General features: G+C 70.1%; 208 protein-coding genes, 10 tRNA genes, 1 other RNA gene and 2 pseudogenes (2 of these 221 only partly in view). 160 read left to right on the forward strand and 61 right to left on the reverse strand.

The window, feature by feature from the left end:
- From ABC304_RS12875 to ABC304_RS12885, 3 genes are all read left to right on the forward strand, one after another.
- Positions 1–733: the 3' portion of an amidohydrolase gene (locus ABC304_RS12875; RefSeq protein WP_412931195.1), read on the forward strand. The gene continues 776 nt to the left of window position 1, outside the view; 733 of the gene's 1,509 nt are visible here — the last part of the coding sequence; its start codon lies beyond the left edge, outside the window; its stop codon occupies positions 731–733.
- A gap of 100 nt (positions 734–833) precedes the next feature.
- A complete protein-coding gene (locus tag ABC304_RS12880; RefSeq protein ID WP_412931197.1) occupies positions 834–2,234 on the forward strand; it encodes a sensor histidine kinase in 1,401 nt (466 codons plus the stop codon).
- Between the two features lie 29 nt (positions 2,235–2,263).
- The gene (locus ABC304_RS12885) at positions 2,264–2,935 is read left to right on the forward strand and encodes a response regulator transcription factor (RefSeq protein WP_412931198.1); all 672 of its coding nucleotides are present in this window, start codon (positions 2,264–2,266) and stop codon (positions 2,933–2,935) included.
- A gap of 68 nt (positions 2,936–3,003) precedes the next feature.
- Here ABC304_RS12885 and ABC304_RS12890 read toward each other — a convergent pair whose 3' ends face one another.
- Positions 3,004–3,489 (reverse strand): Dps family protein, encoded by a 486-nt coding sequence (locus ABC304_RS12890; RefSeq protein WP_412931200.1) that lies wholly within the window; start codon positions 3,487–3,489, stop codon positions 3,004–3,006.
- Positions 3,490–3,661: 172 nt separating this feature from the next.
- Between ABC304_RS12890 and ABC304_RS12895 the strand changes: the two genes are divergently transcribed.
- Positions 3,662–5,806 (forward strand): acyltransferase family protein, encoded by a 2,145-nt coding sequence (locus tag ABC304_RS12895; RefSeq protein WP_412931202.1) that lies wholly within the window; start codon positions 3,662–3,664, stop codon positions 5,804–5,806.
- Between the two features lie 37 nt (positions 5,807–5,843).
- Positions 5,844–6,380 (forward strand): gamma carbonic anhydrase family protein, encoded by a 537-nt coding sequence (locus ABC304_RS12900; protein WP_412931204.1) that lies wholly within the window; start codon positions 5,844–5,846, stop codon positions 6,378–6,380.
- Positions 6,381–6,429: 49 nt separating this feature from the next.
- Here ABC304_RS12900 and ABC304_RS12905 read toward each other — a convergent pair.
- Positions 6,430–6,500, reverse strand: a tRNA-Gly gene (locus ABC304_RS12905).
- Positions 6,501–6,660: 160 nt separating this feature from the next.
- On the opposite strand from ABC304_RS12905, the gene ABC304_RS12910 reads away from it, so the two are divergent.
- The 7 genes from ABC304_RS12910 to ABC304_RS12940 all read left to right on the forward strand — a co-directional run bounded on the left by ABC304_RS12910 (position 6,661) and on the right by ABC304_RS12940 (position 12,279).
- Positions 6,661–6,737 (forward strand) — tRNA-Pro (locus tag ABC304_RS12910).
- 72 nt (positions 6,738–6,809) lie between these two features.
- Positions 6,810–8,327 (forward strand): trigger factor, encoded by a 1,518-nt coding sequence (gene tig, locus ABC304_RS12915; protein ID WP_412932941.1) that lies wholly within the window; start codon positions 6,810–6,812, stop codon positions 8,325–8,327.
- A 68-nt stretch (positions 8,328–8,395) separates the two neighbouring features.
- Complete coding sequence (locus ABC304_RS12920) at positions 8,396–8,887, forward strand: tetratricopeptide repeat protein (protein ID WP_412931206.1); 492 nt, start codon at positions 8,396–8,398, stop codon at positions 8,885–8,887.
- A gap of 80 nt (positions 8,888–8,967) precedes the next feature.
- The gene (locus tag ABC304_RS12925; RefSeq protein WP_127095575.1) at positions 8,968–9,558 is read left to right on the forward strand and encodes an ATP-dependent Clp protease proteolytic subunit; all 591 of its coding nucleotides are present in this window, start codon (positions 8,968–8,970) and stop codon (positions 9,556–9,558) included.
- A 27-nt stretch (positions 9,559–9,585) separates the two neighbouring features.
- Positions 9,586–10,257: an ATP-dependent Clp protease proteolytic subunit gene (locus ABC304_RS12930; RefSeq protein WP_412931208.1), complete on the forward strand. Its 672-nt coding sequence runs from the start codon at positions 9,586–9,588 to the stop codon at positions 10,255–10,257.
- 152 nt (positions 10,258–10,409) lie between these two features.
- Positions 10,410–11,678: an ATP-dependent Clp protease ATP-binding subunit ClpX gene (gene clpX / locus ABC304_RS12935; protein ID WP_412931210.1), complete on the forward strand. Its 1,269-nt coding sequence runs from the start codon at positions 10,410–10,412 to the stop codon at positions 11,676–11,678.
- Between the two features lie 37 nt (positions 11,679–11,715).
- Positions 11,716–12,279: a dihydrofolate reductase family protein gene (locus tag ABC304_RS12940; RefSeq protein ID WP_412931212.1), complete on the forward strand. Its 564-nt coding sequence runs from the start codon at positions 11,716–11,718 to the stop codon at positions 12,277–12,279.
- 3 nt (positions 12,280–12,282) lie between these two features.
- Here the strand turns inward: ABC304_RS12940 and ABC304_RS12945 are convergent, their stop codons facing one another.
- Positions 12,283–14,340, reverse strand: coding sequence for a M3 family metallopeptidase (locus tag ABC304_RS12945; RefSeq protein ID WP_412931214.1), 2,058 nt, complete (start codon positions 14,338–14,340; stop codon positions 12,283–12,285).
- A 91-nt stretch (positions 14,341–14,431) separates the two neighbouring features.
- Here ABC304_RS12945 and ABC304_RS12950 point away from each other — a divergent pair, with 91 nt between their 5' ends.
- Both ABC304_RS12950 and ABC304_RS12955 read left to right on the forward strand, forming a co-directional pair.
- On the forward strand, positions 14,432–15,043 hold the full coding sequence (locus ABC304_RS12950) for an ArsR/SmtB family transcription factor (RefSeq protein WP_412931216.1): 612 nt from the start codon (positions 14,432–14,434) through the stop codon (positions 15,041–15,043).
- A 10-nt stretch (positions 15,044–15,053) separates the two neighbouring features.
- Positions 15,054–15,275, forward strand: a complete 222-nt coding sequence (locus tag ABC304_RS12955) for a hypothetical protein (protein ID WP_412931218.1) — start codon at positions 15,054–15,056, stop codon at positions 15,273–15,275.
- Between the two features lie 111 nt (positions 15,276–15,386).
- On the opposite strand, the gene ABC304_RS12960 is transcribed toward ABC304_RS12955, so the two are convergent.
- Positions 15,387–15,638 (reverse strand): hypothetical protein, encoded by a 252-nt coding sequence (locus ABC304_RS12960; protein WP_412931219.1) that lies wholly within the window; start codon positions 15,636–15,638, stop codon positions 15,387–15,389.
- A 1-nt stretch (position 15,639) separates the two neighbouring features.
- On the reverse strand, positions 15,640–18,228 hold the full coding sequence (valS, locus tag ABC304_RS12965; protein WP_412931221.1) for a valine--tRNA ligase: 2,589 nt from the start codon (positions 18,226–18,228) through the stop codon (positions 15,640–15,642).
- Positions 18,229–18,566: 338 nt separating this feature from the next.
- Between valS and ABC304_RS12970 the strand changes: the two genes are divergently transcribed.
- Positions 18,567–19,418, forward strand: coding sequence for an endonuclease domain-containing protein (locus ABC304_RS12970; RefSeq protein ID WP_412931223.1), 852 nt, complete (start codon positions 18,567–18,569; stop codon positions 19,416–19,418).
- A 272-nt stretch (positions 19,419–19,690) separates the two neighbouring features.
- On the opposite strand, the gene ABC304_RS12975 is transcribed toward ABC304_RS12970, so the two are convergent.
- Entirely contained in the window at positions 19,691–21,007 is a 1,317-nt protein-coding gene (locus ABC304_RS12975; RefSeq protein ID WP_412931225.1) for an MFS transporter, read from the reverse strand.
- Positions 21,008–21,365: 358 nt separating this feature from the next.
- Between ABC304_RS12975 and ileS the strand changes: the two genes are divergently transcribed.
- Genes ileS through ndk form a run of 4 tightly spaced genes read left to right on the forward strand, consistent with a single transcriptional unit; the run spans position 21,366 to position 26,986 of the window.
- Positions 21,366–24,797, forward strand: coding sequence for an isoleucine--tRNA ligase (gene ileS / locus ABC304_RS12980; RefSeq protein ID WP_412931226.1), 3,432 nt, complete (start codon positions 21,366–21,368; stop codon positions 24,795–24,797).
- The gene (locus ABC304_RS12985; protein WP_412931227.1) at positions 24,794–26,146 is read left to right on the forward strand and encodes a bifunctional folylpolyglutamate synthase/dihydrofolate synthase; all 1,353 of its coding nucleotides are present in this window, start codon (positions 24,794–24,796) and stop codon (positions 26,144–26,146) included. The genes ileS and ABC304_RS12985 overlap by 4 nt, the downstream gene beginning before the upstream one ends.
- Positions 26,143–26,568, forward strand: a complete 426-nt coding sequence (locus ABC304_RS12990; protein WP_412931229.1) for a DUF4233 domain-containing protein — start codon at positions 26,143–26,145, stop codon at positions 26,566–26,568. The genes ABC304_RS12985 and ABC304_RS12990 overlap by 4 nt, the downstream gene beginning before the upstream one ends.
- Before the next feature lies 1 nt (position 26,569).
- Positions 26,570–26,986 (forward strand): nucleoside-diphosphate kinase, encoded by a 417-nt coding sequence (gene ndk, locus ABC304_RS12995; RefSeq protein ID WP_127095562.1) that lies wholly within the window; start codon positions 26,570–26,572, stop codon positions 26,984–26,986.
- A gap of 55 nt (positions 26,987–27,041) precedes the next feature.
- Here the strand turns inward: ndk and ABC304_RS13000 are convergent, their stop codons facing one another.
- A complete protein-coding gene (locus ABC304_RS13000; RefSeq protein WP_412931230.1) occupies positions 27,042–27,659 on the reverse strand; it encodes a vitamin K epoxide reductase family protein in 618 nt (205 codons plus the stop codon).
- Positions 27,660–27,943: 284 nt separating this feature from the next.
- Between ABC304_RS13000 and ABC304_RS13005 the strand changes: the two genes are divergently transcribed.
- Positions 27,944–30,397, forward strand: coding sequence for an Rne/Rng family ribonuclease (locus tag ABC304_RS13005; RefSeq protein WP_412931232.1), 2,454 nt, complete (start codon positions 27,944–27,946; stop codon positions 30,395–30,397).
- A 39-nt stretch (positions 30,398–30,436) separates the two neighbouring features.
- On the opposite strand, the gene ABC304_RS13010 is transcribed toward ABC304_RS13005, so the two are convergent.
- Positions 30,437–30,709: a DUF4031 domain-containing protein gene (locus tag ABC304_RS13010; RefSeq protein WP_412931234.1), complete on the reverse strand. Its 273-nt coding sequence runs from the start codon at positions 30,707–30,709 to the stop codon at positions 30,437–30,439.
- A 167-nt stretch (positions 30,710–30,876) separates the two neighbouring features.
- On the opposite strand from ABC304_RS13010, the gene rplU reads away from it, so the two are divergent.
- From rplU to ABC304_RS13065, 11 genes are all read left to right on the forward strand, one after another.
- Positions 30,877–31,185, forward strand: a complete 309-nt coding sequence (rplU, locus tag ABC304_RS13015) for a 50S ribosomal protein L21 (protein WP_206502787.1) — start codon at positions 30,877–30,879, stop codon at positions 31,183–31,185.
- Between the two features lie 18 nt (positions 31,186–31,203).
- Positions 31,204–31,461 (forward strand): 50S ribosomal protein L27, encoded by a 258-nt coding sequence (gene rpmA / locus ABC304_RS13020; protein ID WP_412931235.1) that lies wholly within the window; start codon positions 31,204–31,206, stop codon positions 31,459–31,461.
- A 94-nt stretch (positions 31,462–31,555) separates the two neighbouring features.
- Positions 31,556–33,064, forward strand: coding sequence for a GTPase ObgE (gene obgE / locus ABC304_RS13025; RefSeq protein WP_412931237.1), 1,509 nt, complete (start codon positions 31,556–31,558; stop codon positions 33,062–33,064).
- Positions 33,061–33,918, forward strand: coding sequence for a glutamate 5-kinase (gene proB / locus ABC304_RS13030; RefSeq protein WP_412931238.1), 858 nt, complete (start codon positions 33,061–33,063; stop codon positions 33,916–33,918). The genes obgE and proB overlap by 4 nt, the downstream gene beginning before the upstream one ends.
- Complete coding sequence (locus ABC304_RS13035; protein ID WP_412931239.1) at positions 33,915–35,174, forward strand: glutamate-5-semialdehyde dehydrogenase; 1,260 nt, start codon at positions 33,915–33,917, stop codon at positions 35,172–35,174. The genes proB and ABC304_RS13035 overlap by 4 nt, the downstream gene beginning before the upstream one ends.
- A 52-nt stretch (positions 35,175–35,226) precedes the next feature.
- Positions 35,227–35,451 (forward strand): hypothetical protein, encoded by a 225-nt coding sequence (locus ABC304_RS13040; protein ID WP_412931241.1) that lies wholly within the window; start codon positions 35,227–35,229, stop codon positions 35,449–35,451.
- A gap of 9 nt (positions 35,452–35,460) precedes the next feature.
- Positions 35,461–36,057, forward strand: coding sequence for a nicotinate-nucleotide adenylyltransferase (gene nadD / locus ABC304_RS13045; RefSeq protein WP_412931243.1), 597 nt, complete (start codon positions 35,461–35,463; stop codon positions 36,055–36,057).
- Positions 36,054–37,061 (forward strand): hypothetical protein, encoded by a 1,008-nt coding sequence (locus tag ABC304_RS13050; RefSeq protein WP_412931245.1) that lies wholly within the window; start codon positions 36,054–36,056, stop codon positions 37,059–37,061. The genes nadD and ABC304_RS13050 overlap by 4 nt, the downstream gene beginning before the upstream one ends.
- The gene (rsfS, locus tag ABC304_RS13055; protein ID WP_412931247.1) at positions 37,058–37,432 is read left to right on the forward strand and encodes a ribosome silencing factor; all 375 of its coding nucleotides are present in this window, start codon (positions 37,058–37,060) and stop codon (positions 37,430–37,432) included. Before ABC304_RS13050 ends, rsfS begins: the two co-directional genes overlap by 4 nt.
- Positions 37,433–37,510: 78 nt before the next feature.
- A tRNA-Ala gene (locus ABC304_RS13060) sits at positions 37,511–37,583 on the forward strand.
- Positions 37,584–37,735: 152 nt separating this feature from the next.
- Complete coding sequence (locus ABC304_RS13065; protein ID WP_412931249.1) at positions 37,736–38,908, forward strand: PQQ-dependent sugar dehydrogenase; 1,173 nt, start codon at positions 37,736–37,738, stop codon at positions 38,906–38,908.
- Between the two features lie 42 nt (positions 38,909–38,950).
- Here the strand turns inward: ABC304_RS13065 and ABC304_RS13070 are convergent, their stop codons facing one another.
- Positions 38,951–39,271 carry a MerR family transcriptional regulator gene (locus tag ABC304_RS13070; protein WP_412931251.1) on the reverse strand — a complete coding sequence of 107 codons (321 nt, stop codon included), beginning with the start codon at positions 39,269–39,271 and terminating at the stop codon, positions 38,951–38,953.
- Positions 39,272–39,382: 111 nt separating this feature from the next.
- On the opposite strand from ABC304_RS13070, the gene ABC304_RS13075 reads away from it, so the two are divergent.
- The 3 genes from ABC304_RS13075 to ABC304_RS13085 all read left to right on the forward strand — a co-directional run bounded on the left by ABC304_RS13075 (position 39,383) and on the right by ABC304_RS13085 (position 42,681).
- Positions 39,383–39,820: an Hsp20/alpha crystallin family protein gene (locus ABC304_RS13075; protein WP_412931253.1), complete on the forward strand. Its 438-nt coding sequence runs from the start codon at positions 39,383–39,385 to the stop codon at positions 39,818–39,820.
- A gap of 105 nt (positions 39,821–39,925) precedes the next feature.
- The gene (locus ABC304_RS13080) at positions 39,926–41,011 is read left to right on the forward strand and encodes a zinc-binding metallopeptidase family protein (protein ID WP_412931255.1); all 1,086 of its coding nucleotides are present in this window, start codon (positions 39,926–39,928) and stop codon (positions 41,009–41,011) included.
- Entirely contained in the window at positions 41,008–42,681 is a 1,674-nt protein-coding gene (locus tag ABC304_RS13085) for an acyl-CoA dehydrogenase family protein (RefSeq protein WP_412931257.1), read from the forward strand. The genes ABC304_RS13080 and ABC304_RS13085 overlap by 4 nt, the downstream gene beginning before the upstream one ends.
- A 39-nt stretch (positions 42,682–42,720) precedes the next feature.
- On the opposite strand, the gene ABC304_RS13090 is transcribed toward ABC304_RS13085, so the two are convergent.
- Genes ABC304_RS13090 through ABC304_RS13105 form a run of 4 tightly spaced genes read right to left on the reverse strand, consistent with a single transcriptional unit; the run spans position 42,721 to position 45,926 of the window.
- Complete coding sequence (locus tag ABC304_RS13090) at positions 42,721–43,422, reverse strand: DUF805 domain-containing protein (protein WP_412931259.1); 702 nt, start codon at positions 43,420–43,422, stop codon at positions 42,721–42,723.
- Position 43,423: 1 nt separating this feature from the next.
- Positions 43,424–44,140, reverse strand: a complete 717-nt coding sequence (locus ABC304_RS13095; protein WP_412931261.1) for an SOS response-associated peptidase — start codon at positions 44,138–44,140, stop codon at positions 43,424–43,426.
- A gap of 38 nt (positions 44,141–44,178) precedes the next feature.
- On the reverse strand, positions 44,179–45,231 hold the full coding sequence (locus ABC304_RS13100; protein ID WP_412931263.1) for an App1 family protein phosphatidate phosphatase: 1,053 nt from the start codon (positions 45,229–45,231) through the stop codon (positions 44,179–44,181).
- Between the two features lie 5 nt (positions 45,232–45,236).
- Positions 45,237–45,926, reverse strand: coding sequence for a DedA family protein (locus tag ABC304_RS13105; RefSeq protein ID WP_412931265.1), 690 nt, complete (start codon positions 45,924–45,926; stop codon positions 45,237–45,239).
- Between the two features lie 42 nt (positions 45,927–45,968).
- Here ABC304_RS13105 and ABC304_RS13110 point away from each other — a divergent pair, with 42 nt between their 5' ends.
- The 6 genes from ABC304_RS13110 to holA all read left to right on the forward strand — a co-directional run bounded on the left by ABC304_RS13110 (position 45,969) and on the right by holA (position 54,303).
- Positions 45,969–46,256: a hypothetical protein gene (locus ABC304_RS13110; protein WP_412931267.1), complete on the forward strand. Its 288-nt coding sequence runs from the start codon at positions 45,969–45,971 to the stop codon at positions 46,254–46,256.
- A complete protein-coding gene (locus ABC304_RS13115; protein ID WP_412931269.1) occupies positions 46,253–47,278 on the forward strand; it encodes an anthranilate synthase component I family protein in 1,026 nt (341 codons plus the stop codon). The genes ABC304_RS13110 and ABC304_RS13115 overlap by 4 nt, the downstream gene beginning before the upstream one ends.
- Before the next feature lie 72 nt (positions 47,279–47,350).
- Positions 47,351–49,945 (forward strand): leucine--tRNA ligase, encoded by a 2,595-nt coding sequence (gene leuS / locus ABC304_RS13120; protein ID WP_412931271.1) that lies wholly within the window; start codon positions 47,351–47,353, stop codon positions 49,943–49,945.
- A 160-nt stretch (positions 49,946–50,105) separates the two neighbouring features.
- Complete coding sequence (locus ABC304_RS13125) at positions 50,106–50,768, forward strand: ComEA family DNA-binding protein (RefSeq protein ID WP_412931273.1); 663 nt, start codon at positions 50,106–50,108, stop codon at positions 50,766–50,768.
- Between the two features lie 2 nt (positions 50,769–50,770).
- Positions 50,771–53,191, forward strand: coding sequence for a ComEC/Rec2 family competence protein (locus ABC304_RS13130; protein WP_412931274.1), 2,421 nt, complete (start codon positions 50,771–50,773; stop codon positions 53,189–53,191).
- A 65-nt stretch (positions 53,192–53,256) separates the two neighbouring features.
- Entirely contained in the window at positions 53,257–54,303 is a 1,047-nt protein-coding gene (gene holA / locus ABC304_RS13135; protein WP_412931275.1) for a DNA polymerase III subunit delta, read from the forward strand.
- 66 nt (positions 54,304–54,369) lie between these two features.
- Here holA and rpsT read toward each other — a convergent pair whose 3' ends face one another.
- The 3 genes from rpsT to ABC304_RS13150 form a co-directional block, all read right to left on the reverse strand.
- Entirely contained in the window at positions 54,370–54,630 is a 261-nt protein-coding gene (gene rpsT, locus ABC304_RS13140) for a 30S ribosomal protein S20 (RefSeq protein ID WP_412931276.1), read from the reverse strand.
- Positions 54,631–54,735: 105 nt separating this feature from the next.
- Complete coding sequence (locus ABC304_RS13145; protein WP_412931277.1) at positions 54,736–55,533, reverse strand: alpha/beta fold hydrolase; 798 nt, start codon at positions 55,531–55,533, stop codon at positions 54,736–54,738.
- Positions 55,534–55,602: 69 nt separating this feature from the next.
- Positions 55,603–58,470 (reverse strand): ExeM/NucH family extracellular endonuclease, encoded by a 2,868-nt coding sequence (locus ABC304_RS13150; protein ID WP_412931279.1) that lies wholly within the window; start codon positions 58,468–58,470, stop codon positions 55,603–55,605.
- A gap of 207 nt (positions 58,471–58,677) precedes the next feature.
- Here ABC304_RS13150 and lepA point away from each other — a divergent pair, with 207 nt between their 5' ends.
- Entirely contained in the window at positions 58,678–60,528 is a 1,851-nt protein-coding gene (gene lepA, locus ABC304_RS13155) for a translation elongation factor 4 (RefSeq protein ID WP_412931281.1), read from the forward strand.
- A gap of 27 nt (positions 60,529–60,555) precedes the next feature.
- Here the strand turns inward: lepA and ABC304_RS13160 are convergent, their stop codons facing one another.
- Positions 60,556–61,308 (reverse strand): AAA family ATPase, encoded by a 753-nt coding sequence (locus ABC304_RS13160; protein WP_412931282.1) that lies wholly within the window; start codon positions 61,306–61,308, stop codon positions 60,556–60,558.
- 70 nt (positions 61,309–61,378) lie between these two features.
- Here ABC304_RS13160 and ABC304_RS13165 point away from each other — a divergent pair, with 70 nt between their 5' ends.
- From ABC304_RS13165 to ABC304_RS13225, 13 genes are all read left to right on the forward strand, one after another.
- On the forward strand, positions 61,379–62,023 hold the full coding sequence (locus ABC304_RS13165) for a DUF1990 domain-containing protein (protein ID WP_412931284.1): 645 nt from the start codon (positions 61,379–61,381) through the stop codon (positions 62,021–62,023).
- Positions 62,023–63,240 (forward strand): radical SAM family heme chaperone HemW, encoded by a 1,218-nt coding sequence (hemW, locus tag ABC304_RS13170; protein WP_412931286.1) that lies wholly within the window; start codon positions 62,023–62,025, stop codon positions 63,238–63,240. The genes ABC304_RS13165 and hemW overlap by 1 nt, the downstream gene beginning before the upstream one ends.
- A gap of 83 nt (positions 63,241–63,323) precedes the next feature.
- Entirely contained in the window at positions 63,324–64,367 is a 1,044-nt protein-coding gene (hrcA, locus tag ABC304_RS13175) for a heat-inducible transcriptional repressor HrcA (RefSeq protein ID WP_412931288.1), read from the forward strand.
- A gap of 61 nt (positions 64,368–64,428) precedes the next feature.
- Positions 64,429–65,547: a molecular chaperone DnaJ gene (gene dnaJ, locus ABC304_RS13180; protein ID WP_412931290.1), complete on the forward strand. Its 1,119-nt coding sequence runs from the start codon at positions 64,429–64,431 to the stop codon at positions 65,545–65,547.
- A 3-nt stretch (positions 65,548–65,550) separates the two neighbouring features.
- Positions 65,551–66,288 (forward strand): 16S rRNA (uracil(1498)-N(3))-methyltransferase, encoded by a 738-nt coding sequence (locus tag ABC304_RS13185; RefSeq protein WP_412931292.1) that lies wholly within the window; start codon positions 65,551–65,553, stop codon positions 66,286–66,288.
- A 105-nt stretch (positions 66,289–66,393) separates the two neighbouring features.
- Positions 66,394–66,741, forward strand: a complete 348-nt coding sequence (locus ABC304_RS13190) for an HIT domain-containing protein (protein ID WP_412931293.1) — start codon at positions 66,394–66,396, stop codon at positions 66,739–66,741.
- Between the two features lie 64 nt (positions 66,742–66,805).
- Entirely contained in the window at positions 66,806–67,849 is a 1,044-nt protein-coding gene (locus ABC304_RS13195) for a PhoH family protein (RefSeq protein WP_412932943.1), read from the forward strand.
- Complete coding sequence (ybeY, locus tag ABC304_RS13200; RefSeq protein WP_412931294.1) at positions 67,846–68,316, forward strand: rRNA maturation RNase YbeY; 471 nt, start codon at positions 67,846–67,848, stop codon at positions 68,314–68,316. Before ABC304_RS13195 ends, ybeY begins: the two co-directional genes overlap by 4 nt.
- Complete coding sequence (locus tag ABC304_RS13205; RefSeq protein WP_412931296.1) at positions 68,313–69,665, forward strand: hemolysin family protein; 1,353 nt, start codon at positions 68,313–68,315, stop codon at positions 69,663–69,665. Before ybeY ends, ABC304_RS13205 begins: the two co-directional genes overlap by 4 nt.
- The gene (gene era / locus ABC304_RS13210) at positions 69,658–70,563 is read left to right on the forward strand and encodes a GTPase Era (RefSeq protein WP_412931297.1); all 906 of its coding nucleotides are present in this window, start codon (positions 69,658–69,660) and stop codon (positions 70,561–70,563) included. Before ABC304_RS13205 ends, era begins: the two co-directional genes overlap by 8 nt.
- Before the next feature lie 6 nt (positions 70,564–70,569).
- Complete coding sequence (locus ABC304_RS13215) at positions 70,570–71,172, forward strand: GNAT family N-acetyltransferase (RefSeq protein WP_412931299.1); 603 nt, start codon at positions 70,570–70,572, stop codon at positions 71,170–71,172.
- 189 nt (positions 71,173–71,361) lie between these two features.
- Positions 71,362–73,116, forward strand: a complete 1,755-nt coding sequence (leuA, locus tag ABC304_RS13220) for a 2-isopropylmalate synthase (RefSeq protein ID WP_412931301.1) — start codon at positions 71,362–71,364, stop codon at positions 73,114–73,116.
- Between the two features lie 8 nt (positions 73,117–73,124).
- Entirely contained in the window at positions 73,125–73,913 is a 789-nt protein-coding gene (locus ABC304_RS13225; protein ID WP_412931303.1) for a methyltransferase domain-containing protein, read from the forward strand.
- 115 nt (positions 73,914–74,028) lie between these two features.
- On the opposite strand, the gene ABC304_RS13230 is transcribed toward ABC304_RS13225, so the two are convergent.
- Positions 74,029–74,718, reverse strand: coding sequence for a trimeric intracellular cation channel family protein (locus tag ABC304_RS13230; RefSeq protein WP_412931305.1), 690 nt, complete (start codon positions 74,716–74,718; stop codon positions 74,029–74,031).
- A gap of 116 nt (positions 74,719–74,834) precedes the next feature.
- On the opposite strand from ABC304_RS13230, the gene recO reads away from it, so the two are divergent.
- From recO to ABC304_RS13245, 3 genes are all read left to right on the forward strand, one after another.
- Positions 74,835–75,563 carry a DNA repair protein RecO gene (gene recO / locus ABC304_RS13235; protein ID WP_412931307.1) on the forward strand — a complete coding sequence of 243 codons (729 nt, stop codon included), beginning with the start codon at positions 74,835–74,837 and terminating at the stop codon, positions 75,561–75,563.
- Complete coding sequence (locus ABC304_RS13240; RefSeq protein ID WP_412931308.1) at positions 75,560–76,372, forward strand: isoprenyl transferase; 813 nt, start codon at positions 75,560–75,562, stop codon at positions 76,370–76,372. The genes recO and ABC304_RS13240 overlap by 4 nt, the downstream gene beginning before the upstream one ends.
- A gap of 78 nt (positions 76,373–76,450) precedes the next feature.
- Positions 76,451–77,131 (forward strand): DsbA family oxidoreductase, encoded by a 681-nt coding sequence (locus tag ABC304_RS13245; protein WP_412931310.1) that lies wholly within the window; start codon positions 76,451–76,453, stop codon positions 77,129–77,131.
- A gap of 27 nt (positions 77,132–77,158) precedes the next feature.
- Here ABC304_RS13245 and ABC304_RS13250 read toward each other — a convergent pair whose 3' ends face one another.
- A complete protein-coding gene (locus ABC304_RS13250) occupies positions 77,159–77,662 on the reverse strand; it encodes a glutathione peroxidase (RefSeq protein WP_412931312.1) in 504 nt (167 codons plus the stop codon).
- A gap of 152 nt (positions 77,663–77,814) precedes the next feature.
- On the opposite strand from ABC304_RS13250, the gene dusB reads away from it, so the two are divergent.
- From dusB to ABC304_RS13275, 5 genes are all read left to right on the forward strand, one after another.
- The gene (gene dusB / locus ABC304_RS13255; protein WP_412931313.1) at positions 77,815–78,981 is read left to right on the forward strand and encodes a tRNA dihydrouridine synthase DusB; all 1,167 of its coding nucleotides are present in this window, start codon (positions 77,815–77,817) and stop codon (positions 78,979–78,981) included.
- A complete protein-coding gene (locus tag ABC304_RS13260) occupies positions 78,953–80,317 on the forward strand; it encodes a deoxyguanosinetriphosphate triphosphohydrolase (RefSeq protein ID WP_412931314.1) in 1,365 nt (454 codons plus the stop codon). Before dusB ends, ABC304_RS13260 begins: the two co-directional genes overlap by 29 nt.
- Entirely contained in the window at positions 80,317–82,218 is a 1,902-nt protein-coding gene (gene dnaG / locus ABC304_RS13265; RefSeq protein WP_412931315.1) for a DNA primase, read from the forward strand. The genes ABC304_RS13260 and dnaG overlap by 1 nt, the downstream gene beginning before the upstream one ends.
- A gap of 32 nt (positions 82,219–82,250) precedes the next feature.
- The gene (locus ABC304_RS13270) at positions 82,251–83,042 is read left to right on the forward strand and encodes an ATP-binding cassette domain-containing protein (RefSeq protein ID WP_412931316.1); all 792 of its coding nucleotides are present in this window, start codon (positions 82,251–82,253) and stop codon (positions 83,040–83,042) included.
- Positions 83,043–83,104: 62 nt separating this feature from the next.
- Positions 83,105–83,177, forward strand: a tRNA-Asn gene (locus ABC304_RS13275).
- 69 nt (positions 83,178–83,246) lie between these two features.
- On the opposite strand, the gene def is transcribed toward ABC304_RS13275, so the two are convergent.
- Positions 83,247–83,813, reverse strand: a complete 567-nt coding sequence (def, locus tag ABC304_RS13280) for a peptide deformylase (RefSeq protein WP_412931318.1) — start codon at positions 83,811–83,813, stop codon at positions 83,247–83,249.
- A 42-nt stretch (positions 83,814–83,855) separates the two neighbouring features.
- Here def and ABC304_RS13285 point away from each other — a divergent pair, with 42 nt between their 5' ends.
- From ABC304_RS13285 to ABC304_RS13310, 6 genes are all read left to right on the forward strand, one after another.
- Complete coding sequence (locus ABC304_RS13285; protein ID WP_412931320.1) at positions 83,856–84,947, forward strand: DMT family transporter; 1,092 nt, start codon at positions 83,856–83,858, stop codon at positions 84,945–84,947.
- A 51-nt stretch (positions 84,948–84,998) separates the two neighbouring features.
- Positions 84,999–85,072: transfer RNA gene (locus ABC304_RS13290), tRNA-Ile, on the forward strand.
- A 325-nt stretch (positions 85,073–85,397) separates the two neighbouring features.
- Complete coding sequence (locus tag ABC304_RS13295; RefSeq protein ID WP_412931322.1) at positions 85,398–85,835, forward strand: helicase associated domain-containing protein; 438 nt, start codon at positions 85,398–85,400, stop codon at positions 85,833–85,835.
- A gap of 133 nt (positions 85,836–85,968) precedes the next feature.
- On the forward strand, positions 85,969–86,154 hold the full coding sequence (locus tag ABC304_RS13300; protein WP_412931324.1) for a helix-turn-helix transcriptional regulator: 186 nt from the start codon (positions 85,969–85,971) through the stop codon (positions 86,152–86,154).
- Positions 86,155–86,276: 122 nt separating this feature from the next.
- Entirely contained in the window at positions 86,277–87,362 is a 1,086-nt protein-coding gene (locus ABC304_RS13305) for a site-specific integrase (RefSeq protein ID WP_412931325.1), read from the forward strand.
- 307 nt (positions 87,363–87,669) lie between these two features.
- A complete protein-coding gene (locus ABC304_RS13310; protein ID WP_412931327.1) occupies positions 87,670–88,152 on the forward strand; it encodes a hypothetical protein in 483 nt (160 codons plus the stop codon).
- A 405-nt stretch (positions 88,153–88,557) separates the two neighbouring features.
- Here the strand turns inward: ABC304_RS13310 and ABC304_RS13315 are convergent, their stop codons facing one another.
- Complete coding sequence (locus ABC304_RS13315; RefSeq protein WP_412931328.1) at positions 88,558–88,860, reverse strand: hypothetical protein; 303 nt, start codon at positions 88,858–88,860, stop codon at positions 88,558–88,560.
- Between the two features lie 109 nt (positions 88,861–88,969).
- On the opposite strand from ABC304_RS13315, the gene ABC304_RS13320 reads away from it, so the two are divergent.
- The gene (locus ABC304_RS13320; RefSeq protein ID WP_412931330.1) at positions 88,970–89,230 is read left to right on the forward strand and encodes a hypothetical protein; all 261 of its coding nucleotides are present in this window, start codon (positions 88,970–88,972) and stop codon (positions 89,228–89,230) included.
- Between the two features lie 430 nt (positions 89,231–89,660).
- On the opposite strand, the gene poxB is transcribed toward ABC304_RS13320, so the two are convergent.
- The gene (gene poxB, locus ABC304_RS13325) at positions 89,661–91,394 is read right to left on the reverse strand and encodes a ubiquinone-dependent pyruvate dehydrogenase (protein WP_412931332.1); all 1,734 of its coding nucleotides are present in this window, start codon (positions 91,392–91,394) and stop codon (positions 89,661–89,663) included.
- Between the two features lie 179 nt (positions 91,395–91,573).
- Between poxB and ABC304_RS13330 the strand changes: the two genes are divergently transcribed.
- Genes ABC304_RS13330 through ABC304_RS13340 form a run of 3 tightly spaced genes read left to right on the forward strand, consistent with a single transcriptional unit; the run spans position 91,574 to position 93,592 of the window.
- Positions 91,574–91,978, forward strand: a complete 405-nt coding sequence (locus ABC304_RS13330; RefSeq protein WP_412931333.1) for a hypothetical protein — start codon at positions 91,574–91,576, stop codon at positions 91,976–91,978.
- A 4-nt stretch (positions 91,979–91,982) separates the two neighbouring features.
- On the forward strand, positions 91,983–92,354 hold the full coding sequence (locus tag ABC304_RS13335) for a nuclear transport factor 2 family protein (protein WP_412931334.1): 372 nt from the start codon (positions 91,983–91,985) through the stop codon (positions 92,352–92,354).
- Positions 92,351–93,592, forward strand: a complete 1,242-nt coding sequence (locus ABC304_RS13340) for an NAD(P)/FAD-dependent oxidoreductase (RefSeq protein ID WP_412931335.1) — start codon at positions 92,351–92,353, stop codon at positions 93,590–93,592. The genes ABC304_RS13335 and ABC304_RS13340 overlap by 4 nt, the downstream gene beginning before the upstream one ends.
- Before the next feature lie 3 nt (positions 93,593–93,595).
- Here ABC304_RS13340 and ABC304_RS13345 read toward each other — a convergent pair whose 3' ends face one another.
- A complete protein-coding gene (locus tag ABC304_RS13345; protein WP_412931336.1) occupies positions 93,596–94,732 on the reverse strand; it encodes a PucR family transcriptional regulator in 1,137 nt (378 codons plus the stop codon).
- Positions 94,733–94,972: 240 nt separating this feature from the next.
- Between ABC304_RS13345 and ABC304_RS13350 the strand changes: the two genes are divergently transcribed.
- Positions 94,973–95,323 carry a UBP-type zinc finger domain-containing protein gene (locus ABC304_RS13350; protein WP_412931337.1) on the forward strand — a complete coding sequence of 117 codons (351 nt, stop codon included), beginning with the start codon at positions 94,973–94,975 and terminating at the stop codon, positions 95,321–95,323.
- Between the two features lie 6 nt (positions 95,324–95,329).
- On the opposite strand, the gene ABC304_RS13355 is transcribed toward ABC304_RS13350, so the two are convergent.
- Positions 95,330–96,145, reverse strand: a complete 816-nt coding sequence (locus tag ABC304_RS13355; protein ID WP_412931338.1) for a helix-turn-helix transcriptional regulator — start codon at positions 96,143–96,145, stop codon at positions 95,330–95,332.
- 164 nt (positions 96,146–96,309) lie between these two features.
- On the reverse strand, positions 96,310–99,159 hold the full coding sequence (locus ABC304_RS13360) for a helix-turn-helix transcriptional regulator (protein WP_412931339.1): 2,850 nt from the start codon (positions 99,157–99,159) through the stop codon (positions 96,310–96,312).
- 200 nt (positions 99,160–99,359) lie between these two features.
- On the opposite strand from ABC304_RS13360, the gene ABC304_RS13365 reads away from it, so the two are divergent.
- The 13 genes from ABC304_RS13365 to ABC304_RS13425 all read left to right on the forward strand — a co-directional run bounded on the left by ABC304_RS13365 (position 99,360) and on the right by ABC304_RS13425 (position 110,798).
- Entirely contained in the window at positions 99,360–99,929 is a 570-nt protein-coding gene (locus ABC304_RS13365; protein WP_412931340.1) for a hypothetical protein, read from the forward strand.
- Positions 99,930–99,949: 20 nt separating this feature from the next.
- On the forward strand, positions 99,950–100,108 hold the full coding sequence (locus ABC304_RS13370) for a zinc transporter permease (RefSeq protein ID WP_412931341.1): 159 nt from the start codon (positions 99,950–99,952) through the stop codon (positions 100,106–100,108).
- Positions 100,109–100,178: 70 nt separating this feature from the next.
- Positions 100,179–101,192 (forward strand): NAD(P)H-quinone oxidoreductase, encoded by a 1,014-nt coding sequence (locus ABC304_RS13375; protein ID WP_412931342.1) that lies wholly within the window; start codon positions 100,179–100,181, stop codon positions 101,190–101,192.
- A gap of 36 nt (positions 101,193–101,228) precedes the next feature.
- Positions 101,229–102,869, forward strand: a complete 1,641-nt coding sequence (locus tag ABC304_RS13380; protein ID WP_412931344.1) for an MFS transporter — start codon at positions 101,229–101,231, stop codon at positions 102,867–102,869.
- Positions 102,866–103,321: a lipocalin-like domain-containing protein gene (locus ABC304_RS13385; RefSeq protein ID WP_412931345.1), complete on the forward strand. Its 456-nt coding sequence runs from the start codon at positions 102,866–102,868 to the stop codon at positions 103,319–103,321. The genes ABC304_RS13380 and ABC304_RS13385 overlap by 4 nt, the downstream gene beginning before the upstream one ends.
- Positions 103,322–103,324: 3 nt before the next feature.
- The gene (locus ABC304_RS13390; protein WP_412931347.1) at positions 103,325–104,101 is read left to right on the forward strand and encodes a YoaK family protein; all 777 of its coding nucleotides are present in this window, start codon (positions 103,325–103,327) and stop codon (positions 104,099–104,101) included.
- On the forward strand, positions 104,034–105,494 hold the full coding sequence (gene fumC / locus ABC304_RS13395; protein WP_412931348.1) for a class II fumarate hydratase: 1,461 nt from the start codon (positions 104,034–104,036) through the stop codon (positions 105,492–105,494). The genes ABC304_RS13390 and fumC overlap by 68 nt, the downstream gene beginning before the upstream one ends.
- Complete coding sequence (locus ABC304_RS13400; RefSeq protein WP_412931350.1) at positions 105,494–106,753, forward strand: threonine/serine exporter family protein; 1,260 nt, start codon at positions 105,494–105,496, stop codon at positions 106,751–106,753. The genes fumC and ABC304_RS13400 overlap by 1 nt, the downstream gene beginning before the upstream one ends.
- On the forward strand, positions 106,750–107,484 hold the full coding sequence (locus ABC304_RS13405; protein WP_412931352.1) for a YoaK family protein: 735 nt from the start codon (positions 106,750–106,752) through the stop codon (positions 107,482–107,484). Before ABC304_RS13400 ends, ABC304_RS13405 begins: the two co-directional genes overlap by 4 nt.
- Positions 107,481–107,723, forward strand: a complete 243-nt coding sequence (locus tag ABC304_RS13410) for a hypothetical protein (RefSeq protein ID WP_412931354.1) — start codon at positions 107,481–107,483, stop codon at positions 107,721–107,723. Before ABC304_RS13405 ends, ABC304_RS13410 begins: the two co-directional genes overlap by 4 nt.
- A 116-nt stretch (positions 107,724–107,839) precedes the next feature.
- Positions 107,840–108,988, forward strand: coding sequence for an MFS transporter (locus ABC304_RS13415; protein WP_412931356.1), 1,149 nt, complete (start codon positions 107,840–107,842; stop codon positions 108,986–108,988).
- A 24-nt stretch (positions 108,989–109,012) separates the two neighbouring features.
- Positions 109,013–109,636: an acetate uptake transporter gene (locus ABC304_RS13420; protein ID WP_412931357.1), complete on the forward strand. Its 624-nt coding sequence runs from the start codon at positions 109,013–109,015 to the stop codon at positions 109,634–109,636.
- Positions 109,637–109,655: 19 nt separating this feature from the next.
- Positions 109,656–110,798: an FUSC family protein gene (locus tag ABC304_RS13425; RefSeq protein ID WP_412931359.1), complete on the forward strand. Its 1,143-nt coding sequence runs from the start codon at positions 109,656–109,658 to the stop codon at positions 110,796–110,798.
- On the opposite strand, the gene ABC304_RS13430 is transcribed toward ABC304_RS13425, so the two are convergent.
- A complete protein-coding gene (locus ABC304_RS13430) occupies positions 110,754–113,471 on the reverse strand; it encodes an NACHT domain-containing protein (RefSeq protein ID WP_412931360.1) in 2,718 nt (905 codons plus the stop codon). The genes ABC304_RS13425 and ABC304_RS13430 overlap by 45 nt on opposite strands.
- A 127-nt stretch (positions 113,472–113,598) precedes the next feature.
- A complete protein-coding gene (locus tag ABC304_RS13435) occupies positions 113,599–114,699 on the reverse strand; it encodes a cupin domain-containing protein (RefSeq protein WP_412931362.1) in 1,101 nt (366 codons plus the stop codon).
- 282 nt (positions 114,700–114,981) lie between these two features.
- Between ABC304_RS13435 and ABC304_RS13440 the strand changes: the two are divergent.
- The 7 genes and pseudogenes from ABC304_RS13440 to ABC304_RS13470 form a co-directional block, all read left to right on the forward strand.
- Positions 114,982–115,305 (forward strand): annotated as a pseudogene (locus tag ABC304_RS13440) (toll/interleukin-1 receptor domain-containing protein); the annotation flags it as partial.
- A gap of 300 nt (positions 115,306–115,605) precedes the next feature.
- Positions 115,606–115,785, forward strand: a pseudogene (locus ABC304_RS13445) (hypothetical protein); the annotation flags it as partial.
- 91 nt (positions 115,786–115,876) lie between these two features.
- Positions 115,877–116,434, forward strand: coding sequence for a YbhB/YbcL family Raf kinase inhibitor-like protein (locus tag ABC304_RS13450; protein ID WP_412931364.1), 558 nt, complete (start codon positions 115,877–115,879; stop codon positions 116,432–116,434).
- Between the two features lie 162 nt (positions 116,435–116,596).
- Positions 116,597–116,728 (forward strand): type I restriction enzyme endonuclease domain-containing protein, encoded by a 132-nt coding sequence (locus ABC304_RS13455; protein WP_412931366.1) that lies wholly within the window; start codon positions 116,597–116,599, stop codon positions 116,726–116,728.
- Between the two features lie 53 nt (positions 116,729–116,781).
- Complete coding sequence (locus ABC304_RS13460) at positions 116,782–117,570, forward strand: Hachiman antiphage defense system protein HamA (RefSeq protein WP_412931367.1); 789 nt, start codon at positions 116,782–116,784, stop codon at positions 117,568–117,570.
- A 137-nt stretch (positions 117,571–117,707) separates the two neighbouring features.
- Entirely contained in the window at positions 117,708–120,032 is a 2,325-nt protein-coding gene (locus ABC304_RS13465) for a DEAD/DEAH box helicase (RefSeq protein WP_412931368.1), read from the forward strand.
- The gene (locus ABC304_RS13470; RefSeq protein ID WP_412931369.1) at positions 120,029–120,988 is read left to right on the forward strand and encodes a hypothetical protein; all 960 of its coding nucleotides are present in this window, start codon (positions 120,029–120,031) and stop codon (positions 120,986–120,988) included. The genes ABC304_RS13465 and ABC304_RS13470 overlap by 4 nt, the downstream gene beginning before the upstream one ends.
- Positions 120,989–121,476: 488 nt before the next feature.
- Here the strand turns inward: ABC304_RS13470 and ABC304_RS13475 are convergent, their stop codons facing one another.
- Entirely contained in the window at positions 121,477–122,712 is a 1,236-nt protein-coding gene (locus tag ABC304_RS13475) for an IS256 family transposase (protein ID WP_046746337.1), read from the reverse strand.
- A gap of 695 nt (positions 122,713–123,407) precedes the next feature.
- On the reverse strand, positions 123,408–125,423 hold the full coding sequence (locus tag ABC304_RS13480) for a DUF262 domain-containing protein (protein WP_412931371.1): 2,016 nt from the start codon (positions 125,421–125,423) through the stop codon (positions 123,408–123,410).
- Positions 125,424–125,618: 195 nt separating this feature from the next.
- On the opposite strand from ABC304_RS13480, the gene ABC304_RS13485 reads away from it, so the two are divergent.
- On the forward strand, positions 125,619–126,392 hold the full coding sequence (locus ABC304_RS13485) for a hypothetical protein (protein ID WP_412931372.1): 774 nt from the start codon (positions 125,619–125,621) through the stop codon (positions 126,390–126,392).
- A 190-nt stretch (positions 126,393–126,582) separates the two neighbouring features.
- The gene (locus ABC304_RS13490; RefSeq protein ID WP_412932945.1) at positions 126,583–127,086 is read left to right on the forward strand and encodes a DUF3145 domain-containing protein; all 504 of its coding nucleotides are present in this window, start codon (positions 126,583–126,585) and stop codon (positions 127,084–127,086) included.
- A 160-nt stretch (positions 127,087–127,246) separates the two neighbouring features.
- On the opposite strand, the gene ABC304_RS13495 is transcribed toward ABC304_RS13490, so the two are convergent.
- From ABC304_RS13495 to aceE, 6 genes are all read right to left on the reverse strand, one after another.
- Entirely contained in the window at positions 127,247–128,485 is a 1,239-nt protein-coding gene (locus ABC304_RS13495) for a beta-ketoacyl-[acyl-carrier-protein] synthase family protein (RefSeq protein ID WP_412931373.1), read from the reverse strand.
- Positions 128,486–128,557: 72 nt separating this feature from the next.
- The gene (locus ABC304_RS13500; protein ID WP_412931375.1) at positions 128,558–128,803 is read right to left on the reverse strand and encodes an acyl carrier protein; all 246 of its coding nucleotides are present in this window, start codon (positions 128,801–128,803) and stop codon (positions 128,558–128,560) included.
- Positions 128,804–128,877: 74 nt separating this feature from the next.
- Positions 128,878–129,882 (reverse strand): beta-ketoacyl-ACP synthase III, encoded by a 1,005-nt coding sequence (locus tag ABC304_RS13505; protein ID WP_412931377.1) that lies wholly within the window; start codon positions 129,880–129,882, stop codon positions 128,878–128,880.
- Positions 129,879–130,793, reverse strand: coding sequence for an ACP S-malonyltransferase (locus ABC304_RS13510; protein ID WP_412931379.1), 915 nt, complete (start codon positions 130,791–130,793; stop codon positions 129,879–129,881). The genes ABC304_RS13505 and ABC304_RS13510 overlap by 4 nt, the downstream gene beginning before the upstream one ends.
- 115 nt (positions 130,794–130,908) lie before the next feature.
- Positions 130,909–132,123, reverse strand: a complete 1,215-nt coding sequence (locus ABC304_RS13515; protein WP_412931381.1) for a PucR family transcriptional regulator — start codon at positions 132,121–132,123, stop codon at positions 130,909–130,911.
- 8 nt (positions 132,124–132,131) lie between these two features.
- The gene (aceE, locus tag ABC304_RS13520; protein ID WP_412931383.1) at positions 132,132–134,858 is read right to left on the reverse strand and encodes a pyruvate dehydrogenase (acetyl-transferring), homodimeric type; all 2,727 of its coding nucleotides are present in this window, start codon (positions 134,856–134,858) and stop codon (positions 132,132–132,134) included.
- A 161-nt stretch (positions 134,859–135,019) separates the two neighbouring features.
- Here aceE and ABC304_RS13525 point away from each other — a divergent pair.
- Positions 135,020–135,095 (forward strand) — tRNA-Val (locus ABC304_RS13525).
- Positions 135,096–135,114: 19 nt separating this feature from the next.
- Here the strand turns inward: ABC304_RS13525 and ABC304_RS13530 are convergent.
- Positions 135,115–136,641: an amino acid permease gene (locus ABC304_RS13530; RefSeq protein WP_412931385.1), complete on the reverse strand. Its 1,527-nt coding sequence runs from the start codon at positions 136,639–136,641 to the stop codon at positions 135,115–135,117.
- A 125-nt stretch (positions 136,642–136,766) separates the two neighbouring features.
- Here ABC304_RS13530 and ABC304_RS13535 point away from each other — a divergent pair, with 125 nt between their 5' ends.
- The 3 genes from ABC304_RS13535 (at position 136,767) to rnpB (ending at position 139,664) form a co-directional block, all read left to right on the forward strand.
- Positions 136,767–137,498 (forward strand): zinc ribbon domain-containing protein, encoded by a 732-nt coding sequence (locus ABC304_RS13535; protein WP_412931386.1) that lies wholly within the window; start codon positions 136,767–136,769, stop codon positions 137,496–137,498.
- 21 nt (positions 137,499–137,519) lie between these two features.
- Positions 137,520–139,256 carry a bifunctional 3'-5' exonuclease/DNA polymerase gene (locus ABC304_RS13540; protein ID WP_412931388.1) on the forward strand — a complete coding sequence of 579 codons (1,737 nt, stop codon included), beginning with the start codon at positions 137,520–137,522 and terminating at the stop codon, positions 139,254–139,256.
- A gap of 41 nt (positions 139,257–139,297) precedes the next feature.
- Positions 139,298–139,664: RNase P RNA component class A (rnpB, locus tag ABC304_RS13545), an RNA gene on the forward strand.
- Positions 139,665–139,730: 66 nt separating this feature from the next.
- Here the strand turns inward: rnpB and ppgK are convergent.
- Positions 139,731–140,531, reverse strand: a complete 801-nt coding sequence (ppgK, locus tag ABC304_RS13550; protein WP_412931390.1) for a polyphosphate--glucose phosphotransferase — start codon at positions 140,529–140,531, stop codon at positions 139,731–139,733.
- Positions 140,532–140,608: 77 nt separating this feature from the next.
- Here ppgK and ABC304_RS13555 point away from each other — a divergent pair, with 77 nt between their 5' ends.
- From ABC304_RS13555 to ABC304_RS13565, 3 genes are all read left to right on the forward strand, one after another.
- Entirely contained in the window at positions 140,609–140,797 is a 189-nt protein-coding gene (locus ABC304_RS13555; protein ID WP_412931391.1) for an SPOR domain-containing protein, read from the forward strand.
- Positions 140,798–140,895: 98 nt separating this feature from the next.
- Complete coding sequence (locus tag ABC304_RS13560; protein ID WP_127095498.1) at positions 140,896–142,233, forward strand: glutamine synthetase family protein; 1,338 nt, start codon at positions 140,896–140,898, stop codon at positions 142,231–142,233.
- A gap of 16 nt (positions 142,234–142,249) precedes the next feature.
- Complete coding sequence (locus ABC304_RS13565; protein ID WP_412931393.1) at positions 142,250–145,246, forward strand: bifunctional [glutamine synthetase] adenylyltransferase/[glutamine synthetase]-adenylyl-L-tyrosine phosphorylase; 2,997 nt, start codon at positions 142,250–142,252, stop codon at positions 145,244–145,246.
- Positions 145,247–145,321: 75 nt separating this feature from the next.
- On the opposite strand, the gene glnA is transcribed toward ABC304_RS13565, so the two are convergent.
- Complete coding sequence (gene glnA, locus ABC304_RS13570; RefSeq protein WP_412931394.1) at positions 145,322–146,746, reverse strand: type I glutamate--ammonia ligase; 1,425 nt, start codon at positions 146,744–146,746, stop codon at positions 145,322–145,324.
- 127 nt (positions 146,747–146,873) lie between these two features.
- Here glnA and ABC304_RS13575 point away from each other — a divergent pair, with 127 nt between their 5' ends.
- On the forward strand, positions 146,874–147,308 hold the full coding sequence (locus tag ABC304_RS13575; RefSeq protein WP_412931395.1) for an RDD family protein: 435 nt from the start codon (positions 146,874–146,876) through the stop codon (positions 147,306–147,308).
- Positions 147,309–147,311: 3 nt separating this feature from the next.
- Here ABC304_RS13575 and ABC304_RS13580 read toward each other — a convergent pair whose 3' ends face one another.
- Positions 147,312–148,022: a DUF4191 domain-containing protein gene (locus ABC304_RS13580; RefSeq protein ID WP_412931396.1), complete on the reverse strand. Its 711-nt coding sequence runs from the start codon at positions 148,020–148,022 to the stop codon at positions 147,312–147,314.
- Positions 148,023–148,150: 128 nt separating this feature from the next.
- Here ABC304_RS13580 and ABC304_RS13585 point away from each other — a divergent pair, with 128 nt between their 5' ends.
- Positions 148,151–149,545 (forward strand): hypothetical protein, encoded by a 1,395-nt coding sequence (locus tag ABC304_RS13585; protein WP_412931397.1) that lies wholly within the window; start codon positions 148,151–148,153, stop codon positions 149,543–149,545.
- Positions 149,546–149,560: 15 nt separating this feature from the next.
- Here ABC304_RS13585 and sucB read toward each other — a convergent pair whose 3' ends face one another.
- The 3 genes from sucB to ABC304_RS13600 form a co-directional block, all read right to left on the reverse strand.
- Positions 149,561–151,381 carry a 2-oxoglutarate dehydrogenase, E2 component, dihydrolipoamide succinyltransferase gene (gene sucB, locus ABC304_RS13590; protein ID WP_412931399.1) on the reverse strand — a complete coding sequence of 607 codons (1,821 nt, stop codon included), beginning with the start codon at positions 151,379–151,381 and terminating at the stop codon, positions 149,561–149,563.
- 74 nt (positions 151,382–151,455) lie between these two features.
- Positions 151,456–152,829 (reverse strand): dihydrolipoyl dehydrogenase, encoded by a 1,374-nt coding sequence (gene lpdA, locus ABC304_RS13595; protein WP_412931400.1) that lies wholly within the window; start codon positions 152,827–152,829, stop codon positions 151,456–151,458.
- The gene (locus tag ABC304_RS13600) at positions 152,826–154,304 is read right to left on the reverse strand and encodes a leucyl aminopeptidase (RefSeq protein WP_412931401.1); all 1,479 of its coding nucleotides are present in this window, start codon (positions 154,302–154,304) and stop codon (positions 152,826–152,828) included. The genes lpdA and ABC304_RS13600 overlap by 4 nt, the downstream gene beginning before the upstream one ends.
- An 82-nt stretch (positions 154,305–154,386) precedes the next feature.
- On the opposite strand from ABC304_RS13600, the gene ABC304_RS13605 reads away from it, so the two are divergent.
- The 4 genes from ABC304_RS13605 to murJ all read left to right on the forward strand — a co-directional run bounded on the left by ABC304_RS13605 (position 154,387) and on the right by murJ (position 159,220).
- Positions 154,387–155,307 carry a proteasome assembly chaperone family protein gene (locus ABC304_RS13605; RefSeq protein ID WP_412931402.1) on the forward strand — a complete coding sequence of 307 codons (921 nt, stop codon included), beginning with the start codon at positions 154,387–154,389 and terminating at the stop codon, positions 155,305–155,307.
- 217 nt (positions 155,308–155,524) lie between these two features.
- Positions 155,525–156,928 (forward strand): RNA polymerase sigma factor, encoded by a 1,404-nt coding sequence (locus tag ABC304_RS13610; protein WP_412931403.1) that lies wholly within the window; start codon positions 155,525–155,527, stop codon positions 156,926–156,928.
- The gene (locus ABC304_RS13615) at positions 156,925–157,623 is read left to right on the forward strand and encodes a coenzyme F420-0:L-glutamate ligase (protein ID WP_412931405.1); all 699 of its coding nucleotides are present in this window, start codon (positions 156,925–156,927) and stop codon (positions 157,621–157,623) included. The genes ABC304_RS13610 and ABC304_RS13615 overlap by 4 nt, the downstream gene beginning before the upstream one ends.
- Before the next feature lie 13 nt (positions 157,624–157,636).
- On the forward strand, positions 157,637–159,220 hold the full coding sequence (gene murJ / locus ABC304_RS13620) for a murein biosynthesis integral membrane protein MurJ (RefSeq protein WP_412931406.1): 1,584 nt from the start codon (positions 157,637–157,639) through the stop codon (positions 159,218–159,220).
- A 25-nt stretch (positions 159,221–159,245) separates the two neighbouring features.
- On the opposite strand, the gene ABC304_RS13625 is transcribed toward murJ, so the two are convergent.
- A complete protein-coding gene (locus tag ABC304_RS13625) occupies positions 159,246–160,280 on the reverse strand; it encodes a sugar-transfer associated ATP-grasp domain-containing protein (RefSeq protein ID WP_412931407.1) in 1,035 nt (344 codons plus the stop codon).
- 142 nt (positions 160,281–160,422) lie between these two features.
- Here ABC304_RS13625 and ABC304_RS13630 point away from each other — a divergent pair, with 142 nt between their 5' ends.
- The 3 genes from ABC304_RS13630 to ABC304_RS13640 are packed head-to-tail and all read left to right on the forward strand — an operon-like array spanning position 160,423 to position 163,153.
- Positions 160,423–161,451, forward strand: coding sequence for a sugar-transfer associated ATP-grasp domain-containing protein (locus ABC304_RS13630; protein WP_412931408.1), 1,029 nt, complete (start codon positions 160,423–160,425; stop codon positions 161,449–161,451).
- Entirely contained in the window at positions 161,448–162,116 is a 669-nt protein-coding gene (locus ABC304_RS13635; protein WP_412931409.1) for an alanine racemase C-terminal domain-containing protein, read from the forward strand. Before ABC304_RS13630 ends, ABC304_RS13635 begins: the two co-directional genes overlap by 4 nt.
- Positions 162,113–163,153 carry an alanine racemase gene (locus ABC304_RS13640; RefSeq protein WP_412931410.1) on the forward strand — a complete coding sequence of 347 codons (1,041 nt, stop codon included), beginning with the start codon at positions 162,113–162,115 and terminating at the stop codon, positions 163,151–163,153. Before ABC304_RS13635 ends, ABC304_RS13640 begins: the two co-directional genes overlap by 4 nt.
- Positions 163,154–163,250: 97 nt before the next feature.
- Here ABC304_RS13640 and ABC304_RS13645 read toward each other — a convergent pair whose 3' ends face one another.
- On the reverse strand, positions 163,251–163,472 hold the full coding sequence (locus ABC304_RS13645) for a DUF7455 domain-containing protein (protein WP_412931411.1): 222 nt from the start codon (positions 163,470–163,472) through the stop codon (positions 163,251–163,253).
- Between the two features lie 167 nt (positions 163,473–163,639).
- Between ABC304_RS13645 and ABC304_RS13650 the strand changes: the two genes are divergently transcribed.
- A complete protein-coding gene (locus tag ABC304_RS13650) occupies positions 163,640–165,712 on the forward strand; it encodes a DNA gyrase/topoisomerase IV subunit B (RefSeq protein ID WP_412932947.1) in 2,073 nt (690 codons plus the stop codon).
- Between the two features lie 36 nt (positions 165,713–165,748).
- Here ABC304_RS13650 and ABC304_RS13655 read toward each other — a convergent pair whose 3' ends face one another.
- Positions 165,749–168,220, reverse strand: a complete 2,472-nt coding sequence (locus ABC304_RS13655; protein ID WP_412931412.1) for a DNA gyrase/topoisomerase IV subunit A — start codon at positions 168,218–168,220, stop codon at positions 165,749–165,751.
- 98 nt (positions 168,221–168,318) lie between these two features.
- Here ABC304_RS13655 and ABC304_RS13660 point away from each other — a divergent pair, with 98 nt between their 5' ends.
- On the forward strand, positions 168,319–169,443 hold the full coding sequence (locus ABC304_RS13660) for an alkaline phosphatase family protein (protein ID WP_412931413.1): 1,125 nt from the start codon (positions 168,319–168,321) through the stop codon (positions 169,441–169,443).
- Between the two features lie 30 nt (positions 169,444–169,473).
- Here ABC304_RS13660 and sepH read toward each other — a convergent pair whose 3' ends face one another.
- Complete coding sequence (sepH, locus tag ABC304_RS13665) at positions 169,474–170,505, reverse strand: septation protein SepH (RefSeq protein WP_412931414.1); 1,032 nt, start codon at positions 170,503–170,505, stop codon at positions 169,474–169,476.
- 222 nt (positions 170,506–170,727) lie between these two features.
- Here sepH and ABC304_RS13670 point away from each other — a divergent pair, with 222 nt between their 5' ends.
- The gene (locus tag ABC304_RS13670) at positions 170,728–171,021 is read left to right on the forward strand and encodes a DUF4193 domain-containing protein (protein ID WP_127095478.1); all 294 of its coding nucleotides are present in this window, start codon (positions 170,728–170,730) and stop codon (positions 171,019–171,021) included.
- Between the two features lie 43 nt (positions 171,022–171,064).
- On the opposite strand, the gene ABC304_RS13675 is transcribed toward ABC304_RS13670, so the two are convergent.
- A complete protein-coding gene (locus ABC304_RS13675; RefSeq protein ID WP_412931416.1) occupies positions 171,065–171,535 on the reverse strand; it encodes a DUF3093 domain-containing protein in 471 nt (156 codons plus the stop codon).
- Between the two features lie 18 nt (positions 171,536–171,553).
- Between ABC304_RS13675 and dut the strand changes: the two genes are divergently transcribed.
- The 5 genes from dut (at position 171,554) to dxs (ending at position 178,475) form a co-directional block, all read left to right on the forward strand.
- Positions 171,554–171,985 (forward strand): dUTP diphosphatase, encoded by a 432-nt coding sequence (dut, locus tag ABC304_RS13680; RefSeq protein ID WP_412931418.1) that lies wholly within the window; start codon positions 171,554–171,556, stop codon positions 171,983–171,985.
- A gap of 20 nt (positions 171,986–172,005) precedes the next feature.
- Complete coding sequence (locus ABC304_RS13685; protein ID WP_412931420.1) at positions 172,006–172,626, forward strand: DUF3710 domain-containing protein; 621 nt, start codon at positions 172,006–172,008, stop codon at positions 172,624–172,626.
- Entirely contained in the window at positions 172,623–173,372 is a 750-nt protein-coding gene (locus tag ABC304_RS13690) for a DUF3159 domain-containing protein (protein ID WP_412931421.1), read from the forward strand. Before ABC304_RS13685 ends, ABC304_RS13690 begins: the two co-directional genes overlap by 4 nt.
- Positions 173,373–173,506: 134 nt before the next feature.
- Complete coding sequence (locus ABC304_RS13695) at positions 173,507–176,377, forward strand: aconitate hydratase (RefSeq protein WP_412931423.1); 2,871 nt, start codon at positions 173,507–173,509, stop codon at positions 176,375–176,377.
- 145 nt (positions 176,378–176,522) lie between these two features.
- Entirely contained in the window at positions 176,523–178,475 is a 1,953-nt protein-coding gene (gene dxs, locus ABC304_RS13700) for a 1-deoxy-D-xylulose-5-phosphate synthase (RefSeq protein WP_412932949.1), read from the forward strand.
- Positions 178,476–178,557: 82 nt separating this feature from the next.
- On the opposite strand, the gene ABC304_RS13705 is transcribed toward dxs, so the two are convergent.
- The 4 genes from ABC304_RS13705 to ABC304_RS13720 form a co-directional block, all read right to left on the reverse strand.
- Positions 178,558–180,720 (reverse strand): 3-hydroxyacyl-CoA dehydrogenase NAD-binding domain-containing protein, encoded by a 2,163-nt coding sequence (locus ABC304_RS13705; RefSeq protein WP_412931425.1) that lies wholly within the window; start codon positions 180,718–180,720, stop codon positions 178,558–178,560.
- A 9-nt stretch (positions 180,721–180,729) separates the two neighbouring features.
- On the reverse strand, positions 180,730–181,935 hold the full coding sequence (locus ABC304_RS13710) for a thiolase family protein (RefSeq protein ID WP_412931428.1): 1,206 nt from the start codon (positions 181,933–181,935) through the stop codon (positions 180,730–180,732).
- 73 nt (positions 181,936–182,008) lie between these two features.
- A complete protein-coding gene (locus ABC304_RS13715) occupies positions 182,009–183,211 on the reverse strand; it encodes an HRDC domain-containing protein (RefSeq protein ID WP_412931430.1) in 1,203 nt (400 codons plus the stop codon).
- Complete coding sequence (locus ABC304_RS13720; protein WP_412931432.1) at positions 183,204–183,794, reverse strand: DUF3000 domain-containing protein; 591 nt, start codon at positions 183,792–183,794, stop codon at positions 183,204–183,206. The genes ABC304_RS13715 and ABC304_RS13720 overlap by 8 nt, the downstream gene beginning before the upstream one ends.
- 25 nt (positions 183,795–183,819) lie before the next feature.
- Between ABC304_RS13720 and ABC304_RS13725 the strand changes: the two genes are divergently transcribed.
- Positions 183,820–185,031 carry an alpha/beta hydrolase family protein gene (locus ABC304_RS13725; protein ID WP_412931433.1) on the forward strand — a complete coding sequence of 404 codons (1,212 nt, stop codon included), beginning with the start codon at positions 183,820–183,822 and terminating at the stop codon, positions 185,029–185,031.
- A gap of 12 nt (positions 185,032–185,043) precedes the next feature.
- Here ABC304_RS13725 and ABC304_RS13730 read toward each other — a convergent pair whose 3' ends face one another.
- A complete protein-coding gene (locus ABC304_RS13730; RefSeq protein ID WP_412931435.1) occupies positions 185,044–185,481 on the reverse strand; it encodes a SufE family protein in 438 nt (145 codons plus the stop codon).
- Between the two features lie 85 nt (positions 185,482–185,566).
- The gene (locus ABC304_RS13735) at positions 185,567–186,469 is read right to left on the reverse strand and encodes a sulfurtransferase (RefSeq protein ID WP_412931436.1); all 903 of its coding nucleotides are present in this window, start codon (positions 186,467–186,469) and stop codon (positions 185,567–185,569) included.
- A gap of 132 nt (positions 186,470–186,601) precedes the next feature.
- Here ABC304_RS13735 and zapE point away from each other — a divergent pair, with 132 nt between their 5' ends.
- The 4 genes from zapE to ABC304_RS13755 all read left to right on the forward strand — a co-directional run bounded on the left by zapE (position 186,602) and on the right by ABC304_RS13755 (position 190,085).
- On the forward strand, positions 186,602–187,645 hold the full coding sequence (zapE, locus tag ABC304_RS13740) for a cell division protein ZapE (RefSeq protein WP_412931437.1): 1,044 nt from the start codon (positions 186,602–186,604) through the stop codon (positions 187,643–187,645).
- Between the two features lie 201 nt (positions 187,646–187,846).
- On the forward strand, positions 187,847–189,115 hold the full coding sequence (locus tag ABC304_RS13745; protein WP_412931439.1) for an ammonium transporter: 1,269 nt from the start codon (positions 187,847–187,849) through the stop codon (positions 189,113–189,115).
- Between the two features lie 79 nt (positions 189,116–189,194).
- Positions 189,195–189,794, forward strand: coding sequence for a type II toxin-antitoxin system PemK/MazF family toxin (locus ABC304_RS13750; RefSeq protein ID WP_412931441.1), 600 nt, complete (start codon positions 189,195–189,197; stop codon positions 189,792–189,794).
- 24 nt (positions 189,795–189,818) lie between these two features.
- Complete coding sequence (locus tag ABC304_RS13755; RefSeq protein ID WP_412931443.1) at positions 189,819–190,085, forward strand: hypothetical protein; 267 nt, start codon at positions 189,819–189,821, stop codon at positions 190,083–190,085.
- A 45-nt stretch (positions 190,086–190,130) separates the two neighbouring features.
- Here ABC304_RS13755 and ABC304_RS13760 read toward each other — a convergent pair.
- Positions 190,131–190,206, reverse strand: a tRNA-Val gene (locus ABC304_RS13760).
- A 145-nt stretch (positions 190,207–190,351) separates the two neighbouring features.
- Here ABC304_RS13760 and ABC304_RS13765 point away from each other — a divergent pair.
- The 3 genes from ABC304_RS13765 to ABC304_RS13775 all read left to right on the forward strand — a co-directional run bounded on the left by ABC304_RS13765 (position 190,352) and on the right by ABC304_RS13775 (position 190,649).
- A tRNA-Gly gene (locus ABC304_RS13765) sits at positions 190,352–190,424 on the forward strand.
- 56 nt (positions 190,425–190,480) lie between these two features.
- Positions 190,481–190,551 (forward strand) — tRNA-Cys (locus ABC304_RS13770).
- 26 nt (positions 190,552–190,577) lie between these two features.
- A tRNA-Val gene (locus ABC304_RS13775) sits at positions 190,578–190,649 on the forward strand.
- 58 nt (positions 190,650–190,707) lie between these two features.
- Here ABC304_RS13775 and ABC304_RS13780 read toward each other — a convergent pair.
- On the reverse strand, positions 190,708–190,923 hold the full coding sequence (locus tag ABC304_RS13780; protein ID WP_412931444.1) for a KTSC domain-containing protein: 216 nt from the start codon (positions 190,921–190,923) through the stop codon (positions 190,708–190,710).
- A gap of 87 nt (positions 190,924–191,010) precedes the next feature.
- Between ABC304_RS13780 and ABC304_RS13785 the strand changes: the two genes are divergently transcribed.
- From ABC304_RS13785 to ABC304_RS13815, 7 genes are all read left to right on the forward strand, one after another.
- Positions 191,011–192,285 carry a low temperature requirement protein A gene (locus ABC304_RS13785; RefSeq protein WP_412931446.1) on the forward strand — a complete coding sequence of 425 codons (1,275 nt, stop codon included), beginning with the start codon at positions 191,011–191,013 and terminating at the stop codon, positions 192,283–192,285.
- A gap of 60 nt (positions 192,286–192,345) precedes the next feature.
- Entirely contained in the window at positions 192,346–192,696 is a 351-nt protein-coding gene (locus tag ABC304_RS13790; protein ID WP_412931448.1) for a YnfA family protein, read from the forward strand.
- Positions 192,697–192,771: 75 nt separating this feature from the next.
- Complete coding sequence (locus ABC304_RS13795; protein WP_412931449.1) at positions 192,772–192,987, forward strand: PLD nuclease N-terminal domain-containing protein; 216 nt, start codon at positions 192,772–192,774, stop codon at positions 192,985–192,987.
- A 4-nt stretch (positions 192,988–192,991) separates the two neighbouring features.
- Positions 192,992–193,867: a DUF5996 family protein gene (locus ABC304_RS13800; RefSeq protein WP_412931451.1), complete on the forward strand. Its 876-nt coding sequence runs from the start codon at positions 192,992–192,994 to the stop codon at positions 193,865–193,867.
- Positions 193,868–193,883: 16 nt separating this feature from the next.
- Positions 193,884–194,567, forward strand: coding sequence for a DNA alkylation repair protein (locus ABC304_RS13805; RefSeq protein ID WP_412931453.1), 684 nt, complete (start codon positions 193,884–193,886; stop codon positions 194,565–194,567).
- A gap of 60 nt (positions 194,568–194,627) precedes the next feature.
- Positions 194,628–196,637, forward strand: a complete 2,010-nt coding sequence (gene thrS, locus ABC304_RS13810; protein WP_412931454.1) for a threonine--tRNA ligase — start codon at positions 194,628–194,630, stop codon at positions 196,635–196,637.
- Entirely contained in the window at positions 196,637–197,230 is a 594-nt protein-coding gene (locus tag ABC304_RS13815) for an HIT family protein (RefSeq protein ID WP_412932951.1), read from the forward strand. Before thrS ends, ABC304_RS13815 begins: the two co-directional genes overlap by 1 nt.
- Positions 197,231–197,236: 6 nt before the next feature.
- Here the strand turns inward: ABC304_RS13815 and pdxY are convergent, their stop codons facing one another.
- Both pdxY and ABC304_RS13825 read right to left on the reverse strand, forming a co-directional pair.
- Positions 197,237–198,088, reverse strand: a complete 852-nt coding sequence (pdxY, locus tag ABC304_RS13820; RefSeq protein WP_412931456.1) for a pyridoxal kinase PdxY — start codon at positions 198,086–198,088, stop codon at positions 197,237–197,239.
- Between the two features lie 28 nt (positions 198,089–198,116).
- The gene (locus tag ABC304_RS13825; RefSeq protein ID WP_412931458.1) at positions 198,117–199,442 is read right to left on the reverse strand and encodes an aminotransferase class I/II-fold pyridoxal phosphate-dependent enzyme; all 1,326 of its coding nucleotides are present in this window, start codon (positions 199,440–199,442) and stop codon (positions 198,117–198,119) included.
- A gap of 114 nt (positions 199,443–199,556) precedes the next feature.
- Here ABC304_RS13825 and pdxS point away from each other — a divergent pair, with 114 nt between their 5' ends.
- The 11 genes from pdxS to ABC304_RS13880 all read left to right on the forward strand — a co-directional run bounded on the left by pdxS (position 199,557) and on the right by ABC304_RS13880 (position 210,394).
- Complete coding sequence (pdxS, locus tag ABC304_RS13830) at positions 199,557–200,447, forward strand: pyridoxal 5'-phosphate synthase lyase subunit PdxS (RefSeq protein ID WP_412931460.1); 891 nt, start codon at positions 199,557–199,559, stop codon at positions 200,445–200,447.
- 16 nt (positions 200,448–200,463) lie between these two features.
- On the forward strand, positions 200,464–201,060 hold the full coding sequence (gene pdxT / locus ABC304_RS13835) for a pyridoxal 5'-phosphate synthase glutaminase subunit PdxT (protein WP_412931461.1): 597 nt from the start codon (positions 200,464–200,466) through the stop codon (positions 201,058–201,060).
- Between the two features lie 28 nt (positions 201,061–201,088).
- Positions 201,089–201,628, forward strand: coding sequence for a DUF1697 domain-containing protein (locus ABC304_RS13840; RefSeq protein ID WP_412931462.1), 540 nt, complete (start codon positions 201,089–201,091; stop codon positions 201,626–201,628).
- Between the two features lie 55 nt (positions 201,629–201,683).
- The gene (locus tag ABC304_RS13845; protein WP_412931463.1) at positions 201,684–202,442 is read left to right on the forward strand and encodes a YebC/PmpR family DNA-binding transcriptional regulator; all 759 of its coding nucleotides are present in this window, start codon (positions 201,684–201,686) and stop codon (positions 202,440–202,442) included.
- 49 nt (positions 202,443–202,491) lie between these two features.
- Complete coding sequence (gene ruvC / locus ABC304_RS13850) at positions 202,492–203,058, forward strand: crossover junction endodeoxyribonuclease RuvC (RefSeq protein ID WP_412931465.1); 567 nt, start codon at positions 202,492–202,494, stop codon at positions 203,056–203,058.
- A 66-nt stretch (positions 203,059–203,124) separates the two neighbouring features.
- Positions 203,125–203,739 (forward strand): Holliday junction branch migration protein RuvA, encoded by a 615-nt coding sequence (ruvA, locus tag ABC304_RS13855; RefSeq protein ID WP_412931467.1) that lies wholly within the window; start codon positions 203,125–203,127, stop codon positions 203,737–203,739.
- Positions 203,732–204,766 carry a Holliday junction branch migration DNA helicase RuvB gene (gene ruvB / locus ABC304_RS13860; RefSeq protein WP_412931469.1) on the forward strand — a complete coding sequence of 345 codons (1,035 nt, stop codon included), beginning with the start codon at positions 203,732–203,734 and terminating at the stop codon, positions 204,764–204,766. Before ruvA ends, ruvB begins: the two co-directional genes overlap by 8 nt.
- 64 nt (positions 204,767–204,830) lie before the next feature.
- The gene (locus ABC304_RS13865) at positions 204,831–205,325 is read left to right on the forward strand and encodes a preprotein translocase subunit YajC (protein ID WP_412931471.1); all 495 of its coding nucleotides are present in this window, start codon (positions 204,831–204,833) and stop codon (positions 205,323–205,325) included.
- 39 nt (positions 205,326–205,364) lie between these two features.
- Positions 205,365–207,095 carry a protein translocase subunit SecD gene (secD, locus tag ABC304_RS13870; protein WP_412931472.1) on the forward strand — a complete coding sequence of 577 codons (1,731 nt, stop codon included), beginning with the start codon at positions 205,365–205,367 and terminating at the stop codon, positions 207,093–207,095.
- Positions 207,095–208,084, forward strand: coding sequence for a protein translocase subunit SecF (gene secF, locus ABC304_RS13875; protein WP_412931474.1), 990 nt, complete (start codon positions 207,095–207,097; stop codon positions 208,082–208,084). Before secD ends, secF begins: the two co-directional genes overlap by 1 nt.
- Before the next feature lie 30 nt (positions 208,085–208,114).
- Entirely contained in the window at positions 208,115–210,394 is a 2,280-nt protein-coding gene (locus tag ABC304_RS13880; protein ID WP_412931476.1) for a RelA/SpoT family protein, read from the forward strand.
- Here ABC304_RS13880 and ABC304_RS13885 read toward each other — a convergent pair.
- The 3 genes from ABC304_RS13885 to ABC304_RS13895 all read right to left on the reverse strand — a co-directional run bounded on the left by ABC304_RS13885 (position 210,373) and on the right by ABC304_RS13895 (position 213,445).
- Positions 210,373–211,032, reverse strand: coding sequence for a type IV toxin-antitoxin system AbiEi family antitoxin (locus tag ABC304_RS13885; RefSeq protein ID WP_412931477.1), 660 nt, complete (start codon positions 211,030–211,032; stop codon positions 210,373–210,375). The two genes, ABC304_RS13880 and ABC304_RS13885, sit on opposite strands and share 22 nt — an antisense overlap.
- Before the next feature lie 119 nt (positions 211,033–211,151).
- Positions 211,152–213,011, reverse strand: a complete 1,860-nt coding sequence (locus ABC304_RS13890) for a DUF349 domain-containing protein (protein WP_412931478.1) — start codon at positions 213,009–213,011, stop codon at positions 211,152–211,154.
- Positions 213,012–213,100: 89 nt separating this feature from the next.
- Complete coding sequence (locus ABC304_RS13895; protein WP_412931479.1) at positions 213,101–213,445, reverse strand: dioxygenase; 345 nt, start codon at positions 213,443–213,445, stop codon at positions 213,101–213,103.
- Between the two features lie 186 nt (positions 213,446–213,631).
- On the opposite strand from ABC304_RS13895, the gene ABC304_RS13900 reads away from it, so the two are divergent.
- From ABC304_RS13900 to ABC304_RS13950, 11 genes are all read left to right on the forward strand, one after another.
- Positions 213,632–214,909, forward strand: coding sequence for a replication-associated recombination protein A (locus ABC304_RS13900; RefSeq protein ID WP_412932953.1), 1,278 nt, complete (start codon positions 213,632–213,634; stop codon positions 214,907–214,909).
- A gap of 197 nt (positions 214,910–215,106) precedes the next feature.
- Positions 215,107–215,736: a 30S ribosomal protein S4 gene (gene rpsD / locus ABC304_RS13905; protein WP_412931481.1), complete on the forward strand. Its 630-nt coding sequence runs from the start codon at positions 215,107–215,109 to the stop codon at positions 215,734–215,736.
- Positions 215,737–215,856: 120 nt separating this feature from the next.
- Positions 215,857–216,408, forward strand: coding sequence for a hypothetical protein (locus tag ABC304_RS13910; protein ID WP_412931483.1), 552 nt, complete (start codon positions 215,857–215,859; stop codon positions 216,406–216,408).
- A gap of 60 nt (positions 216,409–216,468) precedes the next feature.
- The gene (alaS, locus tag ABC304_RS13915) at positions 216,469–219,135 is read left to right on the forward strand and encodes an alanine--tRNA ligase (RefSeq protein ID WP_412931484.1); all 2,667 of its coding nucleotides are present in this window, start codon (positions 216,469–216,471) and stop codon (positions 219,133–219,135) included.
- On the forward strand, positions 219,132–219,605 hold the full coding sequence (gene ruvX, locus ABC304_RS13920) for a Holliday junction resolvase RuvX (protein ID WP_412931485.1): 474 nt from the start codon (positions 219,132–219,134) through the stop codon (positions 219,603–219,605). The genes alaS and ruvX overlap by 4 nt, the downstream gene beginning before the upstream one ends.
- Position 219,606: 1 nt before the next feature.
- On the forward strand, positions 219,607–221,157 hold the full coding sequence (mltG, locus tag ABC304_RS13925) for an endolytic transglycosylase MltG (RefSeq protein ID WP_412931487.1): 1,551 nt from the start codon (positions 219,607–219,609) through the stop codon (positions 221,155–221,157).
- Positions 221,124–221,990, forward strand: a complete 867-nt coding sequence (locus ABC304_RS13930; protein ID WP_412931489.1) for a shikimate dehydrogenase — start codon at positions 221,124–221,126, stop codon at positions 221,988–221,990. The genes mltG and ABC304_RS13930 overlap by 34 nt, the downstream gene beginning before the upstream one ends.
- Positions 221,991–221,994: 4 nt before the next feature.
- Positions 221,995–223,212: a chorismate synthase gene (gene aroC / locus ABC304_RS13935; RefSeq protein ID WP_412931490.1), complete on the forward strand. Its 1,218-nt coding sequence runs from the start codon at positions 221,995–221,997 to the stop codon at positions 223,210–223,212.
- Entirely contained in the window at positions 223,209–223,787 is a 579-nt protein-coding gene (locus tag ABC304_RS13940) for a shikimate kinase (RefSeq protein WP_412931491.1), read from the forward strand. Before aroC ends, ABC304_RS13940 begins: the two co-directional genes overlap by 4 nt.
- A complete protein-coding gene (gene aroB, locus ABC304_RS13945; RefSeq protein ID WP_412931493.1) occupies positions 223,784–224,863 on the forward strand; it encodes a 3-dehydroquinate synthase in 1,080 nt (359 codons plus the stop codon). The genes ABC304_RS13940 and aroB overlap by 4 nt, the downstream gene beginning before the upstream one ends.
- Before the next feature lie 64 nt (positions 224,864–224,927).
- Complete coding sequence (locus ABC304_RS13950) at positions 224,928–227,246, forward strand: FdhF/YdeP family oxidoreductase (protein ID WP_412931495.1); 2,319 nt, start codon at positions 224,928–224,930, stop codon at positions 227,244–227,246.
- Positions 227,247–227,273: 27 nt separating this feature from the next.
- Here the strand turns inward: ABC304_RS13950 and ABC304_RS13955 are convergent, their stop codons facing one another.
- Positions 227,274–228,212 (reverse strand): NTP transferase domain-containing protein, encoded by a 939-nt coding sequence (locus ABC304_RS13955; protein ID WP_412931497.1) that lies wholly within the window; start codon positions 228,210–228,212, stop codon positions 227,274–227,276.
- Positions 228,213–228,469: 257 nt separating this feature from the next.
- On the opposite strand from ABC304_RS13955, the gene fdhD reads away from it, so the two are divergent.
- The 4 genes from fdhD to nusB all read left to right on the forward strand — a co-directional run.
- A complete protein-coding gene (gene fdhD / locus ABC304_RS13960) occupies positions 228,470–229,330 on the forward strand; it encodes a formate dehydrogenase accessory sulfurtransferase FdhD (protein WP_412931499.1) in 861 nt (286 codons plus the stop codon).
- Positions 229,327–229,785: a type II 3-dehydroquinate dehydratase gene (locus tag ABC304_RS13965; protein WP_412931500.1), complete on the forward strand. Its 459-nt coding sequence runs from the start codon at positions 229,327–229,329 to the stop codon at positions 229,783–229,785. Before fdhD ends, ABC304_RS13965 begins: the two co-directional genes overlap by 4 nt.
- Positions 229,786–229,857: 72 nt before the next feature.
- Positions 229,858–230,418 carry an elongation factor P gene (gene efp / locus ABC304_RS13970; RefSeq protein WP_412931502.1) on the forward strand — a complete coding sequence of 187 codons (561 nt, stop codon included), beginning with the start codon at positions 229,858–229,860 and terminating at the stop codon, positions 230,416–230,418.
- Positions 230,419–230,428: 10 nt separating this feature from the next.
- A protein-coding gene (nusB, locus tag ABC304_RS13975; protein WP_127095430.1) for a transcription antitermination factor NusB crosses the window boundary here: on the forward strand, positions 230,429–230,686 show its 5' portion. 150 nt of this gene lie beyond the right edge of the window; only the first 258 of its 408 coding nucleotides appear in the window; it begins with the start codon at positions 230,429–230,431; the stop codon falls past the right edge of the window.

Below are 230,686 nucleotides of genomic sequence, written 5' to 3' on the forward strand. Positions count from 1 at the left end.
CGCCTCGGAGCTCGTGCGCGTGGGGCCGCTGAAGGTCATCACCGACGGTTCGCTGGGCACGCGGACGGCGGCGTGCTCGCACCCGTATCCCGATCATCCCGGCGACCGGGGGATGCTCACCGTCGCCCCGGACGACCTGCGCGCACTGATGACGCAGGCGACCTCCGGCGGTCTCGCCTGCGCCATCCACGCGATCGGCGACGTCGCGAACACCGAGGCGCTGGACGCCTTCGCCGCGACCGGTGCGTGGGGCACCATCGAGCACGCCCAGCTGGTGGCGCACGCCGACATCCCGCGGTTCGCGCGGCTGGGCGTCGGGGCGAGCGTGCAGCCCGAGCACGCCCTCGACGACCGCGACCTCACCGACACGATCTGGGCGACGCAGACGGCGCTGCCCTACCCCCTGCGCGCCCTCGTCGACGCCGGGGCGACCGTGACGTTCGGCTCGGACGCCCCCGTCGCCGCCCTCGACCCCTGGGCGACGATGGCCGCGGCGGTGCACCGCTCGAAGGACGGCCGGGCGGAGTGGCATGCCGAGCAGGGGCTCGCCGCGGCGACCGCCCTCGCCGCCTCGACGGCGGGCGGCTCGACCGACGGCGCGCGCATCGAACCGGGCGCTCGTGCAGACCTCGCGCTGTGCGCGACCGATCCGCTGGCCGCGACCGGCATGCAGCTGCGGACGATGGCCGTCGCGGCGACGCTGCTCGGCGGGCGGCTGACGCACCGCGCCTGAGCACGCCGGCTGACCGGTGATCGGCAGGGGGGACAGCCCCCGTGCGCCTTCGGGAGCGGGCGGGATGCCGCCTCCCCGGCCCGGCGAGAAGGCTGGGATCATGGACACGACGATGACCTCCCTCCCTCCCACGGTCGCCCCCGCGGCGCCGCCGACCGCCGCGAACAGGTGGTGGCGCTCCTACGGCGAGCAATGGCGGCGCGCCCCCGGCAACGCCGTGTACCTGATCGCCGTCTTCGCCCTGGCGATGACCGCGGTCAGCGTGCTGGCGTCGCTGTTCTGGACGGGGGTGGCGCTGATCATCCTCGTCGTCGGCCTCCCGATCGTCGTCGCCGCACTGCTCGTGGCGCGCGGGCTGGGTCTCGGCGACCGGTTCCTGCTGCGGCTCACCGACCAGCGCGACATCCCCGAGCCGGAGTGGTCGCGCGACCGCCCCGACCAGAACGGCTTCTGGATGACGCTGACGCGGCCGCTGCGCGTCGCGCACTACTGGGCGTACCTCGCGCACGGCATGATCGTGAGCCCGCTGCTGAGCATCATCTCGTTCACCCTGACCGTCACGTGGATCAGCGTCGCCGTCGGCGGGCTGACCTCGTGGGTGTGGCTGCTGATCGCGCCGCGCGGCAGCGGCGGCCGCTGGGGGCGGGCCGCCACCGAGGGCATCCCCGGGCTGTTCGGCGGCGCGGCGCCCGTGGCCGTGCAGATCCTCCTCAGCGTCATCGCGGGCCTGGTCTTCGCCTTCACGCTCCCCTGGGTGCTGCGCGGCCTGACGATCGCCCACCACTCGATCGCGGAGTCGATGCTGGGGCGCTGGCGCTCTGACGACCTCGCCGCCGAGGTGCGCGCCGAGGCAGCCGCCCGCGGTGCCGCCGTCCACGCGGAGGACGTCGCGCTGCGCCGCCTCGAGCGCGACATCCACGACGGCCCGCAGCAGCGGCTGGTGCGTCTGCAGCTCGATCTGGCCGCACTCGAACGCCGCGCTGCGGCGGGCGACGGTGAGGCCGCCGCCGAGCTCGCCCGCGAGGCACGCGGACACGCGCAGGCCGCGCTCGACGAGCTGCGCGCCCTCTCCAGCGGCGTCGCGCCGCCGCTGCTGCAGGACCGCGGTCTCGCGGCCGCGCTGAGCGCCGTGGCGGCCGGGGTGCCGCTGTCGGTCGACATCCGGATCGACCCGCGCATCGACGAGGTGGTCAGTCCCGAGATCGCCCGCACGGTCTACTTCACCGTCTCCGAGCTGTTCACGAACACCATCAAGCACGCGGGCGCCACCTCGGCGAGCCTGCACGCCTTCCTGCGCGAGGCGACGCCGCAGACGATGGGGATGCTGGACGTCCTGGTCACCGACGACGGACGGGGTGGCGCGCAGACCGTCGCCGGCCACGGCCTGGCGGGCCTCGCCGAGCGGGTCGCGGGTCTCCGCGGCGAACTGGTGGTGCAGAGCCCCGTCGGCGGTCCGACGACCGTCGGCGTGCACATCCCGCTGCCCGGGATGCCGGCGTGAGCGTCCGACTCGCCGCCTATCCTGAACCCGTGACGACCGCCTCCGACGCCGACACCCGGACCCGGCTCATCCTCGTCGAGGACTCGGTGCTCCTGCGGGAGGGCCTGGTGCGGCTGTTCGACGAGGCCGGTTACATCACCGCCGGGGCCTTCGGCGACGCGGACGACATCGTGGCGCGCGTAACAGCCGCCCGTGCCGACGTCGCCGTGCTCGACGTACGGCTGCCGCCGACGTTCCGCGACGAGGGCATCCGGGCGGCGCTCCGGCTCCGCGCCGAGGCTCCCGGCGTCGCGATCCTGGTGCTCAGCCAGTACGTCGAGGGCGTCTACGCCCGCGAGCTGCTGGCCGAGGGGGAGGGCGGCGTCGGCTACCTGCTGAAGGACCGCGTGACATCGCTGGAGGACTTCACCGACGCCGTCCGTCGCGTGCGCGAAGGCGGCACGGTGCTCGACCCGGTCGTCGTGCGCCAGCTCCTCGCGGCCCGGCCCGATCCGCTCTCGGCTCTCACACCGCGGGAGCGCGACGTGCTCGAGCTCATGGCGGAGGGCCGCAGCAACGCGACCATCGCCCAGCGGCTGCACATCGGCGTCGGCGCCGTCGAGAAGAACGTGACCTCCATCTTCCAGAAGCTGCGCCTGGAGGAGTCGGGATCCGACCACCGTCGCGTGCTCGCCGTCCTCGCGTTCCTGCAGCGCGGCTGAGGCGGCACCCCGCCGACACGACGACGCCCCCGGCACCTGATGGTGCCGGGGGCGTCGTCGTGCGTGTGTCAGGAGGAGAGGTGCGCCACCAGGAACCAGCGGTCCTTCTCGATGCCGCGCTGGATCTCGATCGCGACGTCCTGGCTGCTGGCGTCGACCTCGGCGAGACCCTCGACGGCGGCGCGGATGTCGGCGAGCACAGCGTCGATGTCGCTGATGACGTCGCTCACGACCTCATCCCACTGCGCGAAGCCGGCCGGCACCGCCGTGTCCTTGACCTTGGCCGAGATGGTCGCCAGGCGGGCGTCGATCGGCAGCCCCAGGGCGACGATGCGCTCGGCGGCCGTGTCCGACCAGTCCTGCGCGTGGGTCACGACGCTGTCGAGAAGCTCGTGGATGGGGAGGAAGTTCGTGCCGCGCACGTTCCAGTGCGCCTGCTTGCCGTTGACGACGAGCGCCTGCAGTCCGAGCACGACGGGGGTGAGGAACTGGGCGGTGCCGGCGGCGACCGTGGGGTCGGCGGCCGTCGCGGGGATGGTGTGGATCTTGCTCATGGTGTCCTCCGTCTGCGGCGAGATATCTCTGACGTTCCCAACGGTACTCAGCGCGCATCATTCCGCAAGCAAGCTGAGGCTGGGCTAATCCGCCCCTGCACGCCGCACCGGACGCGGCGCCGGGCACCCTCGAATGCACGGGATGTCGCGCCCCAGCGGCTACCGTCGAGGGGTGCCATCCGCAGACGCCGACCTGGGCCCGCAGGACCTCGACGCCCCCGCCCGCACCGTGCGCCGCGAGCCGGCGCGCCGCTCGCCGGAGCACGCCGAGCCGTCCCGGTTCCTGCCGCACGTGCAGGGTCTGCGCGCGATCGCGGTGCTGTTCGTCGTGCTGTACCACTTCTGGCCGGCACGGCTGCCGGGCGGCTACGTCGGCGTCGACATCTTCTTCGTCATCTCCGGCTATCTCATCACCGCGCACCTGATGCGCGAGATGATCGCCACCGGCTCCATCCGGCTCGGCCAGTTCTGGGCGCGCCGGGCGCGGCGCCTCCTGCCCGCGTCGCTGCTCGTGCTGCTCTTCTGCGCGCTGGCGGCCATGTCGCCCTACCTGACGCCGACGTCCGCGCTGCCCAACGAGGTGCAGGAGATCGTCGCGTCGACGTTCTACGTCGAGAACTGGTTCCTCGCGCTCAACTCCGCCGACTACCTCAACCACTCCGGCGACCCGACCACGGTCCAGCACTACTGGTCGCTGTCGCTGGAGGAGCAGTTCTACGTGATGTGGCCGCTCATCCTGCTGCTGGCGGCGTGGATCGCCGTGAAGTACTTCCGCGGCGACCGCCGACGGGCCGTGCTCATCGCGATCGGAGCCGTGACCGCGGCATCCTTCGTCTTCTGCGTCGTGTTCACCCTCACCAACCCCGCCCCCGCCTACTTCGTGACCTTCGGGCGCATGTGGCAGTTCGGCGTCGGCGCGCTGGTCGCCCTCGTCCCGGCCCTCCGGGTGCGCAACCCGCTCCTGAGCTTCGTGCTCGGGTGGGGCGGCGTCGTCGTGCTGCTGTACACGGCGTTCCGCTTCGACGGCCAGACGCCGTTCCCCGGATACGCCGCCGCGCTGCCCACGCTCGGCGCCGCCGCGATCGTCGCCGCCTCGAACACCGAGCGGTGGTGGCAGCCGACCCGCATCCTCGCCGTCCGTCCGATGCGCTTCACGGGCGACATCTCGTACTCGCTCTACCTGTGGCACTGGCCGCTCATCATCATCGCCCCGTCGGTGCCGTTCTGGGGTCTCACGATCTATCACCGCGTCGCCCTGCTGGGCATCTGCTTCGTGCTCGCCTGGCTGACCAAGCGCTTCGTCGAGGACCCCGCCCGGCAGTGGAAGGCGCTGACCTCGCGTCCTGCACGGCTCAGCCTGTGGGCGTCGCTCGCCGCGATGCTGCTCGTCGCCGGCACCGCCGGTGCCGCCTGGGCCGTCAACGCGCCCGCCTACCGCGACGGGGTGCAGGCCCTCGAGCAGCTCCGCGAGGACCCGCCCGACTGCTTCGGCGCCGCGGCGGTGCTGGAGGACGGCTGCGCCGGCACCGACTTCGGCGACACCATCCTGCCCGCACCCGGCTTCGCGGGCGTCGACAGACCGGCCGACTCCCAGTGCTTCGTGCAGCTGAACGACTCCCGCCCCGTGTCGTGCGACTTCGGCTCCGACGACCCCGCCGCCCCGACGGTCGCCCTGATCGGCGACAGCCACGCGTTCCAGCTGCTCACCACCTTCCAGCGCATGGCGCAGGACAACGGCTGGCATCTCGTCACCTACTTCAAGGGCGCCTGCCCGTGGAACGACACGCCCCTCTCGACGCCCGGCGCCTTCGGCGACGCGTGCACCCAGTGGCGCTCGGGCGTCACGGCGGCACTCGACGGCCGTGACATCGACGCCGTCTTCACCGCCGCGATCGCCACGACGCCCTACGCCTCCGACGGCTACGACTCGTCGTACGACGCGGCCGTCGCCGGCTACCGCGACGCGTGGGGACGGATGCTGGCCCGCGGCATCCCGGTCGTCACCGTCGTCGACAACCCGGTGTGGGAGACCGACCCGAACAAGTGCCTCCGCACGCGCGACGAGTCGCAGTGCGACGGCGCGCGTTCGGACGTGCTCGTCGCGGAGGACCCGCTGCGGGAGGCGGCGACCGGACTCGACGGCGTCACGCTGCTCGATTTCACCGACGTCTTCTGCGACGACACGACGTGCTTCCCGGTCGTGGGCGGAGCCAACCTCTACCGCGACCAGGATCACCTGACGGTCACGTTCGCCGATTCGCTCGCCCCGCAGTACACCCGGGCCATCCAGGACGCGCTGGCGGCGCGCACGCCGTAGCGCGCGACAGGTCGGGCGCGCGGAATAGGGTCGGACCATGCCGATCGCCGAGGGTGCCTCCGTCCTGTCCGTCGCCGGGAAGGCGCCCTCGGTGCCGGAGAGCGCATTCGTGGCCGCGGGCGCCCGCGTCATCGGCGACGTCGTCATGGGGGAGTCCTCGAGCATCTGGTACAACGCCGTCGTCCGCGGCGACAGCGACCGCATCACGCTCGGCGCGGGCAGCAACCTGCAGGACAACGTCTCGGTGCACGTCGACGGCGGTCATCCCGTCGTGATCGGCGCGGACGTGTCGGTCGGGCACAACGCCGTCGTCCACGGCTGCACGGTCGGCGACGGCTCGCTGATCGGCATGGGCAGCGTGATCCTCTCCGGCGCCGTCATCGGCGCCGGGTGCCTCGTGGCCGGGGGAGCGGTCGTCCTCGAGGGGACGGCGGTGCCCGACGGGTCGCTGGTGGCCGGCGTGCCCGCGAAGGTGCGGCGCGAGCTGACGGTCGAGGAGCGGGAGAAGATCCTCCGCAACGCGCGGATCTACCGCGAGCACCTGGCCTCGCACGCCGACGCGCGAGACGTCTGAGGGCGGCGACCCTCCACCTCGGGAGGCGATGGGTCCGGCGGGATATCGGAGGGGCTGACGGGAATCGAACCCGCATCATTAGTTTGGAAGACTAAGGCTTTACCACTAAGCTACAGCCCCGATGTGGCCGCCCCATCGCGATCGCGAGGCGCAGCATCCCGAGTCTAACCGATCGGCGTCGTGGCCCGGAACCGCGCACACGACGTTCAGGAGGAGGCGCACCTCCGTCGGCTAGACTTCTCGACGGTCGTTTCGTGTCCGCGCGCGCGCGGGTCCTGCCCGGGGCGTAGCTCAGCTTGGTAGAGCGCCCGCTTTGGGAGCGGGAGGCCGCAGGTTCAAATCCTGTCGCCCCGACCACGAGACCCTCCGAACCCCCCGACCTTCAGCCGCCGCGCGCATGCGCGGAACACAGAGGAGAACGAACACATGGTGAACAGCACCGTCGAGCAGCTCAGCCCCACGCGGGTCAAGCTCCACATCACGGTCACGCCCGACGAGCTCAAGCCGAGCATCGCGCACGCGTACGAGCACATCGCGCAGGACGTGCAGATCCCCGGCTTCCGCAAGGGCAAGGTTCCCGCGCCGATCATCGACCAGCGCATCGGACGCACCGCCGTGCTCGAGCACGCCGTCAGCGAGGGTCTCGACACGTTCTACCGCGAGGCCGTCAGCGCCCACAACGTGCGCGTCCTCGGTCGGCCGAACGCCGACGTGAAGGAGTGGCCGAACGAGAAGGACTTCTCCGGCGACCTCGAGGTCGAGGTCGAGGTGGACGTGCGTCCGGAGTTCGAGCTGCCCGAGCTCGAGGGCCAGACGATCACCGTCGACGCCGTCGAGGTCGACGACGCGGCCATCGACGAGGAGCTCGACCGCCTGCGGAGCCGTTTCGGCACGCTGATCACGGTCGACCGTCCCGCCGCGACCGGCGACTTCGTCGAGCTGAACCTCGTCGCCACGATCGACGGCGCCGAGATCGACCGCGCCGAGGGCGTGTCGTACGAGGTCGGCTCCGGTGAGCTGCTCGAGGGCATCGACGAGGCCATCGACTCCCTGACCGCGGGCGAGGAGACCACCTTCCGCTCGAAGCTCGTCGGCGGCGACCACGCCGGCGAAGAGGCCGAGGTCGTCGTGTCCGTCACCGCCGTCAAGGAGCGCGAGCTGCCCGAGGCCGACGACGACTTCGCACAGATCGCCAGCGAGTTCGACACCATCGCCGAGCTCCGCGAGAGCCTGTCCGAGCGCGTCGGCCAGCAGTCGGCCTTCACGCAGGGCTCCGCCGCCCGCGACAAGCTGATCGAGGAGCTGCTCACGCAGGTCGAGATCCCCGTGCCGGCCGCGCTCATCGAGGCCGAGGTGCACAGCCACCTCGAGGGCGAGAACCGCCTCGAGGACGACGTGCACCGCGCGGAGGTCACCGAGGCCAGCGAGAAGCAGTTCAAGACGCAGATGCTCATGGACGCCGTCGCCGAGAAGTTCGAGGTGCAGGTCTCGCAGGAGGAGCTCACCCAGTACCTCATCCAGTCCGCCGCGCAGTACGGCATGGCGCCGCAGGAGTTCGTCGAGGCGATCCAGCAGAACAACCAGCTGCCCGCCCTCGTCGCCGAGGTCGCCCGCAACAAGGCCCTCGCGGTCGCGCTCGGCAAGGTGACCGTGGTCGACACGGCCGGCAAGCCCGTCGACCTCACGGGCTTCGTCGCCACCGACGACCCCGAGCTCGAGGCGGAGGATGAGGTCGTCGAGGAGGCGCAGGAGATCGCGGATGCCGCAGCCGACGCCGACGACGTGATCGCCGCCGAGGAGGCCGAGGCCCCGAAGAAGCCCGCCCGCAAGAGCACCAAGAAGGGCGCCGCCGAGGCAAACCCCGCCGAGGACGCCGCGCCCGCGGCCGACGAGGCCGAGGCGCCGAAGAAGCCGGCGCGCAAGAGCACCAAGAAGGCCGCCGAGTAACGCCGGACGATTCGAAGGGGACGGATGCCGCGGCATCCGTCCCCTTCTCCATGTCCGCGGAGGGACGCATGACCGACACCTGGGATGACCGGATGGCCGCCGTCTGGGCGGACGAGACCCTCGGAGACGACGAGCGCATCGTCGTCGTCGACGCCCTCGCGGCCGAACGCGCAGAGGGGGACGCCCGCGCGCTGTTCGAGCGTGCGGGCGCACGCGACTCCGCCGGCCGGGAGGCCGAGGCGGAGACGCTCTACCGTCGGGCTCTGCAAGCCGGCCTCGACCCCGAGCACCGGGCGCAGGCGGTGATCCAGCTGGCGAGCACGATCCGCAACCTGGGGAAGACCGGCGAGGCGCTCGCGCTGCTGCAGGAGGAGTACGCGCGGGGCGCCGACGACGGCTTCCACGACGCGGCCGCGGCCTTCTACGCGCTGGCGCTCAGCAGCGCCGGCCGCGACCGCGAGGCGGTCTCCGTGGCGCTCCTCGCCCTCGCTCCGCACCTCCCGCGCTATACCCGTTCCGTGACCGGATACGCGCGGGAACTGCTCGACCCGCGGGGCTGATCTGCCGAGGGCGAACACGGCCGGGGCGGCGGATGCGCGCCGGTAGATTCGTTCCCACGACCACGAATTCAGGAGCACACATGGCCGCTGAACCCCTTATCGCGACAAGCGTCTTCGACCGCCTGCTGCGGGACCGCATCATCTGGCTCGGGTCGGAGGTGCGCGACGAGAACGCCAACGAGATCTGCGCCAAGATCCTCCTTCTCGCCGCCGAGGACCCGGAGAAGGACATCTTCCTCTACGTCAACTCGCCCGGTGGATCCATCACCGCCGGCATGGCGATCTACGACACCATGCAGTTCGTCCCCAACGACATCGTCACGGTCGGCATCGGCATGGCCGCCTCGATGGGACAGCTGCTGCTGACCAGCGGCACCAAGGGCAAGCGCTACATCACGCCCAACGCCCGCGTGCTGCTGCACCAGCCCCACGGCGGGTTCGGCGGAACCTCCAGCGACATCCAGACGCAGGCTCAGCTCATCGTCTCGATGAAGAACCGCCTGGCGGAGATCACCGCCGCCCAGACCGGCAAGCCGGTCGAGCAGATCAACGAGGACGGTGACCGCGACCGCTGGTTCACCGCCGAGGAAGCCCTCGAGTACGGCTTCGTCGACCACATCCGCGCCCACCTCTCCGACGTCGTCGGCGGCGGCGGAACCGACGCGGACTGACCCGAAGGCGAAAGACAGGAACGACACATGGAAACCCCCACCTTCGGCGCACCGCAGGCCCGCGGCATCCAGATGCCCGGCAGCCGCTACATCCTGCCCCAGTTCGAGGAGCGCACGGCCTACGGCTTCAAGCGCCAGGACCCGTACAACAAGCTCTTCGAGGACCGCGTCATCTTCCTCGGCGTGCAGGTCGACGACGCCTCGGCCGACGACGTCATGGCCCAGCTCCTCGTGCTCGAGAGCCAGGATCCCGACCGCGACATCATCATGTACATCAACTCGCCCGGCGGCTCGTTCACGGCCATGACGGCGATCTACGACACGATGCAGTACATCTCCCCCCAGATCCAGACGGTGGTGCTGGGCCAGGCCGCGTCGGCTGCGGCCGTGCTGCTGGCCGCGGGTGCTCCCGGCAAGCGCCTGGCGCTGCCCAACGCCCGCATCCTGATCCACCAGCCCGCCATGGGCGAGGCGGGACACGGCCAGGCGTCGGACATCGAGATCCAGGCGGCGGAGATCCTGCGCATGCGCACGTGGCTCGAGGAGACGCTGGCCAAGCACTCCCACCGCGACGTCGCACAGGTCAACCGCGACATCGACCGCGACAAGATCCTGTCGGGTGTCGAAGCCGTCGAGTACGGTCTCGTCGACCAGGTCCTCACCACGCGCAAGCGCGTGCCGGCGGCGCTGACCAGCTGATCGGATGCCGCGAACGCCCCGTCTCGTCAGAGGCGGGGCGTTCGTCGTGCGAGGGGCTGTTCACAACGCGCGCCGCAATCCGGCCGATGTCGACACCAGAGGCTAGGCTCGTCGGAGTGGTCGGGGAAGCCCCGGCGATGAGGAGGAGCCTGATGGCACGCATCGGTGAGAGCGCCGACCTTTTCAAGTGCTCCTTCTGCGGCAAGAGCCAGAAGCAGGTGCAGCAGCTGATCGCCGGTCCGGGCGTCTACATCTGCGACGAGTGCGTCGAGCTGTGCAACGAGATCATCGAAGAGCGGATGGCCGAGTCGACCACCGGCGTCGTGTCCGACTTCGATCTGCCGAAGCCGCGCGAGATCTTCTCGTTCCTCGAGGAGTACGTCGTCGGCCAGGAAGCCGCCAAGCGCGCCCTGTCCGTCGCCGTATACAACCACTACAAGCGCATCCGCGCCCACGGCACGCTGCAGACCGCGGAGCAGCGGGCCGAAGAGGTCGAGATCGCCAAGAGCAACATCCTGCTCATCGGCCCGACCGGCTGCGGCAAGACCTATCTCGCGCAGACGCTCGCCAAGCGGCTCAACGTGCCGTTCGCCGTCGCCGACGCCACGGCGCTGACCGAGGCCGGCTACGTCGGCGAAGACGTCGAGAACATCCTCCTCAAGCTGATCCAGGCCGCCGACTTCGACACGAAGCGCGCCGAGACCGGCATCATCTACATCGACGAGGTCGACAAGATCGCCCGCAAGGCCGAGAACCCCTCGATCACGCGCGATGTGTCGGGGGAGGGCGTGCAGCAGGCGCTCCTGAAGATCCTCGAGGGAACGGTGGCCTCCGTCCCGCCGCAGGGCGGGCGCAAGCATCCGCATCAGGAGTTCATCCAGATCGACACCACGAACGTGCTGTTCATCGTGGCGGGCGCCTTCGCCGGCCTGGAAGACATCGTCTCCAGCCGCGTCGGCAAGCACGGCATCGGCTTCGGCGCTCCGCTGCACGACAAGGACGACGACCAGAGCCTCTTCTCCGAGGTGCTGCCGGAAGACCTCCACAAGTTCGGCCTCATCCCGGAGTTCATCGGCCGCCTGCCCGTCGTCGCCTCGGTCACGCCGCTCGACCAGGACGCGCTGATGGAGATCCTCACGGCCCCGCGCAATGCGCTGGTGAAGCAGTACCAGCGCATGTTCGAGCTCGACGGCGTGGAGCTGGAGTTCGACGACGACGCCCTGCGTGCGATCGCCGACCTCGCCGTGCTGCGCAAGACCGGTGCCCGCGGCCTCCGCGCGATCCTGGAGGACGTGCTCGGCCCGATCATGTTCGACATCCCCTCGGCCGAAGACGTCGCGAAGGTGGTCATCACCCGCGCCGCGGTCGACGACGGCGCCGCTCCGACCGTCATCCTGCGGGAGAAGCGCAAGAGCGCCTGACCCTCCGGTGTCTGCGGCCGGCGCTACGGTCGTCGGCATGACACGCATCGTCTTCGACACCGCCACTTCGCTCAACGGCTGGATCGCCGACGAGCAGAACTCTCTCGCCTGGCTGTTCGCGGTCGACGGCGGACAGAGCCCCGATGAGGGGCTGCTGCCCGCCGACGCCGGCGTGATGGTGGAGGGCTCGACGACGTACGAGTGGGTGCTCGCCGAGTCCGACATCCTGGCCCACCCGCAGAAGTGGCAGGAATTCCACGGCGACCGTCCCACATTCGTGTTCACGACGCGCGACCTGCCCGTGCCCGAGGGTGCGGACATCACCTTCGTCTCGGGCTCCGTCGCGGACGCCATGCCGGCGATCCGCGCCGCTGCCGGAGCGCGCGACGTGTGGATCGTGGGCGGCGGCGACCTCGCCGGTCAGTTCCTCGACGCGGGACTGCTCGACGAGATCGCGGTCTCGATCGCTCCGGTGCTCCTCACGGGTGGGGCGCCGCTGCTGCCGCGGCGGCTCGAATCCGACCGCCTGCGGCTCGCCTCCGCAACGGCCGTCGGACCGTTCGCCCGCCTCGTCTACGAGGTCGCCGCGACCCCCGCGTGACGGTCAGCCGGTGAGGCCGCGACGCTCCAGCAGGGGTTCGATGGCGGCATCCCGGCCCCGGAAGTCGCGATAGGCCTCGAGCGGATCCTTCGACCCGCCGACGCCGAGCAGACGGTGGCGGAAGCGGTCGCCGTTGGCGCGCGTCAGGCCGCCGTTCTCGTGGAACCACTCGACGGCGTCGGCGTCGAGCACCTCGCTCCAGATGTAGGAGTAATAGCCGGCGCTGTAGCCGCCCGAGAAGACGTGCGCGAAGTACGTCGACGAGTACCGCGTCGGCACGACCGGGTTGTCCAGTCCGATGTCGGCCAGCGCGGCGGCCTCGAAGGCTGCGACGTCGAGGTCGGCGTCGGCCTCGGCACGGCTGAGACCGTGCCAGGCCTGGTCGATCCAGGATGCCGCGAGGTACTCGCTCGTGGAGAAGCCCTGGTTGAAGGTCTCCGACGCGGTGAGCTTCTCGATGACGTCGGCCGGCAGCGGCTCGTCCGTCTCGACGTGGCGCGCGTACGCCGTGAGCACCTCGGGCCAGTAGATCCACATCTCGTTGACCTGGCTCGGGAACTCCACGAAGTCGCGGAAGACCGCCGTGCCGGCGAAGTGCGGGTAGGTGACCGTCGCGAACAGCCCGTGCAGCGCGTGACCGAACTCGTGGAAGATGGTCGTCACCTCGTCGAGGGTGAGGAGCGTCGGCTGCCCGGGCGCCGGCTGCGGGACGTTGAGGTTGTTGACGACGACCGGGGCGGTGCCGCGCAGGTGCGACTGGGCGACGAGGGAGTTCATCCACGCGCCTCCGCGCTTCGTGTCGCGGGTATACAGGTCGAGGAGGTAAAGCCCGAGCGGCGAGCCGTCCTCGTTGGACACCTCGAACACCCGCACGTCGGGGCGGTACGCCCGCAGGTCGGCGCGCTCGGCGAAGGTGATGCCGTAGAGCGCCGTCGCCGCGGCGAAGACGCCGTCGGTCAGCACGCGCTCCGCCTCGAACCACGGCCGCAGCGCGGAGCGGTCGAGGTCGTACTCGGCGGCCCGCACCTTCTCCGTGTAGAACGCCCAGTCGTGCGCCTCCAGCCGGAACGGGGCGTCGGCGTCATCGATGATCGCCTGCAGCGCCTGCTGCTCGCGCACGGCGTTGGCGGCGGCGGGTCGTGCGAGCCGACGAAGCAGATCGTGAACCGCCTCCGGCGTCCCCGCGGTCTCGTCGGCCGTGACGGCGGCCGCGTGCGACGGATAGCCGAGCAGTTCGGCGCGCTTCGCGCGCAGCCGCACGATCTCACGCAGGACGCCGCGATTGTCGTTCACGTCGCCGCGGGAGCCGCGCGAGCGCGAGGCCTCCATGATGCGACGGCGGCTCTCGCGATCGGTGAGCACCGCCAGGTAGGGGTGACCGGTGAAGAGGGTCAGGGTGACGACGTAGCGTCCGGGGAGTCCGCGGTCCTCGGCAGCCCGCGCGGCCGCGGACAGCTCGCCGTCGGTGAGGCCGTCGAGCTCGGACGCGTCGTCGAAGACGACCGCGAGGTCGTTGGTGTCGGCGAGCAGGTTCTTCTCGAACGTCGTGGTCAGCGTCGACAGCCGCTGGTTCAAGTCGGTGAGACGCGACTTGGCGTCGTCGTCGAGGCCGGCGCCGGCGAGGGTCATCTCCCGGTGGTGCCGGCGCACGAGGCGCTCCTGCTCGGGGTCGAGTCCGAGACTCTCCAGCTGGTCGTGCAGGGTGCTGATGCGCCAGTAGAGCGCGCTGTCGAGCTGGATGGCGTCGTGGTGGGCCGACATGAGCGGCGCGAGCGTCTCGTCGATCGCCTGGATCTCGGCCGTGGCATCGGCCGACGACACGGTGTAGAACGCCCGGGCGACGCGGTCCAGCAGCGAGCCGCTGCGCTCGAGGGCCACCATGGTGTTCTCGAAGGTCGGCATCGACCGCACCCGCGTGATGTCGGCCACCTCCCGGCGGTGCTCGGCGAAAGCGGCTTCGAACGCGGGCAGATAGTGCTCGGCGCGGATCTCGGCGTACGGGGGGAGGGCGTAGGGGAGCGAGCTGGGCGTCAGAAGGGGGTTGGCTGCAGCATCCGTCATGCTCTCCAGGCTAGCCCCGCCGCCGACGGTGCAATTGATCCTTTGCAAATCTCATGTTGCAAATATTTCTCGGCAAAGGTATCGTTGCATTATGACCGACGACACGCAGAGGCCCGCCGGCGGCGGAGCACCGCACACGCCCGACCGCGTGCTCGATGCGGGGGCACTGCGCGCACTGGCGCACCCGATCCGGGTGCGGATCTACGACATCCTCAGCCAGTACGGCCCTCAGACGGCCAGCTCGCTGGCGGAGCGGCTGGGGGAGTCGTCCGGCTCGACCAGCTATCACCTCCGCGCTCTTGCGGCGCAGGACCTCATCCGCGAGGTGCCCGACCGCGGGACGGCGCGCGAGCGGTGGTGGGAGCGCCCGCGGGGCTCCGTCTCGCTCAACAACCCGAGCGCGATGCGCACGCCGTCCGGTCGCGCGGCCTCGCAGATCGTCCTCACCGAGACGCTCAACCGTCGCCACGAGCAGCTCATGGAGTTCGCCCTCGGCGGGCTCGACGCCGACACGCAGGACGGCTGGGAGGACGCCGCGGTCATCTCGACGGCCACCGCCCGCCTCACCCCCGCGCAGCTCTCGGAGCTCGTGTCAGCGGTCGCGGGTCTCGTCGACGACTACGTCCAGCGCCACCGCGATCAGACCGGCGAGGGCGTCCGCCCCGTCACCATCCGCACCGACATGTTCCCCCTCCCGGAGTGAGGAGTACCCCATGACCACCATGACCATCACCACCACTTCGTGGACGGATGCCGCGGCCCGCGGCACGCGCATCGAACGCGCGCTCCTCGGCGCCGGCCGCCTGCTCATCTCGGCCGCGGCGGACAGCGCTCGCCGCCGAGCGGAGCGCCGCGACGCGGGCTACGCCTTCGCCGACCTCGAGCGCGAGCGCATGCGCGCCGACGCCGTGCGACTCGGGCTGCTGCGGCGCTGAGCCGCGCCGGAGCTCTCGCAGTCCGGGTCACCTGACCCGAATGCGGCACACGGCCCGGCGCTCCCGCAGTGCGCGTCAGGTGAACGTGCCGCGGGACATCAGCAGACCGGCTCAGGCGAACTCGTCGTCCTCGTCGTGGCGCACGACGACCTCGCCCGAGGCGTCCGTGGTGACGATCACGCCGGTGTCGAGCTCGGCCACGGCGCGGCCCTCCAGGAACGTGAGGGTCCACGACGGCGTCGGCTGCAGCGCGAACTGCCGCTCGTCGATGAGTCCCTCGACCGCGGCGATCTGCGCGTGCAGCACGTCGGGCACGGCGCGGGGCGGGGTGGTGCGGGCCGGCCAGCGGGTTCCGAGCTGCATGTCAGACCTCTCCGAGTTCGATGTCGGTGACGGCGAGGGTCTCGCCGTCGACGAAGTCGATGCGCGCGATGCGCCCGACGGCCTTGAGGTCGCCCTCGGCGCTCTTCAGCGCCGCGACGGTCTCGGCGGGAGCACTCATCGTCACGCTCGTGACGGGCGTCTTCTGCGAGGCCTTGGCCTCGGTCTTCGCGCGGCGGATGCCGATGAGCGCGGCGGACGCGGCCCGCAGCACCGCCGGGTCGCCGTCGATGCCGGACGGCTCCGGCCACGAGGCGGTGTGCACCGAGCCCTCCTCGAACCACGACCACGCCTCCTCGGCCGCGAACGCCAGCACCGGGGCGAACAGGCGCAGCAGCCGCGACAGCGCAAGACGCAGCGCGAGCGCCGCCGACGCCTGACCGACGTCGGTCTGGTCGTAGGCGCGCTCCTTGACGAGCTCGAGGTAGTCGTCGCAGAACGTCCAGAAGAACGACTCCGTGATCTCCAGCGCCCGCGCGTGGTCGTAGGCCTCGAAGGCCTTCGTCGCGTCGCGGATCACCGTGTCGAGGGCGGCGAGCATGCTGGCATCCAGCGCATGCGTCACCTGAGCGCCCTCGGGGACGGGGAACGACAGCACGAACTTCGCGGCGTTGAGCACCTTGATGGCCAGGCGGCGGCCGATCTTCACCTGCGTGGGGTTCTGCGGGTCGAAGGCCGCATCGGCGCCCAGGCGGCTCGAGGCCGACCAGTAGCGCACCGCGTCGGTGCCGTGCTGGTCGAGGATGTCGGCGGGCGTCACCACGTTGCCCTTCGACTTCGACATCTTCTTGCGGTCGGGGTCGACGATGAAGCCGGAGATCGCGGCGTCCGTCCACGGCGACCGGTCGTCCTCGAGGGCGCTGCGCAGCATCGTCGAGAACAGCCAGGTGCGGATGATGTCCTGGCCCTGCGGCCGCAGGTCGAACGGGCTCACCAGGTTCCAGAGCTCGTCGTCTCGCTGCCAGCCGCCGGCCAGCTGCGGAGTGAGGGACGAGGTCGCCCAGGTGTCGAAGATGTCCTTCTCGCCCTCGAAGCCGCCCGCCGCTCCGCGCTGCTCCTCGGTGTAGCCGGGCGGCACGTCGATCGTCGGGTCGACGGGGAGGGAGGCGAGGTCGGGCGTGATCACGACGTCGAAGTCGCGGTCGCCGTTCTCGTCCAGCCCGTACCAGACCGGGATCGGCACGCCGAAGAAGCGCTGGCGTGAGACCAGCCAGTCGCCGGTGAGGCCGCCGACCCAGTTGTCGTAGCGCACGCGCATGAAGTCCGGATGCCACGCCATGCCCGCGCCGAGGGCGGTGAGCTTCTCGCGCAGCGCGCCGTCGCGCGAGCCGTTGCGGATGTACCACTGGCGCGTCGAGACGATCTCGAGCGGGCGGTCGCCCTTCTCGAAGAACTTGACGGCGTGGGTGAAGGGCTTGGGGTCGCCGTCGAGCTCGCCCGAGGCGCGCAGCAGGTCGACGATCGTCTTCTTGGCGCTGAAGACCGTCTTGCCGGAGATCTCCGCGTAGGCGGCACGGGCGGCATCCGTCACGATCACGTCGGGGGCGTCCGCGAGCACGCGGCCGTCCTTGCCCAGGATGGTGCGGTTCGGCAGGTCGAGCTCACGCCACCAGATGATGTCGGTCACGTCGCCGAAGGTGCAGATCATGGCGATGCCCGATCCCTTGTCCTTCTGCGCGAGCGGGTGCGCCAGCACCGGCACCTCGACGTCGAACAGCGGGGTGCGCACGGTCGTGCCGAAGAGCGGCTGGTAGCGCTCGTCGTCGGGGTGCGCCACGAGGGCCACGCACGCCGCCAGCAGCTCCGGCCGGGTGGTCTCGATGTGAACGTCGCCGGTGCCGTCGGTCTTGTGGAACGCCACGCGGTGGTACGCGGCGGGCTGGTCGCGGTCCTCGAGCTCGGCCTGCGCGATCGCGGAGCGGAAGTCGACGTCCCACAGCGTCGGGGCGAGCGCCTGGTAGGCCTCGCCGCGCTCGAGGTTGCGCAGGAAGGCCAGCTGGCTGGTGCGCATGGTGTCGTCGGAGATGGTGCGGTACGACTGGGTCCAGTCGACGCTGAGCCCGAGCTGACGGAAGAGCGACTCGAAGTGCTTCTCGTCCTCCAGCGTCAGGCTCTCGCAGAGCTCGATGAAGTTGCGGCGGCTGATGGGCACCTGGTCGGCGGCCTTGCTGCTCTTGTTGTCGCCGCCCTCGAACGGCGGCGTGAACGAGGCGTCGTAGGGCAGCGTCGGGTCGCAGCGCACGCCGTAGTAGTTCTGCACGCGGCGCTCGGTGGGCAGGCCGTTGTCGTCCCAGCCCATCGGATAGAAGACCGTCTTGCCGCGCATGCGCTCGAAGCGCACCTTCACGTCGGTGTGCGTGTAGCTGAAGACGTGGCCGATGTGCAGGCTTCCCGAGGCCGTCGGCGGGGGAGTGTCGACCGAGTACACGCCGGCGCGACCGGCGTCCGCAGCGCGGAGGCGGTCGAACAGGTACGTGCCCTGCGCCGACCACGCGGCATCCCACTTCGTCTCGAGACCCTCGAGGGCCGGCTTGTCGGGGATCTGTCCCGGGGCGTGGGTGGCGTCGGCCATGAGGTTCTCCTGCGATATGTGCGGCACTGTGTGAGCGTGCCTGAGTGTGGGATGCCCCGTCAGTCTACCGCCGGGGTGGCGCGGCGTCGTGCGTGCGACGGCTCTACCGCGCGACCCCCAGGACGCTGCAGAGCGGCGGTATCCCTCCGGTCCGGCATGCCGCCAGAGTCAGGGATGCCGCGAGAGTCAGGCGGCATCGCGGGCTTTCGCCTGCCTTTCGTGAGATCCCTGCCGCCCACGACGATGGCCGTTCCTCCCCACGGGTCCGACGGGCCGGCCAGCGCACCGGTTTGAGGCCGCGTCGCACACAGACCGAGCCGCGACATCACGCTGGGCGGATGAGGCGGAGTCGAGACGAGGACGCGTCGATCCTGTCCGCCGTACGTGCAGCGGGGGGAGTCGTGCGCGGAACGGCCCTCGTGTCGGAAGGTCACCGTCGGCGCACGATTGCGGCGCTCGTCGAGACGGGCGCGCTGATGCGTGTGCGACGGGTGTGGCTCGCCGCCCCGGATGCGGATCCTTTCGCCGTGGCGGCGGCACGCGGCAATGTCGTGGTCTCGTGCGTCACGCAGGCACGGCGGATGGGGATGTGGGTGCTCGGGGAAGGTCCGCCGCATGTCGCTGCTCCGTCCGGCGGCGCGCGCATCGATGTGGCGCGCGGCACAGTGGTCCACTGGGGTGAGCCGATCGTTCCCCGTGCACCGCACGTGCTCTTCGATTGCGTCGAGAACGTGCTCGCGCTCGTGTGTGCCTGTCAGCCCGCGGAGTCGGCGCTCGCCACGATCGAGTCGGCTCTCCAGCAGGGAATCGCGGAACAAGGAGCTCTCCTGCGTCTGCCGCTCAGTGCACGGATGCGGTCTCTCGTGATCACGGCGTCGCCGTGGTCCGACTCGGGTCTCGAGACCTTGTTCCGTGTTCGATTGGCGTGGTTGCGCCTCCCGATCCGCGCGCAGATCTGGATCAGCGGACACCGCGTCGACCTGCTCATCGGCGACCGACTGGTCGTTCAGATCGACGGCCGCCACCATGTCGGCGCGCAGCGCACGGAAGACATCCGCCACGACGCCGAGCTGATGCTGCGGGGATACCACGTGATCCGCGTCGGCTACCAGCAGATCATCCATCGCTGGCCCGAAGTGCAGGATCTCATCATGCGCGCGGTCGCGCAGAGGCTGCACCTCGTGCCGTGACGGCGCGGACGGACGCGGGCTTGGGCGGGCCTTGTTTGGGCGGGCCTTGTTTGGGCGGGCTTGGCGCGGGTAGGGCGCGGGCATGCGCCTCCTCGGCCGCATCCAGAATCAGGGATGGCACCAGAATCAGGCGGCAGCCGCGATCATGGCCTGACTTTCGCGCCATCCCTGCTTCTCGGCGCGGCCGCCCGTGGGCGCCCCCGCCCCTCCGGCCGTCTGACCTGCGTCTCTCGTCGCAGGTCAGGCGGTGGCGCGGTCAGGCGGTGGCGCGGTCAGACGGTGGCACCGACCACCGCCGGGGTGGCGCGGCGTGCGGCGACCAGCGCGGCGACGAGCGTGACCGCCGACATCATCACGAGGATGACGCCGGGGTGCCACCACGCGAAGTCCGTGGCGGTGCCCAGCTGCAGGGTGACGATCGGCACGAAGCCGCTCACCGTCGCCGCGAGGGCGTAGGCGAAGGAGAGCGCCGAATAGCGGAACCGGTCGGGGAACAGGTCGTTCATGAGGCCGCCGAGCGCCGCCCACGCCATCGTCGGCAGGATGCCGCCGACGATCATCGTCGCCACGAGGATCGGGAACGTGGCGAACTGCAGCAGGAAGTACATCGGAAAGGCGATGAGCAGCGTGCCGAGCGCGCCCCACGCCACGACCCGCGCCGAGCCGACGCGCGTCGCCCAGGCGCCGAACAGCGGGATGGTGATGAGCTGCAGCAGTCCGCCGACAGTCGTGGCGATCAGGAGGTCCTGGAAGCTGAAGCCGAGCTGCGTCACGCCGTAGTTCACGGTGTACGTGTTCATCAGCGAGTAGGAGCCGATGCCGAGCAGAGCCGCGCCGACGGCGATCGCGAGCGCGGCGGGGCGCTCGCGGAACATCGTCACGAACGGCGTGCGGTCGCGGCGGCCCTCGGCGACGACGCCGCGGAACACCGGGGTCTCGGTGATGCTCAGCCGGAGGTACAGCGAGACTGCCAGCAGGGGGAGGGCGATGAGGAACGGGATGCGCCAGCCCCACGCGGCCAGGTCCTCGGCGGGCAGCGCCACCGTCATGACGATGAAGAGGCCGGCCGACAGGATCGAGCCGACCGGCGAGCCGAGCTGGGGGATGGCGGCGTAGAAGGCGCGCTTCACCGGGCTCGCGTGCTCCGTGGCGATGAGGATGGATCCGCCCCACTCGCCGCCGAGGCTGAGGCCCTGGGCGACCCGGAGCACGATCAGCAGCGCGGCGCCGAGCCAGCCCGCCTGGGCGTAGGTCGGCAGCGCTCCGATCAGGCCCGTCGAGATGCCCATGATGCCGATCGTCCACAGCAGCGTGGTGCGGCGGCCGAGGCGGTCGCCCATGTAGCCGAAGATCACCGCGCCGACGGGGCGGACCACGAAGGCGATGGCGATCGTGAGGAACGCCAGCGCCGTGCCGCCGATCTCGCCCAGGGGCTCGAAGAAGAGCGGGCCCACGAAGTAGGCGGAGAAGTAGGCGAAGACATAGAAGTCGAACGACTCCAGCGACGTTCCGACCATGGAGGCCCAGGCGACCTTGCGGGGTGCGGAGGGGCGGTCGGTGGGAGCGTTCAGAGTCTGAGCCGTGGTCACGGGGGTCCATCCTTTCACGCGGCCGGGTCATTGATGGACTCGGTGCAGGTACCCCGCGCACAACCGCGGACGACGCGCGGGCATTCCCGCGACCGGTCGTCCGCGACAGCGCGAGCGGCGGCATCCACGCCTCCATCCGCGCGCGGTATGATGGAGGCACAGGCGCCGATCCGGCCATCACCGGGGAGTCTTCGGAAGAACAGCCCTCGCGGCCCAGTAGAACCGAACGGGGCAGGCCCGTCACAGCCGCAGAACGAGAGATCCGCCGCGTGCGCGCGGCGGGTACGCGGGGTGGTACCGCGGTCCTTCCGACGGGAGGGTCGTCCTCGCAGGAAGCGACGCAACCTGCTGGAGTGACATGACCTACCCCCGCCCCGCCTCCTCGGCCGCCGCGAGCGCCTTCGGGCCGGCCGCCGACGTCGTCCCCTCGCCGCGCTTCCCGCAGATCGAGGCCGAGGTGCTCGACTACTGGGCCGCCGACGACACGTTCCGCGCGTCGATCGATCAGCGCGAGGGCGCCCCCGAGTGGGTCTTCTACGACGGCCCGCCGTTCGCCAACGGCCTGCCCCACTACGGACACCTCCTCACCGGCTACGCCAAGGACCTCTTCCCCCGCTTCCAGACCATGCGCGGCAAGAAGGTCGACCGCGTCTTCGGCTGGGACACGCACGGCCTGCCCGCCGAGCTGGAGGCGATGAAGCAGCTCGGCATCACCGAGAAGCACGAGATCGAGTCGATGGGCATCGACGCCTTCAACGCGAAGGCGCGCTCCTCGGTGCTGGCCTACACCCACGAGTGGCAGGACTACGTCACGCGCCAGGCGCGCTGGGTCGACTTCGAGCGCGGCTACAAGACGCTCGACACCACCTACATGGAGTCGGTGCTGTGGGCCTTCAAGACCATCCACGACAAGGGTCTCGCCTACGAGGGCCACCGGGTGCTGCCGTACTGCTGGCGCGACCAGACGCCGCTCTCCACCCACGAGCTGCGCATGGACGACGACGTGTACCAGATGCGCCAGGACCCGTCCGTGACGGTCACCTTCCCGCTCACCGGCGCGAAGGCGGAGGCCCTCGGCCTGACCGCCGTGCGCGCCCTCGCGTGGACGACGACCCCGTGGACGCTGCCGACCAACCTCGCGCTCGCGGTCGGTCCCGAGATCCGCTACGCCGTCGTGTCCGCCGGTCCCGGCGGCGCTGCCGACGTGCACCGCGACGACCCGATGGCCGAAGCCGAGTCGCACCAGTACCTGCTCGCCGAGGACCTGCTCCCGAACTACGCGAAAGACCTCGGCTACGCCTCCGCGAAGGAGGCGACGGCGGCCGTCGAGCGCACCATCCTCGGCTCCGAGCTCGTCGACGTCACCTACGACCGCCTCTTCGACTACTACGCGGATGCCGCGACCTGGGGTACGCAGAACGCCTGGCGCATCCTCGCCGACGACTACGTCACGACTTCGGACGGCACGGGCATCGTCCACCAGGCGCCGGCGTACGGCGAGGACGACCAGCGCGTCACCGAGGCCGCCGGCATCCCGCTCATCATGAGCCTCGACGAGGGCGGGCGCTTCCTGCCGCAGGTCGAGGACGTCGCCGGCGAGCTGTGGATGGACGCGAACCGCCCGCTCATCCGCCTGCTGCGCGAGAGCGGCCGCCTGCTGCGCGAGGCGAGCTACGAGCACTCGTACCCGCACTGCTGGCGCTGCCGCAACCCGCTGATCTACCGCGCGGTGTCGAGCTGGTTCGTGCGTGTCACCGCCATCAAGGACCGCATGCTCGCGAACAACGAGCAGATCACCTGGGTGCCCGAGAACGTCAAGCACGGCCAGTTCGGCAAGTGGCTCGAGGGCGCGCGCGACTGGTCGATCAGCCGCAACCGCTACTGGGGCTCGCCGATCCCGGTGTGGAAGAGCGACGACCCCGCGCACCCGCGCGTGGACGTCTACGGCTCCCTCGCCGAGCTGGAGCAGGACTTCGGCCGTCTGCCGCGCAACGCGGAGGGCGAGGTCGACCTGCACCGTCCGTTCATCGACGAGCTCACCCGGCCGAACCCCGACGACCCCACCGGCGCCAGCACCATGCGCCGTATCGAGGACGTCTTCGACGTGTGGTTCGACTCCGGTTCCATGCCCTACGCGCAGGTGCACTACCCGTTCGAGAACGCCGAGTGGTTCGACTCCCACGCACCCGCCGACTTCATCGTCGAGTACATCGGCCAGACCCGCGGCTGGTTCTACCTCATGCACGTGCTGTCCACGGCGCTCTTCGACCGGCCGGCCTTCACCGGAGTGAGCTGCCACGGCATCGTTCTCGGCAATGACGGACTCAAGATGTCCAAGTCGCTGCGCAACTACCCCGACGTGTCGGAGGTCTTCGACCGCGACGGCTCCGACGCGATGCGGTGGTTCCTCATGTCGAGCTCCGTGCTGCGCGGGGGCAACCTCGTCGTCACCGAGGAAGGCATCCGCGCGGGCGTCCGGGAGTTCATGCTCCCGCTGTGGAACTCGTGGTACTTCTTCGCCACCTACGCCAACGCTTCGGCAGGCTCAGCGGAGTCCGCCTCCGACGGCGGCTACGAGGCGCGGTGGCGCACCGACTCGACCGACGTGCTCGACCGCTACATCCTCGCGCTGACCGGCGACCTCGTCCGCGACGTCGCCGCCGACCTCGAGGGGCTCGACTCCACGACGGCCGCCGAGCGCCTGCGCGACTTCGGCGAGGCGCTGACCAACTGGTACATCCGGCGCTCGCGCGACCGCTTCTGGCGCGGCGTCGTGCCGGGCGACGACCGCAGCACCGAGGCGTTCGACACGCTCTACACGGTGCTCGAGACCCTCACCCGCGTGGCCGCCCCGCTGCTGCCGCTCGTCTCGGAGCGCATCTGGCAGGGGCTCACCGGCGGTCGCAGCGTGCACCTGGCGGACTGGCCGGACGCCGACGCCTTCCCGGCCTCCAGCGACACCCGCCGGGCCATGGACGCCGTCCGCGTCGTCTCCAGCGTCGCCAACGCGCTGCGCAAGCGCGAGGGCAAGCGCGTGCGCCTTCCCCTCGCACGCCTGAGCGTGGTGATCCGGGATGCCGCGGCCCTGGCCCAGTTCGACGAGATCCTGCGCGACGAGCTGAACGTGAAGAGCGTCGAGCTCATCGAGCTCGAGGAGTCCACGGCGGCCGACTACGGGATCACCTCGCGCCTCTCGGTCAACGCCCGTGCCGCCGGACCCCGCCTGGGACGCCAGGTGCAGCAGGCGATCCAGGCGGCCAAGGCCGGCGACTGGAGCGAGGTCGACGGGGTGGTCGTCGCCGGCGGCCTCCCGCTGCAGGAGGGCGAATACGACCTCGTGCTCGAGACGACCGGGCGGCCCGAGGGCGAGGCGCTCGCACTCATCCCCGGCGGCGGATTCGTGCTCCTGGAGACGACCACGACGCCGGAGCTCGAGGCCGAGGGTCTCGCGCGCGACGTGATCCGCGCCGTCCAGGACACCCGCAAGAACGCGGGCTTCGACGTCAGCGACCGCATCCGTCTGCACCTGCTGTTCACGGCGGAGACGGACGGCGACGCGGTGGCGTCGGCCTTCGAGATCGCGGATGTCGCGGGGGAGACCCTCGCGGTCGCACACGCGGTGTCCGTCGCGGGCCGGGACGTGCACGTCCCCGCCGACGCACCGGCCGAGACGTGGCATCCGGTCGTCTTCGGCCACCTGCCCGAGCACGTCACCTTCGTGCCGGCCGGCACATACGCCAACACCGGCGGCTTCCACGTCGCCGTGACCCGAGCGGAGGCTCCGGCATGAACGACAGGGATCGCGCGGACGCCGTCTACACCGAGCTGCTGAAGCGCCAGGGCGAGCGCTGGGTGCAGCCGCGGGTCGAGCGCACCAAGCGGGTGCTGGAACTGCTCGACGACCCGCAGCGCACGTACCGCGTGGTGCACGTGACGGGCACGAACGGCAAGACGTCCACGAGCCGCATCATCGAGAGCCTCGTGCGCGCCCACGGGCTGCGGACAGGGCTGTTCACCAGCCCGCACCTCGAGCGCTTCACCGAGCGGATCATGATCGACGGCGAGCCGGTCTCCGACGGGGCGGTCGCCGACGCGTGGGATGAGATCTCGCCCTTCGTCGATCTCGTCGACGCGGAGCTCTCGGCATCCGGCGACGCGGCTCTGACGTTCTTCGAGCTGCTGACCGTGCTCGCGTTCGTCGTCTGCGCCGACGCGCCCATCGACGTGCTCGTGCTGGAGGTCGGCATGGGCGGGTCGTGGGACTCCACGAACGCCGCCGACGGCGACGTGGCGGTCTTCGCGCCCATCGACCTCGACCACGCCGACCGCCTCGGCGACACCATCCGCGAGATCGCGACGGTCAAGTCGGGCATCATCAAGGACGGCGCCGCCGTCGTGTCGGCACGTCAGACCGCCGAGGCCGAGCGGGTGCTGCGGGATGCCGCGGCCGCCCGGGGCGCGACCATCGCGTTCGAGGGCGAGGGGTTCGCCCTCGCGGCGGACCGCCTGGCCGTCGGCGGGCAGGCGATCTCGGTGCGGGGACTCGCCGGCACCTACGAGGACGAGTACCTGCCGATGTACGGCGAGCACCAGGCGTTCAACGCCGCCTTGGCGATCGCGGCGGTCGAGTCCCTGATCGGCGGCGGGCAGCGCGCCATCGCGGCCGACATCGTCGCGCAGGGGCTCTCCGAGGCCACGTCGCCGGGTCGACTGCAGCTGGTGGGGATCGCGCCGACGGTCGTGGTCGACGCCGCGCACAACCCGCACGGCGTCCGCGCGCTCGTGCAGGCGCTGCGGACGGCCTTCGACTTCGACGAGTGGGGCGTCGTCCTCGGCGCCCTCGAGGACAAGGACGTGCGGGGCATCGTGTCGGAGATCACCCCGATCGCGGCGCGCGTCTTCGCGACCGCCCCGCACTCCGAGCGCGCCGCCACCGCCGACGCCGTGGCCGACATCGCGGAGGCGCACGAGGTGCCCGTGACGGTGCACGACGAGCTGGCGGATGCCGCCGAAGCCGCTCGCGCGTGGGCCGCCTCGGCCGACCGCCGCGCCGTCGTCATCGCCGGTTCGGTCGTGCTGGCGGGCGAGGCGCTCGCCCTCGCGACCGCCGATGACTGGAAGGCGGGGTGGAGCGAGTGACCACCGACACCGCCGGTCGTCCCGGCCGGACGCCCCGACCGCGTCGCGCACGCGGTGCGGCGGAGTCGCTCGGCTCCATCGTGCTGGCCTTCGAGTCGGTCGTCGTCTTCCTCGCCGGACTCGTCGTCTTCGGGCTGAAGGCGCTGCCCGAGTCGATCCCCGCCTGGTGGGGCATCGTCGGGGGCGCCGTCATGGCGGTCCTCATGATCGCCGTCTCGGGGGTACTGCGACACCGCTGGGGGATCATCCTCGGCTGGATCCTGCAGATCATCGTCGCGCTCGCCGCGTTCCTGGTGCCGGCGATCGCGTTCGTCGCGATCATCTTCGGCGGCATGTGGGCGTATGCGACGATCAAGGGGGCGTCGCTCGACAGGCGCAACGCGCGTCTCGCGCAGGGCCGCGCCACCCCGAACGGAGAATGACATGTCCACTGAAGAGACCCTCGTCCTGGTCAAGCCCGACGGCGTCGCCCGCGGACTGACGGGAGTGATCCTGGGCCGCATCGAGGCGAAGGGCTACTCGCTCGTCGACATCCGCCTCGCGGAGCCCGACCGCGACGTCCTGGCCCGGCACTACGCCGAGCACGAGGGCAAGCCGTTCTACGAGCCGCTCATCGAGTTCATGATGTCGGGACCGTCCGTCGCGATCCGCCTCGCCGGCAACCGCGTCATCGAGGGTTTCCGCTCCCTCGCCGGCACCACCGACCCGACGACCGCGGCGCCCGGCACGATCCGCGGCGACCTGGGCCGCGACTGGGGCCTGAAGGTGCAGCAGAACCTCGTGCACGGCTCCGACAGCCCGGAGTCGGCCGCGCGGGAGCTCGGCATCTGGTTCGCCTGATCCCCGCAGGGAAGCGAACGGCCCCCGGAACCGATCCCGGGGGCCGTTCCGCGTCTCAGCCGGCGAGGCTGCCGAAGATGTTCGTGAGAGCGTCCAGGCGGATCTGCGCCAGGACCACGATCACCGCGTAGCTGAGGATCGCCATCAGCGGCACCCAGGTCATGAGCGACCCCGCGGCGCGGCGGAGGCCGGCGGGCGCGGGGAGCATCCCCGTCCGCAGCACATGCAGGGTGACGGCGTAGAACGACGGGATCACGACCACCCACGTCACCATGCACCACGGGCACAGCGTGCCGAGCACGAAGATGCTCGTGATGATGAGGAAGATCACGAAGACGAAGGCCAGCAGCATCCCGAGCTCGAACAGCAGCCAGAACCAGCGCGCGAAGCGTGCTCCGGCCAGGATCGCCGCCCCCACGACGATCGGCGCGATCCAGGCCCCGAGTCCGATGAGGGGGTTCGGGAAGCCGAAGAGGGAGCCCTGCGGCGCCGCGAGGTTCGTCGAGCACTGCACGAGCACGCTGAAGTCACAGGATGCCGCGGCCCCCGGGTTCGCGAGGGAGTTGAGCTTGTCGAGGGTCAGTGCGAACGCGGCGGACCAGCCGATGACGCCCGCGACGATGAGCCAGACCGCCAGGACGACGGGACGCGTGCGGGAGGGGGCGGAAGACATGTCTCGGATTATGTCATCGCCCGCCCCGGTGCCCGCTGGGAGCGCCCGTCCCGCGGCGCCGAGCGCGCCCGCGCGCATTATCCGGGCGGAAGTGCGATAATGACACGTCGATGCACCACGGCCGCGCCGTGACCCGCATCGCAGAAGACTTCGGGCGACAGAGCCCTCGCAGCGCGAGTCACGGACCCGCTGCAGACCGTGAAAGCGAGCGGACCTCACGACGAGGCCCCGCATGAGTTTCGCCGGGCGACGCGCGGTGTCGCCCCGCAGGGAGTGCGCCAGAGATGGCTGATGACACAGACCGAACAGACCACCACGACGACGCGGCGCAGGACGGGCAGCTGAGCCCCGAGGAGCACCCGGCGGCGGAGACCACCGACGCGGAAGCGCCCCCGGCGGAGCCCGAGGCAGCCGAGGCCGAGGCGCCCGCTGAGGCCTCGGCATCCGAGCAGCCCGAGGTCGCTGAGGCTGCGGCATCCGCAGAGGCCGCCGTCGAGCCCGCAACGGCCGACGCCGCCGAGACCGCCGCTGAGCCCGAACCTGCCGAGGCCGCCATTGAGGCGCCTGCCGAGCCGACGTCCGAGCCCGAGTCGACGCCGGAGCCCGAGCCGGCGTCCGAGCCCGAGCCCGAGGCACCGCAGGAGCCGGCCATCCCGACGGCCGTCTCGCTCGGTCTGCTTCCCGAGGTGTTCGTCTCCTCGGTCTCCACGCAGCTGATGTTCTATGCGCCGGAAATAGCGGCGCTGCCGCCGCTTCCCGCTCCGGAGCCGGCCTTCGAGGCGAACGAGGAGTCCGCCGGATCCGCGCGCCGCCGCAACCGCCGTCGCGGGGGAGAGGGCCGGGACGTGGCATCCGACACCCCGCCCGCGCCGCCGCGTCAGCGTGCCGTCGAGCTCATCACCGAGCCGCAGCGCATCAAGGGCTCCACGCGGCTGGAGGCGAAGAAGCAGCGTCGTCGCGACGGCCGCGAGGCCGGGCGCCGCCGCACCGTGGTCACCGAGGCCGAGTTCCTCGCCCGCCGCGAGTCCGTCGACCGCGTCATGATCGTGCGCTCCAAGAACAACCGTGTCCAGATCGCGGTGCTTGAGGACAACGTCCTCGTCGAGCACTACGTCGCGCGCAACCAGGACGCCTCGCTCATCGGCAACGTCTACATCGGGCGCGTCCAGAACGTGCTGCCCTCCATGGAGGCCGCGTTCGTCGACATCGGGCGGGGACGCAACGCCGTGCTGTACTCCGGCGAGGTCGACTGGGACAACGTCGAGACCGGCAACCAGCCGCGCCGCATCGAGCTCGCCCTCAAGTCGGGCGATCGCGTTCTCGTGCAGGTGACCAAGGACCCCGTGGGTCACAAGGGCGCCCGCCTGACGAGCCAGATCTCGCTGCCCGGCCGCTACCTCGTGTACGTGCCGGCCGGTGCCATGAACGGCATCTCGCGCAAGCTGCCCGACACCGAGCGCGCCCGTCTCAAGCGCATCCTCAAGGAGGTGCTGCCCGAGTCGTCGGGCGTCATCGTGCGCACGGCGGCCGAGGGCGCCACCGAGGAGCAGCTGACCCGCGACGTGCAGCGCCTCACGGCCCAGTGGGAGCACATCAGCCGGCAGATCGAGTCGATCCCGGCCCCGTCGCTGCTGCACTCCGAGCCCGACCTGCTGGTGAAGATCGTCCGCGACGTGTTCAACGAGGACTTCACGCGCATGCTCATCCAGGGCGAGGACGCGCAGTCCACGATCTCGTCCTACCTGGCCGGCGTCGCACCCGACCTCCTGGAGCGCGTGGAGAAGTACGAGGGCGACGGCGACCCGTTCGACGACTACCGCGTCACGGAGCAGATCGAGAAGGCGCTCGACCGCAAGGTCTGGCTCCCCTCGGGCGGCTCGCTGGTGATCGACCGCACCGAGGCCATGACCGTCGTCGACGTCAACACCGGCAAGTTCGTCGGCACGGGCGGCAACCTCGAGGAGACGGTCACCAAGAACAACCTCGAAGCGGCCGAGGAGATCGTCCGCCAGCTCCGCCTGCGCGACATCGGCGGCATCATCGTCGTGGACTTCATCGACATGGTGCTCGAGTCCAACCGCGACCTCGTGCTCCGCCGCCTCGTGGAGTGCCTCAGCCGGGACCGGACCAAGCACCAGGTGGCCGAGGTCACCTCGCTCGGACTCGTGCAGATGACGCGCAAGAAGCTCGGCCTCGGCCTGCTGGAGACGTTCAGCGAGCCCTGCGACGTGTGCGCCGGCCGCGGAGTCGTCGTGCACCACGACCCCGTCGCGCGCCACCGTACCGGTGGCGCCGGAGCTGCCCCGATGGGCCGCCGCCCCCGCAGCAGCAGCCAGCCGGCCAGCGGTCCCGTCGGCGGCACGCACGTCATCACCGAGGGCGCCAAGTCGGCCCTCGCGCAGATCGCCGCCTCGACGATCCATCCGCCTCAGGGTGCGGAGCCGGTCGTCGTGGAGACGGATGCCGCGGCATCCGACATCACGGACGATCAGGCCGATGAGCGCTCGACCTTCGCCGAGCGGCCGGAGCGCGCCGAGCGGCCGGAGCGGGCCAAGAAGCAGCGCAAGAAGCGTCCGGCGCAGAACGGCGGCGCTCCGCGCAGCGAAGCCGAGTCGCTGCTGGACACCGTGCTGAACGCCCTTCCCGAGCCCAAGGCCCCGGGGCAGGGGAGGGGACGCCGACGCGTCACCACCGCCGCCCTCACCGGCACGCCGGTCAGCCACACGACCGAGGACTGAGCCGTGCGCCGCGATCCGGAGGCGGGTCGCGGCGCCTGCTCAGAGCCCTCGGCGCTGCCGGGCCGTCACACGCAGTCCGGACGCGATGAGCGCGCGGACGAGCGTGTGACCGTCGACGTGCCGTGCGCCGGCGGCCACGAGCCGGGCGTGCGCCTCTTCGGGCACGTCGTAGTGGTCGCGGTCGAAGCCGCGTCTCGGCAGATCGTTCGCCGCCGCGAAGGCGTGCAGCTCGTCGAGGTCGGAGTCGCTGACGAGGTGCGCCCACAGGCGGCCGTGCGCCGGCCAGCGCGGGTCGTCGATCAGCACGGTCATGGATCGATCCTACGGAGCCGTCCGACACACCGGACCGGGCTTTTGGTCATCTCGCCGCACATCGGCTAAACTCGATCCTTGGTGCGTCGAGGGCGTCACAGCTTCCGCACCACGTCTTATGCTCAGGCATCCCGGAGCCGCGCGCTCCCCGAAGAAACAGGTATGAAGTGGTCTACGCAGTAGTGCGCGCCGGTGGTCGGCAGGAAAAGGTCGAGGTCGGCACGATCGTCGTTCTGGATCGTCAGCGCGCGAAGATCGGTGACAGCATCCAGCTGCCCGCCGTCCTCCTCGTCGACGGCGACGCCGTCACGACGGACGCCGACGCGCTGTCGAAGGTCGCCGTGACCGCCGAGGTCCTCGGCGAGGAGCGCGGCCCGAAGATCGTGATCCAGAAGTTCAAGAACAAGACCGGGTACAAGAAGCGCCAGGGGCACCGTCAGGACCTCACGCGCGTCAAGGTCACCGGCATCAAGTAAGCACCAGGAGACGCAGAGATGGCACACAAAAAGGGCGCAAGCTCCACCCGCAACGGTCGTGACTCCAACGCTCAGCGCCTCGGCGTGAAGCGCTTCGGCGGCCAGCAGGTCCTCGCCGGCGAGATCATCGTCCGCCAGCGCGGCACGCACTTCCACCCGGGCGCCAACGTCGGCCGCGGTGGCGACGACACGCTGTTCGCCCTCGAGGCCGGCGCTGTCGAGTTCGGCCAGAAGGGCGGCCGCAAGGTCGTCAACATCGTCGCAGCGGCGGAGTGATCCGCAGCTCGTAAGCATCAGCGAGGGGGCGGGCTTCGGCTCGCCCCTTTTCGCATGGAACGGCAGCAACTGCCCGGAACCAAGGAGGAAGCGCATGGTCACGTTCGTCGACCGAGTGACGCTGCACCTGCGGGCGGGCAAGGGCGGCAACGGCTGCGTGTCCGTCCGCCGTGAGAAGTTCAAGCCGCTGGCCGGCCCCGACGGCGGCAACGGCGGACACGGCGGCGACGTCGTGCTGGTGGCCGACCCGCAGGTCACCACGCTGCTGTCGTACCACCACGCGCCGCACCGCAGCGCCGGCAACGGCGGCTTCGGCATGGGCGACCACCGCTCCGGCGCCCTGGGCGAGACCCTCGAGCTGCCGGTCCCCGTGGGAACCGTGGTCAAGGACCCGTCGGGGGAGACCATCGTCGACCTCATCGAGCCGGGCATGCGCTTCATCGCCGCCCCCGGCGGGGTGGGCGGCCTGGGCAACGCCGCACTGTCGAACCCGAAGCGCAAGGCGCCGGGGTTCGCCCTCCTCGGCACCCCGGGCTGGGAGGGCGACGTCCTCCTCGAGCTCAAGACCGTCGCGGACGTCGCGCTCGTCGGCTTCCCGTCGGCCGGAAAGTCGAGCCTCGTCGCGGCGATCTCCGCCGCACGGCCCAAGATCGCCGACTATCCCTTCACGACGCTGCACCCGAACCTCGGCGTCGTCCAGGCGGGCGAGGTGCGCTACACGGTCGCCGACGTCCCCGGGCTCATCGAGGGCGCCAGCGAGGGCAAGGGCCTCGGCCTGGAGTTCCTCCGTCACGTCGAGCGGTGCACCGCCCTCGTGCACGTGCTCGACTGCGCGACGCTCGAGCCCGGCCGCGACCCGCTGACCGACCTCGACGTCATCCTGGCCGAGCTCGGCGCCTACCCGGTGCCCGAGGGTCAGGTGCCGCTGCTGGACCGCCCGCAGGTCATCGCCCTGAACAAGGTCGACGTCCCCGAGGCCCGCGATCTGGCCGACATGGTGCGCCCCGATCTCGAGGCCCGCGGCTTCCGCGTGTTCGAAATCTCCACGGTCAGCCACGTCGGGCTGCGTCAGCTGTCGTTCGCGCTCGCCGACCTCGTGCTGCAGCATCGTCAGGCCGAGGCCGACAAGCCCGCGCCCGAGCGCATCGTCATCCGTCCCCGCGGCGCGGAGAAGGAGTTCACGATCCGGGTCGAGGGCGGCACGTACGGCACCTTCTACCGGATCCTCGGCGAGAAGCCGGTGCGGTGGATGCAGCAGACCGACTTCCAGAACGACGAGGCCGTCGGATTCCTGGCCGACCGGCTCGAGAAGCTGGGCGTCGAAGACGGTCTGTACAAGGTGGGCGCGACGGCCGGCTCCACGGTGGTCATCGGCGAGGGCGACGGCGTCGTCTTCGACTGGCAGCCGACCCTCAGCTCGGTCGCCGAGCTGATGACCGCGCCGCGCGGCACCGATCCGCGCATCGAGCAGCGCACGCGCCGCACGACGTCGGAGCGACGCGAGCGCTACCACGACCTGATGGATGCCAAGGCCGACGCCCGCGCAGAGCTCGACGCCGAGCGCATCGCCGACAGCGACGGCGGGTCAGAGGACCGCGGATGACCGCACGCACCCGCGGGGAGCTCGCCGGTGCCCGCCGGGTCGTGGTGAAGGTCGGGTCCTCCTCGATCAGCGGTGACAACGCCGCACGCATCCAGCCGATCGTCGAGGCCCTCGCCGAGGCGCATCGCCGGGGCACCGAGGTGGTGCTGGTGTCGTCGGGCGCGATCGCGACCGGCATGCCGTTCCTCGCGCTGGACGCGCGACCCACCGATCTCGCGACCCAGCAGGCCGCCGCGGCGGTCGGTCAGAACATCCTGATCTACCGCTACCAGGAGGCCCTGCGTCCGTTCGCGATCGTCGCCGGACAAGTGCTCCTGACCGCGGGCGACCTCGAGAACCCCGCGCACCGCTCGAACGCGCGCCGCGCGATGGAACGGCTGCTGGGGCTGCGCATCCTCCCGATCGTCAACGAGAACGACACCGTCGCCACGCACGAGATCCGCTTCGGCGACAACGACCGGCTGGCCGCCCTGGTGGCCGAGCTCATCGGCGCCGACGCGCTCGTGCTCCTTAGCGACATCGAGTGCCTCTACACGCGGCCGCCGGATGAGCCCGGCGCCGAGCCGATCCGTCACGTCCGCTTCGGCGACGACCTCTCGCAGCACGAGTTCGGCTCCGTCGTGGTCAACAGCGTCGGCACCGGGGGAGCAGCCACGAAGGTCTCGGCCGCCCGCGTCGCGGCGGCGGCCGGCGTCGGCGTGCTGGTCACCAGCGCCGACCTCGTCAGCGAGGCCCTGCGCGGCGCCGAGATCGGCACCTGGTTCGACCCCGATCCCTCCGCCCCCGCGCCCGTGACCACGGGCACCGTGCGAGCGACGGAGCCCTCGGCGGCCGTCGATACACTGGGCCGATGACCACCACTGCGACGTCTCCACGCGAGCGGATGCTGCTGGCCAAAGACGCGGCGCGCCGGATCGGTCTCCTCTCCGACGACGACAAGCGCGGCATCCTGCTGGCGATCGCCGACGCCATCGACGCCGCAGCCGACGACGTGATCGCCGCCAACGACCGCGACCTCGAGCGGGGACGCGCCGAGGGGCTGTCGGTCGGGCTGCAGGACCGCCTGCGCCTGGACGCGTCGCGTGTGGCGGCCCTCGCGTCCGCGGTGCGCGAGATCGCCGAGCTACCCGATCCCGTCGGACGCGTGCTCGACGAGCGCGTGACGCCCGACGGTCTCCGGCTGACGAAGGTGGCCGTGCCGTTCGGGGTCGTCGGGTCGATCTACGAGGCCCGCCCCAACGTCACCGTCGACATCGCGGCGCTCGCGCTGCGCTCGGGAAACGCCGTCGTGCTGCGAGGCGGATCGGCGGCCCTCGAGACCAACCGGGCTCTCATCGCCGCCATGCGTGACGCCCTCGCCGACCGCGGCGTCGACCCCGAGGCGATTCAGACCGTCGACGACTTCGGCCGCGACGGCGCCCGCGAGCTGATGCGCGCCCGCGGCATCGTCGACGTGCTCGTGCCGCGCGGGTCGGCACAGCTCATCGAGACGGTCGTCACCGAGTCATCCGTCCCCGTCATCGAGACCGGCGCGGGCGTCGTGCATATCGTGCTCGACGAGACCGCCGACGAGGCGTGGTCCCGCGACATCGTGGTCAACGCGAAGGTCCAGCGCCCGAGCGTCTGCAACGCCGTCGAGACCGTGCTGGTGCACCGCGCGGCGGCCGCACGGCTCGTGCCGCCGGTCGTGGCGGCGCTGCAGGCCGCGGGCGTCACGGTCCACGCCGACGACGCCGTCGGCGCGCTGGCGGCGGGCACCGTCCCGGCCGTCGAGGACGACTGGGCGACCGAGCACATGAGCCTCGACCTGTCGATGCGCGTCGTCGACGATCTCGACGACGCGCTCGCGCACATCCGCCGCTACTCCACCCACCACACCGAGTCGATCATCACCGACGACACCGGCAGCGCCGAGCGCTTCCTGGCCGAGGTCGACTCGGCCGTCGTGATGGTGAACGCGTCCACCCGTTTCACCGACGGCGGCGAGTTCGGCTTCGGCGCCGAGGTCGGCATCTCGACCCAGAAGCTGCACGCCCGCGGCCCGATGGGACTGTCGGAGCTGACGAGCACGAAGTGGCTCGCGCGCGGCACCGGACAAGTCCGCGCCTGACCGCCTAAACTGGACGAGCGGCCCGAGCCGCAGCATCCCGAACGGAGCCCCGATGACTTTCGCCACCCTGGTCGCTTTCGCCGCCGAAGGAGCCGAGGAGCACGGCAGCGTCGCTCTGGAGACCGTCGGCTACGGCATCGTCGCCATCGTCGCGTTCGCCGCCCTGGCCCTGGTGACCGCGTCCTACCGCAACGTCGCCAACCGTCACGCGCACAAGGCCGAGGCCTACGCCCGTGCGCACGCCGATGACGTCCCCGAGGCAGGACACGGCCACTAGGTCGACCGGATGTCGGTGACGAGAGCCCCGAGGATCGGGGTCATGGGTGGGACGTTCGATCCCATCCATCATGGACACCTCGTCGCCGCCAGTGAGGTCGCGCAGTACTTCGACCTCGACGAGGTGGTCTTCGTTCCCACCGGGCGTCCGTGGCAGAAGCCCGAGGTCACCGACAGCGAGCACCGCTACCTCATGACGGTGATCGCCACGGCATCGAATCCGCAGTTCACCGTCAGCCGGGTAGACATCGACCGCGCGGGGCCGACCTACACGATCGACACACTGCGCGATCTGAAGGAACGCAGACCCGATGCCGAGCTGTTCTTCATCACCGGTGCAGACGCCGTGGCGCAGATTCTCGGGTGGAGGGACCATGATGAACTGTGGGACCTCGCCCACTTCGTCGCCGTCTCCCGTCCGGGGCACGTGCTCAGCACGGACGGACTGCCGGTCGAGAAGGTGAGCCAGCTCGAGATCCCCGCCCTGGCGATCTCGTCCACCGATTGCCGGGACCGCGTCAACACCGATCGACCGGTCTGGTATCTCGTCCCCGACGGGGTCGTCCAGTACATCGCCAAGCACCACCTCTACCGGAGCAAGGAATGACCACACCCGAGCAGCCGGAACAGCGCACCCTCACCCGCAAGGAGATGCGCCAGATCCGCGACACCTCCTCGACGCCGATCGTGTCAGCCGACCAGGTGCCGCAGGCCGCCGAGCCCTCCGCGCCCGTCGCCGCGGCCCCCGCGCCTCTTCCGCGGCCCGCTGCGCCGGTCGAGGTCGCACCCGCGCCGGTGCCCGACGCCAGCGTCGACCTCGGCGTCGCACCGCTGACCCGCCGTCAGGCCCGTCAGCAGGAGCGCATCCGCACGGCGTCCGTGCCCGTCATCACCCCGGACATGGCAGCCGCGCACGCCGAGGCGGCTCGACTGAAGGCCGAGGAGGCCGCCGCGTCCTCGTCGGACGACGAGACCCAGGATGCAGGAGCCCCCGCCGCCGCGGAGAGCGATGTCGCGGAACCCGAGGCCGCAGCACCCGCCGACAGCGCCGCGGAGAGCGACGTCGCTCAGCCCGGGGCCGGAGCATCCGCCGACGACGGCGCGGAGCGCGTCACTCTCAGCCCGTCCTTCGGCTCCGAGCTCCTCGCCGGCGAGGCTGCCCCTGCGGCGGCCGTGTCGTCGTTCGACCAGCTCCTGGCGCGCGGCTCCGCCGCGACCGGCGCCGTGTCCACCCCGAACGCGCTCATCCTGACGCAGACTCCCGAGGGCGCGATCATGGGTCCCGTCGCCGCCACGGGCGAGGTGCTCATAACCGGCACCTTCGCTCTGCCGGAGGGACTCGGCTCCCAGGGCCACGCACCCGGCACCGCCGACGGTCACGAGGCCGACGCCGTCCTCATCGACGGCGAGCTCCCGGCGCACTCCTCGCCCACGCCGATCGCGGCCAGCGCCGCCGTCAGCACCATCAAGACCACCGGCGACATCATCCGTCCGCCGGCCCCCGAGAAGGGCAGCCGTCTGATGCTCGCCCTCGCCATCACCGCCGGCGTCCTGGCGATCGCCGTCGTCGGCGTCCTCATCGTCGCCGTCGCCACAGGAGTATTCGCATGACCGCCACAGACCAGTCCCGCGAGATGCTCGCGATCGCCGCCGCCGCCGCCGAGGGGAAGGGCGGGGAGGACCTCGTCGCCCTCGACGTCTCCGGTCCGCTGCCGCTCGTCGACATCTTCCTCATCGTCACAGGTCGCAGCGAGCGCAACGTCGCCGCGATCGCCGACGAGGTCGAGGACCAGCTCAACGCCGCCGGCCACAAGCGCCTCCGCCGTGAGGGCCGCTCCGAGGCCCGCTGGGTGCTGCTCGACTTCGGCGACCTCGTCGTGCACGTCTTCCACGAGGAGGAGCGCATGTACTACGGCCTGGAGCGGCTCTGGAAGGACTGCCCCGTCGTGCCCATCGAGACGGCCGCCCACGCCGGCTCCTGAACCCGCCGCTGTTCTTCGCACGGCTCGGGATGTAGTAATCTGGTCGAGTTGCCCGGTGAGAGCCGGACGGCAGAAGATGGGCCTGTGGCGCAGCTGGTAGCGCACCTGCATGGCATGCAGGGGGTCAGGGGTTCGAGTCCCCTCAGGTCCACCGAACGAAGGCCCTCGACGCGAGTCGGGGGCCTTTCTCGTGCGGAGCTTCCTGGCCGTCGGCCGTGACCTCGCGTCGATCGGGCCCGGGAACTCGGGGTCTCGCGTATCGTGGCTGGTCCCTTCCGGAGAACGCCGACCGAAGCGAGAGCCATGCCCTCCGCCCGACGTCCACGCCGCAGCGCGTCCGCAGCCGCGCTGGCCTTCGCCCTCGCCGTCATGACCGCGGGGTGCGCCGCGTCCACACCGACGGCCCCCGTGCCGACGAGCGACAGCTCATCGGCGGCCGCTCCGAGCTCCACCCCGACGCTCACCGCTGAGGCGGCGCCGGCCGGCTGGTTCCGCCCGTCGTCGGGCGCGACGGCGCTGGCCACCGGCTTGTCGGCGCCCTGGTCGGTCGTCCCTCTCGCCGAGGGCGGCGCCCTCATCAGCCAGCGCGACGACGGCAGCGTGCTCGAGGTCTCGCCCGACGGCTCCACCCGCCCCGTGGGAGTCGTGCCCGACGTGGTCAGCGGCGGCGAGGGCGGCCTCCACGGACTCGCCGTGCACGAGACCGGCGGGATGACTTGGCTGTACGCCTACCACGGCACCGAGCAGGACAACCGGGTCGTGCGGATGCCGCTCACGGGCGCCGCCGGATCCCGTGCGCTCGGCGCGCCCGAGGTGGTGCTCGACGGCATCGCGCGAGCGCGCACGCACAACGGCGGCCGGATCGCCTTCGGCCCGGACGGGCTGCTGTACATCACGACCGGCGACGCGGGCGACCGCGCGAGCGCGCAGGACGCGGCATCCTTCAACGGCAAGATCCTCCGCGTCACACCCGACGGCGCGGCTGCGCCCGGCAACCCGTCCGGCACGGCGGTCTTCACGCTCGGTCACCGCAATGTGCAGGGGATCGCCTGGACGTCCGACGGCGCGATGTGGGCGAGCGAGTTCGGCCAGGACACGTGGGACGAGCTGAACGCCATCCGTCCGGGCGGCAACTACGGCTGGCCCGAGGTCGAGGGCGTGGCGGGGGACGACCGCTACGTCGACCCGGTGACCGTGTGGACGCCCGACGAGGCGAGCCCGAGCGGGGTGGCGGCGGTGGGCGACACGGTGTTCGTCGCCGGTCTCCGCGGGGAGCGCCTCTGGGCGATCGACACCGCCGACGGGGTCGCCACGGGCGAGCCGCAGGCGCTGCTGGCGGGGGAGCAGGGGCGACTGCGCGACGCCGTCGCCGCACCCGACAACAGCCTGTGGGTGCTGACGGGCAACACCGACGGCCGCGGTTCACCGCGCGACGGCGACGACGTGCTGCTGCGGCTCACGCTCACTCCCTCCTGAGCGGCCCGGGCCGCCCGGCGCGGACGGGGATCGGCCACGCGGTCACCGTCTCGCGCGCGCCTTCCTGGAGCCGTTCAGGTCGGCCACCCGCGCGCGGAGCCTGCGGTTCTCCTCCTCGAGCTCCAGCACGCGGCGGGCTCCCGGGAGGTTGATCCCGTCGGCCAGCAGCGCCAGCACCCGGTGCACGACCGCGAGGTCGTCGTCGCTGAAGCGCCGTGTCCCGCCGGCGGTGCGATCGGGCTCGATGAGACCCTTCGCCTCGTACAGGCGCAGCGTCTGGATCCCGACACCCAGGATCTCCGCGGCGACGGCGATCGTGTAGACGCCCCGCGCCCCGTCCCGCACCGTCTGCGCTGTCGACATGGCGTCCTCCTGGATCTTGCAGATGCGAACTCTTCGTTGTATAAAATCTATTGCAGCCGACAGAGATTGTCGATGCGACAAACAACCCACATCGAAGAGGAGGAGATCAGAATGCTGATGCAGCACGACCCGTTCCGCGACCTCGATCGCTTCGCTCAGCATGTGTTCGGCACGGTCGCCCGACCGTCCGGCATGCCGTTGGACGCCTGGCGCGACGGCGAGGAGTTCGTCGTCGAGCTCGACCTCCCGGGCATCGACCCCGGGAAGCTCGACATCGACGTCGAACGCAACGTCCTGACCATCCGCGCCGAGCGTTTCAGCCGGATGCCCGACGCAGCCAACGCCGTGGCGTCGGAGCGCCCCTGGGGCGTGTTCAGCCGCCAGCTCGTTCTCGGCGACTCCGTCGACACCGAGCATGTCGACGCGTCCTACACCGACGGCGTTCTGCGCCTGCGCATCCCCATCGCCGAGCGCGCGAAGCCGCGCAAGATCGACGTGGCGCTGGGAGGCGCCGACAGCAGAGCGGACACGGTGGCGATCGACGCCTGAGGTCTGCGTCCCGGCGAACCCGCGCCCGATCCGGGCGCGGGTTCGTCGCGTGTGCGCTCATCGGCATCCGGGCCGAGCGACCACGCGCGGCACTACGGTGAACCTGTGAGCACACAGCCGCGGTGTCCGCACTGCCGACACTTCGTCTACCTCGACACGCTCGACTGCCCGGAGTGCGGGGCGTCGCTGGCGTACCACATGCCGAGCCGCCAGTTCTTCGGGCAGCGCAAGGGCCAGGTGCGCATCGATGGCGAGCTGTGGCACACCTGCTCCAACCGGGGGTGGAAGTGCAACTGGCTCGTCCGCGACGACGCCGAGTCGGGACGCTGCCTGTCATGCCGGCTGACCAGGCGCCGGCCGGACGCGGCCGACACCGTCGCGCTCGAGAAACTTGCGAAGACCGAGGAGGCCAAGCGCCGGCTGGTCCTCCAGCTCGCCGACCTCGGCCTGCCGCTCGTCGCCTGGTACGACCGGCCGGGCGGTCTGGGCTTCGACCTCATCTCGAGCCTGTCCCACGGCGAGCGGGTCACCATCGGCCACGCGAACGGCATCATCACGATCGACCTCGCCGAGAGCCTCGACGACCGGCGGGAGGCGCTCCGCGTGCGCCTCGGCGAGCCGTACCGCACCATGCTCGGCCATCTGCGTCATGAGGTCGGCCACTACTTCCAGAACGTCCTCGTGGTCGGCGACGAGGCGTGGACGAGGTGCCGGGAGATCTTCGGCGACGAGCGCGCAAGCTATCGCGACGCCTTGCAGCGGCATTACCGCACGGGCGCTCCCGAGCACTGGCAGGCCTCCTTCATCTCGGAGTACGCCACCATGCACCCGTGGGAGGACTTCGCCGAGACCTTCGCGCACTACCTGCACATCACGGGCACGCTGCAGACGGCGGCCGCGATCGGGATCCGACTGGATGCCGCGTCCAGCGGCATCCGCGACACCGACGTCGTGCCGCGCGAATCGTACGAAGACGCCTCCGTCCGGCTCCTGCTGTCGGACTGGGAGTGGATGTCGCAGGCCTTCAACCGCATCAACCGCTCCATGGGCTTCGGCGATCTCTATCCGTTCGAGCTGGTGCCGGCGGTGCGGAGCAAATTCGAGTTCGTCCACGACATCGTCACGCGCGCCCCGGTGCTCACCCGCGAGCAGGAGTCCCTGGCCGTGCCCGAGGAGCTGGAGCGCGCATGACATCGTTCTCCCGCGGCCGCCGCGTCATCGGCGCGTCGACGCACTACGTCACCAATCAGCCGACGATCCGCTGGGACATCGACGAGTACGCGCTCAACGCGCCCCTCGTCGCCGCGGTCGACGCCTTCGGGGCGGACTGGGCGCAGCACGCGCTCAGCGAGGCGGGCGCCCTCGTCGGGTCGCGGACCTTCCAGCAGGACGCCCACCTCGCCGACCGGCATCCGCCGGTCGCGTACCCCCACGACCGCTGGGGCTTCCGCCTCGACGAGGTCGAGTACGACCCGGCCTACCATCGCGTGCTGGGCGCAGCGGTCGCCCGCGGCGCCCACACCTCCGCGTGGGTTGATCCGCGACCCGGCGCGGGGGTCGCCCGCGCCACGATGTTCATGCTGTTCGCACAGATCGAGCCCGGACACGCGTGTCCCGTGTCCATGACGCACGCCGCCGTCGACGCCATCGCCGGGTCGCCGTGGGTGGCGGACGCGTGGCTGCCGCGTCTCTACTCCCGCGAGTACGAGCCACGCCTCCTTCCCAACGAGGAGAAGCGCAGCGGCCTCATCGGCATGGCCATGACCGAGAAGCAGGGCGGCTCGGATCTGCGGGCCGGCACGACCTCCGGCGTGCACATGGGCGGGCAGACCTACCAGCTCACCGGCCACAAGTGGTTCTGCTCGGCGCCGATGTCCGACGGGTTCCTCGTGATCGCGCAGACGCGGCGCGGTCCCGTCGACGAGGGACTCAGCTGCCTCTTCGTCCCGCGGCTGCTGCCGCGCGGGATGCGCAACGTGTTCCGCATCCAGAAGCTCAAGGACAAGCTCGGCAACCGCTCCAATGCGTCAGCCGAGATCGAACTAGACGGCACGATCGGCATGCTGCTGGGCGAGTCCGGCCGCGGTCTGCGCACGATCATGGGCATGGTCCAGCGCACGCGCCTCGACTGCGTGCTGGGCACGGCGGCCGGCATGCGCCAGGCGATGGCCGAGGCCGTGTGGCATGCGCGCGGCAGGGAGGCGTTCGGCCGGACCCTCGTGGACCAGCCCGCGATGACCTCGGTGCTGGCCGACCTGGGTCTGGAGGCCGAGGCGTCGATGCTCACCGGGCTGCGCCTCGCCCAGCTGTTCGAGGCGGACGCGACGGACCGCGACATCGCCCTCCGCCGGCTGGCGACGCCGGTGGCGAAGTACTGGGTGTGCAAGCGCGGGCCGAATCACGCCTACGAGGCGATGGAGTGCCTGGGCGGCAACGGCTACACCGAGACCTTCCCGCTCGCACGCCGCTTCCGCGAGCAGCCCGTCATGGCCATCTGGGAGGGCGCAGGCAACATCATCGCCCTCGACGTCATCCGCGCCCTCACCCGCGACACGGAGGCGGCCGAGGCGTTCACCGACGAGCTGGCGACGACCCGCGGAGCATCGACACTCCTCGACGCGCACGTGGAGCGCACGATGGCCCGTCTGAGGGGTGTCGACGACGACGATGCGGCGGCCGCACAGGCGCGCCGGATCGCCGAGGACCTCGCCCTCGCCCTGCAGGGGTCGCTCATGCTCCGGCATGCGCCGTCGCTGGACGCCGAGACCTTCCTGCGGGCGCGACTGGGCGAGGACCGGTCGTCGCAGTACGGCGTGCTCCCGGGCGGGACGGATGCCGCGGCGATCGTCGCGCGCCACTGATCCGGGAACGCGCGCCCGTCGGAGCCGCCCGGCTCGACGTCAGTCCTTGCTCGGCTGGCAGTGCAGGACGAGCAGGACGATGCTGCCGAAGGGCACGAGCGACAGGAAGATGAGCGGCCAGGGCTGACCGGCGTCGCGGAGCCTGCGCACCGACACGGCGAGCGTGGGCACGAAGATCGCGAGCGACCAGGCGATCAGGCCGAGGTAGATCGCGATGCTGAGGAAGGCGAAGATGCCCGTGAACAGGCCGAACAGCATCACGAACACCGCGCCGACCGTGACGATGGCGTTGAACAGCGCCCAGTACCAGTACTCCGAGCGCGACGCCCGCCCCTCGAAGGTCGCGTAGCGGGTGAAGACGGCGCGGATGGCCTGGCCGATGGTCGACACCGGCGGCGCAGCGTTCGGCCGGGCCGCGGGGAAGCCGTAGGCGCCGCCGAACGCGGGCTGCACGGCGCGTCGATCCGGGGTGTACGGGGCGACCGCCCGGAACGGGGGGACCGTCCCGTACGGGTTCGGAGGAGTGCCGGGGACGCCGGACGACCCCGCACCCGCGGCGTACGCACCGGCGGATGCTCCGGGTGCCCCGACCGGGAGAGGGGGCAGCACGAGCGTCTCGGCGGCCGGGGCTTCGGGGACGCGCGTGGTCGAGGTCCACGCCAGACCGTTCCACCAGCGCTCCAGGCCGTCGCCGGCGGGATCGGGGTACCAGCCGGCGGCAGGAGGTGCGGTGTTCGACATCTCAGTCGCCCTCCACCGGCTCGATCAGCTCGGGACCGTTGTTGCGGACGTTCCCGACCGATGACGAGACCACGTGGTCCTCCAGGGTCTCGGCCACGTCGGGGGCGGCGTCGATGGCGGCATCGAGGATGTCTCCGACGTTCTCGGTGGTCGGGTCGAGCCAGGCGTCCGCGAAGTCCGGGTCGAGGAAGAGCGGCATCCGGTCGTGGATCGATCCCAGCCGGCCGATCGAGTCGCGGGTGCAGATCGTGAAGCTGAGCACCCACTTCGACGGGTCGTCCTCCGCGATGGCCGGGTTCTTCCACCACTCGTAGAGGCCGGCGAAGAACAGCGGCGAGCCGTCGGCGGGGTGGATGTAGTGCGGCACCTTGGCGTCGCCGACCTTCTTCCACTCGTAGTAGCCGGATGCCGGGATCACCGCGCGCCGCTTCTCCAGCGCCGTGCGGAACATCGGCTTGTGCTCCAGCTCCTCGGAACGGGCGTTGAACGCCCGGGAGCCGACGGACAGGTCTTTCGCCCATCCCGGCACGAGACCCCAGCGGGCCGACTCGAGTCGCCGGGTCGGCGGCTCGGACTTCGCGGAGTCGAGCACGATCGCGACCTGCGACGTGGGGGCGACGTTGTAGGAGGGCGCAGGCAGGTCATCGCCTTCCACGTCGACGCGCAGGACGCCCACGAGCTCGGAACCGACATTGGCCACCACGAATCGACCGCACATGCGCTTCAGCGTACGCGGGCCTGCCGACAGGGTCGTCGTCAGGGGCGGGCGCCGCGCTCCAGGATGCCGACATCCTCGAGCCGCTCCTGCAGGCTCGCGCCGTCCGAGCCGGTCACCCACGGCACGCCGGCCGTCGTGTGGTCCTCGACGACCACCGTGCGCCCACCGGCCAGCACCGCCTCGGCGGGGGAGAGGCGGCGGATGGCGACGGCCTTCACATGGTCGGGGTGGTCGCGGGTGAAGTTCGTGTAGAGCTCGTCGTCGTGCTGGCCGTCGTCGCCGAAGAGCAGCCAGGTGATGTGCGGGAACTCCTCCGCGAGGCGGCGGAGGTTCGACTCCTTGTGCACCTTGCCGCTGCGGAACCAGCGGTCGTGCGTCGGGCCCCAGTCGGTGAGCAGCACGGAGCCCGACGGGAACAGGTGCCGGTGCAGGAAGCGCAGCAGCGTGGGGGCGATGTTCCAGGCGCCCGTCGACAGGTAAATGATCGGCGACCCCGGGTTCTCCCGGATGATGCGCTCCAGCAGCACCGCCATCCCGGGAACCGGCTGACGGGCGTGCTCGTCGACGACGAAGGAGTTCCAGGCCGCGAGGAAGGGGCGGGGCAGCGCCGTCACCATCACGGTGTCGTCGATGTCGGACACGACGCCGAAGCGCGTCTCGGCACCGACGATGAAGACGCGGGTCTCGACGGGCTTTCCGCCCTTCACCGCGACGGTGAGCGTCTGCCAGCCCGGGGGGAGCGACGCCGGGAGCCGGACGTCGACGACACCGCCGCGGTCGGCCACGACGTCGTGCGACACCCCGTCGACGACCACGGTGACCTGCGCGTAGCCGACCGGCACCGCGACGAAGCTGCGCCATCCCCGCACGCTGGCGTACTCGCCCGGCGAGGCGGTGCGGGCGGGAGGGGCGATCAGCACGCGGCCGAGCACCCGGACCCAGTCCGGTCCGCCGTAGCCGGGGAACGGCGTCACGGCCGGCACGAGCCCGCGCGCGCGGGCACGGCGCTCTCGCCAGGTCTGGAAGCGGTACTCGAGGCGCGCGATCCAGAGCACCTTGGGGTTGACGGACGCGTCAGCGGTGGGGGGCATCCGCTTCAGTCTTTCACGTCGAGCGGCGTCCCATCCGGTCCGGTCGCCGGCGGCGGCTCCTCGTCGAGGTGCGAGCGCTCAACCCGCTGGATGACCTTCTTGCTCAGCAGCATCAGCACGAGGAAGAGCACGATGACACCGACGAAGATGTAGCCGGCGTAGTGGATCTGATCGGCGAGCTCGCGGTACGTCCCGGCGGCCAGCGATGCGACGCCGATGTAGAGCGACGACCACACCACGCACGCCGGGAGGGTCCAGGCGATGAACCGGCGGTAGGAGTACCCGCTCATGCCTACGGTGAGGGGGACGAGCGAGTGCAGCACCGGCAGGAACCGCGACAGGAAGATCGCCGGGCCGCCGCGCCGCTCGAGGTAGCGCTCGGAGCGCACCCAGTTCGCCTCGCCGATGCGCCGCCCGAGCCGCGACGCCCGGATGCGGGGACCGAGGAGTCGCCCGAGCAGGAAGCCGATGCTCTCGCCGGCCAGCGCGCCGAGCACGACGGCGACGCCGAGCAGCACAGCCTCGCCGACGCTGCCGACGGCGGTGCCGGCGACGATGACGATGGTGTCGCCCGGGAAGAAGAGCCCGATGAGCACGCTCGTCTCGAGCAGGATCGCGACACCCGCCAGCACGGTGCGCAGAACGGGATCCACGCTCTGCACCGCGTCCAGCAGCCAGGTGAGGATCTCGTTCACCTTGATGAGCCTAGGGCGCCGGGGTCCGTCTAGCCTGTGAACGTGATCGCCGCACCGTCCGCCGTCCTCCTGGACGGCTGGCGGGATCCGGAGGCGGTCTTCCGCGAGGGGCCGGCGCAGCATCCGCACGCCTTCTGGCTCGACGCGGGACCGGCATCGGCGACCGGCTGGAGCTGGCTCGGGATCGGCGTGCCGGAGGACGACCCGAGCCGCGTGCGCGCGGTGCGGTGCGCACGCGAATCAGGCGATGCCGCCTTCGGAGCCTTCCGCGGCGGCTGGGTCGGCTGGCTCGGCTACGAGGGGGAGCGGCGCGTGCCGGCGCGCCCGTGACGCAGGAGGATCCGCACGCGCCGCAGGAGCTGTGGCTGCGCGTGGACCGCTTCGTCGCCTTCGACCACGCCGCGCGCGCCGTGTGGGCGGTCGCGCCGGAGGACGAGGTCGCCGCATTCGCCGAGACCGTCACGACGTGGGCGGATGCTGCGGCCCCCGATCCCGCGCCGGTGCCGGTCTCCGCGGTGGAGGCGGAGGCACGCCACACGCCCGCGGAGTACGCCGCCCTCGTGAGTCGCTGCCGCGACGCGATCCGCGAGGGCGACGCCTATCAGCTGTGCCTCACGACGCGCTTCTCCGTCACCGGGGACGTCGACCCCGTGGCATCCTTCCTCGCTCTCCGCGCCGCGACACCGGCGCACCACGCCGGGCTCATCCGCTCGGCTGACGTGGCGCTCGCGAGCGCCAGCCCCGAGCAGTTCCTCGCGGTCGAGGGCGGCCGGGTGCGCACCCGGCCCATCAAGGGCACGCGTCCGCGCTCGGCGGACCCGGCGACCGACGTCGCTCTCGCCGACGAGCTGCTCGCCAGCGCCAAGGAGCGCGCCGAGAACGTGATGATCGTCGACCTCATGCGCAACGACCTCTCGCGCGTGTGCGAACCCGGATCGGTCGCCGTGACGGAGCTGTTCGGGGTGGAGTCCTACCCCGCCGTGCACCAGCTCGTCAGCACCGTGACGGGGACGCTGCAGCCCGGTGCGGCGGTCGGAGACCTCCTCGACGCCGCGTTCCCGGCCGGCAGCATGACCGGCGCGCCGAAGCTCTCCGCCATGACGCTGCTGCACGGGCTGGAGGGCGCGCCCCGCGGCGTCTTCGCGGGGTGCTTCGGCTGGGTGGGCGACGACGGTGCGCTCGACCTCGCCATGGTCATCCGGTCGATCGTCACCCACCCGGGTGGTGCGTTCGTCGGCGCCGGCGGTGGCATCACCTGGGGGTCGGATCCGGCCGCCGAGGTCGCGGAGGTGGGCATCAAGGCCCGCGGTCCGCTCACAGCGATCGGCGCCTCGCTGCCCGCGGGATGGTGAGGAGCGCCACGCGGTAGCCTGGAGGGCGCGTCCCGTGCGCATCTTCTCGCACCATACGATTGGCCTCCCCCCTTGTCGCAGAACTCCTCGACCTCCGCCGTGCCCGCTCCGGACGGCCCCGGCTTCGACGCCTACGCCATCCAGGAGAAGTGGCAGGCCCGCTGGCGGGACGCCGACCCGTTCCGCGCCGGCGGCGACGACGACGCGCGTCCGCGCAAGTACGTCCTCGGGATGTTCCCGTACCCGTCGGGCGACATGCACATGGGTCACGCCGAGAACTACGCCTACGTCGACGCGGTCGCGCGCTTCTGGCGCCACCGCGGCTACAACGTCCTGAACCCGGTCGGCTGGGACTCCTTCGGCCTCCCCGCCGAGAACGCCGCCATCCAGCGCGGCGCCGATCCGCGCGAGTGGACCTACGCGAACATCGCCCAGCAGCGCGAAAGTCTGGGCAACTTCGGCACGTCCTACGACTGGAGCCGGGTGCTGCACACCAGCGACCCGGAGTACTACCGCTGGAACCAGTGGCTCTTCCAGAAGCTGTACGAGCGGGGCCTGGCCTACCGCAAGGAGAGCCCGGTCAACTGGTGCCCGAACGACCAGACCGTGCTCGCCAACGAGCAGGTCGTCGACGGCCACTGCGAGCGGTGCGGCGCCGAGGTCGTCAAGAAGAAGCTCACCCAGTGGTACTTCAGGATCACCGACTACGCCGACCGCCTGCTGGACGACCTGAACCAGCTCGAGGGCTCGTGGCCGCAGAAGGTCATCCGGATGCAGCGCAACTGGATCGGCCGCTCCGTCGGGGCCGACATCGACTTCGAGATCGAGGGCCGCGACGAGAAGATCACCGTCTTCTCCACCCGCCCCGACACGCTGTACGGCGCCACGTTCATGGTGGTCGCCCCCGACAGCGACCTGGCCGCCGAGCTCGCGGAGGGGTCAACGCCGGAGGTGCGCGCGCGCTTCCAGACCTACCTGGAGGGCGTGCAGCGCGAGACCGACATCGCCCGTCAGGCGACCGATCGCCCGAAGACCGGCGTGTTCCTCGACCGCTACGCCGTCAACCCGATCAACGGCGAGCGGCTGCCGATCTGGGCGGCCGACTACGTGCTGGCCGACTACGGCCACGGTGCGGTCATGGCGGTCCCCGCCCATGATCAGCGCGACCTCGACTTCGCGCGCGCCTTCGACCTGCCGGTGCGGGTGGTGGTCGACACGACCGCTCCCATCACCGGGGCGATCCCCGTCATCGAGCTGGACGAGAACGGCGACCCCATCGATCCGACGGAGGGGGACGCGGCATCGATCGACGATGTGAACCCCGCCCGCACCGGGGTCGCCCTCACGGGCGAGGGACGCATGATCAACTCGGGGTCGCTGGACGGACTGTCCAAGCGCAACGCGATCACGCGGATCATCGAGCAGCTGCAGTCCAAGGGCGCCGGCCGCGCGTCGAAGACGTACCGTCTCCGCGACTGGCTGATCTCGCGTCAGCGGTTCTGGGGCACGCCGATCCCGATGATCCACACGCAGGACGGCCGCATCGTGCCGGTGCCCGACGACCAGCTGCCGCTGAAGCTGCCCGACGCGCAGGGCCTCGACCTCGCCCCGCGGGGCACATCGCCCCTGGGTGCGGCCACCGATTGGGTCGAGACCGTCGACCCCGAGACGGGCGAGCCGGCGCTGCGCGACGCGGACACGATGGACACGTTCGTCGACAGCTCCTGGTACTTCCTGCGCTTCCTCGCGCCCCGGGGCACCGACCAGGCCTTCCCGCCGCGTGAGGCCGACAAGTGGGCTCCGGTCGACTCGTACATCGGCGGCGTGGAGCACGCGATCCTGCACCTGCTGTACGCGCGCTTCATCACCAAGGTGCTGTTCGACATGGGGCTGATCGAGTTCACCGAGCCCTTCTCGAGCCTGATCAACCAGGGCATGGTGCTGCTCGACGGCTCGAAGATGTCCAAGAGCAAGGGCAACCTCGTCGAGTTCGCCGCGAGCATGAAGGACCCGGGTGCCGACGCGGTGCGCGTCGCCATCGCGTTCGCCGGTCCCGTCGAGGACGACATCCAGTGGGAGGACGTCTCGACCACCGGCGCGCAGAAGTTCCTGGCCCGCGCGTGGCGCGTCGCCTCGGACGTCACCAGCGCCCCGGACGTGATCTGGGCGGAGGGGGATGCTGCGCTCCGCCGTGTCACGCATCGCCTGCTCGCCGACGCCCCCGGCCTGGTCGAGCAGACGAAGTTCAACGTCGTGCTGGCGCGTCTGATGGAGCTGGTCAACGCCACGCGCAAGACCATCGACTCCGGCGCCGGCCCCGCCGACCCCGCCGTGCGCGAGGCCGCCGAGGTGACCGCCATGGTGCTGGACCTCTTCGCCCCGCACACCGCGGAGGAGATGTGGGAGATCCTCGGCTACAAGCCCTTCGTCGGCCTCGTGCCGTGGAGGGCCGCCGACCCGACCCTCCTCGTCGAGGACACCGTGACGGCCGTCGTGCAGGTCGACGGCAAGGTGCGCGCGACCCTCGAGGTGTCGGCGCGCATCGACGCGGCGGAGCTCGAGCGTCTCGCCCGAGGCGATGCGCGCGTGCAGCGGTCGCTCGGCGACCGGGAGGTCGTCCGGGCGGTCGTGCGTCCTCCGAAGGTGGTCAGCCTCAGCACGCGCTGACGCCCGTTCGCGGAATGCGGCGGGCCCGTGCGCCGGGGGGTGCCGGGCGCAGGAGTGCCGGGCGCGGGGGTGCTCCTCCCCAGGGCCCGGCTCCGGCGTTCACGGCTCTGATCGTCCGGGCGCTCCTGGTGGCGCGTCGGACGGTTCCTAGCCTGGATCGGTGAGCACCCCCGCCGAGCCGCCCCGTGCCTCCCCGCGGCGGCGGCTCGGTGTCGGGGCGGCCGTCGTGGTCGTGCTCGTGGCGCTGGCCGGCACGGTCGGCATCGGCATCCTGCGCTCCACCGCCGCGCCGACCGAGACGGTCGCGATCGTCGATGACGCAGCGGACGCCTCGGATGCCGTGGGCGGTGAGGTGACCGCGGGCTCGCTGTACGTGCACGTGCTCGGGGCCGTCGCGCAGCCGGGGCTCTTCGTGCTCCCGACGGGCAGCCGGGTGGTGGATGCGGTGGCCGCGGCATCCGGCTTCCTCCCGACGGCCGACCGCACGGGCGTCAATCTGGCGCGTCCGCTGAGCGACGGCGAGCAGCTGCGGATCCCCGCGGTCGGGGAGGTGCTCGCCGACGACGCGACGGATACGGGCGGAAGCGCGGGTTCGGGCTCCGGCGGCGCGGGCGGGGGCGGGACGGGCGACGGGCGGGTGAACCTGAACACGGCCGACGAGGCGGCGCTCGACACCCTGCCGCGCATCGGTCCGGCGATGGCGCAGCGCATCATCCAGTGGCGCGACGACAACGGTCGCTTCACGAGCGTCGAGGACCTCCTCGCCGTGCCGGGTATCGGCGAGAAGATGCTCGAGAGCCTCCGCGAGCTGGTGACGGTGTGACGGTGCCGACGCGCGCCGCACCGGCTGTAGCCCGCGGTCGGCGGCGGACGCTGCGGGCGCTGCGCACGGCGCCGGTGCCATTGACGACGTGGGCGGTCGCGGGGTGGACGACGGTCGAGCCCGGTGCGGCGTCCGCGGTCGCGCTGAGCTTGTGGGCATCGGCGCTGGCGGCCCTCGCGGCTCTGGCGGTGCGTGGCGCGCGGCAGCCGAAGGGCGGTCCCGACCTGTCGACGTCGGCGGGGGAGCGGCGACGGCAGATCGCCGTCGTCCTCGTGGTGGTGACGCTCAGCGCGGCCGCGGCCGCCGCATCCTCCGTCGTGCTCGCCCAGCCCGCGCGCGACGCCGCGGCCGCGCTGCCGATCTCGGGCGGTCGGGCCGTCAGCGTCCTCGTGACCGTCACGGGGAAGGTGGAGCGCTGGGGGAGCGACCGCCTCGCCTTCGACGCGCAGGCGCGAGGTGTCACGATCGGAGCTCAGCGCTTCGCGGTCGACGTGCCGGTCGCCGTCATCCTGGCGACGGACGACCTCGATCCGGGCGGGCTGACGGACGTGGGGGCGACAGTCGAGGTGGGCGGCACGGTGCGCCCGGCGGATCCCGGCGAACGGGCCGTCCTCGACGTGACGGCCGCCCGACCGGTGGAGGTGCGCTCCCCGCCGCAGGGCGCCGTCGGCGCGGCGGCCGACCTTCGGACGTCGCTGGTCGCCGCGGCCGACGGTCTGCCGCCTCCCGGCGCGGGGCTCCTCCCGGGGCTCGCCGTCGGTGACACCTCCGCGGTCGACGCCGACCTCGACACCGCGATGAAGGCGTCCAGCCTGTCGCACCTCACCGCCGTCTCCGGCGCCAACTGCGCGCTCGTCGTCGGTCTGGCCTTCGCCGCGGCATCCGCCCTCGGTCTCCGGCGCGGCCTGCGGGTGACCGCCGGGCTGATCGCCCTGGCCGGCTTCGTGCTGCTTGTCACCCCTGAGCCCAGCGTGGTGCGGGCCGCGGCGATGGCGGCCGTGGCGATGATCGCGGTGCTGCTCGGCCGCACGGGCGCCGGGGTCGCCGTGGTGTCGCTGGCCGTCTCGATCATCCTCGTGATCGATCCGTGGCTCGCCGGCTCGCTGGGTTTCGCCCTGTCGACGGTGGCGACGGCGTCGCTGCTGCTGTTCGCCCGCCCGCTCGCGACGGGCCTCGGACGATGGATGCCGCGGCCTCTGGCCCTGGCCCTGTCCGTGCCGCTGGCGGCCCAGCTCGCGTGCGGACCCCTCCTCGTGCTCATCACCCCGGTCGTGCCGCTCTACGGTGTCGTGGCGAACCTCCTCGCGGCACCGGCCGCGCCGCTTGCGACGGTCATCGGCCTGACGGCGTGCCTGAGCGCACCGCTGCCCCTCGTGCAGTCCGGGCTCGCGGCCGTCGCGTGGCTGCCGGCCGCCTGGATCGCCGGCACCGCCCAGACCTTCGCAGGCCTCCCCGGCAACGCCGTGCCGTGGCTCGACGGCTGGGCCGGGGTCGCGGCCCTCGCGCTCCTCGGCCTGGCCGTCGGAATCGTCATCGTCGGACGCCGGACGGATGCCGCGCGGTGGCGCCGCATCGTGGGCTCGCTGTCCGCGACCGCCCTCGCCGTCGCCGTCGGCACCACCGCCGGGGGCGCGGCTCTCACCGGTCCGGTGGGCGGGCTCACGGTGCCGGCGCCATGGGCCATCACCGTCTGCGACGTGGGCCAGGGCGACGCCGTCGTGATCCGCTCGCAGGGCGCCGTCGCCCTCATCGACACCGGGCCCGACCCGGCTCCGCTCGCCGTCTGCCTCGACCGCCTCAGGATCACCCGCGTCGACCTCCTCGTGCTCACGCACTTTGATCTGGATCACGCCGGCGGCGCGGCGTCGCTGGCGGGGCGGGTGGGCCTGGTCGTGCACGGCCCGCCGGCGGATGCGGCGGACACGCGGCTGCTCCGCGACCTGCGCGCCGGGGGAGCCGCCGTCACCGACGTCCATGCCGGATCCCGGGGCGTGCTGGGCGGCGCGACCTGGACGGTGCTCTGGCCCCGCCCGGGCAGCAAGGCGTTCCCCCCGGGCAACGACGCGGGCGTCGTGGTCGACATCCGCGGCGGGGGAGTGCCCGCGTCGCTCTTCCTCGCCGATCTCTCGGGGCTCGCCCAGCGCGGACTCGAGCGCGCCGGCACGCTCGACGCACCCTACGAAGTGGTGAAGGTGGCCCACCACGGCAGCGGCGATCAGGACCCGGCGCTCTACCGGACGCTCGGCGCCGCCGTCGCGCTCATCCCGGTGGGGCTCGACAACGATTACGGACATCCCCGCGCGGAGACGCTGGGCATCCTGTCGGAGGCGCGCATGGCCGTCGCCCGCAGCGACCGCAACGGGATGATCTGCGTCTGGAGCGCCGACGGCGCGCTGCAGGTCTGGCGCGAGCGCGGCGGGTGAGGCGCGAGCGCGGCGGGACGTCTGACCGGCCGGGCGACGTCGCAGCCGCTCGGTAGTCTGGGGTGATGGCCACGACCGCACGCCGCGCCCCCGCGAAGCGGCCCAGCATCCCGCAGCTGTCGTGGCGCACGCCGCAGCCCGCGCCGGTGGTGCTGATCTCCGGGCCGGAGGACGTGCTGGCCGAGCGGGCGACCGCCGCCATCCGCGACTACCTGAAGGCGGAGGACCCGAGTCTCGAGGTCTCCGACGTCCGCGCCGACGACTACGCGGCCGGCACGCTGCTGGCGCTCACGTCGCCCTCGCTCTTCGGAGAGCCCCGGCTTGTGCGCGTCACCGGCGTCGAGAAGTGCAGTGACGCGTTCCTCGCGGAGGCCGTCTCCTACCTCGAGAACCCGCAGGAGGGCGCGACCGTCATCCTGCGCCACACCGGTGCGAGCGTCCGGGGCAAGAAGCTCCTCGACGCGGTCCGCGCGGGGACCGGCGGCGGCGTGGAGGTGCCCTGCGCGGCGGTCAAGCGCGATTCCGATCGCTTCGACTTCGCGTCGGGGGAGTTCTCCGCGGCGAAGAAGCGGATCGCGCCGTCGGCGCTGCGCACCCTCGTCTCCGCCTTCGCCGACGACCTGACCGAGCTCGCCGCCGCGTGCCAGCAGCTGATCTCCGACGTCCCGGGCGACATCACCGATCAGGTGGTCGAGCGGTACTACGGCGGGCGGGTGGAGACGAGCGCATTCACCGTGGCCGATACCGCCATCGCCGGGCGCTACGGCGATGCCCTCATCGCCCTCCGTCACGCCCTGGCGTCCGGCGCCGACCCGGTGCCGCTGGTGGCCGCCATCGCATCCAAGCTGCGGTCGATGGCGAAGGTGGCGGGCACGCGCGAGTCCTCGGGGGCCCTCGCCGCCCGCCTCGGCATGAAGGACTGGCAGGTCGACCGCGCCCGGCGCGACCTCGTCGGCTGGTCCGACCTCACGCTCGGGATGGCGATCCAGGCGGCTGCACGCGCCGACGCCGAGGTGAAGGGCGCCTCGCGCGATCCCGTGTTCGCCCTCGAGCGCCTCATCACCGTCATCGCGACCAAGGCCCCGTTCGGCGCCGAGCGACCGCAGCGCTGAAGCGGACGCCCGGAAACGACGAATGCCCGCCCCCGGAAGGGACGGGCACTCGAGAAGAGGCGAAGCTCAGAGAGCTGCGACCTGCTTGGCGATCGCCGACTTGCGGTTCGCCGCCTGGTTCTGGTGGATGACGCCCTTGCTGACGGCCTTGTCCAGCTTCTTGGACGCGGTCAGCAGCGCCTTCTCGGCCGCGGCCTTGTCGCCGGAGGCGACGGCCTCGCGGGTGCGACGCACCTCGGTCTTGAGCTGGCTCTTGACGGCCTTGTTGCGCTCGCGCGCCTTCTCGTTGGTCTTGTTGCGCTTGATCTGCGACTTGATGTTCGCCACGTTCGACGTATCTTTCGTTCGGAGGATTCGATGGACGTGTCGCGTTACGGGTAGAGGGGCCGCTCGCGACGTCGTGCAGGGGTGGGACCCGGCACGCAGGTCGACTCACGAGTCTATCAGGTCGCCCCGGGTGCCCAGATCGCGGTCCACGGCCGCCGACGCGCGCGCCTCCACGGCCGCCGACGCGCGCGCGGCGATCGTCGCGACGGCGACGTCGAGAAGGGCGTTGAACACCCGCGGACGCATCGCGGTGACGAGGTGGGAGGTGCGCGGCACCACGATCAGCTCTGCATCGCGGGCGACGTGCAGGAACAGCCGCTCGTTGGCGCGGAGCTGGTCGAACTGCCCGTTGATGAACCACAGCGGCACGTCGATGCGGTGCAGCGCCGTGAGCAGGTCGAGCACCGAGAGACTCCGCAGGGCGGTGTCCTGCGCGTCGTAGGCGTATCCGCCCGCGCCGAAGTCGGCGCGGGTCTCGGGCGGCAGCGTGCGGTCGAGCACGGCATCCGTGATGCGCTGCCCGCGGCCGGGCAGACGGTTGAAGCCCCCGGCCAGGACGCGGTAGGTGGCGAGTCCGACGCCGCGGGGGATCGACGTGCAGGAGGCCGCGATGAACCCCGCGACGGGCGGCGGATCCTCGCGTCCGACGTACTCGATCGAGAGCAGCCCGCCCATCGAGTGCGCGGCCAGCAGCACGGGTCCGCGCTCGGCGGCGGCGCGCACGGCCCCGTCGATCGTGGCGAAGGCGCCGTCGAGCGTGAAGGTCTCGGCCATCCGCGTGCCGTGGCCGGGCAGATCGACCGCGGTGACGGGGATGTTCCGGGCCCGGAGGTGCTCGACCTGCGCCCGCCACATGCTCGCGGACGTGCGGATGCCGTGCACGAGCACGACCTGGACCGTCACGCCTCCAGGATACGGCGGGGCGCCGCACGGTCTCCCGTGCGGCGCCCCGTCAGACGACGTCGGCGTCGGTCAGAACAGCACGGCGACCGCCGCCGTCCGGCTGGTCGAGCCGAGCGCCGTCTCGGGGTCGGCCGGCACGAACACCGCCGTGTAGCGATGGATGCCGCGGCTCAGCGTCGACGGCAGGCGGAGCGTCGCGTAGCCGCCCTTCACGGTGGCACTGCCCACCACCGTCGCGCCCTCGCGGAATTCGACCGTTCCGGCGATGCCGCTCGCGCCGCTCACCGTGGCGAGCAGCGTGGCCGGGAGGACCCGGTTGATGTGCACCGGCGGGAGCGCGATCAGGCTCGTCCGCGTGACGACCCGCTCGTCCGCGCCGGCGGTGATGCCCACCAGCACGGGGTCGTGGTCGGAGGAGCGGAACGGATCGGGCGCGTAGAACAGCGTGCCGTGGACGTTGTAGCGGCTGTACTCCAGCGCGACCGATTCCCCGGAGTTGATGTTCCAGATGTCGCCGCCCACCGCGCGCTCGCGCGCCGCTCCGCTCATCAGGATGTGGTCGAGCGACCCGGACAGGCCGGAGAAGGAGTACGACGACGAGTCGATGCCCAGCGCCTGCTCGGCGTCGACGTAGCCCGCCTCGTAGAGCACCTGCAGCGGGTCCTCCTCGCCGTACGAGTTGAAGTCGCCGACCAGATAGACCGAGTCGACGTCGCCCTGGATCGACGCGATCCAGTCGCGGAGGGCCGTCGCCTGGCGCACGCGCGACTCGTTCGACGCGCCCTGGCCGTCGCCCGTGTCGGCGTCTCCGGGCCAGGGGCCCGCCGATCCCTTCGACTTGAAGTGGTTCACGCCGAACAGGAAGCGCTCACCGCCGGCGGCGGGGCGGAAGACCTGCGCGAGAGGCTCGCGAGCGTTGCCGAAGGCCTGGTCGTCGGCGGACTGCGTTCCCAGAGCACGGGAGGCGCCGACGGGCGTGACGGCGGCGGGCTGATAGATGATCGCGTTCGTGATCACGTCCTGCTCCGCCGGGTCCGGCAGCTCCGTCGACGACGGCACGTAGGCCCAGCGCTGCTCGCCCGCTGCGGCGTTCAGCGCCGACACGAGCGTCGCCGTCGCCTCGTCGGGCGTCTCGCCCAGCGCCGCGCTGTTCTCGATCTCCATCAGTCCGACGACGTCCGCGTCGAGGGCGGAGATCGCCGCGACGATCTTCGCCTGCTGGCGGGCGAGGTCCTGCGCGTCCCACGCTCCGCGCTGACCGCAGCCGTCGCGCACCGTGTTGCCGTCGCCCGTACGGTCGGGGAACGCCACGCACGTCGCCGTGTCGGTGCCGAGCGTCGTGAAGTAGTTCAGGACATTGAACGAGGCCACGGTGACGTCGCCGCCGACCGCGGCGGGAGCCGCCGTGCGCGGGTTGGAGAACTGCACCTCGTCCGCGCCCGAGCCGTCACCGGTGAGCGGCGCGGTGGGGTTGAGCTTCCAGGCGTTGTTGCGCCAGTCGACGATGAGCGGTGCCGTGAAGCTCGCCGTTGCGCCGACCACGATCGGCTCGACCAGCGAGACGTACGGCGGCGTCAGACCGCTGTTGGCCGCACTGAGGTAGTTCGTCGTGGCACCGTCGTCGAGCACCACGGCGCGTGCGGCGTTGTCGGCGGCGATGGCCGCCGCTTCGGGCGAACCCGGGCGCGCAGCATCCGTCGGCTGGCGCAGCGGCTCGTCGCCGAACGCGAGACCCACCTCGCCGTACTGGTTGGTGGAGTACGTGTTGCTGACCGTGTACGTGCCCTCCGGGGCGATCAGCATCGACTCGAGGCTCTCGCGCTGCGCCTCGGAAGAGGGCCAGGAGACGGATGCCGGGGCCGGCGCCGACGCGTCGGCGATCTTCGTCGCGGCGCCGGGTGAGACCGAGAGCTGCGTCAGTCCGTTGAACTCGCCGACGACTCCCGTGGCCTGCACGGTGTCGCCGAGGGCGACCTCGCCCGCCGCGGCGGGCGCGTAGACGAAGATCGCGTCGGACGCGGTGTGGGTGGCGAGGTCCAGCGCACCGCCGGTGCCCGCGGTCTGCAGGACGTAGCCGTTGAGGCCACCGGTCGGGTACGACGCGGTCACGACGCCCGTGGTCGTGACGGTCTGGCCCACGTAGGTGGAGGAGGCACCCGTGCCCTGGATGGTCGCGATGGCGATCGGATCCTGCGGCTCGGGTTCGGGTTCCGGCTCCGGATCCGGATCCGGGTCGGCGCTGCCGACGGGCGTCGGGGCTCCCGCGGTGAAGTCGGCGCGGTTGTCGCCCGTGTTGGCGGCGGTCGTCGACCGCGAGACCGAGGTCGCATTCGTCGTCGCGGGCGCGGCGGCGGAGCCGGCGAAGTCGGTCGCGGCGCCCCACCCGACGTAGTCGATCACCTGGGGGAGTGCGGCGATGCCGGTGCCGGCGGATCCCCCGGGGAGCGCCGTCTGATCGGCGACGAGGGCGACGCGTCCGCCGGTGCCGCTCATCGCGATCCGGCCGTCGACGTCGGGGGTGAACGACGGCAGGGTGGTGTTCGCGCCCGTGGCCTGTCCGATGAGGAGCGCGTCACCCGGCGCGACGACGACGCCGGTCAGCGGCGTGATCGCCCACGCGGTGGAGGCGCCGAACGACGCGGGGCCGTACTGCACGCTCCAGGCGCCCAGGTCGGCGGGGGTCGTGCCGACGTTGCGGAGCTCGACGAAGTCGCGGTTGTAGGCCGCGCCGTTGTTGCCGCCGCCGCCGTAGACCTCCGTGATGACGACGGCCGCGTCCGGCGACACCGCCGCGGGGCGGACCCCCGGAGGCTGCGCGGCGGAGGCGGCTGCGGGGAGCGCGAAGCCGGTGAGCGCCACGGCTGCGGCGGTCACGACCGCGAGCGCGGATCTGGTGCGGATGCGGCGGGCGCGCGTGGCGCCGTCGGGAGGGTTCACGAGGGTGGACTCCTTGATCGTGTCGTGCGTCGGTCGATGGCGTACGGTCCCCGATGGTGCTTCCCCGCCTCCCACCCTGCCCCGCGGCATCCGTCAAGACAAGGCCGGCGGACGAACGGCGGGTGAACCCGGGATGACGGATGCCGCGTCCCCGGCCCCGTCGGCACGCAGGAGCCGCACGGACCGGCCGCGTAGGATCGAGGGGACATGTCACCTCGTGCCTCCACGCCCCTGCAGCCTGCCGCGACGGCTCCTGCACTGCTGCGCAACTTCTGCATCATCGCCCACATCGACCACGGCAAGTCGACGCTGGCCGACCGCATGCTGCAGATCACCGGCGTCGTGGCCGACCGGGACATGCGCGCGCAGTACCTCGACCGCATGGACATCGAGCGCGAGCGCGGCATCACCATCAAGAGCCAGGCCGTGCGCATGCCCTGGGCCGCCGGCGATCAGACCTTCGCCCTCAACATGATCGACACCCCCGGACACGTCGACTTCACCTACGAGGTGAGCCGGTCGCTGGCCGCGTGCGAGGGCGCGATCCTCCTCGTCGACGCCGCCCAGGGGATCGAGGCGCAGACGCTGGCGAACCTCTACCTGGCACTCGAGAACGACCTGCACATCATCCCGGTGCTCAACAAGATCGACCTGCCCGCCGCCGATCCCGACAAGTACGCGGCCGAGCTGGCGAACCTCATCGGCGGTGACCCCGCCGACGTGCTGCGGGTCTCGGGCAAGACCGGGATGGGCGTCGAGGAGCTGCTGGACCGGATCGTCCGCGACATCCCCGCTCCCACCGGCGATCCCGACGCACCGTCGCGCGCGATGATCTTCGACTCGGTCTACGACGCCTATCGCGGCGTCGTCACCTACGTCCGCATGATCGACGGGAAGCTGGAGCCGCGCGAGCGCATCCAGATGATGTCGACCAAGGCCACGCACGAGCTCCTCGAGATCGGCGTGTCCAGCCCCGAACCGACGCCCACGAAGGGCCTCGGCGTCGGCGAGGTCGGCTACCTGATCACGGGCGTGAAGGACGTGCGCCAGTCGAAGGTCGGCGACACGGTCACGAACCTGCGGAAGCCGGCGACCGAGGCCCTCCCGGGCTACACCGACCCGAAGCCGATGGTGTTCTCGGGCATCTACCCGATCGACGGCAGCGACTTCTCGGTGCTCCGCGAGGCGCTCGACAAGCTGAAGCTATCCGACGCCGCGCTCCAGTACGAGCCCGAGACGTCGGTGGCCCTGGGCTTCGGCTTCCGCTGCGGGTTCCTCGGACTGCTCCACCTCGAGATCATCACCGAGCGCCTCGCCCGGGAGTTCGACCTCGACCTCATCACCACCGCGCCCAGCGTGATCTACGAGGTCACCACCGACACCGGCGCCCACGTCACCGTCACCAACCCGAGCGAGTACCCCGACGGGCGGGTGGCATCCGTGACCGAGCCGATGGTGAAGGCGGCGATCCTGCTGCCGAAGGACTACGTCGGCACCGTGATGGAGCTCTGCCAGTCGCGCCGCGGCGCCCTGCTGGGCATGGAGTACTTCAGCGAGGAGCGCGTCGAGCTGCGCTACAACATGCCTCTCGGCGAGATCGTCTTCGACTTCTTCGATCAGCTGAAGTCGAAGACCCAGGGCTACGCCAGCCTCGACTACGAGCCGTCCGGCCAGCAGGAGGCCGATCTGGTCAAGGTCGACATCCTGCTCCAGGGCGACAAGGTCGACGCGTTCAGCTCGATCGTCCACCGGGACAAGGCCTACGCCTACGGCACGATGATGACCGAGCGGCTGCGCAAGCTCATCCCGCGCCAGCAGTTCGAGGTGCCCATCCAGGCCGCCATCGGCGCCCGCATCATCGCGCGCGAGTCGATCCGCGCGATGCGGAAGGACGTCCTGGCCAAGTGCTACGGCGGTGACATCACCCGCAAGCGCAAGCTGCTGGAGAAGCAGAAGGAGGGCAAGAAGCGCATGAAGATGGTCGGTCGCGTCGAGGTCCCCCAGGAGGCGTTCATTGCCGCGCTCTCCGGCGACGTCGAGGGTAAAGAGAAGAAGTAGCCGGATGCCGCGGGCCGCGGCATCCGCTCAGTCCGACAGCAGGTGCCGCAGGTAGCGCTGCGGGCCGGCGAGGTAGGACCGCCAGTGGGCGACGAGCTCGAGATCGTCCCACTGCGCCCGACGGAGTCCCCACGGTCCGAGTTCGAGGATGCGCGCGCCCGGCAGCGACGCGAGGATCGGCGAGTGCGTCGCGCACAGAACCTGACCGCCCTCGGCCACGATGCCCGTGAGCGTCGACATCAGCGCCAGCGTCGACGAGAACGACAGCGCGGCCTCGGGCTCGTCGAGGCAGTAGAAGCCGGGGGAGTCGAAGCGCGATCGGAACATCTCCAGGAACGATTCACCGTGACTCATCTCGTGGAACCTCGGCTCGGGCGCCGACGAGGGGTTCTGCTCGAGGTAGGTGTAGAACGAGTGCATCGTCTCGGCGCGCAGGAAATAGCCCCACCGCGCTGCGCCGACCCCTCGCTGGAGTCGCAGCCATTCCGACAGATCGGACTCCGATACGCGTGTCCGGTGCCGGGAGGACGCGGACCCGCCCTCGGCGCCGAAGCCGTAGGCGATCGCGATCGCCTCGAGCACCGTCGACTTGCCCGAGCCGTTCTCGCCCACGAGGAACGTCACACCGGGATGCAGCTCGAGGCCGTCGGACAGCAGCTGCGCGACGGCGGGGATGGTGGCGGGCCACCGTCGCGGGTCGGGTCGGCTGCCCTGCAGGTCTTCGTCCGGTCGTGCCCGCACGGCGACCACGGGCTGCTGGCGGAAGTCTGAGGCGCGCATGCGCGCAGTCTGGCATGGACCGGCGACGCGTCCCGGGGAGTCGCACAGCGCGCATCGGTAGGCTGAGGACATGCGCCGTGGGACGTTCAGGGACGAGACCGTCGACTATGCCGCCGTCGGCGGCACCCAGGCCCGCGACCTCATGCAGTACCCCCCGGAACGCAGCATCCCGGCCGAGGAGTCCTGGCGGATCGGCAGCGGGCAGGCCCGCTTCGAGACCGCCGGCGAGGCCCTGCTCTCGTGGTCCGCGCAGCGCGGAGGCGACCTCCGGCTGAGCGACGTGCGCCCCGCGGCGGGCCCGATGTACTCCGGCGTCAGCTTCGACGAGGAGGGCAACGCCGTCTCGCCGAGCCGGCTGGAGGCCGACCAGCGCTTCGACACCGACGGCACGCCCTATGTCGGCCCCGGCACGACCATCCGCCTCCACGGACGCGTCGACGGCATGAACGCCGACGCGGAGCTGCGCGTCATCTTCGCGATCGAGGAGGCCCGCAGGGTGGGCTTCGCGCTCGGCACGGTCGGCAGCTCGGTCGTCAGCGGCGAGGAGTCCTTCCTCATCGAGTGGTACCCGAACGACGAGGTGTGGTTCACCGTCCGCGCGTTCGACGCGCCCGTGGCCCTCGCCTACCGGGTGTTCCCGGCCCTCGTGCGGCGCCGCCGCAAGGCGCTCTTCCAGCGGTACCTGCGGGCCATCTCGCCGCTGTACACGTCCTGATGGGCGCGGCCCTCCCGCTCGGCGATCCCGCACCCCTCGACGGCCGGCTGCCCGACGACGTCCGCGCCCGGCCCGAGACGGACTTCTCGGTCTACCTGCACGTGCCGTTCTGCCGTGTGCGCTGCGGGTACTGCGACTTCAACACCTACACGTCCGACGAGCTGCGCGGTGCGCGCCAGGACCAGTACGCCGACACGCTGCTCGACGAGGTCGCCCTGGCCCGCGGCATCCTGTCCGAGGCCGGCGCCCTGCGTCCGGCCGCGACGGTGTTCTTCGGCGGCGGCACGCCGACCCTCCTGCCGCCCGGCGACCTCGGCCGCATGCTGGACGGGGTGCGCGACGCCTTCGGGCTCGCGCCCGGCGCGGAGATCACCGTCGAGGCGAACCCCGACACGGTGACCGATGCCGCGGCCGCCGAGCTCGCCGAGGCCGGGGTGACCAGGATGTCGATCGGCATGCAGTCCGCGGTGCCGCACGTCCTCGCCGTGCTGGACCGCACGCACGATCCCCGCAACGTCGACACGGCGGTCGCCGCCGCACGCGCGGCCGGTCTCGAGGTGAGCCTCGACCTCATCTACGGTGCGCCGGGGGAGTCGCTCGACGACTGGCGGCGCTCGCTCGAGACGGTGCTCGCCCTGGAGCCCGATCACGTCTCGGCGTACGCGCTGATCATCGAGGAGGGCACGAAGCTCGCCCGCCGCATCCGCCGCGGGGAGGTCGCCGCGCCCGACGAAGACGTCCAAGCCGACATGTACGAGCTCGCCGACGCACTGCTGGATGCCGCCGGGTTCGACTGGTACGAGGTGTCGAACTGGTCGCGGGGGCCGGCGCACCGCTCCCGCCACAATCTCGCGTACTGGCGGGGCTCCGACTGGTGGGGCTTCGGCCCGGGGGCGCACAGCCACATCGACGGCCTCCGCTTCTGGAACGTCAAGCACCCGGCGGCCTACGCGCAGCGGCTGCACGCCGGGCAGTCGCCCGCGGCCGGCCGCGAGCGCCCGGACGCCGAGGCCCGGCGCCTGGAGGACGTGCTGCTGCGGAGCCGGATCCGCGACGGCCTGCCCGTGTCCGAGCTCCTCGGGGAGGGGCGGCACGCGATCGCCGCCCTGATCGCCGACGGTCTCGTCGAGGGGCCGGCGGCCCTGAGGGGCCGGGTGGTGCTCACCCTCCGCGGACGGCTGCTGGCCGACGCCGTCGTGCGGGCGCTGACACCCTGACAGGGCTCCCGGCTCGCGGCCGCGGCATCCGGTAGAATTGGCACTCCAGACCAACGAGTGCCAGAGCGGGGGGAGGAGTCGACATGGTCACCGAACGCGGACTGCAGGTGCTGCGAGCGATCGTGCAGGACTACGTCGACACCCACGAGCCGGTCGGCAGCAAGACCATCGTCGAGCGCCACGCCTTCGGGGTGTCGGCTGCCACGATCCGCAACGACATGGCCCTGCTCGAGGACGAGGAGCTCATCGCCGCTCCGCACACCTCGTCGGGTCGGGTGCCCACCGACAAGGGCTACCGCGTGTTCGTCGACCACCTCGCCGAACTGCGTCCGCTCACCCCGGCGCAGCGCACGGCGATCTCGACGTTCCTCGACGGACCGGCCGACCTCGACGACGTGCTGGCGCGCACCGTCCGCGCGCTCACCCAGCTCACCGGCCAGGTCGCGATCGTGCAGTACCCCTCCTTCGCGCGCGCCTCGGTGACCCATGTCGAGCTGGTGAACCTCGGCGCGGGACGGATGCTGGTCATCGTCGTGACCGACACCGGCCGCGTGTCGCAGCGGATCGCCGTCGTCGGCCGTGAGTTCGACGACGATGCCGTCGCCCGCATCCGCGCCCGTCTTTCGGCACTGGTCGTCGGCCTGTCCGTCAAGACCGCCGTCTCCCGGGTCGCGGAGATGATCGCCGCGCCTCCGGTCGACGCCCGTGCCGGCGAGAGCGACGCCGTCCACACCATCGCCGCCGTCATCTCGGAGGAGCTCGACGAGTTCCGGCAGGACCGGATGCTGCTCGCGGGCACCGCGAACCTCGCCCGGCGCGAGTCCGACTTCCGCGGCAGCATCTACCCGTTGCTGGAGGCCATCGAGGAGCAGGTGACGCTGCTGCGCCTGATGAGCGAGATGGTCGCCGACGAGCACGGACTGGCCACGAGCATCGGCCGCGAGAACGAGCCGTTCGGCTTGTCCGAGGCGTCGGTGCTCGCGAGCGACTACGACGCCACCCGCGCCCGTGCGCGCGTCGGCGTGCTGGGCCCGACCCGCATGGACTACCCCCAGAACCTCGCGGCGGTGCGAGCCGTCGCCCGCTATCTCACCCGGATGCTCGAAGACGACGACGCCGCTCACTGAGCGACGCCGACGGCATCCGTCACGAACGATCCCCGCGGCCACCGCGGGCAGGAAGGCGAATGTGGCTGACCACTACGAGGTCCTCGGCGTCTCGCGCGAGGCGACCCCCGAGGAGATCAAGAAGGCGTACCGGCGTCTCGCGCGCGAGCTCCACCCCGACGTCAACCCGGGCGAGGACGCATCCGAGCGCTTCAAGCTCGTCACGCACGCCTACGACGTGCTGAGCGACGCCGAGCAGCGCCGCCGCTACGACATGGGCGGCAGCGACTCGCCCTTCGGCGGCGGGGGCGGCGCCGGGTTCGGCGGCTTCGGCGACATCTTCGAGACCTTCTTCGGTGCGGGCGGCGGCCAGCGGGCGGCCCGCCCGCGCTCGCGCGCCGAGCGCGGTCAGGACGCCCTCGTGCGCGTCACCCTCGACCTCAAGGACGTCGTGTTCGGCGTGCACCGCGACCTCGAGGTCGACACCGCCGTGCTGTGCGAGACCTGCGGCGGCTCGTGCTGCCAGCCGGGCACGTCGCCCGTCACCTGCGACATCTGCCACGGCTCCGGCCAGGTGCAGCGCACCGTGCGGAGCCTGCTGGGCAACGTCGTCACGAACCAGCCCTGCAACGTCTGCCAGGGCTACGGCACGACGATCCCGTATCCGTGCGGCACCTGCCAGGGACAGGGCCGCGTGCGCGCCCGCCGCACCGTCTCGCTGGACATCCCCGCCGGCGTCGAGACGGGTCTGCGTCTGCAGCTTCCCGGCTCCGGCGAGGTCGGACCGGCCGGAGGCCCCAACGGCGACCTCTACCTCGAGGTCACGGTGAGCCCGCACGACAGATTCAGCCGCGACGGCGACGATCTGCTCGCCACCCTCGAGGTGTCGATGCCCGACGCCATCCTCGGCACGCGCACCACGATCGAGTCGCTCGACGGACCGGTGGAGCTCGAGGTGCGCCCCGGAGTGCAGGCCGGCGACGTCCTGACCATCAAGGGCCGGGGAATCACACCGCTGCGCGGCTCGCAGCGCGGCGACCTCCGCGTCGGCGTGCAGGTGGTGACGCCCACGCGGCTCGACGGCCGGGAGCGCGCGCTGGTGGAAGACCTCGCGAAGAGGATGAAGGCGCCGGCGCCCCACCTGTCGGAGTTCCACCAGGGGCTCTTCTCCAAGCTGCGCGACCGCTTCCGGAACGGCTGACCCGTGGCGCTGCACTTCCTCGTCGACGAGGCGGGGGAGGCCCGGCCCGGCGACACGGTGACGCTCTCCGGGGCGGAGGCCCACCACGCCGCCGTCGTCCGCCGCGTGCGGGTCGGCGAGGAGGTCACCCTCGGCGACGGCCGGGGCGCCTGGCTGCGGGGCACGTGCGAGAGCGTGTCGCCGCGCGAGGTGATCGTGCGCGTGGACGGGCGGACGGATGCCGCGGCCCCCGCACCGCGGATCGTTCTCGTGCAGGCGCTCGCCAAGGGCGACCGCGACGAGCTCGCCGTCCAGGCGGCCACCGAGCTGGGCGTCGACGCGATCGTCCCCTGGCAGGCCGCGCGCAGCGTCTCGCGGTGGGATGCCGCCAAGGCGGAGAAAGGCCGGACGCGCTGGGCGACCATCGCGCGGGAGGCCGCGAAGCAGGCCCACCGCGCGTGGCTGCCCGAGGTCGAGCCCGTCGAGACGACGAGCGGCCTGATAGCGCGGGCCGCAGCATCCCGGATGCTGGTGCTCGAGCCCACCGCGGAGCTCGCCCTCACCGGGGTCGACCTCGCCGCGCACGACCCCCGCGACGTCGTGCTCGTCGTCGGACCGGAGGGCGGGATCGACACGTCGGAGCTCGCCGCCCTGCGCGCGGCCGGCGCCCGCGAGGTGCGGCTCGGCGACACGGTGCTGCGCACGTCGACGGCGGGGCCGGCCGCGATCGCGGTCGTCAGCGCCGCCCTCGGTCGCTGGTAGCCGGCGGCGAACGCGGTCATCAGTGCCGGCCGTCGGTCGCTGGTGGCCGTCGGGCCCCGTCTTCGCAGCCGACCCGGCGACCGTGGCGCTCGATAGAATGGCGGGATGAGCGAGCCGAGCGTGTTCACGCGCATCCTGGAGGGCGAGATCCCCGCCGAGATCGTCGCGGAGACGCCGAACGCGTTCGTCATCCGCGACATCGCGCCGCAGGCGCCGGTGCATCTCCTCGTCATCCCGAAGACCGCGCAGTACCGGACTGTCGTCGAGCTCGCCGAGGGAGACCCCGCCCTGCTCGCCGAGATCGTGGCCCTCGCCGGCCGGATGGCCCGGGAGCACGCCGACGGCGACTTCCGGCTCGTCTTCAACACCGGCCCGAACGCGGGTCAGACCGTCTTCCACGTGCACGCCCATGTGCTCGCGGGGAACCTCGACGAAAAGAGCACAGGTGCCTGATCATCACGACGAGTCCGCACGAGGGGAGTCGGTGACCGAACGCATCTACGCCGACGGCGTCGCGATGGTGCAGGTGCTGGGTCCGCAGGACCGCCTGCTGCGTGTCGTGGAGAAGGAGCACCCGGGCGTCGACGTGCACGTGCGCGGCAACGAGATCACCCTCACCGGCGACGCTGCCGCTGTCGCCGCCGCCCGCTCGCTGGTGGAGGAGCTGCTCGCGATGACGCGCGCCGGTCAGGGGCTCGACCCCGCCGACGTCACGAGCTCGAACCGCATCCTGCGCCGCTCCGCGGACGCCGGCGGCGGTCCCCGTCCGTCGGAGGTGCTCGGCGAGGCCATTCTGCAGTCCCGCGGCAAGGTCATCCGCCCCAAGACGCTGGGGCAGAAGGCGTACGTCGACGCGATCGAGGAGTCGACGATCGTCTTCGGCATCGGGCCGGCAGGAACGGGCAAGACCTACCTCGCTATGGCCAAGGCCGTGCAGGCGCTCCAGCGCAAGGACGTGAGCCGCATCATCCTGACCCGGCCCGCCGTCGAGGCGGGAGAGCGCCTCGGCTTCCTGCCCGGCACGCTGACCGACAAGATCGACCCGTACCTCCGCCCGCTCTACGACGCGCTCAACGAGATGATGGACCCCGAGCTGGTCCCGAAGCTCATGGCGACGGGCACCATCGAGGTCGCGCCGCTCGCCTACATGCGCGGTCGCACGCTGAACGACTCGTTCGTCGTGCTCGACGAGGCGCAGAACACCACGCCCGAGCAGATGAAGATGTTCCTCACCCGTCTCGGGTTCGGCACGCGGATGGTCGTCACCGGCGACATCACGCAGATCGACCTGCCGCAGGGCGCGTCGGGCCTCCGGCTGGTCACGCGGGTGCTCGACCACATCGACGACATCCACTTCTCGTATCTCACGAGCGAGGACGTCGTGCGGCACAACCTCGTCGGACGCATCGTCGACGCGTACAGCGAATACGACGAGCGCCGGCTCGTCGCCCGCCGCGAACGCGACGAGGCGGCCGAGTTCGCCGCCCGCACCGAGCGCCGTGGCGGTCACAATCGCAGCGCCGGTCCGCGCGACCACTTCCCGAAGCAGGCACGTTCATGACGATCGAGATCAACAACGAGTCGGCCATCGCCGTCGACGAGACGGTGCTGCTCCGGCTGGTCGAGCACGACCTCGCCGAGCTGCACGTCAGCCCCGACGCCGACGTCGCCATCGTGCTCGTGGACGAGGGCGCCATGGAGGCGCTGCACGTGCAGTGGATGGACGAGCCGGGTCCGACCGACGTGCTGAGCTTCCCGATGGACGAGCTGCGTCCCGGCACCGAGGAGATGCCCACGCCCGCGGGTCTGCTGGGCGACATCGTGCTGTGCCCGCAGGTCGCCGAGACGCAGGCAGCGGCCGCGCAGCACTCGACGATGGACGAGCTGATCATGCTCACCACCCACGGTCTGCTGCATCTGCTGGGCTTCGATCACGCCGAGCCGGACGACGAGAAGGAGATGTTCGCCCTGCAGCGCGACCTCATCATCGGCTTCCAGCACTCCGAACGCCGACGACGCCGAGCATGACCGCGACCCTCCTCCTGATCGCCGCGCTTCTGCTCGTGGCCTTCGGGGGCCTCATGGCGGCGATCGACGCCGCGCTGGGAGTCACCTCCCGCGCGGATCTCGCGGAGCTCGGCGAGGAGGGGCGCAACGCGGGCTCGCTGACGCGGATCGCCGCCGACCCCGACGTGCACGAGAACGCCGTCGTGTTCATCCGCATCGTCGCCGAGACCGCCGCCGCGGTGCTGGTGACGGTCGCCTTCATGCTCCTGTTCGACAGCATCGGCTGGGCGGTGCTCGCCGCGGCCGTGCTCATGTCGGGCATCTCCTTCGTCGTCGTCGGGGCCAGCCCCCGCACCGTCGGCCGCCAGCATGCCAAGGGGCTGCTGCGCGGCTCGGCGCCGACGATCCGCTTCGTGCGGCTCATCCTCGGGCCGCTCGCGCACGGCCTGGTGGCGCTCGGCAACCGCGTGACCCCGGGTGTCGCGCGCGGCACCGGGTTCGCCTCGGAGGAGCAGCTGCTGAGCATGGTCGACGAGGCCGCCTCGCAGGACCTCATCGAGGAGGACGACCGGGAGCTCATCCACTCCGTCTTCGACTTCACCGACACGTTCGTCCGCGCCGTCATGGTGCCGCGCACCGACATGGTCACGGTCGACTCGTCGGCGCGCACGCGTGAGGCGATGGCGATCTTCCTCGACAAGGGCGTGTCGCGCATCCCGATCGTGGACGACGAGGCCGACGACGTGACCGGGATGCTGTACCTGAAGGATCTCGTGCAGTTCGGCTTCAGCGACGAGGCCGGGTGGCGCGATGCGCCCCTCACCCGCGTCGCGCGACCGGCCGTGTTCGTGCCCGAGTCGATGAAGGCCGAGACGCTCCTGCAGCAGATGAAGCGGGACGCGGTGCATGTGTGTCTGGTCGTCGACGAGTACGGCGGCGTGTCGGGCCTCGTGACCCTCGAGGACCTCATCGAAGAGCTCGTGGGCGAGATCGCCGACGAGTACGACCCGCGCGCCGACGAGGTGGCCGAGCTCGCGGACGGCAAGTACCGCGTGAGCGCCCGCCTGGCGCTCGACGAGGTCGGCGACCTGTTCGGCCTCGACGTCGAGGACGAGGACGTCGACTCGATCGGCGGGCTCCTCGGCAAGGCGCTCGGCCGCGTGCCGCAGCCCGGCGCGACGGCGGAGTACGCCGGTCTGCTGATGACCGGCGGCGCGTCCCGCGGTCGAGGTCGCGGCATCTCGACCGTCATCGTCGAGCGCGCGGAGACGCCCGGCGACGACGACGAGGACGACGAGGCCTCTTCCCGCTCGCGCGGTCCGCGGACCGGCGAGATCCAGCTCTCCAGGAAGGGCGACGCCCATGTCTGACACACCCGAAGATCACCGGTCCGGCTTCGTCACCTTCGTCGGGCGGCCGAACGTCGGCAAGTCGACTCTGACCAACGCGCTCGTGGGCGAGAAGGTCGCGATCACCAGCGACAAGCCGCAGACGACGCGACGGGCGATCCGCGGCATCCTCAATCGTCCCGCCGGTCAGCTCGTCATCGTGGACACCCCCGGCATCCACAAGCCGCGGACGCTCCTCGGCGAGCGGCTCAACAGCCTCGTCGAGCAGGTGCTCGGCGACGTGGACGTCATCGGCTTCTGCGTGCCCGCCACGGAGAAGATCGGCCCCGGAGACCGGCGCATCGCCCAGTCGCTCGACGGCTACGGCCGCGCGAAGAAGGTCGCGATCGTCACCAAGACCGACGCCGCCTCGCGCGATCAGATCGGCGAGCGCCTGCTCGAGGTGGACGCGCTCCGCGAGGACTGGGCCGCGGTCATCCCGATCTCCGCCCTCACGGCCGAGCATCTCGACGTGCTGACCGACGAGCTTCTCCGGCTCATGCCGGCGGGTCCCGCACTGTACGGCGAGGACGTCGTGACGGACGAGTCGACCGAGGACCGCATCGCGGAGATGATCCGCGAGGCGGCGCTGGAGGGCGTGCGCGACGAGCTGCCGCACTCGATCGCCGTGACCATCGAGGACATCTCGCCGCGCGAGGACTCCGACCTGACCGACGTCTTCGCGAACATCGTCGTGGAGCGCGACAGCCAGAAGGCCATCATCATCGGCCGGAAGGGCTCCCGACTCGCCGACGTCGGACGCCGTGCCCGCGCGGAGATCGAACCGCTGCTCGGCACGCGGGTCTACCTCTCCCTGCACGTGCGCGTCGCCAAGGAGTGGCAGCGCGACCCGAAGCAGCTGGGACGCCTCGGCTTCTGACCCGACATGGCCGACTCGCCCTTCGCCCTCCCGTCCGCGCCGGAGACGCTGCGCCTCGAGACACCGCGCCTGGTGCTGCGGCTCCTCGAAGAGGCGGACCTCCCGGCCATGACCGTGTACCGCGGCGACCCGGAGGTGTGCCGCTTCCTTCCGTTCGATCCGCAGAGCGTCGACGACATCCGAGGGCGGATCGGCCACATCCTCGGCGGCACCGCGCTGGACGGTGACCACGGAGGAGTCGCGCTGGCCGTCGTCCGGGCAGCGGACGGCATGCTCATCGGCGACCTCGTGCTCTTCCACCTCGACGCCGATTCCGGCACCGCCGAGCTCGGCTGGGTGACGCACCCCGCAGCGCGCGGTGAAGGCCTCGCCACCGAGGCGGTCGCCGCCCTCATCGAGGCCGCCTTCGAGACCTACGGCCTGAGAAGGCTGGTGGCGAGGATCGACGGAGACAACACCGCCTCGAGAGCCCTGGCCGCGCGCGTCGGCATGCGCGAGGAGGCGCACCACGTCCAGGCCTCGTGGTTCAAGGGCCGGTGGGCCGATGAGATCGGCACGGCCATCCTCGCGGACGAGTGGCGCGCGCGCCGCGCGGGCGCGACCCGCTGACCGCCGGGCGTCCGCGACCTGACCGGGCCGCGGCATCCTGCTACCATCGAGCCATGCGTGCGGCCTCGCTCCTTCTTAGCTGCCGCGACGAGTCCTCGTAGGGCCTCCCTCGTCGCGGAGCTCGTCGTTCGGCCCGCCATCCTCAGGCACTCTGCCAGCCCGATCGGGCGATGAAAGAAGCGACGAATCATGAAGAACACCCAGCAGCCCTCCGGCATGCCGATCCACAAGTACCGTCCGTACCACGAGCAGCTGCGGGTCGAACTGCCCGACCGCACCTGGCCCGACGCCCGCATCACCGCGGCTCCCCGCTGGTGCGCCGTCGACCTCCGTGACGGCAATCAGGCCCTCATCGACCCGATGAGCCCCGAGCGCAAGCGCATCATGTTCGACCTGCTGGTCGGCATGGGCTACAAGGAGATCGAGGTCGGCTTCCCGTCTGCGAGCCAGACCGACTTCGACTTCGTCCGCCACCTCATCGAAGAGGACGTCATCCCCGACGACGTCACGATCCAGGTGCTGGTGCAGGCCCGCGAGGAGCTGATCGCCCGCACGTTCGAGTCGATCCGCGGCGCCAAGCAGGCGATCGTGCACCTCTACAACTCCACGAGCGTGCTGCAGCGCGAGGTCGTCTTCCGCACCGACAAGCAGGGCATCATCGACATCGCCCAGCAGGGCGCCCGCTGGTGCAAGCAGTACGAGGAGACGGTTCCCGAGACCACCGTCTACTACGAGTACTCGCCCGAGAGCTACACCGGCACCGAGCTCGAGTTCGCCGCCGAGGTGTGCAACAAGGTCATGGAGATCTTCGTCCCCACGGCGGAGCGCAAGGTCATCCTGAACCTGCCCGCCACCGTCGAGATGGCCACGCCGAACGTCTACGCCGACTCGATCGAGTGGATGTCGCGGCACCTGAACCACCGCGAGAACGTCATCATCTCGCTGCACCCGCACAACGACCGCGGCACGGCGATCGCGGCTGCGGAGCTCGGCTACATGGCCGGCGCCGACCGCATCGAGGGCTGCCTCTTCGGCAACGGCGAGCGCACCGGCAACGTCGACATCGTCGCCCTGGGCATCAACATGCTGACGCAGGGGATCGACCCCCAGATCGACTTCAGCGACATCGACCAGGTCAAGCGCACCGCCGAGTACTGCAACCAGCTGCCGGTGCACGAGCGCAGCCCGTGGGCCGGCGACCTCGTCTTCACCGCCTTCAGCGGCTCCCACCAGGACGCGATCAAGAAGGGCTTCGAGGCCATGGAGGCCCGTGCCGCCGCCGAGGGCGTGTCGGTCGACGAGATCGAATGGGCCGTGCCCTACCTGCCGGTCGACCCGAAGGACCTGGGGCGCTCCTACGAGGCGGTCATCCGCGTCAACTCGCAGTCGGGCAAGGGCGGGGTGGCGTACCTGCTGAAGAGCGACCACGCCCTCGACCTGCCGCGCAAGCTGCAGATCGAGTTCTCCGGCGTCGTGCAGGGCAAGACCGACGCCGAGGGCGGCGAGGTCACCAGCAGCCAGATCTGGGACATCTTCACCGACGAGTACCTGCCGTCTCCGGTGGAGGACGAGCGCTGGGGCCGGTTCGAGCTGCTCTCCACGCGCACGTCGAGCGACATGTCCGGCGACATCGAGCTGTCGGTGACCCTGCGCGACGGCGAGGCCTCCGCGCCGGCGACCGGCCGCGGCAACGGACCCGTCGCCGCATTCGTCGACATCCTCGCCCAGCACGGCTTCGACGTCACGGTCTACGACTACGTCGAGCACGCGCTCAGCGCCGGCGGCGACGCGCAGGCCGCGGCCTACGTCGAGCTGCAGGTCGACGGCGACCGCCTGTGGGGCGTCGGCATCGACGGCGACATCTCGACGGCCAGCCTCAAGGCCATCGTGTCGGGCGTCAACCGCGCCATCCGCACGCGTCGCGGCGCCCTCGCCTCCGTCTGAGCACGGCCATGGCCTACGCTCACGGTCACCACGAGAGCGTGCTGCGGTCGCATGCCGCGCGCTCGGTCGCGGACTCCGCGGCCTACCTCATCCCGCACCTCCGGCCCGGCGTCAGCATCCTCGATGTGGGCGCCGGCCCCGGCACCATCACGGTCGACCTCGCCGACCGCGTCCAGCCGGGACACGTCGTCGGAGTGGATGCCTCACCCGACGTCGTCGCGCGGGCGGCGTCGATCGCGGGAGAGCGCGACAACCTCGCGTTCGAGGTCGGCGACGCCTACGCCTTGGACGCGCCCGACGGCTCCTTCGACATCGTCCACGCCCACCAGGTGCTGCAGCACCTGGAACGACCCGTCGAGGCGCTCCGGGAGTTCCGGCGCGTGGCGGGCCCGCACGGACTCGTCGCCGCGCGCGACGTCGATTACGGGGGAGTGATCTGGTACCCGCGCCTGCCCGAGCTCGACGAGTGGATCACGGTCTACCTCGCCGTGCACCGCGGCGTCTCGGGCGAGCCGGATGCCGGACGCCGCCTCAAGCACTGGGCGCGACAGGCCGGCTTCGCGTCGGTCACTTCGTCGGCGAGCGTCTGGCTGTTCGAGACCGAGGCCAAGCGCGAGTGGTGGGGCGGCATGTGGGCCGACCGCGCCGTCTCGTCCGACTTCGCGGCGCACGCCGTGCGCCTGGGCGTGGCCGACGCGGAGACGCTCGAGCGCATCTCGACGGCGTGGCGCACGTGGGCGGCCGACCCCGACGCCTGGATCCTCCTGCCCCACGGGGAGATCATCGCGACCGGCTGACACGGCCACGAGACCCGCGAGACTGCAGCGGCGCGGCGAGACGTAGGGCGTGACCCACGGTCTCGTCGTGCCGTTGCAGTCTCGCCGGGAACGGCCGGCCGGCGTGAGGCGGATGCTACGGCTTGATGATCGGGATGGCCGAAGTCTCCACGGCCACCTTCCGCCGGTGCAGCGCGCGCTGCTCCGGCAGGGAGATGTCGAACACCACCGCGAGCAGCCGGATGACGGTCGTCACCGCGATCGCGATCAGCGATGCGGCGAGGGACGGCGCACCGGCCGACTGCGCCCCGGCCAGCACCGCGCAGCCGACGAGAGCGGCCACCGCGTAGAGCGACCCGACGTGCATGATGGCGACGGGCAGCCCCATGATCATGTCGCGCAGGATGCCGCCGCCGACCGCCGAGCAGACGCCGACGAAGATCGCGGGCACGACGGGAAGCCCGAGCGTGAGGGCCTTCGTCGTGCCGAAGGCCCCGAACAGCCCGATGACGACGGCATCGAGGCCCACGATCGCGGCGTTGAGCCGCTGGAAGAGCCCGGCCAGCAGCATCCCGATCAGCGCGGCGCCGGTGGCGGTCAGCAGGTACCAGTTGCTCTGCAGCGTCGCCGGGGGGACGTTGAGCAGCAGGTCGCGGATGAGGCCGCCGCCCATGCCCATCACGATGCCGATGATGGCGACGCCGAGGAGGTCGAGCCGCCGGTCCTCCCCGCGGAAACCCGAGGCGAACAGCGCACCCTGCACCCCGCCCAGCCCGACGGCGATCAGGTCCGCCCACAGCGGGATGATGAGCCCTTGTCCGTCCACCTCACCATTGTGGCCGCCCGCCCGCCGCGGCACAGGACGCCGCGCGACAGGCGGTCGCGCTCGGGGGACACGGCACGCCACCGGCCGGGTGGAGGGTCGTCGGGAGATAATGGAACGTGCCCACCTACCGCGACGAGGTCGTGGTGCTGCGCACCCACAAGCTGGGTGAGGCGGACCGGATCCTCACGATGCTCAGCCGACGGAACGGCAAGATCCGTGCCGTCGCGAAGGGCGTCCGGCGCACCTCCTCGCGCTTCGGCGCACGGCTCGAGCCGTTCATGGTCGCCGACGTGCAGCTGTATCAGGGCCGCAACCTCGACATCGTGCAGCAGGCGGAGTCGCTCGGCGCATACGGTGCCGACATCGCCGTCCACTACGACCGCTACACCTCCGCCAGCGCCATGGTGGAGACGGCCGACCGGCTGAACGAGGCGGAGTCCACCCCGGAGCAGTATCTGCTGCTCGTCGGCGGGCTGCGAGCGCTGTCGCGCGGCGAGCACGCGTCGCGCAGCATCCTGGACTCCTATCTTCTGCGCGCGATGGCGCTGTCGGGGTGGGCCCCGGGACTCGCGGACTGCGCCCGCTGCGGCGCCCCCGGGCCCCACGACGCGTTCGTCGCGCAGCTCGGCGGCATCGTCTGCTCGTCCTGCGCGCCCACCGGTGCCGCGCGCCTGGACGGCACCACGATCGGGCTGCTGAACGCGCTCATGGCCGGCGACTGGGACGACGTCGACGCCGCGCCGCCGGGCGCGGAGGCCGCGGCATCCGGTCTCATCGCGGCCTACGCTCAGTGGCACCTGGAGCGCGGCATCCGCTCGCTAGAACACGTGGAGGGTCTGCGGTGAGTCCTCGTCCGTACACGCATCGCGACGCCGTGCCGTATCGGCCGCTCGACTGGACGGGCGTGTATCCGCCCGCCTTCCCGCGCGGGCGAGTGCCGAAGCACGTCGCGATCGTGATGGACGGCAACGGACGCTGGGCCAACCGGCGAAGCCAGACGCGCATCGAAGGTCACAAGGCGGGGGAGGCCGCGCTCCTGGACGTCGTCGCCGGCGCGATCCAGGCAGGCGTCACGCACCTCTCCGTCTACGCGTTCTCGACCGAGAACTGGGCGCGTTCGCCCGAGGAAGTGCGTTTCCTCATGGGCTTCAACCGCGATGTGCTCCACCGTCGACGCGATCAGCTGAACGAGTGGGGCGTGCGCATCCGCTGGTCGGGACGCAAGCCGCGCCTGTGGAACTCGGTCATCAAGGAGCTGCAGTACGCCGAGAAGCTCACCGAGGGCAACGACGTCCTCACCCTCACCATGTGCGTCAACTACGGCGGGCGGGTGGAGATCGCCGACGCGGTCCGCTCCATCGCCGACGATGTCGCGGCCGGGCGCCTCCGGCCGTCCGCGGTGTCCGAGAAGCTCATCCAGCGCCGGCTCTACCAGCCCGACATGCCCGACGTCGACCTGTTCGTCCGCTCCAGCGGCGAGCAGCGCACGTCGAACTTCCTGCTCTGGGAGTCGGCGTACGCCGAGTTCGTCTTCCTCGACACCCTCTGGCCCGACTTCACCCGCGCCGACCTGTGGAACGCCATCGGCATCTATCTCGACCGCGATCGCCGCTTCGGCGGCGCCGTCGACACCCCCGAGCCGCCGGCTCTCTGAGCAGGGTCCTGAAATCCGGATGCCGCGGCCTCGGCCCCGTCCGGAATAGACCGCGCATCCCCGGCGGTTGCACGGGATATGACGGATGCCATCAAGATCGACGTGTGGAGCGACATCGCCTGCCCCTGGTGCTACATCGGCAAGCGCAACCTGGAGACGGGGCTCGCCGCGGCATCCGCTGACGAGGACGCCCCCGTCGTCGAGGTGACCTACCACTCCTACGAGTTGTCGCCCGACACCCCCGTCGACTTCGAGGGCGGCGAGTACGACTACCTCGCGCAGCACAAGGGCATCACCCCCGATCAGGCGCGGCAGATGCTCGAGCGCGTGACCGGCGTCGCCGCCGATGCGGGCCTGCAGTACCGCTTCGACCTGCTGCAGCACACCAACACCGTGAAGGCGCACGAGCTCCTGCACTTCGCGAAGGAGAAGGGGCGCCAGCTCGAGCTCGCCGAGCGGCTCATGTCGGCCTACTTCACCGAGGGACGCCACGTCGGCCGGATCGAGGAGCTCGCCGCCCTCGCCGCAGACGCCGGACTCGACTTCGCCGAGGCGGAGGAGGCTCTGCGCTCGGGTCGGTACCTCGACGCGGTGCGCGCCGATCAGGCCCAGGCGACCTCGTACGGCATCAACGGGGTGCCGTTCTTCGTGATCGACGGACGCTACGGCGTCAGCGGCGCGCAGCCCGCCGAGGCGTTCACGCAGATCGCCCGCCAGGTGTGGGCGGAGCGGCGCGCCGACGCCGACGCCGTCGTCTGAGACGCGGTGTCAGCGGGGAAGACCCTGTCAGCGGGGGAGGTTCTCCTCGATCACGGCGACGATGGCCGGGTCGTCGGGCTTCGTCGTCGGACGGAAGCGGTGCACCGCCCCGCCCGGCGTGAGGACGAACTTCTCGAAGTTCCAGAGGATCGGGCCCTTCTTGCCCTCCTCGTCCTTCGCCTTCTTGAGCGCCTTGTAGAGGTCCGCCGCCCCCGGGCCGTTCACCTTCACCTTGTCGGCGATCGGGAAGCTGACGCCCCACGTGGCGGAGCAGTATTCGAGGATCTCCTCCATGGACCCGGGCTCCTGTCCCATGAACTGGTTGCAGGGGAAGCCGAGCACCGTGAAGCCGCGGTCGCCGTACGTGCGCTGCAGCTCTTCGAGCTGCTCGTACTGCGGGGCGAGGCCGCAGCGCGAGGCGACGTTGACGATGAGGACCACCTTGTCGTCATAGTCCCGCAGCGAGGCCTGGGCGCCGTCGGAGGTGGTGAAGGGGATGTCGCGGAGCGAGATCTGAGCGGGGGCGGTCATGGGGCGATCCTACGACCGCTTCTTCGGAGCCGGGTCCGCCTCCCGCGGGTCCGCGGTCTCGCCGACGCCTCCCCGATGACGCGGCGAAGGTACCGTCGCACGGAGCCGACCGGAGCGGTCGGACTCCGCCCGGCATCTGGGAGAATGAAGGGATGACCACCGCCCTGTCCTCCGCCCCGGCGCTGCGCATCGGGCCCCTCGGCCTCGACGCGCCCGTGATCCTGGCGCCGATGGCCGGGATCACCAACACCGCCTTCCGGCGTCTCTGCCGCGAGTACGGCGCCGGCCTGTACGTGAGCGAGATGATCACCTCGCGTGCGCTCGTCGAGCGAAACGACACGACGATGCGCCTCATCCGCCATCACGAGTCCGAGACGCCGCGGTCGATCCAGCTCTACGGTGTCGACCCGCGCACGATGTCGGAGGCCGTGCGCATCCTCGTCGCCGAAGACCACGCCGACCACATCGACCTGAACTTCGGATGCCCCGTCCCCAAGGTGACGCGCAAGGGCGGCGGTGCCGCTCTCCCGTGGAAGCTCGGCCTGTTCCGCGACATCGTCGAGGGCGCCGTGAAGGCCGCCGGCGATGTGCCCCTCACTGTGAAGATGCGCAAGGGCATCGACTCCGACCACCTGACCTACCTCGACGCGGGGCGCATCGCCCAGGACGCCGGCGTCGCGGCCATGGCCCTGCACGCCCGCACCGCGTCGGAGTTCTACTCCGGCACGGCCGACTGGTCGGCCATCGCGGCGCTCAAGGAAGCCGTGACCGACGTGCCGGTCCTCGGTAACGGCGACATCTGGTCGGCGGAGGACGCCGTGCGGATGATGGCCGAGACCGGGTGCGACGGCGTCGTCGTCGGCCGCGGCTGCCTCGGCCGACCCTGGCTGTTCGGCGACCTCGCCCGCGCCCTGGGCGGTCCGGAGGCCGCCGCCGCGCCGGTCGTCGACGCCACTCTAGGCTTCGTCGCCGACGCCTTCCGTCGTCACGCCGAGCTGCTCGTCGAGTTCTTCGAGGACGAGGGCCGCGGATGCCGCGACATCCGCAAGCACGTCGCCTGGTACTTCAAGGGCTATCCCGTGGGCGGCGACACCCGCGCGGCGCTGGCGACGGTGTCGACCCTTGAGGAGATCGACGCCCTGCTGGCCACCCTCGACCTCGACGCGCCGTACCCCGGTGCCGCGGCGGAAGGACAGCGCGGTCGCGCGGGCACGCCCAAGCGTCCCGCCCTGCCCGATGGGTGGCTGGACTCCCGTGAGCTGGGGGCCGCGGCATCCACCGCCCTCGCCGATGCGGAACTCCACCACAGTGGCGGCTGACGGCTCGGCGGTCGGCGCACTGCCCGTGCGGCCGGCCGGCTACGGGGAGGCGGACGCCGCACGCTTCCACCGCGAGCAGCACCGCTCGCAGCGCGACGACTTCGCGCGCGACCGTGCGCGGGTGCTCCATTCCGCCGCGCTGCGCCGGCTCGCCGCCAAGACGCAGGTGCTCTCTCCCGCCAGCCCCGCCGACTTCGCCCGCAACCGCCTGACGCACTCTCTCGAGGTCGCCCAGGTGGGCAGGGAGCTCGCGACGGCGCTCCAGCTCTCGCCGGACGTGGTCGACACCGCCTGCCTCAACCACGACCTGGGGCACCCGCCGTTCGGTCACAACGGGGAGCGGGCGCTGAACGACTGGGCCGAGTCGATCGGCGGCTTCGAGGGCAACGCCCAGACGCTGCGCATCGTCACGCGCCTCGAGCCGAAGGTGCACGACGGCGAGGGCCGCAGCTTCGGGCTGAACCTCACCCGCGCCAGCCTCGACGCGACGTGCAAGTACCCCTGGACCGCTGAGAACCCGGTGCCCGACCCGGGCGGACGGCTGAAGTTCGGCGTGTACCCCGACGACGAGCCGGTCTTCCGCTGGATGCGCGAGGGCGCGCCCGGGCGGGTGCGCTGCATCGAGGCGGAGGTCATGGACCTCTCCGACGACATCGCCTACTCGGTGCACGACTTCGAGGACGCCATCGTCAACGGCTACCTCGACCCGGCGCGGCTGGCCGACCCGGCCGAGCACGAGTCGCTCCTCAACGCCATCCAGACGTGGGTCGGGTTCGACTTCGCGCGCGATGAGCTGGCCGACGCCCTCTTCCGGGTGATGCGGCTCCCCGAGTGGCTCGACGGCTTCGACGGCACCCGTACCTCCCTCGCCCAGCTCAAGAACCTCACCTCCGACCTGATCGGCCGCTTCGCCCGCGCGGCGACCACCGCCACGCGCGAGGCGTACCCCGCCACCGTGCTCACGCGGTACCGGGCGCACGTCGTCGTGCCGCGGGTCGTGGAGGCCGAGATGGCCGTGCTGAAGGGGATCATCGGCGCCTTCGTCGTCTCGATCGACGGACGGAAGGTGCTCTACAAGGAGCAGCGGACTGTGCTGAAGCGCCTCGCGTCGGCGCTGTGGGAGCGCCCGGAGGCGCTGGACGGCATCCACGCCGCCGACTACGCGGCCGCCGACACGGAGGCGGCGAAGCGCCGCGTCATCGTCGACCAGGTCGCCAGTCTCACCGACCAGCACGCCATCGCGTGGCACGGGCGCCTGGTGGGCGACGTGGATGCGGCATCCCTCGGCATCTGGGCTCCGGGCGCGCGCCCGCCCGTGCGGACGGAAGCCCGCTGATGGCCGGGCGCATCCGTCAGGCCGACGTCGACGAGGTCAAGGCCCGCACGAACATCGGCGACATCATCGGGGAGCGCGTCGCCCTGAAGCCGGCGGGTGTCGGATCGCTGAAGGGCCTCTGCCCCTTCCACGACGAGCGCAGCCCGAGCTTCAACGTGCGCCCGCAGGTCGGCTTCTACCACTGCTTCGGCTGCGGCGAGTCGGGCGACGTCTACTCGTTCCTGCGGGCCATGGACCACGTCTCGTTCACCGAGGCGGTCGAGTCGCTCGCCGGGCGCATCGGCTACACGCTGCACTACGAGGACGGCGGCTCCGCGCCCGAGACGGCCGGGCGCTCGCGCCTCTACGCCGCCAACGCCGCGGCCGCCGAGTTCTACCGCGCGCAGCTGCTCGCCCCCGAGGCGGGCGTCGCCCGCTCGTTCCTGGGGGAGCGTGGCTTCGACGCCGGCGCGGCGGCGCATTTCGGCGTCGGCTACGCGCCGAAGGGGTGGCAGGGCCTCACCGACGCCCTCCTCCCGCAGGGCTTCACGCGGGAGGAGCTGCTGGCCGCCGGGCTCGTCTCCTCCGGTCAGCGCGGTGTCTACGACCGGTTCCGCGGACGCCTCGTCTGGCCGATCCGCGACGTGACCGGGCAGGTCATCGGGTTCGGCGCCCGTCGGCTCTTCGACGACGACAACGGCCCGAAGTACCTCAACACGCCTGAGACGGCGATCTACAAGAAGGCGCAGGTGCTCTACGGGCTCGACCTCGCCAAGCGCGAGATCTCGCGCGAGCACCGCGTCGTGGTGGTCGAGGGCTACACCGACGTCATGGCCTGCCACCTGGCCGGCATCACGACCGCCATCGCCACGTGCGGCACCGCCTTCGGCTCCGACCACATCACCGTGCTGCGCCGCGTCATGGGCGATGACACGGCCTCGGGCGAGGTCGTCTTCACCTTCGACCCGGATGCCGCGGGCCAGAAGGCGGCGCTGCGCGCCTTCGCCGACGAGAAGCGCTTCGCGGCCCAGACGTACGTCGCCGTCGCGCCGGGCGGTCTCGACCCGTGCGACCTACGCCTTCAGCGCGGCGACGGTGCCGTACGCACCCTCATGGACACCAAGGTGCCGATGTTCGAGTTCGTCATCGACCAGCGGCTCAAGGGCTTCGACCTGGCGTCGGTCGAGGGCCGTGCCGGCGGGCTGCGATCGGCGGCGCCCATCGTGGCCGACATCCGCGATCCCGCGCTGCGCCCGGGATACACCCGCGTGCTCGCCCGCCGCCTCGGGCTCGACCTCCCCGAGGTCGACAAGGCCGTGCAGCAGGCGGCCCGCGCCGCCGCCGGCCGCGACCGCAGAGACGCCGCCGCGGCCGACGCCCGTCCCGGCGCGTCCGCCCCCGACCGGTCGGCCGACGCGGCCTCGGCCGACGACGTGCCCGGCGAGGGCCTGCTCCGCGTCACCATCGCGACCCTGCCGCGCTCGGCCGACACCGCCCTCGAGCGCGATGCCCTGATGGGCTTCCTCCAGTTCGGTCACCGCATCGACGCGACGCTCCTCACACGGGCGCTCGGCCTGCCGTTCCGCCACCCCGCCCTCGAAGCGGTGCGCCAGAGCATCGTCGCGGCCGACATGTCGCGCCCGGGATGGGCCGCGGCGGCCGTCACCGCCGTCCGGGAGCCGTTCCGCTCGCTCGGCGCCGAGCTGCTCACGGCATCGTTCCCCGCGCGGGACGACGAGCACGCCGTGGCCTCGACGACCTCCCTCGCGAAGGGCCTGATCATGCGGGAGCTCGAGGGGAAGAAGCGGGAGCTGCTCGGGCACATCCAACGTGTGGCGCCCGACTCCGAGGAGGGCCGCACCGTGCGTCTGCGCCTCCGCGAGATCGACCTGGAGCGCCAGGCCGTCATCGACGCGGAGTAGCGCCCGGCGCATCCGCGGGGCAGGATGAACAGGTGTCCCGCCAGAAAGATGCCGACGTCGCCATCCGCAGCACCGATCTGTCGGTCGCCCGCGCGTCCGGACGCGGCGGCTCCACTGCCCGCGTCGTCGACGGCGTCTCGTTCGAGCTGCCGCACGCCGCGTCGCTCGCCGTGATGGGGCCCACGGGCGCCGGGAAGTCGAGCCTCGCGGCCGTCCTGGCCGGTGCCGACGAGCCGGGGCTCGCCGTCGTCGGCGGCGCCGCGCACGTCGAGGGCATCCCCGTGCGACGCCCAGGACGCGCGCACCGCACACTCACTTACGTGACCGGCTACCTCGCCCAGTCGGCCGGCGCGCACCTCCCCGCGCGCCAGACGGTCGCCGAGGTCATCTCCGAGCCGATCACGAGCCGCGACCGGCGTGTCAACGCCCGCGCTCTGGCCGTGCGCGTCGCGACGCTCCTCGACGAGATGCAGCTCCCGCTCGGAGCCTCGGCGAAGTACCCCTACGAGCTGAGCGCGGGCATGCGGCAGCGCGTTGCATTCGCGCGGGCACTGGTGCTGCAGCCGCGCGTGCTCATCGCCGACGAGCCGTTCTCGAACATGGACGTCGAGGTGCGCACGGCGGCGCGCGAGGCCATCATCCGCCGCCGCGACGCATACGGCATGTCGACGCTCGTGGTGACGAACGAGAAGGATGTCGCGATCGAGCTGGGCGCCGCCGTGCTGGTGCTGCGTGCCGGCCATCCGATCGCCTACGGTCCCACGGCCACCGACCTCATGTGGTCGCCCAGCGCCGACCCCGGACACCGTCTCATCGCCTCCTGATGTCAGAAGCACCCGTCGGCGTTTGCTAGCATGGTGTGGTTGCCCGGCGTCAGCCGGGCTCTTCCTCGGTAGCTCAATTGGCAGAGCAATCGGCTGTTAACCGATAGGTTCTTGGTTCGAGTCCAAGCCGGGGAGCGAACGGCCCTGGGCTCCACCCCGGGGCCGTTCCTCGTTTCCGGGGAACGCGCGTCGCGCGGTGGGGTATCAGGCGTCGATGTCGTCGACGCCCGGCATCCAGGCCTGACCCGGACGCCCCCAGCCGCGCTTGCGGGCGATCTTCTGCACGGTCTTCCAGTCGCCGTCGTCGAGGCGATCGATGTAGAGGATGCCGTCGAGGTGGTCGAACTCGTGCTGCATGATGCGGGCGCGCCATCCGTCCACGTCGATCATGACCGGCGCTCCGTCCAGATCCGTTCCCGTCACGCGGACGCGGTCGGAGCGACGAAGGGCGAAACGCTCTCCGGGGAAGGAGAGGCAGCCTTCCGACTCGTCGTCCGGGTCGGGATCGCCCGGCTCCGGCGGCGTCATCCACAGCTCCGGGTTGATGATCACGCCGCGCCAGGGGAGGCCGTCGTCATCCGCATAGCTGTACGTGTAGATCCGCAGCGACACCCCGACCTGGGGAGCAGCGAGACCGACGCCGGGCGCGGCATCCATCGTCTCGAACATGTCCTCCACGAGCGCGCGCACCTCGGGGGTGATCTCCTCGACGGGAGCGGCGTGGGAGTGGAGGGCGGGATCTCCCATGATGCGAATCGGCAGAACGGCCATGCCTTGAGCCTATCCAGCGCCTCGTGCGGTTAGTGTCGGACCGTGATCTGGGTGCGCGGCGACATCGACAATCTCGGCGACGTCCGTGACGCACTGGTCGGCGTCTTCGACAACCCGTCGCTGCTGATCGGCATCCCGCTCGCCCTGCTGGGCGCGGTGTTCATGTCGTTCGGTGCGCAGTATCAGCACCGCGGCGTCACCAAGGTCGAGGCGATGTCCGGGGGAGCGGCCTCCGGAGGACTGTCGCTGACCCAGCTCAAGCGCCTCATCACGCGACCCTCGTGGGTGCTGGGAACGGTCATGCTCGGGCTCGCGATCGTCTGCCAGCTGGGTGCGCTGTCGTTCGCGCCCCTCATCGTCGTCCAGCCGCTCGGCGCCATCGCGCTCGTGATCACGACGCTGCTGAACGCCCGCATCAGCGGTCTGAATCCGACGAAGCGCTCCATCCGGGCGATCATCGAGTGCGTCGGCGGCATCTTCATCTTCGTGACGATCGCCGCGCTCGTGGCCACCGACGAGCCGGTCACCACACCTCAGCTCGTCACCGTCCTCATCATCCTCGCCGTCGTCACCGTCGTGCTCGCGGCGCTGTGGCTCTGGCTGCGCGCCCGCATCGGCGCGCTGTTCTACATCGTGGCCGCCGGCGTCATGTTCGGCTTCGTCGCGACGCTCGCGAAGGTCGTCATCAGCCGCATCCAGACCGGCGACGTCGAGTGGTTCACCGTGCTGTGCATCGTCTCCCTGCTCCTGGCGGCGGGCATCGGCTCGTACTTCGTGCAGACCGCGTACTCCTCCGGTCCGCCCGACCTGGTCATCGCCGGCCTCACGGTGATCGACCCGATCGTCGCGATCCTCATCGGACTGCTGGTGCTGGGCGAGGCGCAGAATGCGCCGCTGTGGGCGTACATCGGCTTCGGCATCGCGGGCGTGATCGCGGTGATCGGCGTCTACGACCTGGCGCGCAACCACCCCCAGATCAAGAGCGACAGCGGCGGGCTCCCGATCACGCGCGGCAGCGACGCGGAGGAGCCGCCCAGCGCCAAGGCGAAGTCGACGACGCCGCGGTTCGACGAGGCCGTGGCGAAGGTGTGGCCGAACCCGCCCGTCGACGACGACCGTCCGCCGCGCCGCTGATCCGCTGAGCCGCTGAGCCGACGACGCGTCCCCGGTACACTCGCCATGCAGGGGGCGGTGGCCAAGCTGGTCAAGGCAGCGGGCTCATAACCCGACGATCGTGGGTTCAAGTCCCACCCGCCCTACGAAAAGCCCGGAATTCCGCGGTAAAACGGTGCGCAGAGGTTGCAGCATCGGCGCCTCGAGTCCATTTTCGGGGCCATTTTTGGACGTTTTAAACGCTGGGTACGCATTAGATGCCGGTAGCCACGCGTTCCCTCGCATCGCGCGAGTCCTCTGATGTTGGCTTGTCGGGGGAGTGTTTCTCGTTTGGAGTACGGGCTCGTGATTCCTTCCGCGAGTGCGCGTTCGGTCGCGTCGTCGCGCTCCCCCCGCTGCGGGCCGTGACCTTGCGTGCACTCGAATCGAGAGATGGGCCTACCCTGAGCACGCGCCGCGCATGTCTCGTGCATGACAGACGGAGACACCAGCAACAACACTCAACGTCCCCCCGCGGTGTGGATGCAGCGGTACGACCAGGTGCGGCGATTCGCCCAATCCGCGGGGCGCCTGCCCACTCAGGCATCGACGACCGACTCGGCGTTGGTGACGTGGATGTCGAATCAGCGGCGCTCGTGGAATCTCAGCGCAGAGCAGCAGCGGCTGTTGGCAGAGCTGCCTGGCTGGCGATGGGCTCCGCACGAAGAACGGTGGGAGGAGCGTGCCGAAGACCTACGCATGTTCGTCGCCGCGCACGGTCGTCCACCGCGCGTGCGGGCGGTTCATGCCCGCGAACGTTCCCTCGGCCAGTGGTACTCGCGGCAGCGACTCGCCCACCAGCGAGGCGAACTCAACCCCCGCCGGGCGGTCGCGTTCTCCTACGCCATCCGCGGTCTGACCACGTCGTGACCCGCGTTCGCAGAAATTGCATCGGCCTCGACGGAGACAACCGTAGGGTCACTCCTGCCCCGTACACATCAACTCTCGGGCCGGCGATGTGGACGGTGCACGGAAAAATCTGGGCGCCGCGTACACGATAACCATGACCGAGACACTGAACACATTGCTCACTCAGGAACAGCTTGCTGAGTTCCTCCAAGTACCTGTCCGCACCGTCGAGGGATGGAGATCACGGGCCTACGGACCGCGGTTCCTTCGCATCGGCAAGCACGTCCGCTACCGGCCGGGCTCCATCGCCGCGTGGCTCGACGAGATGGGCGCACGCTGATGGCCGGGCGCCCGAAAACCCCCGTCGGGAAGCTGGGGAAAATTACCATCACGGACCTCGGAGATCGTGTACTCGCCGGCGGACACACCCGCGATGCTGGAGGGCGGAGTCGTCGGCTGAGGGTGAGCGCACCGACCGAGGCGGAGGCCCGTACTTTGATCGCGCGGAAGGCTGAGTCCCTAGCGATGACGGGCGAGATCACCGCCGACACCGCGCTCTCAGAGCTGCTCCAGCAGTGGATCGAGGATCGGGTTGACCGTGTCCGCCCGCAGACCACACGGATGTACCGGGACACGGTGCGTTGGTTGGCGCCCTTCGTTGGGGCTTTGACCGTTGCTGAGCTTCGCCCGGCCACGATCAAGCGGATCCTCACCAGGGTCGAGAAGGAGCGGTCGTCGTCCGCGGCTCACCACGCCAGGGTCGCCTTGAGCGGAGCGCTCGGCCTCGCCGTCGAGGAAGACGTGATCAGCAGCAACCCGGTCCTGAGCCTGCGTCGGCGCGAGCCTAAGCCGACTGTTCCGATCGCCCTCGGGTCGAGGGAGGTGTTGGCCCTGAGGTCCGCCATCGTCAGGCGCGAAGAGCGTGTCCGTTCCACCGCAGGGCAAGGTCCAGCGTTCGTCCTGCGGTGGGTGGTGGAACTCCAGCTCGGGTCTGGCCTCCGCATCGCGGAGGTGCTCGCCCTACGGATGATGGACTACGACGCGGGCGCTGGCACCATCGCCGTCCTAGGGACGCTGACCGACAACGAGCAATGGGAACTTGTCCGCCAGCCGGAGCTGAAGGGGCGTGGGCAAGCTCGCCAAGTTCGGCTCCCTGTGTTCGCTGTCGCGGCCATCGAAGAGGCCATCGCGCACACTCCGCGCGGCGGTCAGCGGCGCCCGACCGACCCTCTGATCCAGGGACGTGCACCGGGATGGATTTCCCCGCGAAACGTCCGTCGGTCAATGCGAACGCTGCGCTCCGACGAGGAGCTGGTCGAGGTGTTCACCTCGACCGGTATCGACATCAAGGAGTTGACGCCTCACCTGCTCCGGCGCACCGCGGCCACCCTGGTCGCGATCCACAGCGGCAACTTGACTGACGCTCAAGCCCTTCTTGGACACAGCGACCTCCGCACGACCCGTCAGCACTATGCAGGCTCCGCCTACACCACGGTCGGCTCAGCCACCGCGCTCGACGAGATCTTGGGATCCACGGTGAGCGACTGACGCGAGCTGCCTCCAAGACAGTCCCCGGTGCCAAATACGCGGCACCGGGGACTGTCTACCTTCTCTGTTGCTATCGCAGGTAGGTATGGGCCGGAGTCGGCTACCCGCTCAAGCAGAGAAGCCGGCCCGATGACGCTGCGAGTGGCTCTGGCGTGTGTCCCGATGTCAATCGCACGGGTGGCGAGCGGTGGCCCAGCCCCGTCGTGGAACACTCATGGTCGCGTCGAGGTAGAGCTGCCTGTCGGGACCGCGCATAGAGACTCTGCAAGCCCAAGCCTTGGGCAATCTCAAGAACGAAAGCTCAGCTATGTCTATCAACTCGATGTTCGACATCTCCTCCGTCTCGTCCATGGCCTCGGACGGCACTCCCGCCTGGAGGCGGTACCGCCGGGATAGTGCCAGCCGGGTGACTGAGGAAGGCAACCTCGTCTTGTCTGTCGACGATCTGTTCACCTCGGACCCGGGAGCCGCTCTTGCGGAATGGGCGGCCTTTGCCGGGTTCTCGCTGGCTGATGTTCCCCTCGTCGGCGCGGAGACAATGCTCATCCTCCGAACTCTGTACCAGGCACTCGGCGATGTCCCTCCGGAATCCGACCTGGTCCGTGCAATGCGTGCGGTCAACGACGGGGGCTCGACTAGCTTGTTGCCGGACTTCCGAGTCATCGTGGACGGCACCTTCATCGTCGCGTGCCTCATCGGCGCATACTGTGGACCGTTCCGCGAGCTAAACGACTACTTGAATGAAATCGACCGGCGACTTGAGGACACGTCGCCCCTGCATCACGCTTGAGACCTCGAGCAGCCACGCCCGTCCTCGCGCAGGCTTGAACAATCTCGCCGCCGCCGCCGCCGCCGCCGACGCCGACGCCGACGACGCGGAACCGGTAGCGGCGTCGGCGATTCTGTTTGTCGCGACCACCTCCAGCCGCCGTCCCCTGACGCCGGCGAAGCCGCTTCGAGCAAGGCGGAGAAGCGGCGGTTGCCAGGCCTGCCGACCTCGGCGCCTTCCGACCCTCGGCCCGCCATCGAGAAGATGGCTACGTCGATGCCGCCATGTGTGAAAACGATTCGGAAGAAGTCGAGTCGGTGTGCAGCGGCTCCCGAGGCGCCCTCCAGCTAGGGGACTCACGCTTTACTGTCGAGCAGGGTTCCTCGGGCCGACGCATGGAGGAAGCGCGCCAGGGGGCGAACATTCTCAACGCGGGGTCGAAGCGTCGGGCGCCGACATGGTCGATGTTTCCCGTACTGCTGAAGACCACACCCAGGCCTTGTGCTCGATCGAGCCGATTATGAAGCGGATGGCGATGGCGTTCGCGGTCCAGCTGAGGACCTCCGACTCAACGAGGACCGGTGTGCCCACGGATCGGACCCAAGCGTGCGCCCGCTTCGGCTGCGGATCGCGTGTGATCGGTTCCGTATCCAGGCCGAGCTCCTCCCGACTGAGGGACTGCAGCGGGCCCGCTGTCGCTGCTATCCGCTCGACGATGCGTTGATCCATCAGCTTGTCGAAATGGTGCGCATAGCGTTTCGAGGTACCGATGGCTGGCCTCCTCTCGCGGGGGGCCCAGTCTAGTCGCATTCGAACAGGTGTACTAATATCGGACACTATGAGCACGACGGCGACGGCCCCCGAGACGACGCTATGGCTGGTCAACGACATCCCCGCCCGGATGATCTACAACGGCCGTCGGTGGCGCGTCACGGACACACCCACCCGGCTTCGGGAGTCGGTATGGTCAGCACCGCTGGAGCACCACCACGGGCTCTACGGATGGCGTTTCCAGGCCACCGACCCGGCAGGGGAAAGCGTCGTGTTCGACGCGTACCGCACCGAGGACGATTGGCACGTACACCGCGCTTACGCCTGATTCGGCGTGGCGCCGTCGTAGCTGAGCGCGAACCTCACTGTGCAGGGCGCACGAACCGCCCATGGGTCTTGTGCCCCTCGTATTCGGGAAACAGAACTCGCGCGGATCGGTTGAACGTTCCCTCGAGGTACTTCAACAGTCGCGCTTTAGGGCGTGCGTTGATGATGATCGCCACGAAAAGCAGGCGGTGGGGTGCGCCAGCGTTGCGTGGTTTGGTGAGCCGGTCAGCCGGAACCTGCTGCTCGGCTCTCGGCCAGCCGACCGAAATCGACTCGAACGGTGCGACCGTAGCGAGGGTGAAGCTCGCGGACCCCTCAATCTCTACACGCGGTTCTTCGACTCGCGGCACCGTCTCGAGCTGATGTGTCGCAGGGTAAAGGTCATGCTTCGCTTCCTGCTCGCCGCCGTCGCAACGGTGTTCCGCGCGCGGTCAGTGGAACAGCCGGCGCCAGACGTTCGTGTCCGCCAGGTCGAGGAGTTCATCCCCGCGGCCGGAGAAGACCGTGCGCAGCGCGTAGAGCGCGAAGCCCTTCGCCTGGGCCGCGGTAATGGAGGGCGGGATGCTCAGCTCCTGACGGGCGACGACCACGTCGACGACGGCGGGTCCCGGTTCATCGAGCGCACGCTCGAGCGTGTAGGCGAGCTCGCTCGCCTGCTCCACCCGGTAGCCGGCGATGCCCGCACCTCGAGCAATGGCGGCGTAGTCGGTGGGGGCGAGGTCCGTGCCGAAGTTGATCGTCCCCGCAGCCTTCATCTCGAGCTCGACGAAGTTGAGGGACGAGTTGTTGAACACCACGATCTTCACATCGAGGTCGTTCTGGCGGAGGGAGAGGAGCTCACCCATCAGCATGGACAGGCCCCCGTCACCGGCGAGGGCGACAACCTGCCGGTTCGGGTAGGCGGCCTTCGCTCCGAGCGCGTGGGGGAGGGCGTTGGCCATCGAGCCATGGTTGAAGGAACCGAACAGCCGGCGCTCGGGCGTCATCCGCAGGTAGCGCGCCGCCCACATGACCGGGGATCCGACGTCGGCCGTGAAGATCGCGTCCTCGTCGGCGAGGTCGTTGACGAGCCTTGCGACGTACTGAGGGTGGATCGGGGCTTTGCCGTCGTCGTTGGCCAGCAAGTCCAACTCCTGCCTCGTCTTCGCGTAGTGCTTGAGGCTGTCCTGCAGGTGTTCGGAGGAGCGGCCGTTCCGAATCAGGGGGGTCAGCGCGCGGGCGGTCTCGGCGACGTCACCGACGAGTCCATGGTCGATGGGCGTACGCCGGCCCAGCTGTTCCCCGCGAACATCGACCTGGATGACAGTGGCGTGCGCGGGGTAGAACTCCCGGTATGGGAAGTCGGAGCCGAGGATGAGGAGAGCATCGCACCGCTCCATCGCTCGGTACCCGGAGGCGAACCCCAGGAGACCCGTCATCCCGACGTCGAAGGGGTTGTCGTACTCGATGTGCTCTTTCCCGCGGAAGGCGTGGACGATGGGCGCCTGAAGCTTTTCGGCGAGAGCGAGAACCTCTACGTGGGCGCCCGCGACACCAGCACCGGCGAGGATCGTGACCTTCCCGGCAGTGTTCAGCGCCTCAGCTGCAGCGGCCAGCTCGCCCGCACGGGGGACGATGACCGGGTGCGCGGCAGCGATGGGTGCGCTCAGCCGGCGGGCTGGCGCAGGACGGTGGAAGACATCGCCGGGGACGACCACGACAGCGACGCCCTGCTTCGCGACGGCGGTGCGCATAGCGGTCTCCAGGACCCAGGGGAGCTGAGCGGGATCACCGACGAGCTCGACGTAGACGCTGCACTCGCGGAAGAGCTCCTGCGGGTGCGTCTCCTGGAAGTAAGAACTGCCGATCTCGGAACTTGGGATGTGAGAGGCAATGGCGAGGACAGGCACGCGAGAACGCTGCGCATCGAACAGGCCGTTCACGAAGTGAAGGTTCCCCGGCCCGCAGCTGCCCGCCACGACAGCGAGCTCCCCGGTGACCGCGGCCTCACCCGCAGCAGCGAACGCCGCCGCTTCCTCGTGACGGGTATGCATCCATCGGATGCTGCCCGAGCGGCGTAGCGCGTCGGTGAAGCCATTGAGCGAGTCGCCTGGCAGTCCCCACACGCGCGTAACCCCGGCACGCTCCAGCGTCGAGACGAACAACTCCGCGACGTTCTCCGACATCTACTCCTCCATCCACTTAGTCCGTTCACCGTAGAACGCTGAGTCGCCGCGCGCTCCGACAAGTGACGAGATGACGTCAGCGGGCGAGACTCCCGTCGATCCGGTTCTCGACGGGCGTCGAATACTCGCCACGGTGCTCCTCGCTACATTCGGCTCCACTTCAGAGTCAGGAGCCGGCCATGAGCCACCGACCCCTCACGCCGGTCGTCGCGACGCCGGTCAGAGTCCGAGAACATTCGGGCGCCGATCCCACCCTGCGCCTCGCGGGTCTCGTACCATCCGTTGTCTGCGGTGCGATCCAGGCCGCGAACGCCCATGACGTGGCAACGTTCGTTGAGTGCTTCTCTGTCGACGGCGTGGTCGACGCATGGGGAGTGCTCTTTGAAGCTGGGCCCGCAGTCGAACTGTGGGCCCAGCGATGGGTGGTCGATCACGGTGTTCGCTTCACCGATCTCCTGCATGCCGTCGATGACACCTCAGTCGCTGTTCACTGCCAGGTGCACGGCAGCGGTTACAGCGGACCGGCAACCCTCACCTTTACCGTGCTGGGCAACGTCATTGGCTTGCTTCGGATCAGGAGGTGATGTCGTGGGCCAGTACCTCACAGCCATCGAGCAACTTGAGATCGAACTCATCGTCCGAGACTTCGCGACAACCCTCAACGAGGGTGGCGATCACGAGATCCACGCCCTCCTCACCGACGATGTCGTCTACCGAGCGTCCTTGCGGCAGTGCGTCACAGGACGTTCCGCGGTCGTGGCGATGGTCCGCAATATTCGCTCGACCTTCACCGAGCACCGTACAGAGCTGCTCGAGGTCGCGGCAGCGGGCCGTGTCGTCCTCACCGAGCTCTCGCTCCACCTGGCTCTTCCGACCATGAAGCCGCAGACGGTGATGAGCTTCGCGAGCTTCCGCGTGGAACAGAACCGCATCAGCGCCTGGCATCAGCTGCACGCATGAGGCAAGCTGCTGGCGACCAGGCCATTCGCCTCTTCGAAGCCCGCAATGGCCGCGACGCCTTCGTCCTGCGCAACTACCTCACCCGGAGCAAGGTCCCCTTCACATCAACGCTCGTCGGTTCGGGAGCAACCCGGGTCGGCAACCTCGACCTCACCGGGCGCCGACTGCCGGTAGTCGTGTTCCCGGACGGGACTGTCCTCGACGACGCCACCCCCACGGACGTCGCCGGCTACCTCGGCTGGGTGAGCCCACCGCGTCGCGCCGCCTACGACCTGCTCATCTTCGGGGCAGGGCCAGCGGGTTTATCCGCCGCCGTCTACGGGGCCTCTGAGGGACTCACCGTGGCCGTCGTCGAGCGCGACGCCGTCGGAGGACAGGCGGGCTCGAGCAGCCTCATCGAGAACTACCTCGGGTTCCCCCACGGTATCTCGGGTGCATCGCTCGCCGACCGTGCACGTCGACAGGCTCTGGCCTTCGGTGCTGAGCTTGTTCTGATGCGCGAAGGTATCGACCGTACCTTCCGCGACCATGAGGTGCGCGCGGTCCTTGCGGATGGTTCGGAACTCAGCGCCAAGGCGGCGATCTCCGCCACCGGAGTGCGTTGGCGCCGCCTCAACTTACCGCGGGAGACCGAGTTTGAAGGTTCCGGGGTGTACTACGGCGCTGGCACCAGCGAAGCCTCGGCCTGCGTGAACCGTCACGTCTACATAGTGGGTGGCGCGAACTCGGCCGGTCAGGCAGCAATGAACCTCTCGAAATTCGCGGCCCGCGTGACCATCCTTGTGCGCGGCCCGTCCTTGTCGGACACGATGTCCGCGTACCTTCGAGACCGCCTCGTCGCCCGGCCGAACGTCACCGTGGTGACCGGCACGACTGTCACCGCGTTAGGCGGAAACAGCGTTCTCCGTGAGCTCACTCTCGAGAAGGGAGGGAGAACAACCCGGGTCGGCACGAGTCACCTTTTCGTATGCATCGGCGGTGCGCCCAACACCGAGTGGACCGCGGGAACGAAGGTCGCGCGCGACAGCCGTGGTTTCATCGTGACCGGTGTCGACCTGACGCGCTCGCAGCTGGAACAATGGCCGCTGGAGCGTGCGCCTTTCTACCTGGAGACGTCAGTGCCGGGGATCTTCGCGGCCGGTGACGTTCGGTCGAACTCGGTGAAACGGGTCGCCTCGGCCGTCGGCGAGGGTGCCATGGCACTGACCCTCGTCCACCGCTACCTGATCGAGGGGTAGGGCTCAGACGCCAGCGGCCGCCCATAGGCGGTCGAGCTTCAGTGCTAGATGAAGCGTGCTCCGCTGCATCCCGTCCGCCAGGGCCGCCTTCACCACCTCCGGGAGGTTGTCGAGACGGTAGTAGAGGGTGGTCCGGTGGATGTGGAGACGTTCACACGCCGCACGGGCCTGGCCCGCTTCGTCGAGGTACACCTCGACGGTCTCTCGCTGGGTATCACCCAAGGTGCACAACAGCTCGGCCGCGGGGGATGCAACAGACAGCAAGCCGCGGTGACCCTTCACAGCGTGCAGCAGGGCCCAGCCCCCGAGGCTGTCGCCGGTGGTCACGTTCGCCAGTTCAGGCATCGACAAGCTCAGCTCGGCGACGGTGACAGCCGCGTGCGCCGCCCGTGCGAGGTCTTCATCGTCGGGGCGCACGGCAGCCGAACCGACAGCCCGCAACGGGACGGACCCTTTTGCCGCCCAGGCGCGAATCTGGGCACCTATGTCCGTGCCGACGGGGGCTCGTCCGGAGAGAACGAAGACAGCGTCATCGCGCTCGCGGAGCACTTCAGCGCGGCCGGGAAGCGTGCGGCTCAGCACCTGCGTAATTCGAAGGCGTTCGAGGACGTCAACCTCGTCATCGAAGATCAACGCGTGCATGTCCGTAGCGTCGCGCCGATCCAACCAACGCTGCGTCGAGGCACGCCGGAGGCTCGCCCGCCGGGTCGCGGGGTCCGAGTCCAGAAGGTTGCGGAACACCACCCGCCGGCCCTCTCGTCCGGTCGGTTGCAACGACCCCACCGTGGCGAACAGAGTGGCGGCGATGTCGACAAGTGCCAACTGCTCTGAGCGGAGCTCAGCAGGGCGCCAGGCGATTACGGCCCACCCCGTCACGTCCCCGTCCACCAGGAGGGGGATGGTGACCCACGCGGGTCCGGAATCCGCCTGGAGGGTTTCGCCCGCCCGCCGACGCTGTGTCCCTGGGGCGCGTAGCCAGTCCTGCACAACCGCGGTGGCACCATCGACGTCGTCTCGGCTCAGAATCTGGTGGTCCTCAGCGCGGTAGGAGACGCCCCGGATCTGATTGTCCATGTCCGCGATGACGACGGACCGCCGCAGTTCGTGGGCGAGATGCTCGACGACGCGTTGACTTTCCATGGCTGCCTCCGGGTGAGATTTCTGACCTGGGAGGGACGCTACGGCGGGTGATGGGGTGGGCGCGTGGCTCAACTGAACCCCCTTTGTGACTGGGCACAACATGCCCACGCGTCGCATCCACGTACCCGCTACAGGAGCCGCATCGAGCGCAGGAAGCTCCTGACGATAACTCGACAACCGTTTCTTGGATTGCGACGGCTGTCTGATCACCGGCGCGAAGGTGCGGCTACCGTGAACGGCGTGAACGACGCCATCGACCCGACCGCACCGCCCAGCGGTCCCGGCTGCCTGGAGTGCATCCGCGAGGGTTCGTGGTGGCTGCACCTTCGCCGCTGCGCGGCCTGCGGCCACGTCGGCTGCTGCGACTCGTCTCCCAACCAGCACGCGACCCGGCACTACGAGGCGAGCAGACACCGCTTCGTGCAGAGCTTTGAGCCGGGTGAAGACTGGTGGTGGGACTACCTCGATGAGCGCGACGTCACTGGGCCGCCGCTGATGGCTCCCACTCACCACCCGCTCGCTCAGAGCGTGCCGGGGCCGGCGGGGCGGGTGCCGGCGGACTGGGAGGAACTGCTCAACGACGAGGGGTAGCGCGTCTTACGCAGCGACCTCGAGTGATGCGGCCAGATCGCGCAGTACCTGCTCCGTGAACGAACCAGCCGCCGCGGTATACAAGGTCACGGTGTAGCCCTGGAGATCGGGGATCGTGAAGTTCTGCACGTCAACGCACAGATCCCCCAGTCCTTCGATGGTCGCGCGAACTTCGTACCCGAGCGGCAGGCTCACTTCACGAAGGTCCCAGAAGCGGGCGAAGTCCGGGTTGGAGCGCATGGAGGCCACCAGCTGGCGATGGCGGGGGGCTGTCTCATCTCCGAGGTAGCGGAAGGCCGACACCGTCTCGCGCGCGATGCGCTCCCAGTCGCCGAGCTTGTCCTTGATCCCGTCCGTGAAAGTGAGTTCGAGGGCATTCATGCCGGGCTCGATGTCGCCTTGGGTGACGGCGGTCATGAGTTCGTTGGCTGCGAGGATGTCGAGGTTCCGGTCGGCTAGGTAGGCAGGAGTGTGCCGCCAGCGATGCAAGACCGCGTTGAGGGTGTCGCTGGTGGCTTTGGGGATGTCCGTGGTGCGGGGCAGCCCGATGCCCGCGAGACGGTAGAGGTAGTCCGTCGTGATTGAGCTCAGGCGCATGGCCCTGGCGATAGCGTCGACGACCTGGCGAGAAGGGGTGTCCACCCGGCCTTGTTCTAGACGCATGTAGTACTCGCTGCTCATCCCTGCCAGCCGAGCGACCTCGTCGCGGCGGAGGCCCGGCACGCGCCGACCGTGCTCACGTGCCAGCCCTACGGACTCCGGCTGACACGCGTCGCGGCGCGCTTTCAGGAAATCTCCCAGTGCGGTCCCGTACGTCTTCATCTGCGTCTCCTACCTCACGACTGTGGAGACACTACGGCTGGGCACGCTTGTCCCACATCCCCCGTTTTCGGATGCGTCATCGCCTCTTTGGGTGCTCGAGATCGCATTCGCCCCCGCGACCCGCGTCGTTCCAGTGCCGGCGGCGGAGCTGGTGCTCCGGTCGTTCAGGCGTCGTTCAGTGCGCCGACAAGTTCATCGTGACGCGTCGCGACCTCGTGGCGTGTGTTGACTCCCCATTTGGCGAAGATATGACGGATGTGAGCGACGACGGTGTGGGGTGAGAGGAGCAAGTCATCCGCGATCTGCTTCGTCGTGAGTCCCGCGGCGATGCGCTCAGCGACCTGCTGTTCGCGTTGGGTGAGCCCGAGGGGCCCCTCGCTGTTGTTGGCGGACTTCAGGCGGGTCCGCACGCCCCTGTCGCGTAGTGCTCGGAGGACGCGGTCGGCGTCACGGGCCGCTCCGACCTCGTGATAGATGGCGACAGCCTCGCGCAGGGCGGTCGTCGCCTCCGTGCCCTCGGCGAGCTGGCCAAGCGATTCGAGCACGCGGGCCCGCACGAGCGGCCGGTTCACTGCTTCCAGTCGGGTTGCGGCGGCGGTGAGCTGCTCTACGGACCGGTTTCGAACACCCCGGGTGGCCATCGCCACCGCTCCGGCGAAGACGTTGCTGGGGTTGAGCTGTTCGCGGCTGTCCGTCTTGGCCACGCACAGGTCCATCGCCGCCTCATCTCCAACCGCAGTGCAGATGGTCACGAGAGTGATGTCGTCAGAGAAGTCCGACGGGGTAGTGAGTGAAGGTGTGGGCTCCATGAGCGTGGCCAGGGCCAGCGCCGCGTGCTCGAATGCGGCGGCCGTTTGCCCCGCGTCGAGCGCCTCGAGCGCCAGACTCCATCGACCGGTTCTCACCAGCCCCGCACCGTCGGCAAGCTGTTGAACCAAGGGGCGGGCTTGCTCCCGGAGCCTGACGTCACCGGTGTGCAGCGATACTCGGTGGAGAACGACGCCGGCGGTTGCGTTGGTGAAATCACCCAGACCGAGCTGTGTTGCAAGGTCGAGAACAGCCTCCGCTTGGGTGCGTGCTTCGTCGAGGAGACCGAGGTCGTACAGGACGCGCGAACGCACCATCATCCAATACGCCTCAGCAGTCACGTTCCGGGCAGCGCGCGCTTCTTCCAGGCCGCTCTCTGTGAGAGAGAGTGCCTCGTCACAGAACCCGAGGCTGTTGCGCACGAACGTCATCCATAGACCTTCGGGGAGCCAGAACGCAGGGTTCGCCCCGGCGTGCACCAATCTCCCCAATGCCTGTCGCTGCAGACGCTGAGCAGCGTCGAACTGGCCCTGGTAGAAGAACAGAACGGACTCGCTGGCGTCGAGGGTCGCGAGGGCGAGCCCGTCCCTGTCGTCGTCGGCCACGGCGCGGGCCTGTTCGAGGCTCGTGCGAAGTCCGGCGGGGTTCGCCATATTGGCAAAGTTGAGCGCGCGTACGGCGAGCAGCTGAACCCGGGTGCTGTCGGAGATGCCGGGTAGAGCGAGCGCTGAACTCGTCTCCGCGATTGCGGCCTCAAAGTCGGATTCGGTGAGTCGTCGCGCGATGGCCAGCCTGACTCGTGCACGTGAGTCAGGGCCGAGGAACGGAGCGAGTGATCTACCCACGTTGATGGCCTGTTCGAGAGGCCCGCCAGCGAGGATGATGGGGAGTAGAGTCGCGACCTGCTCAGCATGATGTGCTTGGCCAGCGGCGAGGCGCGCGGCCAGGATCGCGAGTTCAGCAGCCCCCTGTACGTCGGTTGAGGCGAGCTGAGTTGAGGCGGTCACCAGCAACTCAATGGAGTCGCTGTCACCAGCTTCCGCGATAGCGACAATGGTCGAGGCCAGGGCTGCGGGCCGCTCGCCCGCACGGAGCCTGCTGTGCAAAACCTCGCGGGTCATGGCCCGGCGCAAGGTGGGGGAGAGGCTCTCCGTCGCTGCGGCTTGCACGGTGTCGTGACGGAATGCCAGGGACGTACCGGTGTCCACGATGAAGCCGTGGTCCAGCAGTTCTTGCACTGCGGGTGCGCCCTCTGCCGCGGACTGTCCGATGATGCGCAGAACGCCGGCGACTGGGAACTCCCGGCCGAACAGGCTCCCGACCTGTGCGACACGCAACGCCTCGAGGCTGATCTGGTTCAGGCGCTCCCGGGCGGATGCGCCAAAGCTGGCGGGAACGGTATCGGCCTCGATGTCTACTATTCCGGGAGCTGCGTGGAGGAGCCCTTCGGCTTCCAGGCCGCGTAAGAGCTCGACGACCACGAGCGGGAAGCCAGCTGCTCGACCCATGACCTTCTCGACCTTCGGTCCGGGTCTGCTGCCGAGGACGTCGCGGGCCATAGCGTCGACCGCGTCGTCGTCGAGTGGCGTCAGGTGGATCGGTGAGCCAATCGTTTTGAGCAGGTGCACGAAGCGCTGATGAGCCGGGGTGAATACACCGTTTCTGCTCGCGAACAACCAGTAGATCGGGACGCCTTCGAGGTCTCGAAGCAGTGAGGTCAGCGCGCCGAGGGAACCAGGGTCCAGCCACTGCAGGTCGTCAACAACGACGAGGACGCCGGAGCGCGCCGCAGCGGTCTCAAGACCGTCGCCCAACAGCCGGGTTAGCCAGTACTGCGGCGCCATCCCACGCATCAGGGTGCCGAGATCGTTAGCGGAGACAAGCGGTGGCTCCGTACGCTCGGCTGCTCCAAGGAGGGCGCCGAGTGGGGACATTGCCGAGTCGACATCCGGCGCCACGACGAAGGTAGACCAGTTCCGTTCCTTCGCGTGCTGCAGCGCGTGTTGCAGGAGTCGGGTCTTGCCGATGCCCGGGTCGCCTTGGATGACGGTCACAGCGAGCTGACCCGCGCTGGCTCGCTCGAAGCCCCCGTAGATGGCGTTCGCCTCGGGCGTGCGGCCCCTCAAGGGCAGGCGGTAGCGCTCGGCTGCGCTCCCTGCGAGTGCGTCGATGCCGAGTCGGCGCACCTGTCGGCCGTTCCCAAGCACACCACGACGCTATCCGGTCGGAGGGACTTCCTGGATGACCCAACTGGACCCCCTCTGCAGGCGGGTGCGGAAACACCCCAACTTGGGCTCACAGCCGAATGTCTGACGAGGCACGTTTCGTCAGTTGTCGAGGCGCGACCCGGCGGCGGCGGCCTTGAATCTGTCTCGCTGATCTTCAGCCCAACAGAAAGGAAAGACCCATGAGCGCAAGCACCACCGTTCGCTCCGACCTCGTGCTCTCGCACGCTGTGGTCACCGCCGATGTCACCGCTCCGTTCGACAAGGTCGACATCGAGCAGTGGCTGAAGACGCTGCCGACCCACGAGTACCAGCGCTGTGCGCCCGGCGACCACAAGGCCGCCGGCTACACGGTCGACGACGACGGAACTCCCATGTCCATCAACGTCGAGGTCATCGGTTCCGGCCTCGTCATCCAGCAGTACCGCTACGAAGTCGCGAGCCCGCACTACTGCAAGATGGTCTCCCTCTCCGACGTCCTCTCGCCCTCGGGTTGGACGACGACCCAGGTCATCTGGGAGCTGAGCATGGAGCAGCTCGAGGGCGACCAGCTCCGTTACGTCAACACCGTGTCGTCGCACCCCACCGAGGCGTTCCTCGAGTTCATCATCGCCGGCGGCCAGACCTTCGAGGAGGCCGCCGCCGCCCGTCAGCACGCTTCGGGCATGCACTGCGAGCTCGAGACGCCCCACTACGCGGCGAGCATCGCTGCGGCAGCGAACAAGGCCGCGGCCGACGCCGCAGCTGCCTGAGGGCCCCGGGTAGGTCAGCAATGACAAGCGAAGACGAGCACACGAAGCATCACAGCACCGAGGAGCACGAGCACGGCGAGACCTGCGGCCACGAAACCCTGCAGCACGGCGACCACGTGGACTACATCCACGACACGCACCGCCACGCCCTCCACGGCGACCACTACGACGAGCACTGACCCGTCACGTGCCCAGGGGGCGCCAGAAGCTCCCCCTGGGCACACCCTCACAGACATCGAAGGATCCCGCATGCCTCACGCAATCAGGTTCACTCACCCGGGTGGGCCGGACATGCTGCGGTTGCAGGACGTCGAGGGCGTTGAACCCGGGCCCGAGGAGGTCCGCATCACGGTGCACGCCGCCGGGATCAACAACGCCGATCTGCTGGAGCGACGCGGCCACTACCCTGTCCCGCCGGGCGCCCCGCCCGGGCTCGGTCTGGAATGCGCGGGCGTCATCGACGCGGTGGGACGTGACGTCACCACCTGGAACGTGGGTGACCGGGTCTGCGCGCTGCTCACGGGGGGCGGATACGCCGAGCAGGTCGTCACCCACGCCGGCCAGGTCATGCCTATTCCGCGCGGTCTATCAATGGTCGAAGCGGCGGCGCTTCCCGAAGTGGCCTGCACCGTCTACTCGAACCTCGGAGTGATCGTCGGGCTCGAAGCGGAACAGGCCGTACTCATCCACGGCGGGGCGGGCGGCATCGGGTCGTTCGCAGTCCAGTGGGCCGCGGCCATCGGCGCTCGGGTCATCGCAACCGCCGGCAGCGAGGTCAAGATGGACGCCGCCCGTACGCTCGGTGCCGACGTCGCCATCAATTACCGCACCCAGGATTTCGTTCGAGTGACACTCGCGGAGACTGACGGTTGGGGCGTGGACGCAATCCTCGACATCATCGGCGCGCCCTACCTGGCCCGAAACGTCGAGTGTCTGGCGCCGGATGGTCATCTGGTGACCATCGGCGGCGCGGCATCGTCCACCCCCTTCGACCTCTGGGCGCTGATGTCACGACGCGCCACCGTGTCGGCAACCCTTCTGCGCGCCCGCCCGGTTGAGCAGAAGGCGCAGATCGTGGCCGGGGTCGTTCGCGAGGTCTTTCCGCTCATCGAAGCCGGACTCATCCGCGCGGTCGTGGACCGGGTTTTCCCCCTCGAGAACGCGGCCGCTGCCCACGACTACCTGGAGCGTGGGGGCACCATCGGGAAGGTCGTCCTCAAGACGAACGCAGCCTTCGCGGGTGACGGGCGGGCTAAACGATGAGCGGTCCGCGCATCTGCCCACTGAGGTTCAACTGACATGAGCAAGCCCACCGGCACGGGCGCCGCGCGCGTCAAAGTCCTCGCACCGCTGACCATCCCGATATTCCGAGCGCTGTGGATCGCCGCGCTCGTGAGCAACATCGGAAGCTGGATGCAGACTGTCGGCGCCCAGTGGTTCCTGGTAGAGCAGAACAGCTCTCCGCTGCTGATTGCATTGGTCCAGACCGCATCTGCCGCCCCCGTCCTCCTTCTCGGGGTGCCTGCGGGCGTGCTCGGAGAGCTGCTCAATCGGCGCGCGCTGCTCATCTGGGTGCAAGCCGCGCAGGTCCTTATCAGCGCAGCACTCATCGCCTTGACCGCGGCGGGGGAGCTGACCTCTTATCTCCTCCTCGTGTTGACGCTCCTCCTGGGAGCTGCCTCCGCGGTTCAGCTACCCGCCTACCAGGCGATGGCCGCCGAGATTGTTCCCGTCCGCATGATCCCGAACGCCGCATCTCTCAGCGCGATCTCGGTGAACCTGTCCCGCGCCATCGGGCCGGCCATTGCCGGGCTTCTCCTCTCCGGGCTTGGGGTGGCTTTCGTCTTCGCTGTGAACCTCGCCTCGTTCGCTGTGTTTCTCGTGGTTCTCGCGTGCTGGCGGACCTACCGTCCCGACGCGCACAGCCCGGAGCCTTTCATCGACGCCACCCGCGCAGGCTTGCGCTACGTCGCCCACGCGGGCGTCGTCCGCCGCATCTACGTCCGACTGGGCCTGTTCGTCCTCCCCGGCAGTGTGCTCTACGCGCTACTTCCCATCGTCGCGACGGAGCGGCTCGGGCTGGGCGCCGTGGGTTATGGCGTCCTCCTCGGAGGCCTCGGCGCGGGTTCAGTTGTGGCGGCGTTCTTCATCCCGTCGCTCCGGGATGGCCTGGGCTCGAACCGCACAGTTCTCATCTCTTCCGCCCTCTTCGGCACAGGCACCATCGGCGTCTCTATCTCGCCCGCGCTCGCCCTCACGCTCCCAGTTCTCGCGGTGGTGGGTGCCGCTTGGATCGGGGTGGTGGCCACACTCAATGGAGCTGTGCAGTCCTTCCTCCCCGTCTGGGTAAGGGCGCGGGGCCTCTCGGTCTATCAGATGGTGCTGTTCGGTTCGTCGGCGGCCGGTGCCGCTATCAGCGGCGTTTTTGCGGGCTGGTTCGACCCGTCCGCCACCCTCGCGGTAGCCGGGGCCTTGGTCCTCGTCGTTGCCGTGTCCCAATTCGCGTGGCCGCTGCTGACGACCTCGCAGATGCGCCGCACCACCGTCCCCCTGCCTCTCGCCGCCGCGCGCAACGCCGACATAGACGCACAGAGCGCGACCCTCGTCCTCGTCCGCTATGACGTCGCCGATGAAAGCCGCGACCCATTCATCGCGCAGATGAGGCTCGTCGAGCGCAGCCGCCGGCGGACTGGCGCGCGGGCGTGGTCGCTCTACGAGGACCGCGAGACCCACGGCGAACTCGTCGAAGTGTTCAGCGTCGGGAGCTGGCAGGAGCACCTGCAGCAGCACAACACCCGACCCACGCAGTACGACGACGACACCATCCGACAAGCGAGTGCCATTGCACGGTCCGTCTCCGCTCACCACCTCATCCAGATCCCCAGGCCGCACACGGCTTCGGAACACCCCCGCGACCAGCGACAGGAGAAAACCCCATGACCATTTCCGTGAACGACCTCGTCGGTGCGTGGCGTCTCGTCAGTGTCACCGAGATCTTCGACGACGGCGAACGCAAGCCGGAGTTTGGGCCCAACGCTGACGGCTACCTCAGCTACAGCCCCAACGGCATCGTCTCCGCAGTCCTCGGCAGCATGGACCGCCAGCCCATCGGCACCGGCGACCCGCAGAGCGGAACCGCTGAGCAGATCGCGAGCCTCGCGCGAACGTTCCTCGCGTACGCAGGTCCTTTCACCATCGACCCGGACACCGACACCGTCACCCACCACATCGACATCGCCCTGTTCGCCGACTGGCAGGGCGGGAACCAGATCCGGCACTTCCGCGCCGAGAACGACCAGCTCATCGCACAAGGCTCTCCCCGCACCGGCGATGACGGACGCACCTTCCACAGCGAACTCGTCTGGGCCCGCGTCGTAGCGCCGAGCAGCTGACACATGACCACCGCCCCGAATGCGCCCGTCACACGACCGGGCCGCACCGCCCTGGTCGCCGTGATCCTTGCCTTCGCGGCGGGAGCAACGGACGCGTTCGCGTTCCTTCAACTCGGCGCTGTCTTCACCGCGAACATGACCGGGAACCTCGTCCTCGCCGGGCTTGTTCAACGACCGGACTACGCAGCGTCACTGGCAGGCATTGTCACCGCCATCGCGATCTTCGCGGCAACCCTCTACATCGCCCTGCGATACGCCGAGCCCGGCAGTACCGCCAAGTCGGCGGCTGTGCTTGCCGCATCAGTTGTGGCGCAGGTCGCGGTACTCGCACTCTGGGCAACTTGGCCGTCACCGAACACATCGCTCGCGGTGGTCCCATTCATCGCCTTGTCGGCGGTCGCGATGGCCTGCCAGACCGCGGCCGCGAGGCGACTCGACAGCGCCTCCGGCGTCACAACGACCTATGTGACCGGGACCATCACCAGCCTGATGGCGAACGCAGCCGACCGGAAGCCCCAGCCCGCGGGCCTTCGCATCGGAGTGATTGCCGCTCTGGTGCTCGGCGCGCTCGCCGGCGCCCTCCTCATCCAACTCCACCCCCTCTACGGCGCGGCGCTACCCGTCCTCCCCGCCGCGGTAGCCACGGTCCTCACCGCCAGCGCCCACGCGCTACCCGGCACACACCCCTCACCACGAATGATGGAGCCCTCACATGAGCACGACCGCCACATCCGCGCCCACCTACACCGACGTGCCCGTCGGGCTCACCGAGACCGGTGAGCGCACCGAGTTCGACAGCATGGGCGACGTCTCCGTACCCGCAGACCGTTACTGGGGCGCGCAGACCCAGCGCTCCCTCCAGCACTTCTCCATCGGCAACGACCACATGCCCATCGAGGTGTACCGCGCCTACGGCATCGTGAAGAAGGCCGCAGCCCTCGTCAACCAGAAGGCTGGGCGCCTGGCCGACTGGAAGGCGAAGGCCATCATCCAGGCGGCCGACGAGACCATCGCGGGTCACCTCGACGAGGAGTTCCCCCTCTTCGTCTGGCAGACCGGCTCCGGTACCCAGAGCAACATGAACATCAACGAGGTGCTCTCCAACCGTGCCATCCAGCTCCTCGGCGGGGTCCTCGGCTCCCAGAAACCGGTCGGCCCCAACGACGACGTCAACATGGCCCAGTCCAGCAACGACTCGTTCCCCACCGCCATGCACATCGCGGCGCTCACCGAGATCGACGAGCGCCTCCTACCGAGCCTGCGGGCCCTGCACGCGGAGATCGCCGCCAAGTCCACGCAGTGGATGGACGTGGTGAAGATCGGGCGCACCCACCTCGAGGACGCGGTTCCCCTCACCGTCGGACAGGAGTGGTCCGGTTACGCCGCGCAGCTCGAGGGAGCAATCCGCGAGGTCGAGCACAGCCGTGAGGGCCTTCTGCGCCTGGCACTCGGTGGCACCGCCGTCGGCACCGGGCTCAACGCCCCGGAGGGGTTCTCCGAGAACGTCGCTGCGAAGATCGCGGAGCTCACCGGAAAGGCCTACGTCACCGCGCCCAACAAGTTCGAGGCCCAAGGCTCGCTGGACGCGATGGTCCGCGCGCATGCGGCGCTTCGCGGCGTGGCCGTCGCTCTGATGAAGATCGCCAACGACATGCGTTGGCTCGCATCGGGCCCCCGAACCGGGTTCGCCGAGCTGGTGCTGCCTTCCAACGAGCCGGGCTCGTCCATCATGCCGGGAAAGGTGAACCCCACCCAGTGCGAGGCCATCGTGATGATCTCCATTCAGGTGCTCGGGGATGACTCCGCCGTGGCGTTCGCCGGTTCCCAGGGCAACTTCGAACTCAACGCGATGCGGCCCATCATCATCAACAACTTCCTGCACTCCGCCCGGATCCTGGGCGACGGGGTGCATAAGTTCCTCACCTACTCGGTCGAGGGCACCGAGCTGAACGAAAAGAAGCTCTCCTCATACGTGGGCGAGAGCCTCATGCTCGTCACCGCCCTCAGCCCCATCATCGGGTACCAGAATGCGGCGCACATCGCCGAGAACGCCCTCGCCAACGACCAGACCCTGCGTGAAGCCGCCCTCGACTCAGGCAAGGTCACCGCCGAGCAGTTCGACCAGATTGTCGTTCCCGCATCCCTCGTCGGGCATGGAGTCGGCGGCGCCTGATGGCGAAACACCCCCCACAGCACGGGACTCCGGCGACAAGGTCCGAAGAGCAGGACCTTGTCGCCGGGGCGGCCGCCCTTTTGCAGAGATCCGGCGAATCGACAACGGTCACTCTGGCCGCCGTCGACCGTATGAACCGGGGCCTCGGCACCGGCTTCGAGCTGATCACCGCATGGACGGCCGTCACCGTCACAGACCACGGCCGGGAAGTTCGTGTTCTCTCCGCCGCGCCGACCGGGATCTCGATGCGCGCGGTCGCCGTTCTGATGAAGACCGTCGACGCGCTCGGGGACCGAGTCGGTGGGAGGCGGGAACTCGCCGCAGCTCTCACCGAAGCAGGACGCGTGCGCCCGGCGAACTTCTGGCTCTTCGTGCTCGCCTGCGCGACCGGTTCCGCGGCCCTCGCCATCATCTTCGGAGCCGAGGACGCCACCGCTGTCCTCCTCGCAGCGGGATCGGCAGCTCTCGGGGGCGTTGTCCGCCGGCTGCTCGTCCGCGCCCACGTCGGTCCGGTCGGACAAGTTTTCGCCGCGGCCTTCCTTGCCGGCATCATCGGCGGTCTGGCCGTGCAGGCGGACCTCAGTTCAGCACTCCGCCTCATCGCCGTGTGCCCCGCCATGGTGCTCGTCCCCGGGCCTCACATCCTCAACGGCGCCCTCGACCTTATTTCGCTACGCATACCCCTCGGGTTCGCCCGGCTCGGCTACGCCGCCCTTCTCCTCCTCGCCATTGGGACGGGGCTCGCGCTGGCTCTCGCGCTGTCCGGCACCGACCTGCCCACGAACCCTCCAGGACGCACCGTGCCGTTCTGGCTGGATTTTGTTGCCGCGGGTGTCGCGGCGGCGTCATACCCCGTCTACTTCTCTATGCCCTATCGGCTCATTGTCTGGCCCGTCGTCGTCGGGGCGCTTGCTCACGGGATCCGCTGGTGGGCGATGACCGTCTGGGGCTGGGACATCGCGGTAGGTGCCTTCCTCGCGTGCGTCTTCGTCGGTGCGGTACTCGCACCCGTGGCCCACCGATTCCACATCCCGTTCGCGGGCATCGGGTTTGCGGCGGTCGTCTCGCTCGTGCCCGGGGTCTTCGTCTTCCGAGCCGTCGACGCGTTGGGAAGCCTTCCGTTCGGGGGTGCTGTACCGCAACTGCTCGGCGCCATTTCGGATGGCACGACCGCGGTCCTCATCGTGATGGCTATGGCCGCGGGTCTCATCATCCCCATGCAGATATACGCCCTCTTCACTCGAACGTTGAGATTATGAGGCGCGTCGCGCTTCTCCCAGTTGCGCTGAGTCTCGTGGCGGGCGTGACAGACGTCACGAGCTGGATTCTCCTGGGCGGGTTCTTCTCGGCGCACGTCACCGGCAACCTCGTCATCTTGGCCGCCGACGTCGTCACCCGAACGACCCCGGATCTTGCGGCGTTGCTGGCCATCCCCGTTTTCGTCATCACCACGGCTGGCGCGACTGTGCTGGCGCGTCGCATCGGCGCGCACTCACCGAGAACGGCGACGGCGCTGCTGGGGACCCAAGCCACGCTGCTGATAGCGGCGGGTGCGCTCTCGTTCACCACGCACGCGTCAGTAAACCCGAAGCAAGGCATGTCCGTCGTCATCGGGATGTGTGCTGTGTGCGCGATGGCCGCACAGAACGCGTACCTCCACCTCGTCCCGGCGCGATCTGTTTCCACCGCGGTGATGACCGGCAACCTCGTCTCGGCGACCGTCACCGCCACCGACCTCATCCGATCCCGGGGAAGAGACCTCGCCGCACGCGAGAAGTGGACCGACAACTGGCCCCTGCTCGCAGGGTTCGTCGTCGGCTGCCTCATCGGAGCAATCGGGGCGACTCTCCTCAACGACCAGGCCTCCGTGATTCCCGCCGTCCTCGCCGTCGCCCTCCTCGTCTGGCAACTCACTAAAGGGCGCGCATCGCCGCCGCCAGCGATCACGGCCTCCACGTTTCACGACCCGACACTCGAGGAGTTGAAATGACCATCACGCCCACCAGGGCCATCAGGCAGTCACCGCCCACCACCCAGAACGACGCGTTCGCACGCACCATCCTCATCGCCTACGTCGTCGTCGTCCTCCCCGCCCTTGTCGCCGGGGTGTTCATCCAGTCGGCGTTTCAGAGCACGGCCCGCCGTGCGAGCCACCTCTCGCGCCGCCGTCGCGGCGTCCCTGGGAGGACCGGGAACAACGCTGCCGCTCCGGAACCGGGGGCATCCTGATGCCTCCCCAGACGCGGGCCACGACAGGCGGGAATGTGCCATCCGCACCGATTCCCGCAATCACAGCGCACCGGGCCACGCGCGCTGCGCGATACACGCTGCTGGTCGTAACTGCCGTGCTGTTCGTCTTCTTCGCGGCTGCCGCTGCGCCTTCGCCGCTACTCCCTCTCCTGCTCGAGCGGTGGCGGTTCGCTCCGTGGCTACTGACCTTCGCCTTCGCGGTTTACGCGCTCGCCATCCTGGTCGCGCTCCTCGTAGTCGGACGAATCTCGGATCACATCGGCAGGCGCCCTGTCATCATCGTGGCGGTCGCCACTGAGCTCCTCTCGATGCTGATGTTTCTTGTCGCCGGCGACATCTGGGTGTTCGTTGCGGCGCGCACTCTCCAAGGGCTGGCAACCGGTGCGGCGACCGGGGCTTTGTCGGCGGCTATTGCTGACGCCGCGGGCGAGCGGCGGCCGCGGCTGACTTCCACGTTGAGCAGCGTCGCCCCACTGGCGGGCCTGGCGGTGGGCGCGGTGTTCGCGGGCGCGGTCGCCGAGTTCGTGGCAGAACCGAAACCCGTCATTTTCGCTGTGTTCAGCGCCATCCTGGTGATAGCTCTGGTGGCCGTCACGTTCGTGCGGGAGTCTTCATCCCGCAGGCCCGGCGCCATTCGCAGCCTCATCCCGCGTGTGGCCGTCCCTCGCGCCGCGAAACCGGCCTTTCTCAAGGCCATCCCTATTGCGGCGGCGGTCTGGACGGCCGGCGGCTTCTACCTCTCCGTTGTGGGAGAGGGTGCACGCGAGCTCTTCGGGATCACGGACGAGTTGACAACGAGCGTGCTGATTGCGGGCCTCTCCGCGACCGGCGCCATTGCGGTCGCGGCTAGCCAGAAACTCCTTGCCCGAACCGGGGCATCACTCGGGGTTCTCCTCATCGCCCTGGGAATGCTCGGCAACATCCTCGCCGTGCAGATCGCCGCCACCCCACTCCTCATCGCCGGAACGGTGGTCAGCGGAGCAGGTTTCGGAATGGCCTTTGCAGGGGCCGTGGGACTGGTCATTCCGCACGCACGCGCCCACGAACGCGGCGAACTGTTCTCCGCCATCTACGTCGTGAACTACCTCGCGTTCGGAGTCCCAGCCATCGCCGCTGGTCTCCTCATCGAACCGCTGGGCTTGGCTACCGCGGTCACGCTTTACGCCGTACTCATCGTCGCGGTCGCTGTCATCGGCGTCTTCGCCCAGACCACATCCGCTGCTCGCACCAAACGCAACCGCTAAGCCGCTCCGAGAAACGAGGCCCTCATGTCCGACGCAGCCCAAGCCGTCCAGTCCCCGCCGCGGCCCGCCGCCGCGAGCCACCACCCCGTCATCCGCGGCATCGCTGACCCCGCGGCCCTCGGTCTCGGTGCCTTCGGCATGTCCACCGCGCTGCTGAGTTTCGCCAACGCCGGCATCTTCCCGGGCGCTGCAACTGCCGTTCTTGGTCTCGGCCTCTTCTACGGCGGCATCGCGCAGCTCATCGCTGGGATCTGGGAGTTCGTCCAGTCAAGTACGTTCGGTGCGCTCGCTTTCGTCTCCTACGGCTCCTTTTGGCACGCCTACTGGTGGACCATCACCACCCCCGGCATGGAAGAACAAGCGGGTGGCGCAGGCATGGGCACCTTCCTCATGCTCTGGGCGGTTTTCACTGCGTTCATGGTCGTCCCGTGCACCCGCATCTCGGTCCTGCTGACTGCGCTGTTTTCCGCGGCAGCCATCACCTTCGTGCTGCTCGCGCTCGCCGAGTACACCTCGTCCGATGCCCTCACCCGTGCCGCGGGATATACGGGGTTCGTCGTCGGCGCGCTCGGCCTCTACGGCTGCTTTGCGTCGGTCGTGAATGCGACGTGGCGGCGGGCCATCATTCCGATGGGAAGCCGCGAATGACGTCCGCGCCAGCCTGACGATGGCTCGCCACGAAAGCCTCGTCGCGGAACCGCGGGCGCACCGGTTCCGCGACGCGGTCCGGGAACTTGTCGCTCTCCACCCGGCGCCGGGAGCTTGGGTCGCCGCGACCCAGGCCGCCGTTGCGGTGGCTGTCCTTCCCGCTGTCTTCACCATCGCCGGCGAGCTACAGCAGGGACTTTTGGGCTCCTTCGGGGCTCTGATCGTGCTGTACCTCTCAGATCGGAGCCGGCAGGAACGCGCCGCAAAGCTGCCCGTCCTCGCAGCGGTGTTGATTGCGGCCGCCATCCTGGGTGTGTTCACCGGCGGCACTCTTCTCACCAGCCTGACCGTGGTGTGTGCGGTGGCGCTTGTTGGGGCCTTCGCGAGCCTGGCTTTCGCCGTTGGCCCGCCGGGCGCGATCTTCCCGGTGCTCATCGTGGGGGCGGCGGGGCAGCTCACTGCACCAGTGGCAACTGGTAGCGCGGGAATGGAGCCGTCAAGGGTCATTCTGATGATCATGCTTGGGGCGGTAGTCGGCTACGCCGCCATCGTGCTGCCGCTACTCCTCCCGCGTGTGCGTGAGCGCGACCGACAGAAGCCGACGGACTACCGCTGGCGCTTTGCGTTCCCGGCGGAGGCGCGGCGCATTCTTGCCCGGCTCGTGGTTGCTGTCATAGCGGCTGTGGTGGTCTGCGCCGCCCTCGGTTTGCATCACGTGACCTGGGTGCTTCTGGCCGCCATTGGTGTTCTGCAGAAGGACTCGAACCTTGGCCACAGCACCATCCGCATGCTCCAGCGGCTTGTGGGCACAACCCTGGCCATCAGCGTCGTCGCGCTGTTTGACGTGTGGACTCCGGAGGGTCTCGTTCTGGTTGCCGTGGTCGCAGTTCTCACCTTCGGCTTTGTCGCGCTGCTGAAGCGTAACCTGCTGTTCGCACTCGCGACCGTCACACCGATGGCGCTGCTGCTCGCCTCCGGAGGTAGCCGCATGCAGCTTCTCGCCGTGACCGACATACGGGTCGTTGACACCATGGTGGGTGCGGGTATCGCGGCAGCAGTCCTCGGAGCTGTCGCGCTCGGGCGCCGCGGTTCGGCGCCCCGGCGACGCGAACAAGATTCAGTCCTCGGAGTTGGGACGCGACGCGCGCAACTTGAGGATTGAGGCGGCGTATCTCGCTATCCCGGGTCGAGTCGTGCGTGTCTTACGCACAACCTCGACGAGGATGTCTCGCGCTTCCGCGATCTGCAGAACTCGCAATGTCGTGAGGAGCACCGCGTCATCGACGCCGCGCACCGGCCCGCCAATAAGCAGGGACTCGCGTAGCTCCCGAGCAGTCCGGGTATCGGGCAGTAGCCGTCCGATGTCGGACTCCAAGCCGGTCACTGCGGCGCCCGGGCTGAGCGCGTGTGTCCTGACATACTTGCGCCCTTCGTTGAGGGTGATGCGTGCCTGCTTCGCAAGGGGGGTCATGCCGGCACTGTTCTCGCTCAGAACCTTTGCGGCCAGGCTCGAGAGGTCCGATTGCGCGATGTCATGCAGCCCGCCTAAGAGAACCTCTAGCTCCCTGTCATCGTTCTGAGCAAGAGCGGTTTCGAGGAGCGCCCATAGGGGAGGGGGCACATCCGGTGACGTGTCCATGAACTGGCTCATAGCGCTCGCGAGTAGCGCTCGACGTGTACCTGGGTACTCCGTGCCGAAGTTGTCGAGATATAGCTCGGTGGAGAGCTCGGCGCCGAGTTTCGTGATGGAGGTCTCAGCATCGGTGGCGTCGTAGTCCGTTGCCAACTGCACCACAGCTTCGCGCAGATGCTCGCGGCGTTTGAGTATTCGCCCAGCGGCCAGCAACCACGTGTTCCGCCAGTGGCTCGCCGGGAGGATCTGCGCCAGCCGCTCGAGGACCGTGGCGTCCTCTCCATTCGTGAGCTCCCTCGCGGCCATGTACTCCTGGAGCGACCGCACATCGAACTCATATTTGCCGACGCGACGCGACACGAGCAGGACCAGGCGTTCTGTTGACAGGCGAATTAGCTGCTCCGCCATGGAGTCCGATTCCGCCTCGCCGAACCCCGCGACACCGAGTCGCTTTCGAAGGATGCGCGAGATCTCGGACTTCGCAAGAACAGGGTCGGAGCCCGACGGGCGTTCGGCAAGCTGTTGAAGTTTCGCCCCTGCAGCCTCGTGTAGATAGTCGATATGCGCGCGCAAAGCCTTAAGTTCTGAGAAGGCCTCGCTCTTGGCTACCTCCCGGTCATAAACCACCTTGTAATACCGGTCGAACAGCTCGAACCGGTCCGTCGGCAACTCAACAGCTTCCTCAGCGAGCGCAGTCATGATGGTCACCTGCAGCGGCGTTGTCATGAGCCGCTGAGTGACTCGCTCGTGCACGGCCGTGATCAGCCGCTCCGTTACCTGAGCGGCAAGATCGGGATCGTTCGCAGCGCGCAGCCGGGTGAGAGCTTCCGAGTAGGACAGAGCCTCACGTTCGGTCAGCTCCACGAGACGGAACTCCACGGTCTGGGCCGCCTCGCCGAACTCGCCTCGGTACCCCTGGGGGCGGCTAGTCGCAACGATGAACAGATCGACGCCATGTGCGCTGGCCTCCGTCGCGAATGCGCTGATGGCGCTGACCAGCTCGCTGCGGATGCGAGCATCGGGCACTTCGTCGAGTCCGTCCAGCACCAGGCAGACGGGCCAGCTCTTCATCCAATCGAAGAGTACGGAGGGGGCGGTGCGACGGCCCTCTATGAAAATCTGAGCTGCAATGTAGCCCAGCAATGAAAACGTGGCCTCCGTCCCCGCGATTGCTGCGCCCAGCTTTGACAACTCGACAACGAACGGCCAACGTCGCTTCTGTGGCATGTCAATGCCAGCCCGAACGAGCCTGGCGGATAGCGCTCCCACCGCCTCTAAAGCCTTGGGCCCGAATTTACTGACGTCGGTGTCTTTGAGGAACGAGAGCCGATACGAGTGCGCTATCAGCTGCGCGAGCGTGCTCTTACCCTGGCCGGGGCCGCCCACAAGCACCACTCCGGTGGGCCCCCGGCCGGCCTCGCTGGTATAGGTCGCATTGCCTCGCCCAATGGTTGCATGAACTGTCTGATAGCGCTCAGAAGCACTGGCTCGAGAGCCCGCGACAACGCACGGGAGGTCGATGGCGATGTCTGCCAGTCTGACCTTCGATCCATCGCCGTAGCCGACGTCACCGGTGCGAACCCACTGCCGAGAGATCAGCTCAGCCACGGCATGCGAGGCGAGCCGCCCAGCTTCGATAGCGGTGCGCTCAGGTAAGAGCTCAGCCAAGCTTTCGAGGACATCTCCGACGATTATCTGCTCCAGGTACCTACGCCGAATGTCGCCGTGCGCGTCGAGCATCGTGCGGAATTCGGAGTAGTCCCAGACGTACCAGCCCTTGAGACCAGGGTCAGCAGCGAACGACGAGAGCAGCGCGTCGAATCGGTCCTTTCCGCCCACCTCCTCCACGCCGGAAAGAGCGATGTTGGTTGCGAAGAGTAGGTACTGGGGTGTCTTCTTGCTTTGCAACTTCTTAAGCTGCCAACCTTTCAGTTCCTTCTGAACCTCTCGTAGGAACCAGCTCGCCTCAGCAGACGCGTTCGACCTTTGCTCCTTGTGCTTGGCCTGAACCACCCCGTAGCCGTTCCATGCGCCGCTGGAACCGACAGGGAAGTTCACTTTGCCGTTGAAGTCGGCCTCGCGCTGACCATCCCGACCGGACCCGAAAGGGCGGACCCCGTTCCCCAGCATCTCCTTAGCGAACGCCTGCGTCATGTGCTCAAACTGCTGCCAACCCATTCGGTACAGGTCGTAGTGGCCCATGTTGCCCCCCAGTCGGTCGAAGGCATCGAGCCGTCACCGGCCTAGCCCGGGTGCCAGCATCCCACGTGGAGCAGGCGTCGAATCGGGGTCGGACCTGTCCGCCGACCTCGCTGGGTTTAGACGCCCCTCATCGCAGCGGTGTAATGCCTTGCGAGCCGCGCGGGAAGGTCGCAAGGACCGCGGGGTCGATGTTCAGGTGTGCGGACACGAGCTGCGGCGGGACGTGAGCCAGCCAATTCGCGAGCGAGATCTCCTCGTACTTGTCCGTACGGAACACCTCGAGGAACTGCAGGACTTCGTCGCCCGTGTTCTCGATGTAGTGCCCGAAGTTCTTCCGAACTACGCCGACGTCGCCTGCCCGGAAGTCTGTCGTGTTGGCGTGGGGGCCGGTGTTGAACACCGTCATCCGTGCTGAGCCGCGGAGGTAGTACTGCCACTCATCGGCGTTCGGGTGCCAGTGCAGTTCCCGCATTGACCCCGGCTCGACCGTGACGAGGGCCGCCGCGACGGTGTTCGAGTACGCGTAGTTCGTGGAGTCGGCGATCTGGATGCTGCCGCCGGAGTTCTGGTGCAGCGGCTTTGAACGCGAGAGGCGGAAGATGACCGGTTCCATGCCCCACTCGACCCCGGCGGCGGCCTGGTCGACGTCGAGCGCGGGCGGTTCCTCGCCGGGGAAGATCCACAGGTTGTGGAGGGGAATGTCGCTGAAGACCTCCTGTGCGACCCCAAAGTTCTTCGCCAGCACCTCGGGCGGGGTGTGCGCAAACCAGTCGGTCAGCAGCAGAGTGTTCGATTCGGACTGGTCACCGTCGTCGAAGGCGAGCACGAACTCGGCCCCGTCAGGTCCGAGCCCCTGCAAGGAATGCGGGGTGCCAGCCGGGAAGAACCACAGGTCGCCCTCCTCCACGTCTTCGACGGCGGGCAGCCCCGAACGACTAAGCGTCGTCACGCGCGCCTTGCCGCGGGTCATCACAGCCCATTCCGCGGTTTGGTGCCAGTGAAGTTCGCGGATGCCGCCGGGCTCGAGGTACATGTTCACCCCGGCGATCTCGTCGGAGATGTGAAAATCCTGCTTCGTAAGCTCGCGAGCCCAGCCACCGCGCTGCACCCGGCGGGGCGAGATGTTGAATGAAGACCAGAAGAAGGGCTGCGTCGAAATATCGGTCGCGGGAGCATGGATCTGGTTCGGGAACTGCGAGGCGACGACCTCGTTTTGGGGGCCCGTCATCGCAGTCGCGTTCGGATCGTCGACCGTGTTCACCTCACCTTCTTGAGGGAGGTCGGGATTGCCCAGCTTCGGGGTTTCGTGATGGGGTGCAGTGCTGCGAGCCGAGTCCATGCTTGTACTCCTTCGATGCTCAAGGATTGACGCTCGGAGTCTTCCCGCTAGTGCGCCTGGGGCGCCTCGACGGATGACGAATGTGCACTCGGTGGGTGTCGAGGCGCTGGCCTGGTCAGCGCTTGCCGTCGCGCGATGCGGTGGGAAGTAATCTCAGGCGGGGAGGTCAACATGAAGGTTTTCATCAGCTGGTCCGGGGAGCAGACGCGTGCGCTCGCCAACGCTCTGAAAGATTTCATCGAGCTGACCTTCGCCTCCCATGTCGGTACGTTCCTCTCCGACGCGGACATCGCGCCTGGTGAGCGTTTTCTGGCTGTCATCAATGAGAACCTGGGTGCGGCTGATATCGGCGTGCTGCTGGTAACACGCGAGAACATGAACACGCCGTGGCTCCTGTTCGAGGCGGGTGCGCTCGCCGGCAAGTCCGACCGCGGGTCTGTGGTCCCGCTCCTCGTCGACGTCGAGCGGGCAGAGCTACGTCCGCCTCTCAGCCAGTTCCAGAATGTCCTGGCGGCGTCGAAGGAATCGGTCCTGCAGCTGTGCGGACGAATTCGCAGCGAGGCGAACGACGTGCCGCCGGCGGGCGCGTATGACGTCTTGCTAGAAGTCGCCTGGCCACCGCTCGAGGCTGCCTTGAGTGCGGCTCGCACCGGCGCCGTCGCCCCCGAGAGCGCACCCGAGCGGACGGAGGCGGACCTGCTCAACGAGATCCTCCTCGGAGTGAACGCGCTTGTGAGACGCGACGCACGCTCCGAGCTCATCGACATGGACGATTCGTGGGACTACTCGGCGGCTCGAGACAACGGCGACCTGATGCTCGTCCCGGGGCAGGTCATTAGGCACGCCGACTTCGGTCTGGGCAAAGTCACCGCGGTCACCGGACAAGGTCGGAAAAGCGTCGCCCACGTGGCGTTCGACAATGTGGGCGCGAAGAGGTTGCTCATTCGGATAGCGCCAATTGAAGTGATGAGCTGACGGATCCGCCACGCTTTGATTCGACATGCGTCTAGGCGTGCCGCGACGGAGGACGAAGACGCGGGCGCACCAGCTCGCTTAGCTGTCCCGCATGACCAACGACCCGTACTGGAAACTCCCCGCAACCACTGCGTTCACGCTCATGAGCCCCGACTTCGTCGACGGTGGCGACCTGCCGTTCTGGGCCCACGGCGCGGCCACCCGCGGTAAGGACCAGTCGCCGGCGCTCGAGTGGAGCGGGGCCCCGGAGGCTACAGAGAGCTTCGTCCTCACCGTCTTCGATCCGGATGCGCCGAGCGGATCTGGCTTCTGGCACTGGACCCTCATAGACATCCCCGGCCGGGACGTTTCCCTCGCGCGAGGCGCGGGGACGAACGATTCACTCTTGCCTGTCACTGCATCCCGTCGTCGGAACGAGTACGGTTCCGACGTCTTTCTCGGGGCGGCACCGCCGGCCGGTCACGGACCGCACCGCTACTTCTACACGCTGAGCGCTCTCGACGTGCCCGTTCTGGAGGTGGCACCCGAGGTCACGCCGGCCATCGTCGGCTTGCGGTTGCGCCAGCACATCATCGGCCGCGCCCACCTCATCGGGATCGCCGAGACAAGCACCGACGGGACCGCGGTTTTCAGGGGCGGGCAATCCTAGGGCCGGCGTAGCTGGTCGGCCACGTAATCTTCGATCGCGTCACCTTCTTCGTGTCTGATGGATGCATATCGGGCGGCTAGTGTTGACTGTGTCTCAACCAGCGCTTGGGGAGTGCATGGGCAAGATCAACGGGTTATACGAGCACGATGAATCGCCTAATCAGTGCGCGCCGCTACGCGCACGAAGGTGCGGCGCTTGCTGGTCAAGTACGACTACCCGCCCGATGCAGTGGCCAAGGCAATCAAGCTGGTGCTCGAGCAGGCCGAAGTGTTGGTCCGCGAAGAGAATTCATAGGCCATGAATCGCTCGGGGCGAAGCCTCATGGCTTGGGGGATCGCATGGACGGAGTGAGAGTCGTCACCGTCGACGACGCGAGCATCCTGGTGCTTGAAGAAGTGACCCAGGAGATCAAAGACACTCTCAGTACACGGCTTGTCGAGTACTGCTACGGACGGGTGAAGGCGGCCGAAGACCCCGACTACTACTCGTTCGATCTGACAATCGACGAGTTCTTCAAGCTCTACGACACGAAGAGTGAGACCACGAAGCTCGGCATTGCCGGGGAGCTGATTGTGCACCTTCTGGTGCCGCGCGGCCACGAGAAGCTTGTGTCTGCTGCGCTCTACCTCAACAAGGAGGAGCGCGCGATCAAGAGGGGCTTCGACCTCACCTTCTACGACGACCACGATGGGGGCCTCTGGTACGGCGAGGTCAAGGCGGGGAGGGTATCCGACACTCAGACGGCGGACGGGAAGGTTCGCGATCTCATCGGCGTTGCCGAGCGAAGTCTCCACGAGATGTTCACGTCTGACGTTCGTAAAAAGCGCTGGGACGCGGCGCTGCTTGACGCAGACGCAACGCTGCAGAGTACCCAAGCATCGAGCGTCAAGAAGCTCCTTCGTGCGGACTTCAAGACCGTCCACGGCGGCGGAGCCGCGAAGGTGCGCGCGCTCCTGTGCGGCGTCGTAATGCGTGACCTCCTGCTCGACGAGATCGACTCAGAGACAGGTAAGGCGCTCATCGAAAGTGTGAAGGGTCGTGGTCGCTTTGCAGACCTCCGGTTGTTGCTCATCCAGCAGTCGGAACTTGAGGACCTCATTGAAGTATTGCGTGCCTCGATCGGAGCGCCTGACTAATGGCCGTTGAAATCACGTATCGCAAGCTGCGAAATCAGGCGAACCTCGACGAGTCGCGGTTCCTCGAGCTCTACACACGCATGTAGCTCGGACAGGAGATCTCGGACGACGAGTATCAGGAGCTGCTTTCGTATGCCGTGATCTTTCTTCGCCAAGGTGACGCGACCGTCGAGCGGCTTGGCTATCGAATCGCATTGCAGTATTCGCTGGACACCGCAGACTTTGAGCCGCTGCTGGACATCGCGGATCACCGCGAACTGATGCCTGTGATCGCCGCGATCCACACAGCCCATCCCGAGGTACTTGAAGACAACTCGTTGCACCGGGTGCTCGGAGTCGCTCATAGCAGGAACTTCACATCGAACGGGATCACGCGCACGCGGGAACAGTTGGCGCTGCGCGCATTCAATACTGTCAATTCGCACGCGGCCATTATCGCGCCGACCTCGTATGGCAAATCGGAGATGATGACCGACCGTGCACTCGCGTCGCTGCCCAGCGCCGTTTGCATCGTGGTGCCGTCGAAGGCGCTCATCGCGCAGACGAAGGCCGAGCTTGTTCGCCTTATGCGCCAGCGAGACGTCTCCGCGCGCGTCATCTCGCATCCAGAGGCGTACAACGGTGAGTCATCGTTCGTTGCGATCCTCACGCAGGAACGGCTGCACAAGCTCTTCGTCGATCATCCAGAACTCAAGATCGATCAGCTCTTGATTGATGAGGCGCAGAACGTTCTGTCGGATGACCCCCGTGCGCTTGAGCTGTCTCAGGTGATTCTCGTGGCTCGAGCCCGTAGGGCCGACATGCAGGTCGCTTACTACACGCCGTTCCTCGAGAACCCGGAAGCCCTCCGACACGTCAACGGTGCGGATGAGCTGGTGCGTTCGCGCACGGTGAATGAGCAGGTGAAAGTTGAGCAGTTTTTGGTGGGGGCGCCGGGGCAAGCCCTTCGCGTCTTCGACCAGTTTCTGATTCGTTCGTTTGAGTCGTCACTGACGGTCCCGGATGATGATGCCGACGCGGTCATCGCGTTCGCCGGCCCTCGCACCATCGTTTACTTGAACAAGCCTCGTGACGCTCAGGACTTGGCGCGACGTATCGCAAGCAAGGTTGTATCCGTAAATGACGCGATGGCTCCTGCGGCCGCCATAGCTATCGAGGCAATTAGCGACCTCGTCGACAAGGACTACCTCCTTGTCGACGTGATCCGGAGCGGCGTCCTCTTCCATCACGGACAGATTCCCGAGGTACTGCGACAGTATGTCGAAAACCTATTCCGGGAAGATCAGTCTCCGGACAACCGTTACCTCGTGACGACATCGACCCTACTCGAGGGAGTGAACACCCCAGCGGACACAATGGTTCTGTTGTCGCCCGATCGGGGACGTGGCTACCTGGCACGGTCGGCCTTCCGGAATCTGGTTGGTCGAGTGGCTCGGTTCAGCCAGATCTTCGCGTCGGATAAGCCAAAGCTCAGACTGCTCGTTCCGAAGGTCTACGTCCTGAAGAGCTCCTACGCACCGAAGCGCTGGAGCCCGTTGAACTGGCTCGAGGATGTAGCTGATCCTTCGAAGTCAGCGTCCGATCCGGTGCAGAATCCACTTCTTGAGTCGGGCCCGGTCGATCAGCCTCGCATCGAAGCGCTCGAGCGGCTCGAGAATATCGAGTCGGGTGCGTCCGGACTTGAGGGGGCGCGGCTTGCTCAGACCGACCTCGGCCGTCTCTGCTTCCGGCACGGCGCCCATGACTTCGATGTGTTCCGCTACGAGCTACTGATGCAAGATCGTGCGGCTGATCGCACGGGCAGTGCAGCCTCGACGGCCGACGACCTAATTGCATTGATCGTCGAAATCTTTCTCGCGGGTGTCGAGCTCGGCCGAGACACCGACGACCTCGAACGTCTTCGAGACGAACAAGGAGCGCGCAACTTCTACGCCATGTTCCTCAGCTGGCGAGCACAAGGCGATCCCTTGAAGCTAATGATCGGGCGCTACCTGACGCATTGGAGGCGTCAGGAGGGCGATCTGATCTGGGTCGGGTCGAAGTGGGGCGAGGTCAAGCGGTTTGCGATGGAGCACACGAGTGCCTATGTGAGACGGTCGACGAAATCTCGCGGTGCGCTCGTCAACCTCGCGATCGTGCGGATCAAAGCAGAGCTCGACTTCCTCGACTACAACCTCATGAAGTACCTGGAGATACTGTTCTCGCTGGACCTGGTCGACGAGACGTTCTACCTCGAGCTGAAATACGGCACGGCGGATCGATATGTCATCGCGCTGCTACGCAACGGCATGTCTTTTGAGCTCGCACACCTCATCGCAGACTCCTATCGCGAGTTTGTCGGAGCGGACACAGCTGCGAACACGATCGAGATTCGCTCAGGCCTGCTCCAGGCAATGGAATCGGCGAGCATCAATGACATCCTGCTGTTTGAGGCCAGAGGACTGATTGGAGCCCGAGCGTGAGTGAGCAAGGGATCAGGACCCGGCGGTGGTCAAACCTCGTTTCTGAAACGCAGTTCGCAGCAGACCTTGTGCTGACCGGCATTCGGCGAGTGAGCCACCTGCCGATGGACGGAGACATACTCGGTCAGATCTCATACGACCAAACGTTCCCCCTGCACGTCGGGCTGCACACGTACACCAGTGGCCTCGAGCGGATTTGTAAGCTCGCGCTCGCTTGTCACGGCTTCCTGCAGACCGGCGCTTTTGTACCGGTGCGCGAATATTCGCACAGAATCACCGAGCTCCTCGATGCCTTGCAAGAGCTGGACCTGTCCGCGTCCTCCAAGGCGACGGGGGAGTACCTCATCCGTCCGGTAGACGAGTACGAGCCCGAACTGAACAACTGGCTCCAGCGCTACGCATCGGGAGCAGGACGTTACGAGCTCCTGGATTCTCTATCAAGCGGCGCCGAAGCACTCCCGACCTGGGAGACCTGGGCAGAGTTCTGCTCGCGGGGCGAGGTCTCCGACCAAGTGCGCCGCTACATCGACATGCATTACACCACCGGCTACGTTCTGCGCGAAGTAGCCACATCACACGACCTCGAGAGCGTCGCGTCGGGACACCTTGAAGAGTTCGATCATCCGTTCTCCGAGCAGTCTGCGGCTGTCGCACTCGCGATGTACAGACGGGCGAGGTGGGCAGCCTCCATTCTTGACGCTGTCTCGTATTACACGCATCCAGACATCCCCATCCTGGGTGAGGCACTTGTGGAACTCCGGCAGAGCACCGACAACTTCTTCGCTTTCGAGATTGCGAAGCTTTCTGACCCAGAAATCGTTGGAGAGGAGCTACTCGCTCACCGCGAGAACTTCGTTTCACCTTCGGAAGATGGCGAGTTCGAGGACTGGGACGCGGACGGTGAGGAGCCGCTAGGTGCCGAGCCTGGCGATGTTACGAATGTTCCACGTCCTTGAAGCGAATTGCGCGGAACACGGTGCCGTGCGAGAGGCGGTACCTTCGCTCGAGTTCTGCCATCGTTGATCCCGCGTCGTACTCCGATATCAGCGCTACGCGAAGGCTCGAAGCTATCGGTGCCGTCGAACTGACATGCCCTGCTTACGCAGCCCGCTGAGCGACGCCGAGGGCGCGACTCCATGGTGGCGAGCCAAAGAAGTCGTCGACGCCCCGATTTCATGACTATCCATGATCTTCGCGACCTGCTCAGCATCCAATCTCGGTTGGAGAGGCACGCTCATGCGCCGAGCCGGACGTCATGCCGCGGGTCGGGCCCGCCCATCCATGCCCCGATTTGCCAGCCCATGATGAGTACAGCCTGACGCGGTCTGGTGTGGAGAAACGGATGCGGCCAGGCTGGCGGGATTCGAATCCCGAACAGCGGAACCGGCCGCGTCCGTTTGAGTGGTGGTCTTTCGCTTCGTTGCGATGATCAGCTGTCGTTAGTTTAGGCGGCGGTGATCTCGGGGAGTATCACCGCCTCGTCGATGGTGGGGGTGGTCGCGGTGAGCTCGGTCATGGAGGCTTCGGAGAAGTAGCGGCGGTCGGCGGCTTCCCATTCGTCGTGTTGCTCGACGAGGACGGAGCCGGCCAGGCGGAGCAGGGCGGCGTTGTTCGGGAACACGCCAACGACGTCGGTGCGGCGCTTGATCTCCCGATTGAGGCGTTCCAGCGGGTTCGTGGACCAGATCTGTCGCCAATGCCGGGCGGGGAACGCTTTGAACGCGAGGATGTCGTCACGGGCGTCGGTGAGCATCACGGCGGTCTTGGGGTGGACGCGCTCGATCATGCGCACGACTTCGTCGAACTGGGCATCGATGTGCTCGGCGTCGGGTTGGGCGAAGATCGTGCGGATCACGCTGGCGACCATCTCCTGCCGGCCCTTCGGGAGGGCGGTCAGGACGTTGCGCATGAAGTGGACGCGGCAGCGCTGCCAGGCGGCGCCCTGCAACACGGTCGCTGCGGCCTTCTTCAGTCCGGCGTGGGCGTCGGAGATCACCAGCTTCACCCCGCCCAGACCTCGTGTCTTCAACGAGCGCAGGAACTGCTTCCAGAACTCCTCGGTCTCGCTGTCTCCGACATCGAAGCCCAGCACGACCCGCCGCCCGTCAGCGGCGACGCCGATCGCGACGACGACCGCCTGGGACACGACACGGTGGTCGATGCGGACCTTGCAGTAGGTCGCGTCGAGGAACACGTAGGGGTAGGCGATGTCAGACAGCGAGCGGTCGCGGAACGATGCGACCTCGGCGTCGAGCCCTTGGCAGATGCGGGACACCTCGGACTTCGAGATGCCAGTGTCAGCGCCGAGCGCTTTGACGAGGTCATCGACCTTCCGGGTTGAGACGCCGTGGAGGTAGGCCTCCATCACGACCGCGAACAAGGCTTGGTCGACCCGGCGGCGCCGCTCCAGCAGCGACGGGAAGAACGACCCCTGCCGCAACTTCGGGATCCGCAACTCCAGATCCCCAGCCGTGGTCGACAGCACCCGCGGCCGGGAACCGTTGCGGGTAGTCGTGCGCTCGCTCGTGCGCTCGTAGGGGGCGGCGCCGATGAATGCGGCTGTCTCCGCGTCGATCAGCTCCTGGTAGAGCCGCTCGGTCGCGGCTCGGATGCGGTCGGTGGTGCCGGTGAGCTTCAGTTCCCCGAGCAGCTCGAGGAGGGCAGACTGGTCAAGAGCCATCGTGCGGTGTCGTCTTTCTGTGTGAGTTCTTGGTCGTTCTCACTGACCATCGCACGATGGCTCACCCCGTCGCGGTCACGACGCCGCGGGCCCGAAAGACCACCACCCCGCGGGACTCCAGGGCGGAACCGCCCCTGAGGACCGGGTGTATCTCCGTCAAGGCGGCCGTCCGGTTCCGCTGCTCGAGGATTCTGGGAGGCCGTGTGTAAGGGAGATTGTCAGTATTGATCGGCCAGGTACCACCTCGATCAAGTAGCCCCGAACCGCCGAACTTCAGTCGACGCCTATGAACAGCGGGTAGCGGCGACACTTCGGAGCATCTTGAACCCGTCACAAGCAATGCAGGGGGTCAGCGGTTCGAATCGTTTAGCGTATTGAACCCGCGTCGCAGGCTCGTGTGCGACGGGCGTCGCCGGCCATCAGAGCTACGGCCGACCGCGAGTCAGCTCCTCGTTGCGGCCCGCGAGCATGCCCAGCAGATGCCGCCAAGGAGTGTCAAAGGGGTGTCCACTTATTGGCCAGTAATGTTCCGAAACCACCCGTATCGGACGCAGCAGGACTGGGCTGCTCCGTAGTGTCCCGTAGGGGGGACGCCGAATTGACCAACCCGACGATCGTGGGTTCAAGTCCCACCCGCCCTACGCGACGAAGGCCGCCTCACGGCGGCCCTTCGTGCGTGCACGGACGTTCCGGCCTCAGGTGGCCATGTGCTCCGCGAGGTAGGAGTACTTGACGAAGACCTCGGATGCCGTGCCGACCTCCTCGAGCGCCTCCTGCAGCGCCGTCAGCATGTACTTCGCGTCCCAGCCCATGTAGAGGTGATTGTCGTCGTTGAGGCGGTCCCACTGGCCGTTCCAGGACGGCGCCGGGTAGATCGGCCCACCGCGCCGGCGGCTGAAGGCGACGACGCTCTCCGGCGAGTCGACCCAGAGCCGGCGGAAGATGCGGTTGAAGAGGTACTTGACGTCGTAGACCTCCCAGTGCTCGCCGCGGTACTCGACGTAGGCGAACTCCCGCTCCCAGCCCCGGGGCCAGCCGCGACGCCGCTGCGCGTCGAGGATGGGCGTCAGTCCGTCGTCGTCGATCCCCGTGACCAGGGGCCGCCGCCAGACCTCCACGAAGCGCCGGGCGAGCTCCGCGGTGCGGCTCGAGATCGCGGCCGTACTCCACACCTCGATCGACGACAGCGCCCGCGTCTCGGGCACGGCACTGCGCGCGTAGGCGCCGTCGCGCTTCTCGGGGAAGGACCGGTCGGCGGCGGCGATCGCCGCCTTGTCCTCGAGCAGAGCGAGGTTGCCGATGGTCTCCGCCAGGGCGCGGTGGCTGTTCTGCTCGTCCTCGGTGTACTCCGACCACGGGCGGACGCCGTCGCCCGTCCACGTGTCGGGCGGCGTGAGCGGCACGATGTGATCGACGCCGAACTCCGCGACGTCCAGATCGCCGGCGATCCGGCCGAGGACGAAGGCCGCGTGGGGGAGCGGGGCGAACTTCAGCGCCGCGCGCACGCGCTCGTCGGAGGGCATGATGCGGGCGATCGCCTGGGTCAGCGCCTCCGGACCCTGCGCCTGCGCGCGGCACAGGCGCGCCACGAGGCGGTCGACGGGCAGGCCGACGAGCGTGCGCCGCAGGAGGAGCGACTGCACGTCGTCGAGGAGCTGCAGGAGGGCCGGTCGGTCGAGGTGGCCCTCCGCGTGGTCGCGGCAGGCCTTCATCACCAGCGGATAGGCGTCACGGCCGAACGTGTTGAGGTGCCCCAGACGCCGTGCGAGATCGACGTCGGGTTCGCGCGGGGGGTCGAGGAGCACGGCGTAGATCTGCGCGTAGGCGCGCCATTCCGACGCGGCCTGCCGCAGCGTCTCGAGGGTCAACCGCGGGAACTCGTGCCGGAAGGCGTCGTAGACGCCGCGGCCGCCCGCCGCGACGACTTCGCGGCCCGTCCGCAGCACCAGGTAGTGCCGCCAGAAGCCGCCGATGCTCTCGCCGGTGCTGCGCTCGATCGCCGACCAGAACTCGTCCTCGATGAGCGTCTGCTCCCGGTGGGAGAGGCCCATGAGCACGTAGTTGTGGATCAGCTCGTGGTCGCGCAGCGGCTCGCCGGTGCTGTTGAGGCTCTCGAAGATCTGCTGAGCGTCCGCCCCCGCGCCGAGGGTGATGGCGACGTGCTCGAGACGCTGCAGCCCACCCCAGATGCGCGCCACCTCATCGCGCGAGACCTGGCTGCGGAAGAACGCGTAGTTGTCGTCGAACCTCGAGCCGCCGGTGGGCGCGTCGGCCGGTCGGCGCGCGAGCACCACGTCCTCGAATACCTCCGCCCACGCCCTGTGCGGGCGGAGCTTCGTCCGCTCCGGATCCGACGAGCGCACGAGCACCGTGTGCAGCTGTGCGGCGAGCAGGGGGTCGCTGTCGGCGACCGTGTGGTGCAGGGCGGCGATCAGCAGCATGAGCGTGGTGATGCGCTGCTGGCCGTCGATGAGCACGAGCTCCGATTCGCCGTCCGACACGCTCGCGGACGACAGGATCGACCCGATGAAGTGCATGTGGCGGTCATCCGAGTCCGCGACGTCGCGGATGTCGGACAGCAGCTGCTCGCAGGCGCCGATGTCCCACCGATACTGGCGCTGGTAGACCGGGACGACGATGTTGGTCTCCGCCGCCGCCAGCCACGAGATGGTGTTGACCGCGGTCGCATCGATGTTCGTGGCCGTGCCCATGCTCTCGTTCCGTGTCGCCGTCCACCCGCCGAGCGACCCGACGGGTCCGGCGGACGCCTCACTCTAACCGACGCCTCTCCGCCTCACCCGGCGCCCGCCCGGCGTTCCGGGGATGCGAAAACACCCCGAGGTAGGCTTGCCTAAGTCGGGCCTGTTAAAACGTGCTGGCCCTCTACGAAAGGCATGACTCACCTCATGGCATACATCACCTCCGCCGCTCTCGCAGAGACCGGCTACGTCGTCCTCGACCGCTACAACCAGGCGCTGGATCCCCAGGAGTGGCTCGACATCGAGTACAACGACTGGAAGTCCTCCGGAGACACCCGCTTCGCGCCGCTGGCCAGCGCCTTCGGCGAGATCGAGTGCAACGGATTCTGGAACCACAAGCCGCCGCGCACCGACAAGGACGGCGTCTGGATCGACTCGCAGGTCGAGAAGGCTCCGAACCTCACCCGCCGCGCCATGGAGCCCGGCGCGAACGTCGGTCGCTGCCGTGTGATCGAGCTGCAGCCGACGCCCTACGGCGAATGCCTCTACAACCTCCACCAGGACGACAACAATCGCCTGAACCCGGATGGGACGGGCTGGGTCGTCCGCGGCTTCTTCAACCTCACGGACGACACAGAGAGCTTCTTCGTGCTGCGCGAGAACCGGACCGATCCCGAGGGCGAGGTGCGCATCGCCCTCCCGGCCGGTGCCCAGCTGATCATCGACACCCAGCGCCTGTGGCACGCCGCGACCCACGTCGGCACCGACCCGCGCTACTGCCTCATCACGTCCTGGACCTCAGGCCCCGAGCTGGACGCGTACATCGAGAAGTACAACGGCGTGAACCACGTCGAGAGCGTTGAGGTGCCGCAGGACGTGCTCGACGCGGGCTACGCCGAGCAGGCCCGCAAGGACGCCGCGCGTGCCGCCTACTACGCGGCCAAGGGCCAGCAGGCCAAGCTCGCCATGAGCGAGGCGTAAGCCCCCGCACCTCCCGAACGGCCCCGGTCGCACCGACCGGGGCCGTTCGGCATCCCCCACGCGACATCGCGGAATGACACGGTTGTGATTCCGGGGCGCGGTGGGTGATAATGGCCGCACAACCGAACACGCATCGCCGCTGCATCCATCCAGGTCGTTGGGGAAGACGAACCTAGGAAACGGAGACGTGATGGCGACACCCAAGGCGCGCGGAGTGGTCTTCATCCACTCTGCGCCTCGAGCACTCTGCCCGCACCTCGAGTGGGCTGTCGGTCGTGCGCTCGGACGCGCGGTGAACTTCGACTGGGCCGACCAGCCGGTCCTCGCCGGCGCGCGGCGCGCGGAGTTCTACTGGGAGGGCACGGCCGGAACCGGCGCCGCCCTCACCACCGCCATGCGCGGCTGGGAGCATCTGCGGTTCGAGGTGACGGAAGACCCGACGCCCCGCAGCGACGGCGGCCGCTGGCTGCACACGCCGGGACTCGGCATCCACTACGCGCAGACCGATTCCGCCGGCAACGTCGTCATCGGCGAGGACCGCATCCGCTACGCGATGGAGGTCGCGGCCGGCGACATCGCCGAGCTGCAGCGCGAGCTCGACGTCGCCCTCGGCGCCGCCTGGGACGACGAGCTCGAGCCCTTCCGCCACGCGAGCGACGACGCGCCCGTCGTCTGGCTCCACAAGGTCGGCTGAGGCCCGCACAGGATTCGGGTGCGCTCAGGCGCCACGACCGGCGGTCGGAGGGGGGTTTTCCCGGACGCTGGGGAGGCGAATGGGCCACCTGAACACGAGGAACGCCCCCGGATGCTGCATCCGGGGGCGTTCTCCTTCGTCGCGGTGGCGACGGCGGGGGCTAGACCGACGCGAAGGCGACGACGGCGTTGTGACCACCGAAGCCGAACGAATTGCTGATCGCGACCTGCTGTCCGTCGCCGAGCTCCTGCGTCTCGCCCGTGATGCGGAAGGGCACGTCGGGGTCGGGCGTGGTGATGTTGATCGTCGGCGGCGCCACACGGTCGCGGAGCGCGAGGATCGTGAAGATCGCCTCGAGCGCGCCGGTGCCGCCGAGGAGGTGCCCGGTCGAGGCCTTCGTCGCGGAGACGGGGATGTCGGCGATCCGCTCGCCGAACACGTTGCGCAGCGCCGTGTACTCGTTCGGGTCGCCGACCGGCGTCGAGGTCGCGTGGGCGTTGATGTGCGTCACGTCGCCGGGGGAGACGTCGGCGGATGCCAGGGCGAGCATGACCGCACGGGAGGCGCCGAGACCTTCCGGGTCGTTGGCGGTGATGTGGTACGAATCAGCCGTGACGCCGCCGCCGAGCACCTCGCCGTAGATCTTCGCGCCGCGCGCCTTCGCGAACTCCTCGCGCTCGAGGATGAGCACGCCGGCGCCTTCGCCCATGACGAAGCCGTCGCGGTCGATGCTGCCGGGGCGCGACGCGTGGGCGGGGTCGTCGTTGCGCTTGGAGAGCGCCTGCATCGACGCGAACGACGCGATCGTGATGGGGTGGATGGCCGACTCGGTGCCACCGGCGATCACGACATCGGCCAGGCCGTCGCGCAGGTGCTGCACGGCGTTGACGATCGACTCGGTGCTCGACGCACAGGCGCTGGCCACGGTGCGCGCGAATGCCCGGGCGTTGAAGTGGAGGGAGAGGTTCCCCGCCGCCGCATTCGGCATGAGCATGGGCACCGTCATCGGCAGCACGCGTCGGGGGCCCTTCTCGCGCAGCGTGTCCCAGGCGTCCAGGAGCGTCCACACGCCGCCGATGCCGGTGGCGAAGTCGACGCCGAGGCGCTCGGGCTCGACCGCGGGCTCACCCGCGTCGGCCCAGGCCTCCATCGCCGCGACGAGCGCGAGCTGCGAGGACGGGTCGAGGCGCTTGGCGACGGGCCGAGCGAGGATCGTATCGGGACGCACCAGCGCCTCGGCGGCGAAGGTGACGGGGAGGCTGTACTCCTCGACCCAGTCGTGCTCGAGGCTGCGGGCGCCGGAGGCGCCGTCCAGGAGCGCCGACCAGCTCTCGGGCGCGGTTCCGCCGATCGGCGAGGTGGCGCCGATGCCGGTGACGACGATGCGTGACGTGCTCATGGATGGGTGTTCCTTCGTTGACCCGGTGGGGGCGGGGTGTCCCGGACGGGATCGCCCCCACCGGAACGGTGCCTACTGGTTCGAGGTGATGAAGGTGACGGCGTCGCCGACGGTCTTGAGGTTCTTGACCTCGTCGTCGGGGATGGTGACGCCGAACTTCTCCTCCGCGTTGACGACGATCGTCATCATGGAGATCGAGTCGATGTCGAGGTCGTCGGTGAAGGACTTCTCGAGGGCGACCTCGTCGGCCGAGATGCCCGTCTCGTCGGTGATGAGCTCGGCGAGGCCGGCCAGCACCTCATCGTTGGTGAATGCCATGATGTCTCCGTTTCTTCGGGGGTCGCGGGCCCCGTCGGGGCCGACGTTCAGTCTAGGGTCGGAGGTCGCGCACGTCAGGGAAGCACGACCACCTGGGCGCCGAACACGAGCCCGGCCCCGAAACCGATCTGCAGGGCGAGTCCGCCGCTGAGCTCGGGGTGCTCGGCGAGGAGCCGGTGCGTGGCGAGGGGGATGGATGCCGCGGACGTGTTGCCGGTCGTCTCGATGTCGCGGCCGATCACGACCGTCTCGGGGAGTCCGAGCTGCTTGGCGAACTCGTCGATGATGCGCATGTTCGCCTGGTGCGGCACGAAGGCGGCGAGATCGGACGCCTCCACACCGGCGGCCTCCAGGGCCTGACGGGCGACCTTCACCATCTCCCACACCGCCCAGCGGAAGACCGTGGGTCCTTCCTGACGGAGGGTCGGCCACGGCGCGGTGCCCGCGCGGAACTCGTTGAGCGTGTGGTTCATGCCGACGGCGTCGGCCTTGGACCCGTCGGAGCCCCAGACGGTGGGCCCGATGCCGGGGGTGTCGGAGGGGCCGATGACCACGGCGCCCGCGCCGTCGCCGAGGAGGAACGAGATGCTGCGGTCGGTCGGGTCGACGATGTCGCTGAGCTTCTCGGTGCCGATCACCAGCGCGTAGGTGGCGGCGCCGGCGCGCACGAGGGCGTCCGCCTGAGCGACGCCGTACGCGAACCCCGCGCAGGCGGCGTTCAGGTCGTAGGCGGCCGCCGGGTTGGCACCCACACGGTCGGCCACGATCGCCGAGACGGAGGGCGTCTGCTTCGGGTTGCTGACGGTCGCCACCAGCACCGCGTCGATCTGCGACGGATCGACGCCGGAGCGCTCGATGGCCTCCCGCGCAGCATCCGTCGCCAGCTCGATCGCCGTCGTGCCCTCCAGGGCGCGCGTGCGGGTGATGATGCCGGTGCGCTGGCGAATCCACTCGTCGCTGGAGTCGATGGGGCCGATGAGGTCCTCGTTCGGCACGGCGACCTCGCCACGGGCGGCGCCGTAGCTGTAGATGCGGGTGTGCGCGGAGCCGACGGATTGCTTCAGGGTGGGGGGCGTCATGCCGTTCCTCCGGTGATCAGGGCGGCCGCGGAAGGCAGGTCGTCGGGGGTCTTCACGGCGACCGAGGGGACGCCGCGCAGCGCGCGCTTGGCCAGGCCGACGAGGGTGCCGGCGGGCGCCAGCTCCACGATGCCCGAGACGGATGCCGCGGCGAACGCCTGCATGCACAGGTCCCACCGCACGGGGGACGCGACCTGGGCCACGAGCAGGTCGCGGAACCGGGCACCGACGGCGACCTCCGTGCCGTCGCTGTTCGTCCAGAGGCGCACGCGGGGGTCGGACACCGCCGTGTCTGCGGCCGCGGTGCGCAGCACCTCGACGGCCGGCTCCATGTAGCGCGTGTGGAAGGCGCCTGCGACCTGCAGCGGAATCACGCGGGTGCTCGCCGGGGGCTCGGCCGAGAGGGCGGTCAGCGCGGCGGCGGACCCGGCGGCGACGAGCTGGCCGCCGCCGTTGTAGTTGGCGGGGGTGAGGTCCAGCTCCTCCAGGCGTGCGACCACGGCATCCTGATCCCCGCCGATGACGGCGGCCATGCCGGTGTCCTCGGCGGCGGCGGCCTCGGCCATGGCGCGTCCGCGGATGCCGACGAGGCGCAGCGCGTCCTCCTCCGACAGCACCCCGGCGGCGGCAGCGGCGGCGAACTCTCCGACGGAGTGCCCGGCGACGCCGGCGACCGCGGAGCGGTCCTCGAGAGCGTTCCAGGAGAGGAGGCTCGCCGCGACGATCAGCGGCTGGGCGACCTGCGTGTCGCGGATGCGGTCGGCGTCCCACTCGGTTCCGGCGGCGACGAGGTCGACACCGGCCCATTCGGAGTAGCGCGAGAGGGCGTCACGGGCGCCGTCTCGCTCGAGCCAGGGCACGAGGAAGCCGGGGGTCTGGGAACCCTGGCCGGGGAAGACGGCGATGATCACCGTCCCATCCTGCCAGCATCATCCGCGCCGCTCTGGATCCTCCGTCACAAGAAACGCAGGATCCTTTGTGCGTGCCGCACAACTTCCGGGGCTGCGCGGCCCCCAGGCCGGTGGGTCAGGTCCGCGGCCGGCGCGGTGCACTGCGCCGACGTGCGGGGTCGGGTCCGACGGAGCCGAGGATCAGCGCGGTTTGGAGGATCAGCGCCTCACGCGGCCCCGTGGCATCCCATCCGATGACATCCGACACCCGCTTGAGGCGGTAGCGGACGGTGTTGGGGTGCACGAACAGCTCTCGGGCGGTGGCCTCGAGCGAGCGTCCATTGTCGAGGTAGCTCCACAGCGTCGTCACGAGGTCGGCACTGTGGGCCTGCAGCGGCCGGTAGATGCGCTCCACCAGCGTCTGCTTGGCCAGCGGGTCGCCGGCCAGTGCGCGCTCGGGCAGCAGATCGTCGGCCTCGACGGGGCGGGGGGCGTTGCGCCACGCCCGCGCGACGGCGAAGCCCGCCAGCGCCGCACGGGCGCTCTGCCCGGCGTCGACGAGCGCGGGGACGGCCGGCCCGAGCACGAGGTAGCCGGCGCCGAAGCCCGGCTCGAGGTGACGGGCGATCTCGGTGAACGGCAGCTCGGGCTCGGACTCGTCGCGGCCGGGGGACTGCGAGCGTCCGATCACGAGCACGAGGCGAGAGCCCTGCACGCCGATCAGCACGTCCACACCGAGCTTGCGCGCGGTGCGGCGGAGCTGGTCGACGTCGAACTGGGCGGGCGTGGTGCCCACGAGCACCGAGACCTCGCCGTGGCCGTGCCAGCCGAGGGCGGCGATGCGGCTCGGCAGCTCGTCGTCCGCCTCGCCGGTCAGGATCGAGTCGACGACGAGCGCCTCGAGGCGCGCATCCCACAGCCCACGGGCCTCCGCCGCCCGGGCGTAGACGTCCGCCGCGGCGAAGGCCACCTCACGCGAGTAGAGCAGGATGCTCTCGCGCAGGTCTTCGCCCTTGCCCTGCAGCCGCTCCTCCGTCACCTCCACGGTGACCCGGATGAGCTGCAGCGTCTGCGTCAGGCTGACGCTGCGCAGCAGCTCGCGCGGGGCGGCGAGGAAGACGTCGGCCGCGATCCAGGGCGTGGAGTTCGGATCGTCGTACCACTGGATGAACGAGGTGATGCCCGCCTGCGCCACCAGCCCGACGGCGCTCCGGCGAGCCGGCGGCATCTCCGCGTACCAGGGGAGCGAGTCCTCCAGCCGCTTGGTCGTCGCCGTCGCCAGGTCGCCGGAGATCCGCCGGAGCCACGCGAGCGTCTCGGCCTTGTCGGCCGGGGTGGTGCTGCGGGGCATCGTGCCCGTCAGCTCTCGCCGCCCGCGTTGCCGCTGGTGCCCGCGTTGACGTCGTGCAGGCGGTACTTCTCGATCGCCTGCGCCGCGAGGCTGCGGTCGGCGGAGCCCTCGGCGGCCAGGGCCTGGAGGGTGCGCACGACCAGCGACGGGCCGTCGATCTTGAAGAACCGTCGTGCCGCGGGCCGCGTGTCGGAGAACCCGAAGCCGTCGGCACCCAGGGTCCAGAAGTTGTTCGGGACCCACGGGCGGATCTGGTCCTGCACCGCGTGCATGAAGTCGCTGACGGCGACGACCGGTCCGGGCACGTCGCGCAGCTTCTCGGTCAGGTAGGCGGTGCGATACTCCTCCTCCGGGTGGAGGAAGTTGTGCTCGTCGGCGGCCAGGCCGTCGCGGCGCAGCTCGTTCCACGACGTCACCGACCACACGTCGGCCTGCACGCCCCAGTCGTCGCGCAGCAGCTGCTGCGCCTCGAGCGCCCACGGCACCCCGACGCCGGAGGCGAACAGCTGGGCACGAGGGCCCTCGCCCTCCGAGACGGAGATGCGGTGGATGCCGCGGACGATGCCCTCGACGTCGACGTTCTCCGGCTCGGCCGGCTGCACCAGCGGCTCGTTGTAGACCGTGATGTAGTACATGACGTTCGGGTCGGGGTGCTGGCCGCCGTACATGCGCTCGATGCCCGAGCGCACGATGTGGGCGATCTCGTACCCGTAGGCGGGGTCGTAGGACACCGTCGCGGGGTTGGTCGAGGCCAGAAGGTGCGAGTGACCGTCGGCGTGCTGGAGGCCCTCACCGGTCAGCGTGGTGCGTCCGGCGGTGGCGCCGATGACGAAACCGCGCGCCATCTGGTCGCCGGCGGCCCACTGGGCGTCGCCCGTGCGCTGGAAGCCGAACATCGAGTAGAAGACGTAGACCGGGATGAGCGGCTCGCCGTGGGTCGAGTAGGACGTACCGATGCCCGTGAACGCCGCCATCGCGCCGGCCTCGTTGATGCCGACGTGGACGATCTGCCCCTGCGGGCTCTCCTTGTACGCCAGCAGCAGGTCGCGGTCGACCGACGTGTAGTGCTGCCCGTTCGGGTTGTAGATCTTCGCGGTCGGGAAGAACGCGTCCATGCCGAACGTGCGCGCCTCGTCGGGGATGATCGGCACGATGCGGTGCCCGAAGCCCTTGACCCGCAGGAGGTCCTTGAGCAGTCGCACGAACGCCATCGTGGTCGCGACCTCCTGCGTGCCCGAGCCCTTCTTCGGCAGCGCGTAGGCGTCGTCGCCGGGCAGAGCGAGGTCGACGTGCGTCGACTTCCGGGCCGGCACGAAACCGCCGAGGTCCCGGCGGCGCTCCATGAGGTACTGGATCGCCTCGTCCTGGGGTCCCGGGTTGTAGTACGGCGGCTGGTAGGGGTTCTCCTCCAGCTGCGCGTCGGTGATCGGGATGTGCATGCCGTCGCGGAACTGCTTGAGGTCCTGCAGCGTCATCTTCTTCATCTGGTGCGTGGCGTTGCGTCCCTCGAAGTGGGGACCCAGGCCGTAGCCCTTGATGGTCTTGGCGATGATGACCGTCGGCTGGCCCTTGTGCTCCATGGCCGCCTTGTACGCGGCATAGACCTTGCGGTAGTCGTGGCCACCGCGCTTGAGGCCCCAGATCTGGTCGTCGCTGTAGTCCTTGACCAGCTCGAGCGTGCGCTCGTCGCGACCGAAGAAGTTCTCGCGCACGAAGGCGCCGTTCTCGGTCTTGTAGGTCTGGTAGTCACCGTCGGGCGTGGAGTTCATCAGGTTGCGCAGCGCGCCGTCGGTGTCGCGCGCGAGGAGATCGTCCCACTCGCGGCCCCAGACGACCTTGATGACGTTCCAGCCGGCACCACGGAAGAAGCTCTCGAGCTCCTGGATGATCTTGCCGTTTCCGCGGACGGGTCCGTCGAGGCGCTGCAGGTTCGCGTTGATCACGAAGGTCAGGTTGTCCAGACCCTCGTTGGCGGCGACCTGCAGCTGACCGCGGCTCTCGACCTCGTCCATCTCGCCGTCGCCGAGGAAGGCCCACACGTGCGAGTCGGCGACGTCCTTGATGCCGCGGTTGGCGAGGTACTTGTTCGTCATCGCCTGGTAGACGGCGTTGATCGGGCCCAGACCCATCGACACCGTCGGGAACTGCCAGAAGTCGGGCATGAGCCGCGGGTGCGGGTAGGACGGGATGCCGTTGGGCGACGCGGACTTCTCCTGGCGGAAGCCGTCGAGCTGCGCCTCGGTGACGCGGCCCTCGAGGTACGCGCGGGCATAGGTGCCGGGGGAGGCGTGACCCTGGATGAAGATCTGGTCGCCGCCCGAGGGGTGGTCGGCGCCGCGGAAGAAGTGGTTGAAGCCGACCTCGTAAAGCGCGGCCGACGACGCGTACGTCGAGATGTGGCCGCCGACGCCGATGCCGGGGCGCTGCGCGCGGTGCACCGTGATGGCCGCGTTCCAGCGAATCCATGAGCGGTACCGCCGCTCGATCTCCTCGTCGCCGGGGAACTCCGGCTCGTTGTCCGGGGCGATCGTGTTGATGTAGTCCGTCGTGGGCACCATCGGCACACCGAGGTGCAGGTCGTGCGACGTCTTCAGCAGGCTGAGCATGATCTCGCGGCCGCGGCCATGGCCCTTGGCTGTGACGAGCTGCTGCAGCGACTCCTGCCACTCGCCCGTCTCTTCGGGATCGCTGTCCTGCGAGTCCTGGGAATACGGATCCTGGTCGTGAACAGTCACGGGAGACCTTTCGTCGTCTGGCAGATCGTGCCAGGGATACGCGATCGGGGCGGAGGCGGACTCGGTGGAGCATGCACGGCGCACCGTCTCCAGCCTAGCGAGTCGCGGGTGTCCGGGCGCTCCGGCGCCGGAGTGGTCGCGACCCTAGACTGGAGCGGCAAGGGCCTTTAGCTCAGCTGGTAGAGCGCCACGTTTACACCGTGGATGTCGTCGGTTCGATCCCGGCAGGGCCCACCACCGGCATCCCGCCGTCCTCCTACTTCTTCGGGTTCGGCGACCTCTTCGCATCGTTCGGTCCGCTGACGACGCGCGGGCGCGTGACGTCGGCGTAGTCGGGCTGCCCGACGCGGGCGTGCCGGCGCGAGTAGCCGAAGTAGATGATGAACCCGATCGCGAGCCACACGAGGAATCGCAGCCAGGTGTCGACGGGCAGGTTGAGCATCAGGTAGATGCAGACAAGCGCGGACAGGGCCGGCAGGAACGGGCTCAGCGGGACGCGGAAGCCGCGCTGCAGGTCGGGCCGCGTGCGGCGCAGCACGATGACGGCGACCGAGACGAGCACGAATGCCGACAGGGTGCCGATGTTGACCATCTCCTCCAGCGCACCGATCGGCGTGACGCCGGCCACGATCGCGACGACGACAGTGACCAGGATCGAGGTCACCCACGGGGTGCGGAACTTCGGGTGCACCTTGGCCAGACCACGGGGCAGGAGCGCGTCGCGCGACATGGCGAAGATGATGCGGGTGGCACCGATCATGAGGGTCAGCACGACCGTCGTCAGGCCGGCGACGGCGCCGGCGGCGATGACCGTGGCCATCCATCCCTGACCGTGGTACGCGAACGCCGCTGCCAGGGCCGCCGAGGGGTCGAGCCCGTCGTAGCGGACCATGCCGGTGACAACGATCGCGACGGCGCAGTAGAGCACGGTGCAGATCGCCAGCGACGCGATGATGCCGATCGGCAGCGCCTTCTGGGGATTCTTGGTCTCCTCGGCGGTCGTCGCCACGACGTCGAAGCCGATGTACGCGAAGAACACGAGTGCCGCACCGGCGAGGATGCCGCCCACGCCGAACGTGACGGGCGGCAGGCCGAAGATGAATTGGATGAGCGGCTGGTGGAATCCGCTCTCCGAGGCCGTCGGCACCGCGTCGGGCACGAAGGGGGAGTAGTTCGCCGAGCTGATGAAGCCGATGCCCATGACGATGACGAAAAGGACGATGAACAGCTTCACGGCCACGAGCACGAGGTTGACGCGCATCGACTCCTTGATGCCGAGCGTCATGAGCGCGCCGAGGACGAGGACGAAGATGATCGCGACGATGTCCACGGCGCCGCCGTGGCTGATCGCGTCGGGCAGCACGATGCCGATCTGCCCCAGGAACACCTTGAGATAGGCGCTCCAGCCCTGCGCGACCACGCTCGCGCCGAGGAACATCTCGAGGATGAGGTCCCAGCCGATGATCCAGGCGAACAGCTCGCCCAGCGAGGCGTAGGAGAACGTGTACGCCGACCCTGACACGGGGACCGTGGAGGCGAACTCGGCGTAGCACATGGCCGCCAGTGCGCACGCGATGGCCGCGACGACGAAGCTGAGCACGATCGCGGGACCGGCCACGTCGTGCGCCGCGCGCCCGGTGAGGGTGAAGATGCCGGCGCCGATCACGACGCCGACCCCGAAGATCGTGAGATCGAGGGCGGTGAGCGACTTCTTCAGCTTGAAGTCGGGTTCGTCGGTGTCGGCGATCGACTGCTCGACCGACTTCGTGCGCAGCAGGCTCATCGTGCTCTCCTCGTCGTGGGCGTCCTCGCATGCTAGACCGCACGCGGCACGGGCGGGGGAGGCGTTACGGCGGAGCATCCGGTCGACCGGCGGGCCGCGGCATCCCGCGCGGTAGGTTTGTGGACGTGAAAGCCAGCTACGCAGACCAGATCCGCCTCGTGGACGTCGCCGAGCTGGACGCCCGCATCGCGCGCGCGGAGCGTGCCCGCGCCAACCCGCCGCAGGCCGCCCGCGTGCAGGAGCTGGTCGCCCGTCGCGGCGAGCTCTCGCATGAGCTGTCGTCGCGCCTCGGCGTGCGCGACGACCTGCGCGCCGAGCTCGCGCGCATCGAGTCGGACGTCGCCGTCGTCGAGGCCCGCCGGGCGCGCGACACCGAGCGGCTCGCCGCTTCCAGCAACCCCAAGGAGGCGCAGGGTCTCGAGAGCGAGCTGCTCTCGCTGACCAAGCGCAAGGGCGACCTCGAAGACGCGGAGCTGGAGCTGATGGAGAAGCTCGAGCAGGCCGACGCCGCTGTGGTCGAGCAGGAGGCCGTCATCGCCCAGGTGAACGCCGATGGCGCCGAACTCAGCGCGGAGGCGAAGCGCGTCGTCGCGGAGGCCACATCGACGATCGAGGCCGCCACGCGCGACCGCGAGGCGATCGCCGCGACGGTCCCGGCCGACCTCCTCGCCCTCTACACGCGGCTGCTGCCGCGCAGCTCGGGCGCGGCGCGCCTGACCGATCGCACCTGCGAGGGGTGCCGGATGGTGCTCGCCGGCACCGACCTGCAGAAGCTCCGCCTCGCCGCCGAGGACGACGTCGTGTTCTGCCCCGAGTGCGGCAGCATCCTCGTGCGCACCGACGACTCGGGGCTGTGACGCCCGACGCCGGGAGGGCTCGTGACCGGCGGCGGTGACGCCGCGGCGTGGATCGTGCTCGGACGCGCCGCGTCCCGCGTCGAGGTCGTCCTGCTGGATGCGGGCGCGCGCGAGATCGGGCGGACGGAAGTGGATGCCGCGGCCCTCGCCGCCTGGATCGCCGCGCACGAGGCGGCGCACGCACCCCGCTGGGTGTGGTCGGACACGGCGGCGTGGTACCCCCCGCTCCTGTCCGGCAGCGTGCGCGTCTCCCGCTGCCACGACCTGCGCCTCGCCCACGCGGTGATCCGCGACGCCGCATCGGTGACGGATGCCGCGGCGCTCCGCTCCGCGACCGAGTGGGACCGCGCGGGCGCGGTGGCCGCAGCATCCGCCGCCCCGGCCCTCTTCGAGCTCGATGACACCTTCGCAGCCCCGGCGGGCCCGCCCGATGACGTCTCGGCGGCGCTGGCGGAGTTCGCCCGGCAGCGCGCGGCCGTCGACGGCTCGGCCGACCCCGGGCGCCTGCGGCTGCTGCTCGCGGCGGAGTCGGCCGGCGCGCTGGTCGCCGCCGAGATGCGCGCCGCGGGACTGCCTTGGGACGCGGCCGTCCACGAGGAGCAGCTCGAGGCGGCTCTCGGTCCGCGGCCGACCTCGGGCGCCGTGCCGGTCAAGCTCGCCGCTGCCGCCGCGGTGGTGCGCGATGCGCTGGGCGACCCGACCGTCTCGATCGACTCGCAGCCGAAGCTGCTGCGCGCCCTCCATCGCGTCGGCGTGCAGGTCGAGTCGACGGCCAAGTGGGAGCTGCTGCGGCACAGCCATCCCGCCATCGAGCCGCTGCTGGAGTACAAGAGGCTGGCTCGGCTGTACGCCGCGAACGGCTGGGCGTGGCTGGACGAGTGGGTGGCCGACGGGCGGTTCCGGCCCGTGCTGGTGCCCGCCGGCGTGGTCACCGGACGCTGGGCGTCGACGGGCGGCGGCGCGCTGCAGGTGCCGCGTCAGCTCCGCTCGGCCGTGCGTGCGGATCCGGGGTGGGTCCTCGTGGTCGCGGACGTGGCGCAGCTCGAACCGCGCGTGCTGGCAGCGATGGCGCGTGACACGGCCCTCGCCGACGCCGCCCGCGGGCGCGACCTCTACGAGGGGGTCGTGGACAGCGGCGCGGTGTCGACCCGGGCGGAGGCGAAGGGGGCGCTGCTCGGAGCCATGTACGGCGCCACGACGGGCGCCGGTGGGCAGCTCGTGCCGCGGCTGCGGCGCACGTTCCCGAAGGCGATGGCGCTGGTCGACGACGCCGCCCGCGTGGGCGAGGACGGAGGTGTCGTGTCCACGTGGCTCGGACGCTCGTCGCCCGCGCCGTCGGTGGACTGGCGCGATGAGCAGTCGCGGGCCACGGAGGCCGATGCGACCGAGGCCGACGAGGCGCGCGCGCGGCGGCGCGCGCGCGACCTCGGCCGGTTCACCCGCAACTTCATCGTGCAGGGGACGGCGGCCGAGTGGGCGCTCGCCTGGATGGCCGATCTCCGCGGCCGGCTGTGGGCGATCGATCCGGTGGACGAGTCGGATGCCGCGTCCCGCTCCGGGGCGGTCTTCTCCCGTCGCCCGCACCTGGCGTTCTTCCTGCACGACGAGGTGATCGTGCACGCCCCCGCGGCCCGCGCGGAGGAGGCGGCCGCCGCGGTGCAGGGGGCCGCGGCATCCGCTGCTCGCCTGCTCTTCGGCGACTTCCCGCTGGACTTCCCCCTGGATCTGCGCATCACCGACAGCGCCGACAAGGCGTGACACGGGGCGCCCGGACGGCGCCGGTAGACTTCACGGGCGAATGGGTCGGCTGGACGGTCGCGTCGCTGCGGTTCGCCGTGGTGCCGAGGAACGTCCGGGCTCCACAGGGCAGGGCGGTGGGTAACACCCACCCGGAGTGATCCGCGAGACAGTGCCACAGAGAACAGACCGCCGCGGCTCCGGCCGCGGCAAGGGTGAAACGGCGGTGTAAGAGACCACCGGGGTCGTGGTGACACGGCCCGCAAGGTAAACCTCGCCCGGAGCAAGGCCAGACAGAGGATGCTGACGCGGCTCGCCGAGTCCTCGGGTAGGCCGCTGGAGCGGCACGGCAACGTGTCGCCGAGAGAGATGACCGTCCACGGGGCTCACGCCCCCGGACAGAACCCGGCGTACAGGCCGGCCCATTCGCCCTCTCGCACGGCTGCCGCGGCGCGCCGTGACGCACCGGCCGGCGCCGCGCCGCCGTGCGCCCGATCAGGCGCTGCGCGCCGGCAGGGCTTCGCGGATCGGGGCTGCCAGCGCGGCCGCGCCGATGATGCCCGCGTTGTTGCGATGCACCGCCGGGACGATGGGCGTCTTCAGGTCGAGCAGCGCCAGGAACTCGTCCGAGTGCTTCGACACGCCGCCGCCGACGATGAAGAGGTCTGGGCTGAAGAGGAACTCGAGGTAGCTGTAGTACCACTGCAGGCGCTTGGCCCACTTCGGGAAGTCGAGCTTCTCGCGCTCCATCGCCGAGTACGCGGCGTAGTGCTCCGCGTCGCGCTTGTGCTCCGCGCGCTGCACGTGGCCGAGCTCGGTGTTCGGGATGAGCACGCCGTCGTAGAGCAGCGCCGAGCCGATGCCCGTGCCGAGGGTGGTCAGCAGGACGAGGCCGTCCTTGCCCCGCGCGGCGCCGTAGCGGACCTCGGCGATGCCGGCGACGTCGGCGTCGTTGGCGAAATGGATCTCGCGGCCCAGCCCGTCCTCGAAGAACTTCTCCGCCTCGAAGCCGATCCACTTGTGCGACACGTTCGCGGCCGACAGCGTGCGGCCGTTCTTCACGATCGCGGGGAACGCGACGCCCAGGGGAGTGTCGGAATCCTTGACGTCGAGCCGCGCGAAGACCTCCTTCACCGCCGTCAGCACGTCCGGCGGCTCCGCCCCGGTCGGCGTGGCCACCTTGACGCGGTCCGTCAGCAGCGTCCCGTCGTCCAGGTCCACCAGCGCGCCCTTGATTCCGGTGCCGCCGATGTCGATGCCCACTGCCGTCTTCTTGGCGGCCGTCTCTGTTGCCATGCTCACACCCTATCCAGGCTCATCGACCCGATCACTAGGATCGGTAACGCCCCGCGGGGCCGACACAGCGAGGAGTCATGGTGACGAGCGACAGCGAGAAGTACTGGTACAACTTCACCACCAAGGCGGTGGAGCGCGGCTACGAGTCGCCCGCCATCGACCGCGCCGGTCCGTTCGACACGGCCGAGGAGGCCGCCGGCGCTCCCGCCCTGCTCGCCGAGCGCTCGCGCCAATGGGCCGAGGAGGAGGCGGGCGAGGACGACTGACCTCGCGCGATGACGGCGCCGCACCGCGGCGCGGACGCGGATGACGCGTCGGCGGAAGATAGTCTGGCGGAGGCGTGACCGGCTTCGGAAGGGACTCGATGGACAAGCAGCGGGACTTCGTTCTTCGCACGATCGAGGAGCGCGGCGTCAAGTTCGTCCGCCTGTGGTTCACCGATGTGATCGGCACCCTCAAGTCGGTCGCGATCGCGCCGGCCGAGGTCGAGGGCGCCTTCGCCGAAGGCCTCGGCTTCGACGGGTCGGCCATCGAGGGGCTGACGCGCTCCTTCGAGTCCGACCTGCTCGCGCACCCCGACCCGACGACGTTCCAGACCCTGCCGTGGCGCGGAGAGATCGATCCCACCGCGCGCATGTTCTGCGACATCACGACGCCCGACGGGCAGCCCGCCGTCGCCGACCCGCGGCACGTCCTCAAGCGCACGCTGGCCAAGGCAGCCGACGCGGGCTTCACGTTCTACACGCACCCCGAGATCGAGTTCTACCTGCTGAAGTCCTCGACCTACGGCCAGGACGGCCCGGTGCCGGTGGACTCCGCCGGCTACTTCGACAACGTCCCGGGTGGCACCGCCCACGACTTCCGGCGTCGGTCGGTGCGGATGCTGGAAGACCTCGGCATCTCCGTCGAGTTCAGCCACCACGAGGGCGGCCCCGGTCAGAACGAGATCGACCTGCGATACGCCGACGCCCTCGCGACGGCCGACAACATCATGACCTTCCGCACGGTGATCAAAGAGGTCGCGATCGAGCAGGGCGTCTACGCGACGTTCATGCCGAAGCCCCTCAGCGGCAAGCCCGGCAGCGGCATGCACACGCACATGTCGCTCTTCGAGGGCGACACGAACGCGTTCTACGAAGAGGGCGCCCAGTACCAGCTCTCGCGCGTCGGACGTCAGTTCATCGCCGGTCTGCTGCGCCACGCTAACGAGATCGCCGCGGTGACGAACCAGTTCGTCAACTCGTACAAGCGCCTCTGGGGCGGTGACGAGGCGCCCAGCTTCATCTGCTGGGGGCACAACAACCGCTCGGCCCTCGTGCGCGTGCCGCTCTACAAGCCGAACAAGGGCCAGTCCTCGCGTGTCGAGTACCGCGCGCTCGACTCCGCCGCGAACCCCTACCTCGCCTACGCGCTCATGCTCGCGGCCGGCCTCAAGGGGATCGAGGAGGGCTACGAGCTCCCGCCCGAGGCCGAGGACAACGTCTGGTCGCTCACCGACTCCGAGCGCCGCGCGCTGGGCTACGCCCCGCTGCCGGCGAGCCTCGACCACGCCCTCGAGTACATGCAGGAGTCCGAGCTCGTCGCCGAGACGCTCGGCGAGCAGGTCTTCAACTACGTGCTGCTGAACAAGCGCAAGGAGTGGCAGGAGTACCGCTCCCAGGTCACGCCCTTCGAGCTGAAGAGCAACCTCGAGATGCTCTGAGCGGACCGTCCGCATCGTGGCCGGTATCGAGCGCTCCTCCGCACTGACGGACCTGGCCCGACGCGGCTTCAGCGATCTCGATGAGGCCGAAGCGCTGCTCACCGAGTTGGAGGAGCTCCTCGGCCTGCCCCGCGACGAGCTCGTCTCCGACGCATCCACAGCCGCCGACCCGGATGCCGCGCTGAGGGCGATCGCCCGCGTCGCCCGTCGCCGCGCCGACCCGGTCCGCATGACGCTGCGCGAGCCCCAGGGGCGCCGGGTCGTCTGGGCGCTGCTCGGGGCGTCTCAAGGCTTCGCAGACTTCTACCTGCGGCATCCCGAGGAGCTTCCCGACCTCGTCCACGCGGGAGCGTCGCTCCCCGGCGACGACGAGCTGCGCGACGCGCTCACCGAGGCCGTGCACGCGACCGACGGCTTCGCCGCCGACGGGGGAGAGGCCGCCTGGGTCGCACTCCGCGTCGGCTACCGGCGCATGCTGGCGCGCATCGCCGCCTTCGACCTCCTCCATCCCTCGCCGGTGGACGTCGTCCCACTGGTGTCGATGAGACTCGCGGATGCCGCGGGCGCCGCCCTCGACGCCTCGCTGGCGGTCGCGCGCACGCGCGTCTCCGGAGGGGCGACCGGCGCAGGGCTGTTCCCGCGCGAGGAGGTCGCTGCCGTCCGGTTGGCGATCATCGGCATGGGAAAGGCCGGCGCACGCGAGCTGAACTACGTCAGCGACGTCGACGTCATCTTCGTCGCAGAGGTGGCGGACGGCGCCGGCATCACTGAGAGCCGCGGCATCGACATCGCGACGCGGCTGGCCGTGCAGACGATGCGCGGCATCTCCGGCGTGGAGATCGAGCCTCCCCTGTGGGAGGTCGACGCGAACCTGCGCCCGGAGGGCAAGCAGGGCGCGCTCGTGCGCACGCTCGGCTCGCACCTTTCGTACTACGACCGGTGGGCGAAGAGCTGGGAGTTCCAGGCGCTCCTCAAAGCCCGCCCGCTCGCCGGCGACCTCCCGCTCGGGGAGCAGTACGTCGCCGCCGTCCAGCCCAAGGTGTGGACGAGCGGCGCGCGCGAGAACTTCGTCGACAACGTCCAGCGCATGCGCGAACGCGTCACCGACAACATCCCCGCCCGGGACGTGCCGTTCCAGCTGAAACTCGGACCCGGCGGCATCCGCGACATCGAATTCACCGTCCAGCTCCTGCAGCTCGTGCACGGGCTCAGTGACGAGGGCATCCGCGCCCGCGGCACCCTCGTCGCCCTCGACGCTCTCGTGGCCGAGGGCTACATCGGCCGAGCGGATGCCGCGGCCTTCTCCCGCGACTACCGGGTGCTCCGCCTGCTCGAGCACCGCCTGCAGCTGCGCGGCCTGTCCCGCACCCACCTCATGCCCGAGAAGCCGGAGGACCTCCGCACGCTCGCGCGGTCATCGGGGCTGGCCGAGTGCGGCCCGGCGATCTGGGAGCTGTGGGAGTCGGTGAAGCGCGAGGTCCGCGACATCCACGTCCGCCTCTTCTACCGTCCGCTGCTGTCGGCCGTCGCCGCCCTGCCGGAGGACGAGCGGGTGCTCTCCACCGCCCAGGCGCACGACCGTCTCGCCGCCATCGGCTTCGCCGATCCCGTCGGAGCCCTCCGCCACATCGCCGCCCTCACCACCGGCCTGAGCCGCAAGTCGACGATCCAGCGGCACCTGATGCCCGTCATGATCCGGTGGTTCGCCGACGGCGTCGACCCCGACTACGGCCTGCTCGCGTTCCGACGCATCAGCGAGCGACTGGGCAACACGCCGTGGTTCCTCCGGATGCTGCGCGACTCGTCCGCGGCCGCGGAGAGCCTGACGCGGGTGCTGTCAGGCTCGCGGTACATCGGCGAGCTGATGGAGTGGATTCCGGAATCGGTGGCGTGGCTCGACTCCGACGAGTCGCTCCTGCCGCGCTCAGGATTGGCCCTGCAGGCGGAGGCGCGCGCCATCCAGTCGCGCCACGCCGATCTCGACGACGCGATGAAGTCGGTGCGCGCGCTGCGGCGCCGCGAGCTGCTGCGGACCGCGATGTCGGGCATCCTGGGCGTCGTCACCATCGAGCAGGTGGCCGAGGCGCTGACGACGATCACCGACGTCACCATCCAGGCCACGCTGCGCGCCGTCTGGCGCGACATCGTCCCGGCCGAGGATTCCGCGATGGACTTCGCCGTCATTGCGATGGGGCGCTTCGGCGGGCGCGAGCTCGGCTTCGGCTCCGACGCCGACATCCTGTACGTCTACCGCGCCAACGGCGTCGATGCTCAGCGCGCCGCCGAGCTGTCGCTCAAGGTCGTGGCCGGTCTGCGGCGGCTCTCGGAGGACCACCGCGTGCCGCTCGACCTCGACGCCGATCTGCGACCCGAGGGGCGCAACGGGCCGCTGGCGCGCTCGCTCGACGCATACGCCGAGTACTACCGCCGCTGGTCGCTGTCGTGGGAGGCACAGGCGCTGCTGCGCGCACGCGGCGTCGCGGGCAGCGTCAAGCTCATCACCGCGTTCCTCGAGCTCGCCGATGACGTGAGGTATCCGGCATCCGTCGATCAGCAGGGTCTCCGCGAGATCAAGCGCATCAAGGCCCGTGTCGAGAGCGAGCGGCTCCCGCAGGGCGCCGATCCCGCCCGGCACCTCAAGCTCGGGCCGGGGTCGCTCAGCGACGTCGAATGGCTCGTGCAGCTGATCCAGCTGCAGCACGGACACGATGTGCCCGGCCTGCGCACCACCTCCACCATGAAGGCGCTGCGCGCGGCACAGGAGGCCGGCATCGTCTCGGCCGATGCCGCCGATCGGCTGCAGGAGGCATGGCGGCTGTCGAGTCGGCTCCGCTCGGCCAACACGCTCCTGTCGGGTCAGACGAGCGACGTGCTGCCGGTCGACCGCCGGCGACTCGACGGCATCGGCCGTCTCCTCGGCTACGAGCCGCGATCGGCCACACAGGTCGAGGAGGACTACTTCGCCGCCTCGCGCCGCGCCCGGCGCGTGTTTGAGAAGCTCTTCTACGGCTGAGCCCGCAGCGAGGCGGCGGGCGCACACGACGAAGGGGCCCCGGCGCGATGCCGGGGCCCCTTCGCTGTGCGTATGTCAGACGCCGAAGTACAGCTCGTACTCGAACGGGTGAGGACGCGCGTTGATCGGCTGGATCTCGTTCTCGATCTTGTACTCGATCCACGTCTCGATGAGCTCGGGCGTGAAGACGTTGCCGCGGGTCAGGAACTCCTGGTCCGCGCGCAGCGCCTCAAGCGAGTCGAGCAGCGAGTTCGGAACCTGCGGGATGTTCTTCGCCTCCTCGGGGGGAAGCTCGTACAGGTCCTTGTCGACCGGCTCGTGCGGCTCGATGCGGTTCAGGATGCCGTCCAGGCCCGCCATCATCTGCGCCGCGAAGGCGAGGTAAGGGTTGCCGGAGGCGTCGGGCGCGCGGAACTCGATGCGCTTGGCCTTCGGGTTGGAGCCCGTGATCGGGATGCGGATCGCCGCCGAGCGGTTGCCGGCCGAGTAGACCAGGTTGACCGGGGCCTCGTAGCCCTTGACCAGACGCTTGTACGAGTTGATCGTCGGGTTGGTGAACGCCAGCACCGCGGGGGCGTGGGCGAGCAGGCCGCCGATGTACCAGCGCGCGGTGTCGGAGAGTCCGCCGTAGCCCTTCTCGTCGTAGAAGAGGGGCTTGCCGTCGAGCCACAGCGACTGGTGCGTGTGCATACCGGAGCCGTTGTCGCCGAAGAGCGGCTTGGGCATGAAGGTCGCGACCTTGCCCCACTGCTCGGCGGTGTTCTTGACGATGTACTTGAACTTCAGGATGTCGTCCGCCGAGTGCACCATGGTGTCGAAGCGGTAGTTGATCTCCTGCTGGCCGCCGGTGCCCACCTCGTGGTGCGAGCGCTCGAGCACGAAGCCGGCCTCGATCAGCTTGAGGGTGATGTCGTCGCGGAGGTCGGCCGTCTTGTCGACCGGGCTGACGGGGAAGTACCCGCCCTTGTACGGCGTCTTGTTGGCGAGGTTGCCGCCCTCTTCGACGCGGCCGGTGTTCCAGGCGCCTTCCTCGGAGTCGACTGAGTAGAAGCTGGAGTTCTGCTTCACCTCGTAGCGGACGTCGTCGAAGATGTAGAACTCCGCCTCGGGGGCGAAGAACGCGGTGTCGGCGATGCCGGTGGAGGCGAGGTACTTCTCGGCCTTCTTGGCGACCTGACGCGGGTCCTTGTGGTAGATCTCGCCGTTGCGCGGGTTGTAGATGTCGAAGATCATGATCAGCGTCTTCGCCTCGCGGAACTGGTCGAGGTACGCCGTGGTGACGTCCGGGATCAGCTGCATGTCCGACTCGTGGATGTTGGCGAAGCCCCGGATGGAGGACCCGTCGAACAGCTGGCCGACGGTGAAGAACTCCTCGTCGACGGTCGAGGCGGGGATGTTGAAGTGCTGCTGGACGCCAGGAAGATCCGTGAACCGGATGTCGAGGAACTTGACGTCCTCGTCCTTGATGAACTTCAGCACCTCGGATGAATCACTGAACATGGAGACTCCAGAGGTAGGGCATCGGGTCGCCCGCTGTGCGGACGTGCTCGACGCTATCGAGAGGGCGTGTCCCGGCAGTATCCCCCATGTTTCGAGCGTGTTACGCGTCGCCCGTTACGCTGGGAGTGTGTCCGAAACGCTTGCAGATTCATCGTATCCAGGCGAGCGCCTCGGACTCCCGCCGACCGGCTCGGGGAGCATCGCCCACCTCGGGCGGCGCATCGGCGCGCTGGCAGTGGACTGGGTCTCGGCGACGGTCATCGCCACCGCCTTCCTCGGCTATCGCTCGTTCGCTCTGCCCGACGAGTCGGGCCTGACGACGTTCGCGCCCATGGCGGTGTTCATCGTCCTGCAGGCGATCTTCATTCCGACCATCGGCGGGAGCCCCGGCCACCGCATCTTCGGACTGCGGCTCATGCGCGTCGACCGCGAGTGGATCGGCCTGTGGCGGCCCATCGTGCGCTCGCTGCTGCTCGCGATCGTCATCCCGGCCGTCATCTGGGACGCCGACCGTCGCGGCCTGCACGACAAGGCCGTCGGGACCGTCCTGGTGCGCGCCTGAGCCCTACCGCGGACGCGGAGCGCGTGCGCGGGTCGGGTCGATCCCCTTGGGGATCGGCAGCGATGCCAGCGACTGCGAGACCGACTCGACGCGCTTGATGACGGCGGCCATCGTGCCGCGGTCGATGGCGTTCGGAAGCGCCTTGATCGTCGAGGGCAGCTTGCCGATGGGCACCTCGTCGTCGCCGTGGCCGACGTAGAGGACGGTCACGGGAACGCCCTGCGCGACGCGCTGCACCTTGGAGCGCTCCTCGTTGACGAGTCGCGTGAGCCGTCCGCGCGCGCCCTCGCCGACGATGACGACGCCGCCGCGGCCGATGGCCCGGTAGACGGCCTCCTGCGTCTTCGGGTTGATGCCGACGGGCATGTCACCGGACTGCCACTTGCGTCCGAGCGACGTCGACAGCACGTGGCCGGCTGCGCCCGGCATCCCGTCGATCTTCTTGTACATCGCCGTGCTCGAGAGCCTGGTCATCGTCATCAGGGCCGCGAGGATGCCGAGCATGAGACCCGTGACACCCCACAGGATGACGCTCCAGACCGCGACCGGCGGCAGGAGGAACCCGATGAGGACGCCGAGCCCGATGCCCACGAGGAGGATGCCCGCCAGCACGTAGGGCAGCCACGGGTAGGCCTCCCTGGTGAAGCGGAAGAGGGTGCGGAGCTGGGAGAAGAATCCGGGGCGCTTCTCGGGCGCGGCGGTGCGGGCTGCCATGGGTCCAGGATACCGTTCCGCGCTCCTCGACTTCCGCTCCTCCTCCCCAGCAGGGGGAAGAGCCGGGCGATCCCGCCGATCGCCATCCTCGGGCGTCGGCGCGGCGGCCCGGACACGACGATCGGAGGGTGACGACCGACCTCATCCCGCCGCCCTCGCGTCTCCTCCGCGGCTATCGCGTCATGCGGGCCGTGGCGCCGCCGGAGTCGCCATGGGCCGGCCTGCTCGTGCGCACGCCGGAGGGCGAGGCTCATGTGCTCGTCGACGCGGATGTGCTCGGTGAGGAATGGGCAGGATGGGATGCCGCAACCTCGAGCCATCTGCTGTCGCCCTGCGACGTCGTCCGTCGAGCCGATGGGCACGACGTCGCCCTTCCGCACTGCGTCGAGCGTGCTGACGCGTTCCTCGACCGGCGGCGTGGAGCAGACGCACCCCTGTCGGAGGGGGAGTGCCTCACGTTCGCGGTGAGCCTGCTGCGCGGCGCGGCGGCCTGCGCGGCCTCGGGGCTCCCCGGGCCGCCCGGCACGTGGTGGCTGACGGATGCCGGACGACCGGTTCTCGCGACCGGCGTGCGGGAGGCAGGCACCTCGACGGCGGATCTGCTCGCTGAGCTCGCGGAACACGCGAGCGGCGCGCTGCGTCATGCGATCGAAGACGTCGGCGAAGCGCTCGACGACCCGCGCGTGCTGGTCCGTGACGCCGATCGGCTGGAGGCGTCGCTCTTCTCCGCCGGCGAGCCGGCGCCGCTCGCGATCACGATGCTGACGCCGCAGCGGGCACGCACGGCACGCGTGCCGGACGTCCCCGAGGCCGCCGAGCCGGAGCGCCGGGCTCGGTGGGCCGACCTCATCGCCGCGCACGTGGACGGCGACATCGCGGATGCTGCGTCGCAGGCCGTCACATCGGTGTGGCGACGACTGCGGCGTCCGACCCGGAGCAGGCGAGCCCCCTGGGTGCTGGCGGCCGGCATCGCGGTGCTGGTCGTGGGCGTCGGGGTCCTGTGGCCGGAGGGCGGGGCCGAGCCGGCGGGCGGCGAGGCGGCCGGAGGAGTGACGGCCGCTCCTGATGCCGCCGACGGGAGCGCCGCAGAGGGGGTTGGAGGCGACAGCACGGGGACCGTGGCGGATGCTCCGGACCCGACCCCGTCGCCCGGTCCCTCGCCTGCGCCGGGGCCCGACCAGGACGCCCCGGCCCCGGACGCGGACACAGCGACGTCCGAGGACACGCGCGGAGGATGGGTGGACGCCGCCGACGCGCTGCTCGCGGCGCGCGCCGCCTGTGTGGGCGAGGCGGGGTGTCTGGCGACGGTCGCCGAGGATCCCGCGCGGGTCTTCCCCGCGGGAGCCGCCGACCTGCCGGGCGACCAGCGGTCCCTCACGCTCCTGGACGAGTACGGCGGCGCCGCGGTGGTGCGAGTGGACGCGACCGAGGCCGGCGCGTCCTCACAGCTCGTCGTGCTGGTGCTCGCCCATGGAAAAGCCCTGCTCCGCGACATCCATGACGTCGCGGAGCAGGGCGGGTGATTCCGTTGCCGGAAGTCAGATTCCGAGCTGGCTCTCGAACTGCGCGGCCTCGAGACGGGCCTTCACCGCGCCGAGGAAGCGCGCGGCGTCCGCACCGTCGATGATGCGGTGGTCGTAGGACAGCGCCAGGTACACCACGGAGCGCACCGAGATCGCGTCCTTGCCGTCGACCGTCACGATGCCCGGACGCTTCACCACGACGCCGGTGCCGAGGATCGCCGACTGGGGCAGGAACACGACGGGCGTGTCGAAGAGCGCACCGCGCGAACCGGTGTTGGTCAGCGTGAAGGTGCCGCCGGCGAGCTCGTCGGGCTTCAGCTTGTTGTCGCGCGTGCGGGCGGCGAGATCGGCGATCTCATGGGCGATCTGCGCGATCGACTTCGAGGCCGCCTCGCGCAGGACCGGCGTGAGCAGTCCGCGCTCGGTGTCGACCGCGATGGAGAGGTTCTCCTTCGGCGGGTACACGATGTCCGTGCCGTCGACCGTCGCGTTGATGATCGGGTACGCCTGCAGCGCCTCCGCGGCGGCGAGGGCGAAGAACGGCAGGAAGGAGAGCTTGTCGCCCGTCTTCGCCTGGAAGTCGCCCTTCGTCTTGTCGCGGTAGTTCGCCAGCTTCGTGACGTCCACCTCGATCACCGTCGTCAGCTGGGCCGTCGACTGCATCGAGGCGACCGCGCGCTCGGCGAGCACCTTGCGCAGGCGCGACATCGGCTGCGTCGTGCCGCGGAGCGGCGAGACCTCGAGGGCGGCAGGCGCGGGAGCGGCAGCCTCGGGGGCTGCGGCCGGAGCGGATGCTGCGGCGGAGGCCGCCTCGGCGGCCTTGAGGACGTCCTCCTTGCGGATGCGCCCACCCACGCCCGTGCCGGTGATCGACGCGAGGTCGACGCCCTGCTGCTGGGCCAGGCGACGCACCAGCGGGGTGACGTACGTGACGGCGTCGTCGTCGGACGAGGAGGCTGCGGCGGGCGCCGGTGCAGCGGCGGGCGCCGCCTGCGGTACCGGGGCCGCGGCGGGCGCAGCGGCCGGTGCCGGCGCGGGCGCAGGGGCCGGTGCCGGGGCGGGCGCAGCGGCCGGTGCCGGAGCCGCGGCGGACGCCGGGTCGGCCTGCGGCGCGGAAGCCGGAGCGGCGGGCTGCTCCGCGGCGGCGGGCTGCTCGGTCGACGGAGCCTCGGGAGCCGCCTCGGCGGGAGCGGTGGCCGCCCCGTCGCCGATGCGGGCCAGGACGGCGCCGACCTCGACGGTCTCGTCCTCGTTCACCAGGATCGCCTGCAGCGTGCCGGCGACGGGGGAGGGGATCTCGGTGTCGACCTTGTCGGTCGAGATCTCCAGGAGCGGCTCGTCGACCTCGATGGTGTCGCCGACCTGCTTGAGCCAGCGGGTGACGGTGCCCTCGGTCACGCTCTCGCCGAGCTCGGGGAGCGTGACATCCGTGCCGGCGGAAGAGCCGGAGTCCGAAGCCGGAGCGGCTGCAGGTGCCTGCTCGGCAGGGGCAGCGGCCTCGGGAGCCTGCTCGGCGGGAGCCGGCGCCTCCTCGGCGGGAGCCTCCTCTGCGGGTGCGTCGGCGGAGTCGGCCGCCGGCGCGTCGCCGGACGAACCGGAGCCGTCGCCGATCATCGCCAGGACGGCGCCGACCTCGACGGTCTCGTCCTCCTCGACCATGATCTGCTCGATCACGCCGCTGACGGGCGAGGGGATCTCGGTGTCGACCTTGTCGGTCGAGATCTCGAGCAGCCCTTCGTCCTCCTGGACGGTGTCGCCGACCTTCTTGAGCCAGCGGGTGACCGTTCCCTCGGTGACGCTCTCGCCGAGCGCGGGGAGGACCACAGAAGTGCTCATGACGATGTCTCCTTCATAATGCCGATGTCTTGTCCAGCTTAGTGACGCGCGCCTCGTGGGCGGGACGCCACGGGTCAGAGTGCGTGAAGGGGCTTGCCCGCGAGAGCGAGGAACGCCTCGCCGAGGGCTTCGCTCTGCGTGGGGTGCGCGTGGATGAACGGCGCGATGTCCTCCGGGTGCGCCTCCCAGGCGACGGCGAGCTGCCCCTCGGTGATGAGCTCTCCGACGCGGGCGCCGACGAGATGCATCCCCAGCACGGGGCCGTCCTTCTCCCGCACGACCTTCACGATTCCGGAGGTGCCGATGATCTCGCTGCGGCCGTTGCCCGCCAGGTTGTACTCGTAGCTCACCACCGCGTCCGCGCCGCGGGCGGCGATCGCCTGCGCCTCGGTCCAGCCGACGGAGGCGACCTCGGGGTTGCTGTAGGTCACCTTGGGCACCTGCAGGTCGGGGACGACGACGGGGTTGAGTCCGGCGATCTCCTCCGCGACGAAGATCCCCTGCTGGAAGCCGCGGTGCGCGAGCTGCAGACCGGGGACGATGTCGCCGACGGCCCACACGTGCGGCACCGCCGTGCGCAGCCGCTCGTCCGTGACGACGAAGCCCCGCTCGAGGGTGACGCCCGCCTCCTCGTAGCCGAGACCGGCCGTGACCGGCCCGCGGCCCACCGCGACAAGCAGATACTCCGCCTCGAAGGTGCTGCCGTTCTCCAGCGTCACGGTCACGGTGTCGGCCGTCTGCTCCGCCGAGGCGAAGCGCACACCGAGCGACGATGCGATGCCGCGCTTGCGGAACGCGCGCTCGAGCGCCTTGCTGGAGGAGACGTCCTCCGCGGGCACGAGGTGATCGAGCGCCTCGATGATGGTCACCTCGGCGCCGAAGGACTTCCACACGCTGGCGAACTCCACGCCGATGACGCCGCCGCCGAGGATGATCACGCGGCGCGGGATCTCGGGCAGGCCCAGCGCGCCTTCGCTCGTGAGGATGCGACCGCCCACCTCGAGTCCCGGCAGGGAGCGGCTGTACGAGCCGGTGGCGAGGATGACGTCGGTGCCGGCGTAGAGGTCCGCTCCGACGCGCACCGCGGGGCCGGCCTCGAGCGTGCCGGAGCCGGGCACCACGGTGATGCCGCGCGCCTTGATCAAACCCTCGAGACCTTTGAACTTCTTCGCGACGATGCCCTCGCGGTACGCGCGGACACCCTCCGGGTCGATGCCGTCGAGGCTCGCGCGCACGCCGATGGACGCGGCGTCGCGCGCGGCGTCGGCGACCTCGGCCGCGTGCAGGAGCGCTTTGGTCGGGATGCAGCCGCGGTGCAGGCAGGTGCCGCCCAGCTTGTCCTTCTCGATGACGGCGACCGACTTGCCGAGCTCCGCCGCGCGCAGGGCCGCGGCATACCCGCCGCTTCCGCCGCCGAGGATGACGACGTCGAAGCGGTGATCGGTCACCGGGCCGCCTCCTCGCCGAGCAGGCGGATCAGGGAGCGCACCGTGGCGCCCGTCGGTCCCTTGTCGACGTAGCCGTAGGCGCCGCCCTTGTTCATGCCGACGCCGGCGATGTCCAGGTGCACCCACGGGATGCGCGGGGCGTCGGCCTCCTCGGACACGCGCCCGACGAAGTGGCGCAGAAAGAGCCCGGCGAACAGCGAGCCGCCGGCCGGATCGCCGATCTTGGCGTTCTGCAGGTCGGCGATGGGCGAGTCGAGGTCCTCGACCATGTGGGCCGGGAGCGGCAGCTGCCAGGCCATCTCGCCTGTGGTGGCCGCGGCATCCAGGTATCGGGCGACCGCGTCGTCCTCGCCCATCACTCCGGCGGTGCGCGTGCCCAGCGCGACGGTGATCGCGCCGGTGAGGGTGGCGACGTCGACGATCAGGTCGGGGTGCTCGCGGCTGGCGGCGACCAGTCCGTCGGCCAGCACGAGCCGGCCCTCCGCGTCGGTGTTCAGCACCTCGACCGTGGTGCCGTCGAGCATCCGCAGCACGTCGCCCGGACGTGTGGCGCGGCCCGAGGGCATGTTGTCGGCGATGCACATCCACGCGGTCACGCGGACGGGAAGGGCGAGGGATGCTGCGGCCCGCACGACCGACAGGACCGTGGCGGCTCCGCACATGTCGTACTTCATGCCGACCATGCTCGCGGCGGGCTTCAGCGAGAGACCGCCCGTGTCGAAGGTGATGCCCTTGCCCACGAGGGCCACGTGACGGGTCGCGCCGTCCGGCGCGTAGTCGAGCCGCACGAGGCGCGGTGGGCGGTCCGACCCCTGGCCGACGCCGAGGATGCCGCCGAAGCCCTCCTTCGCGAGAGCCTCCTCGTCCCAGACGTCGACGGTGACGGGCAGACCCGCGACGGACTCGATGGCCTTCTCGGCCAGGTCGGCGGGTCCGAGCCACTCGGCGGGGATGGAGACGAGGTCCTTGGTCAGGGCGACGGCGCTCGCCACGGCGGTGATGGCGTCCACGGCGTCACGCGACTCGTCGGCGGGAGCGTGGACGACCACGCGCGCGGCGCGCCGCTTGGGGTCGCCGGTCTTGTAGCCGTCGAACCGGTATCCGCCCAGCAGCGCACCTTCGGCGAGTGCGCTCCAGTGGGCGGGATCGGCGAAGGGCGCCGCGACGGCGACCGTCTCGAAGCCGGTGAGGAGGCGAAGACCGGTGCCGCCCGCTTCGCGCAGGGCTGCAGCATCCGGATCCGCGCCCGTGCCGACGACGGCCACCGGACGGGACGTCACCTCGGGGACGTGCACGCGCTGATAGGCGTTCGGCGCCCCGGTGAAGCCCGTGGCGAGAAGGCTCTCGCGCAGCCCCGGCCACTCCTCGAGGGAGGGGGAGCCGTCGCGATCGAGAGGGGGGAGGGCCAGGAGGAGGGCGTCTGCGTCCGCCTCCCGGAGAGGTGCAGTGGAGCGGGAGAGCTCGGGAAACGACATGTCCTCCATCCTACGGAGGCTGTTCGCTCTGAGCGGGACGGAGCCGCGCCGGGCCGTCGGGACCGGCTCGTAGAGTGGAGTCATGCCCTGGCCCGCACCCCTGTTCGATCGCGCCGTCTCGGCGCCGCCCGTGCCCGCCGGGCTGCCCCTCGTGATCTCCCTCACGGGATTCACGGATGCTGGGGGAGCGGTCTCCGGACTCGTCGACTACTTCCGCGACGACCTCGAGCCGTCGCTGCTGGTCAGCTTCTCCAACGACGTGCTGCTGGACTACCGCGCGCGTCGCCCCATCGTGTCGTTCGAGCAGGACCACCTGACCGACTTCCGGCCCCCGCGCCTCGAGCTTTCGCTCGTCCACGACGCCGTGGGGCAGCCGTTCGTCCTGCTGGCCGGCTACGAGCCCGACTTCGCGTGGGAGGCGTTCGCGCGCACGGTGCTCGACCTCGCCGACGAGCTGCGGATTTCCTCGGTCACCTGGGTGCACGCCATCCCCATGCCGGTGCCCCACACCCGTCCGATCGGCACGACCGTCAGCGGCACGCGATCGGAGCTCACCGAGGCGCACTCCGTGTGGCAGCCGCACACCCAGGTGCCGTCGACCATCGGCCATCTGCTGGAGTACCGCTTCGCCGAGGCCGGTGCCCGTGTCGCAGGCTTCGTGCTGCTCGTGCCGCACTACCTGGGCGACACCGAATACCCGGCCGCGACGCTCGCGGCGCTCGACAGCCTCACCGTGGCGACCGGGCTCATCTTCGCGGGCGACGGCCTGCGCGAGGAGAACCGCGAGTACATCGCCAAGGTCGATGAGCAGGTCGGCGGAAACGACGAGCTCAAGCGCATGCTCGAAGGCCTCGAGGAGCGCTACGACTCCTACATGGCCGGGTCGACCCTCGCGACGCCGATCATCCACACGGGCGATCTCCCGAGCGCCGACGAGCTCGCGGCCGAGCTGGAGCGCTTCCTCGCCAGTCGGCCCAGCGGCGAGGACGACAAGCGGCCCTGACGCGCGGAATGCCGGGCACAGCGCCGGCGTTGCATCTGTATGACGCACGGATCGGAGTGCAAAGGCTCTCCGGTCCTGTGCGATACTGGAAGAACTGACCCATTGTCAACCGTTGACCCGACTCATCTCGGCGCCGCGGGACTTGACAAGGGTCTTACTAGTGTCCGAAGACGACCGGGGGACGCGCTGACGCCCGTCCGCCGGTGAAAGGCGAATCGTGACCGCAGGCACGAAGACCACCACCCGCACACGCACCACCGAAGACGTCGACACCGAGGTCCCCACCGAAGAGGTCGCCGCCGCGACGAAGACGTCCGCGGCCGCCAAGAAGGCTCCCGCCAAGAAGGCCGCCGCCAAGCCCGCAGCCAAGAAGACCACCGCCGCGAAGGCGCCCGCCAAGGGCAAGGCCCCGGCCGAGGACGACGAGCCCGGCGAGGACGACGAGGTCGACGTCGAGGACCTCGACGACACCGACCTCGAGGACGGCGACGACTCGGTCGACGAGGCGCCCGCCGCCGCGACCAAGGGCCGGAAGAAGGCCGCCACGACCGACGCGCCGGAGGCCGCGGCATCCGATTCCGAGGCGTCCGAGGACGAAGACGAGGAGGCCAAGCCGGCGTTCACCGAGCCGCTCCCCACGGGTGCGATCGTCATCTCGTCCGGCGACGACGACGAGGTCCCCGTCTACTCGACGATGATCACCGGCGCGACGGCCGACCCCGTCAAGGACTACCTGAAGCAGATCGGCAAGGTGCCGCTCCTGAACGCGGCCGAAGAGGTCGAGCTCGCGATGCGCATCGAGGCGGGCCTGTTCGCCGAGGAGAAGCTGTCGCACATGACGGCCGCGGAGAAGTCGAGCCAGACCGGCCTCGACCTCCAGTGGGTCGCCCGCGACGGCCAGCGCGCTAAGTCGCACCTGCTCGGAGCGAACCTCCGTCTGGTCGTCTCGCTCGCCAAGCGCTACACCGGCCGCGGCATGCAGTTCCTGGATCTGATCCAGGAGGGCAACCTCGGTCTCATCCGTGCCGTCGAGAAGTTCGACTACACCAAGGGCTTCAAGTTCTCGACGTACGCGACGTGGTGGATCCGCCAGGCGATCACCCGCGCCATGGCAGACCAGGCCCGCACCATCCGCATCCCCGTGCACATGGTCGAGGTCATCAACAAGCTCGCCCGCGTGCAGCGCCAGATGCTCCAGGACCTGGGCCGCGAGCCCACGCCCGAGGAGCTCAGCCGCGAGCTGGACATGACCCCGGAGAAGGTCATCGAGGTGCAGAAGTACGGCCGCGAGCCCATCTCGCTGCACACGCCCCTCGGTGAGGACGGCGACAGCGAGTTCGGCGACCTGATCGAGGACACCGAGGCGGTCGTCCCGGCCGATGCGGTGGGCTTCACGATGCTCCAGCGTCAGCTCGAGTCGCTGCTGGACTCCCTGTCCGAGCGCGAGGCGGGCGTGATCCGCATGCGCTTCGGCCTCGGCGACGGCCAGCCGAAGACCCTCGACCAGATCGGCGACACGTTCGGCGTGACGCGCGAGCGCATCCGGCAGATCGAGTCCAAGACGATGGCGAAGCTGCGGCACCCGTCGCGCTCGCAGTCGTTGCGGGACTACCTCGAGTGAGCGGCGAGGCCAATCAGGGCAAGGCCCTCTCGGTGGAGGTCGCGGGTGAGAAGGTCGCCCGCGTCCCGATCCGCACCCGCGTCGTCCTCCCGGGCGACGATCTGGACGCGTTCCTGCTGGAGTACGCCGGACCGGTCGTGCAGCCCGGCGATCTGCTCTTCGTGACCGAGAAGATCGTCGCCATCACACAGGGCCGCTCGTACCTCGTCGAGGACATCCACCCGCGCCGCCTCGCCCTGTTCTTGTCGAAGTACGTCACCCGCACCCCCTACGGCATCGGCCTCGGCATGCCCGAGACGATGGAGATGGCGCTGCGCGAGTGCGGGACCCCCCGCATCCTGTTCGCGGCGGCCGTCTCGGCCGTGACGAAGGCGCTGGGGCGGAAGGGCGACTTCTACCGCATCGCGGGCGACAAGGCCCGGGCGATCGACGGTCCGACGAAGGGCACGATCCCGCCGTACAACAAGGCGGTCGTGCTCGGCCCCGAGCGTCCGCGCGAGGTCGCGCAGCGCGTCAAGACGCTGCTCGGCGGCGTCGCGGAGGTCGCGGTCGTCGACATCAACGACCTGGGCGGCAACATCCTGGGCTCGACGCTCGACAAGGCGGGGGAGCGGCGCCTGCTCGCGATCCTCAAGGACAACCCGCTCGGTCAGGGCCACGAGTCCACGCCGCTCGGCGTCGTGCGCCCCGCCTGATCGGCGTCCCTCGATGAACCTGGCGCGGGCGAGCAGCCTCATCGCGGCCGGCACGCTCGTGTCGCGCATGACCGGACTCGTCCGCACCATCGTGCTCGTGGCCGCGATCGGCACCTTCGCGGCCGGTGACTCGTTCTACTACGCGAACCAGCTGCCCAACACCGTCCTGACGCTGATCTCGACCGGACTGCTCACGGGTGTCATCGTGCCCCGCGTGGTCGCGGTGAGCGCGCAGTCCGACGGCGGCCGCATCTTCCTGCCCAAGCTGATGACGGCCGGCGCGGTGATCCTGCTCGCAGCGACAGCCCTCGCGATGCTGCTCGCGCCGTGGCTGGTCTCCGTCGTCGCCGGTCAGCTCAGCCCGCAGGCCCAGGCGCTCACGACGACGTTCGCCTACTGGTGCCTGCCGCAGATCTTCTTCTACGGCATGTTCGCGCTCATCGGCGAGAGCCTCAACGCCCGGCGGATCTTCGCCCCCTACGCGTGGGCGCCGGTCGTGAACAACGCCGTCTCGATCGCGGGCTTCGGCCTGTTCATCGCCGCCTTCGGCACCCGCGACGGTCTGGACGGATGGACCCCGCAGGCGATCGCGCTCGTGGGCGGCACCGCCACGCTCGGCATCATCGCGCAGGTGGTGGTGCTCACCGTCTTCTGGCGTCGCTCCGGCATCCCGCTGCGTCCCGACTTCCGCTGGCGCGGCGTCGGCTTCGGCAGCATGGGCGGCCTCGCGACGTGGACGTTCGGCATGGTCATGGTCACCCTGGTGGCCGGTGTCGTCCAGTCCAACGTGATGAGCGCGGCATCCGGAGACAACGCATCGGCCGCGATCTGGGGCAACGCCTGGCTCGTCTACATGGTGCCCTACGCGCTGATCGTGCTGTCCATCGGGACGCCGTACTTCACCCGCATCAGCGAGCACGCCGCGGCCGACCGGCGCCCGGAGGTGCTGGCCGACATCGGCGCCTCCATCCGCACCCTCGGGCTGTTCGTGGTCATCGCCGCGGTCGGGCTGGCGGCCGCCGCCGCGCCCGCGTCGCGCATCTTCACCCAGACATCCGACGCGGCGCTGCTGGCAGCTCCCGTTCTCATGGCGTTCCTGGTCGCCCTGCTCCCGATGGCGATCCTCTTCATCATCCAACGGACCTTCTACGCGTACGGCGACACTCGCACACCGTTCTTCTTCACGCTGATCCTGGGCGTCCTGGTGGTCTCGCTCACCCTCGTCGCGATGCTGGTGCCCCGGCCCTACCTCACCGTCACGGTGGCGTCGGTCCAGACCCTGTGCGGCATCGTGGAGCTCCTCATCGCCGTGTGGCTGCTCCGCCGCAAGATCGGGCCCCTCGGCCTCGCGCGTCCCCTCGCCGCCATCGGCCGCTTCGTGCTCGCGGCGATCCCCGCGGGAACCGCCGGCTACGGCGTCTACCTCTGGGCAGGCGGCGGCGAGGGATGGATGCTGGGCAGCCTGTTCCTCGGAGCGGTGGGCACCGCGCTGATCTGCGCGACCGCGGGCGCGATCTACGTCGGCATCCTCGCGGCCTGCCGCACACCGGAGCTCGCCACCGCGGCGCGTCTCGTGCGCGCTCGCTTCGGCCGCTGACGGCCTCGACGCGCTCCGACGTGCGTCAGCGGCGCTTGTCGAGCACGCCGGAGCCGATGGCGTCGCGGTAGCGCGACAGCAGACCGGTGCGGACGCCCGACACGCTCGGCTTCATCTGGAAGACGCTCGAGTTGTGGTTGGCCTCGATCAGCGCCGGGCCGTCGGGCGTGATCGCGACGTCCCAGCCCACGTACGGCACGGTCGGCAGGCGGCGCGCGGCGGCCTCGACCATCGCGAGCGCCTCGGCGAACCGGGGAACCGCGAAACCCGCGATCGTCGTGCCGGTGACCGGATGCTGCGCGAACACGTTCGAGTTCTTGTCGACCGCTCCCCACCGGGCCACGCCGTCGTCGTCGAGCATCGTGAACATGCCGCCGCCGGCGAAGTTGTCGACGACGCCGCCGTTGCCGATGCGCAGCACGGCCGCGATGACGTGGAAGGAGCCGTCGGGGCGCAAATAGGTGATGATGCGGAGGGTGTTGACGCTGCCCGCGTAGAGCTCGTTCATGCTCTCGTGCTGGGGGAGGAGCTCCTCGACGAGGGTGCGTCCGTCCTCGATCAGCTGCCGGCGCCAGGCGGGCACGTCGGCGATGTCCGCCGCGTCGAACGTGTCGATGCCACGTCCGCCCTCACCGCGTGCGGGCTTGACCAGCACGCGGGGATGGGCGGCGAGGAAGGCGGCGACCGCCTCGTCGTCGGCATCCGCGGCGTCGATCCAGGCGCGGCCGATCATGTCGGAGAAGTCGCGGTAGAACCGGGGCTTGTCCCCCAGCAGCGCCGCGGAGTCCGGACCGTTGAGGGTGTTGTTCAGCCGGATCGCCTTGGGATGCGTCATCCACGTCGCGCGCTCGCGCGCGTTCAGCAGCCGGATGTCCCACACCGCGTAGTCGCGGAAGCCCATCTCGTAGCGCACGGAGCACCACAGCATGTCGGCGACGATCACTGGAAGCGGGGCACGGGACACGCGCTGCACCTGGCGGGCGAACTCGGTGACGTTGCCCAGGCTCAGGCGCCGGGCCCGCTGCAGCAGATATCGGACGCGCAGGGACCGCTGTGACACCTCGCCACGCTAACACAGCGCCCCGCCGGTCCCTGGGCGGGTCGGGCGGAGCCCGCCTCGTATGATTGAGGCTTCGGAAGCGCTGCGACGGACGTCACCGGCGGCGCCGGATCTCCGAATCAGAAAGCGACTGCCTCAGCCGATGGACATCTCCCTGAAAGCGCGCGCCGGCTACTTCCTGAAGCGTGCCGCCGCCTTCCGCCCGACCCGCGTCTGGAACTTCGCCCGCCAGATCGCCGACGAGCAGGGCAAGTGGGCGCCGCCCATCTTCCTCGACATGCTGTGGTCGGCCGCGTTCCGCGACACCGCCTACATCGACTACTACGAGGCGGACTTCGCCCTCCTCAGCCGGAGCGAGCGCAAGACGTTCATGACGTCGCTCATCCAGCACCACCTCGCGACGGCCGTCAACGACCGCGCGGACGCCAAGACGCTCGAGGACAAGATCAACTTCAACCGCGCCTTCGGCGACTTCCTCGGTCGCGAGTGGATGCAGCTCGACGACACGGATTCCGCGGCCCTGGCCGCGTTCGCGGAGCGCCACCCCGTCATCATCGCCAAGGTGCCGGTCAGCCGCGAGGGCAAGGGCGTCTTCCGCTACGACACCGCGGAGGTCACCGACTGGGACGCGTTCCGCGCGGAGCTGATCGAGAAGGGCCAGATCCTCATCGAGCAGCCCATCGTCCAGCATCCGTATCTGGCGTCCTACTGCGCGGGCACCGTCAACACCACACGCATCACGACGTACTTCGACGGCACGACCGTGCACCCTCTCGTGATGGTGCAGAAGTTCGGCCGCGGCGCCGTCAGCGACCAGTTCACCTGGGGCGGCTTCTTCACGATGCTCGACGACGACGGGCACTCCGTCGGACCCGGCCACACCGGCAAGCACAAGAGCAGCTATCTCGTTCACCCCGAATCGGGTCAGTCGATCGTGGAGTTCCAGGTGCCGCTGTGGGATCAGGTGCTCGAGCTCGTCGATCAGGCCGCCCGTCGCATCCCGACCGTGCCCTACGTCGGCTGGGACGTGGCCGTCGGGCCGGAGGCACCGGTGCTCATCGAGGGCAACTGGATCCCCGGGCTGTACGAGACGCGCGTGAGCACGACCGGCATCCGCGAGGGATCGCGTCCGCGCCACGAGCGCGTGATGGGCGACGCCCTCCGCCGATGACGGTCCTGGCCCGGGTGAGCCTCGCCGCCCTCCGTGCGAACCTCGCGCGGAGCGGCGCGGACGGCGCAGTCGTCGACGCGCGCGCCGACGGGTGGGGTCACGGAGCCGTCGCGGTCGCCGCGGCCGCGGTCGCGTCGGGGGCACGGCAGGTCCTCGCCGACGTCGACCAGCTCGACGAGCTGCGCGCGGCGGGGATACCGGATAGCGCCCTGACCGACGCCGCCTGCCCCGTCGTGGACCCGCTGGCCGTGTTCGGGCTCGACGGCATCGGCGTGCCGGCGATGCGGCTCTCCGGCGAGGTCGTCACGACGAAGGATCTGCGCGCGGGGGAGGGCGTGTCCTACGGCTATCTGCACCGTGCGACGCACGACACGCGCATCGCGCTCGTCTCCGGCGGCTACGGCCAAGGTGTCTACCGCGCCCTCGGTGAGCGCGCATCCGTCGTGATCGACGGGCGCCGCTGCGCCATCCTCGGCCGTGTCGCGATGGACGTCTGCGTCGTCGAGATCGGCGAGGCGTCCTTCGGCCGCGGCGAGGACGTCTGGTTCTTCGGCGATCCGGCCCAGGGGCACCCGTCGGTGCACGAGTGGGCGGATGCCTCGGGGCTGAGCGCGGCGGAGCTCGTGGCCGCCGTCGGACTGCACGCGGAGCGGAGGAGCGGATGACCGTGCAGCTGCGCGTCGACCTCGGCGCCTTCGGCGAGAACCTCCGTGTGCTGCGAGATCGCGTCGCCCCGGCCGAGCTGATGCTTGTCGTGAAGAACGACGCCTACGGTCACGGCGTCGAGCGCATCCTTCCGCGCGCGCTCGAGGAGGGTGTGACGTGGGTCGGCGCTTTCGACGTCGCCACGGGCCGCCGCGTCCGGCGCCTCGCCGGCGATGAGATTCGTGTCTTCATGTGGATGCTGCCCGACGCCGACGACGTCGCCGAGGCGATCGACCTGCAGCTCGACCTGGGCGTGGGTGACGCCGAGCTGCTGGAGGATGCCGCGGCCGCCGCACGACGAGCGGCGACGACGGCGCGCGTGCACCTGAAGATCGACTCCGGCCTCCGACGCAACGGCATCCGGCCCGAGGAGTGGGAGACGGTCGTGCGCCGCGCCCGCCGGCTCGAGGAGCAGGGCGTGATCGAGGTGATCGGGCTGTGGAGTCACATCGCCGAGGCCTCGGATGCGGACGACGACGACGCGCGGGCGATCTTCGACCGCGCTCTTACTCAGGCGCGCGACGCGGGGCTGACGCCCGCCCTGACGCATCTCGCGGCGAGCTCGGCCGCCTCCGCGCGCGCGGAGTTCCGCTACGACCTGGTGCGGATCGGCGCGTTCGCCTACGGGGTCGCGCCCGCCGGCGGTCCGTCGGCGCGCGATCTCGGGCTGCGACCCATCGGAACACTGACCGCTGCGGTGACCGCCGTCGACGGCGAACGGGTGCACGTCGACGCGGGGTTCCTCCACGGGCTGCCGACTGCTCTCGGCGGCGCCGCCGACGTTGGAACACCCGCGGGACGCCGGCCGCTTCTCGCCGTCGAGCCTCTGGAGAGCGTCGTCGCAGGCTGGGGCGGCGCGGCCCCGGGCGACACCGTCTTGCTCTACGGCGGCGAAGCCGGCGAGCCCACCGCCACCGAGTGGGCGGAGTCGATCGGCACCATCGGCGAGGAGATCGTCACGCGCATCTCGCCGCGCGTCGAGCGCACCTCCGTCTGATCGAACTGGGCTGCCAGGGCATGCGAAAGGCCCCGGTCGTCACCGCTGCGGGTGAGGGCCGGGGCCTTCGTGCGATCGGACGCCGTGATCTGTTCGATCAGACCGCTTCGCTGAGACGCGCAGTCTCGTCGTGCCACGTGGTGGCGATGCTGCGCAGCTTGTCTTCGTACTTGCGGCCGTGGTGCGCGCAGAACAGCAGCTCACTGCCGTTGACCTCGGCGGCGATGTAGGCCTGAGCGCCGCACGAGTCGCAGCGGTCCGCGGCGGTGAGACGGTACTCGAGGACGGCGGCGGGTTCGGTGGTCGACATGGTGTTCATGGTGTGCCTCCTCTTGGTGCGTCGGGAATCCCGGCAGGTCATGAAATACAACCACGCGCCCCCATGGGTGATGCCCGTGAGTCGGCACATTTCGCTGTGCGCGTACGACGGCCCTCGCGCGCCGAGTGTCGGGCAGGGCCTGTCGGCGCCCCGGATTAGTCTTGACGATTGTGACTTCCGAGTACTCCGCCCATCACCTGCAGGTGCTCGAAGGACTCGAGGCCGTCCGCAAGCGCCCGGGCATGTACATCGGATCGACCGACTCCCGCGGCCTCATGCACTGCCTCTGGGAGATCATCGACAACTCCGTCGACGAGGCCCTCGGCGGCTTCGGCTCCCGCATCGACATCGTCCTGCACGCCGACGGCAGTGTCGAGGTCCGTGACCGGGCGCGCGGAATCCCCGTCGACATCGAGCCGCGCACCGGTCTCTCCGGCGTGGAGGTCGTCTTCACGAAGCTCCACGCCGGCGGCAAGTTCGGCGGCGGCTCCTATGCCGCGTCCGGTGGCCTGCACGGCGTCGGCGCCTCCGTCGTGAACGCGCTCTCCGAGCGCCTCGACGTCGAGGTCGACCGCGGCGGCAAGACGTGGGCGATGTCGTTCCACCGCGGCGAGCCCGGCAGCTTCGCGGGCGACGCTCCCGACTCCGCCTTCTCGCCCTTCGAGAACCGCTCCGAGCTGCGTGTCGCCGGCCGCGCGCCCAAGGGCGTCACCGGCACGCGCATCCGGTACTGGGCCGATCGTCAGATCTTCACGAAGGATGCGACGTTCAACGTCGAGGAGCTCGAGCAGCGCGCGCGGCAGACGGCGTTCCTCGTGCCGGGGCTCGAGATCGTCATCCGCGACGAGCGGTCGGACGAGCCGTCCGAGACGTCCTACCGCTTCGACGGAGGCATCTCCGAGTTCGCGGACTTCCTCGCCCCCGACGCCGCCATCACCGACACATGGCGGCTGACCGGGTCGAGCACCTTCACCGAGACGGTGCCCGTCCTCCAGGCCAACGGCGCGATGGTCGCCACCGAGGTCGAGCGCGAGTGCGTCGTCGACGTGGCCGTGCGCTGGGGCACCGGCTATGAGACCACGACGCGCTCGTTCGTGAACATCATCGCGACCCCTAAAGGCGGGACGCACCAGCAGGGCTTCGAGGCGGCGCTCATGAAGGTGCTGCGCGCGCAGGTCGAGCAGAACGCCCGTCGGCTGAAGGTCGGCAACGACAAGCTCGAGAAGGACGACATCCTGGCGGGTCTCACCGCGGTCCTCACCGTGCGCGTGCCCGAGCCCCAGTTCGAGGGGCAGACCAAGGAGGTGCTCGGCACTCCCGCCGTGCGCCAGATCGTCGCCAACGTCGTGACGAAGGAGCTCAACGCGCGCTTCGCCTCGCCCAAGCGCGACGACAAGTCGCAGACCGCTCTTCTCATGGAGAAGGTCGTCGCCGAGATGAAGGCCCGCATCTCGGCCCGCGCGCACAAGGAGACGCAGCGGCGCAAGAACGCCCTGGAGTCCTCCTCGCTGCCCGCGAAGCTCGTGGACTGCCGTTCGAACGACGTCGACGACTCGGAGCTGTTCATCGTCGAGGGCGACTCCGCGCTCGGCACCGCGAAGCTCGCCCGCAACAGCGAGTACCAGGCCCTCCTGCCCATTCGCGGCAAGATCCTCAACGTCCAGAAGGCGTCGATCAGCGACATGCTCGGCAACGCCGAGTGCGCCTCCATCATCCAGGTGATCGGCTCGGGCTCCGGACGCTCCTTCGACCTCAGCACGGCGCGCTACGGCAAGGTCATCCTGATGAGCGACGCCGATGTCGACGGTGCCCATATCCGCACGCTGCTGCTCACGCTCTTCTTCCGCTACATGCGCCCGCTCATTGAGGCCGGGCGCGTCTTCGCGGCCGTGCCGCCGCTACATCGCGTCGTCATCCAGCATCCCGGAACCAAGCCGAACGAGACGGTCTACACCTACTCCGAGCAGGAGCTGCAGTCGCTCCTGGCGCGGCTGACGAAGTCGGGCAAGCGCTGGCAGGAGCCGGTGCAGCGCTACAAGGGCCTCGGCGAGATGGATGCCGAGCAGCTCGCCACGACGACGATGGATCGCGCCGGCCGCACCTTGCGCCGCGTGCGGGTGTCCGACGCCGAGAACGCCGCGACCGTGTTCGAGCTGCTGATGGGCAACGACGTCGCCCCGCGCAAGGAGTTCATCGTCGACTCGTCGGGCAACTTCGCGCGCGAGCGCATCGACGCCTGACCCGCCACCGGCCTGCCCGCCGGCGTCCGGTCGGCGTCAGCGCACCGGCTCGCCGATGGCGCCCACCAGGCCGTCCAGCGGCTGTCCGGATGCGTCGCGCTTGGCGACGGGCTCGGGCAGTGGACGCACCGCGCCATCGGACCCGACCGCGCGAGCCGGACCGGCGCCGACCCAGGCGAGCGCCAGGGTGTCTTCGCCGCGCAGGAAGCGCTGAGCGCGCACACCGCCCGTCGCCCGGCCCTTGGGCGGGAACTCCTCGAACGCCGAGACCTTCACCGACGCGGCGTCCGCTCCGGCCAGCGCCTGGCGCGAGCCGGCGACGGTGACGACGACGACATCGGATGCCCCGGTCGCGACGGCCCCGAAGAACACCGCGCTCTCGCCGTCCGCGAGACGAACCCCGGCCATCCCGCCGGCCGCACGGCCCTGCGGGCGCACGGACGACGCGTCGAAGCGCAGCAGCTGCGCGTCGGAGGTGACGAAGACGAGTTCCGCGCCGTCGGGCGCGGGCGCGGCCCCGACCACGCGGTCACCGGGCTTCAGGGCGATGATGTCGATGTCGTGCCGGTTGAGCGGCAGCTCCGTGGCCGCGACGCGCTTGACGACGCCCTGCGCCGTGCCGAGCGCGATCGGCGGCTCGCCGGTGAGGGCGACCAGCGCGACGACGTGCTCGCCGGAGGACAGGCCGAGATACTGGTCGGCCCGTGCGCCCGCCGCCGGCTGCACCGAGTTGCCGGGCACGGAGGGGAGGTCGACGGGGGAGAAGCGCACGAGCCGGCCCGCACTCGTGACCGCGCCCACATCGCCGCGCGTCGTGGCATCCACCGCGGAGCGGATCGCGTCGTGCTTGGAGCGGCGCGTGGGCGGGACGATGCCGCCCCCGGGTGCGTCGGGAGAGACCTCGGCCCGCAGCATCCGTCCGGTGGCCGAGAGGTAGACCCGGCACGGGGCGTCCGCGATCTGCAGGTCGGCGGCTGCCGCAGCGGCGCGGGACGGACGAGCCGCGACGGGCCCGCCGTTCAGCAGGACGGTGCGCCGGGCCGTGCCGTGGGCCTCCGCCGCGGCATCCAGTTCCCTCGCCACCTGGGCGCGCAGCAGCACGTCGCTGCCCAGCAGCTCCTCGAGGGCGGCGATCTGCGCCTTGAGGTCGTCGCGCTCGGCCTCGAGCTCGACGCGCGAGAACTTCGTCAGGCGGCGCAGACGCAGCTCCAGGATGTACTCCGCCTGGAGGACGGATAGGTCGAAGACGTCCATGAGCCGGGCGCGCGCCTGCTCGCTGTCGTCGGACGTGCGGATGACCTGGATGACCTCGTCGATGTCGAGGATCGCGATGAGCAGGCCCTCGACGAGGTGCAGGCGATCGCGACGGCGCTGCAGGCGGAAGCGGCTGCGGCGGGTGACCACGCTGATGCGGTGGTCGAGGTAGACGCGCAGGAGCTCGCGCAGGCCGAGAGTCTGCGGCTGTCCGCCGACCAGGGCCACGTTGTTGATGCTGAAGGAGTCCTCGAGCGGCGTGAGCCGATAGAGCTGCTCGAGCACGGCCTGCGGGTCGAAGCCGGTCTTGATGCCGATCACGAGGCGCAGCCCGTGGTGGCGATCGGTCAGGTCGGTCACGTCGGCGATGCCGGTGAGCTTCTTGCTCGTGACCGCGTCCTTGATCTTCTCGATGATCCGCTCGGGGCCGACGAGGTAGGGGAGCTCGGTGACGACGAGTCCCGTGCGACGCGGACCGAGGGGCTCGACCGACACCTTGGCCCGCGTGCGGAAGCTGCCGCGGCCCTTCGCATAGGCGTCCTTGATCCCGTCGAGGCCGACGATGATGCCGCCGGACGGGAGGTCCGGGCCAGGGACGAACTCCATCAGCTCCTCGACGGTGGCGTCGGGATTCTCGAGGAGGTGGACGGCGGCGGCGACGACCTCGATGAGGTTGTGCGGCGCCATGTTCGTGGCCATGCCGACGGCGATGCCCGTCGTGCCGTTGACGAGGAGATTCGGGAAGGCCGCCGGCAGCACCTCGGGCTGCTGGAACTGGCCGTCGTAGTTCGGGATGAAGTCGACGACGTCCTCGTCGAGGTCCTGCGTCAGCGCGAGGGCGGCGGCCGCGAGACGCGCCTCCGTGTAGCGCGGGGCCGCGGGACCGTCGTCGAGCGAGCCGAAGTTGCCGTGGCCGTCGACGAGCGGGACCCGCAGCGAGAACGCCTGAGCGAGACGGACGAGCGCGTCGTAGATGGGCGCGTCCCCGTGCGGGTGCAGCTTTCCCATCACCTCGCCGACGACGCGGGCGCTTTTGACATGGCCGCGATCGGGCCGCAGGCCCATGTCGGCCATCTGATACAGGATGCGCCGCTGCACGGGCTTCAGTCCGTCGCGCGCATCGGGGAGCGCGCGGGAGTAGATGACGGAGTAGGCGTACTCGAGGAACGAGCCCTGCATCTCGGTCGAGACGTCGACGTCTTCGATGCGCTCGGGAGCGCGGTCCTGAGCGGGCGGGGGAGGAGTGGCGCGCATGCTGCTTCCGGGCGTGAGGGACGGTGCGACGCGGACGCTCGTCGCACGGGTGCCCCGCTGCGGACAGCCGATCCCGACGGTGTGCGAGACTTGCCGCGATGTCCCTCAGCCTACCCGCGGAGCCCTCCAGGGCCCGGAGCCTCACCGGCGTGCTGCCCCAGCTGATCGCCTCGCTGAGCGGAGAGTCGGACTGGCTGGCACCCGCCGACAGCGCGATCGTGTTCGTCGTCGACGGCCTCGGCGCCCGTAACCTCGCCGCCCGGGCGGGGCACGCCCGGTTCCTCTCGGAACGCATGGGCAAGCGCGACGTCGGGCGCTCGGTCTTCCCCTCGACGACGGCCGCAGCCCTCACGAGCCTGCTGACCGGCACCGACCCCGGCATCCACGGCATCGTGGGCTACCGCACGCGCGTGCCCGACACCGACGACATCGTCAATCAGCTGAAGGGCTGGGAGACGGACGGCCTGTCACCCTTCTCGTGGCAGCGCGCGCAGCCGCTGATGGAGCGCGAGGCGCAGGCGGGACGCCCCTGCTTCGTCGTCTCCCGAGCGGAGTACGTCGGCTCCGGCTTCACCGAGGCCACCCTGCGCGGCGCCGAGTTCGCCACCGCGCGCACCGTCGCCGAACGTGCGGAGATCGCAGCCGATCTGGCCGCCCGCCACCCCGGCGCCCTCGTCTACCTCTACGCGCCGGATCTCGACACCGCCGGTCACAAGCGGGGGTGGGAATCGGATGCCTGGACGACCGCCCTCGAGGACGTCGACGGTGCCGCACGCCTGCTGTCCGACGCGCTCGCGCCGGGGGTCGGCGTCGTGCTGACCGCCGACCACGGCATGGTCGACGTTCCGCGGCACCGCCAGGTGCTGCTGCAGACCGGCGACGCCCTGCTCGACGGCGTCCGCCACATCGGGGGCGAGCCGCGGATGCTGCACCTCTACGCCGAGGAGGGCGCCCAGGACGGCGTCCTGGCGCGATGGCGGGAGACCGAGTCGGGTCGCTCGTGGGTGCTGTCGCGCGACGAGGCGATCACCGCCGGGCTGTTGGGGCCGGTGGTGGATCCCGAGGTGCACGACCGGATCGGCGACGTCCTCGTCGCGGCGCGATCGTCGATCGCCTATTACGACGACCGCCTGGACGACACGCGCGCACAGAAGATGGTCGGCCAGCACGGGTCGCTCACCGATGACGAGCGGGCCATCCCGCTCATCCGTCTCGGCGCCTAAGCCTGACCCCGATGGGGCCGCGGGACCCGTTCAGTCCTCGGTGCGCGCGCCGAAGACGATCTCGTCCCACGACGGCATCGACGTGCGACCCTTGCGGCGTCCGCCTCCGTCGCCGGATGCCGCGGCCCGCTCGTTCTGGGCGGGCACCGACGATCCGCTCGGCGTCTCGTCGTAGCCCGGCTCGAGCGCGTCGAAGAGGGCGACGGGGGAATGCGAACGCGACGGCGCCTCGCCCTCCATGCCCGGCAGCGGCTCGCGCTGGCCACGGCGCCGACGCAGGGCCTCGAGCAGGTCCGCAGTCTCGGACGACGGCGAGGACGTGTTGTCGGCGCGCTTGACCGCCGCGTTCTCGACGGCGGCCGTGGTCGGGGCCGGCACCTCGGGGCTCTCGATGTCGGCGTCGGGCATGCGCCGCGGGCCGAACGCGCCGCTGTCGAAGCGGGACTCGTCCTTGCCCGCCGGCACCTCCAGGGCGCGCAGCCGCGGGATGAGTCCATCCGGCAGCGAGCCCTGACGCGACAGCTGGATGGCGTCGGCGTTCTGCGGCGAGAGCGTCGTGCGGCGCGGGTCGAAGCCCCACCGGGCGTCGTGGTCGACATCGCCCGCGGTGAACTCCAGCTTGACCACCCAGCCGGTCGGCTCCTTCCAGCTCGTCCAGCGCTCGCCCGACGCGCCGGCCTCGGCCAGCTTCGCGCGGACGGCGGCACCGAAGGTCGGCAGGGCGTCGGGCTCGAGGTCGCCGCCGAGGAGGACGGGCACGGACAGCGCCTGTCCGACGATGTGCTCGCGCTCGGCCAGCACCGGACCCTCGAAGCGCTGCACGTCCTCGACGCGCGCCTCCAGCAGGACGGCGACCTCCTGCGCAGACAGGCCGGCGCGGATGTGCGCCTGGATCTCGCGCGGGCTGGGGCGGTTCACGGGCACCTCGTCGGCGCGATCGCGTCCGATCCGGCGCAGCTCGCCGCGCAGGACACTGTCGACGGCGAGCGAGAATCGCTCGCCCGATTCGGTCGCGAGGACGAGCCTGTCGTCTTCGGTCCCGATGACTTTGAGCTGTTCCATGCGGACGCCTCTTTCGTTCCGGCGGTGTGCTCGCCATGGTGTCACAGGGGCGGCGCGGAGCCGGGAATATCCGGGGCGCGCCGCGAGTTCCACGCTCGTGAAGACCGCGGATGGATCGGCTCCGAAGCCGCATTTGCTTATTGGTCCGCGGTCATGCAAACTATGGCCGCCCGACAGGGCCCACGGTTCTACAACACCCCCCGGAAGAAGAGACGCTCACGCATGGCCACGGATTACGACGCCCCCCGCAAGACCGAGGACGACAGCGAGTCGATCGAGGCGCTGAAGGAGCGCGTCCCCGACAAGCTGTCGGGTGCGGTCGACGTCGAGGACGCCGACAACCCGTCGGGATTCGAGCTTCCCGGAGCCGATCTGTCCGACCTCGAACTCGACGTCGTCGTGCTGCCCCCGCAGGAGGACGAGTTCACCTGCTCCAACTGCTTCCTCGTGAAGCACCGCTCGCAGCTCGACCACGACACCGCCCACGGCCCCATGTGCAAGGAGTGCGCGGCCTGACGACCGCCGTCCCCGTCGTCGCACGCGGCGACGGGGCGCACCCTCAGGACTGAGCCCGGCGCACCGCCGCAACGAGCCGGTCGGGCGTACGGGACGAGATCACCCAGTACGGCGTCGGGTCATCGGGATCCGTGACGGCGAACGTCGCGACCGAATCGATCCCGCCCCGGATGAGGTGCCACGCCCGCGGGTGGAGACCGGCGCTGCGCGCGTACTGCGCGTCGTCGCCGGACACCCAGGATCCGGCATCCAGGAACTCGACCGGGATGTGCGCGCGACCGGCGCGCAGCTCCCCGTCCTGCACCGTGACGACGGGCGATCCGGCTACCAGCAGCGCCACCACGGCTATGCCCACGAGCGCCCCCACGACGAGTGCGACGGTGGTGTCGAGCGGCACGAAGACGAGTGCGGCCATGGGGCCGCAGAGTGCGGCGGAGACCAGGAACCACAGCGACGGGCCGAGCCTTTCGCGGTACGGCGCGGCCGTCCTCGTGGGGACGTTCTGCATCGCCATCTGCACTACCCTCGTTGCGTGACCGAAACCGTGGACGTTCCCATTATCGCCGCCGACGTCCCGCGGTACGCGCACCCCGGTGATGCCGGAGCCGACCTCACCTCCGCCGAGGCGGTCCGCCTCGGGCCGAGGGAGCGGGCCCTCGTCGCGACGGGCGTGCGCATCGCGCTGCCGGACGGATACGTCGCCTTCGTGGTGCCGCGCAGCGGTCTGGCCGCACGCCACGGCATCACCATCGTCAACTCGCCCGGCACGGTGGATGCCGGCTACCGGGGGGAGATCAAGGTCACTCTCCTCAACACCGACAGCACGGAGGCGTTCGACGTCGCCGTCGGCGACCGCATCGCCCAGCTGATCGTCATGCCCGTCCCCCGCGCGCACTTCATCCCCGTCGAGGAGCTGCCCGACAGCGTCCGCGGCGCCGGCGGCTTCGGCTCGACCGGCATCTGACAAGGAGCACGACACCACTCATGACCGACGAGACGCCCGACGACGACACCCTGGCCGACGACGCCGCCACCGAGACCCACGTACCGCTCGACCGCGCCGCCGACGGCCCGTTCGACGAGACCGAGGCGAACCCCGTCCGCCCCTACATCGATCTGGGCGGCATCAAGATCCTTCCGCGCGAGGGTCTGAACCTCCGGCTCGAGGTCGAGGAGCAGACCAAGCGCATCGTGGCGGTCGGCCTCGACTACGCCGAGTCGACGCTGCAGGTGCAGGCGTTCGCCGCGCCCCGGTCGACCGGACTGTGGGAAGAGACGCGCGAGCAGATCCGCGCCCAGATCCGTCAGCAGGGCGGCCGCGTCGAGGAGCGGGAGGGCCCGCTCGGCCCCGAGCTGCTCGCCGAGGTTCCCGTCATCGCGGGCGCCGACGCCGCGAGCGGCAAGCGCCTGGCGCGCTTCATCGGCGTTGACGGCCCGCGCTGGTTCCTGCGCGGCGTCATCGGGGGAGCAGCGGCAGCCGACCCGGATGCCGCAGCCAAGGTCGAGGACCTGTTCCGCTCGATCGTGGTCGTGCGCGGCGGCACGCCGATGCCTCCGCGCGACCTGATCCCGCTGAAGATGCCCGCGACCCCGGGCGCCGCGTGACCGAGGAGCGACCGCCGGCCACGGACGACGACCCCGCGCTCACCCCTCCGCCGGCCTCCGACGCGCTCGGCGCGGCTCTGGGCACCGCCGCGCGCCGTGCGGGCTTCGACCCGACGCAGGGAGGCTCGACGGGCACCGCGGTCTGGCGCGCCATGGGCGGCTGGCGCGGCGTGCTGGAGTCGGTCCTGCCGACCCTGGCGTTCGTGATCCTCTTCACGGTCACCCTCGACCCGGCCACGAACGAGGGGAATCTGTGGCTCAGCCTGGGCGTCTCGGTGGGCGTGGCGCTGCTGTTCACGGTGGTGCGCCTCGCGACCAAGTCGCCGCCGTCCGCCGCTCTCGGCGGCCTCATCGCGGCGGTCGCGGCCGCGGCACTCGCGCTCTTCACCGGCCGGGGCGTCGACAACTTCGTCCCCGGCCTGATCACGAACGGGGTCTACGGCACGGCGCTGCTCGTCTCCGCCCTCGTCGGGTGGCCGATCATCGGCCTGGCGGTCGGCTTCCTCGTCAACGACGGCACGCGCTGGCGCCGCGACAAGCGTCGTCGCCGCGCCTTCTTCTGGCTCACGCTCATGTGGGCGGGGCTCTTCGCGGCGCGGCTGGCCGTGCAGCTTCCGCTGTACCTCACCGGCAACACGGGGGCGCTCGGCACCCTCAAGCTCGTGATGGGACTGCCCTTGTTCGCCCCTCTGGTGGCGGTCACGTGGCTCGCCGTGCGTGCGCTCTACCCTCCGCCCCCGAAGTGATATATTTATCTTGACATCAAGATAAATTCTCCGACTGGACATTAGGTCCGCCTCACTGGCGACCCACGCCCGCGCGGGGAAAGATGGGGTGCGGCGGGCTTCTGCCCGCTCCTCCGCCGACGAAGGAGACGAACGTGTCCACTGTTGACAGCTTCGGTGCCAAGAGCACCCTGACGGTCGGCAGCACCGACTTCGAGATCTTCCGCATCGACGCGGTGCCGGGCTACGAGACGCTGCCCTTCAGCCTCAAGGTGCTGCTCGAGAACCTGCTCCGCACCGAGGACGGCGCCAACGTCACGAAGGAGCAGATCGAGGCGCTGGGATCGTGGGATGCCGCGGCCGACCCCGACACCGAGATCCAGTTCACGCCGGCGCGCGTGGTCATGCAGGACTTCACCGGCGTGCCGTGCATCGTCGATCTCGCCACTATGCGCGAGGCCGTCGAGGCCCTGGGCGGCGACCCCAAGAAGATCAACCCGCTCTCGCCGGCCGAGATGGTCATCGACCACTCCGTCATCGCCGACCTCTTCGGCAGCGAGAACGCGCTGGAGCGCAACGTCGAGATCGAGTACGAGCGCAACGGCGAGCGGTACCAGTTCCTGCGGTGGGGCCAGACCGCGTTCGACGACTTCAAGGTCGTCCCGCCGGGCACCGGCATCGTGCACCAGGTCAACATCGAGCACCTGGCGAAGGTCATCTACGACCGCACCGTGGACGGCACGCTGCGCGCATACCCCGACACGTGCGTCGGCACCGACTCGCACACCACGATGGTGAACGGGCTCGGCGTGCTGGGCTGGGGCGTCGGCGGCATCGAGGCCGAGGCGGCGATGCTCGGCCAGCCCGTCTCCATGCTGATCCCCAAGGTCGTGGGTTTCAAGCTGTCCGGCGCGATCCCCACGGGCGTCACCGCGACCGACGTGGTGCTCACGATCACCGACATGCTGCGCAAGCACGGCGTGGTCGGCAAGTTCGTCGAGTTCTACGGGGAGGGCGTGGCCAGCGTGCCGCTGGCCAACCGCGCCACCATCGGCAACATGAGCCCCGAGTTCGGCTCGACGGCCGCCATGTTCCCCATCGACTCCGTCACGGTGGACTACCTGCGCCTCACCGGCCGCAGTGAGGAGTCCCTCGCCCTGGTCGAGGAGTACGCCAAGCAGCAGCACCTGTGGCACGACCCCTCGATCGAGCCCGTGTTCAGCGAGTACATGGAGCTGGACCTCTCCACGGTCGTCCCCTCCATCGCCGGACCGAAGCGCCCGCAGGACCGCATCGAGCTGTCGCAGTCCAAGGAGCGCTTCGGGAAGGACCTCCTGGACTACGCCGTGCCCGGCGCGCACACCGTCGTGGACGCAGCCGTCGAGGGCACGTTCCCCGCCTCCGACCCGCTCGGGTTCACGCCGCAGGATGAGGGCGACAGCGCCGAGCCCGCCCCCTCCGAGGTGAGCCACCAGCACGAGCACGCCGCCAGCATGCTGAGCGCGTCGCCGGCCGGCGTCTCCAAGCCGACGACCGTGACGCTCGAGGACGGCCAGACGTTCACCCTGGACCACGGCGCCGTCACGATCGCCGCCATCACGTCGTGCACGAACACGTCGAACCCGTCCGTGATGCTCGCCGCGGGCCTGCTGGCCCGCAACGCGGTGCGCAAGGGACTCAAGGCCAAGCCGTGGGTCAAGACCACCCTGGCCCCGGGCTCGAAGGTCGTCACCGACTACTACGAGAAGGCCGGCCTCACGCAGGACCTCGAGGACCTGGGCTTCTACACGGTCGGCTACGGCTGCACCACGTGCATCGGCAACTCCGGACCGCTCATCGAGGAGGTCTCGGCGGCGATCAACCAGAACGACCTCGCCGTGACGGCGGTGCTCTCGGGCAACCGCAACTTCGAGGGCCGCATCAATCCCGACGTCAAGATGAACTACCTCGCCAGCCCGCCGCTGGTGATCGCGTACTCGCTCGCCGGATCGATGAACTTCGACTTCGAGACCGACCCCCTCGGGCGCGACCGCGACGGCAACGACGTCTTCCTCAAGGACATCTGGCCCGACGCCGCCGAGGTGCAGTCCACGATCGACTCGTCGATCAACACGGAGATGTTCACGCACCAGTACGCGAGCGTGTTCGAGGGCGACGAGCGCTGGCAGACGCTGCCGACGCCCACCGGCGACGTCTTCGAGTGGGACGAATCCTCGACCTACGTCCGCAAGCCCCCGTACTTCGAGGGCATGACGATGGAGCTGACCCCGGTCCGCGACATCGAGGGCGCGCGCGTCATGGCGACGCTGCTGGACTCGGTCACGACCGACCACATCAGCCCGGCCGGCAACATCAAGGTCGACAGCCCGGCGGGGCAGTACCTGGCCGAGCACGGCGTGGAGCGCAAGGACTTCAACTCCTACGGCTCGCGCCGCGGCAACCACGAGGTCATGATCCGCGGCACGTTCGCGAACATCCGCCTGAAGAACCAGCTCGTGCGCTCCGTCAACGACGGCAACGAGGTGGAGGGCGGCTACACCCGCGACTTCACGCAGGAGGGCGGACCGCAGTCGTTCATCTACGACGCGAGTCAGCACTACCAGGAGGCCGGCACGCCGCTGGTGATCTTCGGCGGCAAGGAGTACGGCTCCGGCTCGTCGCGCGACTGGGCGGCCAAGGGCACGAGCCTGCTGGGCGTCAAGGCGGTCATCACCGAGAGCTTCGAGCGCATCCACCGCTCGAACCTCATTGGCATGGGCGTCGTCCCGTTGCAGTTCCCCGCCGGCGAGAGCTGGGCCTCGCTGGGCCTGGACGGCACCGAGATCGTCTCGATCACGGGCCTGGAGCAGCTGAACGAGGGCACCACGCCCAAGACGGTGCGCGTCACCGCCACCCCGAGCGAGTTCTCGGCTCCCGGCAAGGAGACGGTCGAGTTCGACGCTGTCGTGCGCATCGACACGCCGGGTGAGGCGGACTACTACCGCAACGGCGGCATCCTGCAGTACGTGCTGCGCTCGCTGGTCTGAGCGCGAACCGAAGGGCCGGAGACACACGTCTCCGGCCCTTCGGCGTGTCACGGCCACGGTCGACCGCCCGCCGCCCACGGCGGCGTTCCGGGCTCCCGCGGTGCCCGGCGGGTAGACTTGCCGGATGTCGGACGAGGGGAACAGGATGCCGCGACTGGGCTCCATCGGAGGTCCGCGCGACCTCGACGCACTGAGCGTGGAAGAGCTCGAGGATCTCGCCCAGGAGATCCGCGACTTCCTCATCGAGAACGTCTCCCGCACCGGCGGACACCTCGGACCGAACCTCGGCGTGGTCGAGCTGACCCTCGCCATGCACCGCGTGTTCGACTCGCCGAACGACCCGATGATCTTCGACACGGGCCACCAGTCCTACGTGCACAAGCTGCTCACCGGGCGCCAGGACTTCTCGCGACTGCGGTCGCGCGGTGGCCTCGCTGGCTACCCGCAGCGCTCGGAGAGCCCCCACGACGTCGTGGAGTCCTCCCACGCCTCCAGCTCGCTCAGCTGGGCCGACGGCGTCTCGCGCGCCCTCACCCGCACCGGCCGGAAGGACCGCCACGTTGTCGCCGTGGTCGGCGACGGCTCGCTCACGGGCGGCATGACGTGGGAGGCCCTCAACAACATCTCCGATGAGAACGACCGCAACCTGGTCATCATCGTCAACGACAACGGCCGCTCCTACGCCCCGACCATCGGCGGCATGGCGCGCTACCTGAACCGCGTGCGCACGGCGGAGACGTATCGGCACCTCCACGAGGGGTCGGCCACCCTGTTCGGTCGCCTGGGTCCCGCCGCCCGCGCCGTCTACCGCGGCGTCCGCGGCGGCACCCACGGGTTCCTGTCGCGCTTCACGAACAACGCCGCGCTGTACTCGAACCTTGACATCAAGTACCTCGGGCCCGTCGACGGTCACGACATCGGCGTGATGATCGAGACGCTGGAGCTCGCCAAGAGCTACGGCGCGCCCGTCATCGTGCACGCCATCACCGAGAAGGGCCGCGGCTACCAGCCGGCCCTCGACGACGAGGCCGACCAGTTCCACGCGGTCGGCAAGATCGATCCCCTCACCGGCGCGGCCGTCGGCGGCGCGGGGAGCGTCGGCTGGGGCGACGTCTTCGCCGAGGAGCTCCTCGCGATCGGCGAGGAGCGCGAGGATGTCGTCGGCATCACGGCGGCGATGCTGCGGCCCACCGGCCTCCTGCCGTTCGCCCAGCGCTTCCCCGACCGCGTGTACGACGTCGGCATCGCGGAGCAGCACGCCGTCGCCTCGGCGGCCGGTCTCGCCTTCGGCGGCCTGCACCCGGTCGTCGCCATCTACGCCACGTTCATGAACCGCGCCTTCGACCAGGTGATGATGGATGTCGCACTGCACCGCGCGGGCGTCACCTTCGTGCTCGACCGCGCCGGCGTCACGGGCCCCGACGGCCCGAGCCACCACGGCATCTGGGACCTCGCGATGCTGCAGATCGTGCCGCACATCCGCATCGCGGTGCCGCGCGACGAGGCGCGCCTCCGCGAAGAGCTCCGCGAGGCCGTCGCCGTCGCCGACGCGCCCACCGTGGTGCGCTTCCCGAAGGGCTCGGTCGGCGCCGATCTGCCAGCGGTGGAGCGACTCTCCGACGGCGTCGACGTGCTCGCGCAGTCCGAGGCGAAGGACGTCCTCCTCGTCGGCATCGGCCCCATGGCCCACCTCGCCGTCGATGTGGCCGGACGTCTGCGCGCACAGGGCATCGGCGCCACGGTCGTCGACCCCCGGTGGGTCGTGCCCGTGCAGCCGTCGATCGTCGAGCTCGCAGCATCCCATCGCCTCGTCATCACCATCGAGGACGGCATCCGCGTCGGCGGCGTCGGCACGCGCGTGCGGCAGGTGCTGCGCGAGGCGGGCGTCGACACGGCCGTGGACGAGCTCGGACTGCCCGACGAGTTCATCGACCACGCGACGCGCGAGCAGATCCTTGAGGACGCCGGTCTCACGGCCGCCAAGATCGCGCAGGACGTCGTCTCGCAGGTGCTCGGCACCCGCATCCCCAAGGCCCGCCCGGAGGGCAGTGACGTGTCGTCGGTCGATGACTGGGAGAGCACCCCGCCGCGGCCGTGACGATCTCTCGAGGCGCCGAGCAGCGTGCGACGCGGACGACGGAGGGGACGGATGCCGCGGCATCCGTCCCCTCCGTGGTCCGTCAACGTGCGGCGATGCCCCGGATGACGGGGGTGTGGAACGTGCCACCGAAGACGCCCTCGGATGCGCCCTCGCGGTCGAGGTAGGGCGACGCGCCGCCGTCGATGAACGGCCAGCCCGCGCCGAGGATGAGGCAGAGGTCGATGTCCTCCACCTCGGGCACGACACCCTCGTCGAGCATGATGCGGATCTCCTGCGCGAGGCCGTCCTGCACCCGTCGGAGGATGTCCGCCTCGGACGAGGGGGAGGAGCCGACCGCGCCCTTGAGGATCTTCTCGGCCGCCTTGCTCCAGCCGGTGACGCGGCCGCCCTTGTCCTTCTCCACGACCTCGGGGAGCTCCGCCAGCCGGTGGAAGTTCTCCGAGGCGAAGAACCGGTCGGGGAACGCGTGCGCCATCGTGTCCTGCACGTGGGCCGCGACCTTCCAGCCGACGAGGTCGATGAGCTGGAACGGCGTCATCGGAAGGCCGAGCGGTCCGAAGGCCTTCTCGACCGTGAGCAGCGGAGTGCCCTCGTACACGGCACGCGCCGCCTCGCCCATGACCTTCGCCAGCAGGCGGTTGACGACGAAGCCCGGGGCGTCGCTCGTGAGCACCGCGTTCTTGCCGAGGTTGCGCGCCACTACGAATGCGGTCGACAGCGCGGCATCCGTCGTCTGCGGCGTCGTGACGACCTCGATCAGCGGCATGACGGCCACCGGGTTGAAGAAGTGGAATCCGACCAGCCGCTCGGGGTGCGCGAGCTTCGCGCCGATCTCCTCGACCGAGAGCGACGAGGTGTTGGTCGCGAGGATGGCGTCCTCGGCGATGATCGGCTCGATCTCCGCGAACACCTGCTGCTTCACGCCGACCTCTTCGAACACGGCCTCGATGACGAAGTCGCAGTCCGCGTACTCGCTCTTGTCGGTCGTGCCGTGCACGAGCGCACGGAGCTTGTTGGCCGTGTCGCCGTCCAGACGACCCTTGGCCACGAGCGTGGCGATCTCCTCGCGGATGTAGATCAGACCCTTGTCGACGCGCGCCTGATCGAGGTCGGTGATGAGCACCGGCACCTGGAGCTTCCGCAGGAACAGCAGGGCGAACTGGCTGGCCATGAGACCGGCGCCGATGATGCCGACCTTGGCGACCTTCTTCGCGAGCGCCTTGTCGGGAGCGCCCACCGGACGCTTCGCCCGCTTCTGCACGAGATCGAAGGCGTACATGGATGCCGCGAACTGATCGCCCGTGACAAGCTCGGCCAGCGCCTCGTCCTCGCGGGCGAAGCCCTCGGCCTTCGTGCCGCTCTTGGCCTTGTCGAGGAGTTCGAGGGCCGCGTAGGGCGACTTCGGAACGGTTCCGATACGGCTCTCGAGCATGGTGCGCGCCATTCGGATCGCGATGGGCCACTTGGTGAGACGCTCGATCTTTCCCGGCTCGTTCCTGCGCTCGACCTTGATCCGCCCGGCCAGCACGCCGTCGGCCCAGGCGAGGGAGTTCTCCAGGTAGGTCGCCGCGGGGAAGATCGCGTCGACGATGCCGTAGTCGAACGCCTGCTGCGGCTTGAGCATGCGGTTCTGCTTCAGCGGGTTGGAGATCACGACCTCGAGCGCGTTCTCGATGCCGATGAGGTTCGGCAGGAGGTACGCGCCGCCCCACCCGGGGATGATGCCGAGGAAGACCTCGGGCAGCGCGATCGCAGCGGCCGAGGCATCCACCGTCCGATAGGTCGAGTTCAGCGCGATCTCGAGCCCACCGCCGAGAGCGAGTCCGTTCACGAACGCGAACGACGGCACCCCGAGGTCGGAGAGACGGCCGAGCACGGAGTGGCCCAGCTGCGCGATGAGTCGTGCGCTCTCCTTCGAGTCGAGACGCGAGATGTCGCTCAGGTCGGCACCGGCGGCCAGGATGTACTTCTTTCCGGTGATGCCGACGGCGTCGATCTCACCCGCGGCCGCGCGCGCCTCCAGCGCGTCGAGTGTCGCGCCGAGCTCGGTGAGCGTGGCGGGCCCGAGGGTGTTCGGACGCGTGTGGTCGCGGCCGTTGTCGAGGGTGATCAGGGCGAGCGTCTTGCCCGAGGGGAGCCGGACGTCGCGGACGGGGGAGTGGGTGACCACTTCCCCCTCCGTGAAGGCCTGGAGGGGAGAGAAGTCGACGCCCGCGTACGGCGATGCAGAGGTGTTCGTCATCATGGTCCCTTACTTGCGCTTCTTGCCGTCGAAGTGGGGGTTCTCCCAGATGACGGAGCCGCCCTGCCCGAGTCCGACGCACATGGCGGTCAGGCCGTAGCGGACGTCGGGACGCTCGGCGAACTGCGCCGCGAGCTGGATCATGAGGCGCACACCGGAGGCGGCCAGCGGGTGCCCGAGAGCGATCGCACCGCCCCACGGGTTGACGCGCGGGTCGTCGTCGGCGATGCCGAAGTGGTCGAGCAGGGAGATCGTCTGCACGGCGAAGGCCTCGTTGAGCTCGAACAGGCCGATGTCGGAGATGGTGAGCCCGGCCTTGCGGAGGGCCTTCTCGGTCGACGGGATCGGGCCGATGCCCATGATCTCCGGTGCGACGCCGGCGAACGCGAAGGACGTCAGCTTCATCTTGGGCGTGAGGCCCAGCTCCTTCACGGCGCCGCCGCCGGCGAGGATGCTCATGGTCGCGCCGTCCGTCAGCGGCGACGAGGTGCCGGCCGTGACGCGCCCGTGCGGGCGGAAGGGGGTCTTGAGCTCGGCGAGGCCCTCCATCGTGGTCTGGGGCCGACGGCCTTCGTCCTCGGTCGCGAGTCCCCAGGCGCCCTGCGCGTCGGTGATGGCCACGGGCACGAGGTCGGGCTGGAAGCGTCCGGCCTCGTAGGCGGCCTGCGCCTTGTGCTGGCTCAGCATGCCGAACCGGTCGGCGCGCTCCTTCGTCAGATGCGGGAACCGGTCGTGGATGCGCTCGGCGGTCACGCCCATGTTGAGGGCGTCGGCGCTCACGAGCTTCTCGGTGAGGAACCGGGGGTTCGGGTCGGCGTTGCCGCCGAGGGGGTGACGGCCCATGTGCTCGACGCCGCCGGCCAGGGCGACGTCGTACATGCCCATGCCGATCGAGCCGGCCATGGTGGTCACGCTCGTCATCGCGCCGGCGCACATGCGGTCGATCGCGAAGCCGGGCACGCTCTGAGGGAGGCCGGCGAGGATCGCCGCCGTGCGCCCGAGGGTGAGCCCCTGGTCGCCCTGCTGCGTCGTCGCCGCGATCGCCACGTCGTCGATCCGGTCGCCCGGCACCCCGGGGTTGCGCTCCATCACCCCGATGATCGTCTTGACGACGAGGTCATCGGCGCGGGTGTTCCAGTACATGCCTTTCTCACCGGCGCGCCCGAACGGTGTGCGCATGCCGTCGACGAAGAAGACGTCAGAGATCTCGGCCACTCTGCCTCCAAAACTAGGGAATGCAGCCAGCCTAGGATCGGGCCTCGGGCGCCCGGAATCGGTTGGAGCGAACCTACGAGGCGTCGTCCGGCGCCGTCACGGACTCTTGCACGGAATCGACAAAGGCTTGCGCGATCAACTGTGCAGTCTGCGCAATCTGCCAGCGTCGTGCTCCCGATTCTGCGAGGGCGTCGCCGATGGATGCTGCGTCCCCGTCCGCCGGCGGAGCCCACGCGACACGGCGCAGGAGGTCGGGGGTGAGCAGGTTCTCGGTCGGCATGTGGAGCTCTTCGGCGCGGGCCTCGACGGCCGCGCGCGCGGCCTTGAGACGCGCATCGGCGGCGGGGTTGCGGTCGGCCCAGGCGCGCGGCGGCGGGAAAGAGTCGCCCGTGCCCGGTGCGCGCTCCGGGGGGAGCTCGGACGTGGCGCGACCCGCTTCGATGGCGGCCCACCAGCGGTCGAGCTGCGTGCGGCTCGCCCGGCCCGTGAACTCCTTGACCCGCGCGAGATCCTGCTTCGACACGGGCTCCGCCAGCACGGCGGCCACGAGGGCGCGGTCGGGCACCAGACGCCCGGGGGAGACGTCCTCGGCCCGCGCGTACTCCTCGCGCGCGGTCCAGAGCGCGCGGGCGACCGCGAGGTTGCGGCGTCCGCGCACCGTGTGGAGACCGCTCAGACGCCGCCAGGGCTCCTCGCGCGGTGCGCGGGGCTCGCGCACCCGCACCGCCTCGAACTCCTCGGCCGCCAGCTCGGTCTTGTCCTGCTCGGCGAGCTCCGCCACGAGCGCGTCACGCACGTCGATGAGGTGGACGACGTCGAGCGCGGCGTACTCCAGCCACGACTGCGGCAGAGGGCGCGTCGACCAGTCGGCCGCGGAGTGCTCCTTGGCCAGCGTGATGCCGAGGGTGGTCTCGACGACAGCGCCGAGGCCGACGCGGTCGTGCCCGAGGAGGCGGGCCGCCAGCTCGGTGTCGAAGATCACGGGCGGCACGAGGTCGAGCTCGCGGAGGGACGGCAGGTCCTGGCTCGCGGCGTGCAGCACCCACTCGTCCTCGCCGATCGCCCGCTGCAGCGGTGAGAGGTCGCCGACGGCCGGGGGATCGATGAGGAAGACGCCGGCGTCGCGGCGGTAGACCTGGATCAGATAGGCCCGCTGCGAGTAGCGGAAGCCCGACGCGCGCTCCACGTCGACGGCCACCGGCCCTGTGCCGCGCGACAGCGCGTCGGCGGCGTCCTGCAGGCCCTGCCGGTCGGCGATGACGGTGTAGTCAGCCACGCGCCGACCTGTGCGAACCGAGCACTGCGATCCCTTCCGAGCCGGGGGGGAGTCCCCCGAGCATGCACACGAGTTCGGCCCAGGCCTCCACGTGCGGAGCGAGACTACCCGACGGAGTCCACGATGCGCGAAGCTCGATCTGCGCTCCCTCGCCCTCCTCCTCCAGCGTGCCGAAGCCCTTCGAGAGGGTCTTGGTCGCGGTGCCGGAGGCGGAGTCGTACTCCGCACGGCGCGAGTCCAGGGCGTCGATCAGCCATGACCAGGCGACGTCGGCCAGCATCGGATCGGTGCCGATCTCGGTCTCGAGAGGCGCCTGCGCGAAGCACACGATGCGCCAGGCTCCACCCCACGCGGACGGCTCCTCCGGATCGTGCAGCAGGATCAGCCGACCGGTGCCGTAGGGGGAGTCCGCGCCTTCCGCCTCGGGCCGGATGTCGCCGGCGATGGCGAGGGCGTGCGGGGCGACCCCCGAGGGCGCCGGGATCTCGCGAACGACGAGGTCATCGCGGAACGACGTGTTCCGGACCTCCTCGACGGCGAGATCGAACGGCGAGGGAGTCGTCGGTCGACCATGCTCAGCCACGTCCACAGACTAGGCTGGGGCCTCGATGGTCCACCCCAGGCGCGCCGCATCGCGCGGCCCCTCTCCACAGCTCCTCACCGGCATCTCCGCGACGCTGGGAGCCCTCGGCGCCGCCCTCGTCTTCGTCCTCACCGCGATGGGCCTGGTCTCCGTGCGCGTCGCGCGCCGCGTGGTCACCCCCGCTCCACGACAGCCCGACACAATCCTCCGGGGGCTGGATGCCGCGGCTCAGACCATCTCGCTGTCCCGCACGGCCGACACCGTGCTTCCGGGACGCTACGGCCTGTTCGTCACCGGGACGCAGCAGTACCTGAAGGTCGGCTCCGTGCTGTCGGAGGACGCGCAGTCCGTCAAGCGCAAGCTGCTCACGCACGTTCCCGAAGGATCGCACCTCGCCGCCGAGGCCGCCTTCAGCGGCTGGTACTTCTCCCAGCCGGAGGAGCTGCAGCTGCCGTTCAGCTCGGAGCTCATCGGCACGCCGATCGGCCCCTGCCCGGCCTGGCTGTTCCCAGTCGAGGACGCCACGACGTGGGTCATCCAGGTGCACGGCCGCGGCACCACCCGCTCCGAGTGCCTCCGCGCGGTGCCGGTCTTCCACGCCGCCGGCATCTCGACGCTCGTGGTGTCGTACCGCAACGACGGCGAGGCGCCGCGCAGCCGATCGGGCACCTACGGCCTCGGTGCGACGGAATGGCGGGACGTGGATGCCGCGCTCGGCTTCGCCCGAAGGCGCGGCGCAGAGCGCGTCATCCTCATGGGGTGGTCGATGGGCGGGGCGATCGTGCTCCAGCTCGCGCTGTCTTCACCGCACGCCGACGCGGTCGCCGGCATCGTGCTCGACTCACCTGTCGTGGACTGGCGGACGGTGTTGGATTACCAGGCACAGCAGCTGAAGCTCCCGGCGCCGATCCCGGAGCTGGCGGTCGGGGCACTCAAGAACCGGTGGTCGTCGCGGATCGCGGGGTCGCGCGCACCCATCCCGTTCGACGCGCTGGATGTGGTCTCGCGGGCGGGGGAGCTGCGGCATCCGACTCTGATCCTGCACTCGGACGACGACGGCTTCGTGCCCTCCGACGCCTCGCACCTGCTGGCTGAGGCGCGGCCGGACCTCGTCGAGCTCGAGGTGTTCGAGGTGGCGCGCCACACGAAGCTGTGGAACTACGACCAGGACCGGTGGACGCGCACGATCACCGACTGGCTCGACCGGCAGGGTGTGCGCGGTCCGTCGGAGGAGTGAGGCCGGGCGTGCTCAGGCGGCGACGGCCGCGGCCACCTGGCGCTGGGCGCGGCGGAGCATGCCCGTCATGCCGGCGATGCGCAGCGGCGAGACGGCGCGGGTCAGCCCGATGGTGAGGGGGTAGTCGGCCGGCACGGCGAGGACCTCCTCCGCGCTCAGGCCGGACAGTCCCTGCACGAGGATGCTGGCGAAGCCGCGGGTGGTCGGCGCCTCCATCGGTGCGGTCGCGTGCATCTGGACGATGCCGTCCTCGACGTCGAGCACGATGAACACCGGCGACTGGCACTCCGCGACCCGCTCGTACATCTCGGGGTGACCCTCGTAGCGCGCCGGGACGTCGGGCAGCTCACCGGCGAACTCCAGCAGCAGCTGAAGCCGCTCGGGTTCGGGCAGGGCCAGGAAGTCGTCGCGGATCTCGGCGAGCACAGGGGGGACAGCGGTCTCGGACATCGATCCCATTGTCCCATGCCGTGTTTCCATCCGCTCCGCCCTCTCGACGAGCGGTGCGGGCGTGAACCGGGTCTCGAGGTGCGACCTAGCGGGAGGGGACCTCGCCGGGCTCGCTGCCGACGGCGATCGGCACGCGCACCGCGCTGCCCCACTCGGTCCAGGAGCCGTCGTAGTTGCGGACGCCCTCGAAGCCGAGCAGGTGCTGCAGGACGAACCACGTGTGGCTGGACCGCTCGCCGATGCGGCAGTAGGCGACGATCTCGTCGCCGTCGCGCAGGCCCGCGCCGTCGCGGTAGATGGCGTCGAGCTCGGCGCGCGACTTGAAGCCGCCGTCCTCGGCCACGGCCTTCGCCCACGGCACGCTCTGCGCGGAGGGGATGTGCCCGGCGCGCAAAGCGCCCTCTTCGGGGTAGGCCGGGGCGGAGGTGCGCTCACCCGAGTACTCCTCCGGCGAGCGCACGTCGATGAGCGGCTTGCCGAGGTGCGCCAGCACGTCCTCCTTGTACGCACGGAGGGCGGAGTCGTCGCGCTCGACGACCGGATACTCCGCCGCGGGGCGGGTCGTGGCATCCGTCGTCAGCGGTCGTCCCTCGGCGATCCACTTGTCGCGGCCGCCGTCGAGCAGCCGCACGTCCTCGTGGCCGAAGAGCGAGAACACCCACAGGGCGTAGGCGGCCCACCAGTTGTTCTTGTCGCCGTAGATGACGACGGTGTCGTCGCGCGAGATGCCCTTGCGGCTCATCAGCTCGGCGAACCCGGCGCCGTCGACGTAGTCGCGCACGACCGGGTCGTTGAGCTCGGTATGCCAGTCCACCTTCACCGCGCCGGGGATGTGCCCGGTCTCGTAGAGGAGGACGTCCTCGTCGGATTCGACCACCACGAGGCCGGGCGCATCGAGGCGCTCCTCGAGCCAGTCCCCGGTGACGAGACGCTCGGGGTGGGCATACTCGGCGAACTTGCCGGAAGAGGTGTCGGTCTCGACGGTCATGGAGATCTCCTGATGCGCTGACGCGGAGGGGTGCGCGGATGGAACGGCGTAGGGTTGTCACCGTCCCTTCGACCCTATGCGCTCGCGGCGGACGCGCATCCGCACAGTAAGACAGCGACACAGGACGGTCTCATGGCCTCGACCCCGACTTCGGCGCGTACCGGTGTCATCCGCCTCTCCGAGCTGTCGCCGAGCGTGTCGGGTGCCGACATGGTGGCTGCGCTCGTGCCGCCGCCGCAGTTCGACGGTGCGACATTCGAGACGTACCGCGCCGACCCCGCGTATCCCTCGCAGCAGGAGACCAAGGAGACGCTGCAGGCGTTCTCGGGCGGGGGAGCACCGGCCCCGCGCGGCGGCGGCCTGTTCCGTCGCGCGAAGAAGGTGCCGGAGACGAAGCCCGGCGTGTACCTCGACGGCGGGTTCGGCGTCGGCAAGACCCACCTGCTGGCCTCGATCTACCACGCGATGCCCGCGCGCCGGAAGTACTTCGGCTCGTTCATCGAGTACACCGCCCTCGTCGGCGCCCTCGGCTACCAGAAGACGGTCGAGCTGTTCCGCGGCTCCGACCTGCTCTGCATCGACGAGTTCGAGCTCGACGATCCCGGCGACACGATGGTGATGACCCGCCTCCTCGGCGAGCTCGTCTCGGGCGGCACGAAGATCGCCGCGACCTCGAACACGCCGCCGAACGCCCTGGGCGAGGGGCGCTTCGCCGCGCAGGACTTCCTCCGCGAGATCCAGGCCATGAGCGCCCACTTCGAGACGCTCCGCATCGACGGCACCGACTACCGTCAGCGCGCGATCGACGGCCATGCCGTCGTCCTCGACGAGCCGGGCTACGAGGCCGCGGTGACGGATGCCGCGGCCCGGGGTCTCGTCTCCGACGACACGTTCGCCGCACTCATCGCCCACCTGGCCACCGTGCACCCCAGCCGCTACATCCGCCTGCTCGACGGCCTCACCATGATCGGCATCCGCGACGTGACGCAGCTGCTCGACCAGGCGGCCGCCCTGCGACTCGTCGCCTTCATCGATCGCGCCTACGACGCGCAGATCCCGATCCGGGCGACGGGCACGTCGCTCGATCAGGTCTTCGGCGAGGAGATGCTGGGCGGCGGATACCGCAAGAAGTACCTCCGCGCGATCTCCCGGTTGGTGGCGCTCACGCACGAGTGAGCGTGCGCGGGGGAGCCGCAGCATCCACTCCTCTCTGCCTCGAAGGCGCACCTCCAGCGTCGCGAAACGCGATGTTTACGCCGGGGCGTGCCGCGTAACCTCCGTGAAACACGACCTGCACGCGGCTCGAAACCCCGCGGCCCGAGACTGGGCGGACCCGACGCGAGAACACTGCGTCCCTGCAGAGAGGTTCCACCCGAGATGGATCAAGGTAACACCGCATTCATCCTGATCGCCGCAGCGCTCGTGCTGCTCATGACGCCGGGGCTGGCGTTCTTCTACGGCGGACTGGTCAAGGCGAAGAGCGTCATCAGCATGATGATGCTCAGCTTCGGGGCCATGGGCCTCATCGGCGTCCTCTGGGTGCTGTACGGCTACGCCATCGCGTTCCCGTCGGCGGACGGACTCGGCGCCCCGTGGTCGATCGACTTCTCAGCCCTCGGGCTCGAGAGCCTGCTGGAGACGCCGGAGGGGGCCGCGTACCCGCCGCTGGCCTTCGTCGCGTTCCAGGCCACCTTCGCGATCATCACCGTCGCCCTCGTCTCCGGCGCCATCGCCGACCGCGCCAAGTTCGGCGCCTGGATGATCTTCGCCGGCCTCTGGGCCACCATCGTCTACTTCCCGGTCGCCAGCTGGGTCTTCAACTTCGGCCTGGCCGATGACGGCAGCTTCGCCTACGGCGGCTGGATCACCTACGGCCTCCAGGAGGCCTTCGGCGTCGGGGCGATCGACTTCGCCGGTGGCACCGCGGTGCACATCAATGCCGGTGCCGCAGCCCTGGCCCTCGCCCTGGTGCTCGGCAAGCGCGTCGGCTTCCAGAAGGGCATCGCCGTCCCGCACAACCCGCCGTTCGTGCTCCTCGGCGCCGGCCTGCTGTGGTTCGGCTGGTTCGGCTTCAACGCCGGCTCCGAGCTCGCCGCCGACGGCACCGCCGCGCTCGCCTTCGTCAACACGATCGCCGCTCCCGCCGCAGCCCTGCTCGCCTGGCTCGTCGTCGAGAAGATCAAGGACGGCAAGCCCACCTCGGTCGGTGCCGCCTCGGGCGCCGTCGCGGGTCTGGTCGCCATCACCCCCGCCTGCGCCTCGCTGCAGCCGGTCTGGGCGATCCTGCTCGGCATCATCGCCGGCGCCGTCTGCGCCCTCGCGATCGAGCTGAAGTTCAAGCTCGGCTTCGACGACTCGCTCGACGTGGTGGGCATCCACCTCGTCGGCGGCCTCATCGGAACGCTGTACCTCGGCTTCTTCGCCAACGGCACCGGCCTGTTCCTCGGTGGCGACGGCACGCAGCTGCTCGTGCAGGCGATCGCCGCCTTCTCGGTGCTGATCTACTCTTTCGTGCTCGCCTTCGTCATCGGCTGGATCATCCAGAAGACGATGGGCTTCCGCGTCAAGAACGAGGACGAGATCGCCGGCATCGACACGGTCGTCCACGGCGAAGAGGGCTACGTCCTCTCCGACGCGCGCGGCTGACACACGCACACACGGAGGGCGTCGCGGGCGACCGCGGCGCCCTTCCGCGTGCCCGGAGCACGACGACTAGGTTGAGGGTGTGACAGAGCGACGCGGCTGGGCCGGCATCCTCTCCCGCGTCCTGGACGTCGTGAGCTCCGCAACGCGAGGTGCGAACAGCACGTCGGCCTCCTCGAGGGCGACGACGCCGAGGCTGCGGACGGATGCTCCGGCCCCGGGCCCGCGGCGGACTCCCGCCGCGCCGGCCGGCCGTGGTGCAGCATCCGGGTCCGCGACGATCGAGGTGCCGCCGCCCGCGCGCGGCGGACTGCGCATCGAGTACGCGCCCCACCCCGACGGCAACCCGGACGCGGGGGAGATCGTGTGGACGTGGGTGCCGTACGAGGAGAACGACGGCCGCGGAAAGGACCGGCCCGTGCTCATCATCGGGCGGCACACCGCGGACCGCGTCTACGCGGTCCGGCTGACGAGCAAGGCGCACGACGGCAGCCGCGACTTCCTGTCCATCGGCTCGGGGGAGTGGGACCCGGCCGGACGGCCGTCGTGGGTCGACGTCGAGCAGGTCTACAGCGTGCACGAGAGCGGGATGCGGCGTGAAGCGGCCGCGCTCGACCCGGCACGCTTCCTCCGCGTCGCGCAGGCGCTTCACAATCGTTATGGCTGGTCCATCGCGGTCTGAGCGGGCGCGGCCTAACCTGGCGCCATGACGCTGGAGGTCGAGCGACGGCGGCGGGTACCCGTCGGACGGTGGCTGCTGGTCGTCGTGGTGGCGCTCGCCGCGCTGATCATCGTCGCGCTCTCCGGCATGACGTACGGGGCGTGCTACGACTCCGGCACGGACCCCGACGCCAGCTACTGCACCTCTGGCCCGATGGTCGCACCGGGCGCGGTCTGGTTCCTGTGGGGGCTGTGGGTCGTCGTCGCTGCGGTCGTCGTCGTGTCTGCGGTGCGCGGCACGCTGCGACGCTGAGCCGGAACGGGAAACCCCCGGACTCGACGGGAGTTCCGGGGGAGGTGGTGGGCGATACCAGACTCGAACTGATGACCTCTTCCGTGTGAAGGAAGCGCGCTACCAACTGCGCCAATCGCCCGTCGGCCCGTGGGCCGGGTTCGATGCTACCGGATTTCGGCGGCGCGTCCGAACCCATGGCCGCGAGGACACGCGGGTGCGGCGCTGGTTTTGCGCGACGCCGCGAATCGGCTAAAGTCATGGAGTGCCCGGAGCGATCCGGACATGCGGATGTAGCGCAGTTGGTAGCGCACAACCTTGCCAAGGTTGGGGTCGCGAGTTCGAGTCTCGTCATCCGCTCGAGTGTTGAATCCCCTTCGGGGCCGGCTCAGCACGTGGGGTCAAACCACACACACGGTGGCGTGGCCGAGCGGCTAGGCACCGGCCTGCAAAGCCGTTTACACGGGTTCGAATCCCGTCGCCACCTCGCTCACAACTGAAAAGCCTTCACAGGCGCGATTGGCGCAGCGGTAGCGCGCTTCCCTGACACGGAAGAGGTCACTGGTTCGATCCCAGTATCGCGCACAGACAAGACCCGCGGATTTACGCGGGTCTTTCGTGTTTCCTGTGGGACGACGGCCTGTCAACGCCGCACGTGCTCGTCGGGGTAGACGTGCCGGATCCTCTCGGCGAAGAAGCGGCCGGCGCTGTCGGCCGACATCAGGCCGCGGTGCACCGACGGCGGAACGGCGAAGTACCGGTAGACCTCGCCCGACGTGAAGGCGATCTCGAGCACCGACGTCATCGGGTCGTAGCCGACCGAGTCGATCGCCGTCGAGTCGACGTGCTCTCTCCGCATCGTCCGAGGGTAGTCCGGCCGCCGGGAGCAGGCCGAGGCATCCTCATGCCATGATTCCTCTCGCACCCCGACGAGAGCGGAGACGACGTGGCCGAGACCGCGTTCTATCGACACGGCATCCAGCGCATGACCGGGCGCAGCATCACCGGGTCGCACCGGGCGGCGACGCCCTTGGAGCTGCTGTTCGACCTCACGTTCGTCGCGGCGTTCGGCGTCGCGGGCAACGAACTGGCGCACGGCATCGCGGTCGGTCACGGCGGGTCGGCGGTGGGTGGGTTCGCGTTCGCGATGGGCACGATCATCTGGGCCTGGATCAACTACTCCTGGTTCGCATCGGCGTACGACACCGACGACTGGGTGTTCCGCGTCACGACGATGGTGCAGATGGCGGGCGTGGTCGTCCTGGCCATCGGGATCCCGCCGATGTTCGTGTCGATCGACGAGGGGCTCCCCGTCGACACGGCGGTGCTCGTCGCGGGCTACATCGTCATGCGTCTCGCGATGGTGGCGCAGTGGCTGCGGGCGGCCGCCGGCGATGCGCGGCACAGACAGGTCGCCCTGACATATGCGGTGTGGGTGAGCGTCGCGCAGATCGGCTGGGTGCTCGTCGCGATCCTGCCGCTCGGCGTGACGGGCACCCTCGTGGGCGCGATCCTCCTCTGGGTCGTCGAGCTCTCCGGACCGATCGTCGCCGAGCGGCGCGGCATGACCCGCGGCACGGGCTCGACCCCGTGGCATCCGCATCACATCGCCGAGCGCTACAGCCTGCTGGCGATCATCGCGCTGGGGGAGACGGTGCTGGGCACGCTGGCCGCCGCGCAGGCGATCTCCGGCGCGGAGGGCTGGACGCTCGACGCGATCGTCGTGATCGCGGCCGGCGTGGCGCTGACCTTCGCCTTGTGGTGGACGTACTTCCTCCTGCCGTCGGCACCGATCCTCGCCGTCGCGCGCGAGCGCTCGTTCCCGTGGGGCTACGGCCACATCCTCGTGTTCGCCTCCATCGCCGCCGTGGGTGCGGGACTCCACGTCGTCGGCTACGTCTTCGACGAGCACGACGAGGTCTCGACCGTCACCGCGGTGCTCGCGATGGCGGTGCCGGTGTTCCTCTACCTCTCCGCGCTGCTGCTGCTCCACGCCTGGCTCATCCGCGCCTGGCCGCGCGGCGGCGCGCTGCAGGTCGCCGCCCTCGCACTGACCGTTCTCGCGGTCGCTCTGGCCGTCGCGGGGTCGCCGCTGTCACTGTGCATCCTGCTCGTCCTCGCGGCGCCGACGACCCTCGTCGTGGGCTACGAAGCCGGCGGCTGGCGCACCCTGTCGGCGCAGCTGGACGACGCCGTCGGCAGGGCGTACGCCGCCGCCTGACCTGACGGATGCCGCAGCCACTGTCACGAACCGCGCACCGGCGCTGACAGACTGGCCGCCGTGACCACCGCGCGCATCGTCATCCTCTTCGTGCTCGCCGCCGTCGCCGAGATCGGCGGCGCCTGGCTCATCTGGCAAGCCGTCCGCGAGGACAAGGGCTGGTGGCTGGCGGTCCTCGGCGTGATCGCACTCGGCGCCTACGGCTTCGTCGCGGCCTTCCAGCCGGACGCGAACTTCGGGCGGGTGCTGGCCGCGTACGGAGGGGTGTTCGTCGCGGGCTCGCTGGCGTGGGGGATCATCGTCGACGGCTTCGCGCCGACCGTCTGGGACTACATCGGCTCCGCGGTCGCCCTGCTCGGCGCGGCGATCATCATCTTCGCGCCCGGCGCGTCGGCGGCGACGAACGCCTGAGCCCGGGCCGCGGCATCCGCTCGACATCCGCAGGAAAACGAGGCGGATGACGCGGATCCATGCCACAGTCGACATATGGTTTCCGCTCTCACCGGCTGGCATCTGCTCATCCTCCTCGTCGCCCTTCTGCCGCTGCTCCTCGCGCTGGTCAGCATCGTGCGCAGCCCGCGGCTGTCGACCGGATACAAGGTGCTGTGGATCGTGATCGTCTTCGTGTTCCCGTTCCTCGGACCGCTCGTCTGGTTCCTGTTCGGACGCACCATGAACCCCGGTCCGTCGACCCGCGCCTGAGCACATGACCACCGGGCTTCCGCTGCTGCGGGTCGAGGACTGGACGCCGACCCGCGAGACGCTGCACATGTGGGTGCAGATCATCGGCAAGATGCGCATGGTCAGCACGCCGCCGATCAACCACTGGTGGCACGTGCCGCTGTATGCGACGGCGCGCGGGCTCGCGACCGGCATCGTCCCGTCGCCGGCTGACGGCTGGGATGCGGAGTTCGACCTCGTCGACCACCGCCTGATCCTGCGGACGACGGGCGGTGAGCGCGAGGTGCTGCCGCTGCACGCGCAGTCCGTGGCGTCGTTCTACGCCGACGTGCGGGCGGCCCTCGAGCGCCTCAGTCTCGACATCCGCATCTCCGCGTCGCCCAACGAGGTGCCGGACGCCATCCCCTTCGCGCAGGACGAGGTGCACGCGTCCTACGACCCCGACGCCGCCCACGCCTTCTGGCGGCAGCTGCTGTTCGCCCAGCGGGTGCTCCTGCAGTTCCGCGGCGAGTTCATCGGCAAGTGCAGTCCGGTGCACTTCTTCTGGGGCGCCATGGATCTCGCCGTCACCCGGTTCTCCAGCCGTGAGGCGCCGCCGCACCCCGGCGGAGCGCCGAACTGCCCCGACTCCGTCATGCGGGAGGGGTACTCGCACGAGCTGAGCAGCGCGGGCTTCTGGCCCGGAGGCGGCGAAGAGGGTGCGTTCTACTCCTACGCGTATCCCGCGCCCGACGGATACGCCGACGCGGACGTCCCCGACGGAGCGCGCTACGACCAGACGCTGGGGGAGTTCGTCCTGCCCTTCGAGGCCGTGCGCACCTCCGGGGACCCGGAGAGGCTCGTGCTCGACTTCCTCCACGCCACCCACGATGCCGCCGCCCGTCTCGCCCGCTGGCCGTGATCGGGCAGCCGCAGACATGACGGATGCCGCGGCGGGCGGCGTCCTCGCCGACCTCCTCCGGTCGCGGCTCCGCGCGGCCGCCGACCCGGAGCGGGCGCCCGCCCAGCAGGCGTACATGAAGTCGGCCATGCCGTTCCTGGGCGTCACCCTGCCCGAGACACGGGCCATCGCCCGGACGACGACCCGCGAGCTGACGGATGCCGCGACCCTGCGCGACCTCGTCGAGCACCTGTGGGACGCGGCATCCCATCGGGAAGAGCGGTACGCGGCCCTGGCGGTGCTCGCCTCGCCCCACCTGCGGCGCGATCCGCATCTGCCGGGCCTCATCGAGCGCTTCGTGCGCACGGGGCAGTGGTGGGACTACACGGACGAGCTCTCGCACCGCGTCGCCGAGCTCCTCGACGACGACCCGCTGCCCGCCGCCGCCCTCGTCCGTGCGTGGGCGGGCGACGACGACATGTGGCTCCGTCGGAGCGCGATCATCGCCCAGCTCGGGCGTCGTGCGCGCACCGACGTCGGGCTGCTGGAAGACGTGATCGCCGCGAACACCGACGACACGGAGTTCTTCGTGCGCAAGGCGATCGGCTGGGCGCTGCGGGACTACGCCCGCACCGATCCCGCCTGGGTGCGCGCCTTCGTGGACGCCCATGAGCTCAGCCCGCTGTCCCGGCGGGAGGCCCTGAAGCACCTGGGCGGCTAGCGGCGGGCGCGCGGCCCGGGTGCGCGCCGGTAGCCTGGACGGGAGCCTTTGGAGATCATCTTGACCGACGTCACCCCCGCCGCCGACAGCCCGTCGCCCCGCGACGGCTTCGCCCTGTTCCCCGACCGTTCCGTGATCGCCCTGCGCGTGAACGGCGAGCTCAAGGACCTGGCGACGGTCCTCACGGACACCGACGTCGTCGAGCCCGTCTCGATCGAGAGCCCGGTCGGCCTCGACATCCTCCGCCACTCCGCCGCCCACGTGCTCGCGCAGGCCGTCCAGCGGATCAAGCCGCAGGCCAACCTCGGCATCGGGCCGCCGATCCAGGACGGCTTCTACTACGACTTCAAGGTCGACGACCCCTTCACCCCCGAGGACCTCAAGGCGATCAAGAAGGAGATGGAGCGCATCGTCCGCGAGGGCCAGCGCTTCGTCCGCCGCGTCGTCAGCGACGACGAGGCCCGCGAGGAGCTCGCGCACGAGCCGTTCAAGCTCGAGCTGATCGGCCTGAAGAGCTCCGCGGCGAGCGCCGGCGAGGGCGCCTCGGTCGAGGTCGGGGCGGGCGAGCTGACGATCTACGACAATGTCAACCGCGACGGTGAGACGGTCTGGAAGGACCTCTGCCGCGGCCCTCACGTGCCTTCCACCCGCATCGTCGGCAACGGCTGGGACCTCACCCGCATGGCGGGCGCCTACTGGCGCGGGAGCGAGAAGAACCCGCAGCTGCAGCGCATCTACGGCACGGCGTGGGCCACCAAGGACGAGCTGCGCGCCTACCAGCAGCGCCTCGAGGAGGCCGCCAAGCGCGACCACCGCAAGCTCGGCCGGGAGCTCGACCTGTTCTCGTTCCCCGACGAGATCGGCTCCGGCCTCAGCGTCTGGCACCCCCGCGGCGGCATCGTCCGCGGCGAGATGGAGCAGCACGCCCGTCGGCGGCACGTCGCGGGCGGCTACGACTACGTCTACACGCCGCACATCTCGAAGCAGGACCTCTTCCTGCAGTCGAACCACCTCGTCACCTACAAGGAGGGCATGTTCCCGCCCATCGTGATGGACGAGGAGCGCGACGCCGACGGCAACGTCACCAAGCAGGGCCAGGACTACTACCTGAAGCCCATGAACTGCCCGATGCACATCCTGATCTACAAGGAGCGCGCCCGCAGCTACCGCGATCTCCCGATGCGCCTGGCGGAGAACGGCACCGTCTACCGCAACGAGCTCTCCGGCGCCCTGCACGGACTCACGCGCGTGCGCGGCTTCACCCAGGACGACTCCCACCTGTTCGTCACCCCGGAGCAGCTGGAGGAGGAGACCACCCGCGTGCTGGAGTTCGTCATCTCGATGCTCCGCGACTTCGGCCTGGAGGACTTCGAACTCGAGCTCTCGATGCGCGACGACGAGAAGTCGAAGTGGATCGGCAGCGACGACTTCTGGGAGTACTCCACCGATGCCCTCCGCAACGTCGCGAACGCGAGCGGTCTGAAGGTCACCGAGGTGCCCGGCGAGGCGGCGTTCTACGGTCCGAAGATCGACCTGAAGACGAAGGATGCCATCGGCCGCACCTGGCAGCTGTCGACCGTGCAGGTGGACGTCAACCTGCCCGAGCGGTTCGAGCTGGAGTTCACCGACCGCGACGGTCAGAAGAAGCGCCCGATCATGATCCACCGCGCGCTCTTCGGCTCGATCGAGCGCTTCTTCGCCATTTTGCTCGAGCACTACGCGGGCGCGTTCCCGGTCTGGCTGTCGCCGGTGCAGGTCGTGGCTGTGCCGGTCGCCGCGGACTACGCGGACTACCTCTACGACATCGTCGGCACGCTGCGCGAGGCCGGCGTCCGGGCTGAGGTCGACGCGAGCGATGACCGCATGCAGAAGAAGATCCGCACGCACACCACCCAGAAGGTGCCGATCATGCTCATCGCCGGCGAGCAGGACCGCGCCGGCGGCACCGTCTCGTTCCGGTTCCGCGACGGGTCGCAGGAGAACGGCGTGCCCGTCGAGGCGGCCATCGAGCGCGTGAAGGCAGCCATCGCCACCCACGCGCTCGTGAACACCGCGGAAGACCTCGCGTGATATCCGGCGCCGACTCCTTCGGGACGGATGCCGGGGGAGCGGACGCCGCGGACGCCCGTCTCATCGACGCCGCGCGCCTGCCCGGTGCTCCCGACGCCTTCCAGCGACTGTGGACGCCGCACCGCATGGCCTACATCCAGGCCGGTCCGCAGGCGATGCGCGACGAGTGCCCGTTCTGCGCGGCGCCGAAGATGTCGGACGAAGACGGCCTGATCGTCGCGCGCGGGAAGACCGCGTACGTGCTGCTGAACCTGTTCCCGTACAACTCGGGCCATCTGCTGGTGTGCCCGTACCGCCACATCCCGCTCTACGACGACGCCACCCCCGAGGAGGTCGCCGAGATCGGCGAGCTCACCCAGATCGGCATGCGCGTCCTGCGCTCCGTCTCGCACGCCGACGGCTTCAACCTGGGCATGAACCAGGGCGCCGTGGCCGGTGCCGGGGTCGATGGACACCTGCACCAGCACATCGTCCCGCGCTGGGCGACGGACGCGAACTTCTTCCCGATCATCGCCCGCACCAAGGCGCTGCCGCAGCTGCTCGGCGACGTGCGGGCCGCCGTGGCCGACGCCTGGCCGGCGCCCTCAGCGTGAGCGCGGTCAGCGCACCTGACGCACGGTGAACTGCATCCGCGGGTGCGCGTAGGCCTCCTGCGACTCCACCAGCTGGAGCTCGCGCGAGCCAGCATCCAGCGTCGTCTGCAGCAGATCGAAGACGCTCGACGTCGTGCGCGCCAGCGCGTCGGCGGCGTCGCCGGTGCGCCGGTAGTGCGCCGTGAAGAGCGCCGCGGTGACGTCGCCCGAGCCGTTCGCCTTCATCGGCAGGCGGGGCGTCTGCACGATCCAGGCTCCGGCGTCGTCGACGACGAGCATCTCGATCGTGCCCTCTTCGGCGTCCGGCCGCTCGACGCTCGTGACGAGCACCGTTCGGGGGCCGGTCGCACGCACCGCGTCCACTGACGCGAGGGTCGACTCGATGCTGTCCGGCTCCGTGCCGGTGAGGAAGCCGAGCTCGAACTGGTTCGGCGTGATGATGTCGGCGGCGGGGACGACCCGCTCGCGGAGGAGGATCGGAATGGCGGGTGCCACGAAGCATCCGGATTTCGCATTTCCCATTACGGGGTCGCAGGCGTACACGGCGGACGGATTGGCCGTTTTCACACGCGCCACGGCGTCGAGGATGACGTCGCCGATGCCCTCGCCGCCCTGGTATCCCGACAGCACGACGTCGATCTCGCCGAAGACGCCGCGGTCCTCGATGCCCGTGATGACGTCGCGCACGTCGTCGGGGCTGATGAGGGGTCCGCGCCACGCCCCGTACCCGGTGTGGTTGGAGAAGTTCACCGTGTAGACGGGGAGCACCTCGACGCCGATGCGCTGCAGCGGGAAGACCGCCGCGGAGTTGCCGACGTGGCCGTAGGCGACCGCGGACTGGATGGAGAGGATCTTCATCCTCCGATCCTCGCACCTCCCGCGCGGGTCACCGCCGTGCGCGGGATCCCGCGGACGCCACCGCCGCGGCCAGGTCGTCGGCGAGCTGTTCGGCATCCGCGTCGTCGAGCTTGTGCACGGTCAGGCGGAGGTGGGTGGAGGCCTCGCCCTCGAGCACGAACTCGTCGCCGTCGCGGGCCAGCCATCCTCGACGCATGAGACCCGCGGAGACATCCGCGGCGGGGGCGCCGAGCGGTACCCACAGGTTCAGCCCGTCGCGCACCTCGGTCGGCAGCCCCCGCGCGGCGAGGCGGTCCGCGAACGCGGCGTTGCGGGCGGCGTAGTGCGTGCGGGCGCGCGAGATGCCCGAGAGCACGGTTTCATCGGTCATCAGCGCGTGCGTGAGACGCTGCAGCAGATGGCTCACCCACGTGGTGCCGGGGGTGAGGCGGGTGGCCAGCGCCTCGGCGGTGTCGGGGTCGGAGGCCGTCACGGCCAGGCACATGTCCGGGCCGAGGAACTTGGAGACCGAGCGGATGACGGCCCACCGCCGGTGCTCCGGGCCGATGACGGAGTGCAGCTCCGTGCGGGCGAGGGCGGAGAAGTGGTCGTCCTCGATGATCAGCACGAACGGGTGGTCTTCGAGCAGCTCTCGGAGCGCCGCCGCGCGTCCGGCGGTCAGGCTCGCTCCGGTCGGGTTCTGCGCGCGGGGGGTGAGGATGACGGCGCGCACCCCCTGCGCGAGCGCGGAGCGCAGTCCGTCGACGGTCATGCCCTCGCCGTCGACGGGCACCGCCACGGGCCGGTAGCCGGCGAGGCGCACCGTGTGGATGCTGGGGAGGAAGCAGGGGTCCTCGAGCGCCACCGCGTCATCGCGGTTCAGCGCCTGGGCGAGCAGCCGCTCGACGGCATCCGCCGCGCCGCTGGTGATCGTCAGGCGCAGGTCGTCCGGAGCCAGCGCGCCCGACATCCATTCCCGGGCCCAGGACGCGAGCTCCGGGTCGATCACCGGCTCGCCGTAGAGCACCGGGCGACCGGCGACGCGGTCGAGCACACCCGTCAGGCGGGGGATGAGGTCGGGGTCGGGGTTGCCGGTGCCGACGTCGCGCAGCACGCTGTCGGCGGCGAACCCCTCCTGCGCCACCGGCGCCCACTCGGCGACGCGGGTGCCGCCGCGACCGCGCGTGACGACGACGCCGGCCTGCGTGAGCTGCCGGTAGGCGGCCACCGCCGTGTTGCGGTTGACGCCGAGCGTCTCGGCGAGCGCACGCACGGAGGGGAGCGGGTCGCCGGGTCGCAGCGTGCCCCGCTCGACCAGGGTGCGCAGACTCCCCGCGATCTCGGCCGCCGTCCGTCCGGTGATGCCCGTGTCCATGCGACCTCCGCCCTCCAACCTACGGTGCGGCCCATGATAGCGTTTGGCCTAGGTCAATAACTCGACCTGAATCAGACACCCGCGCGCCGGCGGCGCGCCGTCGAGAGGAACGCCATGAGCACCGTGGACACCGGAACCGGACGCGTCAAGCGCGGCCTCGCAGAGATGCTCAAGGGCGGCGTCATCATGGACGTCGTCACCGCGGAGCAGGCCCGCATCGCGGAGGACGCGGGAGCCGTCGCCGTCATGGCGCTCGAGCGCGTGCCCGCCGACATCCGCGCCCAGGGCGGCGTCTCGCGCATGAGCGACCCCGACATGATCGACAGCATCATCGAGGCGGTCTCCATTCCGGTGATGGCGAAGGCGCGCATCGGCCACTTCGTCGAGGCTCAGGTGCTGCAGGAGCTGGGCGTGGACTACATCGACGAGTCTGAGGTGCTCTCGCCCGCCGATTACGTGAACCACATCGACAAGTGGAACTTCACCGTGCCCTTCGTCTGCGGCGCCACCACGCTCGGCGAGGCACTGCGTCGCATCACCGAGGGCGCCGCCATGATCCGCTCGAAGGGCGAGGCCGGCACCGGCGACGTCTCGGAGGCCACCAAGCACATCCGCACCATCCAGGGCGAGATCAACCACCTGCGCTCGCTCTCGAAGGACGAGCTCTACGTCGCGGCGAAGAACCTGCAGGCGCCGTACGAGCTCGTGGCCGAGGTCGCCGCGACCGGTTCGCTGCCCGTGGTGCTGTTCGTCGCCGGCGGGGTGGCCACTCCGGCGGACGCCGCCATGATGATGCAGCTGGGAGCCGACGGCGTCTTCGTCGGCTCGGGCATCTTCAAGTCGGGCAACCCCGCCCAGCGCGCGGCGGCGATCGTCAAGGCCACCACGTTCTTCGATGACGCGAAGGTCGTCGCCGAGGTCTCACGCGGTCTGGGCGAGGCGATGGTCGGCATCAACGTCAGCGACCTGCCCGCTCCGCACCGCCTTGCCGAGCGCGGCTGGTAGCGGGCACCGGCGTTCCGTGTCGACGGCATCCGCGCGCGTCGGCGTCCTCGCGCTGCAGGGCGACGTCCGTGAGCACGCGCGCGTGCTGACGGCGCTGGGCGCCGACGTGACGCTCGTGCGCCGCCCGGAGGAGCTCGCCGCCGTCGCGGGGCTCGTGCTCCCCGGCGGCGAGTCCAGCGTGATCGACAAGCTGTCCCGCCTGTTCGGCATGCGCGAGCCGATCCGCTCGGCGATCGCCGCCGGGATGCCCGTCTACGGCACGTGCGCGGGGCTGATCCTCCTCGCCGACGAGCTGCTCGACGGCATCGCCGGCCAGCAGACGTTCGGCGGCTTGGATGCGACCGTCCGTCGCAACGCCTTCGGGAGTCAGGCCGATTCCTTCGAGACCGAGCTGGACGTGCCTGCTCTCGGCGCTCCGCCGGTGCACGCGACCTTCATCCGGGCGCCCGTCATCGAACGCGTCGGCCCTTCCGTCGACGTGCTCGCCGCCCTCGACGACGGTCGGATCGTCGCCGCTCAGCAGGGCGCCCTGCTCGGCACGGCGTTCCACCCCGAGGTCGCGGGGGAGCACCGGTTCCATCGGCGGTTCCTCGAGCTCGTCGCCGCGGCGTGACGGGGGTGCCCCGCAGTACAGTGCGGGCATGAGTACGACGTGGGTGGCCCTGCTGCGCGGGGTGAACGTGGGCGGGGTCACCGTCCGCTCGGCCGATCTCGCCGCGATGTTCCGTGACCTGGGCTACGCGGAGGTGCGCACTTTCCTCGCCAGCGGCAACGTGCGATTCGAGACGGATGCCGCACCCGCTCGCCGCGCCTCCCTCAAGGCGGGCATCGAGAAGGCCCTCCGCGAGCGCTTCGGGTACGACGCGTGGATCGTGCTGCTCACCCGCGCCGAGCTCGAGGACGCCGTTTCGGCGTTCCCGTTCGACGCGGACGACGACGGACGCCAACCGTACGTGCTGTTCTCATCGGATGCCGCAGTGCTCGCCGAGCTGGCGGAGGCCGCAGCATCCCTCTCCGACACGGAGACCGATCCTGTCGCGGAAGGGACGGGCGTCCTGTATTGGAATCCGCCGAAGGGTCGCACGCTCGACACGCCGTTCGCGAAGGTGATCGGCCGCGCCCGCTACAAGAGCACCACGACGAGCCGCAACCTGCGCACGCTGGTGAAGATCGTCGCCTGAGCGGCGCACTCGGCGCGACGCTCAGCCGGCGCGCCCCGCGCCGTAGACTGGAGGAATGTCCGGCCACTCCAAGTGGGCGACGACGAAGCACAAGAAGGCCGTCATCGACAGCCGTCGCGCGAAGTCGTTCGCCAAGCTCATCAAGAACATCGAAGTCGCCGCCAAGATGGGCGGCGCCGACCTCGCGGGAAACCCGACCCTTCAGGACGCGATCCAGAAGGCGAAGAAGACCTCGGTCCCCAACGACAACATCGACCGCGCCGTCAAGCGCGGTGCAGGACTCACCGGTGAGTCCATCGAGTACACGACCATCATGTACGAGGGCTACGGGCCCAACGGCGTCGCACTGCTCATCGAGTGCCTCACCGACAACAAGAACCGCGCCGCCGCCGAGGTGCGCACGGCGATGACCCGCAACGGCGGCACCATGGCCGACCCGGGCAGCGTGTCGTACAACTTCAACCGCAAGGGCGTCATCATCGTCGGCGGCGAGGAGACGAGCGAGGACGACGTGATGCTCGCGGTGCTCGAGGCCGGCGCGGAAGACGTCGAGCCGCACCCGCAGGGGTTCGAGATCGTCACCGAGGCCACCGACCTCGTCACCGTGCGCTCCGCGCTGCAGGACGCCGGCATCGACTACGAGTCGGCCGACGTCGAGTGGGTGCCGGGGCTCAAGGTCGAGATCGACGTCGACACCGCCCGCAAGGTGTTCCGCCTCATCGACGCGCTGGAGGACAGCGACGACGTGCAGAACGTCTACTCGAACTTCGACCTCACCCCCGAGGTGCAGGCGGAGCTCGAGAACGACGAGTAGGCACCGCGCGCCTCACGGCACGGGCGCGACGCGCCCGTAGCGTGAGGGAGTGACGACACCCACCCGACGCGTCCTGGGCATCGACCCCGGGCTGACACGCTGCGGCGTGGGCATCGTCGACGTCGCGCGGGACCGCTCGGCCACGCTCGTCCATCTCGGCGTCATCCGGTCGCATCCCGACCTGCCCATCGAGCAGCGGCTCGCTCTCATCGGCGCGGGCATCCGTGCCGTGATCGCCGAGCACCGTCCGCACGTGGTGGCGGTCGAGCGCGTGTTCGCGCAGCAGAACCGCAGCACCGTCATGGGCACCGCGCAGGCCAGCGGCATCGCCCTGCTCATCGCCGCCGAGCACGGGCTGCCGGCAGCGACCCATACGCCGTCGGAGGTCAAGGCCGCCATCACCGGATACGGCAACGCCGACAAGCGCCAGGTGCAGACGATGGTCGCCCGCGTCCTCCGCATGGACGAGCTGCCGACCCCGGCGGACGCCGCGGACGCGCTCGCCCTGGCGATGTGCCACGCATGGCGGGGGACGCCGACGACGGCCTCCTCCGGCGGGGCGCTCACACCCGCGCAGCGCGCATGGGCTAACGCCGAGAAGGCCGCGCGCCGCTGACCGCGGCGGCTGTGCCGGCCGAGTGTCGCTCGAACAAACCTGCGAAACGGTCCGTAGACTCGACGCATGATCTCCACCCTCCGCGGCACGGCCGTGCACATCGAGCCGGATGCCGTGGTGCTCGACGTCGGCGGTGTCGGCTTCACCGTGGCGGTCACGCCCCAGGTCTCGCGGTCGGCGCACCTCGGGCAGACGCTCCACCTGCACACGCAGCTGATCGTCCGCGAGGACGCGTTCTCGCTGTTCGGCTTCTCCAGCCGCGAAGAGCTCGTCGTCTTCGTCCAGCTGCTCAGCGTCTCGGGCGTCGGGCCCAAGTCGGCGCTCGGCGTGCTGTCCGGTCTCAGCGTCGACCAGATCGCCGAGGCCGTCGCCGCCGACGACGACGCGCCCTTCCGCCGGGTCTCGGGCATCGGCCCGAAGACCGCGAAGCTCATCGTCGTGCAGCTCGCCGGCAAGCTGGCGCCCCCGCGGAGCACATCATCGCCGGACGCGTCGCCCGACATCGTCGTGCAGGTGACCCAGGCGCTCGTCGGGCTGGGCTGGTCGGAGCGCGTCGCGGCGGAGGCCGTCGCCGGCGTCGCCGAGGACGCGTCGCCGACCGACCGCGCGTCGGTGCCGGCGCTCCTGCGCCTCACGCTGTCCGTCCTGGGCCCCGCGCGCAAGGAGCCGGTGGGTGGTTGACGTCCGCGACGCCGCCGAGCCGGCCGATGAGACCGAGCTGGCGATCGAAGGAGCGCTGCGCCCGATGTCGCTGGCCGAGTTCGTCGGTCAGCAGAAGGTGCGCGGTCAGCTCCAGCTGCTGCTCGACGCCGCACGCATCCAGGAGCGCGCACCCGACCACATCCTGCTCTCCGGCCCTCCGGGACTCGGCAAGACGACGCTCGCCATGATCGTGGCGCACGAGAGCGGGCGACCGCTGCGCCTGTCGAGCGGTCCGGCCATCCAGCACGCGGGAGACCTCGCCGCGCTCCTCTCGAGCCTCACCCCTGGTGAGGTGCTCTTCATCGACGAGATCCACCGCATGGCGCGTTCTGCGGAGGAGATGCTCTATCTCGCGATGGAGGACTTCCGCATCGACATCATGGTCGGCAAGGGAGCCGGGGCCACCAGCATCCCCCTCGATCTCTCGCCCTTCACCCTCGTCGGTGCGACGACCCGCTCCGGGCTCCTGCCCAACCCGCTGCGCGACCGCTTCGGCTTCACCGCGCACCTCGAGTACTACGAGCCGGAGGAGCTCGAGCGCGTCGTCGAGCGCTCCGCGGCCATGCTGAACGTCGAGCTGCCGCGTTCGGCGCGCGCCGAGATCGCCCGCCGCTCACGCGGAACGCCGCGCATCGCCAACCGTCTGCTGCGGCGCGTGCGCGACTACCTCGTCGTGCACGGCTCGGCCAGCAGCTCCGGCGTCGATCTCGGAACCGTCCGCGCCGCGCTCGAGCTGTACGACGTCGACGACATCGGGCTCGACCGCCTCGACCGCGCCGTGCTCGACGCGCTCGTCCGCCGCTTCCGCGGAGGACCCGTGGGTCTCGGCACGCTGTCGGTCGCCGTGGGGGAGGAGGCCGACACCATCGAGTCGGTGGTGGAGTCCTACCTCGTGCGGATCGGCTTCATCGGCCGGACGCCCCGAGGGCGGATCGCGATGCCCGAGGCCTATGCGCACCTGGGCGTGCCGCACCCCGACGGTGCGCTCAGATTCGATGACCTATAATTCCTGAAGGCTTTCGCCTGATCCCCTTGCATGGCAGTGCCGCCTGGCGCGCCCCACTTGAAAGGTGCCCACCTCTCTCATGAGTTTCGCGGACTTCTTCGGCCAGTACGGCCTGATCATCCTCCTCGTCCTGCTGCTGGTCTTCATGTTCTACTCCTCGCGTCGCCGCGTGCAGAAGCAGAAGGTCGAGCAGGAGCAGAAGGCGCGTCAGACCGTGCCCGGCGCCGAGGTGCTGCTGCAGGGAGGCCTCTACGGCACGATCGTCGAGTTCGACCCCGACAACCTCGACCAGCCCGCGCTCGTCGAGATCGCCCCGGGCGTCGACATCAAGGTGCACAGCCAGGCCATCCTCCGTGTCGTTAACCCCGCTGAGGGTCTCGTGACCGAGGACGAGTTCATCGAGGCCGAGGCCAGCGAAGCCGAGTACATCGCCGGCGTCGCCGGTGGCGACATCACCTCGATCAGCGACGACCAGCGCATCGCCGAGAGCCGTCGCACGACCGCGGACGCCGAGGCACGCATCGACCCCGACGCGCCCGGCACCAAGCCCCAGGCCTGACATCCCGCCCTCCGGGGCGACCGAGAAAGCTGACCCTCCTTGGCCACTTCCACTCCCGTCCGGCATGCCTGGCGTGCGCTGACCGGACTCCTGGTCGTCACCGCGCTGCTCTTCGGCATCAACGCGCTCGGCGTCTACGTCTTCGGCAAGAGCTCCTGGACGCCCGAGCTCGCGCTCGACCTCCAGGGCGGCACGCAGATCATCCTCGCCGCCCAGACCACCGACGGCGCCGACCCCAACCCGGAGCAGCTCGCCCAGGCCGTCACGATCATCCGCCAGCGCGTGGATGCTTCGGGTGTCGGCGAAGCGGATGTGACCACCGAGGGCGGCAAGAACATCGTCGTCCAGATCCCGGGTCAGGCAGACGACGCCACCCGCGAGCGCATCCAGGCCTCGGCTCAGCTGCAGCTGCGCGCGGTGCTGTTCACCGGCTCGCCGGCGACCTCGTTCGTCGGCGACGACGGGCAGGGCACGCCCTACCCGACGCCCGATCCGTCGCTCGCGGCCACGCCGACGGCATCGCCGACCAACGGCAGCGACCCGTCGTGGATCACGCCCAAGCTGCAGGCGGAGTATTTGTCGTACGACTGCGCCGACACGGCCAACGACCCGGCATCCGCTCCCAAGGACCAGCCGCTCATCACGTGTGACGACGCCGGATCGGTGAAGTACATCCTCGGGCCGGTCGAGCTCGACGGGTCGTCGATCTCGGACGCCACGTTCGGGTTGCAGACCACCAACGGCCAGTGGGCCGTCAACCTCAAGTTCAACGACGCCGGCACGGCGACGTTCGGCCAGATCAGCCAGCGTCTGTACGGCGCCACGGCGCCGCTCAACCAGTTCGCGTTCGTCCTCGACGGCAAGGTGCTCTCGGCGCCGTCGATGAACGGGATCATCCTCGACGGCAACCCCAGCATCACCGGAAGCTTCACGCAGGACTCGGCGAAGGTGCTGGCCGACCAGCTGAAGTACGGCGCACTGCCGCTCAGCTTCGAGGTGGTCAGCTCCGACACCATCTCGGCCACCCTCGGCTCCCAGCAGCTGCAGATCGGCCTGATCGCCGGCATCATCGGCCTGATCCTCGTGGCAATCTACTCGCTGATCGTCTACCGCGCGCTCGGCTTCGTCATCATCGCGTCCCTCGCGGTGATGGGTGTGCTGTCGTATGTGGCGCTGTGCATCCTCGCGTGGCGCATGGGCTTCCGCCTGTCGCTCGCCGGTGTCGCGGGCCTCATCGTGACGATCGGCTTCACCGCCGACTCGTTCATCGTGTACTTCGAGCGCATCCGAGACGAGCTGCGCGACGGGAAGTCGATCACCGGCGCCGTCGAGGACGGCTGGTCGCGTGCGCGCCGCACGATCTACATCTCGAAGTCGATCAACATCCTGGCCGCGATCGTGCTGTACATCCTCGCCGATGCCACGGTGAAGGGCTTCGCCTTCACGCTCGGTCTCACGACGGTCATCGACATCCTGATCTTCATCCTGTTCACGCACCCCGTGATGCAGCTGCTCGCCCGCACCCGCTTCTTCGGCTCCGGTCACCCGCTGTCGGGCATGGACCCGAACGCCCTCGGTGCGGTCTATCGCGGACGCGCGGAGTTCCGCGCCCCCGCGGTCGCCGCCGGGTCGCAGGCGCGCAGGACGGCGAAGTCCCGCGGCGAGGCCGAGCGCCGTCAGACGATCGCCGAGCGCAAGCGGGCGGAGCAGGCTGCCGCAGGCCGCAGAAGCGCCACATCGGATTCGACCGCGAAGGAGGGGGACGACTGATGCGCTCCATGAATCAGCTCGGCAACGACCTCTACACCGGCAAGACGTCCTTCCCGTTCGTCGGCCGCCGGCGCGTGTGGTTCATCATCGCGGCCGTCCTCGTCATCGCCTCGGTGCTTGTGCCGCTCGTGCGGCCGGTGCAGTTCTCCATCGAGTTCACCGGCGGGTCGCAGTTCACGGTGTCGGGCGTCGAGTCGCCCGACCAGGCGCTGGCCACCGAAGCCGTCACGGGCGTCGTCGCCACCGCCACGACGAAGGTCACCACGGTCGGCACGTCGGCCGTCCGGGTGCAGACCGACCAGCTCACGCCGGAGGAGACCCGCGCGGTCACCACGGCTCTCGCCGACGCCTACAGCGTCCCGGAGAGCGAGGTCACGGCATCCTTCATCGGGCCCAGCTGGGGAGCGGACGTCACCCGTCAGTCCCTCTGGGGCCTGGCCATCTTCCTCGCCCTGACCTTCATCATCCTGGCGCTGTACTTCCGCACGTGGAAGATGTCCGCCGCGGCGATCGTCGGCGTCGTCGATGTGCTCATCATCACGATCGGCGTGTACGCGGCAGCCGGCTTCGAGATCTCGCCCGCCGCCGTCATCGGGTTCCTGACGATCCTGTCGTACTCGCTGTACGACACGACGGTCGTCTTCGACAAGATCCGCGAGAACACGAGGGAAGACGGTGAGATCTCCGGTCGCACCTTCGGCGAGTCGGTGAACCTCGCGGTCAACCAGACGCTGATCCGCTCGATCAATACGACCGTCGTCGCGATCCTCCCCGTCGGCGCGATCCTGTTCATCGGCGCCTTCGCGTTCGGCGCGCAGACCCTCAGCGACATCTCGCTGTCGATCTTCGTCGGAACGATCGTCGCCGCCTACTCGACGATCTTCGTGGCCGCTCCGCTGTACTCGCTGTTCCGCGAGAACGAGCCCGCCACGAAGGCGCGGGATGCCCGCGTGCGGGCCTCGCGTGAGAAGGCGGGCATACCCGCCTAGGCATCCTGACGCCCGCGAGCCGGGCGTAGGATGGGGAGATTCGACCGGAGGGGGCGAGATCGCGTGACCGAGACCGTTCCGGCCCCGTCGTCGTCGCTGCGCCGGCTCGTTCCGCGCATCTTCTCGCGCTCGGCACGACGCGACGACGTCGAGCAGCTGATGCGGACGGTGCGCACGCACCATCCGAAGGGCGATCTGGCGATCATCGAGCGCGCCTACGCGGTCGCGCAGCGTGCGCACGAAGGCCAGAAGCGGCAGAGCGGTGAGCCGTACATCACGCACCCGCTCGCCGTCGCGCAGATCCTGGCCGACCTCGGGCTGGGCCCGAAAGCGATCGCCGCCGCACTCCTGCACGACACGGTGGAGGACACCGACTACAGCCTCGACGACCTGACGGCCGAGTTCGGCGACGAGGTCGCCATGCTCGTGGACGGCGTGACCAAGCTCGACAAGGTCAAGTACGGCGAGAGCGCGCAGGCCGAGACGGTCCGCAAGATGATCGTCGCGATGTCGCGCGACATCCGCGTGCTGCTCATCAAGCTCGCCGACCGCCTGCACAACGCCCGCACGTGGGGCTTCGTGCCGCCGGAGAAGTCGCGTCGCAAGGCGACCGAGACGATCGAGATCTACGCTCCGCTGGCCCACCGGCTCGGCATCCAGGCGATCAAGTCGGAGCTGGAGGACCTGTCGTTCGCGGTCCTGCACCCGAAGCTCTACGCCGAGATCGAGAGCCTCGTCAAGCAGCGCACACCGCAGCGCGAGCAGTACGTGCACAGCGTCATCGACGCGGTCGACGCCGATCTGCGCGATCTCCGCATCCGCGGGCGCGTGATGGGGCGGCCCAAGCAGCTCTACTCCGTGTACCAGAAGATGGTGGTGCGCGGTCGCGAGTTCGACGACATCTACGACCTCATCGGCATCCGCGTGCTCGTGAACACGGTGCGGGACTGCTACGCCGTGCTGGGCTCCCTGCACGCGCGATGGACGCCGCTGCCCGGTCGATTCAAGGACTACATCGCGACGCCGAAGTTCAACCTCTACCAGTCGCTGCACACCACGGTGATCGGGCCGGGCGGACGCACCGTCGAGATCCAGATCCGCACCAACGAGATGCACCAGCAGGCCGAATACGGTGTCGCAGCGCACTGGAAGTACAAGGAGCGGATGACCGGGGGCAAGACGGACGACAAGTCCGTCGACGCCGACATGGTCTGGCTCGCGCACATCTCCGACTGGCAGGCCGAGACCGCCGATCCCGGCGAGTTCCTCGACTCCCTGCGCTTCGAGATCGGCGCCAAAGAGGTCTACGTCTTCACGCCGAAGGGGCGTGTGATCGGCCTGCCCACCGGCGCGACCCCGGTCGACTTCGCGTATGCGGTGCACACCGAGATCGGCCACCGCACGATGGGCGCCAAGGTCAATGGACGTCTCGTGCCGCTCGAGTCCGAGCTGCAGTCCGGCGATGTCGTCGAGGTCTTCACCTCCAAGAACCCCGACGCCGGCCCCAGCCAGGACTGGCTCGGCTTCGTCAAGAGCACGCGCGCGCGCAACAAGATCCGCGGCTGGTTCACGAAGGAGCGCCGCGAGGAGGCCGTCGAGCAGGGCAAGGAGGCCATCGCCCGCGCGATGCGTCGACAGAACCTGCCGCTGCAGCGGCTGATGAGCCAGGACTCGTTCGCGGATGTCGCGCGGCAGCTGCGCTACGAGGACGTCTCGGCGCTCTACGCCGCCGTCGGCGAGGGTCACGTCTCGACCCAGTCGGTGATCGAGAAGGTCACCGCGCTGGTCAGCTCGAACGACACCTCCACGGGTCCCATCGATCTGCCGGGCGTCGGACGCTCGCGCCGACCGCGCGACGGCGACTCCGGCGTTCTGGTGCGCGGCGCGCCCGACATCCTCGTCAAGCTCGCCAAGTGCTGCACGCCGGTGCCGGGCGACGAGGTCGTCGGCTTCGTGACGCGGGGGAGCGGCGTGTCGGTGCACCGCGCGGACTGCACGAACGTCAAGTCGCTGTTGGACGACCCGGAGCGCGTCATCGAGGTCGAGTGGGCTCCGACGACCAAGAGCGTGTTCCTCGTTCAGATCCAGGTCGAGGCCCTCGATCGCTCCGGACTGCTCAGCGACGTCACTCGCGTCCTCAGCGAGCATCACGTGAACATCCTCTCCGCGACGGTGTCGACCACGAACGACCGTCTGGCCCTCAGCCGCTTCGTGTTCGAGATGGGCGACATCGTGCATCTCGATCGCGTGCTGAACGCCGTCCGTCGTATCGACGCCGTCTACGACGTCTACCGCGTCACGACGTCGTAGTCCGGCGTCCTCACCTCCTCGACCGACGCTGTCGCGTCCACGGCTGACGCCACCCCGTCGCCGCCTCCCTTCCGCATCATGTCCACCTCCACCGCCTGCGCTCGCGCCTCGAGACCCGCCAGGAGCGCGAGCGCCGAGCGTTTGCGGGGGAGCGGACCGTGCGCCTCGAGCCACGCTGTCGCACGGCCGACGAGCCCGGGGTCGGCGTCGGCCATCAGTCGCGCGGCGATCGTGTGCGCGTCGTCGGGAGTGCGCGCGCAGTCGGCCAGCGTGCGCACGGGATCGGTCACCTTCACCCCGCCGAGCAGCATCACATCGTCGGGGGACACGCGCAGATCGCGGTAGATCAGTCGTCGGTCTATGACCTGGTGGATCCGCCGGGCGACCGCGCGCTGGACGGTGTGGCGCGCGGGCGGTTCGGCGAGGGCGCCGTGCACCCATGCCGCCGACAGATGCGTGGCGGCGAGTGTGTCGCCCAGCAGGCCCTGCAGCGACGCAGCCCGGAGCGCGGTCGTCTCGACGGCGTCCGCCGGGATCCACCCCTCGCCGAGCTCCACCACGTGCCCGTCGAGGCGTGCGGCACACAGTTCGGGACCGGAGAGCCGTGCACCGGCGAAGTAGAGGAACGGGGAGGTCATGCACGCCAGCGTGGCGCAGACGCAGCATCCATGGGACGACGTCGCTCCCGAATGTGGAGAGCCGGTCGTCCCCCGGGTGAGGGGGAGGACCGGCTCTCCGAGTACGCGGATGCCGCGGGTCAGCCGCCGACGGCGCGGAGCCAGGCCTTGCGGGCCTCGAGCGCCTCGGCGGCGCGTGCCTGCGCCTTCTTGTCGCCCGACGCGGTGGCCGCGGCGAGCTCCTGCTCGAGCTTCTCGATGGCGTCGGTGAGCTGGCGCGTCATGTCGTTGGCGCGCGCCTTCGTCTCGGGGTTGTTGCGCTTCCACTCCACGTCTTCGCGACCGCGCAGCGCGGTCTCGATCTTGCGCAGCTCGTCGTCCAGAGCGCGCTCCTTGTCACGAGGGAAGATGCGTCCGATCTCGTCCCAGCGACGCTGGATGCCCGTCAGGAGCGTGCGGGCCTTGCCGGGGTTGGACTCGTCGGCGACGGTGCGGGCCTCGGCGAGCAGCTCGCGCTTGGCGGCGATCTTCTCCTGCGAGGCCTCGGTCTCGGCGGCCTCGCGCTCCCCGCGGGCGGCGTACAGCGCGTCACCGGCGGCCTTGAAGCGCGCCCACAGGGCATCGTCGACCTTCTTGCCTGCGCGGCCGGCCGTCTTCCACTGGTCGAGCAGCTCGCGGTACGCGCCGATGCCGTCCTCGCCCTTGGGCGCCAGGGCCTCGGCCTTCTCGACGAGCCGGGTCTTGCGCTCCTTTACCCCCTTGTGCTCCTCGTCGAGGCCGGCGTAGAACTCGCGACGGTGCTTGTCGACGATCGAGCGGGCGTCGCGGAATCGCTTCCACAGCTGCTGGCCGGTCGACCGGGGGAGCCGGGGACCGTCCTGCTGGTGCGCCTGCCACTGGGCGAACAGCGAGGCGAGATCGGCGGAAGCCTGCTTCCACTGGATGCTCTTCGGGTCGCGGGCCGCAAGGGCCTCGGCCTTCTCGACGAGCTCCGTGCGGAAGCGCACGGCCTCCTGCACCGCCTCCTTGGCCGCAGCGGCCTCCGACTCTGAATCGGCCGCGAGCTCGGAGGTGAGCACGCTCAGGCGCGCATCCAGCTTCGCGAGGTCGCCGACGGCGGCGGCGCCGACGACGCGGCCGCGCAGCGCCTCGGCGGTGAATCGCAGGTCGGAGGCAGAGGCGCCGCCGGCGCGATGACGGCCCTCGAGGAGCGTCACCTCGCTGGCGAGGTCGGAGAACTTCCGCTCGAAGTACGCGAGGGCCTCGGCGGGCGTCCCGTCGGGGTACTGGCCGACGACGCGCCACTCGGATCCTTCGCGGACGGATACGGTGCCGTCGTCCTCGACGCGGCCCCAGGGCTCGCTCGGAGCGGACTCCGATGCGGCGGAAGCGGGCGCCGCCGGCTGGGGTGCGCGCGGAAGCGGGGGGCGGGGAGCCGGCCGCGGCGACGGGCTCGGCCGCGGCGCGGGGGTGGCAGCGGGCGCCGGAGCGACGGCGGCCGCCTCGTCAGCGGGCTCGGTATCAGCCGGAGCCTCGTCGGCGGGCGCGGCGTCAGCCGAAGCGTCAGCCGGAGCGTCAGCCGGAGCCTGGTCTGCCGGAACAGAGGCGGATGCTGCGGCCGGGGCCTCGGCGGACGAGGAGACCTCGATGTCGGGGTCCTCGCCGGTGACCTCTGCGGCGCCTGTCCCTGCGGGCTCGGTCTCGTCGACTGCCGTCTCGACCGTGGAGGGTGCCTCTGCGCCGGCGGGCACCTCGACGTCGGGCGCCTCGGCGATGACGCTCGCGACGGCGTCTGCGGCGGACGACTCCTCGGGAGCCTCCTCCGCGGCCGCGGGCGCTTCGTCGGCGGACACGTCGGCGCCCGTGCCGGCGGTGTCGACGGGGGACGTCTCGTCGACGGGGGACGTCTCGTCCACGGGGGTCGCGGACTCCTCGGCGGGCGTCGCGACGCCTTCCGGGGTCTCGGGCTGGACGGGAGTGGAATCTGCGGCGGCAGTCACGGGAGGCACCTCAATGCGGCACACGCCGCCTGTGGGGGATGAACGCGATCGAGCCTACCGGTGGGTCCGCACCGCCGGGAATCCCGCGATCAGGGCGCGGTGGTGGGCGACGCGGCGGGGTCGGGGACCTCGGTCGGGACGGGCGCGTCGGTGGGCGCGGGCTCCTCGGTCGGCGCGGGCACGTCGTCGGACGGCACTGTGGCGGAGGGCGCGGGCGACTCCACCGGAGGCGGCACACCGGGGCCCGCCACGTAGTAGGCGGTCTGCAGACCCGCGATGCCGAGGATCACGAGCCCGCCGATGATGCCGAACAGGAGGTTGTCGCGCCGGCGGCGGCGGATCAGCCCGTCGTGGAAGGCCAGCCGGGCCTTGTACAGGCGGGCCCGTTCGCGTTCGGCGCGCGTGCCGCGCTCCCTGCCCCCGCTGGTGGTCACGCCGGCCCCTCTCGGTCGCGGATCCTCCGGACGCGGACGATCCTACGGCGCGGCGCGGCGGCGGTCCAAAACCGTGAGGGGGTCGCAGGCGGCAGGAGACGACCGGGCGTCGGATGCCGCGACTAGCCTGGACGGGTGACTCCGACCTCCGCGTTGTTCCAGGGCCAGACGCCCCTGGCGGTGCGGATGAGGCCGACCTCCCTCGACGAAGTCGCCGGGCAGTCTCACCTGCTCCGGCCCGGCTCGCCGCTCGTGGCGCTGGCGAATGCGGATGCCGCGGCATCCGCTGTCTCGGTCATCCTCTGGGGTCCTCCCGGCACCGGCAAGACGACGCTCGCGCAGGCGATCGCCCGCTCGTCGGGACGGCGTTTCGTCGAGCTCTCGGCCGTCACCGCCGGGGTGAAGGACGTCCGCGAGGTGATGCAGGAGGCGCTCACCCAGCGCGACCTGTACGGGCAGTCAACGATCCTCTTCCTCGACGAGATCCACCGCTTCACGAAGGCCCAGCAGGACGCACTGCTGCCCGGCGTCGAGAACGGGTGGGTCATCCTCATCGCCGCCACCACCGAGAACCCCTCGTTCTCCGTGATCTCGCCGCTGCTGTCGCGCTCCCTCCTCCTCACGCTGCGTGCGCTGAGCGATGACGACCTCGGCGCGCTCGTCGACCGTGCGGTCAGCGACCCGCGGGGCCTCGCCGGCTCCGTCGTGCTCGACGACGAGGCGCGGACATCGGTCATCCGGCTGGCATCGGGCGACGCCCGTCGCGCTCTGACGGCGCTCGAGGCCGCCTCGTCGATGGCCGAGCCGGTCGAGGGGTCGGACGAGCCGCCGGTGGTCACGGCCGAGCACATCGCTCAAGCGGTCGATCGCGCGCTGCTGCGGTACGACCGCCAGGGCGACGAACACTACGACGTCATCAGCGCCTTCATCAAGTCGATCCGCGGTTCGGACGTCGATGCGGCGATGCACTACCTCGCGCGCATGGTCGAGGCGGGGGAGGACCCCCGCTTCATCGCGCGGCGGCTGGTCATCTCCGCCGCGGAGGACATCGGGCTCGCCGATCCGCAGGCGCTGCAGATCGCCGTCGCGGCCGCCGACGCCGTGGCGTTCATCGGCATGCCGGAGGGGCGCATCCCGCTCGCCGAGGCGACCGCCTACCTCGCGACGACCGCGAAGTCGAACGCCGCCTACAACGCCATCAACCAGGCCATCGCCGACGTGCGCGCCGGCGGTTTCGGCCGCGTGCCGGCGCCGCTCCGCGACGCGCACTACCCGGGGGCGAAGCGCCTCGGACACGGCAAGGGCTACCGCTACCCGCACGACAGCGAGATCGGCATCGTTCCGCAGCAGCACCTCCCCGAGGAGCTGCGCGGACGCCGCTACTACGAGCCGACGAACCACGGGGCGGAACGCGACGTGCAGGCCCGGCTCGAGAAGATCCGGCGGATCCTCGACGGTCGGTGAGGCGTTTCGACTCGCTGCGCTCGCTCAACGGGCGGGGCTGGTAGGCTGAATCGGCTCGAAACGCTGTTTTCGGGCATCCCCTCTCCTCTCGATCCACCTTTCGGCGTGCCCCGGCGTGCAGTCCGAGCAGGGCGAGGAGAAGCGGATACGTCCGTGAGCCGCGACAGTCGCGGCCACGTCATCGGAAGGAGAACTTCGTGGCTACGAAGTCCCAGGACCGCCGCAAGGTCCGCCTGTCACGCGCACTCGGCATCGCGCTGACCCCCAAGGCCGCCCGCTACCTCGAGAAGCGTCCGTACGCTCCCGGCGAGCACGGCCGCACCAAGCGCAAGCAGGACAGCGACTACGCCGTCCGTCTTCGCGAGAAGCAGCGTCTGCGCGAGCAGTACGGCATCCGCGAGAAGCAGATGCGCAACACGTTCAACGAGGCCCGCCGCAAGGACGGCCTGACCGGTGAGAACCTGGTCGAGCTGCTCGAGATGCGTCTGGACGCGCTCGTCGTGCGCTCCGGCTTCGCCCGCACCACCGCGCAGGCGCGTCAGATGGTCGTGCACCGCCACATCCTGGTCGACGGCGACCTCGTGGACCGCCCGTCCTTCCGCGTCAAGCCCGGACAGCTCATCCACGTCAAGGCCAAGTCCGAGGGCACCGAGCCCTTCCAGGTCGCAGCCGCCGGCGGTCACGCCGACGTCCTGCCCCCGGTCCCGGGCTACCTCGAGGTCGAGCTCGACAAGCTGCAGGCGCGCCTCGTGCGTCGCCCCAAGCGCGCCGAAGTGCCCGTCACCTGTGACGTGCAGCTCGTCGTCGAGTACTATGCCGCTCGCTGAGACCCGCTGCCCGCCGACACCGTCGGCAGCGCACACGAAGGACGCCGGTCACCCGGCGTCCTTCGTCGTTTCCGCCTACGATGGGGACACCGCGCCCGCGGCCCACACGCTTAGGAAGTGATGACTGTGAAGAGTCTGCTCTGGTTCCTGCTCGGCATCGGCGGCGGCTTCGTCGCCGCGCACCTCGTCAACAAGGACCCGCGGGGGCATGAGCTCCTCGCCGAGGTCGACTCGCGCATCAGCGAGTTCACCGACGCCGTGGGTGACGCCTACCGCGAGCAGGAGTCCCGCTTCTCCGAGATCGTGGGCGGGGTGCGCGGCGCAGCCGCCGACGCCCTCGACTCCGCCAAGGGGGTCGCGTCCGACGTCGTCGACAAGGCGAAGGATGCCGCGTCCGACGTATCCGACAAGGCGCAGGATGTCGCGTCCGACGCCGCCGACAAGGCCCAGGATGTCGCCGACAAGGCCAAGGATGTGGCATCCGATGCGGCTGACAAGGCCGAAGACGTCGCATCCGACGCAGCCGACAAGGCGCAGGATGTGGCATCCGACGCCCACGAGACCGTCAAGGTCGCCGGCGAGGAGACGCACGACGCCACCCGCGAGGCCATCGAGCACGTGAAGCAGGCGGCCGACGAGGCGCACAACGCCGCGGGCTCCGACAAGAACTGACCCCCTTCGCACGCAGACCTCGGGCGACCGAGGTCTGAGCCCTGCCCTGACAAGGACGACATGCAGACCGCCGAGATCGCCTCCCGCTTCCTGGACTTCTTCGAGAAGCGGGGGCACACCATCGTGCCGTCGGCCTCGCTCGTCGCCGACGACCCGGCGCTGCTGTTCACCGTCGCCGGCATGGTGCCGTTCATCCCGTACCTGAGCGGTGTCGTCCCGCCGCCGTATCCGCGCGCGGCCGACGTGCAGAAGTGCATCCGCACGAACGACATCGAAGAGGTCGGCAAAACCCCGCGGCACGGCACCTTCTTCCAGATGCTGGGCAACTGGTCGTTCGGCGACTACTTCAAGGCCGACGCCATCCGCTACGCGTGGGAGCTGCTGACCGGCCCCGAGTCGGACGGCGGTCTCGGGTTCGACCCGAAGGACCTGTGGGTCACCGTCTACAAGGACGACGACGAGGCCTACGGGCTGTGGCGCGACATCGCGGGCCTCCCCGAGGACCGCATCCAGCGTCTGGACAAGGACACCAACTACTGGAGCACCGGGCTCCCGGGCCCTGCAGGACCCTGCTCGGAGATCTTCTACGACCAGGGACCCGAGTACGGCGTCGACGGCGGACCCGCCACAGATGACGACCGCTACGTCGAGATCTGGAACCTCGTCTTCATGCAGTACGAGATCACCAACGTGACCTCGAAGTACGACTTCGACATCGTCGGCGAGCTGCCCAACCGCAACATCGACACGGGCATGGGACTCGAGCGCATCGCCTTCATCAAGCAGGGCGTGCAGAACATGTATGAGACCGACCAGGTGCGTCCGGTGCTCGACGTCGCCGCGACGCTCTCGGGCAAGACCTACGGCGCCGACCACGAGGACGACGTTCGGCTGCGCATCATCGCCGACCACGTGCGGTCCTCCCTGATGCTGCTGTCGGACGGCGTCACGCCCTCCAACGAGGGCCGGGGCTACATCCTCCGCCGCATCATGCGGCGCGCCATCCGTTCGATGCGCCTCCTGGGCGTGGAGGGTGCGAGCTTCCCCGAGCTGTTCGCCGCATCGCGCGACGCGATGAAGGCGGCCTACCCAGAGGTCGAGACGGAGTACGCGCGGCTGTCGACCTACGCGATCGCCGAGGAGCAGACGTTCCTCCGCACGCTGGCGGCGGGCTCCAGCATCCTGGATCAGTCCGTCGCACAGACGAAGGATGCCGGGGGCACCGCCCTGTCGGGATCGGAGGCGTTCCTCCTCCACGACACGTACGGCTTCCCCATCGACCTCACCCTCGAGATCGCCGAGGAGGCCGGGCTGACGGTCGACCGCGACGCCTTCGACTCCCTCATGCTCGAGCAGCGGACCCGCGCCAAGGCCGACGCCCGCGCGCGCAAGGGCACCATCGCCGACCAGAGCGTCTACCGCGAGGTGCGCGCGCAGGGCGAGACGGTCTTCACCGGCTACACCGATCTGGAGACCGAGTCGAGCGTGCTCGGGATCCTCGTGGACGGCCGTTCCGTCGACCGCGCGGTGCAGGGCCAGATCGCCGAGGTGATCCTCGCCGAGACGTCGCTCTACGCCGAGTCCGGCGGTCAGGTCGCCGACAAGGGCGTCATCGTCGGACCGGGCTTCGAGCTCGAGGTGCTCGACGTGCAGCGCCCGGTGCCGGGGCTCATCAGCCACACCGTCGAGGTCTCCATCGGCGAGGTCGGCGTGGGGCAGCCCGCGACGTCGGTCGTCGACGCGGTCAACCGTCACTCCGCGCAGCAGGCCCACTCGGCCACACACCTCGTGCACGCCGCGATCCGCGACACGCTCGGGCGCAGCGCCACCCAGACCGGCTCGCTCAACCGCGCCGGCTACATGCGCTTCGACTTCAACTGGAGCTCCGCCCTGTCTCCGGAGACCCGCTCGGAGATCGAGGAGATCGCCAACAACGCGGTGCGGGACAACCTCGAGGTGACCACGCGGGTCATGTCGCTCGACGAGGCGAAGGCCGCCGGCGCCATGGCCCTGTTCGGCGAGAAGTACGGCACCACCGTGCGGATGGTCGACATCGGCGGTCCATGGTCGCGCGAGCTCTGCGGTGGCACGCACGTGGCGCGCAGCTCCGAGATCGGGCTCGTGAACCTCGTCGGCGAATCGTCCGTCGGCGCCTCCAACCGACGCGTCGAGGCCCTCGTCGGACTCGACGCCTTCCGCGACCTGGCCGCCGAGCGCGCCATCGTCTCCCAGCTCACGTCGACGCTCAAGACGCCCCGCGATCAGCTGGCCACGCGCATCGCGGAGCTCTCCGCGAACCTCAAGGCCGCGGAGAAGAAGATCGCCGCCTTCGAGGCCCGGGCGATGGCCGATCGCGCCCCCGCCCTCGCGCAGAAGGCGGCGGATGCCGGAGGCATCAGCCTCGTCGCGGAGTCGATCGGGGCCGCGGGCTCCGGCGATGACGTCCGCACCCTGGCGCTGCAGGTGCGCGACCGCCTCGGCACGGCGCCCGGCGCGGTGGCCCTCGGCGCGGTCGTGAACGACCGGCCCGTCGTCATCGTCGCGACCAACGAGCCCGGCCGCGGCGCCGGCGCGAAGGCCGGTGCGCTTGCGAAGCTCGCCGCCGGCGTGCTGGGCGGCGGCGGAGGAGGCCGCGACGATGTCGCGCAGGGTGGGGGAGCGGACGCCGCGCAGCTGCCCGCCGCACTCGCGGCCATCCGCACCGCGCTGGAGTCGGCGACCCGGTGACGGACTTCCGCCGCGGCGTCCGCATCGGCGTGGACGTGGGCAAGGCCCGCGTCGGGGTCGCCCGCAGCGACCCCGACGGCCTGCTCGCCGTCCCCGTCGAGACGGTGCTGCGCGCGAAGGCCGCCGTGGCGCGGATCACGGCCCTCGCGGAGGAGTACTCGGCGACGGAGATCCTCGTCGGGCTGCCGCTGAACATGCGGGGTGAGGACACCGCCTCGACGCAGGATGCGCGGGACTTCGCGGCGGCGGTGGCCGCGGCATCCGTCGTCCCGGTCCGCCTCGTCGACGAGCGCCTGAGCACCGTGTCGGCGCACGCGGCGCTGAGAGATGCGGGCAGATCCCAGCGAAACTCTCGTAGCATTGTCGATCAGGTCGCGGCGGTCGTCCTGCTGCAGCAGGCTCTCGACGTCGAGAAGAGCAGCGGCCGACCACCCGGAACGCCCGTCCCCCCGGCCCAGGAGCCCGCCTGACATGCCCGATTCGCCCTCGCCGTTCGACGATCCGTTCGCGGATCTGTTCGGCAAGCTCCCCGATCCTCGGGCCGGCTCCGCAGCCGCCGGCGCTCCCGATCGCCCCTCGACCGACGCACCAGCGAGCGACGCGCCGCAGCCTCGCGGAGAGAAGCGAGCGGATGCTGCGGCACCGCCCCTCTCGCGACGCGCCGCCCGCGCGGCGGCCGCCCCCGCCGACGCGACGCCGTCGTCCCGCCCGGCGCCGTACGACCGCGTCGAGCAGTCGCGTCCGGTGAGCACGCCCCGCGCGTCGGAGCACGTGGCCGCCGCTACCGGTGCACGTCCGTCGGCCGTGGCCACCGCTCCCGAGCGCTCCCGGACCGCCGACGCGCACGCCACGGCGGCGACGGCGACCCTGGACGACCTCTTCACCGGCGCGCGCACGACCGACGAGCTCGGCGCCCCGCCCCCGCCGCCCGACCGGCGCAAGCGGCGCATCGGCGGCTGGATCGCCCTGGCCGTCGTCGTGCTGCTCGTGGGCGGCGTCGCGGCCGGCGGTGCGTACGTCTGGAACACCTACCAGGACAAGATCCGCGCCTTCATGGGGTGGGAGGAGTCGCAGGAGTTCGATGCGGGAGCCGCCGAGGGCGAGGCGATCATCACCATCGCTCAGGGCGACACCGGACTGCCGATCTCGCAGCACCTCTACGACGCGGGCGTCACCAAGACGCCGACCGCCTTCTACGACTACCTCATCGACACCTCGCAGAACCCGCCGTTCATCCCGGGCGTCTTCAAGCTGCAGAAGCAGATGACGTCCGAGGCCGCGCTGGCGGCGCTGCTGGATCCGGCGAGCAAGATGGAGAACGGCGCACAGCTGCGCGAGGGCCTCACGGTCGCGCAGTCGCTTCCGATCCTCGCGGACGGCATCGGCATCCCGCTCGCCGACCTGCAGGCCGCCGTGGCCGATCCGTCGGCGTACGGCGTCTCCGCACCCAGCCTGGAAGGCTGGCTGTTCCCCGCGACGTACGAGTTCAACCCGGGTGTCACTGCCACCGAGGTCATCACGCGCCTGGTCGATCGCACGATCGAGTCGCTCGACAAGGCGGGCGTGCCGGTGGAGGACCGCGAGCGCGTGCTCACGGTCGCGTCGATCATCCAGCGCGAGGCGCGGTTCGAGCAAGACTTCTACAAGGTCTCACGGGTCATCGAGAACCGTCTCGATCCCTCCAACAAAGAGACCTTCGGGCTGCTGCAGATGGACTCGACGGCCCAGTACGGCTACGGCGAGAACCACGACGGCACCGTGAGCAGCTCGGCCGAGGCGCTCGCCGACCCGAACCCGTGGAACACCTATGTGAACCCCGGTCTGCCGGTCGGTCCGATCGCCAACCCCGGCGATCTCGCCATCGACGCCGCCATGCACCCCGCCGACGGCCCGTGGCTCTACTTCGTGACCGTCAACCTCGACACGGGCGAGACGGTGTTCACCACGAACCTGGCCGACCACAACGCGGCCGTGAAGCAGTGGCAGGCGTGGTGCGCGGATCACCCGGACTCGGGGTGCTGACCGGCGGCGACCGGCTGGCGGTCTGGGGCGATCCGATCGCCCACAGCCGCTCACCGCAGCTCCACGCCGCGGCCTACGCGCGGCTGGGATGGCCGTGGACGTACGGGCGGCGGCAGGTCGCGGCATCCGGATTCGACGAGGCCCTCGCCTCACTCGATGACGCGTGGCGGGGGCTGTCGCTCACGTATCCCCTGAAGTCGGTCGCGTTCGCCGCGGCCGCCACCCGCGATCGTCGCGCCGAGCTCACCGGTGCCGTCAACACCCTTCTGCTGACCGGCGGAGGCCCCCACGGCTTCAACACCGACGTCGGCGGCATCGTGGGCGCCCTGGCGGATGAGGGCGTGACCGCGGTGCAGGGCGCCCGCATCATCGGCGCGGGGGCGACGGCCACCTCCGCGCTCGTCGCGCTGGCGGAGCTCGGCGCCGAGCACGTCGAGGTGGTCGCCCGCCGCCCGGAGGCCGCTGCGGCGCTGGTCGCGCTGGGGGAGGAGCTGGGGATCGCGGTCACCGCCGCGCCCCTCCCGGAGACCGAGTCGGCCGCCGTCCCGCTCACCGTCGCGACGCTGCCCGGCGACGCCGCGATTCCGGATGCTGCGGCCCGGGCGCTCGCGACCTCGGGCGGGCTGCTGCTCGACGTCGTGTACGGCACCTGGCCGACCGCGCTGGCGACGGTCTGGCAGGAGGAGGGCGGACGCGCCGTTCCCGGGCTCGGGATGCTGCTGCATCAGGCCGTCCTGCAGATGCGGGTGTTCTCGACCGGGCGCACGGACGAGCCGCTGCCCGGCGAGGCGGATGTGCTCGCCGTCATGCGCCGTGCCGTCGTGGGAGACTAGGGGCATGCTCCGCGTGCTCACGGCCGGCGAATCGCACGGCCCCGAACTCGTCGCCATCATGGAGGGCCTGCCCTCGGGTGTGCCCATCACCCTGACGGCGATCCGTGCCGACCTCGCCCGACGGAAGCTCGGCTACGGCCGCGGCTCGCGCATGAAGTTCGAGGAGGACGAGCTGTCGCTCTCCAGCGGCGTCGTCCACGGCCTCAGCCTCGGCAGCCCCATCGCCCTGCGCATCGGCAACACCGAGTGGCCGAAGTGGGTGGAGGTGATGAGCCCCGAGCCCATCGACCTCACCGACCGCTCACGTGGACGCGGTGCGGCCCTCACCCGCCCGCGCCCCGGCCACGCCGATCTGGTCGGCATGCAGAAGTACGACTTCGACGAGGCCCGGCCCATCCTCGAGCGCGCGAGCGCGCGTGAGACGGCCGCCCGCGTCGCGCTCGGCGCCGTCGCCCGTGCGTTCCTCGGGGAACTCGGCATCCGCCTGGTGAGCCACACGCTGTCCATCGGCCCGGTGCGGGTGCCCGACGACGCACGACTGCCCAGCCCCGACGACGTCGACGCGCTCGACGCCGATCCGCTCCGCTGCTTCGACGCCGAGACCTCGGCACGCATGGTGGCCGAGGTCGACGACGCCCGCAAGGACGGCGACACCCTCGGCGGCATCGTCGAGGTGCTCGCCTACGGGCTGCCGCCGGGGCTCGGCTCGCACGTGCACTGGGACCGACGTCTTGATGCGAAGCTCGCGCAGGCGATCATGAGCATCCAGGCGATCAAGGGCGTCGAGGTCGGCGACGGCTTCCTGACCACCACGCGCCGCGGATCGCAGGCCCACGACGAGCTCTTCGCCACCGACGACGGCATCACGCGATCGACCGATCGCGCCGGCGGCACCGAGGGCGGCATGTCCACGGGCACCGTGCTGCGCGTGCGCGCGGGCATGAAGCCCATCGCCACCGTCCCGCACGCCCTGCGCACCATCGACGTCGCCACCGGCGAGACGGCCGCCGCGCACCACCAGCGCTCCGACGTCTGCGCGGTGCCCGCCGCGGGTGTCGTGGCCGAGGCCATGGTCGCCATCGTGCTGGCCGAGGTGGTGCTCGAGAAGTTCGGCGGAGACAGCGTGGGCGAGACCCGGCGCAACCTGCGCGGCTACCTCGACGCCATCCCCGCCACGCTCCAGACCACCGCCGCGAGCGATTCCGCCCTCGCGGACGCATGAGCGGCGCGCACCCCGCGCTGGTGCTGATCGGCCCCATGGGCGCCGGCAAGACGAGCATCGGCCGGCGTGTGGCCAAGGCCCTGCAGGTGCCGTTCTACGACTCCGACATCGCGGTGATCCGCGACCACGGGCCGATCGAGACGATCTTCGCCGAGCACGGCGAGCCGCAGTTCCGCGAGTGGGAGAAGGATGCCGTGCTCGCCGGTCTCGCACAGGGCGGCGTCGTCGCGCTCGGCGGGGGAGCGGTGCTGCACGAGCAGACCCGCGCCGCGCTCGCCGACCACCGGGTGGTGCTGCTCACGGTGGAGCCGCGGGTGGTGGCCGGACGCGTGCGCGACAGCGCCCGCCCGCTCCTGCGCGCACCTGCGGCCGAGCCCGGGCTGCCCAGCGCGCCGACCGACCCCATGACCCGCTGGACCGAGATCCTCCGCGCGCGACGACCTGTCTACGAGGCCGTCGCCGACGTCACCTTCGACACCTCCCACGGCCCGCTGCAACAGGTGACGGACGCCATCGTCGCGTGGGCCCGCGACGACACCACCTCCGCCCCTCCAGGACAGGACACCACCGCATGAGCGATGACACCACCACGATCTCCGTCGCAGGCGACGCCCCCTACGACGTCACCGTCGGACGCGGCCTGCTCGCGGGCCTCGGCGCGGTGCTGCCGCCGGAGGCGCGCAAGGTGCTCATCGTGCACCCGCCGACGCTGTCGGCCCAGGCCGAGTCGCTGCGCGAGATCCTGCGCGCCGACCGCGAGGTGCTGCTGGCGGAGATCCCCGACGCGGAGCAGGGCAAGCGCATCGAGGTCGCGGCGTTCTGCTGGCAGGTCCTGGGCCAGGCCGACTTCACGCGGACGGACGTCGTCGTCGGGTTCGGCGGCGGCGCGGTGACCGATCTCGCCGGCTTCGTCGCCGCCACGTGGCTGCGCGGTGTCGCCCTCGTGCAGGTGCCCACCACGGTGCTCGGCATGGTCGACGCGGCCGTCGGCGGCAAGACGGGGGTCAACACCGCCGAGGGGAAGAACCTCGTCGGCGCCTTCTGGCCGCCGCGCGCGGTGGTCTGCGACCTCGACCTGCTGGAGAGCCTCTCGCGCAACGAGACCGTCGCCGGCTTCGCCGAGGTCGTGAAGGCGGGCTTCATCTGGCATCCGGAGATCCTCGACCTCATCGAGGCCGACCACGCCGCCGCCACCGACCCGCAGAGCGCCGCCTTCCGCCGCTGCATCGAACTGGCGATCGACATGAAGGCGCGCGTCGTGGGCGAGGACCTGCGCGAGGCGAACCTGCGGGAGGTCCTGAATTACGGGCACACCCTCGGCCACGCGATCGAGCACGCCGAGCGCTACCGCTGGCGGCACGGCGCCGCCATCTCCGTGGGGATGGTCTTCGCCGCCGAGCTGTCCCGCCTGGCGGGCCGGCTCCCGGATGCTGCCGCCCAGCGTCACCGCGACATCCTCGAGACGCTCGGACTTCCGACCTCCTACCGCGCCGGCGCCTGGCCGCAGCTGCTGGCCACGATGCAGCGCGACAAGAAGAGCCGGGGCGGAATGCTGCGCTTCATCGTGCTCGACGACATCGCGCGTCCGACGGTGCTGCAGGCTCCCGACGAGTCGCTCCTCTTCGCCGCCTACCAGGAGGTCGGCGCCTGACCCCGTCGTGATGCCGGGCCCGCCGCTCCGCCCCGGCGTCGCGGGGGTCGCCTAGCATCGGACCATGGTGAGGAAGCCTCCGAGCACGGACATCGACGAGCGGGACATCCGCGTCTCACACCCCAAGAAGGTCGCGGTGGGGGTGCCGGCGGTCCTGCACGCACTGCAGATCTCCGAGGCGCAGATGGGCGCCGCCCGCACGGTGCGCACGCTGTCGCGCATCAACCAGAAGGACGGCTTCGACTGTCCCGGGTGCGCCTGGCCGGAGGAGGACAAGCGCCACATCGCGGAGTTCTGCGAGAACGGCGCGAAGGCCGTGGCCGAGGAAGCGACCGTCCGCCGCGTGGATGCGGCGTTCTTCGCCCAGCACTCGGTGGCCGAGCTCGGCGGCCACGACGACTGGTGGCTGGGTCAGCAGGGCCGGCTCACGCGTCCGATGATCCTCGACGAGGGCGCCACGCACTACCGCGAGGCGAGCTGGGACGAGGCGCTGGCGACGGTGGCCGACGCGCTGCGCGCGCTCGACGACCCCGACGAGGCGACCTTCTACACGTCCGGCCGCACCTCCAACGAGGCGGCGTTCCTCTATCAGCTGCTCGTGCGCGGCCTCGGCACGAACAACCTGCCCGACTGCTCGAACATGTGCCACGAGTCCAGCGGCACGGCGCTCGTCGAGACGCTCGGCATCGGCAAGGGCACCGTCTCCATCGAAGACGTGCACCAGGCGGAGCTCATCATCGTGGCGGGGCAGAACCCGGGCACCAACCATCCCCGCATGCTCAGCGCGCTGGAGAAGGCGAAGGCGAACGGCGCCACCATCGTCGCGGTCAACCCGCTGCCCGAGGCGGGCCTCATCCGGTTCGAGAACCCGCAGACGCCTCGTGGCGTCATCCTGGGCGGCACACGCATCGCCGATGACTTCGTGCAGATCCGCCTCGGCGGCGACCAGGCGCTGTTCCAGGCCATCGGCAAGCACCTCCTCGAGCGCGAGCGCGCCGACGGCTCGGTGTTCGACCACGACTTCATTACCCGGCACACCAGCGGCCTCGACGACTACCTCGCGCAGCTCGACCGCGTGGAATGGTCGGAGCTGGAGGCCGCGACCGGGCAGTCGGAGGCCGACCTCCGCCGCGTGGGCGAGCGGGTCCGCACCTCGAACGCGACGATCGTGTGCTGGGCGATGGGGCTGACGCAGCATCCGCATTCCGTCCCCACGCTGCGCGACGTCGTGAACGTGTTGCTCCTCCAGGGCAACCTCGGCAAGACCGGGGCCGGCGTCTGCCCCGTGCGCGGTCACTCCAACGTGCAGGGCGACCGCACGATGGGCATCTACGAGAAGCCGCAGGAGGGTTTTCTCGAGAGCCTCGACCGCGAATTCGACTTCCTCGCGCCGCGGGAGCACGGCTACGACGTCGTCGAGGCGATCCGCGCGATGCGCGACGGGCGCACGCGGGTCTTCATGGCGATGGGTGGCAACTTCGTCAGCGCGACGCCCGACACGGAGGTCGTCGAGGCCGCCGTGCGCAACGTCGACCTCACCGTGCAGGTCTCCACGAAGCTCAACCGGTCGCACACCGTCACCGGGCGCCGCGCCGTCATCCTGCCGACGCTCGGCCGCACCGACCGCGACGTGCGGAAGGGCGTCGACCAGCGGGTGACGGTCGAGGACTCCATGAGCGCGGTCCACGCGTCGCGCGGCCGTCTCGCACCGCCGAGCGAGGACATGATGTCCGAGCCGGCGATCATCGCCCGGCTCTGCGCGCTCGTCTTCGGCGACCGCCCCGACTCGGTCGCCGTACCGCGGGCGGACTGGAAGGCGCTGGAGAGCGACTACACGCTCATCCGCTCGCACATCTCCCGGGTGGTGCCGGGCTTCGAGGACTTTGAGAACCGCGTGGCGAAGGGACGCACGTTCGTGCTGCCCAACGGTCCCCGCGACGACCTGACCTTCGCCACCCCCGACGGCCTCGCCCACTTCACGCGCAACGCGCTGGAGTACCCGGTGATCCCGGAGGGGCGGCTGCTGCTGCAGACGCTGCGCTCGCACGACCAGTACAACACCACGATCTACGGCAAGGACGACCGCTACCGCGGGGTGTTCGGCGGCCGGCGCGTGGTGTTCGTCAACGCGCGCGACCTCGAGGAGCTCGGCTTCGCCGATGAGGAGGTCGTGGACCTCGTGTCGGAGTGGCGCGCGCCGGACGGCCGTGTCGAGGAGCGCTGGGCGACGGAGTTCCGGATCGTCGCCTACGACACCCCGCGCGGCAACGCGGCGGCGTACTACCCGGAGACGAACGTGCTGGTGCCGCTGGACTCGACGGCGGCGGAGAGCAACACGCCCACGTCGAAGTCGGTGATCATCCGCCTGCAGAAGAGGCGCTGATCCGGCCGGCTCGGTGACCGCGGTGGTTCAGTCGACGCGCCAGCCGTGCGCCAGTTCGACGACCGCAGCGACGGCCTCCTCGACGTCTGCCGGCGAGCCGCCGGCGCGACCCGCGACGAAGCCCGCCACGAACGCGCTCAGCGGCGCGGCCGGGCGCGCGACGCCGTGCGCGACGTCCCGCGCGAGATCGAGCACGAGGGCGATCGGGATGTCGTCAGGCGCGAGACCGAAGCGATCCGCGAGGGCGGCGGCCCAGGCATCCAGAGCCTCGGGAGGAAGCGGAGCGTCTGCGGCGGCCATCGTGACTCCTTCGCGGTCCTCGCGCGCCAGGCGCGCGATCCAGACATCTTCCCACGTGTCGACATCGCGCGACACGCCCGCGGGGTCGGCGATCTCGATGATGCGGAGACCCCGCAGGAGCTGCCGCATCGACGCGCCCGTCGGGTCGCCGAGACCGCTCAGGCGTTCGCGCAGAGCCGCTGTGCGATAGCGGGCCAGCAGCGGCTGCCGGCGTCCCTCGCCGTCGATCAGGCACACGCCGTCGGCGGTGGACGCATCGGTGGCGGTCGCGGCGGCGGTTGTCGCGTGGGCTGCGGCGGTTGTTGTCGCGCGGGCGGCGGTCGTGTCTGCGGCGGCGAGCAGCGCGACCGCGTCGGCGGAGCGCGGCAGGTCGGCGGCCAGTACCAGCACCCCGGCCGTCGTGACTGCGGGCAGGGCCGCAGCGATGGCGGCGACCGGCCCACCGAACGCGGGCTCCTCCCGCACGGTGCGCACGTCCGGAAGGCCGGGGGCGGGCGGCCCGACCACCACGACCTCCGCGCAGCCGGCTCCGCGAGCGGCATCCACCGCACGCTGCAGCAGCGAGCGTCCGCGCACCTCCAGCAGCGGCTTCGGCACGCCGCCGAGCCGCCGCGCGGCGCCGCCGGCGAGGATGATCGCCGTATGGTCGCCGAGTACCGAAGTCATCCGCTCAGCCTGACAGGTCGGGCGGTTCAGGTGACGCGAACGGCGGGAACGCGTGCCGCCCACCCGCATCGCGCGTCAACAGAACGAGCGGACCCGCGCGTCACCCGATCCACCCGACGCCCGATGCGGGAGCGCGCGCCGCGGCGACGGGCGGGCGTCGCGGCGACAGGCGACGCGGCGACGCGGCGACGCGGCGACGGGCACGCTCAGTGGCTTTAGGCTCTTCGCATGCCGACGACCGCCGACGGGATCCGCTGATGGGACGCATCACCACGAGAGCGCCCATCGTGAAGCTCCGCGTGGGCGGGGGCAGCATCCGCCGTGCCGACACCCTCGCGGTGGAGGAGCCCCTCGAGATCCGGGTCGCCGGGACACCCCTCGCCGTCACCATGCGCACCCCCGGGCACGACGTCGAGCTGGCGGCGGGCTTCCTCGTGTCGGAGGGAGTCATCTCCACCGGCGGCGATCTCCTCGGCGCCATCCACTGCGGCGGTCCGGGCACCGGCGGCAGCGAGAACACCTACAACGTGCTGGACGTCACGCTCGCCCCCGGCGTCGCCCCGCCGGCCCCCGAGGTCGCCCGCAACTTCTACACGACGAGCTCGTGCGGCGTGTGCGGCAAGGCCTCGATCGAGGCGGTGCGCACCGTCTCGGTGCACGACGCCAGCGCGGACGACGTGCAGGTCGAAGCCGCGACGCTGGCGGCGTACCCCGACCGGCTCCGGGCCGAGCAGGCCGTCTTCGACAAGACCGGCGGCCTCCACGCCGCGGCACTCTTCGACATGCGCACCGGCGAGCTCCTCGTGCTGCGCGAGGACGTCGGGCGCCACAACGCCGTCGACAAGGTCGTCGGGTGGGCGGCCCAGCACGACCGCCTGCCGCTGCGCGGCGTCGCCCTCCAGGTCTCCGGTCGTGCGAGCTTCGAGCTCGTGCAGAAGGCGGCGATGGCCGGCATCCCGCTGCTGGCGGCCGTGTCGGCGCCGTCATCGCTCGCGGTCGAGCTGGCGGGGGAGCAGGGCATCACCCTCGTCGGCTTCCTCCGCGGGGAGACGATGAACATCTACGCGCGAGCCGACCGCATCCTCGACACCGTGCACGATGCCCAGGTGAGCGCGTGAGCGCGCCGCGGCGGCTTCTCCTCGTCAACGGGCCGAACCTGAATCTGCTCGGCACTCGAGAGCCCGAGGTCTACGGCACCCGGACCCTCGCCGACGTCGAGGAGCTGACCCGCTCCACCGCGGCGGAAGCCGGCTTCGACGTGCGGGCGGTGCAGAGCAACCACGAGGGCGTCCTCATCGACGCCATCCACGACGCGCGAACCGACTGCGCCGGCATCGTCATCAACCCCGGCGGACTCACCCACACCTCGGTCGTGCTGCGCGACGCGCTCAGCGGCGTCGCCCTGCCGGTCGCCGAGGTGCACATCTCCGACGTGCGCGCGCGGGAGGAGTTCCGGCACTTCTCCTACGTCGCCGACGTCGCCGTGGTGCACGTCATCGGCGAGGGCGTCGCGGGCTATGCGACCGCGACGAGGCGTCTCCTGCAGGTGATCACGGGCCGCGCCGACGGCTGAACACGCCGCCGCGTTTAGGATGAAGGGTCAGTCTTCTCCTGGCGAACCCTCACGAACGGACTTCCCACCCCCATGGCATCGACCGCAGACATCAAGAACGGCGTCGTCCTCAGCATCGACGGTCAGCTCTGGAACGTCATCGAGTTCCAGCACGTCAAGCCCGGCAAGGGCGGCGCCTTCGTGCGCACCAAGCTGAAGAACGTCGTGTCCGGCAAGGTCGTCGACCGCACCTACAACGCCGGTGCGAAGATCGACATCGAGAACGTCGACCGCCGCGACTTCACCTACCTCTACAACGACGGTGACTCGTTCGTCTTCATGGACGTCGCCGACTACGACCAGCTGTCTGTCCCGGCGGCGGTCGTGGGCGACGCGAAGAACTTCATGCTCGAGAACCAGCAGGTGCAGATCGCGCTGAACAACGACAATCCGCTGTATGTCGAGCTCCCGGCATCCGTCGTCCTGGAGATCACCTACACCGAGCCCGGACTGCAGGGCGACCGATCGTCGGCGGGCACGAAGCCCGCGACGGTGGAGACCGGCTACGAGATCCAGGTGCCGCTGTTCCTCGAGACGGGCACCCGCGTGAAGGTCGACACCCGCACGGGCGACTACCTCGGCCGCGTCAACTGACGCGCCCCCGATGAGCGCCCGCACGAAGGCGCGCAAACGCGCGCTCGACATCCTCTTCCAGGCCGACGTCCGCGGCGACGAGCCCCGCACGATCCTGGCCGCCGAGGCCAAGCGCGCCGCCAGCGAGCCCGCGCGTGAGGCGTCGTGGCTGTACGCGCGCGAGATCGTCGACGGCGTGATCGACAACCGCGACGCCATCGACGAGCAGATCACAACCTTCGCGAAGGACTGGTCGCTCGCGCGCATGCCCGCCGTCGACCGTGCCCTG

Source organism: Microbacterium jepli (assembly GCF_047237905.1).
In the GTDB taxonomy this organism is placed as follows: Bacteria; Actinomycetota; Actinomycetes; order Actinomycetales; family Microbacteriaceae; genus Microbacterium.

Coding starts and splice junctions, on each gene's coding strand:
- ABC304_RS12880 (WP_412931197.1), top strand. CDS start 834: ATGGACACGACGATGACCTCCCTCCCTCCCACGGTCGCCCCCGCGGCG.
- ABC304_RS12890 (WP_412931200.1), bottom strand. CDS start 3,489: ATGAGCAAGATCCACACCATCCCCGCGACGGCCGCCGACCCCACGGTC.
- ABC304_RS12900 (WP_412931204.1), top strand. CDS start 5,844: ATGCCGATCGCCGAGGGTGCCTCCGTCCTGTCCGTCGCCGGGAAGGCG.
- ABC304_RS12920 (WP_412931206.1), top strand. CDS start 8,396: ATGACCGACACCTGGGATGACCGGATGGCCGCCGTCTGGGCGGACGAG.
- ABC304_RS12925 (WP_127095575.1), top strand. CDS start 8,968: ATGGCCGCTGAACCCCTTATCGCGACAAGCGTCTTCGACCGCCTGCTG.
- ABC304_RS12930 (WP_412931208.1), top strand. CDS start 9,586: ATGGAAACCCCCACCTTCGGCGCACCGCAGGCCCGCGGCATCCAGATG.
- clpX (WP_412931210.1), top strand. CDS start 10,410: ATGGCACGCATCGGTGAGAGCGCCGACCTTTTCAAGTGCTCCTTCTGC.
- ABC304_RS12940 (WP_412931212.1), top strand. CDS start 11,716: ATGACACGCATCGTCTTCGACACCGCCACTTCGCTCAACGGCTGGATC.
- ABC304_RS12945 (WP_412931214.1), bottom strand. CDS start 14,340: ATGACGGATGCTGCAGCCAACCCCCTTCTGACGCCCAGCTCGCTCCCC.
- ABC304_RS12950 (WP_412931216.1), top strand. CDS start 14,432: ATGACCGACGACACGCAGAGGCCCGCCGGCGGCGGAGCACCGCACACG.
- ABC304_RS12955 (WP_412931218.1), top strand. CDS start 15,054: ATGACCACCATGACCATCACCACCACTTCGTGGACGGATGCCGCGGCC.
- ABC304_RS12960 (WP_412931219.1), bottom strand. CDS start 15,638: ATGCAGCTCGGAACCCGCTGGCCGGCCCGCACCACCCCGCCCCGCGCC.
- valS (WP_412931221.1), bottom strand. CDS start 18,228: ATGGCCGACGCCACCCACGCCCCGGGACAGATCCCCGACAAGCCGGCC.
- ABC304_RS12970 (WP_412931223.1), top strand. CDS start 18,567: ATGAGGCGGAGTCGAGACGAGGACGCGTCGATCCTGTCCGCCGTACGT.
- ileS (WP_412931226.1), top strand. CDS start 21,366: ATGACCTACCCCCGCCCCGCCTCCTCGGCCGCCGCGAGCGCCTTCGGG.
- ABC304_RS12985 (WP_412931227.1), top strand. CDS start 24,794: ATGAACGACAGGGATCGCGCGGACGCCGTCTACACCGAGCTGCTGAAG.
- ndk (WP_127095562.1), top strand. CDS start 26,570: ATGTCCACTGAAGAGACCCTCGTCCTGGTCAAGCCCGACGGCGTCGCC.
- ABC304_RS13000 (WP_412931230.1), bottom strand. CDS start 27,659: ATGTCTTCCGCCCCCTCCCGCACGCGTCCCGTCGTCCTGGCGGTCTGG.
- ABC304_RS13005 (WP_412931232.1), top strand. CDS start 27,944: ATGGCTGATGACACAGACCGAACAGACCACCACGACGACGCGGCGCAG.
- ABC304_RS13010 (WP_412931234.1), bottom strand. CDS start 30,709: ATGACCGTGCTGATCGACGACCCGCGCTGGCCGGCGCACGGCCGCCTG.
- rpmA (WP_412931235.1), top strand. CDS start 31,204: ATGGCACACAAAAAGGGCGCAAGCTCCACCCGCAACGGTCGTGACTCC.
- obgE (WP_412931237.1), top strand. CDS start 31,556: ATGGTCACGTTCGTCGACCGAGTGACGCTGCACCTGCGGGCGGGCAAG.
- proB (WP_412931238.1), top strand. CDS start 33,061: ATGACCGCACGCACCCGCGGGGAGCTCGCCGGTGCCCGCCGGGTCGTG.
- ABC304_RS13035 (WP_412931239.1), top strand. CDS start 33,915: ATGACCACCACTGCGACGTCTCCACGCGAGCGGATGCTGCTGGCCAAA.
- ABC304_RS13040 (WP_412931241.1), top strand. CDS start 35,227: ATGACTTTCGCCACCCTGGTCGCTTTCGCCGCCGAAGGAGCCGAGGAG.
- nadD (WP_412931243.1), top strand. CDS start 35,461: ATGTCGGTGACGAGAGCCCCGAGGATCGGGGTCATGGGTGGGACGTTC.
- ABC304_RS13050 (WP_412931245.1), top strand. CDS start 36,054: ATGACCACACCCGAGCAGCCGGAACAGCGCACCCTCACCCGCAAGGAG.
- rsfS (WP_412931247.1), top strand. CDS start 37,058: ATGACCGCCACAGACCAGTCCCGCGAGATGCTCGCGATCGCCGCCGCC.
- ABC304_RS13065 (WP_412931249.1), top strand. CDS start 37,736: ATGCCCTCCGCCCGACGTCCACGCCGCAGCGCGTCCGCAGCCGCGCTG.
- ABC304_RS13070 (WP_412931251.1), bottom strand. CDS start 39,271: ATGTCGACAGCGCAGACGGTGCGGGACGGGGCGCGGGGCGTCTACACG.
- ABC304_RS13075 (WP_412931253.1), top strand. CDS start 39,383: ATGCTGATGCAGCACGACCCGTTCCGCGACCTCGATCGCTTCGCTCAG.
- ABC304_RS13085 (WP_412931257.1), top strand. CDS start 41,008: ATGACATCGTTCTCCCGCGGCCGCCGCGTCATCGGCGCGTCGACGCAC.
- ABC304_RS13090 (WP_412931259.1), bottom strand. CDS start 43,422: ATGTCGAACACCGCACCTCCTGCCGCCGGCTGGTACCCCGATCCCGCC.
- ABC304_RS13095 (WP_412931261.1), bottom strand. CDS start 44,140: ATGTGCGGTCGATTCGTGGTGGCCAATGTCGGTTCCGAGCTCGTGGGC.
- ABC304_RS13100 (WP_412931263.1), bottom strand. CDS start 45,231: ATGCCCCCCACCGCTGACGCGTCCGTCAACCCCAAGGTGCTCTGGATC.
- holA (WP_412931275.1), top strand. CDS start 53,257: ATGGCCACGACCGCACGCCGCGCCCCCGCGAAGCGGCCCAGCATCCCG.
- lepA (WP_412931281.1), top strand. CDS start 58,678: ATGTCACCTCGTGCCTCCACGCCCCTGCAGCCTGCCGCGACGGCTCCT.
- ABC304_RS13160 (WP_412931282.1), bottom strand. CDS start 61,308: ATGCGCGCCTCAGACTTCCGCCAGCAGCCCGTGGTCGCCGTGCGGGCA.
- ABC304_RS13165 (WP_412931284.1), top strand. CDS start 61,379: ATGCGCCGTGGGACGTTCAGGGACGAGACCGTCGACTATGCCGCCGTC.
- hemW (WP_412931286.1), top strand. CDS start 62,023: ATGGGCGCGGCCCTCCCGCTCGGCGATCCCGCACCCCTCGACGGCCGG.
- hrcA (WP_412931288.1), top strand. CDS start 63,324: ATGGTCACCGAACGCGGACTGCAGGTGCTGCGAGCGATCGTGCAGGAC.
- ABC304_RS13190 (WP_412931293.1), top strand. CDS start 66,394: ATGAGCGAGCCGAGCGTGTTCACGCGCATCCTGGAGGGCGAGATCCCC.
- ABC304_RS13195 (WP_412932943.1), top strand. CDS start 66,806: ATGGTGCAGGTGCTGGGTCCGCAGGACCGCCTGCTGCGTGTCGTGGAG.
- ybeY (WP_412931294.1), top strand. CDS start 67,846: ATGACGATCGAGATCAACAACGAGTCGGCCATCGCCGTCGACGAGACG.
- ABC304_RS13205 (WP_412931296.1), top strand. CDS start 68,313: ATGACCGCGACCCTCCTCCTGATCGCCGCGCTTCTGCTCGTGGCCTTC.
- era (WP_412931297.1), top strand. CDS start 69,658: ATGTCTGACACACCCGAAGATCACCGGTCCGGCTTCGTCACCTTCGTC.
- ABC304_RS13215 (WP_412931299.1), top strand. CDS start 70,570: ATGGCCGACTCGCCCTTCGCCCTCCCGTCCGCGCCGGAGACGCTGCGC.
- leuA (WP_412931301.1), top strand. CDS start 71,362: ATGAAGAACACCCAGCAGCCCTCCGGCATGCCGATCCACAAGTACCGT.
- ABC304_RS13225 (WP_412931303.1), top strand. CDS start 73,125: ATGGCCTACGCTCACGGTCACCACGAGAGCGTGCTGCGGTCGCATGCC.
- ABC304_RS13245 (WP_412931310.1), top strand. CDS start 76,451: ATGACGGATGCCATCAAGATCGACGTGTGGAGCGACATCGCCTGCCCC.
- ABC304_RS13250 (WP_412931312.1), bottom strand. CDS start 77,662: ATGACCGCCCCCGCTCAGATCTCGCTCCGCGACATCCCCTTCACCACC.
- dusB (WP_412931313.1), top strand. CDS start 77,815: ATGACCACCGCCCTGTCCTCCGCCCCGGCGCTGCGCATCGGGCCCCTC.
- ABC304_RS13260 (WP_412931314.1), top strand. CDS start 78,953: ATGCGGAACTCCACCACAGTGGCGGCTGACGGCTCGGCGGTCGGCGCA.
- dnaG (WP_412931315.1), top strand. CDS start 80,317: ATGGCCGGGCGCATCCGTCAGGCCGACGTCGACGAGGTCAAGGCCCGC.
- def (WP_412931318.1), bottom strand. CDS start 83,813: ATGGCCGTTCTGCCGATTCGCATCATGGGAGATCCCGCCCTCCACTCC.
- ABC304_RS13295 (WP_412931322.1), top strand. CDS start 85,398: ATGACAGACGGAGACACCAGCAACAACACTCAACGTCCCCCCGCGGTG.
- ABC304_RS13300 (WP_412931324.1), top strand. CDS start 85,969: ATGACCGAGACACTGAACACATTGCTCACTCAGGAACAGCTTGCTGAG.
- ABC304_RS13310 (WP_412931327.1), top strand. CDS start 87,670: ATGTCTATCAACTCGATGTTCGACATCTCCTCCGTCTCGTCCATGGCC.
- ABC304_RS13315 (WP_412931328.1), bottom strand. CDS start 88,860: ATGGATCAACGCATCGTCGAGCGGATAGCAGCGACAGCGGGCCCGCTG.
- ABC304_RS13320 (WP_412931330.1), top strand. CDS start 88,970: ATGAGCACGACGGCGACGGCCCCCGAGACGACGCTATGGCTGGTCAAC.
- poxB (WP_412931332.1), bottom strand. CDS start 91,394: ATGTCGGAGAACGTCGCGGAGTTGTTCGTCTCGACGCTGGAGCGTGCC.
- ABC304_RS13330 (WP_412931333.1), top strand. CDS start 91,574: ATGAGCCACCGACCCCTCACGCCGGTCGTCGCGACGCCGGTCAGAGTC.
- ABC304_RS13340 (WP_412931335.1), top strand. CDS start 92,351: ATGAGGCAAGCTGCTGGCGACCAGGCCATTCGCCTCTTCGAAGCCCGC.
- ABC304_RS13345 (WP_412931336.1), bottom strand. CDS start 94,732: ATGGAAAGTCAACGCGTCGTCGAGCATCTCGCCCACGAACTGCGGCGG.
- ABC304_RS13355 (WP_412931338.1), bottom strand. CDS start 96,145: ATGAAGACGTACGGGACCGCACTGGGAGATTTCCTGAAAGCGCGCCGC.
- ABC304_RS13365 (WP_412931340.1), top strand. CDS start 99,360: ATGAGCGCAAGCACCACCGTTCGCTCCGACCTCGTGCTCTCGCACGCT.
- ABC304_RS13370 (WP_412931341.1), top strand. CDS start 99,950: ATGACAAGCGAAGACGAGCACACGAAGCATCACAGCACCGAGGAGCAC.
- ABC304_RS13375 (WP_412931342.1), top strand. CDS start 100,179: ATGCCTCACGCAATCAGGTTCACTCACCCGGGTGGGCCGGACATGCTG.
- ABC304_RS13380 (WP_412931344.1), top strand. CDS start 101,229: ATGAGCAAGCCCACCGGCACGGGCGCCGCGCGCGTCAAAGTCCTCGCA.
- ABC304_RS13385 (WP_412931345.1), top strand. CDS start 102,866: ATGACCATTTCCGTGAACGACCTCGTCGGTGCGTGGCGTCTCGTCAGT.
- ABC304_RS13390 (WP_412931347.1), top strand. CDS start 103,325: ATGACCACCGCCCCGAATGCGCCCGTCACACGACCGGGCCGCACCGCC.
- fumC (WP_412931348.1), top strand. CDS start 104,034: ATGAGCACGACCGCCACATCCGCGCCCACCTACACCGACGTGCCCGTC.
- ABC304_RS13400 (WP_412931350.1), top strand. CDS start 105,494: ATGGCGAAACACCCCCCACAGCACGGGACTCCGGCGACAAGGTCCGAA.
- ABC304_RS13405 (WP_412931352.1), top strand. CDS start 106,750: ATGAGGCGCGTCGCGCTTCTCCCAGTTGCGCTGAGTCTCGTGGCGGGC.
- ABC304_RS13410 (WP_412931354.1), top strand. CDS start 107,481: ATGACCATCACGCCCACCAGGGCCATCAGGCAGTCACCGCCCACCACC.
- ABC304_RS13420 (WP_412931357.1), top strand. CDS start 109,013: ATGTCCGACGCAGCCCAAGCCGTCCAGTCCCCGCCGCGGCCCGCCGCC.
- ABC304_RS13425 (WP_412931359.1), top strand. CDS start 109,656: ATGGCTCGCCACGAAAGCCTCGTCGCGGAACCGCGGGCGCACCGGTTC.
- ABC304_RS13430 (WP_412931360.1), bottom strand. CDS start 113,471: ATGGGCCACTACGACCTGTACCGAATGGGTTGGCAGCAGTTTGAGCAC.
- ABC304_RS13435 (WP_412931362.1), bottom strand. CDS start 114,699: ATGACGGGCCCCCAAAACGAGGTCGTCGCCTCGCAGTTCCCGAACCAG.
- ABC304_RS13450 (WP_412931364.1), top strand. CDS start 115,877: ATGACCAACGACCCGTACTGGAAACTCCCCGCAACCACTGCGTTCACG.
- ABC304_RS13475 (WP_046746337.1), bottom strand. CDS start 122,712: ATGGCTCTTGACCAGTCTGCCCTCCTCGAGCTGCTCGGGGAACTGAAG.
- ABC304_RS13480 (WP_412931371.1), bottom strand. CDS start 125,423: ATGGGCACGGCCACGAACATCGATGCGACCGCGGTCAACACCATCTCG.
- ABC304_RS13485 (WP_412931372.1), top strand. CDS start 125,619: ATGGCATACATCACCTCCGCCGCTCTCGCAGAGACCGGCTACGTCGTC.
- ABC304_RS13490 (WP_412932945.1), top strand. CDS start 126,583: ATGGCGACACCCAAGGCGCGCGGAGTGGTCTTCATCCACTCTGCGCCT.
- ABC304_RS13495 (WP_412931373.1), bottom strand. CDS start 128,485: ATGAGCACGTCACGCATCGTCGTCACCGGCATCGGCGCCACCTCGCCG.
- ABC304_RS13500 (WP_412931375.1), bottom strand. CDS start 128,803: ATGGCATTCACCAACGATGAGGTGCTGGCCGGCCTCGCCGAGCTCATC.
- ABC304_RS13505 (WP_412931377.1), bottom strand. CDS start 129,882: ATGACGCCCCCCACCCTGAAGCAATCCGTCGGCTCCGCGCACACCCGC.
- ABC304_RS13515 (WP_412931381.1), bottom strand. CDS start 132,123: ATGCCCCGCAGCACCACCCCGGCCGACAAGGCCGAGACGCTCGCGTGG.
- ABC304_RS13530 (WP_412931385.1), bottom strand. CDS start 136,641: ATGAGCCTGCTGCGCACGAAGTCGGTCGAGCAGTCGATCGCCGACACC.
- ppgK (WP_412931390.1), bottom strand. CDS start 140,531: ATGGCAACAGAGACGGCCGCCAAGAAGACGGCAGTGGGCATCGACATC.
- ABC304_RS13555 (WP_412931391.1), top strand. CDS start 140,609: ATGGTGACGAGCGACAGCGAGAAGTACTGGTACAACTTCACCACCAAG.
- ABC304_RS13560 (WP_127095498.1), top strand. CDS start 140,896: ATGGACAAGCAGCGGGACTTCGTTCTTCGCACGATCGAGGAGCGCGGC.
- glnA (WP_412931394.1), bottom strand. CDS start 146,746: ATGTTCAGTGATTCATCCGAGGTGCTGAAGTTCATCAAGGACGAGGAC.
- ABC304_RS13580 (WP_412931396.1), bottom strand. CDS start 148,022: ATGGCAGCCCGCACCGCCGCGCCCGAGAAGCGCCCCGGATTCTTCTCC.
- sucB (WP_412931399.1), bottom strand. CDS start 151,381: ATGAGCACTTCTGTGGTCCTCCCCGCGCTCGGCGAGAGCGTCACCGAG.
- ABC304_RS13600 (WP_412931401.1), bottom strand. CDS start 154,304: ATGTCGTTTCCCGAGCTCTCCCGCTCCACTGCACCTCTCCGGGAGGCG.
- ABC304_RS13605 (WP_412931402.1), top strand. CDS start 154,387: ATGCCCTGGCCCGCACCCCTGTTCGATCGCGCCGTCTCGGCGCCGCCC.
- murJ (WP_412931406.1), top strand. CDS start 157,637: ATGAACCTGGCGCGGGCGAGCAGCCTCATCGCGGCCGGCACGCTCGTG.
- ABC304_RS13630 (WP_412931408.1), top strand. CDS start 160,423: ATGGACATCTCCCTGAAAGCGCGCGCCGGCTACTTCCTGAAGCGTGCC.
- ABC304_RS13635 (WP_412931409.1), top strand. CDS start 161,448: ATGACGGTCCTGGCCCGGGTGAGCCTCGCCGCCCTCCGTGCGAACCTC.
- ABC304_RS13640 (WP_412931410.1), top strand. CDS start 162,113: ATGACCGTGCAGCTGCGCGTCGACCTCGGCGCCTTCGGCGAGAACCTC.
- ABC304_RS13645 (WP_412931411.1), bottom strand. CDS start 163,472: ATGAACACCATGTCGACCACCGAACCCGCCGCCGTCCTCGAGTACCGT.
- ABC304_RS13655 (WP_412931412.1), bottom strand. CDS start 168,220: ATGCGCGCCACTCCTCCCCCGCCCGCTCAGGACCGCGCTCCCGAGCGC.
- ABC304_RS13660 (WP_412931413.1), top strand. CDS start 168,319: ATGTCCCTCAGCCTACCCGCGGAGCCCTCCAGGGCCCGGAGCCTCACC.
- sepH (WP_412931414.1), bottom strand. CDS start 170,505: ATGGAACAGCTCAAAGTCATCGGGACCGAAGACGACAGGCTCGTCCTC.
- ABC304_RS13670 (WP_127095478.1), top strand. CDS start 170,728: ATGGCCACGGATTACGACGCCCCCCGCAAGACCGAGGACGACAGCGAG.
- ABC304_RS13675 (WP_412931416.1), bottom strand. CDS start 171,535: ATGGCGATGCAGAACGTCCCCACGAGGACGGCCGCGCCGTACCGCGAA.
- ABC304_RS13685 (WP_412931420.1), top strand. CDS start 172,006: ATGACCGACGAGACGCCCGACGACGACACCCTGGCCGACGACGCCGCC.
- dxs (WP_412932949.1), top strand. CDS start 176,523: ATGCCGCGACTGGGCTCCATCGGAGGTCCGCGCGACCTCGACGCACTG.
- ABC304_RS13705 (WP_412931425.1), bottom strand. CDS start 180,720: ATGACGAACACCTCTGCATCGCCGTACGCGGGCGTCGACTTCTCTCCC.
- ABC304_RS13725 (WP_412931433.1), top strand. CDS start 183,820: ATGGTCCACCCCAGGCGCGCCGCATCGCGCGGCCCCTCTCCACAGCTC.
- ABC304_RS13730 (WP_412931435.1), bottom strand. CDS start 185,481: ATGTCCGAGACCGCTGTCCCCCCTGTGCTCGCCGAGATCCGCGACGAC.
- ABC304_RS13735 (WP_412931436.1), bottom strand. CDS start 186,469: ATGACCGTCGAGACCGACACCTCTTCCGGCAAGTTCGCCGAGTATGCC.
- zapE (WP_412931437.1), top strand. CDS start 186,602: ATGGCCTCGACCCCGACTTCGGCGCGTACCGGTGTCATCCGCCTCTCC.
- ABC304_RS13745 (WP_412931439.1), top strand. CDS start 187,847: ATGGATCAAGGTAACACCGCATTCATCCTGATCGCCGCAGCGCTCGTG.
- ABC304_RS13755 (WP_412931443.1), top strand. CDS start 189,819: ATGACGCTGGAGGTCGAGCGACGGCGGCGGGTACCCGTCGGACGGTGG.
- ABC304_RS13780 (WP_412931444.1), bottom strand. CDS start 190,923: ATGCGGAGAGAGCACGTCGACTCGACGGCGATCGACTCGGTCGGCTAC.
- ABC304_RS13795 (WP_412931449.1), top strand. CDS start 192,772: ATGGTTTCCGCTCTCACCGGCTGGCATCTGCTCATCCTCCTCGTCGCC.
- ABC304_RS13800 (WP_412931451.1), top strand. CDS start 192,992: ATGACCACCGGGCTTCCGCTGCTGCGGGTCGAGGACTGGACGCCGACC.
- ABC304_RS13805 (WP_412931453.1), top strand. CDS start 193,884: ATGACGGATGCCGCGGCGGGCGGCGTCCTCGCCGACCTCCTCCGGTCG.
- pdxY (WP_412931456.1), bottom strand. CDS start 198,088: ATGAAGATCCTCTCCATCCAGTCCGCGGTCGCCTACGGCCACGTCGGC.
- ABC304_RS13825 (WP_412931458.1), bottom strand. CDS start 199,442: ATGGACACGGGCATCACCGGACGGACGGCGGCCGAGATCGCGGGGAGT.
- pdxS (WP_412931460.1), top strand. CDS start 199,557: ATGAGCACCGTGGACACCGGAACCGGACGCGTCAAGCGCGGCCTCGCA.
- ABC304_RS13840 (WP_412931462.1), top strand. CDS start 201,089: ATGAGTACGACGTGGGTGGCCCTGCTGCGCGGGGTGAACGTGGGCGGG.
- ABC304_RS13845 (WP_412931463.1), top strand. CDS start 201,684: ATGTCCGGCCACTCCAAGTGGGCGACGACGAAGCACAAGAAGGCCGTC.
- ruvA (WP_412931467.1), top strand. CDS start 203,125: ATGATCTCCACCCTCCGCGGCACGGCCGTGCACATCGAGCCGGATGCC.
- secF (WP_412931474.1), top strand. CDS start 207,095: ATGCGCTCCATGAATCAGCTCGGCAACGACCTCTACACCGGCAAGACG.
- ABC304_RS13880 (WP_412931476.1), top strand. CDS start 208,115: ATGGGGAGATTCGACCGGAGGGGGCGAGATCGCGTGACCGAGACCGTT.
- ABC304_RS13885 (WP_412931477.1), bottom strand. CDS start 211,032: ATGACCTCCCCGTTCCTCTACTTCGCCGGTGCACGGCTCTCCGGTCCC.
- ABC304_RS13900 (WP_412932953.1), top strand. CDS start 213,632: ATGAGGCCGACCTCCCTCGACGAAGTCGCCGGGCAGTCTCACCTGCTC.
- ABC304_RS13910 (WP_412931483.1), top strand. CDS start 215,857: ATGACTGTGAAGAGTCTGCTCTGGTTCCTGCTCGGCATCGGCGGCGGC.
- alaS (WP_412931484.1), top strand. CDS start 216,469: ATGCAGACCGCCGAGATCGCCTCCCGCTTCCTGGACTTCTTCGAGAAG.
- mltG (WP_412931487.1), top strand. CDS start 219,607: ATGCCCGATTCGCCCTCGCCGTTCGACGATCCGTTCGCGGATCTGTTC.
- aroC (WP_412931490.1), top strand. CDS start 221,995: ATGCTCCGCGTGCTCACGGCCGGCGAATCGCACGGCCCCGAACTCGTC.
- ABC304_RS13940 (WP_412931491.1), top strand. CDS start 223,209: ATGAGCGGCGCGCACCCCGCGCTGGTGCTGATCGGCCCCATGGGCGCC.
- aroB (WP_412931493.1), top strand. CDS start 223,784: ATGAGCGATGACACCACCACGATCTCCGTCGCAGGCGACGCCCCCTAC.
- ABC304_RS13950 (WP_412931495.1), top strand. CDS start 224,928: ATGGTGAGGAAGCCTCCGAGCACGGACATCGACGAGCGGGACATCCGC.
- ABC304_RS13955 (WP_412931497.1), bottom strand. CDS start 228,212: ATGACTTCGGTACTCGGCGACCATACGGCGATCATCCTCGCCGGCGGC.
- fdhD (WP_412931499.1), top strand. CDS start 228,470: ATGGGACGCATCACCACGAGAGCGCCCATCGTGAAGCTCCGCGTGGGC.
- efp (WP_412931502.1), top strand. CDS start 229,858: ATGGCATCGACCGCAGACATCAAGAACGGCGTCGTCCTCAGCATCGAC.